Origin of the sequence: Nostoc sp. LEGE 12447 (genome assembly GCF_015206985.1) — a bacterium.
Lineage (GTDB): Bacteria > Cyanobacteriota > Cyanobacteriia > Cyanobacteriales > Nostocaceae > Nostoc.
The window spans coordinates 1-209,078 of the sequence record NZ_JADEXT010000010.1 but is presented as its reverse complement, the minus strand read 5'-3'; the positions used below and the strand labels follow the sequence as shown (position 1 = coordinate 209,078).

The window sequence follows — 209,078 nt, the reverse complement described above, 5'->3', positions numbered from 1 at the left end:
TTAATATTATGGCCATCAGTTACCACACTCAAAAACAAGCGTCATTATTTAAATTACTACAAAAGGGGAATGAAGGGGCTGCCGACGGCAGCCCCTTCATTCCCCTCTAAAATGATTATCATTATTGGTGATGGAATAGTTTATTTTCTGGAAGTCCCTAAAGTTGGGGTATCAATAGGGTTTACAGAACCGTTACGCAATCCATCCGCAACAAAAATAATGACATTTCTACCGTTGCCATTTGTATCAGCCATGCTTACTATTCCTTAAGTATTGTGAGCTACGATTCATCGCAGCAATTGTGTATCTGTATGAGCAATTAATTACGCTCAACCCAAGCAAAAAATTCTTGGCTACAGAAACCTAAATAGTATTTGGCGACAAAATGCTTAGTGTCCACACAAAATGGTGCAGACAATTAAATGAACTTAACTTTGGTTACTGTCTCAAAAGATAGTTGTTCAATGTTTAAGGAAAGTTATAAACAAGTTAAGATTTTGGACAAAAAAATCCCCAACTCTTCAAGAAGTCGGGGATCTAATCCTTTAGATAGAGAGCAAATCAAAATATGATTGCAATATCACTCTTTAGAGTTAGCAAAAGCGCTACAGCTTAATTCATTTTGAACATTGAACCTAAGCTGTAAGTAAATCGGCGAAATTAAAGCTAACTGGCTAAGGCTGTCATTTGTCCTTTGTCATTGGTCATTAGTAAGGGTTTTAAAGCAGTTTGCGTTTCGTAACATACTTAGTTTTTTTCACCTTAACTTACTTAATCATTTTTGAGCTAAATGACACTAGCAGAAAAAACGAAATCATTTGCTGTGAGGCTAGTTGATGTAATTCCAACTAATGAAGCCAACTCTGTATTTCCGGCTTTCACCAAAGTATCGCTACCCTGTTGTAATAGTGTTAAAGCACTAAATTGAGTAACACCAATACCGCCCAGCCCGATTTTATCAATGCCGATCGCAAAATCAGTCACAATGTTCTTGCTAGTTGGCAGACTGGCGTTAGCAATCCAGAATTGGTCAGCACCAGTACCACCAGTTAAGCGATTACCGCCCTGTTGACCAGCAAATAGCACATCATCACCATCGCCACCAGATAGGGAATCATTGATACTGGAGAAGAGTTTGTCATCTCCAGAACCACCGTAGAGACGGTTATTGCTACCGTTGCTAGTGAGGGTATCGTTACCTGAACCACCGAAGGATGATTGACGCGAACCTTCAACTACTGTGAGAGTATCAGCACCTGCTGCCCCAAACAAATTATTACTACCATTGGCTTCCACTACGGTAATTTCATCATCACCAGCACCACCATCAGCATTAGTATTGTTAGCAGGGCCATTTACGCCAATCAAGACTTGATCGTTACCGTCTCCTGTGGACACCGAGGAGTCGCTGCCGACTAGTACCGTGTCTTCACCCTTTCCAGTCTGGATTGTGTTTCCTTTAGTACCTTCTACAAAGTCTGCGCCGTCACCTGTGAATAAGGTTTGGTTTGGCTGAACGATAATATCATCACTGGTAGTAGAGCCAAAATTAATTTCTTCTGCTTGAGGTTGACCTAAGCCAGGAGCAAGATTAAGGGGGTTCTCCAACTTCAGCAGTAAAATTTCATTGTTGTCTATGACTGGATTTTCAGGATCATTTCCAGGACGACCTGTAGAGAAGGGATAATTGTTGTCATTAGCTACCAAAATGGTGTTTTTGTCAACAACTAAAACATTTTCAATGGTTACAAATGGGAAGTCGAAGGTGGTTTTGCCATCTCCATTCAGGTCGTTGGGGTCTTGGATGTTTAACAAGTCTGCAACTTCTTCCTTGGCTACATAACCATTGGAATCTGCTTTAGACAAGTCTATTTTGTAGATCCGCTTGAATTTAGCTGAGGCTCCTTGACCACCATCCCGCTCAATGACTAGATACTCATTATCGTTAATGACTGCTAAATCCCCGATCGCATTTGCCGGATTATCCAATCTGTAGTACAGCTTTTTATCAGTGTACTTGTGGCTAGCAAGGTCAAATTCGTTAATCCGCAAAGCACTAGGAGTATCACCTTGAACTGTACCCTCTAGCAGCATATAGAGCTTGGTTTTGCTAGCGTTGATTGCTCCACCTTCAAAACCTTTGGAACCACCCAAGTTAGCAAAGGCATCTCCTGAAAGCACATCGGGATTTTGTGGCGATCGCACCGTATTATACTGAAGATCATCTCTGAATTGATCCCGTACTTCATCCGCGATATCTGGGAAATCACTAAATAGTGCGTCTACACCTAATTGATAGAACTGTTGGATCTCTAGCTCTAGCTTTCCTTTGTAATCTGCTGCTAAATACTGATCTTCCGCCCGGAAGGTGTAAGGATGAACCTGCAACCCGGCGTTGTGAGCATCTTGAATTAAGGTTGAAGGAGGTAATGTTGTCTTGTCAGCATCATTAACTGCTCCATCTCCATTTACATCATCGGCTTTGCCATCACCATTAGCATCAGTACCTTTGACGCTCACAATCATCCGCTTCCAAGGGCCAAGGCCATCAGCATAAGTGGCAACTTCAGCCAAGCCTTCTGGTGTTCGTAAGTCGCCATAGGTGCGAGTGTCACCACTGACTTTCAAATCATAAGGCTGACTCTCGATTATCTTACCGTTGATATCAATGTCACTTGCATCTAGCAATTGAACTAGGGGAATATCCACTCCAGCCGCAGGCATAATGACATCATGTAGTTCTTTGAGGTTGCCCACTTCAAAGGACTGGATGAAGATGCGACTGGGGTCAGTGAAGTTATTTGCCTTCAGCGTATCAATTAGTAACTGACTGATGTTTTGGTTAACTTTGTCTGTCGTGCCGACATAAGTAGCTTCATCGGCCAAATAGGTTGGATGCTTAGTTTCAGGATAGATGCCAATCTTTTTACCTGTGTCGGCTTCTACTTGCTTAACTAAATCGATGATTTCCGTGAGGGTAGGAATTTCAAATTGACCATCAAAGGAGTGATCTCGGAAAGGTAGACGCTCTTCTGCGCGTAAAGTCTTGATTTCAGCTAAAGTGAAGTCTTCAGCAAACCAACCTGTAATTGTGTTTCCATCCAAACTTACTGTTTTCTTGCGATCGGCAAACTCTGGATGCTTGTAGACATCTGTGGTTGTGTTGCTGAAATTGACAGTGCCATCAGCGTTCAAAACTGCTAAAGCTGGCTCATGACGAGCAATTAGCACACCATCTTTTGTCACAACCAAGTCAGGCTCAATGAAGTCAGCACCTCGCTCAATTGCTTGCTTATAAGACTCTAAGGTATGTTCTGGACGATAGCCACTTGCACCTCTGTGACCAATAACTTTAGGTGCTTCTCCATCTAATGTTTTGAATTGGTCGGGTGTAGCAATGGGAGCTTCTAATAACTTACCAGTGGCATCAAAATGCAGCAGGTAGGGGCCAAACTCTTCTCCAACCCAAATTGTCCCGTCTTTATCAAAGACGAATGACTCTACATCAAAGTCTGCACCAGTCAGTAATCTTCCAGTAGTTCCCTCATCCACAATTTCAAAAGGAATTTTGTTGTTAGGGTCAGACAGTTGAATGTAGTCTAAAACTTTAACGCTGCCGTCTCCATTTTCTGTTCCCTTAAAATTTGGGTCTAGACGATTGATCCGCAATAGAAAGTCTTCACTATTATCTTTGCTACCGTAACCGTTATCTGACAAGAAGTACAAAGAGTTGCTGTTAGCAAATTGAACACCGCTAAAGCCTTGAATTGGCTGTCCTGGGAAAGGCCCGGTTCTACCATTGGCTGAAATTTCTGCACCAGAAGCTGGCCCATCACTAAAGGTATCAGCAGGTAAAGAAGCAAAACCTACTAACTCAACTTTTGGCACTATTGAAGCAAACATCGTCTGGTAGATGTGGGTTTGATCGTTTAAACCCGCAATTCCAGGAATATCAGAACCGTAGGCATTATAACCTTTACCTACTAAGCTATTTAACACTTCAGAACCAGCACCTTGGTAGTAAACAGGTACGGGACGGTTGGTGTGAGTTCCCCAACCATACTTGACAGTAGGATCAGACCCCCAGTAGTGTCCAACTTCTGCTGGAGTATCTAAATTGGTTAATGCTTCAGCACCTTGATTTTTTACTAAAGTCGGAAAATCACCGTCGAGAGTTAGGTAGTGATCGTGGTCAGCAGTAACAATTAGTAGGTTTTCATCCCAACCACCATTGTTATTGATCCAGTCAATCGTAGATCCAACTGCCTTATCGAAATCCAACGTGGTGCCGATCAAGTTGTCTATGTTGTTATCATGAGCAGACCAATCGATATCGCCACCTTCAACCATTAACCAGAAACCATCGGGGTCTTTACCCAACACATTTAATGCGGCATTTGTCAAATCATTGAGGGTTGGGTTTTCGTTAACCTCTTTGGCAATGAAAGATGCATCCGTCTCTCCAGGCAGCAGTGGACGTGTAGTGTCCACTTTGGCGTTATCACCTTGGTTAGCGAAAACGCTGAACATATCTAAACCAGTGGTGCTGTAGTCACCGTTGGCAGAACTGACAGGCAAGTTACCATTTTGACCACGCGCACCGTACAGACCGAAGAGGCGATCGCCTTTTTCTGGATCGATTGTCGCCGCAGTTTCAGCTAGTTTCTGGGCGGCATTCTCACCGCGCTCCAAGAAAGTGTAATCGTAGAGGTTGTTTGTGGGTTTAGTGCTAAGTTCTGTGTAGGTAGATTGGCTAATGTATTCATTGCTCGTATTCGGCTCAACTCCTGCTGGTAGTAAGTCTCCAGGAGCAGAGAGTGGGTGTCCACCACCAAGTAATACTGTTGGTTGATAGACACGGAGTTCCTGTTGCAAGATGTTGTCTAATGCCGGATAGTCAGCATCATACTTGCTGCGACGATTAACGTTGGCAGCAGCAGCAGCAGGTGTTGCATGATCAATGGGAACTGAAGTTACCAAACCAGTGGATTTACCAACTTGGTTCGCAGTTTTGAGAATTGTTTCTAGAGGATTCTCGAAAATATCAACGCCAACAGCGTTGTTGTAGCTCTTAACGCCAGTGTACAGAGTTGTTGCGGTGTTTGCAGAGTCAGGATAGCTGTACTTAATATATTCAGGATCGTTACCGGGAGTCCAAGGGTTAACACCACCTCTGGTAGGGTCATAACCTACTAGGTTTCCAACAGCACCATCACTGACTTTTGCGCCACCTGTTGGGGTATTGCCTGGGTTAGAAGTTGGATCAAAGGTGAAACCAGGACGAACTGGGCTTTCTCCTGTAATCGGATTAGTACCGTCAAGAGCCGAATTACCAGTGCTAAAAACTCCATTACTACCAGCGATCGTTGTCCCGTAGGTGGTTGCCAAACCGTAGCCTTGGAGTGTTTGAAAGTTGAGTCCTTGACCCTTACCCTGTGTATAAAAATCACTCAGATTAGCACCTGTCTTACCATTTTGAATCTCTTTGTAGATGGATGCTGCACGAGCCATTTCCCAGCCCATACCATCCCCAATCATTATGATGACGTTCTTAGCCATGAAAGAGAATCTCCCTGTGTTTAATTGTTGAGATGGTCTTCACTCTAGTGAAATAAAAAAAGTAATATAGTGAGGAAAAACTAATAGTTTTAGCCTGCAAAGATGTAATTGACTTGTCAGCTTGTTGAGTCTGAACTATTAAATGTCAACCACCACTACAATTGTCATTTCCTTAGAGTGTTTTGGTATCTTAATTAACAATCACAATTGCATATTAATTAAGATACATAGCAAAAGTTGTGAATAAATTGTGGACTGGTTAAGAAATCTTGTATTGCAATCTTTTACCTAATATGCAGTTAACAAATATGTCTATATTTTTGATGGTATGAAAAATTATTTTTTATACATTGAGATGATGTATTTTTTGTAACTTCCGTCAGATAATAAGTTCTTTATCACCCAATACGGTTCAGTTAGTGCCAAAAACCTTTGAGGACTTACCAAAAACTCTCTGAAAATCTTATTCCTTTGTGTCCTTTGCGCCCTTTGTGGTTCGTTTTTTCTTAATTTTCGGTAATTTTTGTCCTTAACTGAACCGTATTGCTTTATAACCCAATGCAATTTAGTTAAGGGCTACTTGTACAAAATTGTGGGTTTTGAGATGCGATAAATCGCCATCTCTACAAGTGTTTTGGTCTTATCTGAACTGTATTGCTTTATAACCCTTCTCTTTAATTGCTTTTGCAATAATGATTGAGTACAGCTTCATTAACTTTTGCTGTGTAATGAAGCTGTAACAATCACAATAGGCAAACAATTTAACCTACAACACTGACAGAGAAAATAAAGTCATTTGCTGTGAGAGTATTTGATGTAATTCCTGTCAATGAAACTAACTCAGTATTTCCGATTTTCACGATAGTATTATTACCCTGTTGTAATAGTGTCAGGGCACTAAATTGAGTAACACCAATACCACCAAGCCCGATTTTATCAATGCCAATTGTAAAGTCAGTGACAATGTTCTTACTAATTGGCAGACTGGCGTTAGCAATCCAAAATTGGTCAGCACCAGTACCACCAGTTAAGCGTTGGCGCAGCCCCCCGTAGGGATCGCCACCCTGTTGACCAGCAAATAGGACATCATCACCATCGCCACCAAACAGGGAGTCATTGACATTAGAAAAAAGTTTGTCATCACCGGAACCACCGTAGAGACGGTTATTGCTACCGCCACTAATGAGGGTGTCATTACCTGAGCCACCAAATAATGATTGACGAGAACCTTCAATTACGGTGAGACTATCATCACCTGTCGCCCCAAGTAAATTATTACTACCACTAGCTTCCACTACGGTAATAACATCATTACCATTGCCACCATCAGCACTGGTATTTTGAGCCGGGCCATTTTGACCAATAAATATCTGATCGTTACCATCTCCTGTGGATACTGAAGAGTCGCTGCCGGCTAGTACTGTGTCTTCACCGTTTCCAGTCTGGATTGTGTTCCCTTCAGTACCCTCTACAAAATCTGCTCCGTCACCTGCAAAGAACGTTTTTCCTGGCTGAACTGTAACATTATCGTTGTTGCTAGAACCAAAGCTATCAGGGAAAGTAGGCTGTGCAGTTATCAGGTTATTAGGTAGTTCGAGAATGCCGAGTTTTTCCGCAGCCGTATTACCCGTAATGTTAAAGTCGTTATCGTTAATCAAGGCTAGGGTGTTGGGTGCTACCAGTGCCAGACCTTCTAATTTTTCCACCCCGGTGTAACCCAACTGAGCAGCATTAGCAATCAAACTCTTGCTGACATCGGTAATATTGGCAGTAGCTAACTCCGCAGAGGTAAGTTGTTCAATAGTTTTACCAGTTGGCAAGATAAAGTTAGCAGGGTTGTTAATGTTAGTCGCCCCGGCTAAATCAATTTGGTAAATCAGTTTATTGCCAGCAGATGTACCATTGTCATCTCGTTCAACTACTGCAAATTTGCTGTTACCCAAGGAGACTGCATCGCCAATTTTATCAGTTCCCGGTAGACCTTCTAGGCGATATAAATACTCTCCTGTTACCTGCTTGGTAACAATATCAAACTCCAGAATTCGCAGGTTGAGAGAAGCTTTGGAAGTCGCATCATTGGCGACATCTGGACTATCAATTGGACTCTGGATAAAGGCATATAATTTATTACCTTCCAGTGCTATAGCTTCAAACCCCCGGTTATTGCGGCGTTGGGCATAAACTGCTGGTAAAACCTCAGTGCCAAAAGTTCCATCTGGTTGATCTGGGTTGGGTGCAGTGGCAGTTCCTTGAGGAATAAAACGGTCAATCAGCTTACCATTAACAGCAAAGTGGTAAATTGCCGGACGGTATTCATCTACCATCCAGTAATCTCCATTTTCTGCAATTACAATTCCTTCTAAGTCAGCACCTAAAGGATCGTTAGCTAAAACATTATTGTCTAAGTCAATAGCAATTTCATCTGTGTAGGCTAAACCGTTTCCTACAGCTTGCAAGTTAGGCAATCCCGTTAATGGCGTTATCCCATCTTGGCGAAATAGCTTTGTTCTGTTGGTAATGGTGATTTCGCCTGTGGTGCGGTTGAGTTCAAAGCTAACTATTTCTGGCTGGAAATCGGGTAATAAAAATGGTCTTTTGACACCATCAGGTTCTCCATTGGGGCCCCGATCTGTGTTGGTGACAAATTTTATGTTGCCATTTGCTGCAATTCCTTGGAAATACAGCCCAGAAAAACCACCTAACAAAATATCTTGACCTTTAGAAGTCGTGTCTAACTTCGGTAGGTTTGCAAATTCATAAATAGTTAGCTTGGGTTGGGCAACAGGATTGCGGGGATCGTAACTAGTGGTGTCGATATTTAAAGAATTGGGGAAGGTATTGGCTATATTTTCCCAAGGCACCAGCTTAAAGTTAGAACTTACATTTTCCTCTTCACCTTCATTGCTAACTATTTTGGCAGGTTCATTAGAGCCATCTTGAGTCACAAATAAACCAAATGGGAAGTTAGGCCCCAGTGGTACGTTAATTACATCTGCACCATCTGACTCTTGTACACTGTCAATCGCCCCATTGTTACCAATGGCAAAATTACCCACGTATTCGTTGTTACCTTCACGCGTGTAGGCAACAAAGGTATTGTCACCTTGGCTAGATGCTAATAAGTAGCCTTTGCCATTTTTGCCGTAATAAATGGTCAGTCCTTCTACGTCATCTGTGAGATGAGTACCACCTAAATCTCTGACTTGATCAACTAGCTTGCCAGTTGTGCCAGTGTTTGGTTCTGCTTGAAACTTCCAGATACCTACATTTTCCTGTCCGATGTAAAGGAAGCCAGTTTCCTGGTCTACCACCATACCCTCGGTTTGGGGATCGCGACCCTCAATTGTTGGCACGGTGAATTCCCGCACTAGTTCAGCCCCAATTGTGCCATTACCTTTGTCAATCAATTTGAACTGAGCTATGTCTCCAGTTTGGCGACGACTGGTAAAGACATAGTAATCATTAGTTAGGGGGCTACGGTATAAGGTAAGTCCGTAAGAACTGCGAGTTGATGCAGAATAAGGAGGTTCAAAAGGTGATGCTTGGAAGATAGTAACAATATTGCTATCGGTGATATTTTCCAGATATTGACCAGGGTTACTGGGGTTGGGGTTAATTTTGAAGATTGCTAGTTTATCATTGTTGCGATCGCTAGCTACGGCAATATCAACCGATTGATTGCCTAATTTGAAACCGTATTGCAGGTCAATATTGTTGTAGCGAATACCACCGGGATTAACTGTTTGCAACAAATTACCAGACAAGTCATAAACCCGCAGTCCGGCATTTTTAACTGAGGTTAGTACTAAACTATCAGCAGCATTTGTGGCATTAACATAAATGGCAGGGTCATCAGCATCGGCATTCTGATCTACAGCAGGTAATGCTGGATCTTCATCGTCAAATAAACCAGGACGAGTTTCTACTGTAGGTGCAGCAGTTGGAACCAAGTCTGCACCCAAGGTGAGGATTTGGGTATATTGAGTACTGCTAAAGTTGTTGTCACTCACTAGCACAATGGATTGACGACCATCTGCTAGTTTGGGGCCGAAGGCAAGACCTTCTATATTATCCACTCCTGTAATCGGGTGATTGGCATCAGTAGGTAAATTGAGGTCAGTTAAATTCAACAGCAGATGCTTTTGAGCGGGTTTAATAGCTACTAGTTGTTCAGCGCTCAAACTATTGAGAGAATCGTAGAAACTGATGTCAGTTGCACCTTGCAAAGAAACTTCGTAGATTTTGATGGTATTGCCGACACCTTGGGCAAAGGAGCGTTCTAACGCCAGGAAAGTACCACGATTATCGATTGCTAGCAAATCTGCCAAACCGTCGTCAGCAGATCCTGTGCTTGGGTTGGGTGCTTCGGGAATGGCATCGGTAATGTAGAGGTATTCTTTTTCTGGTTGTCCAGTAACTAGATTGTATTGCAGAATCCGGGATGGGCTACCACTGGTGAGTGAAGCTTTTAATCCATCTTGGGATAGTGCGTTTTCGGTGGCGGTGAATAAGGTTTTCTGGTCGGGTGTAATGGTGAGGCTTTCAAAGGCTAAGTTATTGTATACGCCTGATGTCTGCGTATCTCCGGCATCGACAATACCATTGTTGTTAGTGTCCTGAACTACTGGTAGAAATTTTGTCGGGACAAATAGCGATCGCACTTCTTGCCCTGTAGCTAGCGAAAACTCTTTAATAAAGGGATTAGTAACACGACCAACAGTAGGATTAACTTCGCCTTCTGAAGAGATGAAAACAGTCCTATTGTTAGTTAAAGCAATATCTTCGGGGTCGAGGCTGTTGATTGCAAAAAAGTTGCCGTTGGTATCTTTTAGGGCGGTGACATTGGTAAAAGTCACCCCAGAATCGGCAGCAGTGAAGGTATAAAAACGGGCAGGAGCAACTTGAGAGCGATCATCTGAAATGGCATAGTAGCGGTTGTTAACAGCATCGTAGGTGACACCAGATAGTCCACCTACTGGAATCGGTGCGCCATTCACCGTTCCCGCCGCACCAGTCGGAATAAAGCTAGTAGGAAAAATAGTTTGTCGTTCAAATCCCACACTGGGAATAGTTTTACCTGCTTGAGTCGGCCCAGTTTGCACATCTGCGAACACCAAGCGATGGTCAGAACTGGGGAATGGAAAAGTACCAACTGGGGAGAATGTTGGGTCAGTATTTAGAGGCCAAAATACTCTTGAATTGGTAATTGTCAGGTCAGCAGAGGGTAGCACGTAATCAGTCCGCAGATTTCCGGGAGCCGTATCAGCAAAGTCTGCGGTGTCAAAGCTAGGATTACCTTTTTGGCTAGCGTTTGCACCACCTTGCAAGTCTGCTTGTTGGGAACCGCCAAGACTGGTAGGAATGACATTAGTATTAATTCCAGGATTTTGCAGCAGTTGACGAATAGCGTTGTCATAACTATCACCATCTAACGGATCTGCATTTTGATCACCCACAATCACAAAGCTTAAACCAGAAGCAATCCCGCCCGTTTTTCCCTCATCATCGTAGATATAATTACTTTTTCCAGGAGTAATATAGTCTGCCCAAAAGCGGATCTCGTCGTGGTTGCGCTTACCGTTGCGGTCTTCCACGCCATCAAAGGTTGGGGGTGTGGGGTGGCTAGCGAGAACATGAATTGTCTCTCCGTTTACCTGGATGGGTATATCCCAGTGACTTTTAGAAGAAAGGCGTAGAACTGCCAATTCCTCCTGAGAATACCAATCATTTGGCTGTGGTGTTGTCGGATCGTCAGGAAGCAAAGCATTAGGCATATCCTTCCACAGAAAATTTTGGAAGGTGCGGATGTTGATAATGTCAATGGGATATTTGGACAACAGCAACATCCCGTATTGACCAGGGAAATTCCCGAATCCAAAAGCATCATCGCCGTATCCTGCTGTACCTGGGGTTGTAACTGCTGTGCCATTGTTGTTCAAGTCAAAACCAGAGGCAATACCCGTATTAAAAGGAGCGATGTAGAAGTAAGGGTAGTCAACGGGAGTTGTACCATTCTGGCTAACGGCTAGGTAATTCTGTCGCAATAGTTGAACTGCCTCCGGGGAGTAGTCAAACTCATTAATTAGCAACACATCCGGGTTATTACGCTGGATGATTTCTGCAACTGCCTTTGCCTGAGCGTTGTCAGGGGTAGACAAATCGCTCACTAACTGACCTTCGGCATTACGATTCAAAGAAGCGTTGAATTGAGAAAAGCGAATTGTATTAGTAGTTAGCATGTTTAATTCTGAGATAGATTCTAGACATAAGACTGCTTTGAAAATTGGGAATAGGGAACCGCAGAGGCGCAGAGTACACAAGAGTTGTCGGAGTTCGATATATTTGTGCTGCCCATAGACCAGCCATCTTCATTAGCATTGAAAGAGATAAAAGCAATATCGCCTTGTGTCAAAGCCATTAATAATGTTTCCTTCAATTTATTTTGTATTGTTTGAAAATCGCCTAAAAAGCTGATGTTCAGCAATAATCTGCAAACATAATCTAGTCAGATTGACAATCGCAATATCACTATCAAGAAAAACTATTTTGTAGTCAAAAAAGCTAGGAATTTTACTAGTATTAATCCATATTCAGCAACCCCAAGTTATCTCAGCAACATTAAGAAACTGCTAGCAAAAGGTTAAAAGAACAAATATTTGCTATTGAGTTGCTTTCAGAATATACAGTTGGATTTAAATCCCCGACATCTTGAAGAAGTCCAGGGGCAGCAATTTTATGCCCATAAAAAAAGGCGGACAAGATGTCCGCCCCACAATAAGTAGTTGGATATTTTTTATTTGAAATTCATTTTGTATTAAAAGCCACTCTTGCTTACCGGAACTTACCAGGGCTGAGACGAACACCGTTAGGCTGAGACTGACGACGAATTGCTACTCCATTCCGCAAATTGTTTCCAGTACCACCATCTTTGCGATCGAGGAAAGGCTTTAGATTAATGCCACTTTTAGATGAACTAATCCGATTATTGCCACTCCCTAGAAGTGTACGTCCTAAATTATATAATTCATTCCCTCCACTACTGCGATCGCCATAAGTGTTAACGGCTATAGTCTGCTGTCCGTTGTCAGCAGTAGTCAAGTTCTGAAAAATGCTATTGCGGATTACAACAGGATCTTTGCCACGCGGTACTGTCAGCACAATTCTACAGGTTGGGTTAGCTTCTGTTGTAACGCAGACAATATTTTCGTTATTTTCTACAGATGTCTGAAGTTCTTGTAAGCCATCTGGACGATACAGTTCTAAGCGACTGGCAATTGTTGCACAACGTCTTTGTGCATCCCAACCACCGCCCAAAGCCGCAGGTGCTGCCCAAGGAAAGAATTGTCCTGGTTGACTTTGTGGCTGATACATAACGGTGGACTGACCGTTGTAAGTCTGGCAGGTAAACCGAGTTGTACCGTCAGATGAGGGTGAAGGGGGTATACCTGTTGATGTGTCTATTGGGACTGGTGCTGATGTCCCACCTGATGGGACTGTTGGTACTACTACACCGTCGCCAGTAGAGTCATATTGTGCCATTGCTGCCGAATTGCCCAGACACAAAGATAAGCCAATACTACCCAAAGATATCAATCGCAGTAGTTGTGATGACATAAATCATCCTCCAGTAGAAATAAGTAGGGAATTGATAGTTTAAGTGACGAATAATTCTCTATTTTGATTCATTAAAAACGCTATTTTTTTTCCTCTCTTGCTTTTTTCTCTTCGATTAGCTTTTTCACCCGTGCTTTAATTTCTAGATGACGCTCCACTCCTTCATAGGCGTAACGGTTGTAGCTATTACGGGTAATGAGGTTTTCTAAATAACTAACTCGCTCATTGCCGCCTGGGTGCGAAGATAACCAACTAGGAGGAGCATTTTTTTGCTGTTTTTCTAGCGTCACCATTAAGTTACGCAAGCCATCAGCAGCGTAGCCAGTGGCAACAATTAGGCGTGTGCCGAGATTATCTGCCTGACGTTCCATGTCGCGGCTGTAACTGAGTGCAAAGAGTTGACCGATGGTGCCGCCCAGAGGTAGATATTGGGTAACGTTAGAGATCAGGTTGCCTTCGCTGACTAATTGAAAAGTGTGGGATAAAAGTACATGGGATAATTCATGACCCATTAACCCAGCTAATTCTGCTTCGGAATTAGCTTTAGCGATCGCACCTGCATTAATAAAAATTTTACCCCCAGGTAATGCAAAGGCGTTAAGGCTTTCCTCTGGAATCACAAAGAATTCGTATTTAAACTCGTCCCGTCCTCCTACCTTCGCCAATTTCTGTCCAATTTCATTGACGTATGCCAAAATATCTTCGTCTATAATTACACCCAGCTGTTTTTTTGCCTGCTTTGCCACCGACTCACCTATGGCTCGTTCACCTTGTAGCAGCATGATGGTAGAGTCAAGGGCAGAAAATGGCCCAAGCAGACTGCCAGTGACGGCATAACCTAAAGCACCTGTAATAATATTACCGAGGACATTCCCTCTAATTTCTCCTTGTGTATAAGATTTGTAACGGTTCAGATTTTCTTCTGCTAGTTTTGTAAACTCAGGCGCTTGGGGATTTTTCGGGTTGAGAATAGCAAATTGACGCGCTGCTAAAGACGCTTCCATCCATTTTTTATCAGCAGCTAGGGCTGTAATTCTAGCTTTAACTAATTCTGCTTGATCTGGATACAGCGAAGAAGCCCGTTCTAATATATCTAATGCTTCATTAGTGCGATCGTATTGTTTCAACGCTTCAGCATATCGGATATGGCCAGGGATAAATTCAGGATATTGCTCAACTAATAGTTGCAGAGGTACTAAAGTTTTTGTTTGCAACTTTTGTGCTATCCCTGCCTCTGATTCTCGCCAGTAGACTTTACCTCCTGGGGATAGTTGCGTGGGGTCGAGTATGGCAGTTTTACGCTGTTGATTATCTGATGTTTTACCAAAAGGCTGCTTAACTTCGCGGTAAATTTTTTCCGCCTCTGGGATTTGTCCCGCCAGATAAAGTTTATCCGCTTCTATAAATTTTAGCTGACGGGTGAGTTCTTCCGGGCTGAGTGGGGGTTCCTGTGGCGACTCTGGCTTTTTCGGTTCGGAAACTTCAGGGGCGGGTTTTGGTTCTTCTGGCGTTGATGAACGTTGCAGCGCTTCCCGTAACTTTTGGACTTTAGTTGTTTCTGAATTGGGCTTTGTCGTTTCAATAGTGGTAGAAGCAGCAGGTTCTTGTGCCAGAAGGGGCGAAGTTGGCTGCGTTAGGATTATCAAAATTGATGTAGCAGCTGAAAGTAATACCCACTTCCAGGCTAGAAGTAAAGACTTCCAGATTCGTTTCATACTTGGGCCCACGTATGCAAAAGGCTCTTTTTTAAATTTTATGAGCAATTAGCAAAATACGCATATAGCGATGTGTTTTTTGTGAGACACTACGCGAACCGCGAACTGTTCTGTGAGGCATCCCATTCCAGTACTTATTTGCTTAAACTGAGTCACTCAAATACTTGAAAATTTGGCTTATATATGCTATTGCAGATTATTTGGATCAATACCTTGAGATTGTAAATAGGTAATTAGCCGTTCTTTTTGTTGGCGTTCTTGTTCGGTACGCTGACGTTCCTGTTCAATTTGTTCCACCGCCCAAAGCAACAAATTACCTGCCTCATCCCACCAGCGCAACCAGTAACCAGTTCTAGCTTCCTTTGTTCCTTGCCAAGTTCCCAGAAATAAACCCATTGCATCAATCCAATGACGACCATTTTCATCAGGTTGCTTTAACTCGTAGCGGCTGTTTTCGAGTTGGTAAAATTCTAACAAACCGCCATTTGGGTCAAAAATTACGTAAATTGGAACTTGAAGAATCTGCTCATAAAAAAACCATTTTCCTGGTGGATAGGTTCGCTTAAAAGAGTATTCTCCACCCTCAGCGTCAGATAGAAATTCCATCACAATTGCCGGAATATCCCCATCTAAATTGGGTGTATAGCTTTTGCGTTCTCCTAAAACTTGATTTACCGATGGCACATAAACCCAGTTGGGTGCTTTAGCAACAAATTGCCCGTTTATTGTTGCACAAAGTCCAAAATTTGAGGCTATCAACATCTGCGGTTGGATGAAACCGCTTATCTCAAGGCTTTCGCGCAAAGCACCAGCTAATAGTGGCTGACCTGTATTTTCCACTGGTTCATCCTCTAACTGAAAATCTGCGGGCAACGCTTCCCAAGATATTACCAGTTCTGTTGAAGATTTGGTTTCACCGAGTTGGGTTGTCATAAACACCCCTTTTTATTGATTTGTCTTTATTTTATGAGCGATCGCAGGTATTCTACAACAACGTCGTAGTTTGAGATGCGATCGCACAGCAGTAAAACACAAAAAACCCCGGCGAAACTAACCGGGGTAAGAGAGAGAGGTACGAATGACAATGAGATACAGCGATACCGAAATTGAAAATCTTAGCTAACGCTAAAACTAACCAAAACTAAAGTTGTTACCATTAAAGCCGCAAAAAGACCTTGTAAAACGTATTTACGTTGTTCCCAAATTGCTGGGTACTCGGCGTAGTAAACCTTGGGTTCAGCTGCGTAGTTATTGAGAATGCCGTCTTCATTTACAGTGGTGTACATATTTTTTTCTCTTCTTTTGTTTACTTATGTAACTAAATTTAACAGAATTGTAACGAAACGTCAAGAGGACTTGACAAGAAAGGGCTAATTATTTTAATAAAAGTAACTTATCAGCCATAGTGGACTGAGGTGAAGCTACCCCAGCCACCGAAAATGCCATATATTAAGCAATTTTTTAAATTGCAAAATCTAAAATACAAAATTGTATAAAAAATAGGACTTACGCAAAACTACACGCGGTAGGTGCAATTCATGATTTACCCCTACCGGAAAATAAGGGTTTGGGCTATTTTTGGCGTAAGTCCTGAAAGAGTAAAGACAATACGGTTCCGTTAAGGCAAGAGACGCGATAAATCACCGTCTCTACAAAGGACTTACTTATTAGACATCTCCAGAAATTAATTATGCGTTACCTGAAACCCTTGTAGAGACGTTGCATTGCAACGTCTCTACATTCATTTTCACTCCTATGTCTATTGTAAAGACGGCGATTTATCGCGTCTCTCTAACCATCTAATTCTTCATCACTGCATCCAAAAGCACATTGGCATCAAAGCGGACTACATCGGTGCAAGGTAGCCCGGTTTCTGCTGTTATTTGAGCGATGCTTTCCTCAGCCGCAGATTCATCTAAATGTGCTGTGTTAAGCGCTATACCCACTACAGGCACACTTGCAAAAGCACCACCTGCACTAGCAACGGTTTCATAAAGACGAATTACCTCTGGTAAAGGTGGAATTATTACATGGGGATGATTGCGGACATGAACTTGTCCCGCCCGATGGACTAACACCAGTTGAGTTGGTTGGGAACCACGAATCAGAGGTAGGGTTGCCGTTGAACCAGGGTGTAGCAGTGAACCTTGCCCTTCAATGTGCAAGATGTCATAGTTTTTGCCGTAGCGCATCACTACTTGTTCCACAGCGCCAGCAGCAAAGTCTACCCGCACGGCATCTAAAGGCACACCATCTCCTTCTAACATCATCCCAGTTTGACCTGTGGCGAGAAATTTAGAACGCCAACCCCGCAGTTTTGATGCCCAATGTAACTGTAGACTAGTTGACATTTTACCGATCGCCATATCAGTTCCCACTGTCAACACCCGCCGACACGGAAGCGTGCGTGCTATTCCACTAGCAACACCTATATTAGGCGGCTCTTTGCGGACATCCCAAATTAGTTGCCCTGGTTTGAGCAGTGCATTTAAGTCGGGTATATTTGCCATTGGTGTATGCAAACCGTTCACCAAGGACATCCCAGCTTCTAGAGCATCTTTGATTTCTAGCCAATAATCATCTGGGATAGCACCACCACTTGGAGCAATGCCTATTACCAAAACTTCTGGCTTGTACTCTAAGGCTGCGGCTACCGATGCCACAATCGGTACATCACGTTTGATACCTGTTAATTCTGTCAGAGATTTGCCAGCACATTCGCGATCAATGACGGCTACAATTGGTGCTTCGCTGTAACGTAAAATTGCGAGTCCTGTTTTGCCGTGAGCCCCAGTAGTTCCCTCATGTAGCAAGATAGCTACTCGTTGATTAAGTGGTAGACGCACTGTGTTTTACCCCCAAACCTGGTAAATCGTTTAGCAAAACTCTACCTTCTTTTAGCAATGCACCCGTGAAGGGATCATCGATTAAGTTGAGGTGACTGTCTAAATCTAAATAATCAGCTAGTGGTGCTAGCTGTAATGCTGCTGTATTAGCTAGGGAACTATCAGAATAGCAACCGAACATTACTTGCAACCGATATGCTCGTGCTGTATGTACCATTCGCATCGCTTCTGTTAGTCCCCCTGATTTCATCAGTTTGATATTAATACCATCCACGTGATTTGCCAAATCGGGAATATCAGAGCTTGTGAAGCAACTTTCATCAACAAAGATGGGTAGGGGAGAGTGTTCTTTGAGTTTTGCTAAACTTTTTTCCTGACCCTGTGGCAATGGCTGTTCTACATACTTTATACCCAATTCAGCTAGCCAATTGCACATTGCGATCGCATCTTCTAAACTCCAACCCCCGTTGGCATCAACGAAAAACTCTGGTTCCGGTGCTTCTTCTCGCACTGCCAATAGCATTTTTTTATCTGCATCTATACCATCTGGACTGCCTAACTTCACCTTAAAAAGGCGGACATCGGTAAATTGTAACCAGTCTCGCGCTCTTGCTTTAGCACCTTCAGGGGAACTAATCCCAATTGTGACTGAAGTTGGTACTATTTGATTGCGATCTAGTCCCCAAATTTGCCACAAAGGTAATCCTACGCGCTTACCTAACCAGTCGTGCATTGCCATATCCAAGGCAGCTCTTGCAGCAGAAGGAACCTGGTTTTGTATTAAAACTTGCTCAATTTCCTGCCGTTGTAAAGGGCTGAATGTTTGCAACAGTGGTAGAACTTGCTCTAAAGCATTTTTGATTGCATCAGTTGATTGCCGATGATTACCCACACCAAATGGCGATGCTTCCCCCCAGCCTTCGATACCATCTTCTGAAATCCTCACCCATACATTTGTTGTCTGTGCCGTTGTACCCCGACTAATGGTCAACGGAAATCTTTTATTTACAGTAAATAAATTTACATTTATTTGCATACTAATTCTGTATATTATGTTATTTGCAAAAGTAAGTGTAAGTTCAAAATTTAGATTATCGGATGTATCTGTTATACTTTTTTACATTCATTGCTTGATGAGCAAATATTTTATATATTATTTTTATTTATGAATAACTTAAAAAAATGGAAGATTTTAAAATCAAAAATGGTTTTAGATCATCCTTGGTGTCGGGTCAGGCAAGATGAAATAGAGTTACCCAATGGCAAAATTATAGATGATTATTTCGTCAGTATTAAGCCTGACGTTGCGATGGTTTTACCTCTTACTAGTAATAAAGAGATAATTTTTGTCCAGCAATACAGACACGCCGTAGGGGAATTTTTCTTGGAACTGCCAGCAGGAAATTTTGACCCGACAAAAGAGAGTGCAGAAGTAGCAGCAATTAGAGAATTTACAGAAGAAACTGGTTATATTGCCCAAGAATTTAGAAAAATTGGAACTCTATACGATAAGCCGAGTAAAGATACCAATCAAATACATTTATTTTTAGCAGATAATGTGAGCAAAGTTGGAGAGCAACAACTAGATATTACAGAAGAGATTGAAATTGTATTTATTCCTATAGAATCAGTTTTAGATAAAATTATTCAAGGAGAAATTTCTGTGGCAGGAACTGTTGCGGCTCTCTTCTTAGGTTTAAAGTTTATCACTTCTCAATAATCAATATAGCTTTTTTGGCTTTAACAAGAATAATGCTTGAGATAGGTTTAAACTTTGCACCATTTTGCATCGATACGCGATTTCCCTGGCACGATTTTTATAAGTCCTAGTAATAAAGCATTTGTTATAATTTCATGAATAGCTTCTTCTGGATAGCTGATTAATTCTAATCCTGTGTCTCCTACTTTTGGAATTTCTTCAACCATTTCTATTGTTTTAGCTAGTGCTTGCTGAATTTGATCGTATAGACAACCTTCAAATATAGTTACGCATAACAGCCTAACGATTCTTTAAATTTGTAGCATACAATGCAATTCATGAAGTACCGATCAAATTCTAATCTTTAATCAAAAACACTACACTTGTGACAATAATTCCAGATGAAGCATTGGTAGTTCGGGGAGGGCGTAATAGTCCAGAGGATATTCGACGTGGAATAGGTACTCATCCCAGTGGCATAACAGGAATTTCTGTGGAATGTGCAGTAGGATCGTCAGTAGCGGAGTTGGCATCGAGTATTCCTCATGGTCAGATTGGTGTAACAACAGTTGGCAAGGTTCGCCAAGCAGGTGGTGATGTAATCCGAACATCCGGTAGAAGTGCTAATCATGCAACATTAAGGGGTTTAAACCCGCAGCAAGTTAGTCAACTCCTTACACCTACTGTTCCAAATCCAGCAAAGCAGCAGTTATAGTTTGGATCACATAGAATGATTAACCCTAGAGTTTTTGCAGATTTTCATAATGCTGATGCTGAAGGGCGTTTGCGTTTGAACTGTATTGGTACAATCGAAGACTTAGCGAATCAAAGTATTGAGCTACGAGATGGGCAGTTACTCACGATATATAGCGAGGATTTGGAAGTTGATGGAGTGGTGCAGTTCTCCGAAGAGGAGAAGTTGTGGGTTGCTGCCATTGATTGGGATCGAATCACACAAGTTGAGAATTTTGTTGTGCAGGCACAAGTTTGAGTATCCACGCCACCTAATTTTTTAGGTTTTTATCTTGCCCATTGTTGCAAAATATAATCATAAAAAGCGTCTTTATCTACTTTATCCATCGCATAAATTTTCCGACCGCCAGAAACTACTTTAGTCCTCCCCTGACTGACTCCAGTAGTGATAATTTCTGTTTCCCATTCGCGTAATTGATAAAATTCTGGGTGTCCCAAATAAGCAGTGGCCAGCACATCCCAAAAATAATAATCTTGGGGAATAACTAGCGCATAACATTGTCCGGCTAAATCAGAGATGGGATAGTGGCGTTGTCGCCCCATTTTTTGCACTAATTCTGATGTAACTGGGACATTATTAGTTAAATCCAAAGGACACATAATAATTTCAATTTGCGTTTGCCACACCCGCGCTGCTGAAACCGCGTCCCAATAAACATTCCATTCGGCAGAACCATCTTGTCCAGGTTCTAAACTTTTTTCTACATTGCCACCGACATTCAAAGCACCTCCCATCCAAACAATTTTGTGAATCTTGGCTTCAATATCCGGTGCTTTGTCTAAAGCTACTGCAACGGTGGTCAACGGCCCAGTTACCATCAACATTACGGGGTCTGATGCCTCACGCAACACCTTAATCATGAAATCTTGACCTGTTTCGGCAACCAAAGGCGTAGTGATGGTTTCGCTTTTATTGAGAATGGGGAGATGGTCAACGATAAAGGAATCACGGCGATAGAGAGTAGGAAATGGATTGATACCGCGCACAGTACTTTCTGCAACTGAGATATGAGAAAATCCCATCAAATCGAGAATTTTACGTGTGGCGCTAACAGCCGGTTGAATGTAGCAATCTGCTGGAGTGACGACAACACCAAGGAGTTCGATATGATCCATCGTCAAAAGCAGCATAGTTGCCAGATAGTCATCTACACCGCCATCGTGATCCATTAATACAAGTTGTTTTGACATAAAAGGAGATATTAATATGGATGAGTTTATGGAAGCTGCGATTCAAGAAGCAAAACAAGGCAGACAAGAAGGTGGAATTCCTATTGGTTCGGTTCTCGTCAAAGATGGCAAAATTCTCGGCAGAGGACACAATAAACGTGTGCAAGATGGCGATCCTGTTACGCACGCGGAAATCGATTGTCTCCGCAATGCTGGGAGAGTTGGCAGCTATAGAGGTACTACACTCTATTCAACTTTAATGCCGTGTTACCTGTGCGCTGGGGCTGTGGTGCAATTTGGTATTAAAAAAGTCATCGTCGGAGAATCCCAAACTTTTCCTGGTGCTAAAGAATTTATGGTATCTCACGGTGTAGAAGTAATCGATCTTAATCTTGACGATTGCGAACAAATGATGAGTGAGTTTATTGCAACGAATCCCGAACTTTGGAATGAAGATATCGGTAATTAGAGACGCGATTAATCGCGTCTGTACAAGAGTTTGGAGTAGCCCGCGTCTTGGTTACTTTTGATAGGAGAATTATGGCAGGAGCGATGGCGTAACCGCCCGCCGGAGGCGATGGTCTCCGACCGACCGGAGGTCATCGCAATCTAAAAGAAATACAGCAGAATCAGCTATTCGACTACCAAGCATTCAGCCCAGACAAGAAAGTTAACTTCACACGGATACTCATCACTCCTAACGCAGCAAAAGTGTGCTGTTATTATCAATCAGTGTAAGAGTTCCACCAGTGGCCATACCTGGGTTAGACTGTGCTGATGCATTATAAGTCTCAATATAGCGACGCACTTCTAATGGAAAGTGGGGATAGTCTAATACTGCATCTCCATCGGCGATAGTTGCCCAGAAGTCTCGCAAACTAGGAGCTAATCTTTTCGCCTGTGATAGTGGTAAGTTTAATGGAGAATGAGTTAGTAGCTTGACTAAAAAGGGAAAAGAGCGATCGCCCATCCATTGCCGCGATGACTGTTGCAAGTCGGGGAAATCAGGCACTGACTCTACCCGATGAGATACAATTTGCAACGATTCTTTACCTTGGTTATCCCGATGAAACTCTAGCACCCGATAAGGGTGAGGATAGCTCACTAAAGAACCAGTGGTAATATCATATACTCCATCTGAGTAAGCAATATCCTGAACGTGCAAGTGCCCCGTAAATACTAGTTTGACTCCATAGCGCCTCAGCAACTGTAAAAGTTCTGCTGAATTGGACAACATATAGCGATTTGCTAGTGGATGGTTCGCTTGATTGGGTAAATGTTCCACCACATTATGATGCACCATCACCAAAACTAATTCATCAACAGATGCCGCCAGTACCTCTTCTAACCACCGTAGCTGTTTGGCATCCAAACACCCCACTTGCTCACCCTGGTCATTAAAAAAGTTAGAATTCAGTCCAATCAGCTTAACTCCAGGGAGTAACTGACGAATGTAGTACATTTGCTGCGGGTCTTCATAGCCAAACTTTGTGTAATAGTAGGGAAAATCCGCAAAAGAAATTGATTGCTGATCGGCCAACATCACGGGAACGTCATGATTACCAGGAACAACATAGACGGGAAAAGGTAGCTGGGCTAAACATTTTTGTAACCAGGCGTGGTTCTCTGGTTCGCCGTGCTGGGTTAAATCTCCTGGCAACAATAAGAAATCTAAATCGAGTTGTATTAAATGTTCCAGTACACTTTGAAACGCCGATATACTGACTTCTACCAGATGAAAACGGCTAGGATGATCCCAGATTGTGTGAGGAAGTGCCAGGTGTAAGTCGCTGACTACCGCAAAGCGAAAATTGAGAGTCATTGATTTATGAAAATGTTAAAAGCAGGGGTTAAAATAAGCCTTTTCCCAAAAGTATAACGCTTGGTTTGTTTCGCTGCTCAGGAGTGCATCTACTTAATATTTGTATACATTAAGTATTGATTACAGATTATAATAACGATTAATTTCAGTACAAATCATAACCGTTAATCTGCAAAAACTATCGGAGATTTGATTTTAAGGATTTAATAATTAACGCTCAAATAACTGAGCGATCGCTTTTATCTGCACGCAAACAATTCAATATTGTTAGCAGCACGAAATCCGTAAGCGTAGCCCTTCTCTATGAGAGGCTGCGCTCAGGAACCACCCGTTGTAGACATTGCTTTGTTTCTTGGCTTCTCTGCTACTCCCCTTTTCGGTAAAATAACTTAGCAGATCAGCAAGGAACAGGTTCAGAATCATGGCACAAGCTAGTATTGGGATTATTGGTGGCAGTGGTCTGTACAAAATGGATGCGCTCAAAGATGTCGAAGAAGTGCATATCCAAACTCCTTTTGGTTCACCATCTGATGCTTTGATTCTGGGAACATTGGATGGTACACGGGTAGCTTTCTTGGCGCGTCATGGCCGCAATCACACGCTGTTACCCTCTGAGTTACCGTTTCGCGCTAATATCTATGCGATGAAGCAATTGGGTGTGAAGTATTTAATTTCAGCTAGTGCTGTGGGTTCCTTGAAGGCAGAGGCGAAACCACTGGATATGGTGGTGCCAGATCAGTTTATTGACAGAACGAAAAATCGGCTTTCAACGTTTTTCGGTGAGGGAATTGTGGCTCACATTGCCTTTGGCGATCCGATTTGTAAGAACTTGGCTACTGTGTTGGCAGATGCGATCGCATCCCTCAATTTACCAGAAGTTACTCTCCATCGCGGCGGCACTTATGTGTGCATGGAAGGGCCAGCTTTTTCCACTAAGGCAGAATCGAATCTTTACCGCAGTTGGGATGCAACAATCATTGGGATGACGAATTTACCAGAGGCGAAGTTGGCAAGGGAAGCGGAAATTGCATACTCAACTTTAGCGTTGGTGACAGATTATGATTGTTGGCATCCAGACCATGACAGTGTGACGGTGGAGATGGTGATTGGCAATTTGCTGCGGAATGCTGTGAATGCTCAAAAGGTGATTCAAGAAACGGTGCGGCGCTTGAGTGAAAATCCGCCAACTAGTGAGGCGCATTCGGCGTTGCAGTATGCGATTTTGACTCAGTTGGATAAAGCACCAGCCGCGACGAAGGAAAAGTTAGGGTTATTGTTGCAGAAGTATTTGTAATATTCGTAGTGAATTAGCGATGTCTATGCCTACGCAGTTTCTTATTACAGTTTTGCGTAAAGGCGTAGCGTTTTTAATGCAGGGGAATGCATTGGCATTGTAAACCGACGCATTGGCATTGCAGAGGATTGCAAAATTTAATTCACTATGAATTAATGAAATGCTGTATTTAGATTAGAGCAAGAGCCATGTCTACGACAGGCTGTTAGGTGACGCACCATTATCATAAAATCATACAGGCGATCGCTTTATCCTAAGTTCGGTTGTAGGCGTAGCCCGTCGTAGACATGGCTCATTACTAAAATCTCTTTGTGACAGACAAAACCTCGCTGATATAATACCTGTCTATGTTTGATAACGTCTGTCGCTTTTTAGCAGAGTCATTTTCAGCAGATTTCGCCACTTGGTTACTCGGCGAATCCATCGCACTCACCCAACTAAGTCCATCAGAATTATCCCTCGAACCGATTCGAGCAGATGCGTTAATTCTGTTACAGTCAGATGAAATTGTTCTACATATCGAATTCCAAACCGAAGCGAAAGCCGAAATTCCCTTTCGGATGACTGATTATCGGTTAAGGGTGTATCGTAGATTTCCCCGAAAGCGGATGCATCAAGTCGTCATTTACTTGCAACCCACTACATCCGAATTAGTCCAACAAACAGCTTTTATTTTAGAAAATACCCGTCATGAATTTGGAGTTATTCGTCTTTGGGAGCAACCCAGCGACATATTTTTAAATACTCCTGGTTTGTTACCGTTCGCAACCCTCAGTCAAACTGATGATAAAACGCGAACATTACAACAGGTTGCTGAAGCCATTGAGCAAATAAACGATACCCGGATACAAAGTAATATTGCTGCGTCAACCGCAATATTGGCTGGGCTAGTATTAAACAAGGAACTGATTAAAAATTTATTACGGAGTGATGCTATGCGCGAGTCTGTAATTTATCAGGATATCCAGCAAGAAAAAGCTTTATCGATTATTATACGACAACTTCGCCGTAAGGTCGGAACTGTTCCACCTGCACAGTTATTGAAAATTCAAGCTTTAGACTCAACACAGTTGGATGATTTAGCAGAGGCTTTACTTGATTTTTCCGGTTTAACCGATTTAGAAGCTTGGTTAGCGCAAAATTAAGGTTAATGATGCAAGAGCGATCGCACTTCTTCAGATTACAGCAATAGCGATCGCACTTTCTTAAATTACAGCAAGAGCGATCGCTACGACAGTCTAGTCGGTGACGCACCATTATCTGAAATTATAGGGGCGATCACTTTATTCTAAATTGGGGCTGTCATTACAGAAATCTCTTTGCGTAGCTAATCAAAGACCTCTCCCAGCCTTGAACTTTAGTTCAAGGCTGGGAGAGGTCTTTCACCTGCCTGTGCCAATATCATCACATAAATGCTTATCCTTCTCATTCACATTGGGGTTGTTTTGCAAATAATCGCGCGCCCAAGTACAACCCTTAACCATTAAATCATCCACATCCAAATTTAAATTCCACAGCTTCACCGTGTTGTCATCACTAGCAGAGGCAATGGTTTGACCGTCGGGGCTAAATGCCACGCCCCTAACCCAATCGCTATGACCTTGGAGAGTTTGTAATAGTTGCCCGTTACGATTCCACAGCTTCACCGTCTTGTCATCACTGGCAGAGGCAATGGTTTGACCGTCGGGGCTAAATACCACGCCTAAAACCGAATTGCTATGACCTTGGAGAGTTTGTAATAGTTGCCCGTTACGATTCCACAGCTTCACCGTCTTGTCATAACTAGCAGAGGCAATGGTTTGACCGTCGGGGCTAAATGCCACGCTATTAATCGAATCGCTATGACCTTTGAGAGTTTGTAATAGTTGCCCGTTAAGATTCCACAGCTTCACTGTCTTGTCATAACTAGCAGAGGCAATGGTTTGACCGTCGGGGCTAAATGCCACGCCCCAAACCCAATCGCTATGACCTTTGAGAGTTTGTAACAGTTGCCCGTTGCGATTCCACAGCTTCACCGTCTTGTCTGAACTAGCAGAGGCAATGGTTTGACCGTCGGGGCTAAATGCCACGCCCCAAACCCAATCGCTATGACCTTTGAGAGTTTGTAACAGTTGCCCGTTGCGATTCCACAGCTTCACCGTTTTGTCACGACTGACAGAGGCAATGGTTTGACCATCGGGTCTAAATGCCACGCCCCAAACCCAATCGCTATGACCTTTGAGAGTTTGTAACAGTTGCCCGTTACGATTCCACAGCTTCACCGTCTTGTCTGAACTAGCAGAGGCAATGGTTTGACCATCGGGGCTAAATGCCACGCTATTAATCGAATCGCTATGACCTTTGAGAGTTTGTAACAGTTGCCCGTTGCGATTCCAGAGCTTCACCGTTTTGTCACGACTGACAGAGGCAATGGTTTGACCATCGGGGCTAAATGCCACGCTATTAATCGAATCGCTATGACCTTTGAGAGTTTGTAACAGTTGCTCGTTGTAATTCCAGAGCTTCACCGTGTTGTCATCACTTGCAGAGGCAATGTTTTGACCGTCGGGGCTAAATGCCACGCTATTAATCGAATCGCTATGACCTTTGAGAGTTTGTAACAGTTGCCCGTTGCGATTCCAGAGCTTCACCGTTTTGTCACGACTGGCAGAGGCAATAGTTTGACCGTCGGAGCTAAATGCTACGCTATTAATCGAATCGCTATGAGCTGGGAGAGTTTGTAACAGTTGCCCGTTGCGATTCCAAAGCTTCACCGTTTTGTCACGACTGGCAGAGGCAATAGTTTGACCGTCGGAGCTAAATGCTACGCCCCAAACCCAATCGCTATGACCTGGGAGAGTTTGTAACAGTTGCCCATTACGATTCCACAGCTTCACCGTCTTGTCACGACTGGCAGAGGCAATGGTTTGACCGTCAGGACTAAATGCCACGCTATTAATCGAATCGCTATGACCTTTGAGAGTTTGTAACAGTTGCCCGTTGCGATTCCACAACTTCACTGTGTAGTCATCACTGGCAGAGGCAATAATTTGACCGTCGGGGCTAAATGCTACGCCCCTAACCGAACTGTGATGATCTTTGAGAGTTTGTAACAGTTGCCCGTTGCGATTCCACAACTTCACTGTGTGGTCATCACTGGCAGAGGCAATAATTTGACCGTCGGAGCTAAATGCTACGCCCCTAACCGAATTGCGATCACCTTGGAGAGTTTGTAATAGTTGCCCGTTGCGATTCCACAACTTCACTATGTGGTCATCACTGGCAGAGGCAATAATTTGACCGTCGGAGCTAAATGCTACGCTATTAACCGAACTGCTATGTTGTAGTAGGCTACGTTCCTTAACTCCAGAAATTACCTGCTGGAGTGTGGCTACTGCCAAAATGCGGCTATTTGATTCTACATTCTTATCCGATTTTTTGAGCAATTTTCCTACCTTCAAGCCTGCTACTAAAGCATCGAGTTCTGAATTTGATGCCATCAGCTTTTGTGAGTTGAGGCTTTCGATAAGGATCTCTAAAGTGACTTGCCGTTTTTTTACCTCTTTAAAGGCATTTTGAGCAATTAGACGTTGTTGGTTAGCATACACAGCCACTCCCGTCATTAAACCCGAAAACACTACCAGCACCCCTACATAAGGCAGTGCAGGTTTAAGCTGTTCCCATCTATCCCGCAAGTTAAACGGCAAATGTTTATTAATCCACTTGTAATCAAACACTTGCCGATAGATTTCATTCCGCACCCGCAAAACATTATTCTCCCGCCGCACCACCCCCGATAGCTTCAAATGAGATTTAGCTAAAGACTGCTCCTCATCCGCAACCGCCCGCTTACCCCAGCGAATCTCGCGGTAAATAGTCAAAACCTCCGGGTCTGGTGAGCGTTTAGTCAGCATATCCCGCACAAATTGCAGGTTATTGTCTTGCTCGCTCATTGCGCCAAAAAATGTGCTGCTAACTATTCTGTCTACATCAGACGCGATGAATCGCGTCTCTACAAATTCTGGATTCTTTGTTAACAATGCACCACAAAGACGCTGGGTTAAATATGGGTGTCCGCCTGTCCAGTTCAACACCTGGCGTAATATCTGGTTGGCTTCATTGCTGGGTAATGCCAAACCATCAGCCAGGGGTAAAGCTTCCTGTAAGGTAAAATCAGTTAAATCTACACGCTGTCCAATATTAAACGGTGTGCGCTTGGCATCGCTGATTAAATCGCCCGGAGTCGCTACCCCCATTAACACAAAAGAAAGCCGCCCAAATTCAGCATTAGTCGCACGGGCAACATAGAGATAACGAATGGCGATAAAAAAATCATCGGTAAAATCCAGGCTGAGGGTAGAGTCAATTTCATCGACAAAAATCACCACTTGCCCTTCAACTTCAGCCAGCAAAACCTTCTCAAAAAACTGTGTCAGCCGTTGCGATACTCCCAGATGCTCGTGTTGTTGCCACCAACTCACCACATCTGTATCAAACATGAGTTGGTCATCTAGCTTCACCAAAAAGCCAAAATACCACTGTTCGGCTGTGACACTTGCCCCCAATTCCTGAAGGTCAACAATTACCGAGCGAATTCCTTCATCTGTTAGTGTTTGCGCCGTGCGTACCATCAGGCTAGATTTACCCATTTGGCGCGGCGTGAGAACATAAGCGAAAGTTGCCGACTCACACAAACTGAGCAATTCTTCATCAGCTTGACGGGGAATGTAAATCCCACCGCCAGCTTGTACAGTTCCTCCAACAGTGTAAATGTTTGGATTAACCACGAAGATGCTCCCGGAAATAATCGGTGTAAAGTTGACAACGAGGAAACACTACACGCCCTTCCCGGCGCACTAAACCTGCACCCCGCAAGCGGAAAAAGATGCGTTCATCTTCACAGGTATTCTGGCGAATTATTTGGAACATACCGTGAACCAACTCCTGTTTGTTATGCAACCGAAACAGATGGTTACGTAAATGATTGCCAAAGGGGCCATTATCTGCGATCGCATTGGCAAATAATTCGGTAGGATAGAAGCGATCGCTAGCAACTGAGTAAAGTGCAAGCCTTACTAAATAAGGATGTCCACCCAGCAACGCTATTAATTGCTTTTCTTCGCTGGCGTTGAAAGGTGAACCATGACGGCGGTTTAAATCAGCAACCTGTGCTGCTGTAAAATCTTCTAAATCAATTACTAGCCCAACATTAAAGGGGGATTGGTTGAGATTATCAATTAGCTGGTAGGGTTCGGTGGAAGTAACCAGCGCTAAATCCAGTTGCTTCCAGATGGGATTAGTGGCGCGGCTATTGTGCCAGCTTCGCAGCATACCAAAGAAATCAGAGCGAAAATCAGTATCAAAGACCCTTTCCACTTCATCCATTGCTAAGACAATGGGGTTGCCAAACTCCTTCAGCAAATAGCGGCCAACATAGCGAGTACAACGCTGACTATTGCCCAAAGGCATATTCCAATACTCATCAACTTTGTCAGTCATTTCCAGTTCATCGGTTAACCAAGTACAGAACTGGCGAAAGAAAAGGTCAGCATTAGTTAAGGCGGCTTTATCAAACAATTGGAAATCCAGCAAAGCAACCCGCTTCCCTGCATTCACAGCAGTATTAATTGTGCGGATTAACAGGGAACTTTTGCCCATTTGCCGGGGGCCTTTAATTGTAATTGTCACACCCTGCCGCTCAATAGTTTCTAAAGTAAGTGCATCAGATGAGCGTTCCACGTAAAAAGCGGATTGCGATTCCATTGTCCCTTCCGGCATTTCCAGGGAGACTGGCTGTGCTGAAGGAAAGGGATGGGGTAGAAGTGAGGGCTGACTTATCTGGAGTAAGTCTGCTTTCGATTTTTCCTCACTGATAGCCAATGCACCGCCAGAGACAGCTTGCAACAACTCTGCAATCAGGCGCGGCGTATCTTCTGCATCTTTCCAGAACGCCCAATTAATCCCATTTAAGTAAGCACTCAAGGGATACAGGAACGGTTCTTGATACGCCAGACGCACCGGGAGAATTATCGGTCGTCCTGACTGTGATTTTGCCAAGTGGTGTGCTGTCTCTATTTCTGCCACCACCATCTCGCTGCTAGTTGACAAAGCAGAAAGGAAAGTAATTAAAAAATCAGCTTGGCGGATTTCTGCTTCAATACATTCAGCCCAGCGTGTACCAACAGACATGGTTTGGTCGATGAAGACTTTGTGCTGCTGCGATAGTGCTTGGAAGACTTGGAGCGCTACTGGTTCATCGGGGCTAGCATTACGCTTGTAGCTGATGAAGATGCGTTTAGCCTGTGAGTTTAACATTACTATTAACCTTGTCTTCCTTCAGCTTTTTGAGTAGAAAAGCTTATCTAATTGCGAGTCAATTTTGTACAGAAGTTGGGTAATTCTGTGCTTTGTCATCCAAGGGCATTTTTTCCCTATTTTGAAGATTAGCTGAACAAATTAGGATTTTATTCACAGCGCTATCAATTAGTTACACTCTACTACAGCGCAGTTGCAGGTAATTACCGACAGCACAAAAAAATCGCTCACGGAGTTCAAATACTCGTTCACGGAGCTAAAATACTCGACGACGGAGTTCAAATACTCATTAACGGAGCTAAAAGACTCATTAACGGAGTTCAAACACTCATTAATGGAGTTCAAACACTCATTAATGGAGTTCAAACACTCATTAATGGAGTTCAAACACTCATTAATGGAGTTCAAACACTCATTAACGGAGCTAAAAGACTCATTAATGGAGTTCAAACACTCATTAACGGAGCTAAAAGACTCATTAACGGAGTTCAAATACTCGTTAATGGAGTTCAAACACTCATTAACGGAGCTAAAAGACTCATTAACGGAGTTCAAATACTCGTTAACGGAGCTAAAAGACTCATTAGAGATATTAAAAATAATGTAGAGACATAGCAATGCTACGTCTCTACAAGGGTTTTGGATAACGCATATTTAATTTCTAGAGATATCTATTAATAAAGTTTAAGGGAATTAAACCCCACCTCAAACCAAAACAAAGCCTGTCTATGCAGGCTTTGTTTTAGTAGCACTAGACTAGAAGTCTGTGGGCGCTTTCAAATTTTTACAAGAATTAAATGACTAATTTCAATCAACCGCTCTCTTGACTGCATTTCCTGCATCGTCAGCTGTACGCCGAATATTTCTACCAGCATCCTCAGCCCCACGCTGAACATTTGTTGTCACATCTTCGGCTGCATTCTGGGTATTTCCCTTGATATTTTCAATTCCTCGCTGAGTCCCCTTAACAACACCTTTGCGAACTTCTTCAGCTGAACTGCCGATATCTTCACCCAAGTTCTTCACTCTTTCACCAAGGGGTGTACCTTGTTTGTAATTTTCACCATATTGCCTTGGGCTGTCAACTGACTTCTGGTCAATATTTCTTTGAGCATTTTTCACCAGTGCATCAGCTCTGTCATTAGCTGCCTTTTCATCTCTCGCTCTGGGATCTACATCACTAAAGTTATTCATCCCACCAGAGGGAGAAGATAGAGGATAATCTTTTGTTGGATCGTATCGTTCAGTATTAGGTGCTTGAGCGCCAGGTTGTGGTGGCTGCGTTGCTATTCCTGGGGCACCACAAGCTTGTGTCAGAAATAAGAATATCCCTGCCAAAAAAACAGTTAAAACTTTCAAGGGACGAATGCTTTTCAGCCAATTCATTGCTTTTTTCATAGTGCTAAACTCCTTGCATTTTTGTGACTAAGTTAAACTTTAACCAAGATGGCATTTGGAATGAATTTTGCATTCCAAGGATTCAGACAAAATAAGGATTCTATCTGCCTACTGCTGGATTTCTTTGTAATTCAGGTCTGCGACTTGCTTCATCTGCCTTATTTTTCAAAAAGCCGGAAGCTTCTTCAACAGTCTCTTTTACAGTCTCAAGCCGATCTTGAACCCGATCTCCAACATTTGGTTCATTCTGAATCAAACCACCGGGTTCAGGCTGGCGGAAGTCTTTATCTGTGATGAGTGGCAACTCTGCTTCTTTATTGATTCGACCTGCTGGTGTCTCAGCACCAGGATAAAGTATCTTAGATTCTCTATCTGCTGTAGCAATCAAAAATTCCAAACTTGGTTGTAAGCTAGCTTGGTCGCTTCCCTGACTGGCTTTTGGGTTGGCTATTTTCGGATCGGTAGACATTCTGTAGTTGCCATACTTGTCTCCACCATTTTTATAAGGATTGTTTGCTCCACCGGCTTGCACAGCAGGGTTTTGTGGATTTGCACCTTGAGCATTTGCCCCACTACAAGCAGTGCTAACTATCAACAATAGTCCAGCTAAAAAGATAGTTAATATCTGGCGCAATCTTATTTGTTTCAAGAATACTCTCACAGCGTTCACGTAGCCCTCCTTACCAAAATATTAATAAGTTAAGTGTTTGCTGAATCATTGAATTGGTCAGCAAGTTATTGTGCTTGTTTTGGTTCGCTCAGTTTCGATAACCTCTATCAAGGATATGAATAATAAAAGGCTCTTTACCTCTAGCGCAGGCTACATTTTAATTAGTACATGAATAATATTTTTATCTAACTCTAGAGAGATATAAAATAAAGTAATATAGTTTTCGTAAAAAGCACTATATCAAGCTGTTTTATACTTCAAAAGCTTTGAATAGGTAGCTGATGTACTGCAATCGTAGAGGCATTGGCCCCTTGTTGCTCAACCGTTAAATTACTAAATTCATGAAGCAATTTTTACGCTGGATAATTTTGGGCGGAACGCTGTTTTTTTTAGCCAAAGCCTTGAAAGATAATTGGATTGGAGTGACTGCTATCCGCATTGATGGGGTAGGATGGGCAATTATAGCGATCGCTACAGGCGTAACTTTACTAGCGCATACTTGGGCAGGCTGGATTTGGACCTGGATTTTGCAAGAGTTAAATCAACCTGTATCATCTCCCCAATTTATCCAAGTTTACCTAAAAACGAACATTGCTAAGTATTTACCAGGTAATATCTGGCATCACTATGGGCGAATTGTCGCCGCCAAAAATGCCAATATTTCTGCTGGTGCAGCCACTTTAAGCGTTTTGCTAGAACCCCTACTCATGCTAGCTGCTGCTTTAATCATCATTGTCTTATGCGGTAGCCAATTTGCGGCGGCTAATACTAGCCTAGTTATCCAAATACTACAATTATTGAGTTTAGCCGTAGTTCTTTGTACAATTCATCCCCGGTTTTTAAACCCAGTTATTCGCTTTTTATACAGATTAAAAGCAACAAAGTCTGCTGCTACAACTCAACCAACTGTTCCCTTCAGTCTCAAAAGCTACCCCTTACGCCCTTTATTAGGAGAGTTGGGCTTTATGGGACTACGCGCCACTGGGTTTATATTAACTATGTCCGCCCTAGGTTCGTTGAACGTAAATCAAATTCCTTTATTGTTAGGGGCTTTTAGTTGCGCTTGGCTGTTAGGTTTTGTGATTCCGGGTGCGCCTGGTGGGTTAGGTGTGTTTGAGGTGACTGCATATCAACTTTTGCAACATCACTTTCCAGCGTCCCTAGTATTCAGTGCGATCGCTCTATATCGCCTCATTAGTATTTTAGCTGAAACTGCGGGCGCTACCCTCGCTTACTTAGACGAACGCCTTCCTAAATAATAAATTAGGCAAAACTCATCTGGGTCTATCTACTTTCATCTGTGAAAACACACGATAACCATCCAGATTCAACTGCGGATTACTGCTTTGTTCTTCTTCCATCTTAATCAAGTTATATTCTACGTTTTCTGCATAAATTGCAAACGTGATATTAAAAATCTCCATAAAATTTATTACACCTTTACATTCATCTTCAGGATAGTTTTCGTAAAAACGAATCAGATGAGCAATCCGAGTTTCTAAATGACGACGGGAATTATTACAAATTAGAATTATTTTTAAAAATATAATTACCAATGTTAGAGCATGACCTTGACTAATTAATAATATAAATAATGATGAAGGTTCCTTGCCGTTTTCTATTGTCAAGTAATCGATGACTCGATTACAGGTTCTCAAAAACAATTCTTTGGTGATTAATTCTTGATTACAATCCTTCTTCCATGATGACAAAACATCTATAAACTGCTGCTTCCAAGCCTCAACTGATTCTTGCTTGCCTACAGAAATAAATAGATATTTTTCGAGATTAATTTTAAATTGTTCTAGAGTTTGATTTTGAGTCTGTTTGATAAATATATGAGCAATATTCTCATGACTAAAAACCCCTCTTTTTAAAACAATTGCTTTGATTAAACGTAGAGCCTGGTCTCCCAAAACACTAGGATTTTTATAGCGTGCTGTGCTTGAAACTGTAGATTGAGAACGAGCAATATACATTGCCAGTTCAAACTTAAATTTTTCTTTTATCTGTTTAGAAAGCTTTCTAGCAGCCTCTTGTTGTTCTATGGGATTATTTTTATTAACAGATTGATCGATTAATAAATAAGAACTATAGCGATTAGCCCAATGACCTTTAGATGATTCATCATATTTAGCAGCAAATAATTTCAATTCTTGGTAGTCCTTGCTGTTGGCAAAATTCTCTAGCCAAGTCTTGCAAATCTTTACTACTGGATCGTTATTGTCTTTGACCTTGAGATTTTCATCAATAAATAAATTAACTAATTCTTGGATATATTTATCTTTTCGATTAGTCTTCCAATTATTAACTATAATGTAGCAACACCGCTTGAGTGTATTACATAGTTCTTGCTCATTATCATCTAAAAAAATACTATATATCCCAGGAATATAATCTGACTCTTCTGAATCAAGACCGTCTATAAATAAACCTTTGAATTCTCGCAAAACATCATCTGGTGACAGTTTTTTGACAATTTCCACGAAGAAGCTATAAACCTCTTCTTGTGCAATTTGCACATTTATCTGTCTAGAGTTAGATGTAACACTATGGGGATTTTCCTGACTAATTGATAAACTATTAGTGTTCATTCCAGTTATCAGGACAAAAAGGCTTCCTGTTCATATTATTACCAGCTTAACCTTGGTGAACACTAGCATCAATCTATTCTTCTGAAATTAAGTGATCTTTTTACACAAATTTGATAAAATCCGACCATAAATAAAGTATTAAATCCAAATTGTTGAATACTTCATCAAAACCCCCAGTGAAATTACTTAGTCTCAATAATTAGAAGAGTATCCCTTGGACGGCAAACTACTTTACAGCCAAGCATTATATGAACTTTACTATGAAGATTATGAGATCCGGCTACAAACCTTCCTTGATGAACAAGCATTGTTAGACGAAGAGTAGGGCATTACGGATAAATCTATTTGTGAAAAATAAAGTGCAACAGGGATTTTTCTATATGAAAGTGTGCGAGTCATCCAATCCAGGAGTTTCCCCACAATGATCGCAGCCAAAGGCAATGCTCCCCACCTCACCCCAGACGAGTACTTTGCCTGGGAAGCAACCCAACTGGAAAAGCACGAGTATATCAACGGCGAAGTTTGCGCCATGACTGGCGGCAGCGTCAATCACGGTCGTATCGCCATCCGCTTCACCGCCATGTTCGACAGCCACTTAGAAAATACAAGTTGCATCACCGGAAATTCTGATGTCAAAGTCAATATCTTTGGCAGTAATAACTATACCTACCCAGATGCCACCGTTACCTGCGACGATCGCGATAAAACCACAAGCCAATATATTACCTACCCCTGCCTCATTGTCGAAGTCCTTTCCGCCAGCACCGAAGCCTACGACAGAGGTAGCAAATTCCGAATGTACCGCCAAAACCCAGCCTTAATCGATTACCTACTAGTCAGTTCCACCAGCATCGAAATCGACCTTTATCACAAAAACGATGCAGGCGACTGGTTGATTATCAACTACAAAGCAGGCGACACAATCGAACTTAAAAGCATTAACCTCAATTTCCCCATTGAACAAGTCTATCGCGGTTTAACCCTTGAACCAGGGAATGGGGAATAGAATAAAAGCATTCCCATTACCCATTCCCTTCTACCTATTGCCCAATAGGCTAACCCTAGAAATAGCCATTCAAAAAATCCAAGTAAAACAAGCTGTTAGGCAAGTTCACACTGAAGGTATTTATCCTAGTGAGGTAGCTATTTCAAGGCTATTGGTTAAACCAGGATGTTTTCCCGACAAAAAAGTTCGCGCTGCTTTAAGGGCAACGCGAAGAGAAATTTATTTGGAACCATAACCTTGCCACCCTTTATTGGAAACATAAGTTTACCGTTGCGGCAAAGTTATTGCTAAAGTCACATAAAAGATTTTTGGCATTTTCAATTTTTAGTGGGGGTGGAGGGACTTGAACCCACACGACCTTTTACGGTCAACGGATTTTCATCCTCCCGCAGTTTTCACTGCTACCTGATGGCAATAGCCAAATCAGGTTTTGAGAATTGGACTCTCCCTTTACCCTCGACTTCACGTTAGGGTAGCTCCCGTCGGGTCTCTGCACCTTCCCTCAATTTTGGGTTTTGGATTTTGGATTGAAAACTAATCCCAAATCTAAAATCGCAAATCTAAAATTTTCGGGCTTGGCTCAGGATTGCCATGTCTGTCACCAGATTTAGGTTTCCCTGAGTTTGAGAGCTTCCACTTGAGGGATTTCTCCTTCAAGGCTCAGTTATCTAAGTCCGTAGCGTCTACCATTCCGCCACACCCCCGCAGGTGTTTGGTAATTAACTAGTGTAAACCTAGTTATTTTTGGAGGCAGCAAATACCGCCTTATCTATTCCACCATCAATTGTGTCTTTTGTCCAACTAGATTGAAAATATTTTTTCTAGATTGTGCGATCGCTTCCCAAATCGGAAGTTTTATTCGTAATTAACCTAGATGAGTTTTTCATCTTGTGTGACTAAAGCATCTGTTTGCTAGTAGATTTACGATAATAGCATAAAATTAGCTTTTATCAATCAATCTGGATAAAAAAAGGAATTATTGCGTAGTGATATTAAAAGCAGCATGATTATACTTCCCTCAGTTTGGCTGTTCAGCCTATGATGGAAAACAGATGCTTAGACCAAAAAAGTTATGATTGTCGCCCTGCTATATCTGATTTTGGCTGGAGCTTACCTTCTGGTAATCCCCATTGCTGTATTGTTCTACCTGAAGCAGCGTTGGTATGTAGCTAGCTCCATCGAGCGTTTGTTGATGTACTTTTTGGTGTTTTTCTTTTTTCCAGGTCTGTTGGTTCTATCGCCGTTTGCAAATTTCCGACCCCAACGGCGACAAGTTCAAGTTTAACGAGAATTGGTAGGTCATAACTCTCATGCGACGGATTGACGCTATTGGAATTGGCTTAGGTGTTTTTATTGCCGGCGGCTTGGCTTATGTAATATTGCAGCTAGTCGGTTTGGACACTCAGAAAGCTGGTATATGGAGCCAAGTCTTACTAGTCAGTGGGTTAATTGGCTGGTTAGCGACCTATTTTTTCCGTGCGGTGGGACAAAAAATGACCTACCACCAACAACGGGAACAATATGAGCAAGACTTTCTGCAAAAGCGGTTAGATGAGCTTACTCCAGAAGAGCTAGCACGAATTCAAGCTGAAATAGAACAAGAAGAGCAATCTCAGGTGTAAAGTTATCATTGGTCAGTTGTTATTTGTCCTTTGTCATTAGTCATTTGTCCTTTACTAATGACCAATGACTAATACTTCTCTACGAGAGGCTACGCCAACGACTACGCGGTAGTTGAGCGCAGTCGAAACTCAGTACAAGTGACCACTGACCAATGACCACTGACTATTGACACTTGACTAAAATGACTGCAATTTCTGATTGCTTTGAAACCCTTGGGCGGAATCATGAGTGCGCTCTGATTCCGTTTATTACTGCTGGCGATCCAGATTTAGAAACAACAGCAAAAGCTTTGCAGGTTCTAGATCAAAGTGGAGCCGATATTATTGAACTGGGCATACCTTATTCCGATCCTCTAGCTGATGGGCCAGTAATTCAAGCTGCTGCTACCCGCGCTCTACAAAGGGGAACAAAATTGGAGCAGGTACTGGAAATGTTGCAAGGGATTACTCCCAAATTGCGATCGCCCATTGTTCTATTTACTTATTACAACCCAATTTTGCATCGGGGAATTGATAAATTTCTCCAGGAAATAGCTGCGGCTGGGGTAGCAGGATTAGTAGTACCAGATTTGCCCTTGGAAGAAGCAGCAGGCTTGCTCGAACCAGCTAAGGAGATGGGAATTGATGTAATCTTATTGGTAGCTCCCACCAGCGATGCTAAACGAATCGAAGCGATCGCTCATTCTTCTCAAGGATTTATTTATTTAGTCAGCGTCACAGGGGTAACAGGGGTGCGATCGCAACTGGAAAACCGCGTGTCCGATTTACTCATACAAATTCGTGGTGTTACTGAGAAACCCATCGGTGTAGGCTTTGGCATCTCCGATGCGGCACAAGCCCGTCAGGTAAAGGAATGGGGCGCAGATGCGGCGATCGTGGGCAGTGCTTTTGTAAAACGGTTAGCAGAAGGTACTCCAGAGCAAGGACTTTTGGCGATCGCTCAATTTTGCCAAAGTCTCAAAGCAGCCATCAAAACCAGCACAAATACTCCTCTTGATTAGAACGGAAAAGTAGATTAAAAAGTATAACAGCGTAGTTTTTCTATCCTTGTTTGGTAGACAATTTGACCATTATGGTTTTGAATATTAACATCAGATATCATGATGTAAAAAAACTAGCTGATACGGTCGCTTATAGTTTGAGTATTATGTGAAGTCAAGTAGGCATAATTTATGAGTGTGAGTGTGAGAGTGAGTCAGTCACAAATGATTATTATAGTTACGTCGCAATTGAGGAGCATAGGCGATGAGTGAGAGTATGGCGTTTATCGGCGGGGTCGCCGTAGCTGGGCTGGCGGCTCTCGTATTGCTCAAAGGAACAAATACCCCCCTACAACCTAACTTTGCTGTTGCTCCGCAAATGCCAGGGACTGTAGTAGCGCCGGGAATACAGCCACAAATGTATCCTTACGGCCCTTATGGGCAACCAATCTATCCCAATCCTAATCAGCCACCAACCGCTACCAGTGCTGACCAACGTCTGGAGATGGAAAAGCTGAATACGCAGATGCAGTTGGAGCGTTTAAAGAACGACAATGAACAGTTGAAGTTGCAAAATCAACAACTCCAAGGACAAGTTCAAAATTTCAATACTCAGCAGCAGTGGCAACAAGCCCAGCAGTATAACCAACAAAAAGTAGCAGCACTCCAGCCGCAAACCTCTTGGTGGTCTTCACCCATGCTTTGGGCTGTGGGAGGCGCAACTCTGACTATTGGTGGTGGTGTTGTCGTCGCTGGAGTATTGGCTTTATTCTCGCCACGGCAGCGTCCAGCCCGTACTGTACAAGTGATTCACCCTTACCAAGGAAATACACCGCCCTTGGTTCCAGTGCGTCGCGCTGAATTTTTGCCAGCTTCGCGGATGGAAGCAAGACGAGTTGAAGCCCCAGAATATGACGAAATGCATTAATCAGGAAAATTAAATAACAGATAAACCCGATTTAAAATCTCGTTTCCAGGTATAACCTGGAAATTTTTTTATGGGTCTGCTTCTGCGAATTTAAGAGGCAAAGTCTATTTGTAAGTATTGCCAAGGATATAAACACTCGTAACTGTTAAAAGTCACTTTTAGGAGTTTCTTTGCTATTGGGATTCTCTTGAGTGGCAGGTTGGTTAGTATCGGGAAGTTTTTGTTGGCTACTCTTCGGATTACCTTGATTTTTTAGTTGAGTTAGTGCCTGTTTTGCCAGATTTTCGGCTGCTTGTTTAAATAATGGTTCTATTTTGTTTCGCCAGTATTTAGTATTAGGCAATTTTTCTGGATGGTTTCTATAATCTAAAACTTTATCCCATTTACCATCATCTATTGCTTTGTTGATCTCATTAGATAACGCCTCTGCTTTCGCCCAATCGTCCTGCCACTGGGTAATCATTTTGCCCGTCTCTTGGATACCAGAAGCAGCATTTGTTGGAATTGATTTTAAAAGTGCGATCGCTCCAACTATATCGCCTGAATCATACTTCTGTTTTGCTTGCTCTATAATATTGGCACTGTTATCACTAGGCTGCGATCGTTCTGATTTGTCCACATTGTCAGTTGACTCCTTCGGCTTTTCTAGTAAGGGAGTTGCTACATCACTAGATTTTGCTTTTGGCTTGGGAGCTGGTCGAGTAGCAATCAAGCTACTATCATTTACAATCTTAGTTACAATACCTTTTTCGCGCAGGCAAGAAGCCCATTCTCTATTATTGGTTATTACATCCGAGTGTGCCCAAGCCAAACGACCAGATTTAAGTTTAACTTCTATCCAACCTCGTTTTGTCCGCTTGCCAGTCACCTCGAAACTGGTGTTATCAGCAACTGTTTGCAAAATATTATCAGAATTTATCGAACTAGGCTCAGAACGGATATTAGAATTTCCGACGACAACAGCCGAGCATTTGTTTACTAAAGTAGTATCCTTACTTGTAAGATTTAAAGCTAAATTTTTCACATTTGGGTATACATTTGCGACTAAGGCAGCCGCACCACCCGCTAATAATATGCCAATTAATATTGGCCATGGGTCGGATTTACCAGAGTCTTTACGGACAGGTTTGACAGGATTTGCTGGTGCGACTGCAACCGTTTGCAGCCGAGATACTTGAGGTCTAGATTTGGTGGATTCTTGAGGTTGAGAAAGTTTAGGTACAGGATTAATCGCATCTTTACAGGCTTGCAGTGCTTCCGTGGCGTTTTGGTAGCGGTCTTTGAAGTGATAACGCACCATCTTCGTCAACACTGCCGCCAGTTGGTAGTTTACGGTTACTGATTGCTGCCAAATGATTTCGCCTGTTTCCGGGTCTTCTTGCAATGCCGTTGGCAATAATCCTGTTAGTGCTTGAATGGCAATGATGCCGAGGGAATAAATATCACTGTTGGGGCGGGGTTTGCCTTGCCCTTGTTCTGTCGGCATATAGCCGGGAGTGCCGATAACGACTGTGGCAGATGCTTGTCCCCCCACTGTTACCATCTGTGTACGCAGTTGCTTCACTGCCCCAAAGTCCACTAAAACTAACTTATTATCTGAGGCGCGACGGATGATATTATCCGGTTTGATATCCCGATGAATAACGCCTTGGCTGTGGACAAATTCAAGAATCTCCAGAACTTCTTGTAATAGTTGAATTACTTGGCTTTCACTCCAGCGTTTACCAGGTGTAAGTTCTTCAGCTAGGGTATGTCCTTCAATATATTCTTGTACTAAATAAAATTCTTGGTTTTCATCAAAATACGCTAGCAGCCTGGGTATTTGGTCATGGTTGCCCAGTTTTTCTAAGGTTTCGGCTTCGCTGTTGAACAGGCGTTTAGCAGTATCAAAAACTCTGGGGTCAGTTCCGGGTTTGAGGTGCTTGACAACGCAAATGGGGTTGCCGGGCCGCCTAGTATCTTGGGCAATATAGGTTTGACCAAATCCTCCCATTGCGAGGACTCGAATTACTTGGTAACGATGGTCTAGTAGCTTGCCGATCATATTCCCTCCCCAGAGTTATTACCTAATTGTCCAGCTGGTAATAAATATCTCCAAATTTTCTTCAATGAAATCCGCTATCTTGAGAAAAGATTTAGATTAAAAACGCAGCTTTTTTATAAACGCAGACTGTTTATTTTTCTTTTAGTGCCCCTGTTTATTACCAATGCCACCGAAAATAACAAATCCAGTTGCATGGCAGCAGGCTGAAATCCTCATGCAACCTGCTTTCATTCGCGTTATCGATAATATCCGTAAGTCCCTTGATGAATCTTCTTGGACGGGAACTTACCATGATGTTCTGATTTGGCCGCCTAACACCACTGATGAAATCAAAGCATTGGTGACTGAGTTGTTGCAAGCAATGGAAACTGCAACGCCCCAAGAAGCCGATGAAATTAGAAAGACTCTTACTCGTTTGCCGATGCCCCATCCAGGATATCATCTACGTTTGCAGCGTCAACAGCAAGAAGCGAGTATCGATTTGTGGGAATTGTGTTATGAGGTGTGTTTTATTGAATACAGCCCACAGAAAGAAGCTGCTGAGATTGATACTAGTTTAATTGATGAACTGGGTGAAGTGGATTGGCTGCGTTTGGATGCTAAAGCAAAGGATTTAGTTGAACAGGCGTTTGCTAAATTGCCAGAAGGATAAATATTAGTAAAGGCACGGTATAACCGTGCCCTAATTCGCAAAAAGTATTATTTTGAAAGATTTTTGCTTTACATTAAATTTAATACTGGCGTAAAATTGCAGACAATGAACTATTTTTACGAAGATCCATTAAGTCTGCTAAAGAATCTGTGCGCGTATCCAAGTGGTGCTTGTGTTCTGCTGGCAGAACCGTCACTAGATGTTTTGCTTTAGGTTGCATCTGCATCAGCGGCATCAGTTGTGGCTGTGGCACAAAAATTGGTTGGTTCTTGGGAAGGCGTGGTTCCAATCTTTGGTACTGGCTTTGTGCCAAGCGTGCCTGATGTCGGTTAACCTGTTTTTGGACTTTTTGCGGTTGCGTTTTCCGGTTAAGCATTTTGAAAACGAGCAAAGAACCACCACCACAACTGAGGACGATCGCAGCCACCATCCATAAAGGTGTAGGATTACTATTCTCAGAGGGCACACTGATTGGTTCTTCAACAATAACTGGGATTGTTTCTGGTTCTTCTTGTGCTACCTGTCCAGCATTACCTAAGCTATACAGGGCAAAGGCACCACCTCCTAAAAACATGGCTAAACACCCAGTTAACAATAGCCAAGGATGGTGTGTTACCAGATATATCAGAACATTCGAGCTTTGTTTTAATCTCGATTTCCTGTTTGTCAGCTCTGGAGTAGCCCTTCTGAGTCGGGTTGGCTCGCGCTGTACACTCTGACTTTTTTCCATGATTACTTTCAGATTTGTACCCCTCTAGTCAATAAATTGTACTGGAGGAGTCAAGCATCAGGTATCCGTAACAAAATTTCAGATTCCAGTAGCTTTTTTGTAAAACAGAAGCTACCAAATCTGACTAAGTTTTGTCAAAATTGTGTATTTCTTATGACTTCTCGCCGTAATGCTCTGAAATCAGTTTGCTTATTTTTTTTGTCAGCTAGGAGAATACCTTTCAAGAGCAAGTTGAATTAACCGATCAACTAATTCTGGAAAGGAGACTCCACTATGGGCCCAGAGTTGGGGATACATACTCGTCGCCGTAAAGCCTGGCAACGTATTGATTTCGTTAATCAAAACCTCTTGTGTAGCTTCTACATAGAAGAAATCGACCCTTGCCAATCCGGCAGCATCAACAGCTGCAAAGGCTTGCAAAGCCATGTCCTGAATTTGACGAGCGATCGCATCTGGAATCGGTGCTGGAATCAGTAAATCTGCCCGACCTTCTGTATATTTAGTTTCATAATCATAAAAATCGCTATCATAACTAATCTCTCCAACGATAGAGGCTTGGGGTTGATCGTTGCCTAAAACAGCACACTCAACTTCCCTGGCGACGACACCAGCTTCTACAACCAGTCTTCGGTCATAACTGGCGGCATTATCTAAGGCGGCTTCTAATTCTTGGCGCGATCGCACTTTGGCAATACCCACCGATGAACCCAAATTAGCAGGTTTAACAAAAGCGGGATAACCTAATGCTGCCTCAATCTCATCACACAGTTTTGGAAACACGCAAGGATTAGACCAAACTTGCGCTCTAGTTATCGCTTTATATTTTACCTGTGCTAGTCCCGCTTGCTCAAAGGCCATTTTCATGGCAATTTTATCCATTCCCATTGCCGAACCTAACACCCCAGAACCAACAAAGGGGACTTGCATCAAAGTTAATAACCCTTGAATTGTCCCGTCTTCACCGTTGGGGCCGTGGAGAACGGGAAACCAAATATCCACTTGGGCAACTTGAGAGGGAGATTCCCATTTACTCAGGGTTTGGGCTTGAGGGTTGGATGTCAGATTTTCCTCAGAAGTTGATTGTTCAGCTTCCAAAAGCGGACTGCCTGTTTCTAAAACCTTTTGGGGTGCTTCTCCCGCTAGCCAGCGTCCATCTTTTTGGATGTAAAAAGGAAGTATTTCGTACTTACTAGCATTTTCCTCTGCACTCAGGGCTTTAGCGATCGCCCGTGCTGATTTGATTGAAACTTCATGTTCTCCCGAACGACCGCCAAACAGTAACCCCACGCGCAGCTTAGTCATTTTCGGTTCCTCCACACTTCTCAAGCAGATAGCGTATCACAACCTACAAAAATTGCCATATTTTTCTATATTATTTTTTGCCTGTTGAAACCCTACTTAGAAAAACTCTCCTATTTTGATGAGTTAGTCAGCGATCGCCCATCTGACATAAGGGCGGGAAGCCACTACACTCTTGTAAGTGATTAGGCGAGCGGGTGCATCAATTTTTCGTAAATCTACACGGAAATAAGCTTTTTTATTTTTAAATTCTACATTGTAGAAAGTATATTCCTGCTCACGAGTTTGACCTACACAAGAAGCATAATTACTGCGTAAAGGTGAAACAAATTCCACAAACTGCTTATTATTAGATGAAACTAACTTAGTTTCATCTGCAAACTCTCTAGTATCTGCCACTACCGTATGTTCAGCACCGCCTTCATAAGGTAGAACAAACCACCACAGTCCAATTGTTGGAGGACATGTACCACTGCTACGTTGTACATTCAGTGTTACATGAGGTGCAGAAATCGCCCCTGGCTCTGACTGTTGCTGTGCTTGCGCTGTAGCTGCTATGGTTCCTGCCAAAACTAGGGGGCATAAAATAGTACCGAAAGTTGATAATTGTACCAAATTTTTCATAACTTGAATTTTTTCAAATTTCAGGTATCCAAATAACATCGACTTTCATAAATTTGTAAAAGTGCCATCTTATTTAAAACAATCGTGTTGTCAGCTACAGTTATATTCCAGGAAAATGGGCAACAATATTGATCAATAACTAGAAATGCAGCCCTACCTGTAAAAGATGCTGCCGTTTCATGAAACCCAGAATTATTGTTTGCGGCTTAGGACGTACCGGATATAAAACCTTTCGTTTGCTGAGACATCAGGGGGCCTTCGTTGTTGGCATTCATCACCAATCTATCCCTGGCGAAACGGCAGGAGATGTGATTGTTGGCGATTTACAAGCAGCTTCTACCCTAACAGCAGCAGGAATTCAACAGGCACATACTTTAGTCATTGCTGGCTCTAAAGATGCTCTGAATTTGTCTATTATGATGCAAGCGCGGGTGCTGAATCCCCAGATTCGGATTATCAACCGTTTTTATAATACAAATTTGGGCGAGCGCCTAGATCAAAGTTTGCCAGACCATTTGAGTATGAGTGTTGTGGGATTAGCAGCACCCGTATTCACCTTTGCAGCGATGGGAAACCGAGCGATCGGACAAATCAAATTATTTCAGCAAACTTGGCCAATTCACGAAGAATACATCGATGAAAACCACTTCTGGAGAGGTTTAAAGCTGAGTGAATTGTGGGAAGACCGATCGCGGATGCTGATTTATTACTTGCCAGTAGAAGGTGAGATGGATTTGGTGTCAGGTGTCATATCTGGACAAGAGATCCAAGTAGGCGATCGCTTAATTATTGGTACACAACCCCGCATCCGTTCTCCCCGAAGATCGTTGATTAAAAAACTGCTGAAAGCCTTAACTAATTTTAAGCAGTTTCAGCAACATGGGCGATCGGTATTGGTGGGTGCTGTTGTGTTACTTGCAGTTATTGCGATCGCTACACTCACCTATATGTCGGCTGAGTTGAGTTTATCTCCTGTCGATGCTCTATATTTTTCTGTAGGTATGATTACGGGAGCGGGTGGTAATGACAAAGTAGTAGAAAATGCTCCTAACAGTATTAAGTTATTTACTGTTGTAATGATGCTGGTTGGAGCGGTGGTGATTGGTATTTGGTATGCAATGCTCACCGATTTTGTCTTAGGAAGCCGCTTTAAGCAATTTTGGGATGCAGCCAGAATACCCCAGCGATATCACTACATTGTCTGTGGCTTAAGTGGTATTGGGGTGAGAATTGTCCAGCAACTCCACGCCAGCGGACATGAAGTTGTAGTAGTTGAACCCGACTCCAATAACAAATATATCAACACCGCCCGCGAACTCGGTATCCCCGTGATTCAGGGTGATGCCAGTTTCCGCACAATACTCAAATCCAGCAATATAGACTCTGCTGCCGCAGTGATTGCTGTTACTAACAATGATGCCACCAATCTGGAAATTGCCCTCAAAGCCAAAGGCTTGACACCCAGCATTCCTGTGATTGTTCATTATGCCGATCCCGATTTTGCTGGCATAGCTCAACAGCTATTTGGCTTCGAGGCTGTACTGAGTCCGGCTGAACTAGCAGCCCCAGCTTTTGCTGCTGCTGCACTAGGGGGACGCATTCTTGGCAATGGCATCACAGCCGATAGCCTTTGGGTAGCTTTTGCAACTGTGATTACACCTTTACACGCCTTTTGTGGTCAGTGGGTGAAAGATGTAGCTATGTCTGCTGATTGCGTACCTTTGTACGTAGAAACTAACCACCAAACCCTTCACGGTTGGGATTTATTAGAGACAAGTCTCAGTGCTGGTGATGTTTTATATATGACTATGCCAGCGACACGGCTATATCAATTGTGGCGAGACGAGCGAGTTTGCGAAACACACGCTTAAATAATTCGTAATTCGTAATTCGTAATTTGTAATTAATATACTACTTCCCACTCCAATACTGTTCGGTTAAGGCAAGAGACGCGATGAATCACCGTCTCTACAAAAAACTGCTTATTGTAGAGACGGCAATTTGTCGCGTCTTTGTGATCTAAAATTTTCATCAAAAAACCTTAACCAAACCGTATTTTTCCTACTTTCCACTCCCATTTATTTGTTAACTACTCGTTCTTGATATTCCTGCTCAGTAATCATATCAAGAGTGCTTTCTAGACGATCAACAAATACGATACCGTCGAGATGATCGTACTCGTGTTGAAAAATCCGAGCAATAAAATCGGTTAATTCTTGCTTTTGTAAGTTGCCTTGAGAGTCAGTGTATTCCACTTCAATAGATTTATAGCGAGGAACTAACCCTCTAATTCCGGGAACACTTAAACAACCTTCCCAATCTTTGACAACTTCAGTTGAATGAGCAATGATTTTGGGATTAATCATAGCAGTAGGTTCCATTTCCGGCGCGTTGGGATATCTGGCATTAGGACGGGAAGCCACAATAAATAAACGATAAGATTGTGCTACTTGAGGTGCAGCAATTCCCACGCCGTTAGCCTTGGCAACAGTGGCAATTAAGTCTTCAATTAATTTCTGGATATGCTCATCTTGAATATTCTCAACCCAAACAGCTTTTTGGCGCAATGTTGGATTGCCTAATTGAATGATTGGTGCTAATTCAGTCATGATAAAACTATTTTGGGGAATGGGGAATGGGGAGTGGGGAATGGGGAATGGGGAATGGGGAATGGGAAATGGGAAATGGGAAATGGGGAATGAGGCATTAGTATTCACAAATGACAAATGACCGATGACCAATGACTAATTACAAATGACAAATGACAAACTTTATCCTTCTCGTCTTGCGGGTAAAGCAGCAGGTTGAACTGCTATTTGAACAATTTGCCCATTGCGTTCCACCTGTATTGGTAACTTAGTACCGATTTTGCTATTTTCTACCAGCTTTTGTACTTCTTCAATTTTAGTAACAGGCTGGCTGTTAATGCTTTTAATCACATCACCAACTCGTAGTCCAGCCACCGACGCAGGCGATCGCGGCACAATCTCAACCAGCAAAACACCCTCATCTGCTGTAAGATTTAAGCGATCGCCTGCTTTATCTCTTATTTTTTCTTTAATTTCTGGTGTCAGTGTCACCATCTGAACACCCAAATAAGGATGATCGACTTTGCCTGTAGCAATTAATTCCTGGGCAATTTTTTGTGCAGTGTTAATGGGGATAGCAAATCCCAAGCCTTGAGCGCCTCGGATAATAGCTGTGTTCATTGCTATTACCTGTCCACGAGCATTAAGCAATGGCCCACCAGAATTACCAGGGTTAATCGCAGCATCGGTTTGGATGTAATCAACCCGCTTGTCACTAGCACCGATATCTCTACCAGAACGACCTGTAGCACTAATAATCCCAGAAGTGACGGTGTTATTCAAGCCTAAAGGGTTGCCAATAGCTATTACTGCTTCTCCTGGTTGTAAAGCATCAGAGTTACCTACAGATAAGGTTGGCAGATTATTAGCATCAATTTTGATCACAGCAACATCCGTTACTGGATCTTCACCTAGTACTTTACCGTCAAAAGTCCGCCCATCTTTGAGTATGACAGTCACTCTATCAGCACCATCTACTACATGGGAATTGGTCAAAATTTGACCTGAAGAATTAATAATAAATCCAGAGCCACTACCGCGCTCTACCCTTTGTCTAGGCTGTGGTGCTGCATCTCCAAAAAACCGACGGAAAAATGGATCGTTAAATTCGTCTGGTACGCGAGAAGTGATTGTTCGAGAAGAATCAATGCGAACTACCGCAGGCCCCACATTTTGTACTACTTTTACCACAAAATTAGGATCTCCAGACGACGAGAAAATCGGCGGGGGGACAATTCCTTGATTGGGTTCTATTGTTTCTTGGGGTTGAGTGTCACTTTGTCGAGTCTCAAAGGTCTTAGCTGGTACAAGAGAGCAGCTTCCCAAGAACACCATTGCTACCCCATATAACAGCATCCACCACCTCTGTGGTAAACCCCTGGTATCAGTTTTTTTGGGTGCTAAGTCATGGTTTGTTGTCTTCATGTATCGTTGCTTCTCCGTGTCAGTCGGTGAGTGTTAGGATCTTGCCTACTGGGTATGTCCCAAAATGATTACAACTTAAAAGCTTATTCTAGGTCTAGCGTGTCTGGATGCTAAATTGATGCTTTATCTTCTATTGTGACGATTAGCAGCAAAGGTGGTGGATAATGGAAATTCCCATAGAAAGTCTGTGGAGTCAGGTACTAGAGCGCCTACAGGTTGAACTATCCCGACCGACCTTTGAAACTTGGATAAAAACTGCTAGTGCGGAGCGATTAGAAAATAATTGCTTAGTAATCCGCACTCCTAACCCATTTGCTCGTAATTGGTTACAAAAGTATTACATAAATACCATTGCTCATGCAGTACAAGATATTCTCGGTCATCCCGTAGGAATTTACATTACTGTTGCTCAAGGTGATGAAGTTTCTCATTTTAGTGAACGCGAGGTTTCTTGGGAATCAACAAATCCTAGCAGTATTCCTGAAGCTGTTTCTCATCACAATCATAAAACTACTGAATTAAATTCTAAATATGTCTTTTCACGATTTGTAGTTGGTGCCAACAATCGGATGGCTCACGCTGCTTCTTTGGCAGTTGCAGAATCTCCAGGTAAAGAGTTTAATCCTTTATTTTTATGCGGTGGGGTAGGTTTAGGTAAAACTCATCTGATGCAAGCTATTGGTCATTATCGCTGGAAAATTTCTCCTGATTGTAAAATATTTTATGTTTCTACTGAACAATTTACTAATGATTTAATTACAGCGATTCGTAAAGATAGTATGCAAAGTTTTCGAGAACATTATCGAGCTGCTGATGTTTTATTAGTTGATGATATTCAGTTTCTTGAAGGCAAAGAATACACTCAAGAAGAATTTTTTTATACTTTTAATACTTTACATGAAGCTGGCAAACAAGTTGTGATTGCTTCCGATCGTCCTCCTAACCAGATTCCTAGCTTACAAGAACGTCTTTGTTCTCGGTTTTCTATGGGGTTAATTGCAGATATCCAAAAGCCGGATTTAGAAACGAGAATGGCAATTTTGCAAAAAAAAGCCGAGGATGAAAATATTTGTCTTCCCCGCGATGTGATTGAGTATATTGCTTCTAACTATACTTCTAATATTCGAGAATTAGAAGGAGCTTTAATTCGGGCGGTGGCTTATATTTCTATTTGGGGCTTACCGATGACGGTAGAAAATATCACACCTGTTTTAGAGCCGCCTAACGAAAAAATGGCAGCTACCCCAGAAGCAATTTTAAAGGTTGTAGCGGATAATTTTGATGTTTCAATAGACGATCTCAAAGGTAACTCACGACGAAGAGAGATTAGCTGGGCGCGTCAAATAGGAATGTATCTCATGCGTCAACATACATCTCTGAGTTTGCCGAGAATTGGCGAGGAGTTTGGTGGTAAAGACCATACAACGGTAATCTATAGTTGCGATAAAATTACCCAACTCCACCAGAGCGATCGCACTTTAGCACAAACTCTCCGCCAACTGAGCGATCGCATCAACATGACTAGCCGTTCTCAAAAATCATAGGGTAAATATACTGCAAATTTAACTAAATTTGTGCAACAAATGGTAACTTCTATGAAAAAAGCTAATCCATCGGTGAGTTTTGATATTTGCCATCATAACCCCTATTGGGCTAAAAAATATTTTGCAGCTGACTGGGAAAAATGGGGTGCAGATCGTATATTTATTCAAGCTTATAATGATAGTAATTTTGTTGAAGAGTTAAATTATGCTCAAAAATATGCTGGAGTTGCGATTACAGATTGGCAAATGGGTCGTTTAAAAGAATTAGTGGACAACCCAAAAATTAGAAGTATCTTAGTTTTTCCATTTTCAGGAAACCCAGAGAAAACAGCTTATAGCTTAAAAAACTCCCTATGATGTAGGAGCAAATATTCTGAATGGGAAAAGAAGAGATAATGAATAAAGTATCATTTAAAAGAGTTTTAAACAGTGCAGACAAGTAAATAAGTTGGCACAATAAAATCAAACTATGTAAAGAAAATAAACTAGCTAAAACCCTATTGTCTATTGCCTTATCCCAACGACAATTATTTACGTCCATTTACTGAGTAAATCTGGTTTATTAAAAGAGGTATAAACCCAACTCAACTTAAAATAATTCAAAATATTCTCTTTGTTCCCAGTTAGTCACCTGCTTTAAATACTCTTCTGGTGGCTGATCGGCGACGGACTGCAAAAAGCGATTAATTTCACTCTCTTTCATCTTAATGATGAAGTTTATGAACTGCTGCCCCATTTTTTGAGCAAAAAGTTCGCTTTGGCTCAAATATGAAATCGCCTCTGGCAAACTTTTGGGTAAAATCGGATTTTCTGTAGTGTAAGGTTCCTCTGTTGGAGAGCCAGGATCAAGTTTACAATCTACACCATCTAAACCAGAAATCAATTGCGATGCCATGTAGAGATAGGGATTGGCTGCTGGTTCTCCAACTCGGTTTTCAATGTGGGTACTGGGGTCATCAAAACCGCCTTGTAATCTAATCATTGCCCCTCGGTTTTCCAATCCCCACCCTGCACGGTCAGGGGCTAGAGAATAAGGTCTAAATCTTTTGTAGCCGTTAATTGTTGGGGTTGTAAACACAGAAGCAGCATTGGCGTGTTTGAGAAGACCACCAACGAAGTGTTTAGCTAAATCTGACGTGAGGGTTTGGGAGTTTGCAGACATGAAAGCGTTCTCGCCTGTGGTAAGGTCTACAAGGGATTGGTGCAAATGCCAGCCATTAGAAGAAGAACCTTGCAATCCTGGACGACACATAAATGATGCGATGTAACCTTGTTGACGGCAGATTTGCTTGGTTGCCATTCGGAATATCATCATTGTATCGGCAGCTTGCAATGCAGAAATTGGGTCAAAAGTAAATTCAAATTGACCAACACCCCCTTCGTTTTCTACACTCCTTAAAGGCAATTTCATTTCAACTAAATTCTCTGCCAGAAGGCGCAGTAAATCTTGAATCTCTGGATTGTGAGATTCTAAAAGGTATTGAAAGCTATGTTCTACAGCGCTAACTTTAGCAGGTTCACCGGGTTTTCCAGAAGTACCAACATTAGCGATCGCTAACATCGGATCTTCCAGCTTTACTAGATACCACTCAACTTCTAAGCCGACAATATGCTCCAATTCTCTTTGATGTAACTCCACCAATGATTGGCGCAAAATACCGCGACTAGAAAAGGGCATTGGCTGACCATTCTGAAAGTACTCATCACAGAGAATAAAGCCAGTACGTTTTGCCCAAGGCACAATTTTGAAGGTATCAGGGTCAGGAACAGCCACAAGATTTGGCGCGCCTGTCATCAAAGGCATATCTAAACTACCGCCAGGGACAAACGGGTTAAATACTATTGCACCACCAGTATCAAACAGGAATGTCCCTGTGCTGATTTGCATACCGTTTTCCAGGGCGCTGAAAAAAGCTTGGGGTAAGAGTGACTTACTGCGAACAATGCCATGCTGGTCTGACCAAGCGGTACGAATCAACAATAAATCCTGTTCTTTAACAATAGCCTTGATTTTTTCAGATGCTTCTTTTTGGATTTCTGTCCACAGGTGATGACGTTCAATAAATCCAGGTCTTTTCATTGGGATTGTCTAATCATGTTCAACTGCTTGTGTGGTTAGTTTGACACTTCTTTCGCCAGTTTTGTGAATAATAAATATGGAACTAACCTTCAAGGGTGGCGTAAAGTAAATCGCAGAGGGTACGGTAAACCCCAATACTGCTCGGGTTTTGCATTTTTAACTCGGAATTGGATTTAGGGTAAAGGTTAAAGGGTAAAGGTTAAAGGTTTTTTCTTTCCCTTTTCCCCTTCCCCTTTTCCCCTTAACCGACAAGTATTGCGGTAAACCCCAATACTTTTGGCTTTGTGCATTTTTAATTCGGAATTGGGTTTTGGGAAAAGGTTAAAGGGGAATGGCACGCTTGAAAAGCTGAAACCTCCTTTCTGGCAGGGTGGGGGAGGTGTGGGAGGACGGGGAAGAAGTCTTACCCCCCACACTCCCCATACTCAAAAATCTTGTTATATCAGGGCTTTGCGATTAACAAGTGTGCCATTCGGTTAAAGGTTTTTTTTTCCCTTTTCCCTTTCTCCTTTTCCCCAAAACACGAGAAGTATTTATATCTAATACCGTTTTTTTTGTGAAGCTGCATATATTTACCCCCCGGCTGTCGCCGTCCCCCCAATCCATCCTACGGTGTATACACAAGTCTGAACTGGCTCAATAATTTGGGTTTTACCCCACTCTAACCACTGCTTGAATTCAATAAACAACCGCCCGAATTCAATAAACAACCGCCCGAATTCAATAAACAACCGCCCGAATTCAATAAACGACCGCCTGAATTCAATAAACGACCGCCCGAATTCAATAAACAACCGCCCGAATTCAATAAACAACCGCCCGAATTCAATAAACGACCGCCTGAATTCAATAAATGACTGGATTTAAGAAGAAATTCGATTTGTGTGTACACACACGGTAGCCCAATCCATCGGGGGGACTACAGGGGGGTTTTGTTATGTGCATCTTCATAGAGAATTGGTATAACCTATTCTCAAGAGCAATATGATTTTGTTAGATGACCCAAAAAAATTGGCAAAAAACGCCCTTCTCCGACTCGGAGAAGAACAGGCTGGAATGAAAGTTCAAGTTAAGGTAAGGAGAGGTTTCTCGAACTCACGTTAAATTAATTTGCATTAGGTTGTCGATTGCAGAGTTTGCTGTAGCTTGAGTAAGCGATCGCTCGCTGCTTGTAATGTCTCAGGTGTTTTGCTAAAGCAGAATCTGATCAATGAATGGCCTTTTTCTGGTTGGCTGAAAAAGCTGGAACCAGGAACTACGGCAACACCAATATTTTTAATGAGATGGTAAGTGAATTCAATATCTGTTTTGTAGCCAAATTTAGAAATATCTGCAAGAACATAATAGGCTCCTTGGGGAAGGAAGTAAGGAATGCCAACTCCATCGAGTATCTGTAAGATCGAGTCTCGTTTTTGGTGATAAAGCTTGCCTAGTTCTTCATAATAGGATGGTGGTAGTTGCATGGCGGCAACTCCGGCTCGTTGCAATGGTGCGGGAGCGCCAACGGTGAGAAAATCATGGACTTTGCGAATGGCTCCCGTTAATACGGGGTTTGCCAAAATGTAACCAACTCGCCATCCGGTGACACTATAAGTTTTGGATAGACCGTTAATGGTAATGGTGCGTTCTTCCATACCGGGAAGGGTCGCTAGGGCAATATGTTGAGTGCCATCATAGAGAATATGTTCGTAGATTTCATCTGTGAAGGCTAACACATCCCATTTTTGACAAAGTTCAGCAATTAGGGTGAGTTCTTCACGGGTGAAAACTTTGCCGGTGGGGTTATGGGGTGTGTTGATAATAATAGCTTTGGTATTAGCATTGAAAGCTTGACGCAACTGTGCTTCATCAAATGTCCAATGGGGAGGATGCAGTGTTACGTATCGGGGTGTGGCACCAGCTAAAATGGCATCGGGACCGTAGTTTTCGTAATAAGGCTCAAATACAATTACTTCATCACCAGGATCGACTGTTGCCAGCATTACAGATGCCATTGCTTCTGTAGAACCACAGGTGACGGTGATTTGGGTTTCAGGGTTGATATCTAAGCCGAGATACCAACGAACTTTGCTAGCGATCGCATGACGAAATGCGCGATCGCCCCAAGTAATGGCATACTGGTTGACATCTGCCTCTATGGCTTCATAAGCTGCCTGTTTCAACTCCAATGGACATGGAAAATCAGGAAACCCCTGAGCCAGATTCACTGCACTATATTGCAGTGCCACCCGTGTCATTTCCCGAATTACCGACTCTCTAAACTGGTCTGCCTTCGCTGATATTTTTTTACGCCCAATCTCACTCACTCCCCTACCTCCGTTGATCTCGATTGCGGTTATGCAGGAATTTTTCTAAAACCCATAATACCGATAGCTTTATCGTAGTATACTCAAATTCGAGATTCAGAGGGAATGCAACCTTATAATCTATATACTTAATTATTGATATTAATAGTCAATTACTGAAGTACTGATCCAGAATCATCATGAAATCTTTGCACCGTCCCGATCTCTATAGCTGGTCTAATTTCAATCCGGCAAGAAATATTGATTTCAATGGGATTGCCTGGATTCGCCCAGATGGAAACATCTTGATTGACCCAGTAGCCCTATCAAACCATGATTGGAATCATTTGAAATCCCTCGGTGGTGTAGTCTGGATTGTGCTGACGAATTCCGAGCATGTCAGGGCAAGTAAAGATATTGCCGATCAAACTTATGCTAAGATAGCCGGCCCAGTGGCAGAAAAAGACACTTTTCCCATACCTTGCGATCGCTGGTTATCTGATGGTGAAGAGTTTGTACCTGGGTTAAAAGTAATTGAACTCCAAGGCTCGAAAACTCCCGGTGAATTGGCTCTGTTACTGGAGGAGACAACTTTGATTACAGGGGATTTAGTCAGGGCACGTAAAGCAGGTAGCTTAACTATATTGCCAGATGAAAAGCTACTGAATCGAGAGGAAGCTGTTGCTTCGGTTCGCAGGTTAGCTCAACTGAGTCAGGTTGAAGCAGTGCTGGTGGGGGATGGTTGGCCCGTCTTCCGCGATGGACGCGATCGCTTAAAGGAACTTGTAGCCACGCTATAAATGGCTGGGGCGATGCCTACTTTCAGGGCTAGCCCTACGCTCAATTTTTACTGAGTGTTGATATCGTCGCAGAGGGTGCGATCACTATCTGCCACATTGGAGTTATTCTTCAAATAACCAGATGCCCAACTACAGGCACGTTTGAGTAAATCATCTAAATTATCATTGAGATATATTTTTCCCTCATTGCTATCAAGCTCAATTGTCTTGTTGCCATTAAGGTTAAATCGATCACCTGAGAAAGAAGTGATGGGATAAAGTAAGTAGGGATCTTGCGTAAACCAACTATTAAGAAGATATAGATTTGCCTGAGCCTCATCCCCAAAAGCGAGTTTGTTGCCGTTATCCCCGAAACTCAAGCTACCATAACTGCTAGAACTGTTTTGTAAGGGTTCAGTCTTTTCTTTATCTGAACTCCATAATTTAGTAACGTTACCACTAATAAAAGCAATTACTTGATCATCAGGTCGGAAGCGTATATTTGTAATTTTATCAGTATCAAATATAGGTTTTATTTCTTTACCATCAAGATTCCAGAGTTTTACAGTTTTGTCGTCACTAGAAGAAGCAATAGTTTTTCCATCATGCTTGAAACTTACACTATTGACTTTATCACCGCGTCTCATAATCGGTTTGAGCAATTTCCCATTTATATCCCAAAGCTTTACAGTTTTATCGTCACTAGCAGAGGCGATAATTTGACCATTAGGGTTGAATGCAACACTATTAACCCAATCAGTATGACCAGATAAAGTTGCTACTTGCTTGCCTTTTAAAGTCCAGAGGTTTAAACTATCATCTTTATTTACGAAAGCAACTGTCTTATTATCGTGACTAAAACTGATAAAAAAACCTATACTGTTTTCACATGGAATGCTGACATGGCCTTGTTTAAGAGGTTTTAGTTCTTTAATGTTGACATTAGGATCAATATTCCAAAACTTCACAATATAGTTATAACGATAAACACAGTTATGGGAAGAAGTTTTGTAGCTAATAGCACTAATGATTTTTCCATCAGAACTAAATCTGACTTGATCGATGCCTATATCATCATTGATTCCATCACTAAATCCTTTTAGAGTTTTGAAAGGTTTCTCTTCACCGCTCTTCCAAAGTTTTATAGTATTGTCAGCGCTTGCAGAAGCAATAAATTTACCGTCAGGACTAAAACTAACATCATTAACTTCTTTAGTATGTTCTCGCCAGTGATTGAGTGATTTGCCATTTATAATATCCCAAAGCATCACAGTACCGTCATCACTGCTAGTAGCAATCTTTTTTCCATCAGGGCTAAAACTTACCTCGGTAATTTTGTCATTATGTTCCTTGAGGGTTGGAAGTACTTCTCCGTTAACCCTCCATAACTTCACAGTGTTATCTTGATTAATTGAGGCAATGAATTTGCCATCAATACTAAATTTAGCCCTAACTGTGCCGTAGTTATCAATAGATTTAACTTTGCCATTGCTGATATCCCAAAGTTTTATCTCACCAGTCTTAGGGCTAACTGACATGAGCTTTTTGTTATCTGGACTAAACTCTACACTTGTTACCTGGCTATTATGCCCATACAAGACATCCATTAGAGTCCCATCACGGTTATAAAGGTTTACTAAATTGTTATCGCCGATGGTGGCAAGCATCTTGCTATCATGGCTGAATATAACGCTTGTAACTTTTTCTGCGTTTTCTTTTAAGAGTTTAATTAAGCTAAGATCGTGGCTATTCCAAAGTTGCACTTTATTGTCATCATTGATAGTAGCTACTATCTGGCTATCAGGGCTAAAACTTACATTAGTAACTTGCTCTGTGTCCCCTTTTAAGGGTCCTATAAATTTTCCATCGCTACTGTGCCAGAGTCTAACTAAATTATCTACACTGGCAGCAGCAACCAAATTACCATCACGGCTGAAGTCAATGCTTGTAATCCTATTAGTGCTACCTTTTAAAGTAATTTCTTTTTTGCTGTCTATTTTCCGAAGCTTTAAGATATCGTCAGCGCTTCCAGTTGCGAGTGTTTGATTATCTGGACTAAAGCTGAGAATTGAACTATCTCCCTGGATAGTTTTAATATGAGTGCCATCACGATTTTGAAGTTCTATACTATTGTCATTACTGCCAATAGCAACAGTTTTACCATCAAAACTAAACCTTATATTCTTATTTCTATCTTTCTCTCTATCGTTTCTATTGAATGAGGCAACTTTGTAGTTAACATCCCAAATTTTCACAACTCTATCTTGACTAACTGATGCTAATAGCTTGCCATCAGGACTGAAGCTTGCATTGGTAATATTATTATGTTTAAGGTTCATGGCTAAGTAGCTGCAATTATTATCACTTAGTTGCATTACGTCAAAAATATTATTTTGCTCTTTTTCTTGGATTGCGAATAATTTCCCAGTAATACTAAGATTTAATATCTTCTTTCCTTTACTACAAGTTGTATCATTTTTAATGAGGAATGGTCTATTATCAGTAGACCATTGCCTCAGTTTTCCATCTTTATTAAACAAATTAATAGCTTTTCCATCATCACTAAAACTCATGGCAAATGTACCATAGTCATTAATATCAGTAGGTTGAAGTTTTTTCGCTTTCAGGTTCCAAAGTTTAACAGTGTCGTACCGTCCTCCTGTAGCAACTGTCGTGTTATCAGGACTGAAATTAACAATTACATCTTCATCATTCAACACTGCTAAAGTTTTAGTCGGTTTTTTATCAAATAAATTCCAGATTTTGACTTTTTTATCTTTACTGGCAGTAGCTAGTAGTTTACCGTTAGAGCTAAATATAACGAAATTTACACCCCCTTTATCAACTTTCAAGGTTTGAATTTCTTTACCTTCAGGAATACTCCAAATTTTTGCTGTACCGTCTTTGCTTGCGGTAGCTAACATTTTTGCATCATGACTAAAGCTAACAGATATTACACTGCCATTGTGAGCTTTCCATTGTTGAAGTAAACCGTCACTTACTCTCAACATTTTTACTGTACCATCTTCACTTGCGGTAGCTAACATATTGCTATCTTGGCTAAAGCTAAGGGCTGTAATTGCTTTATCATACCCTTCTATACGGTTGATTTCTTTAATTTTCTGAATTGCATTACCCAGATTTGAAATAACCTTTAGCCGAGTTTCAGGTATCACCCCTATTGATAAAAACTTCAGTTTTTTACCTACTTTAATAGCTGATACTAGGTCTTCAAGCCCTATGTCATCTTTTGAAGAAATATCTGATGTTAGAGAAGTGTTGATGTAAGCTGCTGTAACCCCTACTGCGATTACACTTATTGCACTTATTAATCCTATTAATGTAAAAGTTTGTTTACGTGCAGTTCTTAGCTGTTGTGTCAAAACCTGATTTAGTTTGGCTTCGGTGAGTTTTCGTTGTTCTTTTTCTTTCTCCAATTCAGCAATTAATCGGGCTGATTGTTGTTCACGAACAAATGGTACTAGATAGTCATGAACCAATTGATATCTGTCAGCCGGAAATCCTGGCACTTGAAATACTAAGCCTGATTTTACCAGGATTTTCAAAATTAAATCTAATCTCGCAGGCTCTAATGCTAAATCTGCTTCTAATTCAGCACGATTTTTCAGAGGACGAGTATTATTTTCATCAGTTAACAAATATAAGACTAGCTTGGCAAACTGTTCGTTATTGTTACCGCAGTCTTTAACTACTTCTTCTAAGAAGCGCCCTACCAATTTTTCTTTAGGGCCTTGTTCTTGGTACTGAATCAAAGTTGTAATTTTCTCAGTTTGCAGTTGCGCTCCTACAACTTGTAATTCAATGGGGCGAATTTCGTTGAAATCCCTAGCTAAATCTCGTACTAGCTCATCAATTAGCGGTGGCTCTAGATAAAACTGAGAACTTTCTGTTAAGGTTTGAATTACAGAACGGGCATCTTCCGGCGAAAAGTTCCCTAAGTAATAAAGAATTTTTTTATCTAATATATTGTTATCAATTGCATCCAAATGGGTTAAGCGATTACACTCTAATAAATAATGGAGATAATCTTCTCTAAGAGACAGAATAATTTTTACATAAGGAATATTCAGACAATCTCGGATAAATTCAAAAAAAGGTCTTCTTTTATCTTGGTCTTTATAAGCAAAGAAGAACTCTTCAAACTGGTCAAAAATCAGAACAGTTAACAAACCTTTCTCTATATTTTTATTTAGCTCTTCTACAAAACCTGCCATCGAGTCTAAAAACAGAGGAAAGCTTAAGCCTCTAACTTCTTCTAGTGATTCTACGAAGCGACTTCCTAAAACTTTTGTCCAATCTGTATAAACTTGCAAAAGAACAGGCACAACATCACGAGCATCTATGGCTCTTTGCTTTAAAGCTGGTAATAACCCTGCCTGAACCAGGGAACTTTTACCTACTCCTGATTGACCATAAATGACCGTCAATTTGTGGTCATCACGACTAATTCTTTCAATCAATCGATTCACATCTTGCATTCTTCCAGAAGCAGCAATCTCTTGAGTTACTGTTGCTTTTGGATCGGCCACTGCAAGTCCAGGATTAATAACTTGTAGCTTAGATTGTAAGCGTCCTGCGCCTACAAAAGCTCGTAGTCCATACTGTTGCTCAATTGAACGTTGCTCTAGTTTAACTTGGAATGCTTCTAAATAGTTACCTTGGTCAAAGTAGAGCGATCGCAGCTTCGCCAAAATGCGAATATATAGCAGTGGATCGTGTTGAGGATTACTTTCAGAACGAGCGGTTTCTAAATTAGCGATCGCCTTTGTAACGTAATTGAGATTTTGTTGAGCTTCTGCCAATAAAAGTAAGTATAAATTTTTATAAAATTTGCGTTCCCACTCCCAATTAGTTATTTGTTCTGAGGGAATATTTGCATTCGTTTCTAATGCTAGTTCTGCATATTCTTTAGCCTCTATCCATTGAGATTTTTTCAGCACTACCTCAGCCATGAATCCATAACTGTAGCCAAGTCTGATTGGCTCAGGGTAAGTTTGGTGTAGCTCAATAGCGACTAACGCAACTTTTTCTAACTCATCCCACGCTTCTAATCTGGTTAAAACTTCACCCCAAGCGTTAATAAATTTTGCTGCTAAATCTGGGTATTTGTGCTGCCTAAAACCCTCAACACATTTTTGAAAATAATCTTTAGCTTTTAGGCAAGCTTCGTAATATTCAGAACGATGCAAAATTGCATACTGTTCCCACCAAAAACCCAGATGCCAAAGTAAACATCCGTAACGTTTCAAATCATCAGATGACACATTGTGTTTATTTTTAACTTTCTTTTCCCAAACAGCTATACTTTGCTCATAATAATTTTTAGCTTCAGATTTATGTCCATTAGCATCTGCTTCCCGACCTAGCAAAAATTGTAAACTTGCCTCTAGTTCAGGCTCTAATTTTTCTATAGATATTTGTAAATCCCTAACAGCAGATTCAATTTCCCCTAAATGGAGAATACCAAGGTCAAGATTGAGGTAAGCATTATCGAGAAACTTCCCAGCACCGACGTTAAGAATTGCTGTAAATAGGGAATTGACAATTTGATGCAGGTTGTTGATTAACTGATTTGTAGCAATTTTAAACTTAATTGAGTTACCTGTCCAACTCTTAAAATCAGGCATTAATTGAATCAATTTTTGGAAGGTTGGATCATTTACCCAAATAACTATCGGAAACTGGAAATTCTTACGAAATTCCTCTCTTACCTGATTTGTAGAAATTAAAAGTTGGTCAATTGCATCTACTAATTCCAAATCAAATATCATCAAAGCTTGAGGTAGTTGATTTCCCAGGTTAGCTTCAATTGTTGTGTAAAGTGTTTTGATAGATTTTGACAGATGTAGCTCTCGAATCTCAACTTGACATTCTTCCTTGATCTGCTGCACCATTTGGTCTCGCAAACTGCAATAGTTACAACGTGCCAAAATTAACGCAAAGTGTCCCTGAGAATTCGTAATTGAGCGGATTAGTTTTTTCAGGGAGCGTTCATTGTAGACAACTACATCTTCAGGTTGATAAGAGTCACTCATAGCTTAAATTTCTTCGATTCTGCGATCGCAGGGTTAATATCAAACCAGCGTCCATCAATATCTCGGTATTCAAATAAAAACATACTTCGCAAAAGAGTTTGGTATTCGTCCTCTCCTTTAACATTGTCTTGCTGTTTCAGAACTTGCAGCAGCAGCGCCCATTCACTATCACTAATTGCTGAAACTAAGTCATCCCGATACTCACGAATAACCATTTCCAAACAGTCCCGCCCAATAGGGGGGTCATCTTCTTGCAAACAACTGTAAAGCAAAACTAACAGATTTCGCACATGTCCACCGCTAACTCGACAAAGACGGTCTAAGGTTTCATCTGAATCAAAAACTTCATTAATGCGACTCAACCGTTCTATTTCACCTAGCCAAGGAAACGCCCGTGCTAAAACCATTTGTCGCAGGAGCTTCATCCCTTCTAAGTTATAGGTTTTTTCACGGTTCTTAACTGTCACCATTGGTAAGAGTACAGGCTTCACCCCGAAACGATTTGTCAGAGTGCTTAATTCATTGGAGAAAATTAACACTAGGGGAATGGTATAAACTAAATGGCAATTCAGCTTCTTTAACTGCTCACCCCGGTCAATAAACAGATATTCTGGCTGAGAACGGCCAGAGGCTTTGGGAGAAATATCGACGCGATCTAGATTGTCGATAATTACCACTAATCCCTGATAACCTTGTAGCTTTAGCTGCTCTTTGGCACGCTCTAATACCTGTTGATTAATAGCTTCTAATATGCCGCTAGTCCGAGGTTCTAGGTATTGTCGCAACTGGCTGCGGAGTCTGGGACTATCTTTAGTCTTAGCAGTGACTTTACCAATTCCCAAAGGTAATGAAAATTCAAATTCTGGAACTACTGGTGTTTGTAAAAAATCCGCAATTTCATTAAATAAATCGACAAAATAGCTTGGTCTGAGTTTGATTTTAACCTTTTCTAAACTGGCGCTAACTTGACGAGTTATTGCTAATAAAATATCGCTGACATCCACATCTGCCATATCTAAATCTGCACTGGACTCAAAGTAGACTACATGAAAGCCTTGCTTTTCTAATTCATCTTTGAGTCGAAATAGTTCTGTAGATTTACCACAGCCAATATGTCCAGTGAATAATTGGCAGGTTGACTCATCTGGTTGATTAGCGATCGTGCGTCGTAAACGTTGAATTACATTACCTCCACGGACTGGCGAGAAGTCAATATAGTACTGTTGGTCTTCTTTATTCTCAATTTTTAGAGTCTTACTGGGATTACAGGCATTAAAAAACTTAATAGGGTCTAAAGCCATTACGGTTTCCTCTTATTACTTAATAAAAACAGTATAAAATACTACTTATTGTCATTAATTATAGTTTCAGTATATACTAGTAGATGCAGATAAAAATCTTCGTAAACTAGAATCTCATTTACTTAAGCGAAAGTTGCTACCAAAAAGATAGTTGTCCCATCTTTCGCAATGCAAGCGATCGCTTAAAGGAACTTGTAGCGACGCTTTAAATGGTTGAGTAGTACAGCTAGCTGTGCTACCCAACACCAGATTGTGGTTCAGATAGATGAAAAAGGCTGTAATAAAAATTGTAATATGAATATTACAAACTGGTGCAATTTAAAACAGCTAATAACAGCGCCTGAATTTGACTCTGTTTAATTAATTATCAGCAGCAAAGCGCGATTCTCCTGTGGAAAGGCTGCGCGATCGCGTGCAGAATATTTACAGTGTTGCCGCCTAAAATTATGGATAATTCCCCAGTGGTCGCTCAAGCAGATGCATCCTTACCAAATTACACTCAGGAAAATATACATCTAGTGGAGTCAGCAGTTATAAAAGAAAAGATCGGAACTGATTTTGACTCTCGCATGATGCTGCGGTGTTTGGAACTTGCTCGCCGCGCTTTAGGACGGACTTCCCCAAATCCTTTGGTGGGAGCGGTGATTGTCAAGGATGGCGAGATTGTCGGCGAAGGGTTTCATCCTCGTGCAGGTGAGCCTCATGCAGAAGTGTTTGCTTTGCAAGCAGCAGGCGATCGCGCTCGTGGTGCAACAATCTATGTGTCACTAGAACCTTGCAATCACTATGGGCGTACTCCCCCGTGTTCCGAAGGATTAATCCAAGCTGGAGTGGCAAAAGTCGTAGTGGGTATGGTTGATCCCAATCCACTGGTAGCTGGAGGTGGTATCGCCCGTTTACGTGCGGCGGGGATCGAAGTGTTAGTAGGAGTAGAAGAAGCAGCTTGTCATCAGCTCAATGAAGCTTTTGTGCATCGCATTCTCTACAAACGACCTTTGGGAATTTTAAAATATGCCATGACTTTAGATGGCAAAATTGCTACTACCTCTGGTCATAGCGCCTGGGTGACAAGCCAAGAGGCCCGCAATGAAGTACATCAACTACGGGCGGCTTGCGATGCAATAATTGTCGGCGGCAATACAGTCCGACAAGATAATCCTTATTTAACTAGCCATCATGCGGAGGCACATAATCCCCTGCGGGTGGTAATGAGTCGTCATCTCAACTTACCGGAAAGTGCCCATCTGTGGAAAACTGCGGATGCTCCAACTTTGGTGTTGACTCAAAAGGGTGCTAACCCCGATTTCCAAGAACTGTTGCTCAATCAGGGGGTGGAAATCGTGGAATTAACATCACTTACACCAGATAACGCAATGGCGTACTTATATGAGCGGGGTTTTTGTAGCGTCTTGTGGGAATGTGGCGGTACCTTAGCTGCTAGTGCGATCGCTCAAGGAGCAGTGCAAAAAGTTTTGGCATTTATTGCCCCAAAAATCATTGGTGGTAGCATTGCTCCCACACCAGTGGGCGATTTAGGTTTTACTACCATGACTGAGGCATTGTCTCTAGAACGTGTTCGTTGGCGTGTAGTCGGCTCTGACTGCTTAGTGGAAGGTTATTTTCCCCAAAAAGCCAATAGTCAATAGTAATAACACTTGACTATCAATCAATTTATCGTGATTTTGCTATCATGAACACTGACGTTCATGGGCAATATCACGTATAAGGGCTAGCCGAGATTGAATGTAGTGGCATAGAAAGTCAGTTTCGTTAGAATCTAACAACACTTGCGTTTCGGTTTGTTTTACTAACCACTGCACCAAGCTAGCATCATCTAGTTGTAAGAGGAGCTTGGCTTGCGCGGTTTCAACCACTGACCAAAGCTGACGCATGATTGTAGGAGTCATCAGACCTCGATTGAATAATGAGCTATTAGCTGTCTTTAGATTACACAATTCCGATCGCAATTTACGACATGAATGTAGAAGCTGAGACAAGTATTATTAAAAACTTAATAATGGTATTTATAACTTTATGAAGATTAAGAATTTGAAACTCAGTTTGAAAAGGGGAATTGGCAATTGGCAATTGGGAAAACAGATTTTTATGGGTTTAGTTACAAAACCTAGAAGACAAATACATTAATTCTAAAAACTGGGTTTTTGTGTTTGCGAAGACCGAAATTATGTAGATTTTAGTCCAGTAAAGACAGTTTTTCAAATACTATATTGAATCCTGAATCTGTCTTCTAAGATACAAAAATTTAATTTTTGAGAAAAACGTTTTCTAGAAAGTTAACATCTTTTAGCTGTCGATGGACTCACAAAATCATGTAAATTTTCATCCCAAATGCTAATGTAAATAAAATTACATTCTTGGCGGATAATCTGGCCCTTGACTGAGCCATTCTGAAAACGGAAATTATCAGACTGACCCTGTTGTACCTGTTTAAGTCCCTGCTTAATTTCTTCAGTTGCTTGCCCATCTAACAATCCATTCAAGGTAGCTTGCATCACCTGCGGGTCTACCGATTGGGCAAAAGATACCTCTGTTTGACGCAGCACTTGAGAATTACGATCGAATAAGTAGCCAAGATCAATTTTGTTTGGTACTAGTTTGTAAACAACAGCACGCGTCTTACCCCATGCACCTCTTAAATCTTGATTTGGTTTACCGAGGGTAGCTTCTACGGCGCTTCTGGATGTACCTGTAGGAAATGCGGGAACGCTTTGACTGCTGGTAGTTACAGCTACTTTTTTAGGTGGCTGATCATTCTTCTGTGGTGCTGAAGGTGCTTCTGGTGTGGGAACTGCAATATTCTCTGGTTCTGGCTGTGGTGTAGAAGACACTTCTGGCGCTGGAGTATCTGAAATTACAGGCTCTTTTTCTGGCTGTGGTGTGGATACAACTGGGGGATTAAAGGTTGGTAAAGGATTGGGAATTACTCGCTCTCGTGGTTGTGAGACTGGTACAACTGGGGCTGGAGAAGTTTGGGAAGAAAGGGGCGATTCGGTAGATGCGGGAGTAGGCAAAGATTCTAGCGATGGGGTGCGACTTGTGACAATGGTTGTTTCTGGTTGTTGCTGACGAATGATGTTAGGAATCACGACTGCACCAATCAAGCTGCCTACCAACAAACTACCAATAATTACAGCAGGTTTTTGCCAGTTTCCAGGAGTGGAAGTCCCTGAAATCACAGTTGGTTTTTGTGGGGAATATAATGGCTGGGTTTGTCGAGTCGATGTCGCAGGGGGATAAAAATTAACTGTGGGAGTATTTGCAGCTAACTCAGGAGGGATATTACTAGCAGACTGCAAAGCGTGTAACATCTTACTAGCAGTGCTGTAGCGATCGCCAGCATGAGGCTTAATTGCCTGATTGAGTACCGCCGCCAATTGAGAAGAGACGTTAGGGGCGTGTTCCTGCCAAAGTATTTCCCCAGTTTTAAGATCGGTTTGCAATTCTTGCGGGTGTTTGCCAGTCAGCAGATAAATCGCCGTTAAACCTAAGCTGTAGATATCAGTGCTGTAAACTGGGCGGCCAACGGCTTGTTCGCTAGGCATATATCCAGGCGTACCAATAACGAGCGATCGCGTCGGGTATCCTGAAGAGTTGACCACAGAACGGATTGTTTCTTTGACTGCACCAAAATCAATCAAAACTGGCTTGTTATCAACAGAACGGAGAATAATGTTCTCAGGTTTAATATCCCGGTGAATAATGCCTTTACTGTGGACATAATTTAACACCCAAAGCAGACTCAAGAGAATTTGCCGAACAGCAGCTTCACTCTCAAATCCTTTGGCTTCGACAATTTTCGTCAGAGTTTGGCCGTGAATCCATTCTTGGACAAGGTAAAATTGCCCGTTCTCAGAAAAGTAGGCGTAGAGTTTAGGAATTTGGTTACTACTTTCACCCAAATATTCTAAGGTTGCGGCTTCCCGTTCAAACCGTTGTTGGATCAGTTGGTAATTTTGCGGATCATTATTAGTTATCGGTTTGAGTTGCTTAATCACACAACGACGGCGAGAAGGCATGTGAACATCTTCTGCCAGAAAGGTTTCGCCAAAACCCCCAGCGCCGATTACCTGGATAACTTGATAGCGATTGTTTAGCAGGGTTATTGTCATGAAAAATCACAAGCGTAGACACCGGAGACATTCCGCCTCTGGGCTTGTCGTCAGACACCGCCCTTTCCAAATGTACATCACATGAGTTCATAAGTTATGAACACTGAATTAAGAACGCCATTCAATTATGAATTAGTTTGACAGACTACTATTTCCGACTTGTGTGTACATCGTAGTTACAAGTCAGTGACCGCCGTAGACATCGCTTTTTTGCATAGAGAGATTACTTAGTACAGTTTTGCGTAAAAGCGTAGCATTTTTAATGCAAGCCGACGCATTAATACCAATTCTCTATGAAGTTGCACTTAATAACAAGGTGATGATATAATCCCATCCACAAATAGAAGCGATTACTTCTGCTGAGATAGAACCCTTAAACCTGTTTTAACTTCCGTCTTAATTTATATGAAGGCCCCTCGCTTGTTCACCATCAAATTTTCTTAGCACCTTGGTATCAAGAAATGGAAAAGTATTTAGTCACCAAAGAAGAGATTGAGTCTTATGAAGGACTAGAAAAAACACATTTTCTCAACTCCAATGCTCGCAGACTGAATAAGTCTTTAGGAGATTTGACAGGTTTAAAAAATATCGGTTTCCACATCATTGAAGTAGAGCCTGGACGTGAATCAACGGAGCTTCATATGCACTATCACGAAGAAGAGTGCGTATACGTTCTTGGGGGAGAAGCTGAGGCAACAATTGGAGAAAGCGTTTATCCAGTTAAAGCAGGAGATTTTATTGGATATCGTGCTGGTGGTAAGCCGCACAAGCTGAAAAACACGGGCAATTCTATATTCAAATGTATAGTAGTTGGTCAAAGGCTAGACCATGATATCGGTGACTATCCAAATTTGCAGAAGCGTATATATAGGAGCAAAGGTTTAAAGTGGAATCTGGTCGATATGGAAAATATAGCTGAACCAGTAGCAGGTAAGAAGGTATAACAGGTAGTAACAATGTAAGCCGATGCATTGTTATTGGAGGGTATTGCCAAATTTGATTCGCTATGAATTAATGAAATGCCTTACTTTAGTAAACTTCACCATCAAAAAGGCATGGAAATCACAGATGCGATCGCATCTGTGATTTGAGCAATATTACTAGAATTACTAAAGTTTGAACAAGTTAACTAAGGTTTACACTACTTAATTGAACTCTATAGTCTCAACAAACTCTAAAATACTCTCCTTGATATCTTCAGCTTCTTCTTCAAGGGAATCGGGAGTTTCGCCGTCAAGAAAACTGTGCTGACTACTAACTATATACAAAAATTCACCACTGATAAAGGTGAGCAGACCCCGGTACGCATCTAATCTGATTGCAGTTCCATTATTTTCTTGCTTAGAAATTGTCGAACCTTTGGGCATATCAATTAAGACATAGTAAGCGCCTCGCAAAGTATCTTCCAGATATTCGGTGTACTCCACAGAAGCATCTGGTACATTGGCAAAAATCGCTTGGGGTACATACTTATCTACTAAAATTGTTTGTAAATATTCTTCTTGTCCGACAGACTCCAGTTCCTCTAACTGTTCTAGAGGGAAAGGATAATAATCGATTCTCAACAAAGTACCGATGTCATCAGAAAAGCCAACTACTCCTTCCTGACTTTGAATTCTACCGCCCTGCTGGGGATCAACCGGAATTGGCACAGTAAAATTACCTAAAGGGGATTGATATGTCTGTTCGCTAAAATCTTCTATGACTACTGTCTCATCATCATCGTCTTCGTCTGCATATTCTTCTTCTGCTTCTTTAAAGGCTGCAATTACCTCCTTAATAATTTCCTCTGCTTCTTCATCTTCCAGGTCTAAGGCTGCTTGTAGCTTTTTGAGGTAGGCTTGTTTTGGTTTGGCGATCGCGAGTTCATCGTCTAAAAGCACTATTACCCCAGCTGCAAAACCATCCAGCACTAATTCTTCTGAGAGAGATACTTTGGCAGCATTAAACAGGGGGCCAATTCCCTCCTCTTCTGCAATGGCTAGGAGTCTATCGACTATTTCGGCAATTTCATCTTCTGAGTATTCCTCGAAAACCTCGAATTCCCAGAGGATACCCGCTAAACTTTCTGCATCTACATCTTCAATCATTGAATCAGCGATCGCAGTGACAGTTGCGATCGCTGCTACCGCTTCCTCTGGACTTAGTGATTCCTCTGATGTCTTTGGTGAGTTAAAAACCTTGTCATATTTGGTCATAATTGCTACCTAAATTAATTCCTCAACAGTAAAAACAGATTGAAAGTGACAATGGTCAGTTTACCAATGGAGCGAATCTTCTAGAGAAAAAGTTGGCTAATGCTTGGTCTACTCAATATTGCTCAGGTGTAACAAAATCTTGTTGACAGCTAATCTCCAAGGAATTGAGATGTTTTAAAATCTGTTGTCGAATATACACTGAAACACGAGTTAGGCTCAATTTTTACCACAGATTAACTTAATTAAATATTGTAAATTTTTTTATTAAGCAATTATCGTTAATAAATGCTATATTGCTTGATTTTTAACCTCTAGCAGATGAATTATATCTATCGATAGAATTATAAACTAGCTAGCGATAGATACCTATACCGTGGGCAGGATGTCACAATACCGATGTCTGTAGCGACACACAATAGCCAAAGCGTTTGTACTGTTAGTTCTACAAATGTAAATTACATGAAATTTTGAGTTTTTTATGGTAAAAACCCCTCCATCTCAGTTTTCCCCAGATCAATACAAAGTTGATTCTGCACAAGAAAAAGTAGACGCTATTATAGAAACGCCACCATCAGAAACCGAGATTGACCTAGAGTTTCTTTACACCAGAGATATTGAATTTCGTCAGGAAACCATTTACTTTCTGGTGGTAGATCGCTTTTATGATGGCGATCCAGATAACAGCGAAGGTGAAAATTCAGAACTCTACGATCCCAATAGACAAGAATGGGGTAAGTACTGGGGTGGTGACTTGCAAGGTGTCATCGATAAGTTAGATTATCTCAAAAATATGGGAGTTACTGCCCTTTGGCTAACTCCACTATTCGAGCAAGTAGAAGAGTTATTTATTAGCAATGCGGCGATGCATGGCTATTGGACAAAAGACTTTAAGCGGATTAATCCTCGCTATATTGCTGATGGAGAGAATCCTTCTTTAAATGCTACCCAAGAAGAAAAAAATACGACATTTGATCGGTTAATTACAGAACTGCACAAGCGGAATATGAAGCTGGTGCTGGATATTGTCTGCAACCACAGTAGCCCTGATACCAGTGGTAGCAAAGGTGAATTGTATGATGATGGCGTTAAAATTGCTGACTTCAATGATGATGTCAATCATTGGTATCACCATTACGGTGAAGTGCAAAATTGGGAAGACGATTGGCAAGTACAGAATTGTGAACTAGCTGGTCTTGCAACTTTTAATGAAAATAATACAGAATATCGACAGTATATTAAGTCAGCAATTAAACAATGGCTAGACAGAGGTGTGGATGCACTGCGGGTTGATACTGTCAAGCACATGCCGATTTGGTTTTGGCAAGAATTCACTGGCGAGATGACTAATCACAAACCAGATGTATTTATTTTTGGTGAATGGATTTATAGTAATCCGAGTGACGATCGCTCGGTAGAATTTGCCAATCACTCAGGCATGACACTTCTAGACTTTGGGCTATGTGTGGCAATTCGAGCCGCATTGGGCCAAGGTTCAGAAATGGGATTCCAAACAATTCAATACATTTTTGACCAGGATTATCGCTATAACGGGGCAACAGAGTTAGTTACCTTCATCGATAACCATGATATGTGCCGCTTCCAATCGCTGAATCCTGATCCAGCGATGTTGAAGGTTGCGATCGCCCTAATTATGACATCTCGCGGTATTCCCTGTATATATTACGGCACAGAACAGTATTTACATAACGATACTGATGGCGGTAATGACCCATATAACCGCCCGATGATGGAAAATTGGGATACCGATAGTGAAGTTTATCGTTGTATTAGATTGCTGTCTGGTTTACGACGGCTAAATCCTGCTATATCAATGGGTAGCCATTGGCAGAAATACTTGACCGCCGATGTTTACTGTTATGTCCGCCGCTATCGTGATTCTCTGTGTTTTGTAGCTTTAAACCGGGGAGGGGAAGTTACTCTCCCTGAAGTAGAAACAGAATTACCCGATGGTGAGCATACTTGCGTAGTGACTCGCAACAAGTATGAAGTAAAAGACGGTAAGATTTATGACCTAGTAATAGAAGAACGGGGAGTGCTTGTTTTCAGCCACGTTGGGGAACGGATCAAAGCACAAACAATTGTGCGCGTCCAACTCAATGGTGTGGATACCCAACCCGGTGAAATCATTGTGGTGACAGGAGATTGTCCAGAGTTGGGTAACTGGGATATCAGCAAAGCATATCCTTTGGAGTACATCAACTCAAATACTTGGTCTGCTGAGATTCCCTTTGATGAAAGCACTGGTAAGCTAATTGCTTATAAATATGCCATGTGGCGGGAAGGGCGATCGCCTCTGCGGGAAAATTTGGTTAATCGTCGCTGGGTGATTGCCAAAGAAGGTACCGTTAAATGGCGTGATACCTGGGCATCGGGAAGAGAATCGTAGAAATTTCAAATCAACAATGAAGTGTGAAGGAGCAAAATTTTCATCCTTTACACTTCTTGGGCTTTATGGTTTCGTCTTTGGCGTTCTCAGAGAGTAGCCATAATCCTTTTCGGATAAGGATTCTTTACTTCCCTTATGGTTTCAGAAAAGGGGAAGGGGTAATTTAAACTTTCCCCCTTCCCCTTTCCCCTTTCCCCCTTAACCAAACCGTATTGAGAGTAGCCGCTATAAATTTATGTATGCAATGCTCTGATTTCTAAATGCTTTTTCAATATATTTTAGTTTGCAGTGATCTAGATCACACCATTTTGTGAGTAAGAATAGATAGTATCAAGCACATAAACACCTTAGAACTGTTAAAGGCAGGAGCTAAAAAGCTCTACCTCTTACAGGGTAAAAGAATAGATGATACCTGTATAAGTACTAAAATCACCAGTTTTTAATTCTTACCAAATCATCTAAAAAAATGAGAACAAGGTAAATGGTGATGTTTGAACTCTTGCTAAAAAATCAATTAAGCGCTCCCAAAAAAGTAAAATTTAAAAATGAGATTTTGGCACGAGTTCAAGGACAAAACTCAGGAAATTCAAATGACGAAATTAAATTTTACAAAACTGAATTACTTCCCTATTTTATAAAATTAAGCCAACAAAATCCTGTTTTCAGCGTTACGGAACAATTACGGCTTTTGGTAGGTGTTTGGACACCAATATGGTCTACCATATCATTTCATGAAAGTTTACCGAAAAGAATACAAGAACAGTCTTTTCAAATTTTCCAGCATGATGGTTACTGTGCCAGTGTCGCTCGCTATATAATGGGGAAAGAGCCATATTTGTCCCAGAGTTTTCACTCAAGATTACCCGCTTATGATTTCATGGTAATCCAAAAATATGGAGTTCAAAATGGTAAATGGTATCTTCAAAACATTGATAGATTTCAAGCTTTTAAAAATAGAGAAATTCCTCTAACTTTAGAGTCAGTCTACACCTGGTTTACTGATGTGCTTAACACTAAAGTCAAACTGAATGCCTCAAAATTGGCTTTATCGAAAGCTCTGGAATTAGAAAATATAGAGATAAATCATACAAATTATTTAAAAAAAACATCTTTAGCACCTTCTCAAGTGTTTCAGCATTTATATATAGATAATGACTGGCGACTTATAAAAACTCAAACAGATGCCTCACATCTACCTAGTTACACAATTTCTGTGAAGAGGCAATAAGAGGTTATTTAGAAAGTAAAAATAAAATTACCGTAGTGGTATCGCAAGGCTAAAATAGTGTAATAGAGAAAAGCACGTAATAAGTATTTAACCCCAAAAATTGGTAAATAGCCTCTAAGCAATATGAATGAATGGTACAAAGAAGACCTTGCATTTATTCATGATGACGGTTTCCGTGACTTCGCTCTCAAATCTGCTCCTGGCATCTTAGAAATCCTCGCTCAAAACAAAATACATGATGGACTAGTGGTTGACTTGGGTTGTGGTAGCGGATTATGGGCAGAAGAACTTACTAAGTCTCATTATCGTGTTCTCGGAGTTGATATTTCTGAGTCGATGATTAATATTGCACGAACAAGAGTCCCAGATGCCGAATTTCGGATCGATTCACTATTCAAAACAGAGATTCCGCCATGCAATGCTGTCACCTCCATTAGTGAATGTATCAGCTACCTGTTTGATCGAGACAACGATCGCCAAATTCTTGTTAAGCTTTTCCAGCGTATATATAATGCCTTAACTCCTGGGGGTGTATTCATCTTCGACATTGCTGAAAAAGGACAAGTTGCACAAGGTACTACAACTAAAGGTTTCACTGAAGGAGAAAGCTGGGTAGTATTAGTTGAAAAATCGGAAGATCGAGAGCAAATGATTTTGACACGCCGAATTATCAGCTTCCGTAAGATAGGGGAACACTACAGACGATCTGACGAAGTACACCACGTGCGATTATACGAAGCAACAGCTATTGCAAGTGAACTCTCTGGCGTTGGCTTCCAAGTTGAAACAACTCGTAGTTATGGTCAATACCTTCTGTCAAAGGGTCATGTAGCATTTGTTGCACGCAAACCAAGATCGTAAATACCTAAATCACATCCAATATCTAATTTTTTTGTTATGGTGATCCCAAAAGAATTGTTAAGTACTTACGAGGTTCAATAGAATGACTAATCGATTCACTCGTATATTTAAATACAAGCAGTTATAAATAATTTATTTATAAAGTGTATCTATTTAGGTTGGGCAATACGCGCTTCAATATCTTCCAATGTTTGTAACAATAGACTCCTTGCCTGCAATTGCCAACCCCATCTTTGAATTCTGTAAGCTGATACAGTACCAACTATAGCTGCTAACAAACAGAAAGGTTGATTTAAAGAAATTCCGAATAACAAACCCAATCCAGCAATTCCCCAAAATGGTAAGGCTACTGTTTGTCTTTGCTCTTCGACAATTTGAGTAATTATATTAGAAGATTGCTTATTAACTAATAATGCTTCTTTGACTTGTCGCTGTTCGGCTGTCGAGACTGATAAACCTATTTTACGGCGTAGTTTTTCGATTTTTCGGGCATCAGTACTGTACTCAGTTAACTCATCTTCTGCCATTTTTAGCAGTCGTTCTAATTGCGCCATTGTGTATTGCATCCGGTATTTTGATAAAGCTATTAACCTAAATAATTGTTAACTTTTATTGACTATAAAGTTGGATTTAATCGCCAAATTTAAAGTTACACGACAGAATGAAAAATCTAAAATTAAAGATGGGAAAAATATACTAACGGTTACACACTTACAAATTGAGTATAAATTTAAAAGGTAATTATGACTACAATATCTAAAAACACTTTATCTCCATCTGCTCAAGAGCGATCGCTCATCTTGTGGTTTGATGAAGTTGGAATTGCTGATATACCGTTAGTTGGTGGTAAAAATGCCTCACTGGGCGAAATGATTCAACAGCTAACGCCCAAAGGGATTAACGTTCCTACCGGATTCGCCACCACTGCTTACGCCTATCGTCATTTCATCAAATCAGCAGGTTTAGAAGCAAAACTACGCAAACTCTTTGCTGACTTGGATGTTGAGGATGTCAAAAATTTACGAGAACGGGGGAAAAAAGCGCGATCGCTATTAATCCACACCCCATTTCCTGTAGAATTGCGAGAGGCGATCGCTACAGCCTACCAAAGTCTTTGTGAAATATACCATACAGAGACAGATGTTGCAGTCCGTTCTAGCGCCACCGCCGAAGACCTTCCCGATGCTAGTTTTGCCGGACAGCAAGAAACTTACCTCAACGTTGTTGGTGTCGAAGGAGTTTTAGCAGCTTGTCACAAGTGCTTTGCTTCCATATTTACCGATCGCGCCATTTCTTACCGTCACACCAAGGGATTTGATCACTTTAGCATTGCTCTGGCTGTGGGCGTGCAAAAAATGGTGCGCTCTGACTTAGCAACCTCTGGGGTGATGTTTTCCATTGACACAGAAACTGGATTTAAGGATGCGGCACTAATTACAGCCGCCTACGGTTTAGGTGAAAACGTTGTTCAGGGGTCTGTAAATCCCGATGAATACTGTGTTTTTAAACCAACTTTAAAAGCTGGTTTCCGCCCGATTATCGATAAAAAATTGGGCAGTAAAGAACTGAAAATGATTTATGATGACGGCTCCAAATTTACAAAAAATGTTTCGGTTTCCCCCAGCGAAAGAGGTAAATTTGCCCTGAGTGATGAAGAGATTTTACAACTAGGAAGTTGGGCATGTTTAATTGAAGATCATTATTCTCAAGTCCACGGTATATCGACTCCAATGGATATCGAATGGGCAAAAGATGGCATTACTAATCAACTTTTTATTGTGCAAGCGCGTCCCGAAACCGTCCAGTCGCAGAAGACAGGGAATGTGCTGCGGAGTTATCGGTTGGTGTGGGAAAATAAGGAAAAATCTTCCCACTCCTCACTCCATGATTCCCAATCACCCATTCCCCTGGTTACGGGAAGTGCAATTGGAGAAGCTATTAGTCAAGGGAAAGCCCGCCTAATTTTAGATGTTCAGAAACTCGAACAGTTTCAAGTTGGGGAAGTTTTGGTGACAGAAAGAACCGATCCTGATTGGGAACCTATTATGAAACGCGCCAGTGCAATTGTCACCAATTCTGGTGGTAGAACGTGTCATGCAGCAATTATTGCGCGAGAATTGGGTGTCCCTGCGATCGTGGGATGTGGCAATGCTACAGAAATCTTAAAACCTGGTCAAGAGGTAACAATTTCTTGCGCCGAAGGGGAAGAGGGAAAAGTTTATGCAGGCTTATTACCTTTTGAAGTTGAAGAAGTTGCTTTAGAGAACTTACCGCGTACCCATACTCAAATTTTAATGAATGTGGGTAATCCTCAAGAAGCATTAAGTTTATCGGCAATTCCTAACGATGGCGTAGGTTTAGCGCGGACAGAATTTATCATTGCTAACCAAATCCAAATTCATCCAATGGCGTTAATTAATTATGAATTATTAAAAGATGAATTTGCAAAAGCTAAAATTGCTGAAATTACCTCACTTTATGACGATAAACCTCAATATTTTGTAGATAAATTAGCTCAAGGGATAGGTAGAATTGCCGCAGCATTCTATCCCAAACCAGTGATTGTGCGAATGTCAGATTTTAAAAGTAATGAATATGCGAATTTGTTAGGTGGGCGGCAGTTTGAACCCCACGAAGAAAACCCAATGCTAGGTTGGCGAGGAGCGGCACGTTACTATGATGAAGGCTACAGAGAAGCTTTTGCCCTAGAATGTCATGCCCTCAAACGAGTACGGGAAGAGATGGGTTTAACAAATGTTATTCCGATGATTCCTTTTTGTCGCACTCCTGATGAAGGGCGGTTGGTTTTGGCAGAAATGGCAAAAAATGGCTTAAAGCAGGGTGTTAACGGCTTGCAGGTTTATGTGATGTGTGAGTTGCCCAGTAATGTGATTCTGGCTGAAGAATTTGCTGAGGTATTTGATGGTTTCTCCATTGGTTCAAATGATTTAACTCAACTGACACTGGGGATAGATAGAGATTCGGCGTTGGTAGCGAGATTGTTTGATGAACGCAGTCCAGCTGTCAAACGAATGGTAAAAATGGTCATAGAAGCGGCGAAAAAATGCGATCGCAAAATCGGTATTTGTGGACAAGCACCCAGTGATTACCCAGAATTTGCTCAGTTTTTGGTCGAACAAGGAATTGATTCCATCAGTCTGAATCCAGATTCGGTTTTAAAGACAATGCTGGAAGTGGCAAAAGTTGAGCAGGGATAGCAAAGGATCGGATTGCATTAAGATTCCGTTCTGAAGAACTGCGGAAAGATTCAGAATTTGCGTAGTTTACCGCCGCAGGTATCGCATAACCAACAGTAGTTGAACTTCTGGATCGCTGCCTGTAATATAGTGATCGCCATATTTTGTTTGTGTAATTGTCTACAAAACTTTTGACTGCTCAACCATAAGTATCTTAGTATTTTGCAGAATGGCTATTTAGTTTAGTCAAAAGCAAGATGACAAATCTTTTGGAAACCGAACGCTTGATTATTCGCAGTTGGATACCCGAACGCGATGCCGAGCAAGCCTTTGCAATTTACAGCGATCCTGAAGTTACGCAATTTCTTGGTAAAGCTTCTCTGGTAACAAGTGTTGAGTCACAGCGTCAGCGTTTGATTGACAACATCGAGCAATGGCACCGACGCAACAATGGTACTGGATCTTGGGCAATTGTCGAAAAGGAAACTACAACAATTGTAGGAACTATCATTCTCAAACAATTGCCTGACAAAGATGGTTTACCCACTCAAGATTATGAGGTAGGCTGGCACTTGAGGCGAGCTTCTTGGGGTAAAGGGTATGCAACAGAAGCAGGACGAGTTATGCTCAACTACGGATTTAGTGTCTTGGACTTGCCAGTTATTTATGCCGTAGTGAAGCCAGAAAATCATGCTTCAATCCGTGTAACAGAACGATTGGGTATGAAACCAATAGGGCGGACAAATAAGTATTACGGTATTGAACTACTCCTGTTCCAACTAGATGCACCTGAAGAGTAGAGGGGAGCAGGGAGTAGGGCAGTAACGGGAGCAGGGGAAGCAGGGGAAGAAAAACTATTTATTGATTATTTATCAATGCCCAAATGACAAATGACAAATGACAAATGACAAATGACTAAAAAATGGTTCCGAATTGGGCTGTTGGGTATATTTATCCTCTCACTCGCCTTGAGGTTTTGGGGGCTGGAGCGATTCAACACTCTGGTATTTGATGAAGTTTACTTTGCCAAATTTGGTAACAATTATCTCACGCACACACCATTTTTTAATGCTCATCCGCCATTGAGCCAATATATGATTGGCATCGGCATTTGGCTTGGCAGTCACATTCCTTTTTGGCACGATACTGTAAATGGGCTAACGGGTTCAATGCGATCGCCTTGGACTTATCGGTGGTTCAATGCCATTACAGGCTCATTTATTCCTTTAGTTGTAGCTGCGATCGCTTATCAATTGAGTTATCGCCGTAGCTTTGCTTTGCTTGCTGGTTTATTTACAGCTTGTGATGGCATTTTTCTAGTTGAATCTCGTTATGCTTTAAGTAATATTTATATTGTCATCTTTGGTTTATTAGGACACTGGTTTTTATTATTAGCATTAGATAAGCAAAACCGGCGACGTTCATTTTGGTTAGTTTTTGCTGGCATTGCTTTTGGTGCGTCAGTCGGTACTAAGTGGAACGGTTTATGGTTCCTATCAGGTGCTTATCTTATTTGGATAGTAGCTTGGGTAATTCAGGGAACGCATTCTTTTGCTAACGCCAAACTCTTTTTTACATCCCCCTCATTGGAGGAGGCAGAAGGCAGAAGGCAGGAGGCAGGAGGTAGGAGTCAGGAGGCAGGAGGCAGGAGGCAGGATAGCGAAGCGGTAGCGAGTCCGCGAGCGTCGGCAGAATTCAGGAGCCAGGAGATAGGAATTAGTACTTATTCTCCACCATTTATACCATCAACCTCATCTGAGTCACCACTACAAAATTTGACTCAGCTAAATATTTTTCAGATGTTATTTTATCTAGGAATAATTCCAGCTTTTATCTATAGCATCATCTGGATTCCTCACCTTCAACTAGATAAAACTTACGGATTTATTGCAGTACATCAGCAAATTTTGAAATTTCACTTGCATTTAGGTGGTAATAGTTCGGATGTACATCCTTATTGTGCTGCGTGGTACAAATGGCCTTTGATGACTCGACCAATGGCATATTATTATCAAACGGCTAAAAGCATCACTGAACCATTACCTGTCATGGGGCCACCTTTACCTGCCGGTGCTGGACAAGTTATTTATGATGTCCATGCAATGGGCAATCCCTTTTTGTGGTGGTTTGGTGTTGCTGCTATGTTGTTTTTAGTAGGGATGCTGGTGTCACAAGCCGTAATGCCGTGGGTGAAAGAAAAGCGTTTTTTAGTACCAGCAACTCTTAGTGTTGATACTTGGATTGGTTTGTATTTAGTTATAAATTATGCTGCTAACTTAGCACCTTGGGTAAAAGTGACAAGGTGCGTTTTTATCTACCATTATATGTGTGCAGTCGTATTTGTATTTTTAGCGATCGCTTGGTTTGTCGATCAGTGTCTTCGCAGCTATTATCAACAACTCCGGGCGCTAGGTGTCACCATTACTTTTATTATTCTGGCTGCTTTTATTTTCTGGATGCCCATCTATTTGGGTTTACCCCTCTCTCCTGACGGTTATAAATTGCGGATGTGGTTCAACTCTTGGATTTGATTAAAAGGGGTCTTGGTAAGAATAATGACTCCTAAACTCATTTCTCAACTTAACATAGCTACACATATCATGATTGTTTAATCACATGGTTTTCACATTTATTATTCCTATGTAAGTTTACTGGCTGTTAGACTTTTCAAAGTGTAAGCAGATGAGAGCAAGCCTGCAAAACGCAACATCAGGGCATGGGAAATTAGATACTAAGTAAAAATGCTGAATGTAACCTTATTTTTTTACATTTATCATTATCCGTTATTCTAGATATTCTAGTTTTGATGCTCCCAGACAACAGAGGAGGATCTTCATGGAAATGAACTTACAATTCCCAGGTATTAATTTAATTAGCTTGAAAGAGGCACCAATTCATATTTCTAGCCAAATTCAACCTCATGGTGTCCTGTTAGTTTTGGAGGAGCCTGAGCTAAAAATATTACAAGTTAGCACTAATACATTAAAGATTTTCGGAATTGCTCCCGAAAATATGTTGCACAAAAAACTAGAAGATTTACTCGACCCATTCCAAATAGAGAGAATCAAAACAGGGCTATCCGGGGAAAATCTTGATTTTATCAATCCCACCAAAGTTTGGGTACGAAAAAAAGGTGATGAATATATAGTATTTGATGCAATATTTCACCGCAATACAGAAGGATTTTTAATTCTGGAATTAGAACCTGCTATTACTCAAGAAAATATTCCATTTCTAAGCTTTTATCATCTAGCTAGAGCTTCCATAAATCAACTAGAAAAAACAGCAAATCTTCGTGACTTTTGTCAAGTTATCGTTCAAGAAGTTCGGAAAATAACGGAATTTGATAGGGTAATGCTATATAAATTCGATGATGATGGACATGGTTCCGTTATCGCTGAAGAAAAACTAGAAAGTCTAGAACCATACTTAGGGCTGCATTACCCAGAATCAGATATTCCCAAACCAGCAAGAAAATTATTTGCTGCCAATTCGATCAGAATTATACCTGATGCTTATTCTCAGCCAATCAAACTTTTTCCTGTCAATAATCCAATTAGCGATCGCCCGATTAATTTAACCAACTCTATTCTCAGAAGTGCTGCTTCTTGTCATACAGAGTACTTGCATAATATGGGTGTTGGTGCCTCGCTGACTATCTCTTTAATTAAAGACCAAAAACTCTGGGGACTAATTGCTTGCCATCATCAATCCCCAAAATATGTTTCTTACGAATTACGTAAAGCTTGCGAATTTTTAGGGCGAGTAATATTTGCAGAAATTTCAGCTAGAGAAGAGACAGAAGATTATTATCACCGGATAAATCTGACACACCTTCAATCAGTCTTGATTGAATATATGTCTCAAGAAGAAAACTTTATTGATGGTTTAGTTAAAAACCCACAGCATCTTTTAGATTTGGCTAGCGCTCAAGGTGCAGCTGTCTGTTTTGCGGGAAATTGCACGGTAGTTGGTGAAACACCTAGAGAAGAAGACCTGAATTTTTTAGTCCAATGGCTGAAGAATAATGTTGAAGAAGAAGTCTTCTATACAGACTCTTTGCCGCAGATTTATCCAGATGCAGAAAGCTTTAAAAATGTCGCTAGCGGTTTGTTAGCGATTCCCATCGCCAAGCGGACTTATGTTTTGTGGTTCCGACCAGAAGTAATTCAAACTGTAAATTGGGGTGGCGATCCTAATAAGGCGTTTGAAGTTAACCAGTCAGAAGGAAATGTCCGTTTATGTCCACGCAAATCATTTGAACTGTGGAAAGAAACGGTTCGCTTAACATCTTTACCTTGGAAAGATGTAGAAGTAAAAGCAGCTTTAGAACTGCGGAAAGCAATTGTTAATATTGTGCTACGTCAAGCCGATGAACTAGCCCAGTTAGCGCAGGATTTAGAACGTTCTAACGCCGAATTGAAAAAGTTTGCCTACGTCGCCTCCCATGACTTGCAAGAACCACTCAATCAAGTTGTGAATTACGTGCAGCTGTTAGAGATGCGCTATAGTGAAGAACTTGATGAAGATGCTCAGGAGTTTATCAGCTACGCTGTGCAGGGAGTTAGCCTGATGCAGACGTTGATTGATGACGTGCTGGCATACTCGAAAGTGGATATGCAAGCGATCGCATTTCAAATGACCGAGGTAGAGACAGCCTTAAATCGAGGGTTGGGCAATTTGCGTCAACGCATTAATGAAACTGGCGCTATTATCACCCACGATCCCTTACCAACAGTGATGGCTGACAGCACCCAAATGATGCAGCTATTCCAGAACCTCATCGGTAACGCCATTAAGTTTCATAGCGATCAGCCGCCACAAATTCATGTGGGAGCAGAAAGGATAGAAGACGCATGGTTGTTCTCAGTACGGGATAATGGAATTGGCATTGACCCAAAATTTAGCGATCGCATTTTTGTAATTTTTCAGCGCTTACACACGCGGGATGAATATACTGGTACAGGTATGGGTTTAGCCATCTGTAAGAAGATCGTCGAATGTCACCGAGGGCGGATTTGGGTAGAGTCAGGACTGGGTGAAGGCGCAACCTTCTACTTTACGATTCCAGTTGGAGGACGCGAACTTGAGCGTAGAAACGGGAGAAAAACACAAAACCATCTTTTTGGTCGAGGACAATAAAGCTGACATTCGCTTAATCCAAGAAGCGTTAAAAAACAGCTCAGTGCCCTACCAAGTGGTAACGGTCAGGGATGGTATAGATGCTATGGCTTATTTACGCCAAGAAGGTGAATATGCTGATGCACTACGCCCTGACCTCATTCTGCTGGATTTGAATTTGCCTAAAAAAGATGGTCGAGAAGTGCTGGCGGAAATCAAAGCCGACCCACTACTAAAGCGTATTCCAGTTGTTGTGTTAACAACCTCAAAAAATGAGGATGATATTTTTCACAGCTACGATTTACATGTGAATTGCTACATCACTAAATCTCGCAACCTGAACCAATTATTTCAAATCGTCAAAAGTATCGAAGATTTTTGGCTCTCTACTGTGACGCTACCATCGGAGTGAGGCAGGGGGAAGGGGGAGACAAGGGGACAAGGGGACAAGGTGAAATAATGACAAATGACAAATGACAAATGACAAATGACCAATGACCAATGACCAATGACCAATGACAAATGACAAATGACAAATGACAAATGACAAGATAGAGCAGCAATAGGGGGTGAAACCTGAAGATTATGGTTGTGAGCTACTCAGTAAAAATCTTGTTAATTGAGGATAATCTAGCTTCTGCAAGGTTATTACAAGAGTTTCTGACGCAAGCCCAGTCCCAAGAGTTTACTCTGGTTCATGTGACGCGATTGGGCGAAGCACTTCAGGAACTAAATCAATGTAATTATGATGTTATTTTATTAGATTTAACTCTACCTGATAGCCAAGGATTATCATCTCTACCTCCTCTGATTGGTCAAGCGCCAAGTATACCGATTGTTGTTTTAACAAATACTAATGACGAAGAACTAGCAATTGAAGCAGTGCGCCAGGGGGCACAAGATTATCTAGTCAAGCGCCAGGTAAATGTAGATGTGTTAGTGCGATCGCTGCGTTATGCGATCGAGCGCAAGCAGGTTTTAGAATCATTACGCACAGTCAATGAAACATTACAAACCCGGGTTGAAGAACGAACTGCGGAACTGGTGAAAGCCAATGAACTTAACCAGTTCAAATCTGAATTTGTTTCAATGCTTTCCCATGACATCCGCAATCCCCTAAATACTATTCTCTTGGCTGCTGGTTTGCTACAAAACCAGGATGAAAGATTGACCAAAGAGAAAAAACTGAATCATTTACAAATGATTCGCTCGGCGATCAAAAATATGGCAAAGCTATTGGATGAAGTTACATTCATCGGGAAAGCTGATTCTGGCAGACTGGGGTATGAACTCATTTGTATAGATTTAGAAGCTTTTTGCCGCCAAATGGTCGAAGAAGTTAGATTGATCGCAAATGAGAAGCATCTGACTTTGGTGTTCGCCAGTTGTGGGAAATTAGACGAGGCATTATGGGATGAAAGCTTGCTGCGGCATATTTTAGGCAATTTACTGAGTAATGCGATTAAGTATTCACTACCGGGCGGTATAGTGCGTTTTGAATTAATTGGTCAGGAAAAAACAGTAATTTTCCGAATTCAAGATTCGGGAATTGGAATTCCTCAAGAAGACCAAAAACGGCTGTTTCAGCCTTTTCAACGTGCTGAAAATGTTGGAACCATTCCAGGTACTGGCTTAGGGCTAGCGATCGTCAAAAAATGTGTCGATGCACATGGAGGCGAGATTATAGTCAATAGTCAAGTTGAAGTAGGTACAACCTTTACCGTCACCCTTCCTTTACTAGAAGCTTAAGCATCTAAGTTAAGTGATTCAGGTTAAATTATATAGATTTAAGGAATGCAGCAAAGTTTCCTCAAAGAATTGCTTGTTACTACCCCTCATTATTCACAACTTCTCGTCTGACAAACAAAGCCCGATAAACAGGTTCACCCTTTTTTTGTGTGCCTATTTCTCGTTCTGTAGGGACTGGTAGCGGATTTTCTGCTAACCATTCTTCTGCACCAACTTTCTGATAAGCTGGGTGGGCAGCGAAGCGATCGCGCATTTCCACCGCGATAAATTCCATATCTGATTGCACAAACACAACCCCACCAACCGCCAAATAACTGGCTAATTCTGCCACTAGTTCTGGTTGCACCACACGGCGTTTAGCATGGCGGGTTTTAAACCAAGGATCGGGGAATTGAATTGTCACACGCTGTAAACTTCCTGGAGGGAGAGAAGATAACAGCGATCGCAGTGAGTTATTCACATTGCAAAATAAGTAGTGCAGATTTGTTAAAGCCAACTCAGAACGTAACTTATTCGCCTCTTTTACCAACGGTTCTCGAATTTCTAAGCCTAGATAATTCCAGTTGGGTTCTATTTGGGCCATATTTAACAAAAACTGCCCCTTAGCGCAGCCAATATCTAAATGTAGTGGTTGATTTGGCTTTGCATAAATTTTTTCCCAGTCAAGGGCACTTGCTGGCGTTTGATACTTTTTACCAAGTGGATTAACATGCTGGCGAACTCGGACTGCTGCCAAAATTTCCTCTCCTTTATGTCAAAATATTTTGTCGATCATAAATACTAATTGCTACAAGTCTTCCTTTAATTGCGTCTTGGTAGCTTTTCTTCAATTTTGCTATTTCTTTAAGTAGAAATTATCAACCACGCTTTTATTTTTAAGACCTGAGTAAGCAAAAATTCTAGTAAATAACGGTTATCAAAGTAAGAGTTGATAAAGCCAATTTTAGATTGTTTTCTTAACTTTACTCTGTCATGTTTCAAGTTAGGCGAATTTGCGCTAATCAACCTTTTATTTCACTGCTCTTGTTAAATAACTAAAAGCTTCCTAAATGTAAGTTATTATATCTTCTTTCACTAGAGATTTTGGATTAGCTGCCTAGGCAAAAAACGGCAATATTATGCTAGAATTATATCAAATTATGGCAATTATTCAAGAGTAATTTAGAATAATTTTGCGCTTTGTTGAGTAAACAAGCTAAAATCTACGATTTTTGGAGATTTTTAGGTTATGACAACCTCACAGGAGAGGATTATCCCGATAGATTTGCGAACCGAAATGTCGCAGTCTTATCTGGAATACGCCATGAGCGTGATAGTGGGTCGGGCGTTGCCAGATGCCAGGGATGGTCTAAAACCTGTGCATCGTCGCATTCTCTACGCAATGCACGAGCTAGGTCTGCTCCACGATCGCCCCTTTAAGAAATGCGCCCGTGTGGTGGGGGAAGTGTTGGGTAAATACCACCCCCACGGCGACACAGCAGTATATGATGCCTTGGTGCGGATGGCGCAGGATTTTTCCATGCGATCGCCCCTAGTTAACGGACATGGTAACTTCGGTTCGGTAGACAACGATCCGCCAGCCGCAATGCGATACACAGAATGTCGCTTACAAGCTTTAACTAGCGCTGGTTTACTACACGATATTGAGTATGAAACCGTAGATTTTGCCGATAACTTCGACGGTTCCCAACAAGAACCCACAGTCTTACCTGCACGGATTCCCCAATTATTGCTCAACGGTTCCTCTGGAATTGCCGTGGGTATGGCAACCAACATTCCGCCGCACAATTTGGGCGAATTGATTGATGCTTTGGTGGCTGTAATCCACAATCCAGAAATCACCGATCTCGAATTAATGCAGTACGTCCACGGCCCAGACTTTCCAACTGGGGCGCAAATTTTGGGGACATCTGCGATTCGTGAAGCCTACACAACCGGGCGTGGTTCCATTACCATGCGTGGTGTCGCTAACATTGAAACCGTTGAACAACGGGGACGGCCAGATAGAGAAGCAATTATCATCACCGAATTGCCCTATCAAACCAATAAAGCGGCGCTGATCGAAAAAATCGCCGAAATGGTGAACGAAAAGCGTCTAGAGGGCATCGCAGATATCCGGGATGAAAGCGATCGCGACGGGATGCGAGTTGTCATCGAACTTAAGCGTGATGCTTATCCCCGCGTCGTTCTGAACAACCTTTACAAACAAACGCCACTGCAAGCCAACTTTGGGGCGAATATGCTGGCGTTGGTGAATAGTGAACCCCAGGTACTCACCCTCAAGCAGTTTTTAAGCGTCTTCTTAGATTTCCGCATCGAATCCATTGCCAGACGCACCCGTTACGAACTGCGGAAAGCCGAAGAACGCGATCATCTCCTCCAAGGGTTATTAATTGCCCTGTCACAGTTAGATCCAATTATTGTCTTGATTCGCCATGCTCCCGATGCGCCGACAGCCAAAGGCGAATTAATCACAACTTATGGACTCTCGGAAGTGCAAGCAGATGCGATTTTGCAGATGCAATTGCGGCGGTTAACTGCCTTAGAAGCAGACAAAATTCGTTTGGAACACGACGAATTACAAGCAAAAATTACCGACTTGCAAGATATTTTGGCACGCCGGGAGAGAGTGCTAGAAATTATCGAAACTGAAGTTGGGCAACTGAAAACTAACTTTGCCACACCCCGCCGCACGGTAATTTTACCAGGGGAAGGGGAATTAGACGATCGCGACTTAATTGCCAATGAAAAAGCGATAATTCTGGTTACAGAGCAAGGTTACATCAAACGGATGCCAGTCAACACCTTTGAAGCGCAAAGCCGTGCTACCAGAGGCAAAGCCGCAGCCAAGGTAAAAGATGATGATACCATTGAGCATTTTTTGACTTGCTGCGATCACGACAGTATTTTATTCTTTAGTGAGCGTGGTGTTGTTTATTGCCTGAGAGCGTATCAAATTCCAGCGAGTTCGCGTACCAGTCGCGGGACACCAATCGTCCAGATGTTACCCATCCCCAAAGAGGAAAAAATCACCTCGATTGTACCCGTTGACGAGTTTAGCAGCGAAGAATATCTGGTCATGCTCACTAAGGGCGGCAATATTAAGAAAACCGAATTGGCAGCCTTTAGTCATATTCGCGCCAATGGTTTGATTGCCATTTCCTTAGAAGAAGGCGACCAACTGCGCTGGGTGCGACGCGCCAGAGTCGAGGACAGTGTAATCATTGGTTCTCGTAACGGAATGGCGATTAACTTCCGGTGCAACCACGAACAATTGCGTCCTTTAAGTAGGGCGACTCGTGGGGTAAAAGCCATGAAACTCAAAAATAAAGATGAACTCGTGGGTATGGATATTCTACCCGCAGCAATTCTGGAAACTTTGGATGTTACAGAAGCAGAAACAGAAGATATCGAAGCAATCGAAACAATCGAAACAGAAGATATCGAAATTACCGAAACTACTGAAGAGTCCGCAGAAGTGCCTAGTACTGGCATTGTTGGCCCTTGGGTGTTGGTAATTACGATGGGAGGATATGGTAAGCGTGTACCCGTTGCCCAGTTCCGACTACAAAATCGTGCTGGTCAGGGTTTAATGGCAACCAAGTTCAAAAACCGCAAAACTAAAGACAAGTTAGCAACCCTACGCATTGTCAACAATGATGATGATGAAATCATGATGGTGACAAATCGCGGTATTATCATCCGTCAAGCGGTAAATGCGATTTCTATCCAATCGCGATCGGCAACTGGAGTCAGAGTGCAGCGTTTAGACGAAGATGACGCTATTACCGGAGTAGCAATAGTTCCACCTGATGCTGCCGATGCAGAAGAAGCAGAATAAAAAGCAGGGGGAGAGGTTAACCACCTTACTCCCTTATTTAATAGCCTTAGCTAGCGGCATTTTAATGGGGCTAACCGTAGCCCCAGTAGGTGTATGGTTCCTGGCTTGGATTGCCATAGTTCCCTTATGGGTGCTAGTTGTAACTTCAGCCAAAGGTAAAAACCAATTCCCTCCGGCTTTCCTGTGGGGTATTGGTTTTCACGGTGTCGCCCTATTCTGGATTACCGGAATTCATCCGATGACATGGTTGGGCGTTCCCTGGTTGCCAAGCTTGGCAATCACGCTTTTTTGTTGGGGATTTATCAGTGTCTTAGGTGGGGTATTCCTTACTATTTGGGCGGCTGTAATGGTTCGCCTGGGTGGAAAAAACCCGTGGTTACGTGTCCTTATTGGTACAGCCGTCTGGTGCGGCTTAGAGAGCCTTTGGAGTGCTGGCCCTCTGTGGTGGAGTTCACTTGCTTACACTCAAAGCCCGCATAATCTCGTAATTGTACATCTGGGGCAACTCTCTGGGCCTAATACTGTGACAGCAACAATAGTTGCTGTAAATGGGTTAATTGCTGAAGGATGGATAAACCACAGAGGCACAGAGAAAATTTCCTCTGCGTCCTCTGCGCCTCTGCGGTTCGTTAATAAATACTTAGTTGCCGCCACAGGATTATTAATTACCTTACACCTCATCGGTTTTTTCTTATACAGTCGTCCCATCGCTCAACCCCCAGAAGCAGCCTTGAAAGTGGGGATTGTTCAAGGTAATATTCCGAACCGACTTTTACGAAGTTCCGAAGGGTTTCGTCGCGCCCAAGAAAATTACACTAATGGGTATTTAACTTTAGCAGACCAAGGTGTAGATGCAGTCCTCACCCCAGAAGGAGCCTTACCTATTTTCCAGCGTAACTTGTTGGGAACTGCCTTAGTCGCAGCTGTCAAAGAAAAAGGTGTAGTTGCTTGGATTGGGGCTTTTGGCGAACGAGGAGACAGTTATACAATTAGCTTGTTTACTTTCAACAGTAAGGGTGAAATTGTCAGCCGCTACGATAAGTCCAAACTCGTACCTTTGGGAGAATATATTCCCTTTGAAGGAATTTTCGGCGGGTTAATTCAACGCTTGTCGCCTTTGGAGGCACACCAAGTTCCTGGTTCAGCAAATCAGATATTTGACACTCCTTTTGGTCGTGCGATCGCTAGTATATGTTACGAATCTGCTTTTCCTGAACAATTTCGCCGTCAAGCTGCGGCGGGTGGGCAATTTATCCTCAGTTCTTCTAATGATGCCCATTACACTGCATCCATGCCATTCCAGCACCATGCACAGGATATCATGCGGGCAATTGAAACCGATCGCTGGTCAGCACGGGCAACTAATACCGGATATTCAGCTTTTGTAGATCCTCATGGGAGAACCTTGTGGATGTCTGGATATAATACTTACGAAACTCATGCTGAAACAATTTATCGGCGACAGACGCAAACTTTATATGTGCGTTGGGGTGATTGGTTAACACCTCTGTTGTTAGGATTGAGTATCTTAGGGTGGTTTGTGCAGAGAGTGATTAACTAACGCTAATATCAGATCGTAACTACAGTGACATCCACGAGTAATAGTTACCATTTGAGTCTCTAAAAGAGGAATTGTGGCATGGAAGACATTCAGCAACGCAAGCTTTTATCAGCCCTAAGCCACGGAGCAATATTTTTTAGCTCTACGATTATCTCCATTGGCATACCGATTGCAATTTTGCTAATTAGTAATGACCCAATTATTAAAAGCAATGCCAAAGAATCACTCAATTTTCACATAAATCTTTATATTTATGCAATTATCTTTGCATTTTTGACTGTTGTGGGAATTGGTATTTTGTTATTGATTGCTTTGGGCGTGGTCAGTTTTATTCTGCCAATTATTGCCATTATCAATGTTCTAAACCAGCCAAATGTGTCTTACCGCTACCCGTTTATTTTCAGATTTGTGTAGTTAAAAAGAGTTGTACAGTTGTAGGTTAGGTTGAGCAGTAGGAAGCCTAATAATTATCAGAAGCTGGTTTCAGAGAATCAATCAAACCTACACGAGTTAATGTTTTGTTATCTAACTGAACTTTATTGCAATGTAGCAAAGCTTTCTTAAAATGAGACGAAATGTTAGGTAATTATCCATTTTGTCTATTGGAAAAAATTATATTTTGCTAGACGATTACTTCTTTATTACACAGATTAAGCTAATTTACAATTATCCATAAGGATGAAATTTAAAGACAGAATTTCATACCAAATTTAAGTTTAAAAAAAGTATATAAGGGGTAATTTGTAGACTTTCAGGTGTTTTAATAAAGTTATTACCAAAGTCTAGTAGAAGCAAAAACATGAAAGGTCTTAGGAAGTTATCCTCAATAGCGCTATTGCTATGTGCCTTTGTGTATCCGCCCTCATTAGCTGAAGCAAAAGATATTTCTTTAAATAATGCTCGCAATGAACAGAGCGCCGTACCAGAAGCTAATCTAGTTGGAGATAAAACTGGAGAGCTTTTAATTGCTCAACGGCGGCCAGGACGATACAGAATGATCCGAAGACGGCAGATTATCCGACGACGGCAGCCTTTCGGAAGATACCAAAATATCCGACGACGGCAGCCTTTCGGAAGATACCAAAATATCCGACGACGGGAGCAGTTAAGACAACGGCAGTTTATCCAAAGACGGCAGCCCTACGGACGATACAGCATTATCCGAGGTCGTTATTGAGCCAAGGCTGATACACAACTAACTAATGGTTAGTGGTTGGTGGTTAAACCACTAACCACTAATTATGGTTATCTTTTAATGGCTTGCTACTACCTCTCCTTCAAGGCGAACTAGTCGGTCTGCCAAAAGTTTTTCAAGGTCTTCTAATGCCTTGGTGAAACCTTTGATGCCCTCGTCTAGTTTGTCAGTTGCCATGCGGTCAGCAGCGTGCATTTTGTCATAGCTAGCTTTGTCAATGGATATCTTTTCGATTGACAAACTTGCTGCCTTGGCGGGGTCAAGTTTACGTGGCAGTTCTGCAACAGTTGACTGCAATTCAGCCAAAAGTGATGGAGAAATGGTTAGCAAATCACTACCTGCAAGTTCAGTAATTTCACCAAGGTTACGGAAGCTAGCTCCCATAACTTCGGTTTTATAGCCGAATTTCTTGTAGTAGTTGTAGATTTTGGTGACGGACAAAACTCCTGGATCTTCGGTTGCTGGGTAGCTATCGCGTCCGGTATCTTTTTTGTACCAGTCGAGAATCCGACCGACGAAGGGAGAAATTAGGGTAACGCCGGCTTCTGCACAGGCGATCGCTTGGTGAAGACCAAACAACAAGGTAAGGTTACAGTGAATACCTTCTTTTTCAAGAATTTCCGCAGCGCGAATGCCTTCCCAAGTGGTGGCAATTTTAATTAAAACGCGATCGCGGCCAATTCCAGCAGCTTTATACTGGGCAATTAAATCCCGTGCTTTAGTCAGAGTAGCTTCGGTATCGTAGGACAAGCGAGCATCTACTTCTGTAGACACACGACCGGGAATAATTTGTAAAATCTTTAATCCAAAAGCAACTGCTAAACGGTCAAAAGCTAGAGAAACTATCTGTGCTTGGGTGGCTCCGTCTCCAGCATCTTTCTTCGCTTGCAGTAAAGTTTGATCGACAATTCCCTGATATTCTGGCATTTGCGCCGCAGCAGTAATCAGAGAAGGATTGGTGGTGGCATCTTGGGGTTTGAACTTTTCAATTGCCTGGATATCCCCCGTATCCGCGACCACAACAGTCACTTCTCGCAATTGTTCTAGTAAATTCTTAGACATAAAAGACTCCGTGATGTTTGTTTAGGATTTACTTATTCCCTAGCGAGTGCTGAGTACTGAGTTAGGAGTAGAAACGCGATTAATCGTGTCTGTACAAGAGTTATTATTCTCTTCCTTATCTTCCCAGTCACCAGTCCCCAGTCCTTAGTTCCTTCAATTCTGATTCTGGCAATTTTTCGGAATCATTGCCCAATTTTGCTTACTATCTTGAGCCACAGCCCTATTCTAAGTGGCTTATGCCGATATTGGCTGTCCAATGGAATGCACTTTGATTAAACTAGTTGTGCCCGATTTACCAATTGGAACACCAGAGGTAATCACTACTTTATCGCCCTTACTGGCTAAACCCATATCTACAACTGTGTTCACCACATTGGTAAACATCTCTTCAGCATGGTGAACTGGTGGGATCAGCAAAGCTTCCACACCCCAAGAAAGTGCTAATTGGCGATAAGCGGTGATATCGGAGGTGAGGGCAATAATGGGAGAAGTCGGCCGATATTTAGACACCATTCTCGCTGTATTTCCTGATGAAGTGTTACAGAGAATTGCCCGTGAACCTGTTTCATAAGCGATGCGACACACAGATTCTGCTACAGATTCGGTAACGCTGAGACTACCTGCTTCATGACACCAGGCGTGTTTGCTACCCTCATCTAGAGCCTGTTCTGTCCGCACGGCGATATTGTGCATCATCTGGACGGCGGCGATGGGATATTGTCCAACAGCTGTTTCACCAGAAAGCATGACTGCATCCGTACCATCTAAGATGGAGTTGGCAACATCAGTTGCTTCGGCGCGGGTGGGATCGGGGGCGCTAATCATCGACTCTAGCATTTGGGTGGCTGTAATCACCGGTTTGCCAGCACGATTGCAACGGCGAATAATATCTTTTTGAATGAGGGGTACTTCGTGAATTGGCACTTCTACCCCTAAATCGCCACGGGCAATCATAATCGCGTCGGCCACTTTTAGAATGGAGTCAAAGTTTTCTATTGCCTCTGCTCTTTCGATTTTGGCAATTAAGCGGATGGAAGCACCAGCTGCTTCAATCATGCGCTTGGCGGGTTCTAAGTCTTGTGGCGATTGGACAAAGGACACCGCTACCCAATCTACACCCAACTGAATCCCAAAGCGTAGATCCAGCAAGTCTTTTTCGGTGATGGAATTAACAGGTAAAGGAGTTTGTGGCAGGTTTACTCCTTTATGTGTGGAAATTAACCCGCCAGTCTTCACTTGGGCGCGAATGCGATCGGCATCGCGATCGGTAACAATTAACTTGACGCGACCATCATTAATTAAAATCGGTTCACCTGGTCGCACCATTGCGAACAGAGTCGGTAATGGTAGAGGTATTTCCTCAATGCTCTCACCCTTTTCTTGCAATACAAAGGTGACTTCTGTACCAGCTTCTAAATTTAACCCTTCCGGTGGTAAAGTTCCCAAACGAATCTTGGGGCCACACAGGTCTTGCATAATTGCGATCGGCTTTTGCTGCTCATTACTAATTTGTCTGAGATAGTGAGCAGTTTGGGCGTGGAATTCATAAGCCCCGTGGGAAAAATTCAGCCGCGCCACATTCATTCCAGCTTCTACCAAGCCTCGCAGATTTTCGGGTGCAGATGTAGCGGGCCCAACAGTACAAATGATTTTGGTTCGACGCATAGGGATTAGGGGTTGAGGAGTAACCTGCAAATTTGGATAGTTTGTGCGTAGGCGTAGCCCGTCGTAGACATCGCCCAGTCATCCAAATTAACACGTGCTTTATATCACCGTTTTTGTAAATAAAGATACTAAATAATGTTTTACTCCCAGGGTATTTACCATTTGACCCAAATCCCCAAAGTCAAGGGTCAAAAGTCAAAAGTTAATCACCAATGACCAATGACCAATGACAAATGACCAATTAAACCACAGCAACTGTAGAGGCGAGTTTTTCCTTTTGTGACATAGACAACATCAGGTCAATCACGCGATTCGAGTAGCCCCACTCGTTGTCATACCAGGCAATTACCTTGAAGAAGTTTGAATTCAACTCAATTCCAGCACCTGCGTCGAAGATACTAGAATGGGTGTCGCCTTGAAAATCTGTGGAAACTACTTCTTCATCTGTGTATCCTAAAATACCCGCTAGTGAACCTGCGGCAGCCTCTTTCATAGCAGCACAGATTTCTTTGTAACTAGTGGCTTTGGCAGTTTTGAAAGTTAAATCAACTACAGAGACATCGGGAGTCGGAACTCGTAATGCCATACCAGTCAATCTACCCTTCAATTCTGGTAAAACCAGTGCTACAGCTTTAGCTGCACCTGTGGAGGAGGGAATAATATTCTGGCTTGCACCTCGACCACCCCGCCAGTCTTTCTTGCTGGGGCCGTCTACAGTTGGCTGAGTGGCAGTCATGGCATGGACGGTGGTCATCAACCCTTCAGTTAACCCAAAGTTATCATTGATCACTTTAGCTATGGGAGCTAGACAGTTTGTAGTGCAGCTAGCATTGGAGACAATGATATCCTTGCTGGGGTCAAATAGGTGATGATTGACACCCATAAGTAGAGTAGTAACTCTATCTGGATCTTTGGTGGGAGCAGAAATTACCACGCGTTTTGCACCTGCTTTTAGGTGGTTTGCGGCTCCTTCGTAGTCAGTGAAGAGTCCGGTGGCTTCTACCACATAATCCGCACCTGATTTTCCCCAAGGTAACTCTGCTGGATTTCTCACCGACACACAAGGAATGAAGTGCCCATCAATGAGAATACCGTCTTCCTTGGCTTCAACCTTCTGCTTTAATTGACCGTGGGTTGAGTCGTACTTTAATAAGTAAGCAAGGTTATCTGGTGGTACTAGGTCGTTAATGCCTACAAACTCAATATTGGGATTATCGATGCCAGCGCGAAGCACGAGTCGCCCGATTCGACCGAAGCCATTGATACCAACTTTCAATTTAGTCAAGATTAAGCCTCCCGTTGTGGAAGTTGAACAAAAGGAGAAAGTTAAAAGTCAAAATAGATTGCCTTTTATTCTTTACTCTTTGATCCTGACAGTATCAGCAAGCTAAGGCATATTTACTTGGCATCTTTTAAGGATTGAGGCATTGGGGATTGGGGAATGGGGAATGGGGAACGGGGAATGGGGAATAGAAAAATCCCGATTTAAAAAGTTTTGATACTTTTTTAGCTCACCCAGACTGTTTAAATAATTTGCCCTTGTAATCCACGATTCGTTAGGAGGTAAACGGCAAAGGTTCCTAGCCAGTGACTAGCTGCATAATGTTCAATTACAACGTCTGTGAGTCCATGCTGACGATGGTGAAGAGCAGCAGAGCGGAGTGTTTTTATGCGGCGATCGCTATTTGCCAATCCAGATATGATACCCTCAAGCATCCAAGCACGACTGAGATTAAGACCGTAGAAGTGGGCTTGCATATAATCTTGAGGATTATCAACTCTGGCAGGTTCTAACCAACTTTCTGAATTATCAATGGGTATTTGTGGCAGAAAATCGGTGAGCCACTCAGTAAAATCTTTTGTTGGCAGGATTCGCCGCATGAGGTCTGCTTCAGCAAGTCCAGAAGAGAGAAAATCGTAACCAAGTGGCTCAAATTGTAACGAGTAGTTGCGATCGCTAAGATAAAATTGCCGTGCTTTATTCTCCAATAACTGAGTAAAATCAGTATTTTCGGTAATTTTTGCCCAATCTAGCATCAAACCAAGTGCAAAGGCTGTTTGGCTATGCACCCCTGTGCGATTTGGCAGTTTCAGTTCGTTAATCCAGCGCTGTAAGTTATCTGCAATCAACTTTTCTAGCGGTTCCAATACAACCCGCCATTCTTTCGCTTGGGCATGATTCCACTCGTGAAGTTCCGCAGCCAGTTGCAGAAACCAGCCCACACCGTAAGGAAATTCAAAAAAGGGTCGCCGTTGAAAATGGGCAATCTCTCCTTGAATTTTCTCAGGTGTTAGGCTCTGCCCAAGTGCTTGTTTTGACGCTGCATGGAAAGAGGCTTCAGGAAAGTAACGCAGCAAACGTACCAGCAACCAGTGACCATGTACGGCTGAATGCCAATCTAAGCAGCCATAAAAAGCAGGAGTCAATTTACGCGGTGGTTTTATATCCTCGTCGCTCTCAGCCCAACGCAGAATACTGTTAGGATACTCTCGCTCGATACAATCCAGTACTAATTGAGCAAATTTTACTGCGATCGCTTCATTAATCTCCAAATTATCGAGTGGTATAGTCACGTCGCTTTGCTCCGAATTAAAAATTAAAAATTAAAAATTAAATTTAGGTGCTTAAACCTCATCTATGTTGAAACCTAGAGTTTTTTAAAAGATATATTGATGTAGGTTGGGTGGAGTGAAACGCAACCCAACATTACCACCAAATTTTATGTTGGGTTACGCTATCGCTGCACCCAACCTTGTATCTTAGAAATAGTAGTAGACCGTCCCAACCTTGGTCATCATAGACCGCTTCATTAATCTCCAAATTATCGAGTGGCATTGTCACTTATACCAATAAAGACATTGTATCGGGATGTATTGTACGATCACAAAGACGCGATTTATCGCGTCTTTTGCCTTAACTAGGAATTAACCATCACTTGCGCTTCAGGTTTTACCCTAGCTTCAGCTTGGAGAAATTCAGTCACTTGAGCCTCAATTTCATCCCGAACAATTTGGCGATACTCCAAGAAATGCTCAATTTGGGCACAAACGGCTAAGTAACTACTCACCCCACCCGGATTATGCCGATACATACTCCACAGGTTGCGCCAGAATTGCCAGCGCGTCTGACGACGTACACCCTGCCGCCAGCAAATGATTAGAAACGCTCGGAGTACTTTCCAGTTCAATGGTTTCTTGGCAGCTTTGCCCTTTTTCGGGTACGTTGCTTCGCCCAAAAGCCGGAAGTGTTTGTATGTACGCTCCAAAAACCGCTCTGGGTCATACAAATCACAGAACGCCTGCACATATTCACGAGCGATGTCTTCTAACGGTCGAGTTGGGACAAAGTTCATCAACGTGGTTTGGTTGATGTTGGCTGATTTATTGCGGAGTCGTCCTTCCTTTTCTAATCTATGCCAGAGGGCTGTATCTGGAAGCGCTTGCAGCATACTAAATAAGGCGGTGGGAATTGCTGTTTGCTCGACAAACTTGACAATTCGTGCGCCTGCTCCTACTTTCTCGCCATCAAATCCAATGATAAAGCCTGCCATAACTCGCAACCCGGAGCGGGTAATTCTATTCACCGCTTCACTGAGCGAGTCTCTGGTATTTTGGTATTTCTGAGTGAAAGTGAGACTTTCTTCGTCGGGGGTTTCAATTCCCAGAAAAACGGCTCCAAAATTACACGCTACCATCAAGTCCATTAGTTCTTGATCTTGGGCTAAATCAACTGAAGCCTCTGTGGCAAAAGAAAAGGGATAGTTATGTTCTACCATCCAGGGCAGAAGAGACTTCAAAAATAATTTGACATTCCGCTTATTACCGATGAAGTTGTCATCCACCATAAAAATACTGCGTCGCCAACCCAGTCTGTAGAGATAATCAAGTTCTGCTAGTAATTGTTCTGGGTTTTTGGTGCGAGGTTTGCGACCATACAGCACAATAATGTCGCAGAATTCACACTGAAAGGGACATCCACGGGAAAATTGCACCGACATTTCCGCATAAGCTTCAAACTCTAGCAAGTCAAAGCGAGGGGTGGGAGTGTTGGTAACATCTGGTTTTTCACCGCCAGAGCGAAAAATGCCTGTGCGATCGCCCCGTGCGATCGCTGCTACAAATAAGGGTAGGGTAATTTCCCCTTCGTCTAATATCAAGTAATCCACTCCGGCGGATGTCATTTCATCTGGTAACGCTGTCGGGAAAGGCCCACCCACAGCTACCCGTTTACCTCTCCGTTTTGCTTCTAATATCTGACAGAGCAAGTCTTCTTTTTGCACAATCATCGCCGACATAATAACCAAATCGGCCCAAGCCCACTCTGCTTCCGTACAGGCACGAACATTTCGATCTACTAGCTTATACTCCCATTCTTGAGGTAATATCGCGGCTACAGTTACCAAACCTAAAGGCGGTAGCATTGCTTTACGGTCTAATAAAGCCAGTGTTTTTTCAAAAGACCAAAAACTTTTTGGAAAAAGGGGGTATAGAAGTAAAACGTTCATATTTGATGCTTATAAACCTCGATCTTAGCTGCTGGTTGAGTCAAATACAACTTAGCCGCTCTGGTAAAACACTTAGAGAAGCTTTTGTATGCAGTAGCTGTAAATTCTACTATGACTGATTTAGACGAAACAATATTTTTTAAGGGCAATTATTACTACTTTTATACTAGGGAGGTCTCCAAAACTGCGGGTTTTGCTGAATTAAGGAATGATTTTTGTAGGGTGGGCATCTGCCTTAACTTCACTTGAACGAGGCAGGGAGCAGGGGGCAGGGAGCAAGAGGGCAGGGACAGCCCGCAAATATGGAAAGCCACTTGGCAAATTGGCAACTCTGAACAAATTAACTGTGTTATTTTTAATAACTATACAAGGTGTATTTGCACTTTCAAGCTATTTTTTAGACGGGCTGCAACCCGTCTTTATTTATCGCCAGATCCTTTTACAGCAGTTTTCATGTATTTGAACTATATCTGTCGTAGGAGCAATTCATGAATTACCCCTACGACGAAAGTCCTAAATTTAATGATTTGCTCAACAAGTTTTAGGGTGTAATATAACGTTTCCTAAGCAACATCTCAATCAAGAGAAAGAGGTTTAAATCTGTTCTTCTCCCCTGCCTCCTGCCTCCTGCCTCCTGCCTCCTGCCCCCTGCCCCCTGCCCCCTTCAACTTCTCAGTTGCACAGGCATAGCTAAATAGGTCATTTTCAAACCACCCAATGGTGTAAAAATCACTGGAGTTAGACTTTGATTTAGGTGCATTTGAATTTCGGTAGATGGCAACTCTTTCAAGCCTTCCATCAAATATTTAATATTAAAAGCAATTTCAATGTTTTCTCCAGATATCTGCGCTGGCATTGACTCTCTACCACTACCCACATCTTGAGCTTCGCAAGATAAGGTAATTTCTTGAGCTTCGCTATCAATAGTAAGTTTGACAATATTATTTTTTTGATCAGCTAGCACAGCAATTCGTTCCAAAGTGCTGACAAATTGTCGCCGTTCAATTGTCACTTGTCGTTCAAATTGACGCGGAATCAATTGTCGATAAGCAGGATATTGCCCTTCTAATGTGCGACTAGTCAAGCGTTGATTTTGCCATGCAAACACAACTTGACCTTGATCGAAATATAAAGCTACAGGTTCATCTGATGAGGCGCTATGAGCTAGCATCCGTTGGAGTTCGCGTAATGCTCTCGCTGGTACTGTCACCTCTAGCTGACTCGTTCCGCCTAAAGGACGCTCGTTGCTAGTTTCTACCACTGCTAGGCGATGTCCGTCGGTAGCTGCAAATTCTAGGGTATCTTGTTTAACTGTTAAATGTACTCCCGTGAGTACTTGTTTAGTTTCATCACCACTGGTAGCAAATAATGAACCCCGTAATCCCTCAACTAATGCGGCGGTGGTGAGATAAATTACTTCTGTATTTTCAATTACAGGTAGTTCAGGAAATTCTTCTGGCCCCATTGCTCGGACTTGATAATGTCCACTTTTGGGTGTGAGTGTAACTATTAAACCTTCTCCACCGGATGTTGCACCTGTCAGGGCTGATTCATCGTCTAAAGTGATTTCGCCTTCTGGAAGACGAGAGGTGATATCTACAAGTAACTTAGCAGGAAGTGCGATCGCACCTCCTTGCCATACCTCTGCATTAAAGCTGGTGCGGATTCCCAAGCTGAGATCGAAGGCTGTTAAGCTTACTTGGTTAGTTTCAGCATCCGCTTGTAACAGCACATTAGCAAGTACTGGATGAGTAGGTCGTGAAGGTACTGCACGACTAACGAGTGAGAGATTTGTACTGAGATCGCTTTGGGAGCAAACTAATTTCATAAGTGAGATTCAGCTGGTGAAAGATATGGTAACATCCTTATCGTTTATAGGCGATCGCTAATGAAGTTATTTAAGGGTAAAAAACTCGTTTAAAAGGTTGGTTACGATAGCGCCGATAAATATCAAAATCTTTATCTAGTGTGGCGATAGCAGCGATATTCAGGCGTTCAGAAATTACCACAAGGGATAAATCTGAAAAATCTGCTGGCAAATCAGCGTACTGAGCATTCAGTTCAGCAATCCGAGCAAAATCTTGAGACGCAAGGGATTCACACTCGTATATGTTATTTGCCAGGTGGGATAGAAACTCGTTTTGCACTTGCCAGTCAGAGGCTAATAGCCACATCACTTCAGTGACACAACCTTCACTTGTCACCAATCGACTGGTACATCCAGCAAAAAACTTAACCACTTGATGATGATGTGAATCTGCTGAGTCGTAAAAGGCAACCAACAAACCTGTATCTACCAAAATCGTAGGATAATAGCTCATGATTCTTGTTGGTGGCTCTGCTTTATCCGTGATGCAATAATCGCTCTCCGAACATCTCGGTCTGATAAATTACCAACCGAGAGCAAATGCTGGGGCATTCCTCCCATACGCTCTAGAATGCTTTGCTCAGATGGCTGGCTTTTTTCACGATCAGATGTGAAATTTTTCTGATCTTGTCTATCTTTTATGAATAGCAAGAAGTCTAACACTTCTTCCACTAAAGAATCTGAAACCTGCCCAATTTCCTGAATAAGTTGCTCTCTGGCTGTCATAAACTATCTGCCTCAATACCAACAGGACTTCATTTATTAGGTTAATAGGGTTTAAGAAAGATTTTATCGTCAGACAACAGACAAAAGCGATGTCTACGACGGGTTACGCCTACGCTATTACGCTTCAGACTTGTAAAGACTCAAACGATTGCAGCTAATGTTGCGCGATCTATAAGAAACGCTTAAGCATTTCTTGCAAAGGTATAAGCAGTTGCAGCAAAGCATTCATACTTTGCAACAATTGATCCTCTATATATAAGAAACGCTTAAGCATTTCTTGCAAAGGTATAAGCAGTTGCAGCAAAGTATTCATACTTTGCAACAATTAATCCTTCATGTATAAGAAACGTTGAAATCATTGCAACAATTGTCACAATAAACTTATAAGTCTATTTCTTACTTAAATAAAAAAATAATTTAAGTAAAATCAACTACAAGTCTAGAGGTGCGAACTTTACGATCGCCTACACTTACGCAACTGATTTTGTTATATTTTCTGATGACAATCAGGGAAAATTTTGTATAAAAAAGTACTATAGTTTACTGGGAGAGATGAATGATGGCACGTCCTAAAAGAAACTCCAGCGTTTTAGAAAAAGCTGATCGCCGCATTGAAAGTTTACAATCTATCAGTGTAAAATTAGACTTCGGCGAAGGACTGACTATACAAGCTTACAATGCAACAATTAACGATCTACGGTCTAAGCTTGCTGCCTACAACACTGCTTTATCTTCCATTGACAAACTCACAGATGATGTGAAGAATGCAGAACAGGCTGTAATTGCAATGTCAGAAAAAATGTTACTAGGAGTTGGCAGCCGTTACGGTAAAACCAGCCAGGAATACGAGATGGCGGGTGGTGCGCGACGAGGTAATACCAAGAAGAAGCGAAACGTAGTAGACAATTCCCAAGTCACCAATTCTGTTCAGCCTTCTTCTGTAAATGGATCTATGAATGGGGCATCAGCTGCGATCGCGAGTTAGCTAAAATTTAATAAGGTTTATGTAGCGGTTTTCGTACCCTGCGGTAAGCCGCTACGCATCTATAGATGCAATAGACTTTAGCCTCTCTCCTAAAAAGCTACGGTGTACACACATCTCTGTACAAAACCAAAATCCTGTAGATCCTCCTAAATCCTCCTTAAAAAGGAGGACTTTGAGAGGTTTTTGCCCCCTTTTTTAAGGGGGGTTGGGGGGATCAAAAGGCTCTGGGGCAACTCTAGAGGTCTGTAACTGGCAAAAAATCAAAGTTTTTAACCCGCCTTGGCGTAGCTTCCGTAGTAAAGGCGGGTTTTGTCTGTGTAGCCGCGACTTCCAGCCACCCAGGGTAGTACGCAAACATACTATAATTTGTGAAAAGCGTAATTTATTCCACTCTTAAAGACGCAAGAGGTATCGTTGGTGTCGCTCAAAGTATTCCTTTCCTACTCTCACGCCGACGAATCTCTAAAGAATGAACTCGTTAACCACCTCACCATGTTGAAACGGCAAGGTGTAATTTCAACCTGGGACGATCGCGAGATACCACCTGGAAGAGAATGGGATCGGCAGATTAATGAGAATTTAAATACAGCCGATATCATTTTATTGCTGGTAAGTTCAGACTTTATTCGTTCTGAATACTGCTGGAGTGTTGAAGTTACTAAAGCAGTAGAACGCCACGAAGCTGGAGAAGCTTCCGTCATTCCAATTATTTTGCGAAGCGTTGCTTGGCAATCACCACCATTAGCTAGACTACAAGCTCTGCCCAAAAATGCCCAACCTGTTACATCTTCATCTTGGCATAATCGAGATGATGCATTCACAAATGTAGCTGAGGGAATTAAGGTTGCTGCTGAACAACTAAGTAAGGCAAAGGCTATAGCTCAATATCGTCAGAAGGTTGAAAAATTTGCGTCTGATGGTGACGGTGATATTTCTTTTGGGGAGTTGAAAATATTAAAAAGATTAGAGATAAACTTAGGATTAATAGATTCAGAAGCTAGTGCAGTTCAAAAGGAAGTATTAAAGCCTTACAAGATACGTCAGCAACATATAGATGACTACAGAGAATTATTCATAGATTTTGTAGCTCAACACAGATATCCGTTGGATGAAAGAGCTAAAAAGGAATTAAATAAATTACAACGAGAGTATGAGCTTAAGGATGAAGATGTAGTAGAAGCAAAGCTTTTTACAGAAAATTTGGGCGATGGCGTAGTTTTAGAAATAGTTCCAATTCGTGGCGGTAAATTCTTAATGGGTTCCCCAGAGAATGAGCCAGAACGAATCGATTGGGAAAGTCCACAGCACCTTGTTACCATTCAACCCTTTTTCATGGGTAAATATCCAGTTACACAAAGCCAATGGGCTGTTGTTGCTGGGCTGAAAAAGGTAAATATTGATTTAAATCCTGAACCATCTCACTTCAAAGGTGCTAATCGACCTGTTGAACAAGTATCTTGGGATGATGCAATTGAGTTTTGTGCCAGATTATCTAACAAGACTGGAAAAACCTATCGCTTGCCCAGTGAGGCAGAGTGGGAATATGCCTGTCGTGCGGGAACAACTACCCCATTTTATTTTGGTGAGACGATTACGACTGATTTGGCGAATTATGACGGTAACTATACTTATGGTGCTGGGTCAAAGGGTGAATATCGTCAGCAAACAACAGATGTCGGAAAATTTTCACCAAATCCCTTTGGTTTATTTGATATGCATGGTAATATATGGGAATGGTGTCAAGATGCTTGGCACGAAAATTATAACGGAGCGCCAGCAGACGGTAGTGCTTGGATGAGTGATAAGAATAAGCGGGGGCTGCTGCGTGGTGGTTCGTGGAGCTACGCTTCTAAGTATTGCCGCTCGGCGTGTCGCGGCTTTAATGTGCGTGACTTAAAGTACCGCAACATGGGTTTTCGGGTTGTACTGGTTCGTGGCAGGACTTAGTAGCCCTTTACACTCTTGTCCTTTTGCCCTCTTCACTTTTTTCTTTTTCCTTCTTCTCTTATTTGTCTCGCGCTTTGCGCGATAAAATCTTTTAGCTAAATTTCGTTCCTCAACCCAACACCAATAATCCCTATTAAGCAAGTTTACCTTGTGGAAAACTTGTGGAAAAACTATAGTACTTTTCCACAAAGTAATTATACTTAATTAAGTTTTAACAGCAAAATATCAAGTTTTCCACAGATTTTTCCACAAAAAGTAAGATTTTTTCCATAATCTAAGTTAAATTTAATCAATTTTTATACGTTACTTAATATTTTCAATTAATTATTCAACCATTAAGACTAGCGATCGCACTGTTGGTTGTGGAAAACTTAAAATATATCTTCAGGATAAAATAGAGACTAGCAAAGCTAAACTTCGGTAAAGGTTACAAAACAAATCAAATCAGATTCAATGACTGCTACTCATCATTTCTGGCTACCTGCACCGACAGATTTAACTTTGTTACCAGATGAGATTCATGTCTGGCGTATAGAACTTGACCAACCAGAACTACAACTGCAAAATTTAGCAGCAACTCTTTCCAGTGACGAAACGGCTCGTGCTGAACGGTTCTATTTTCAGGAACATCGACAGCGTTTCATTGCTGGTCGTGGTATTCTGCGAACTATATTAGGTCGCTATTTGGGTATCCAACCCTTACAAGTGCAGTTTAATTATCAACAGCGTGGCAAACCAGTATTAGCAGATACATTTGCCGATAGTGGACTGGCGTTTAACTTGTCTCATTCCCAAGGGTTAGGTTTGTGTGCGGTGAATTGTACTCGCCCAATTGGTGTAGACCTAGAATATATTCGCCCGATGTCTGATATCGAAGCTCTTGCCAAACGGTTCTTTTTACCGAGAGAATATGAGATGTTGCGATCGCTATCTCCCAATCAACAGCAAGAAGTATTTTTCCGTTACTGGACTTGTAAGGAAGCTTACTTAAAAGCAACTGGAGACGGACTATCCCAGTTAGAGCAAGTTGAAGTGTCTTTGACTCCTACAGAACCAGCCAAGTTACAGATATTAGAAGACTGGAGTCTATTTGAACTAGTACCTGCTAACAATTATGTTGCTGCTGTTGCCATAGCAAATTGTGGCTGGAACTTAAAATGCTGGCAATATTGATGTTGACTAAGCTCATCTCCTAAATAAAACAAGAGAGATATTGCGGACAAATGACAAATGACAAATGACAAATGACAACCAGCTTACTTATCCTCCTGCATATTTCTCACAATTTTTGTTACCAGGTTTCTAGGTACAAATCTGACGCTTTTTGCAAGTATTGCATTGAGTAAACCAGGAATGACAATGGTTTGACCCTTCATTAAGGCACGAAAACCAACTTCAGCTACTGTTCGTGCATCCATCATCCTCTTACCCTTGAGCAACTTAGAGTCAGCCATTCCGGTTCTTTCATGAAAGGCAGATGCGGTTGAGCCTGGGCAAAGAACTGTCACAGTGACACCTGTACCTTCTAACTCATTAGCGATCGCTTCTGAAAACGATAAGATATAGGCTTTAGTAGCAAAATAAACCGCCATCAAAGGCCCTGGTTGAAACGCCGCAGCCGAGGAGACGTTTAATATCTTACCTTCACCTTGCTTGACCATGTGCTTCAGGAATAGCTTAGTTAAATGGGTGAGACACACCAAATTTACCTGTAGCATTTCCAGTTCAGTAGCTAAGTCTGTTTCATGAAATAATCCATAGATACCAAATCCAGCATTATTTACCAGCACATCAACATTAATATCGGCTTTTTGCAACTCCGTGAAAATTTCTTCAGGAGCCGTTGATATAGATAAATCCTTAACAATAGTTTTGACAAAAATTCCAAATTTTTCTTGGAATTTAGCTGCAATTTCTACTAGCGTTGGCCCATTTCTGTCTACTAATACCAAATTGTAATCATGAGCAGCAAAAATACATGCTAATTCGTAGCCAATTCCACCGGCTGCCCCAGTAATAAGAGCAGTTTTTTTGCTCTGTCTTTGATGTGTTGTGTTCATGTAAGAATATTGGTGAATTCAACTTGATGAAGCTGCGTTGCATTTACAGTGGTTCTTGTTCTACAATTAAGTACGCGTAATATCTCAACCTACAAGAAATATCTTGAGTTATTACCCTTTCAAATGCTTGTTTGGTGCATTGGATAGATGTAGCAGTCCAAACGCAAATTTAGGACTTATGCATCGAAGAAGTTAGGCCTTAAAGGAGTTCGGTTATTTCAGACTGCTAGCATTTGGCTTTTGATCACTCATAAAAGCCAGCGGGTAAAATCAACCTTTTATGCCCGACATTAACCATTCTATCCTCAATTGCTTCTGTCAAGGGTTGAATACTAAAAATTTACATGATTGAGCATAAAAAAACAGGGCAATTATATTGCCGCTGTTAGTGTATTAGTTGTTGCTGGCATCTGAAATATTGGCTATTTAGTAGTACTGAGTTTTAAAAAGCTTGGACTAAATAAACTTATTTTTTAGGTTCGTAACGCACCGAAAGTATCCAGGATGGTGCGTTACGTTCCTAACATATCCTACGCAATTTGTGAATTCCTAAGCTAGATTCAAGAAGCCGCTTTGAATCAAGTAGGCGGTATAGGTCATAAACAATTGAGAGTCAATTGGAGGACAAGCAATAGAACTCCCTGCCAATGCGTGAAGAGTATCTTGGCAGCTAATGTGGGGTCTTCTAGCTTGTAAGTACAAATCAGGAATAGTCAGTTGTTCATCAGACCAACGTTCCAGCAAAAATGGTCGCAGAGTGTATAAAGGATTGTCAGCAGAAGTCACATTATTGATTAACTCTGATTGCCATTTTTCGTAAGGAATCATCTCAACTGAATAACCAAAAGAGCGTATCCACTCAACTAGCATTTTTAAAGCGGCGGGTTGGGGATGTTGTAAATTGAAAGCTTTACCTATGGATTCTTTTTGGCGTGATAGATAAACGATCGCTTTACTTACATAGTCAACAGGTGACATATCCAACATATAATCTACATCAGGGAAATATCCCATTTGTAGACAGCCCTTGGTCATCAAATTGATAAAGTCGTGTGTGTTACAAATGCCTGTTTTGCTATCACCTGAAATCAGTGGGGGTCTATGGATAGTTACAGGCAGTCCACGGTCACGAGCAATTTTGACTAACTTTTCAGCTACCCACTTTGTTTGTGAGTAACCAAGATAAATACCTTCCCAATGATTAAATTCATCCTGTTCTTTAACAACCTTACCAGCATAAGCAGTAGATTCAAAAACAGCAACACTAGAAACGTAATGTACAGGCTTGACTTTAATTTGACAAGCCAATCTCAAAACTTCTTGAGTGCCTAAAACATTGGCTGCTTTCAGTGCAGAGTATGGGAAAACATAATTCAACAAAGCAGCACTATGATAGATGGTATCAATATTTGCAGCTAAAATTTGAAACTGTTCCGAACTAATACCTAACAAAGGCTGAGATAAATCGCCGACAATCGCAATAATTCTGGAGGTAAATTCTTCCTGCCAAATTGCATATTGTTCGAGATTCTTTTGGAGTTTGCTTTTGCCTTCTTCGGCATTAGCCGCACGCACTAAGCAATAGATATCCGCATTAGTTTCTTGTAGCAATTCCCGGATGATAAAGGCTCCTAAAAAGCCTGTTCCTCCAGTTAAAAAGATGTTCTTGGGTTCACCTATAGCTACATTAGATGCAGCACCGGGATGAATGGTGGGGTCAAGAACAGCCTCAGCACCTAAATCTAGAACAGAGGGTGCAGCATTGGCATTGGAGGCTACTACCTTTGTATCTTGAACTGGTGAACCTTCTTGCACTTCTTCAGCTAAACGCTGTGAAAGAGCCTCAATATTTGGGTAATGCCACAGCAGCAATGGAGAGGGTTGAAATCCTAGTAACTTTTCTAAGTTACTTACTAGAATCATTGCTTGGGCTGAATCCAAGCCATAGTTTTCTAAATGTTCTTTGACATCTATTTCGTCAGTTGCTACTCCTAACAACTTAGCTAAGTTAGATACCAAAAATACTTGAATATCGTCTGCTGTGAAAGACTGTTTTATAGTCATTTTTAAATCTCCAACAATGATGTAGAACGAACAGGGTGATATTGACTGTAATAATCGGAAGTTTGCAGCCCTTGAATTTTCAAATTTTGGACACGGTACAAAAAGGCTGCACCAGTCATAATTTGATTAGCAACATCAACTACACCACGATTATTTGGTTCAGACAGGTAGGAACCGCGTACCCAGTCATTGAAACCGCCCATTGCCGGGCCACACCAAATTTGATAATCGACTTCTCTACCTTTTTCACCAGAACTAGACCAGCGAGAAGATAATCCTAGATACCAGCGGAAAATCAACGCCATTTTCAGTTTAGGATTATTGACTGCTTTCCCAAGTTTCTCAGGATTCTTTTGGGATAAATAAGCCGCAGTTCCTTCCCATACTTCAGCAATAGTTTTGCGAAAAACTTGTTTTTCTAATTTCTCTCTTTCTGCAAGGGGGATGCTTTCAATGGAATCATAAGCGCGATAGAGTTCAAATAATTTCTGCGCTCGCATGGGGAACATTGTACCCCGTTTGAGAACTTGCAATTTGACTCCCATTTCAAACATATCGGCTGCTGGCGCCATAATCATATCAGCCATTTCTGCTTGGGCTAGTAACTTTTTGGTATGTTCGCAAGCCCCAGATTCAACACACGACTGATTAATGGAACCGGTCATTATATAAGCAGCACCCATCATGAAAGCTGCTAATGCTGATTGTGGTGTTCCAATTCCGCCTGCAACACCAATTCTAATGGGTGTTTGGTAATGATATTGTGCTTGAATTTCATCTCGCAAGGCAATAATAGAAGGTAACACACAAACCAAGGGACGGTTATCTGTATGGCCTCCAGAATCAGCCTCGACGGTAATATCATCAGCCATTGGAACTTTGGCTGCAAGGGTTGCTTGTAACTCAGTAATTAGCCCTTGTTCCAGGAGTTCTTTGATGATTCTGGCTGGTGCTGGTTGCAGAAATTTAGTCGCAACTTCTCGGCGAGAAATTTTGGCAATGATTTTATTTTTGATTTCAATTTGATTGGCGCTATTCAATGCCAATCCAGCAACACGGTAATAAACAATGTTGGGGGTCAAGTCGAGAAATGCAGAGGCTTCTACTGTTCTCACTTGATATTTGAGATATAAATCCACTGCGCGGCGTTCAATTGCAGGTTCGTTAGGGCTGTGGATTAGATTAAATGCGTAGGGCCCTTGAGGTAAAGCTTCTTGAATGCGATTTATGGCTGCTTCCAAACGTTCTGGAGTTAAACCACCTGCACCAAAAGAACTCAAAATTTGCTCTTTTCCTAATGCAATGACCATTTCTTCGGAAGCAATTCCGCCAGCCATTGCGCCGGTAACGTAGGCATATTTCACTCCATAGGAGGAGAGAAAATTCGGATCTCCAAATTGTTGAATGCGGATTGGTGCTGCAAATGTTAGCAGTTCTACTTGTGCTGTTGTGCCATTATCACCAGGGGATAAATAACCCTCATTAGTGACACCGATTTTTCCGGCAACTTTCACGATGTAGCAGGGTTTATTTAATACCATCAATTTATCTTTGATGGTTTGTTTCTCGAAAGATACAGTTTCTAAAGAACCTTTCCAAACCTGGTTTTTGTTATGCGACCAAGCGGAGAAGTTAAGACCATTATCGTGTTTACTTAGTACCGTATCTACGGTTGTCACGGTAGTTATCCCTCGGATTACAAACAATGGATGATATGAAGGGTGTGGACTCTGTTAACGTAGACGCTTCGGCTTGCCGCAGGCTACCGCAGAGGCGCAGAGGGCACAGAGTAAGAGAGTAATACCAATTCTCTGGGAGATGCACGTAATAATTTTTAAACGAACCGCAAAGGACGCAAAGGGCGCTAAGGAAGAGAAGGTTTAGAGAGAATTGGTATGAGATATTAAGATTCGTCGTTAAGCAAGTTTTGGGCGCAAGCTAGTTGTAATTGAATGATTTCACTCATTTGCTGACTGTAATCTTGTCTAGCTTGTAAGAAGGCTGTATGTGCTTTAGTTATCTTTGAATTATTAGCATTGAGCTTTTGATACTGGGTCTTATTTAAATCGAACATGCTGATGATGCTACTAATTTTTTGAGTTCTGACGGGTAGGAAAGAAACAGGAATTGGCTGTCTAATTGCGCTTGACTCAGAAGATTGTAATTGTTCTCTCGGTTGAAAAACGTTATCAATGATATTTTTCGGTTTTACTTCTTCTGGCTGAGGCAAGATGTAAGGGGAGTAATTTTCTTCTTGGGTTATTTGGTTGGAAGTGTTAAGAGAATCTGTGATTTCAGATTGTTGGAGATTAGGTATATCTGGATGCTGTATTTTGAAGCGATCGCTCCTAAGATCCCCAGCGAAATCTTCAACAAGTTTACGATTTTCTTCGCTCAAAATTGTAGCAGCGATCGCTTTTCCACCCAAGGTAACTGTTCTCAATGTTGCTTTATTTGAATTAGCAGTGTCTTGGGCTTTGCTATACAGTGGTGATAAATCCACATTCACCTGATGACTGAGTAATTTTGCTAATGCTTTAACCATCGAAGCATGGTCATCCATCCCTCTACGATTTAGAGAGACTGTGATATGTTCTTTGCTTCCGAGGATTTTATCAATCCATCGGGAACAGACACTACCTGCGCCTGCTTCTAGAAATATTTTGACCCCATCGCCGTAGACACGATTTACTAATTGCGGAAAATCAAGTTCTTGGCACAATCCTTTGGCGATGTTGTGAGCAATGGTATCTCTTTCGAGTGCAACTGGTTGATAATCGGCGGCAGAATAAAACACAATACCGGGAAGATTTTGTGATGGTAGGCTGTTTACCTTCTTGATTTCCTCGTACTGCGATCGCATCGCTTCACAATGTATCACATGGTCGAAGGGCGCGGGGAAAGAATTACAACCTAAAGTTGCAATCACTCGTTTACAGGCGGCATCATCACCAGCAATCAATACTTCTTCTGGTGTGTTGATTTGAGTTAAGTAGACATGATTTTCATGTTTCAGGCATTCTCTAACTTGAGACGGAGCAGCCATGAGAACATAAGTATTCCAAAAATTGTTGTTTGGTGAATCTGTTAATCCCCAATATTCACGCACAGCATTTTTCGGCCCAGATAACTTATCGCCAAATAAAGGTGATGAGTTTAAAGTGTTACTTCCGCCCTCAAAATCACTCCAAACCCCTTGGGCAACCATCATACTAGTTTCACCCAAGCTATACCCAAATACAGATTGCGGCTTGACTTTAAAATCATCTCGGAAAATTGCTGTCATGTATCTAGCAAAGGCGATTTCGCTTTCAAACATTGCTAGTGAATCATCTAACAATTGCTTTTCGAGAGTTTCTAGTTGCCTGGTTGTCAATTTAGGTAAGCTTCTGGGATAAACCAGCTTTTCAACATCAGCAGCCCGGTTGTAGAGATTGTTACTTTTTAAATCCTCGAAGACTTTCGGAAATAAGCGAAAAACAGTCCGACCAATGCCAATATAAGAATTGACTGCTGCGGGGTAAACATAAGCAACTGCTCCAGTTTTGCCCAATGGTTTCGCTGTGAAATAACTACCTAGTGGCGTTTGCCAATCTGTGCCGTTTTCAAAGGCATTATTTACACCTTTGCGGGCAGATTCAATTTCTTTGAGTAAATCTTTTGTGTTACGTCCAGTGATTGATAAGACGTATTTTGGATTAGATTGCTGCTCAAAGGTAGCGAATGTTTCGCTGGCGGTAGCTGATAAAGAAGAACTGGCTTCTATGGATTTTTGGAGATGGTTTAAGATATCGGGTATAGTGGAGCGATCGCTAACTGCGATAGGGAACAGATGAAAAGGCATTTGTTGCAAATATCTGTTGTCGCGCTCCTCTTGGCTGGGTTCCTCCGATAAGATTAAATGGGCGTAACTGCCATCTATACCCATGCTATTAATTGCTGCTATTCTGCGTGTGCCGCCTTTATCGACAAACCAAGGTCTTGATTCCATCGCTACATAGAAAGGGCTACCTTCCCATACTTGCGGTGTTTTGACACCAGACCATTTGGGTGTGGCGGGAATATACCTGTAATAAAGACAGAGAGCGGTTTTGATTAAGCTAGCAATTCCCGATGCTGTATAGGTGTGGCCGATATTGGATTTAACGCTACCTAACGCACAATGCAAACCATTGCCCACTTTCGGATAAGCTTGCAGTAAACCTGTGATTTCGGCTTCATCCTCCTGGGGAACGCCACTACCGAAGACTTCCACATAGTTAACTTCTGTGGGTTGAATATCTGCTATCTCGAAGGCTTGTTTGCAGACATCACTGATAGCTGAAGCATCAGGTTTTACCGGAGTATCACTCAAAGTAGAATTACCTTGTGCAAAACTCATGGCATCAATTACTGCATAGATGCGTTCATTATCTTCTTTAGCAGCTTCGTAGCGCTTGAGGACGACAGCACCCGCACCTTCACCAACCGTCCAGCCATTTGCTTGTTGGTCATAACCCAAGGTATTGACACCTGTATTAATTGGTGCAAATTGGCTGCGGAATAAGACGTTTTCCACACCACCGGCTAAATCTACTGCACCAACAACCACCGCGTCTACTTCTCCAGTAGCGAGTAGCATTTGGGCAACTTCCAACGCTTTGAGGGCAGAATTTTCGCCAGCGCTGACGGTGAATGCAGGGCCAGTGAAATTCCACAAAGCAGAAATTCGGCTTGCCATGATGTTGGCGATGTGACTCACATATTCGCCGATTTCTACAGGTTGGTGAATGCTATCTTTAACGATGGTTTCCAGTTGGGAAAGGTGTTCATCAGGTAGAGAAATTCCTTGGTTGAGTAAGCCGTCTTTAACTTGCCAAGAGAGATTCCATCTTTGCTGTAGCTGATGCACAGAGAATTCTGTCTCGGCAGCGACAATAACAGCGACATTGCCACCCTCCTGTAGTTTCGCATCTTTGACGGCGCGATCGCTAACTTTCAGAAGCAACAATTGTTGTGGGTTTAACTTATCTATCTCATTCGGTGGGATTTTGCACGATAAAGTATCAATTTCAAAATCCTTGATATATGCCCCTACTGGTGCTTTCCCGTCTGTTAAACCGTACTCTTTCAGGACACTTTCTTGATTTTCTATCCCATGCCATCTTTGAGGCGGTAAGGAAGTAAAATGTTGTGTTCCATCATAAATACTGCGTTCAAAAGCATCTAAGCCATTGCAGTTACCAAAAAAGGCATCCATGCCAACAATAGCAACTTTGGTAGGTGGAACAGGTGGAATTGATTCAACAGATTCTGCTGTAGTTCCTTGTTCTAAAATCAGATGAGAATTAGTGCCGCCAAAACCAAAAGCACTGATAGCCGCTCGTTTAATTGGTGCGTTATGATTAGGCCATGCTGTAGCCGTTCTAACAATCTTGTCGGCAGAAATTGTACCTTTTTCTGAAGTTAAAGGTTCCGAAACATTCATGGTTGCTGGAATTACACCATGAGACATACTCAAAATCACCTTAGTCAAACCAACCATGCCGGCAGCAGTTAACAAGTGACCAGTATTTGCCTTCGCAGAACCCACCAGAGGCGCAGCTTGATTTTGACCAAAGAATGTTTCTATGGAATTGAATTCGGTTGTATCTCCTAGTAATGTGCCAGTGGCGTGACACTCTAGATAATCGATGGTTTTGGGACTAAATTTCGCCTCATTATAGGCTCGTTCAAAAGCTAAAACTTGTCCTTTAGGATTCGGACTCAGTAAATGTTTACCTTTACCATCATTCGAGAGTCCATTACCGCAGATAGTGGCAAGAATATTATCGCCATCTCTAACGGCATCAGAATATCTCTTCAGCATCACCATCCCAACACCATCGGCGGGAATTAGCCCTCTAGAGGATTTATCTAAGGGGCGGCTGATACCGTTTTCTGCATACCCTTGAACACCGGAAAACAACATCCGCACGAACAGGGAATCTGCACAACTGATGGCTCCAGCTAACATGACATCAGCTTTATGTGACCATAAGTAATGAGACGCTAGTTTAATCGCATAAAATGATGATGAACAAGCAGCATCCAGACATAAATTAATCTGGGATAGAGATAAAGCTTGAGCTACGATAGATGCTGGTAAGCCAGATATCATCGCATTGTATAAAGATGCTTTAGTTGCACTTGGGACAGCTAAATCAAAGTCTTCATACTGCAAAAGTTCTCTGACGGCAGGATTAATAGCTTGCTGGTAAATTGGAGAGAATAATTGATTAGATAATTTTGTTGGGAATGACAAATTACCTAAAATTACGCCACATTTTGTTAGAACAGTTTGATTACCCCAATAACCACTTTGTTCAATTGCTTGTTTAGCGGCATACAATGACCATTTGAAGGTGTTATCTAAACCAGCAACAAATTCTGATGGTAGATTGTATTCAGATGGATTAAAATCGAAGTTGCGGATGTAACCGCCTTTGAGTGAATAGGTTTTGTCTGGTGTACCTTTAACTGGATTGTGAAAGATTGTCGGATCTACTCCGATTTCTTCGACGGTTGCAGAGGATGTCGAATCTTTTTGATTAACGATGTTTTGCCAGTATTCTTCAGGATTCTTTGCATCGGGGAATAGGCATGATAATGCGATGATGGCTATTTTTTCCACGATTTATATGCTCCGAGTTTGGGTATTTAGCAAGAGATAATTAAAAGGCAGGATTTACGCTGTTCCCCAAACTTTGAAGTGGCAAGTTATAGAAATCCTATATGAGTTGTGAAAAATACTTTTTTTAACGAACCGCAAAGGACGCAAAGGGCACGAAGAAAAGAAAGAATTTCACAGAGATTTTAGGACTGCTATAGGTGTTGAGTGGTAAAGGAAGATTACTAGCTTCTGAGCATTTTCATTGACCAAATAATGGCATGAGCGCCGAGCATTCGTGAATATATTTTACCTTGGCGGTCGTGTATGATGAAGTTTGCGATCGCACTACTTGGTGTCTTAGCTAGTACTTCACACGAAACGTAGAATGTTTCGTTATGTGGTATCATCGCAAATTGTTCAAATTTTTCCACTTTTCCAGGTAAACAACCTTCTTCATGAAAGTGTTGTGTCCAAACCCATAAGGCGTGCATACTCAAGTCAGTGGTGTAAGGATTTACCCATTGGACTGGGAATTGTCCTTGTTGCTGTGGGGTGAGTTCTGGCCAAAGACATTCTGTAGTAATTTTTTCAGGACTGATGTTTAAAACTCTTTTGATTTCTTGAAAAGCCGGGCCATGAAATAATGTAGCCCCACCATTTTGGTAAAAATCTTTTCCTGTAGCGGTGATGATATTATCTTCTTCGAGATTGAGATATTCATAAATGGGTACATCTGGGATTTCTCGCTGGAGATTGAGTTGAGCGCTAAAATGAAAATGGATTCTGCCTTGTGGATTTTTGCTCGAAATTTTGGCTTTAAGTTCGATTCTTTCAAGATTAACTTTAGAAATTTCTTCTATTTCTAAAATATGTTCCTCTGCTAATGTCTCATTGAAAGTAATCCCCTTCAAAACTTTGAAATCTTGGTAATTAAACAATCTGTAACCTGGATATAATTGTTCAGAAGCATTGATAATCCAGGTCATTGCACAAGTTGCTGGTAAAACTGGAGAACCAGCAATCGTATGATCGTGCAAAAATGGATTAGCCTCCAATGTCATTTGGCGACGAATACGATGGGTTCGTAGTTCTGAATCTAACTCCGCCGCAAGTGGAACGAGTGGGCTACCAATGACAACTTGTGAGGTTGCATGGTTGGTATTATCCATTTCCTTAACGAGCATTTGTGCCCCGACTGCAATCGGAATTATTTCAATTTTTCGCTCTTGAAAAATCTTCTTTAACTCTGCTGTCACCATGCCACTGTCCCAAGCGCCCCAGTTGATAGCGACTACGTGACATGAGGGATAACTTTGCTTAAATATATGGGCTGATTTGTTCAGAATTTCATTTGCGATCGCATAATCAGATTGTCCAGGATTTCCGTAAAAGCCTGTTACGGAAGAAAACAAAACTAAATGCTGAAGTTGATTAGGGTTAACGCAAGTTAGCAAGTTTTCTAAACCTTGAACTTTGGCGGTGTAAACTTTTTCAAAATCTTCTTCTGTTTTCTTTTCAATTAACTTATCAGCTAAGTTTCCAGCGCCGTGAATTATTCCGGTAATTGGGCCGAGATGTTGCACAGCAGTGGCAAGTTTTTCTTGTAAAGCTGGCGTATCTGTGACATCGACGCTGATATATTCTGCTTTAGCTCCGGTTTTTTCAATTGCGGCTAGTGTCTTTTTAATTTCGCGGCTGGAGGTTATTTTGTTATATATTTTTTGTACATTCATGGGTGTGGGCTTCTCTCCTTGAGAAAGAAGATTTTCCATGATGCATTTTTTCAATGCGGAGTCATCAGAATTTTGAGCATAATCTGGCTCGGTTTCTAATAGTTCGGAGCGACCGAGGAGGATGAATTTGCAGGGTTGCTGTTGAGCTAATCTGATAGTACACTCAGCCGTAATCCCTTTTGCACCACCGCTCACGACAAAGACAGATGATGGACTAAGCTGGGCTGTTTGTGTCATAAATCCTCTGATATTAATTCGTAATTCGTAATTCGTAATTAAGAAAAGTTGTTTCCTATCTGTTTCTCTGTGTCCTCTGTGCCTCTGCGGTTTTTTTTTAACGAACCACAGAGACGCAGAGAGCGCAGAGAGAGGAGATTAATCGGCGATAATGGTGACTCGTCCTTGTGAGCCGTAGCCAACTTCACTTATATAAAGGTTGGGGTCGTGAAGTTCGGCGATGATGTTTTGTACTGACTGTTTGGCATCAAGTCTGGGGCTTAGGTCGATCGCACGAGTAAATACTTTTGGCCATTCCCATCTCAGAGTTTTGGTTAATCCAAATAAACCAGCGCCGATCGCACCGAAGTTAACTTTGTACTCTAAACCGAAGGCTCCATCAAGATGAGCAACTGTGCAGAAACAACTACGTCCATGCTTTGCGGCTTCGTTAAGAGAGGGTTTCAGGTGTTTCGCCATCAAAAATACGTGCTTGACGATCGCCTTTTCTGATTCGTTATAAGAAATACTTCCGGTGTGATTTCCTACAAACATTGGATGTAAGTGGATGAAAGCCCCAATCGCTCCACAGTGAGATGCGATCGCTTGCAATTGTTGTTGAAGATGTTCTTCACTTAAGTTTGCTAAGGTGACGCGGGTTACTCCTGTGGGTAAAGGCGCTTGTTGGGCGATGAGCGATTGAGGGAAGCTGATAACTACTACCTTCCAGCCTTTCTCGATTAGGGATTCAGTTAATTTATAGGTGGTGAGGGAACCATCATCGGTGATTAAACCGATGTGTCCCTCTGGTAACTTGAAATCCAAATAATCGGGTTGTGCTAGGCTTCTGAGTTTGACAGTATAGCGCGGGATATTATGCTCTAATTCCGGTGGCTGCTGTTGGACAAACTCAGGCTCAGACTTTTTTTTTTCACCTCCAGCCAACTGCTGTAGGTAATCAACTATTTGACCGATGGTGCGGAGGTCGCCGAGTTCTTCGATATTCGGCTTGGGTAAGTTGGGGTACATTTCTTGCATCGCCCCTAAGATTTCTACCCGTTTAATCGAGTCAATCCCTAAATCCGCCTCCATGTCCATTTCCAGTTCCAGCATCTCTACTGGATAGCCGGTCTTATCACTGGTGATGGCTAACAAGGTTTCACCTAAGTTTGCAAATTCATCACTTGTAGCGGGAGCAACTTCTGGTTCTGGGGTGAATGCGACAACTACGTTTGGTTCCGGTGCGATGACTACCTCAACTACTGGTGCAGTCTCTACTTGAACCTCGGCTGGTTGTTGTATTTCGTGAACTGCAATTTCTACAGAAACACTTTTGGAAGCGTGAGATTGCAGATACTCTACAACTTGACCGATGGTGCGTTTTTCTGACAGTTCTTCTAAATTGGGCTTGGGTAGGTTGGGGTACATTTCTTGTAGTGCCCCCAAGATTTCCACCCGTTTGATGGAGTCAATTCCTAAATCAGCCTCCATGTCCATGTCCATTTCCAGCATTTCGACTGGGTAGCCGGTCTTATCGCTGGTGATGGCTAACAGGTTTTTATCCAAGTCAACAATATCGATGGTTGCGCCAGATACAGGTGCAGCAGTTGTAGGTGCTGGTTCTGGAGTGAAGGCAACAACTTCCTCGACTGGAGGTGAGCTAATTTTGACTACAACCTCGGCTTGGGGTTCTACTACTGGGACAGGTGGCTCTACTGTCTCGACAGTGGCGAAGTGCGGTGTGGGCAGTAGAGACGCGATCGCTCGTGTCTCTGGGGATACAGGAGTTTCAACTACAGGCTCTACAGCAGGCGGCAGAGGTGTTTGGGTAACATTTAAGCCGTTTTTAGCTACAGGCTCAGTTACAGGCAAAGGCTGGCTTTCTACTATCTTGGTAGTAGCAGGTACGGGTGCATCAGTAACAGTTGTTTCTGTGGTGAACGGAGTGAAATTGCTGATCTCTGTTAGTTGAGTTGCTCCCTCACCAGAAATGATTTGAGAATACTCTTGCTGGATGAGTTGGAAAAAGCTCTTAGTATATTCCAACTGCTCTTGAAGATATTGCTCATGGATGCGTAAAGTTTCACCTTGTTGAGAATGAAACTGCATCATGCTGCGCTCTAGGCTTTCCATGACAACTAGCTTCATTTTGGCAGTTTCGGCTGTTGATTTACTTTCACTCAACAAGGAATTCTGCTGCTGCATCAGTTGGAAAAACGCTTTAGCGTATTCCATTTGATGGTTGAGATAAGTACCGTGAACTTGTAGATTCTCGGCTTGATTTTCCTGGAACTGTGTCAGGAGATATTCTAAACTTGCTAAAAGTTGTTCGTAATTTGTAAGTTTTTCTGGTGTTGGTTGCATCTTAGATTCCTGGACTGGTTGTGACAGGGTAACAGGATTCATCTGTTGCTCTGGCTGGGTGATGATACTAGCAGTCACACCGTTCATTGCTGGGGTAAGTTTTTTATGTCCGTTAGTTTCTATCACTGCTACAGGTGGAGTTACACCGGGGCTACTAAATAAAGGAGCCGCTTCAGAATATTCGGGAGTGGGTAATGTAACTTTGTGCCCATCCTGCAAAGCTAGAGCGAAGGCATTTTTCGTTTTTTCGGATCTGTAGTTTATCCCGTTTAAACGGACATTTAATGTCTTCTTCGTCTCAATTGGGGGGATGGTTTGGGGAAGTTGGTAAGGATCGAGGTTATTCAAAGCCATACCTATCACCCGCAACTGCACAACTGCTTCTCGCAAAGAGCGATCGCTATTCTTTTGAGTGCTGGGGTTCAAAGATACGGTAATATGTGGGCGATCGCCAAGGATATCTTTGACTAAGTTGGTGAGAATTCTTCTCGGCCCAAATTCCACAAAGCAAGTACCACCCGCCGCATAGATATTTTCAATTTCCTGCTTAAACAGCACTGAATTGGAAAGGTGCGTTTCCAGAATCTTTTGAATACCTTGGGGTTCTTTGGGATACTGCTTACTAGTAACGTTGCTGTAAACAGGGATTTTGGGACTTTGGAATTTGACGGACTTAGTAGCGATCGCAAAGGATTTTTGAGCAAAGGCAATTAGCGGTGTATGGAACGCTGCTGATACAGGTAGCAATACAGCTGTATATCCTTTCTCGTGTAAAGCCTCTTTGATTCTCGCTATTTCTGCGGTAGGCCCAGCCAAGACAAATTGAGTGGGAGAATTTTGATTAGCGATCGCAACTTGCGGAAAATGTCTCAGCACTGCTTCAACTTTGCTGATGTCTTCTTTGACAGCCAACATACTACCCGCATCATGATCTGGGTCTTCGGGTGCCGCCATTGCTTGACCCCTAGCTTTCACTAAGAACAAGTAATCTTCGGTACTCAAAACCCCCGCAGCCCATAGCGCTGTGAGTTCACCAAAGCTATGACCGGCAACAAAATCTGACTTGAACCCAGCTTGTTGCAGTATGCTGTACATCCCTGCACTCAACACCCCGATGGCTGGTTGAGCGTATTCTGTGCGTTGTAAGGCAGCAATTTGGACATTCTTTTCAGCCTCTCCAAACACAGGATGAGGGAAAACAATTTCTGAAAGCGGCTGCAAATTATCTTTGAGCAACAGGCTATCCATATAACCATGAAGACGGCGCATCAAAGGAAAATTCATCACCAGTTCGCGTCCCATCTCCAGGTATTGCGAACCTTGACCAGAAAATAGAGAGACAACTTTTCCGCCCAACTCCATACCAGAGGAACGGTAATAAATCCCTTGGGGATGCTCCCAAGATGCTGCTGACCCTTTGAGTTTCAGCCAGTCAATGCTAGTTTGCAGAAACTTGCAAGCTTCTTCGAGATTTTCAGCTACAAATCCAAATCGGGGAGCAGAGAGAGGAATTTGTTGTGATTTACACTCATTGACTAATTGTGCGTAATGTGTAGGTGCATCTGGCGATCGCAACTTACCTAAAATCTCTTCCGATTTGCTCAACAATTCCTCTACTGTAGGAGCAAACAACAGTACTTCACTAGCACCACTGTGTAAGCGGTAAGCCTGGTTTTGGTCGGCTTCATATTCTTCCAAAACGACGTGATAGTTGGTTCCGCCAAAGCCAAAGGAACTCACACCTGCGCGTCTTGGTGCTTCCCCTTCTGGACGAATCCAAGGTCTAGTTTCGGTATTCAAATAAAAGGATGAATTTTTAATGTTGAGTTTGGGGTTCGGCTCAGTAATGTTAATTGTGGGTGGTAATACTTTGTGATGTAAAGCCAAAGCAGTTTTAATCAAACTCGCCGCACCCGCAGCCGCTTTTGTGTGTCCGATTTGTGATTTCACACTACCCAAAGCGATGTGCTGCTTTTTGTCATCATGTACATCAAAGAAGTCTTTTAAAGAACCGAATTCTGTCGGATCTCCAGCCATAGTCCCGGTGCCATGTGCTTCCATTAAACCAACAGTAGCGGGAGAGAAGCCGGCATCTTCATAAGCACGTTCTAAGGCTTTAACTTGACCTTCTTTGCGGGGAGCATAAATACTCTTGTAACGCCCATCGCTGGAAGTACCAATACCTTTAATTACGGCATAGATTTTATCGTTGTCCCGTTCAGCATCTTCCAAACGTTTCAGGACAATCATGCCGATACCTTCACCCAGCATCATCCCATCCGATTTAGCATCGAAAGGTTTGACATTTTCACTAGGAGAAACCGCCGGTGTTTTGCTGAATGAGATGTAAGCCATGATGGTGTTATCGGTATCAACACCACCAGTTAGCATCATGTCAGAACGATGCTCGACTAGTTCGCTGATGGCCATTTTCAAAGCACCAAAGGAACTAGCGCAAGCGGCATCAACTACACAATTCATCCCCCCGAAGTTTAGGCGATTGGCAATTCTACCCGCGACTACGTTAGCCAACATTCCAGGGAAAGCGTTCTCATCCCACTTAACGTAAGCGCTTTTGATTTTCTCAACTATTTTTTTGGTATCTTCATCAGATAAACCACTGCTTTTAAGTGCTTTTTCCCAAATGGGATATTCCAACCTGGCAGAAAGTGGCATTCCTAATTGCTTGGCCATCGCCACGCCTAAGATTACCCCAACCATTTCGCGGTTAAACTCACGTTTTTCACCATAACCTGCATCTTCCATCGCCTCTTTCGCAACCACTAAACTTAATAGTTGCGATACATCTGTGACTTCTAAAATGCTAGGTGGTATGCCGAATTCCATTGGGTTAAAATCTACCTCTGGAAGAAACCCACCTCTTTTACAGTAGGTTTTATCTTCAGTCGTTCTAGGATTCGGATCGTAATAATCTTCGACGCTCCAGTGTGTGGAAGGAACATCAGTAATACAGTCAATTTTGTTTACAATATTTTGCCAGTATTGCCGCAAATTTCTGGCTTGAGGCAATAGAGAAGCCATCCCAACAATGGCAATAGGATTGTGTTGTAATTGTCTGTTAATTTTGTTGATTGACACTGATTTATCTGATTTCATTTTTTTTCCCTCGATAGACTTAATCACAGCCTGTTCACAATTATTGACAAGGCTTTCTAACTCCGCTAAGGCAGTATCAATTGAATAAGCAGACATAGGGCATAGTGAGTACTGTGGATTGTGTAGCTACAGTAATTTCTGTTGCCTACTAATAATCAAAAACTCTGGTTTTATAAGCAGCTAGCTATCCTATCTCCGCTAAATGCTTGTTTCCAAATCAACACCACACGACACATACTGCCAGGGTAAAGCCTTATGTTTCCAGGCAACTTTGGCACACTGCGTAGGCGTAGCCCGTCGTAGACATCGCGAAAAAATGTTATCCAACGCTAGACTCTTGAAATTGTGGCAATAGGTCAATAACGTTGTTAAAACTGGTAAAATAGTCTTGGAGTGTAATAGCTGCTTGACCAGTGAATTTAATCCATTTGTAATGGTAGAGATTTTGAGTAATGGTATCCTACTGGAGTGATGGAAACTGAGGAGTAGCTAAGAGAACAGAAATGTTTTTTCACCCGAAAGCTTTTGATTATCTAGCCTAACCACAGCAACATAGCTGTTGTTAATGACAACGTTCTGTATCTCTAAAGTCATAGCCAATTTCAACGTTCGGGATAATGTATTTTATGCTATTTGAACTAGGAAAGTTGACAAGTTCGTTACACAAAAGACACCACCTTTAACCCGAATTTATGCAAGTCGAAAAAGTAATGAAACGAGCAGACGATGATAGAGAAGCAGTTATCTTTAGTTATTTTTAATTTCAAAATCTCAATTAAATAACTAGTTTGTCTAACCACTTTAAAGCATTGAATTAATAAAAACACTAACATACTTTACAGAAACTAAATCATTTCTTTAAAGTTATTTTATAAAGAAACATCCACAATTACTGATGTTAATTTGAATAAAATTCAGAACTTAAGTATAATTTGTGACTGTATAAATGTGTTAGAGATTTTGTTGTCTACGGGTTAGATAGAAGTTTTCTGTGAATTAAGTTAACAATGCAAATCTGTTGTCTACTAAGTAACAATTCAAGAAATACATAGATAAATTGGATAACCATAAGTATGTTTTCTCAGAGAAACATCATAATTTAGTCAAAATTTCTGGTTATTTTTCAATATAAGTCAAGTTAAAAATTAAAGTGGTTATTTATAAAGCAAATATTAATTTTTACTATGTTGCTTGATAAACATAATCATGATTGCATTAGTTAAAAAGGCGGTTAGAAAACCAGAGCGAATGGGATGCCTACGCCACACTGTATGTAGCTTGCTTGCTTCACCGTAGGAGTACGCGGCTACACAAACATTCCACTCTTGGCGTTCCCGCAGGGTAGACCACTCCTAATAAAAATTGGGTATTTAAAACCCACGGAGGTGGGTAAAGTCTTGTGTAGGTGAGGTTTCTAAGCGCCCTTTAATTGCTATGAGTCAAACCAATAATAATGTCTTATACTACACAACCCTGTTAACAAGAATCTGTTAGTAATATCAAATCTACTTAATCACTAACTATCTGTTGGTATTCAATTAGCAGATAAGAGATTAGGGATGAATACATTTTTTCAGAATTTAATCTGACTGTGAACAAATATTTTAGTGAGAGAATCAGGACTTATGCAAAGTCAATCGGTTGACAAAAATCAATTTCTACGCCATAGTTAATAACAAGTTTATCCAAGTTTTGATTTCATTTTTATTGGCGCTTCCTTGTTCTTGAGAGTTAAGTTTTCTGGTTAGCGCTATTGTATTTTAAGCTACTGGATTAGATGTCAAATTAGGATATAACTTAGGAAGCTTTGAAGTAACACCACCATTAATTTTCACGCCACAATAGTAATTTTGGGCGGTAAAAGCGTACAACAATTCATATAAAACCACTTTAGATACATCCACTTGATTAAGGTAGAAACCTTGGAGGAAAAGCCCTCTAAGTAATTTGTGGATGAGTCTATTCTAATGGACTAAATATAACCAGGCTATCCCCTAAAAAAGCAGAATTGGAATGAAAAGATGGCAGTAAATAAAGAAAACCGATTATTTACAAAACCCGTAGGTAGATCGCAATTAATTTTAGCAGCTTCTCTAACTTTAGCAGCCGGATTAATAGCTTTTTATAGTTTGGTACCATTTTGGTCTAAACCTAAAGTTGTGACACCAGCAGCGAATCCTCCCAAAGCTGCCACGCCTGTAAAAGTTGCTGTAACCGCTTTGGGACGTTTGGAGCCAGAAGGCGAAGTTACTTCTTTGACTGCTCCTGCTTCTAATAATGGGGTGAGAGTAGATAGACTGTTGGTGAAAGAAGGAGAGGCGGTTAAAGCAGGGCAATTACTGGCTTATTTAGAAAATTATGGTCGTTCTAGAACCGCATTGCAACAAGCTTTAGACCAACTGCAAGTTGCCAAAGCTAAATTAGCGCAGGTTAAATCTGGAGCTAAAACCGGAGATATCGATGCTCAAAAGGCAGCGATCGCCCGTTTAGAGCCACAATATAAAGGGGATGTTGCAACTCAAGAGGCGACAATCGCCCGCATTCAGGCTGAGGTAGATAATGCTCAAGCTGAGAACAATCGCTATCAGCAATTATATAAACAAGGTGCGATCGCTGCTTCCGTAGCAGATACCAAAGCTTTGCAACTCAAGACCACACAACAGCAGTTATCAGAAGCCCAAGCCACCCTCAAACGCACTCAAGACACATTTCAAGAACAGAAAAAGCAAGCACAAGCACAACTCACCAGTATTAGCGAAGTGCGTAGTGTAGATGTTCAAGTCGCGCAAACCGAAGTCAACAGTGCCACAACTTCTGTTCAACAAGCAAAAGCCGACTTGGATTTAAGTTACATCAAATCTCCCATAAATGGCAAAATTTTGAAAATTCACGCCAAAACCGGAGAAGTTATCAGCACCAGTAGAGGATTTGCTGAAATAGGTAAGACATCTCAAATGTATGTGATTGCAGAGGTGTATCAAACCGATGTTCAAAAAGTGCGTGTAGGACAAAAAGCCACAATTACCAGCACTGCATTTACTGGAACAATAAAAGGAACTGTAAAAGAGATTGGTTGGCAAGTTGACAAGCAAAACATCTTCAGCATCAACCCTGGTTCAGATACAGACCGCAGAATAATTGAAGTGAAAATCTCCATCGATAATCCCGCAGATAGTGAAAAGGTCGCTCGTTTAACTAACTTACAAGTGGATGTCGCCATTCATATTTAGTCATAGGGCATGGGGCATAGGGCATTGGTCATTCACAAATGACAAATGACAAATGACAAATGACAAATGATAAATAAATCCATGAATTTCAAAATTCCTTTAGGATGGCTACAGTTAGCGCAGCAAAAAGTTCGTTTACTAGTAGCTGTAGCCGGGATTGGTTTTATTGTGCTGCTAATGTTTGTGCAACTTGGTTTTCAAGATGCTCTTTATTCCAGTGCAACTGCTGTGCATCAGAATCTCAAAGGAGATTTATTTTTAGTGAGTTCGCAATATAAATCTTTGACCTCAAATCAAAGTTTTTCACGCACTCGTTTGTACCAATCCCTGGGGTTTGATGGCGTAGAGTCAGTTAGCCCCATGTATTTGCAATTTGCCAAACTAAAAAATCCGGCTACTAGTGAGAAATATTCAATATATGTTATTGGTTTCGATCCAGGTAGACCGGTAATGAATCTCCCAGAAGTTGAGAAAAATTTAGATAAACTCAAAATTCCTGATGTTGTGCTTTTTGACCGTGGTTCTCGCCCAGAGTTTGGCCCAATAGCTGAAAAATTTAATGCGGGAGAGACTGCACAGACAATTGAAATATTTCCCTATAGTTCATTAATTGGCTATAGAGTGAGAATAGGTGGTTTATTCACATTAGGCCCTTCGTTTGGGGTAGACGGAAATTTACTTGTTAGTGACTCAACTTTTTTGAGGATAAATCCCAATACTCGTCCGGCAGATATGATAGATATCGGTTTGATTTCCCTCAAACCTGGTACTAATGCCGAAAACGTACTGAAAAATTTACGAGCAAATTTGCCTAATGATGTCCAAGTTTTTACACGCCAAGGCTTTATTGATTTTGAGAAACAATACTGGGCTGTCAGAACACCTATTGGTTTTATTCTTAACTTGATGTTGACAATGGCTGCGGTTGTTGGAGTAGTTATTGTTTATCAAATTCTTTACAGCAATATTGCAACTCAGTTCGTTGCTTACGCCACGTTGAAAGCCATAGGTTATGCCAATAGCTATTTATTGAATGTGGTATTTCAGCAAGCTTTGATTTTGGCAATCTTAGGTTATATCCCAGGATTCATTACTTCTGTATTGTTATATAGTTTTGCCGCAGAAGCAACTAAACTACCAATAGTTATGACTACTAATAATGCAGTGATTGTCTTAACTTCAACAGTTCTAATGTGTATAACATCAGGAGCGCTTGCTATCAACAAACTCCGCTCCGCAGATCCGGGAGATATTTTTTAGCTATTTGGTGCATCAAAATAATCAAATTATTTTGCCATGATATAGACTAATAATTAAGCGTTGGTTCAGGCTCTCCACAGAAAAATTCTTCTTTATACCAATTTTAGATTAAAAGTCTTTACCGGAATTTAAATTTGGTATAAATTTTCAGCTTTTTATCTAACAACTCAAATTCACTCATTTAACAATAATTTCGATTTTATGAACCTCAAAGACAAAACCTTGCTAATTACGGGAATTGATGAATTTGTCGGTTTGCGTACAGCCGAGTTAGCCATAGCACAAGGAATGAAGGTTCGTGGACTGAAAAGTTCTACAGAACAAAACAAACAATTACAGAATTTAGGTGTTGAGATAATTATTGGTAGTATCACCGATTCTACTATTGCTCAAAAGGCTTGTCAGGGAGTAGATATCGTTTTACATACAGAGCAACTTGCCGAAGAAGCTGGCGCAATTAAGAATTTTCGTGATGTCAATGTTGGCGTTACTGTCAACATGGCTAAAGCCGCTAAACAGGCTGGTGTCAAAACATTTGTGCATCTTTCTAGTGTAATGGTTTACGGTTTCAACTATCCCAATGGTGTTACAGAATCCGGGCCACTTTCGGGCGAAAATAATCCTTACTGTGAAACAAAAATAGAAGCAGAAACAGCAGTTTTAGAACTGAATAATTCTCCAGATTTTGGCATCATCGTTATTCGAGCCGGAGATGTTTATGGCCCAGGAAGTATACCCTGGATAGTCAGACCGGTTCTGATGATGCGTCAAAAATTATTTGCCTGTGCAAATGATGGCAAAGGAGTAATCAATCATGTATACATAGATAATCTGATTGATGGCATCTTTCTAGCGATAGAAAAAGAAACCTACGGTGAAATATTTAATATCACCGACGGACAAGAAACTTCGTGGAAAGAGTATTTTATGCGTTTAGCAGCAATGGAAGGTTTATCAGCACCCCTTTCATTACCGAAAGATGAAATCAAGTTGTTTCTAAAACTACGTGTTCAAGGACAAAAACTTTTTCGAAAAAAAGTTGATATCCTACCAGAGTCTATAGATTTTATGACTCGTCCTTATGCTTGTTCTATTGTCAAAGCACAAAGCCTGTTGAATTATAAACCGACAATTGACCTAGAAGAAGGAATGCAGCGAACACATGAATGGCTGCAAAAAACAGATATTCAAAGCTTGATTAAATAGTCAACAGATTTTAAGAATTCAGGAGTCATAATTCAGGATAATTATAAAATCAATAGGCAATAGCACGGTTTATTGATTTTATTAAAATTAAGCTTAAGTATCAAATTATTCTGGATTCTGACTTCTGGCTTCTGAATTCTCAATTCCTACGTTGCATCTGCCTAACAATTATCTGCAATTGAGCATAAAATAATCCACAGATTTTCCGAATACTTGTTATGAGTAGCAATCAGCCACGATTGAGCATCGGATTACCTGTATACAATGGCGAAAAATTTATCAAAGAAGCCATAGATTCACTCTTGGCTCAAACTTTTGAAGATTTTGAGCTAATTATTTCAGATAATGCATCTACAGATAAAACTGAGGAAATTTGTAGAGCTTATGCCGACAAAGACCAACGTATCTGTTACTACCGCAATGACAAGAATATCGGTTGCGCTCGTAACTTCAATCGCGTCTTTAAATTGTCTTCGGGTGAGTACTTTAAATGGGCAGCTTATGATGATCTACATGCTCCAGATTTTATCAAGAAGTGTGTTGAGGTACTTGACCAAGACCCTAGCATAGTCTTGTGTCACTCCCAGACATATTTCATTGATGAACAGGGTAATTTTCTCCAAAATTACGAGATAAAACTTAAGGCAGATGCACTAAAAGCACACGAGCGTTTTCATGAGTTACTGACGAAACATTTATGTTATCAATGTTACGGAGTAATTCGCACTAGTGCCCTGAAAATGATACCGCCTATGGGTGGTTACGGTAATGCAGATGGAATTCTCTTGTTAAGACTTGGTATTCTTGGCAGGTTTTATGAAATCCCTGAATACCTGTTTTTTGCGAGAAGCCATCCGCAACAATCAATGAGTATGTATTTCCCTAATTATTTGTTGTTTGCTAACAACACTAAAAAAACCTCATTGAGTATGCTACCTGATTTCTATGCTTATGCAGTGTGGTTTGATTCAGCAAAGAAAGGACAAATTTTATTGCCACATTGGAGAATAATCTGGGAGTATCTACTCTCTATATGGCGTAGTCCCCTAAGTTTTAATGAGCAGCTTTGTTGTTATAGAAGCCTACATCAGCAGTTAAAAGGGGCAGAATATCTTTTGCTGAAAGATTTACTAAGAGTGCTACAAGTATTTTGGAAAAGTTGGCAGACAGCATCAATCAAAAAAGATCAAATCATTCATTTCACAAACCAGCTTAAAAATAAAAGCTGGTAAGTACAGTTTTTTTTAGCCACAAAATCACCTATTTTTCACTACAAAACTATGCTGAAACTATCTCATTTATCTCATGTTTTACTTGCTACTTTAATGAGCATCAGCTTTGCTAAAACAGTGAATGCAGAACCAACTACAACATTAAGTGTTGTAGTGAATGGCATACAACACAAAAAAGGTGAGATTTGCTTCCGAGTTTATGCAACTGAACAAGGATTTCCAATGAGTAATTCTAAGGGATCTCAAAGTGGCTGCGCTAAGATTACTGGCAATTCTGTTAAAAAAGATTTCTCCGGTTTGAAGCCTGGAACTTATGCTGTCGCCGTTGTTGACGATCAAAATGGCGATCGCAAACTCAATAAAGACTTTTTTGGTATTCCCACAGAAGGTTTTGGAATTTCCAAAAACCCAACTGTGTCAATACAAACAGGTACACCAAAGTTTCGTGATGCCAGTTTTGTTGTAAATAAAAATACAACAGTCAACATTATCATGAAATATTCGCTGGATTCATAAAGGCTATTGGGGACTGGGGACTGGGTACTTGGTACTTGGTACTGCGGACTCATTCTCTAGGAGATACTTCTGATTTTCAATCGCTAATCCCTAATCCCAAGTCCCCAATTCCTAATCCCTAGTCCCCAATCCCCAATCCCCAACCCCTAATTCACCGGAGACTAAAAATTTAATGGAAGATTTGGCAATATTTCTGTCTAAGTCTTTGATGGGTTGGTTGGTTATTCAGGTGTGTTTAACGCTTGTCTTTATATGGTATCTGCGCTCATCTAAAAAAAACTTATTACCAGATGATCAGTTACCCAAGACAGCAGTGATTCTTTGCTTACGCGGAGCCGATCCGTTTTTGCCTAGATGTTTGCGATCGCTCCTGAACCAAAACTATCCACACTATGATTTAAAATTGATCGTTGATAGTCATGAAGACCCCGCTTGGAAAATTGCCAGTGAAAGCATCACAGAGCAAGAAGCGACCAACGTTCAAATTAGCCCTTTGAGAATAGTACGCAACAATTGTAGTCTCAAATGTAGTTCCTTAGTTCAAGCTGTCCGTGAGTTGGATGATTCCTACAAGGTGGTTGCCTTAGTAGATGCTGATACTATAGTCCATGTGAATTGGCTGCGAGAATTAGTTAGTCCTTTAGGTGATGCTAAAGTAGGGGCGACAACAGGTAATCGTTGGTACGTACCTACAGGTAGGTATTGGGGATCTTTAGTGCGGTACATCGGCAATGTATCCACAGTTGTGCAGATGTTTATCTTCCAGATTCCTTGGGGTGGGAGTTTGGCTGTGAAAACAGAAGTACTTCGCCAAACAGAACTGCTAGATAAGTGGGGACAAGCTTTAGGCGAAGATTTTATGATGCACGACATCCTCAAAAAACATGGGTTTCAGGTAAAGTTTGTGCCTTCGCTGCTAATTGTCAATCGTGAAGAGACTGATTTATCCAACTTAATCGACTATCTTAAGCGCCTGATACTTTATTCTCGACTGTATCACCCACGTTGGTTAGCTTTAGTTAGTGAAGCTGTTTCTAGTATTTTGTTTCCTACTGCACTGATCATTTTAGTTTTAGAGTCCTTCTTACAGGCAAAATGGGAAGCTGCGGTTGTCTTATTAGGCTGCTACAGTGTCTATACTGTCGGACTACTTTTGATCATGCTCGTGTTGGAATTAGAGGTACAGCGAGTGGTTCGCTCTAATGACCAGGGGATGTCTATTGACAAGCCATTACACGTCTATGCAAAATTATCAGGTGCTACAATCATCAAAATGTTGATTGGGATTCCCCTAACACAGTGGGTTTATGGGCTAGCGATGCTATCATCCATTTGGATCTCAACAGTCACTTGGCGCGGTGTCTCCTATCGAGTTCAAGGGCCTTGGAATGTCCGGCTAGTGGAATATCGCCCTTATCAATGGTTAGATCAGCCCATTGATGGCAAGGTATCTCTTTGAATTAAATCGCTAAATATGAACTAGGGCATGAAAGTTATTACACTAAACATTCCCTAGTCTTCAAATTATATTATCTTATATTTAGTAGAACTATATTAGTTATAACCCTTGTCAGAATACACGATTTTTCTTGTTAATTATCAAAATGTATTTGCATAAATGACAAGGGTTTAGACAAATATATTAAGGGGAATTTTGACTTAGTAATTTGGATGTTTTGATAGTTGAATCCAGGTTTATAAACATCCATTTCACAATTGAGAGTTTCGGCTATTTGAAAATGCGTAAATCCTTAGTCTAACCGTATTAGTGGGAATTTATGAACTAGAAAATTAGAATGTTCATGAAACATAAGCTGCGTAAATCCTAAATTGAAAACCAGCATTTTCGTGAAAGATTCCCCTTTATTATGACTAAGCAAAAACTTCGCATTGCACTATTTACAGGATTGTACGCTCCTTTCTTGACTGGTGTTTCTGTCGCTGTTCACCAACGAGTTCGTTGGTTGCTAGAGCAAGGACATGAGGTTTTTTTAGTTCATCCGCAAATTAGCGATCGCTACCCCAAAAATGTTGGCGATCGCCCCATGCCAGGTTTGAATGAAATTGAGTCTTTTCCCAATTTCTCTGCTTACGCATTTCCCACAGAACCCCTATTATTCTATAAGTCTCTTCCTCAACCGTTAAATTATCGGCATTGGAGTGATACCAAGTTGCTGGAGAAATTTAAACCTGATATTATCTTGGTTGAAGAAGCCGCACAAATGAGAGGTTTATACTCTTTTTTCTTGCAAGGTTATGGTCGTCCAATTGGTGTCGAATACGCAAAACGAACAGGCACACCAATAATCTCACTTTTCCATACTGATATCGTTGCGTATATCAAATATTATTTTGGGGATAAATTCTTTAACTTTGTTCGCCCCATCATTCCCGTTTTAGTCAAGCAATTTAGTGAGTCTTATGACTTCAATTACTTTTCTTCTAAAGAACAACTCACTAAATACGAAGAACTGAAATGCCAACGCGCTGAATATGTCCCTTATCAAGGCATCGATTGCGAGAAATTTCATCCGCGCAATATTTGTTACAATCCCATTCCTAACGATAACCGACCAACTCTTTTGTTTGTCGGACGCATTACCCCGGAAAAGAATGTCAACCAATTGCTTGATATCTTTCCAGTCATAGCTGCCAAAATTCCTGATGTTCATCTGGTGATTGTTGGTAGTGGCCCTCTAGATGAAGAAATTCGTCAGCGTGCCGAAAAATTTGGATCGGGTATTACTATATGGGGCGAATCCCACGGTACAGAACTTTTAGGCTGGTTTGCTAGAGCAGATATTTTTGTCAACCCCTCCGTCACTGAAAACTTCTGCACTACAAATAACGAAGCCCTAGCATCTGGAACCCCTTTAGTTGCCGTTTTTGCACCCTCAACATCAGAACAGGTCTTTCCTGGTCGTAATGGCTTTCTTGCCCAACCTAACAACCCCACAGACTTTGCTCAGAAGGTGATTACGATTCTAGAGAATCCCGATTTGAAGGCAGATATGACTCGGCACGCTCGCCCTTCCATACTTGAATTTGATTGGTCAGCATGTATGCAAAAACTTGAAGACAAACTTTACCAAATTGTCGAAGGATCTCAGAAGGTGAAGGTAGGTACAGGCAGTATAAGACGATAACGATTACAAACTGATCTAGCAAATTACAAGCGGTAGGGGCAATTCATGAATTGCCCCTACCTGGAAATAAGGGTTGTCAAGCAAAACTAGAAAAACCTAGATTGGGTGGAATATCCTGAATCCGCCCAGGGCCGACCGCTCGTAATGCTTCTTTGAGTAAAATATCCCCAGTATACAAAGCACGTCCGACAATCACGCCAGTCACGCCTTGAGGTTCTAACGCCAACAAACTCAACAAATCGGTGAGAGAACTTACACCGCCAGAGGCAATTATCGGGATGGAAATTACCGCCGCAAGTTCTCGCAAAGCGTCTAAATTGGGGCCGATGAGAGTACCATCTCGATGAATATCTGTGTAAATGATGGCGGCTGCACCCAATTCTTGCATTTGTACAGCCAGTTGGGTTGCTAAAACTTCTGAGGTTTCTAACCAACCGCGAGTTGCTACTCGACCATTACGGGCATCAATGCCAATAATAATCTGTCCAGGAAATTCTGCACACAGTTCTTGTACTAGCTGGGGTTGTTCTACGGCGATGGTTCCGAGAATTGCCCACTGTATGCCTAGATTGAATAATTGTTGCACGCTGGTGCGATCGCGCAATCCTCCACCAATTTCAATGGGCACTGACACCGCATGAGCGATCGCTTCAATTGCCCCCAGGTTTACTACTTTACCTGCTTTGGCACCATCTAAATCAACTATGTGCAGTCTATTAGCACCCTGATCAACCCACTGTTTGGCAACATCAACGGGATTTTCGCTAAAAACTTGCGAGCGATCGTAGTCTCCCTGATACAGTCGCACACATCGACCTTCTAGTAAATCAATCGCTGGAATTACATCCATTTACTTCTCCCTCATAACTCAATGCAATCAAAACTCTAGCTATCGCTGGGGTTTCTATTTTTGATTTTTGATTTGTAATTGCCTTACAGCTTGTCCAAAACCTAGCACAAGCAAGATGTTAGAAAGAGTCAAAAATAATTCTGCACCACCGTGCAACCAATCTACATTGGCCAAAGACTTGCCATAATGCAATACAGCATAAATTCCGGCTGGGATGGTGATCGCAACAAAAACGAGAGTACCGTAAAATCCATACAGCGCTAAACGCGGCATTTGTGGACTCCGGCTGATAAACCACAAGAAACCCAAATAGGGAAACAGTGAAAGTGCAAACAGGGTTTCTTTAGAAATCATGGCTCTAATTTGATAGATTCTGGTTCAACAGTGTCAGAAGATTTGGTGGAACGCCAAATCAAAAATGCTGCTGCCCAAAGCGTAAAATTACCAACTAAGGTCATGGTAGCTTGAAGTGTTACCAGCCATTCCAGAGATTCGGCGTTGTCAAAATAATGCCAGGTACAAGCACACATAGCGCTAACTAAAGCTGGTAACATAGCAAGGGACAATCCCCACCAATTGCGGTTATTAGTGAGTTCGCCGTAAGTCCAGATTAACCAAATGGCAACAATCCACTCTATAACGCTAGAAATATGAATAATCCAGGTGGGAATCGATAGGGTGTGCATAAGAAAGTTAGGAGTTATAAGTTAGGAATTAAAGACGCTGAATTTAGCGTCTGTACTGGAGTTAAGAATCAATAGTATTAATCTTTTTGTTTTTCTATGTCACTATTTTCCTACAATAAAATTCATCTTTTGTTGGCAGGATGGCATCAACGTTTTAAAAAAAGTTGTTAATCTAAAATCCAAAATCTAAAATCCAAAATGGTCAAGATGCGGGCGTTATTGTCTGGGTATTACGGTAAAGGTAATGGTGGTGACGAAGCTTTGTTAGCAACGCTCTTGCAAATGTTACCATCTCACGTAACGCCTGTGGTACTTTCGGGAAATCCAGAGGAAACGCGCGATCGCTACAATGTAGAAACTTACGATCGCATGGCTCCCTTAGCTGTACTGCAAGCTTTACGCTCAAGCGATGCCTTGATTTGGGGCGGTGGGAGTCTGATTCAAGATGTTACCAGCACTATTAGCCCCTTTTATTATGGGGGAATGATGGCAGTGGCGCAGAAAATGGGTTTGAAAACTGTTGCTTGGGCGCAGGGTATTGGCCCGTTGGTACGTCCGCAAACTCGTTGGTTAGCGCGGCAAACCTTTGGTAATTGTACCAAAGTTAGTGTCCGGGATCGCGCCAGCGCTGCTTTATTATCTGAGTGGGAAATTCCTTGTATTATAGCTCCTGACCCGGTTTGGGCGTTGGAATCTAAACCAGTACCAGGACTTTGGGATTTACCTGCGCCGAGAGTTGCGGTAACGTTGCGATCGCATCCCCAGCTTACCGAAACCCGTCTGTCAAATTTAACCCGTGCTTTGGTTGACTTTCAAAAAGCTACGCAGGCTTTTATTTTATTACTGCCATTTCAAAAAAGTGAAGATTTAAGTATTGCCGAAGCTATTCAACCCCACCTTAAAGATGTCAGCCAGATTTTATGTCTGGAAGATCCACAACTTTTGAAAGGTGTGTTTCGCGGCGTGGAGATGGCAATTGGGATGCGTCTACACAGCTTGATTATGGCTGCTGCTGAAGGTTGTCGTTGCTTTGCTCTTAGTTATGACCCCAAGGTAAATCGTCTTATGGAAGACTTAGAAATGCCTGGGTGGGATTTGGCGAGTTTACCCGATGATCCTAATTTGATTAGTCTAACTTGGATGGAGCATTATGCTAATGGCGATCCTTTATCAGCAGAGCAAATACAATCTTTAGTAGATCGGGCATTAATGCACCGCGAGTTATTGAGCCAAGTTTTTTATTTGACACTCTCCAGCCATAAATAGCGGAGATTCTAGATGGGTAATTTTCAAACTTTTATAAATTGATTATAAAAAATACTCAAACATCATTTATGACAAAATATATCAGTTATGTTATCTAGGATATACAGAAATAATTCTTGAGATCATTGCTGATGATAAACTTTGGTTTTTGGAACCTAATTATAGTAATTGTAGTTGCATTGGTTCTGAAAAATAATTGGCGACTAGACGATGATGAGAAGGTAGCCTGGAAAAATTCTTTATTCTTAAAATCTTCTGTTATCCAACGATTGATGCAATTTTTTCGTCAACCAATTGTTAACTTTATCATTCAAGCAGTTGTTGTATTAGTAGTCACAAGATTTCTCTGCTATACAGGTTGGCTAGTTTATTCCCTAAATCAGCCAAATCCACCTTTATGGGATTTTAAATGGTTTTATGTGGCGAGTAAATTGGCTCATCAGCATTTGAGTCCTTTTAATGTCGAGATTTTTAACCAAAGTTTCTGTAGCCTAACTAAAACGTGTGGATTTATTCCACCATTTGTCTATCCACCTAATATTATTCCTCTTATCTGGTTTCTCGGTTATTTTCCGATCAATACTGCATTTACAATCTGGATTGTGATGCATATATTAGCAATCGGCTTGGCCTTATGGGGAGCGAACATCCTCCTAGAATCGAAATCGCCAGCTTTCAGAACTATTTGTACAATCTCGGCTGCCTTAATTTATGGCTTAGTTCGCGATCTTCAAGTTGGTAATCTTGCCATTTTCGTTGCTGTTCTCATCTTATGGATGTTTATCTTGGCTAGAAAATATCAGGATATTCCAGCAGGACTTTGCTTGGGTATTGCCGTTTGTAAACCAACATTAGCTGCATTATTCATTCTATATTTTCTATTTAAAAGACGCTTTTTTCTAGTTTTTGTATCTGTTGTCACAGGAACTTGTCTAGTATTTTTAGGTCTAGCATTAACGGGCAATTCTTTGACACAATACCTACCAGATACGGCTCGTGGATTTTCACTTTGGCTTAACGATCCATCGAATAGTCCCTATCTTTCAATTACTCGCCTAGATTTGATGGTAGTGGGCCCAAGATTATTACCCAATAATCCATTCTTTGCCAAGCTATTGTCAGACTTTATTGTTCTGATACTTGTGAGTTTCGTGGGTTGGTATTGGTATCTACAACAATCTCTCACAGCCTGGTCAAAAGAAATATACTTAGCAGAAATGGTACTAGTTTCTTGCTTGAGTATTGCCATTAACTATTCACAGCAAACTAGTACTGTGATGTTAATACCTGCGGTTGTTTTTTTGCTAAATGATTTGCTATATCAGATTAAGCATTGTGCATTCTCTATGAAAAGAATGTCTGTTTGGTTAACAGGAGTTTGCTGTCTAGCAGTGCAAACAGCAGTTATTCATGGCTGGCTCATCGGCTCTCTAGCAAATCGCTGGAACGTGAAAGCAGGGGAACTACCCTACTTTATGAAAGTAACTATCTTCGCCCTACCGAGTTATGCCATTTTAGCAATTACCGTGAGTATTTTAGTCTTAGCAATTAGTTCCCTAGATCATATTGATTTTGATGCCACTAACAATCCCTGACCATTGAACTTTTTTTTCTTGCTCTCGACGGTAAGAAAAGAAATGCTCTGGAGTTTGGAAAGTACAATAAGGTGCGATCGCAATTTGTTCTGCACTAATTCCCATGTTTTCCATTTGTAAGGTATTCACTCGCCGCACATCCAACCTTACCTTTCCTGGATTAGGATCTTCCAGCAAGGGTGAATTTGGTAGCTCATGTAATGCACTTACTATTTTTTCTTGGTCTTCATCTGGTATAATGCTAGCCCCAATTTCAGCAGCCACTTCGATAGAGACTTGGTAAACCTCACCAGCGATCGCCGGGCCCATTGCAATGCGTAAATCATCAAGTTTGCTGCCTTGAGATTGTAATCTAGCGATCGCTAGGGGCACAATTTTCTTGGCAGTTCCTCGCCAACCCGCGTGCAATGCTGCCACCCGTCCAGTTTTCACATCCCCAATTAGCACGGGTGTACAATCTGCACTAGCTACCCAAACGGCTTGGAGAGGCTGCTGGCTCATTAAACCATCTGCCGATGCTAAATCATCCTCAGCAGAGCTTAAGAAGCTTTCAACTTCTTGGGGGGTGAGAACAGTATTGCCATGAACCTGCTTTAAGCGATAGACTGATGCCTCTGGTTGCAATACTTCTGTGATAACTTGTGGCGATCGCGGCCAAAACTGCTGGGTAAAGAAGCCGTGATGCCAATGTTCCAGAATACTACAAGTTAGATAAGGCAGTCCTTCCCAATTGCGCCAGTGCCAAGTGTGCATCTTCAACCAAACCTAAACAAAAATCACTCATCAGCCAATCAATGCTAACTTGAACAACGGAATTTGGGTTAACTGCTGTGGGATTTAATCTGCAAAACTTGGAATCAGCCTTGAAAGCAGGGCGTAAGCATACATATTTACCATTTTCCCTCCACTTTTTTGAAAGCGTCTCCTCAACAAACCAAACCCTCTGGAACTTACTCCACCAAGGGGCTATTTCAGGAACAGTAGTCATCGCAACTCAGCAATCTGCTGGGCGGGGACAATGGGGACGCGAGTGGATTTCTCCAGTTGGGGGATTATATGTTTCCGTGGCGATTTCTTTCGACCACAAAATAGAGGCTACTGACAGCTACCAGCTAACTTTCGCTACTGCTTGGGGAATTGCGTCTCAATTGCGCCAGTGTGGTATAGATGTTGGGATAAAATGGCCCAATGATTTAGTTTTAAATGGTCGCAAACTAGGCGGCATTTTGACAGAAACCAAAGTAAACAAAGGACAAATCACCCAAGCAGTAATTGGTGTTGGTATTAACTGGACAAATCCAGTACCCGAAACTGGAATTAATCTGGAATCGTGGCAAGCTTCCCAAGATTTCAGACCAATCTCTTGTCTGGAAATACTCACCTCTACAGTCTTACTGGGAATAGAATCCGGTATGGAGTGCCTTCAACAAGAAGGAGTAAGCATACTCTTATCTCGCTATCTAGACTTGCTTACAAACATGGGCGATCGGGTTTATGTCAATAATCTTTTAGGTACTGTAGTTGGGGTAACACCTCAAGGAAATTTACGAGTTGATTTAGAAACATACAATACAAAGGAACTAATTACACCGGAAATTTATATTGAACCCGGTACAATCAGTTTGGGGTACCATAAATCTTCCGTTTAAATTTGAGGTTTGTTCAAAATTTCGCTCTTTGGGCAAGACAAACCACTAGCATCATCTCTTTAGGCTAATTACACACAACTGAGAGAACAAATGACGCAGCGCAATAATTCTGCCCATCATCGTTTGCATTTATGGCAGCAAGGTCTAACAAAAAAACGTTTTGCCTCAACACTACCAGCTCAGAGCCTCTGTTGGCTGAGTAGCGTCAGCCTCCTTAGCGGCGGCTTTGTGTTTGCCCAAACGGAAACACAAGTAGATAATATCGTTCCCACTGTTGAAACTTCCCAGCCAACAGTAGTTCCAAATCTAGTTAAAAAGCAGGCTGTTGCACCCGAAGCAGTTCAAGCACAACCGGAATTTTCCCAACGGCGAGCCAGACTCAAACAGAGACTACGCAAGCCAGAGGTAGCTCAATCAAAAGAACCAGTTAGGCAGTCTACACCCAAAATTGAAGTTGCTGAACCTGTTGTTATTATCAGACAGTCAAAACCCAAAGTAGAAACCTCCCAGGTTACTCCTGCAAGGGTGAGACAGGAAAAACCCAATACCCCTGTCCGCTATGCACCTGAAAAACTCCCAGAAGTTGCTCAACCATCGAATAACTCCAACAGTTCTGTTAGTGCAACGCCAGGTAAAACCAAGGATTATAATAACGCCTATATTGATCCTAATAGTTATGACAGTGGTGCTACAGGTACTTATCAAGCACCAAATTCTGTAATTCTCACAGAACGCTCTAGTGGTTGCCGAGCGATTTTGCCTTCAGGACAAAGCGTATTAGGCGGCGTTTGCGCCAAAGTACCCCAAAGGAATGTAGCTGATTCTAATGGAAAAGCAGCACCTAATTGGCTAAGAAGAAGTCAAAACGCCCAATTGCCAGTAGTTACAACCGCGCGGCAAGTTGCAACGACTGGCAACAACAGCAGATGGCGTGCTACTCAAAATGGTTATAGTGGTGACACCAAGACCGCATATCGCCCGAATCGATTTATCCCGAATCCCAGCGAGTTCAGCCCCACAAGAGTGAGTGCAACTCCTATCGCACCCAGTGGCGGGACTTTACCGCCACCAATGGCAGATGGCAACATTGCACCCCGTCCAAGTAACGTAGCTTACGACTTCTCACTAGCATCGGTATTGCCACAAATTCCCTACACAGGGGCAGTTGCCTATAATGGGACGGGGATGATGTATCCCTTGTCTATACCCGCTCCCATTACCTCGTTGTTTGGTTGGCGAGTTCATCCAATTACAGGTAATCAACGCTTCCATGCTGGTACAGACTTAGGTGCGCCTACGGGAACACCAGTTTTAGCAGCAGCAGCTGGTCAAGTCGAAACTGCTAACTGGATGGGTGGTTATGGTTTAACCGTTATCCTCAATCACAAATCTGCTGAACAAACTCTCTACGGTCACATGTCAGAAATCCTTGTTCAACCCGGTCAATGGGTACAACCTGGAACTCTCATCGGCCGAGTTGGCAGCACCGGGGCATCCACAGGCCCTCACCTGCACTTTGAAGTCCGCCACCTAACACCTAACGGTTGGGTTGCTACTGACCCAGGCGTGGAATTACAAAGCGCCCTCAGCCAGTTAGTAAGAGGCTTGCAAACCGCCCAGGTAAGCCAAGAACCAGGCAGCTAGAAGAAGCTGAGGGGCAGGGGAGCAGGGGAAGCAGGGGAAGAATATACTAATGCCCCATTCCCCATTCCCCATTCCCAATTCCCAATTACAAATACCCGTGTTCTGCTAAGAATGCGGGTGTAATGCCATCTAAACTTGTTTCATCATGGGCTGTGGTGTTTGGGTTGCCAGAGTAAAGGAATTTTTCGACGTATTTGCCGAGAATATCCCCTTCTAGATTCACCAAACTCCCAGCAACCAAATAGCGAAGATTTGTCTCGCTATATGTGAGGGGAATTACCGCCACCTTGAACTGAGAGAGTTCTGAGTCATAAGCGGCTACTGTGAGACTGATGCCGTTGACAGCTATGCTACCTTTGGGGACAATGTATCGTGCGATCGCATCAGATGCAATAAAGGTCATTTCCCAAGAACTAGCCGTTTGTTCTGCCACTAGCAATCGACCGATGCCATCTACATGACCCATCACAAAATGACCGCCAACTTTGCTGCCCACCTTTAGCGACGCTTCTAAATTGACATATCTCTGTTGCGTTTGCTCACCTCCCAACGTCGTGCGGCGTAGCGTTTCCGGCGAAGCTGTGGCGATAAACCCGTCTTTTAAAACTTTTTCCACTGTCAAGCAAACGCCATCTACTGCAACACTGTCACCATAAGCCAAATCTTGCATAATTACTTCACCAGAATGGCTTACACAAGTAATTTGCCAAGAATCGCCCCCCAAGGGTTCTATCGTTCCTAATGCTTGGATTAATCCTGTAAACACGGCTTTTTTGTCAAACTAACTCTATTTATTGCCTAAATTTGCCTGAAATGAATTGGTAATTGTCACAGAAATGTCGAACATCCAAGTATATTTTCTGACTTTTTTTCGTATAGGAATATTAACACATTAGCATCCTTCACAAGGCATACTTGGGTAAGAAGGTTATTGTCTAAGAAGACCAATTTGACTTACTCTGGTTTTCACCACAAGTTCGGAGTTTAATAGAAGCAATTATAGAGAACGAATGCTTATGTTTATTACTGTCACCAAACCGCCTAAGAAAGGGTACTATTTGTTACACGGCATCCAAGGCTCTCAAAGCATTGTAGAGGCTTAGGCAATGATTGAAATGAAAGTCGCTGGCATAGCATTAGATGCCATAACCCGCAGCCCGATCGTCCTTTTGAAAGATTCTTCAGATCGGCGGGCTTTGCCAATTTATATTGGTCAGGAACAGGCTAGGGCAATTATGGGCGCACTGGAGAATCAAAAGCCTCCCAGACCCTTAACCCACGACCTGATTGTGAATCTTTTAGAGACTTGGAATATGACTCTAGAAAAGGTGATCATTCATTCCTTGCAAAAGGATACATTTTATGCAGCTTTAATTGTCCAGCAAGGCGAGGTCAAAAAAGAAATTGACGCACGTCCTAGCGATGCGATCGCCATTGCTCTCCGTACAAATACCCCCATCTGGGTAATGGAAGAAGTGATTGCCGATGCTTCTATCCCTGTTGACCGCGATGCAGATGAAGCCGAACAGCAAGCCTTCCGTGAATTTATTTCTAATCTCCGTCCTGAAGATTTGATCAAGCGCTTTGGTAATGGCGACAGCTAGAAAAGTGCTGAGTGCTGAGTGCTGAGTGCTGAGAAAGAATAGAGAATCTTAAAAGTAAATTCTTTATTCTTTCTTTTTTTACTTTTCACTCTTGTACAGACAATATTAATCGTCTTTCTACTCAGCACTCACTACTCAGCACTCAATTTATGCAATACCGACGCTTTGGCAAAACGAATCTGCACCTCTCGGTTTTCTCCTTGGGAACAATGCGCTACCTGGCTGATTTTGAAAATGCTCACCAGATCATTGAACAAGCCTTAGCGCTAGGAATTAATCATCTAGAAACTGCTAGAGGTTACGGCAAAAGCGAGGAGTATCTTGGTAGGGCATTAAAAGCTGGGTTATCAGTACCCCGAACGAAGCTTTACATCACTACCAAAATCTCAGCTACAGCAGATGCTGACACCATGCGTCGGTGCATCGATGAATCCCTAGAACGATTACAGCTAGATTATTTAGATTGTTTAGGGGTTCATGGCTTGAACACTTGGCAACATTTGGAGTGGGTGCAAGCCAAAAATGGCTGTATGCAAGCCGTAGAAGAAGCTGTTGCTGATGGTCGAGTGCGACACGTGGGTTTTTCCAGCCACGGGTCATTAGAGCTAATTGAGGCAGCTATCAAAATAGATTTTTTTGAGTTTGTCAATCTGCATTATTACTATTTTTTTCAACGGCACGCACCAGCAATTCAACTAGCTGCCGAAAAAGATATGGGCATTTTCATTATTTCCCCTGCTGACAAAGGGGGAAAGCTGTATACGCCACCCCAAACCCTAAAAGATTTGTGTCAGCCGTATTCCCCCTTAGAACTAAGCTATCGTTTTTTACTTGCTGACAACCGTATTAATACTTTAAGTATAGGGCCAGCCAACCCAGATGAATTAATAGAACCTTTGCAAGTTGCTGACCATAATGGAGAGCTAAAATCAGCAGAAATTTCTGCTTTCCAGAGGTTAGAAAATCACCAAAAATTTGCTTTGGGAACTGATAAATGTAGCCAATGTTATGCTTGTTTGCCTTGTCCAGAAAATATCAATATTCCAGAGATATTGCGGTTACGTAATCTCGCAGTGGCATACGACATGAAAGACTATGGACAATATCGTTACGGAATGTTTGAAAATGCTGGTCACTGGTTCCCTGGAATGAAAGGCGATCGCTGTACAGAGTGCGGAGACTGTTTACCTCGGTGTCCAGAAAAGTTAGATATTCCAGCTTTATTATCAGATACTCACCAAAAATTAAGTGGGAAAGCAGGTCGGAGGTTGTGGGGATAAAAATGTAAGCATGAGAGTCACCACTTAGTCGCACACCCGTGATTCTGGCTCCTGAGTTCTAACTTCTTTTTTGGTAAAATTAATAAAGATTAAATAAAGTCAGGAAGATCCGCCCAAGCTGGGGTATCTTGTCCAAAAAAAGATGAAAATTAAAAAAAAAGAAATATCCTACGCCAATCCCTGACGGTTTTCCGCTACAGTGGACGGGCTGTGAACTTGGTATGGACTACTAGCCGATCGCTTACCATTCTGCTGGCGAGTTTAACTTTAGTGGCTGGTCTTTTACCAGCGGCGATATCCTACATCAGTAAATTAATTGTTGATGCAGTGGTATTTGCCTCTCAAGTGAATTCACAAAACAATGGTTTTGTCAATATTTATCCTTCCCTATTTTATGTAGGATTAGAAGCGATCGCTGTAATTCTACTAGCAGGTAGTCAGAGGGGAATCCTCATTTGCCAGTCTTTATTACGGGCGCTAATGGGTCAGCGAGTGAATGTACTCATCTTAGAAAAGGCGCTGACACTGGATCTTAGGCAGTTTGAAGACTCAGAATTTTATGACAAATTGACCAATGCCCGACGAGAAGCATCAGTTCGTCCACTTTCGTTAGTAAACCGCACCTTTGGATTGGTGCAAAATGCCCTTTCCCTGATTACCTACGGTATTTTGCTAGTAAATTTCTCAGCTTGGGCGGTGGTGGTGCTGATTTTGGCAGCGATGCCTGTATTTATTGCCGAAACAAAGTTTGCTGGAGAAGGCTTTCGCCTATTTAGTTGGCGGGCGGCAGAAACTCGTCAACAGCACTACTTAGAAAATCTGCTAGCAAGAGAAGATTTTGTCACAGAAGTCAAACTCTACCAGTTGGGAGAGATGCTACTAGGGCGTTACCGCAACCTGTTTCATCAACTCTATGGCGAAGACCGCGATTTGACTCTGCGGCGAGGATTGTGGGGCTATCTCCTGGGTTTAGTCAGTACTGGTGCTTTTTACCTAGCTTATGCTTGGATTGTAGTAGAAACAGTACAAGGTAAGATTTCCTTGGGAGATATGACCATGTATCTCACCGTTTTTCGTCAAGGACAATCAACTTTCTCCAATGCCCTCACATCTATTGGAGGGATGTATGAAGACAACCTATATTTATCAAATCTCTATGATTTCTTAGAAGAAGAAGTACCAAAGTCTTGGGGTAAGGCAACCATTGGTTTAAATCCTCAAGATGGTATCCGTTTTGAGAACGTATCATTTACTTATCCAGGAAGTTCTAAGCCAGCCTTGACAAACATTTCGCTACACTTGAAACCCAAAGAAAAACTGGCAATTGTGGGTGAAAACGGTTCCGGTAAGACTACTTTAATCAAACTACTTACCCGACTCTACACCCCAGACTCTGGACGAATTTTCTTAGATGGCTTGGACTTGCAGGAATGGGATGTGGATGTGTTGCGTCGTCGTATTGGTGTGATTTTCCAAAACTTTGTCCGCTATCAGTTCACTGTGGGCGAGAATATCGGCGTGGGTGATGTAGAACATCTCGAAAATAAAAACCGTTGGCAAACTGCTGCCGAAAAAGGCATGGCCCAATCTTTTATTGACCAATTACCCCAAAGCTTCCAGACTCAACTTGGTCGTTGGTTTAAGGGAGGACAGGAACTTTCTGGGGGACAGTGGCAGAAAATTGCTTTGTCTCGTGCTTTTATGCGATCGCAAGCAGATATCTTAGTATTGGATGAACCAACATCAGCAATAGATGCCCAAGCTGAATTTGAGATTTTCAATCATTTTCGCGCTATTACTCAAAATCAGATGGTACTTTTGATTTCCCATCGCTTCTCTACAGTCCGAATGGCTGACAAAATCGTAGTTATAGAAAACGGCGAAGTTATAGAACAGGGAACTCACGAAGAATTATTACAGCTAAAAGGACGTTATGCCAAGTTGTTTCTGTTACAAGCAGCAGGTTATCAGTAAATCGCTATTTGAAGGAGGCAGGAGGCAGAAGGCAGAAGGCAGGAGGTTTTATTAAGAAGGGGATTCAGACACCTCCTTAATAAGAGCCACCAAATTTTCAATTTGCTGTTCTTGTCTTAAACCCCTGTTCCCTTTGGTCACGGCAGGAAACAGATAGCGCCGGCGGCGAGCGAGTCTGCGTACTCCTACGGAGAAGCAAGCTACGCGCAGCGTCTCGTAGAGAGCGTCGTCGGACATTTTTCCTCCTGCCTCCTGCCCTCTGCCTCCTGCCTTCCTTGATAAAGAAAACCAGACTTTATTAAAGGCTGCCACAAATATCACAATTTTGGAAAATAATAAAGTAAGTCGAGTATCACAAGACTCACTTGATGTCCTCATTTCTTCTAGGAAAATATGACTCATTCTTTCCTTGAACGCCTGCGTAGTCCAGATAGCCCAGTCCTCGTTTTCGACGGGGCGATGGGAACCAACCTGCAAACCCAAAACCTGACTGCTGAAGACTTCGGCGGCCCACAGTATGAAGGTTGTAACGAATACTTAGTCCACACCAAACCCGAAGCTGTCGCTAAGGTTCACCGTGATTTTCTCGCTGCTGGTGCAGATGTGATTGAAACCGATACCTTTGGTAGTACGTCCTTAGTGCTGGCAGAATATGACTTAGCAGACCAAGCATATTACCTCAGCAAGACAGCCGCAGAACTGGCGAAGCGTGTGGCTGCGGAATTTTCCACCCCAGAAAAACCCCGGTTTGTGGCAGGTTCCATCGGGCCGACAACAAAACTCCCTACTTTGGGACATATTGACTTTGACACCATGAAAGCTACTTTTGCTGAACAAGCAGAGGCGCTGTGGGATGGTGGTGTTGATTTATTTTTGGTGGAAACTTGTCAAGATGTGCTGCAAATTAAGGCGGCGCTGAATGGAATTGAAGAAGTGTTTGCCAAAAAAGGCGATCGCCGTCCGTTAATGGTGTCTGTGACAATGGAAAGCATGGGCACAATGTTGGTTGGTTCAGAAATCAGTGCTGTGCTGACAATTTTGGAACCTTACCCAATTGACATTCTCGGTCTCAACTGCGCCACAGGCCCAGACTTGATGAAACCACATATCAAGTATTTGGCAGAACATTCACCTTTCATCGTTTCCTGTATACCCAACGCGGGTTTACCTGAAAACATCGGCGGTCAAGCGCACTACCGCCTGACACCGTTGGAATTACGGATGTCGCTGATGCATTTTGTTGAAGATTTGGGTGTCCAAGTGATCGGGGGTTGCTGTGGGACGCGTCCAGAACACATTCAACAATTGGCAGAACTAGCCAAAGACCTGAAGCCAAAAGTTAGACAACCTAGCTTAGAACCAGCAGCAGCATCAATTTACACCACTCAGCCTTATGACCAAGATAATTCCTTCTTGATTGTTGGTGAACGTCTAAACGCCAGTGGCTCCAAGAAGTGCCGCGATTTGCTAAATGCCGAAGATTGGGATGGACTCGTTTCAATGGCGAGGGCGCAAGTCAAAGAAGGCGCACACATCCTAGATGTCAACGTCGATTATGTAGGACGCGACGGCGTGCGCGATATGCACGAATTAGTTTCACGCATTGTCAATAACGTGACATTGCCTTTAATGCTTGACTCCACCGAATGGGAAAAAATGGAGGCGGGTTTAAAGGTTGCCGGTGGTAAGTGTTTGCTGAACTCCACCAACTACGAAGATGGGGAACCGCGCTTTTTGAAGGTGCTGGAGTTAGCGAAGAAATACGGTGCTGGTATAGTCATTGGTACTATTGATGAAGATGGCATGGCGCGAACAGCCGATAAAAAGTTTGCGATCGCTCAACGCGCATACCGTCAAGCTGTAGAATATGGCATACCACCCACAGAAATATTCTTTGATACCCTCGCGTTACCAATTTCCACCGGGATTGAAGAAGACCGAGAAAATGGTAAAGCCACAATTGAATCTATCCGGCGCATTCGTGAGGAATTGCCTGGATGTCATGTGATTTTGGGTGTTTCCAATATTTCCTTTGGTTTGAATCCAGCCTCGCGAATGGTGCTGAACTCGGTGTTTTTGCACGAAGCGACGACGGCGGGAATGGATGCAGCCATTGTCAGTGCTAACAAGATTTTACCGTTATCCAAGATTGACGTCCGCCATCAAGAAATCTGTCGCCAGTTGATTTATGATGAGCGGAAGTTTGAGGGTAACGTCTGCGTTTACGATCCCTTGGGAGAGCTTACCACAGTGTTTGCCGGGGTGACAACTAAGCGCGATCGCTCCTTAGATGAAAGTCTCCCCATCCCAGAACGTCTCAAACGCCATATCATTGATGGCGAACGCATTGGCTTAGAAGAACATCTGAAAAAAGCCTTAGAAGAACATCCACCCTTAGAAATTATCAACACCTTCTTGCTAGATGGCATGAAAGTTGTCGGGGAATTATTCGGTTCTGGGCAAATGCAGCTACCCTTCGTTTTGCAATCAGCAGAAACCATGAAGGCGGCAGTTGCATTTTTAGAACCCTTCATGGAAAAATCAGAATCAGGCAACAATGCCAAGGGAACCTTTATCATTGCCACAGTCAAAGGCGATGTCCACGACATTGGTAAAAACTTGGTGGATATCATCTTGTCCAACAACGGCTACAAGGTGATTAACCTGGGAATTAAGCAGCCGGTAGAAAACATCATCAACGCCTACGAACAGCACAAAGCTGATTGTATTGCCATGAGTGGTTTGCTGGTAAAATCCACTGCCTTCATGAAAGAGAACTTGGAGGTATTCAACGAAAAGGGAATTAGTGTCCCCGTAATTTTAGGTGGTGCGGCGTTAACTCCCAAGTTTGTCTATGAAGATTGCCAAAATACCTATAAAGGTAAAGTCGTTTATGGCAAAGATGCCTTTTCTGACTTGCACTTCATGGATAAATTAATGCCAGCTAAAGCTACTGGTAACTGGGAAGATTTGCAGGGATTTTTGAACGAAATCGAAACGGCTGAAGTTTCGACGAATGGTAACAAAGAACCAAAAGCTAAGACTGCTGAAGAAACATCTGCTGAACCAAAAGTAGTAGACACGAGACGTTCTGATGCTGTGGCAATAGATATTGAACGTCCGACACCACCTTTCTGGGGAACGAAGTTATTGCAGCCTAGTGATATTCCCATCGAGGAAATATTCTGGCACTTAGATTTACAAGCTTTGATTGCTGGACAGTGGCAATTCCGCAAACCAAAGGAACAATCTAAGGAAGAATATCAGGCTTTCTTAGCTGAGAAAGTCTACCCAATTTTAGAAACTTGGAAACAGCGAATTATTGAAGAAAATCTGTTGCATCCCCAGGTGATTTATGGGTATTTCCCTTGTCAAGCGGAGGGGAATTCTCTACATATATATGATTCAGAGAACCAATCACAGCAGGTTACAACTTTTGAATTCCCCAGACAAAAGTCATTAAGGCGGCTGTGCATAGCAGATTTCTTTGCACCAAAGGAATCGGGAATTATTGATGTCTTCCCCATGCAGGCGGTGACTGTAGGGGAAATTGCCACAGAGTTTGCTCAAAAACTATTTGCGGTTAACCAATACACTGATTACCTGTATTTTCACGGTATGGCGGTGCAGGTTGCAGAGGCTGTAGCTGAATGGACACACGCCAGAATTCGCCGAGAGTTAGGTTTTACTGCTGAAGAACCCGATAATATTCGGGATATATTAGCACAACGCTATCGTGGCTCACGCTATAGCTTTGGGTATCCAGCTTGCCCGAACATCCAAGACCAATACAAGCAACTGGAATTATTGCAGACTAACAGAATTAAATTGTATATGGATGAAAGTGAACAACTTTATCCAGAACAGTCAACCACTGCAATTATTACTTACCACCCAGTAGCAAAATACTTTAGCGCTTAATCCATATCGCCTCCCCCTCTCCTTAATCTACGGTGTACACACATCTCTCTACAAAACCAAAATATTGTCGATCCTCCTAAATTCTCCTTAAAAAGTAGGACTTTGAGAGGTTCTTGCCCCCCTTTTTAAGGGGGGTTGGGGGGATCAAAAGCTTATGGGGCAACTCTTAAAGACTTGTGTGTACACCTTAGCTCTCTTTAATAAGGAGAGCAGGGTGGTTTCATACAAAGAAAGAAAGGTTAAAAAACCTATAAAGACGCGAAATTTCGTGTCTTTATCAAGTTTTTTGGGCTTAACTGAACGGTATTGAGGTGAGAATGGGCGATCTAGTTTGTATTGGAGTACAGATATTACTGGGTAATTCACAATACAGCGAATAAAATAGCAAGAGCAGATTTCCTGTCCTGGAGATTCCTCCCGATGAAAGTAATCCAAGCTCTTGCTCGTTATTTTCCAGATAAATGCGGTGGTATTCAAGTAAACCTCAACGATTTACTGCCAGAATTACGATCGCTCTTAGCGTTGGCAGAGCCTACGCATGATATTGACATCCTGATAGCAGCGGCCAAATTAGGTTCCCCACACGGTGATACTTACAAGTACAACGATGTAGAAGTTTATCGATATCCTGTATTCCCAGTACCTAAAACACAACCGAATCACGGTCAATTTCCTCATGGAAAATTTGAAGATTTTGCTAATTGGCTATCTCACCAAAAAGCAGACATCTACCATCAGCACCATTGGGAAGTATCTTGTGGATTGCCTCATCTACGTTTAGCAAAAGAATTAGGCATGGCAACGGTGGTAACAATCCATTATCCTCTGCCCTTATGCCAACGAACTACTCTGATGTTCAATGGACAACAGGCTTGTGATGGCAAAATAGACGTGGTGCGTTGTTCTCAGTGTGCTGATAGTTTAAGCAGAAAGCTGCCTGCTGCAATGGTCAAAGGTTTTAGCTATCTGCCCGAAGCTGTTGTCGGGAGAGTGCCATTGCCTGTAAGTGCTTATCTTCCTGCCTCAGTAGACAAAGGCAACTTAGGACAGTTTGTGCGTCCTTTTGTGATACCTGGTTATGTTACTGCCCGCAAAAAAAGCCTACTAGAAATGGCAAAATTTGCAGACCGCATTGTAGCAGTGTGTGATTGGCTTTATGAGGCTCTACTAATTAACGGCATTCCTGAAAAAAAACTCGTTCTCTCTCGACACGGAATTTCTGACGCTACACAAGAAAAATCAACACTTGTATTACAGCAATCTGGCACTTTAAAAGTAGTTTTTTTAGGACGCTGGGATATATATAAAGGTATTGATATCTTAGTCCAAGCAGTTAAAGATTTACCTGCGGTGATTCCCATTGAATTGATAATTCATGGCATAGCGCAAGATGAACGATATCGCCAAAAAATTTTTAACCTAATTGACAATGACCCCCGAATTCGCATAGAAAAACAACTAACTAGAGTTGAACTTCCCCAGGCTCTAGCCAATTATGACATCCTAGCTGTACCTTCCCAATGGTTAGAAACTGGGCCAATAGTAGTCTTAGAAGCCCATGAAGCCGGCCTCCCTGTAATTGGTTCCAATTTGGGGGGTATTGCCGAACTTGTAAAACATGGCATTGATGGTTGGTTAGTAACTGCTAATGATACTAAAGCTTGGACTCAAGCTCTTGAGCGATTAGCAACAGATACTAATTTACTTAATAAATTGCGCCAAGGTATTAAACCTGTTCGCACAGTAAATATGCAGGCAGCAGATTTAGCAACCATATATAAAAACCTACAACGGTAGTTTCAAAAATTAAATACTAGTCCTATAGTCTGTGCAAGCAACAGTGTAATTCAGCTATTGACTATTAAACCTAATTACTACGTATTTGCTTGAAATTATGAATATTTATTCTAACGCCTCCCTAATACAGGGGGGTTTTAAGTTTTTTCATATTATTTTGCCCCTAACTGATATTTTTACCTTAACACGTGGGTATTATAGCCTTAGTATGCTGACAACATCTTCATAAAGCTAGCTTTGAATGAAATGGATTTCTACAAAGTTAATTTTAAGTCATACTATTTTTCTATGAAAGTGAGCTTAATTAGCTTGGAAATGTAGGTTTTGTTTCTGTGATATCAGCCTTCTATATAAAAATAAATTTTTATCTCTTTAGTGGACATAAATTAAATAATTTCGAGAAGATCAGTATTTTTCGGTATTAACCAAAAAATGAACCTATGATATAAAGTGAATAAATCGTATTGGTTAATTTACTACTACAGGTTAATTTACTACTACATTTTTAAAAATGTTTAAACAAGGTTAATTTTTACATAAATCAAAAGTCTCACTTTTAGCTAAAACCTAAATAATAGGCTGAATACCTATAAATTCAAATATCCTCACATCCGTAAACAAACACTTAGCAGGGAAGCTTCTATGTCTGTAAAACGCAAGTTATTGAAGGCACTAATATTTTATTTAAAAAACCTTAGCAATCAGTTTTTATCTACAATAAAAAAGAAAATAATTTGGTTTCTAAGAACTATTTTTACAACTAATAGAAGGCGTGGTGCGGGAAATGCTGGTTTTGTTTTACCAACGGTAGCAATGGTATCTTTAGTTGTTGTACTGTTAACAACAGCAATTTTATTTCGCTCTTTTGAACGCTCTAAAAATGCTAGTAATGTTCGAGTAAATGAGGCTGCACTCAACGCTGCAACTCCAGCTATTGATCGAGCTAGAGCTAAAATAAATAAGCTGTTTCAAGACGGACGACTACCACGAGCCACACCAACAGATGATGCGTTGTATTCTACTTTGAGCGGCAATATCAATGAATATACATTTGGTGATGAAACTCAACTTCAACTAGCTCTAAATACCGATCAAAAAGCAAAAAGAACCGAAGATTCTGAAAAGAACAAGACACTAAATACTGCATGGCTATACCCTGTAGATACCGATAACAACGGCAAATTTGATAGCTACACACTTTATGGCGTTTACTTTAGAAATCCCCCTATAAACGCTGGTGTATATAAATATGCCAGAAATCCATTAGAAGCAAGAACTTTACCAATGACTGCTGGTAATGTCAGCGGAGATTGTGGAGATACACTAGGCACAAGCGCTACCTTAGTAGGTAATACTGGCTGGTTTAAAGTGGGCAATAAGTTGAAAAAAGCCTTTTTTGTTTATACAGCAACTGTTCCTATTACTACTACACCATCTAATACTAAGTACGAACTTTATAAAGGTAATAAAAGCTTTTCTGCTTTAGAGTATCAACAAGAACGTGTCCAAATTCCTGTAGTTAATAATGCTGTTCTTTATGAAGATGATATAGGACTTAGCCCCGGGCCAGCCTTCAGATTAAATGGACGAATTTTTACTAATAGTAATTTTCTCACTGGTTCACCAGCAAATAGTGTCAAGCTATTTCAAGTTAGTAGTAAGGATTCCTGTTTCTACGATGACGAGAATGCCAAAATAGTAATTGGTGGAAACTTGGGTGCTGGTGGCTTCACAGATACAAGTGACTTAGGTAATGTCACTAAAGTGCATTTATTTAGAAAAGGAGAAGCTACCGATCCTGTTGAAGTCGATTTTGCAAAATCAACTACTCCAGCATCAAATGAAGCGAATTTCATGGCTTATAACAGCCTTGCCTATACTCAGCGTATCACTCGCCTAGTTAACGCTCAAATAGCTACTACAAATCCTGATCCGACAGAAGTTACCAAAGGTATTCAACAACAAAAGGATAAGCTTGGTTTAGCAAGTTACACCACAGCAGAAAACGACGCACTACGCAAACAACAGCTACAGCTTTACTTTCAAAAGCGCACCCGCCGCGTACCTTACAAAGAAGTTGCTGCTGGGAGTGCTGAATCAGTTGCATTAGGTACATACGCCACAACTACTCCGCTTCAAGGCAGTGGCGATACCCTACGCCCTGTAGATGCTTGGATGTATCCTACCGATCCCACGGATGGTAAAACGGGTACTGGTTACAGTAATTTAACACTAAGTATCAGCAGTAATAAGCTGATACCTGGTGCAACGGAACCTACTAAACTACAAAAAGACTATGACGGAAAAGAACAATCCTTGGGTGACAGGGTTGTAATTGGTAACAATCTGCCTCAAATCTGGTGGGACAGCAATCAAAGCCTATTTGTCGGCCCAAATTTCCAAGATACCCAAAATATTAGTGGTGTTAACTGGGATCTACCAACGACACCTGCTACACCTCGCACTCGCCGCTCTCGCGTACAAATATTAGCTGATTTAGGCTCTACAGACCGAGATAAAGATTGGGAACTAGCAGCAGCTCAAGTTCCGAGTACCATACAAGACCCTTTTGGTGGTTTACGAGTGGTAACTGGTGCTGGGATTTATTTGCCTGATAGTTACACAGCCGCAAGTACTACTTTCACTTCAGCTACCAAAGAAATTTGGTCTGATCTGATGCCAGTGCCTCAAGCTCCAGCACCCACACAAAAGACTATTAAGCCATATTGGATGTATGATTACTCTGCTGTAGGCGCAAGTAATTATTCTTCAATACAGTATACATGGCCCGAAATTGCCGATCCAACTAAGACACCATCTCTGCGGATGCGAGCTACAGCTGTTTATCACTACAAAGCTACTAGTTACGACCAGCAAAGTCCACAGCCTATAGCTTGTGTAAGCAGCTTTTATGTCCCTACTAATAGCACTACTGCTAAAAATCAAACAGGGCTTCCAGCTTGGGCTTCAAATGCTAATAGTTCAGCTACAGGTGGTTTATCCAACAACGGCATAGTTTACGGGCCTCCAACTAAGGCAGTCAGTGATTATCAGGCCATACTGACTTATCAATCTCAATTAAAATATCCAAAAGGAGATATAAAAGGAGATCCAAAACGTCCAATAACTGATACAACTAATGCAGATTATTTAGCTGGACGTTCTATAGATGATGGACTGCTAGCAAAAGCTTTAGCAAAAACAGCAGCAAATCGTACTCTCTCCGAACAATCTACAATTCATGCTGCAATTTGCGCTCTACAAATTTTAGACGGCAGTATTTCTCCAGTAACCACTACACCTCCTATTCCTCACGGCGCAATTCAAGAAACTGCCTTTTTAGATCCAAGACAGGTTAAGGCAAATCAAACAAGCACTACAAGTACTGATTACGATCTTGCAACAAAAGACAGACAACCTTTAGAAATTCGCGCCACAGTATTAGATATCAACTCGCTTCGCACTACTACGTATGGTGGAGCAACTCCAGCGCAAGAATACTTACTGCCAAATAGTGGCATTATCTATGCTACTCGCAATGATGCACTGCCAGATTTGAGTTCAACCAAGACAGATCCAGAGGCGCAAAAACTTGAAAGCCCAGTAGATTATACGCTTGACCCAACGCGCCGACCTAATGCCATTATGCTCATCAACGGCTCACAAATCGGTCGCGGTACAAGTAATAATTATCGAGACGTAGAGAAAGGGTTGATTTTAGCTACCAATTTGCCTGTTTACGTTAAGGGGAACTTTAATCTTCACACCCAAGAAGAGTTCACAACAGCATTGTCAGATGATTGGAGCAATTTCTATACTCGCGCCAAAGCACAGCGCAATCCGAATTTCGCTTGTCGTCCAAATGATACAAGGCTACCAAACTGTACAACTGGTGATTTATGGCGGCCTGCATCTGTATTGGCAGATTCTGTTACTTTACTTTCTAATAACTTTAGATTGGGCTACCGCGATGAGGGAGATTATGACTGGAGTAATAGCTATAATGCTCCATTCCCAACACTATCTGGTTTCTCACAATACAATAGCTTTGTTCCTGTAGCTCGATGGCGCGACACCACTACAGGCATACCCAAAGACCTTGACTCAACTACAACAGGGTTCCAAGGTAGTTCCTACCTCAACAACTTTGTGACACCGATTGCGCTACAAATACCACCAGGGACATATTTGACGGAAGTTTGCTCTGCAACTAACGTAGCAGATTGTAGTGATCCGACAAAAGCGACAACTGCATGGACTATACAGACAGCCTGTGGAGGTGGAGGAGGTAATACGTTTTATAATGGTCAAATTGTTGGTAAAAATGGAAATCCAAACAATAGTCGAATAAAAACAGGATACATTTTTGATGATCCAGCGACGGATTATTCAGGAGGATGCTTTCCTGCAACGGCTCCTCGGAGAATTGCTTTTGTACGTGATGCAACAACTGGTCAGTTAGTTACTCCTCTTAGAGTCTTAGGAGTTGATAACACCAACCCTGGTAAGGTACAAGAATTTCCTCTAGGGTCAACAACATCAACTACAGGAGGAGGGCAAACACTATTACCGCCACCAAACGATGTGTTCATGCCCTGGCTGAAGCCTGTTATAACTGCTGGTGCTATCACTGGATTTGAACCAGTTCTACAAATTAACCAACCCTTTGCTACTCCTCAAGACCCAGACAACACTAATAATATTGTCTCTGGAACCCACAATAATTGGTTGCAAACAGCTACTGAAACTACCTTTAATTTAATTGCTGTGGCTGGAGATACCCCAGCACGTCCTACGGAAGATAACGGTGGTTTACACAACTTTGTGCGCTTCGTAGAAAATTGGAACCCAACAGGAGGAACAAGTGATGCCATTAAAGCTAGGATTAGTGGCTCTTTCGTCCAGACTAAACGAAGTGCCTATGCCACAGCATCATTCAACACATCTATATCAACTCAATCTGATAGTTTTAAGTATAAGATTCAAGGCAACAACAGCAGAACACCTTTCTATCTAGCTCCTACACGGCAATGGGGTTATGATGTAGCACTGCTATCTCAGTCGCCTGACTTATTAGCCCAAAAATTGGCAACCATACCAGATGATTTGCCAGATGAGTACTTCCGGGAAGTTGGTCGAGATGACGCATGGGTGCAAAGTTTGTTGTGTGCGAAAAAACCCGATACTAGCACTCCTCCTGTATATACTCCTGCAATCGATTCCGATCAACGTCCTAGTAACTGCCCATCTTAAAACTTCATACTACTCTCCTAAACTGTAACTTTAACTTTAGGGGAGTAAAATTTCTCAATTACGTTTTTGAATGCAAATTGGTATCAGAAGCTGGTGATAAGTGAATGATTAAGCACAAACTACAGCAACAAATCATCCCTGCTGATGAGTCTGGTTTTACGATTATTGAGTCTTTGGTAGCAATAGTTATAGTTGCTATTTTAATGGCAGCGATCGCACCTGCGATCGTCATCTCAACAGCAACCCGCGTTCAGTCTCGACGAGTGGAACTGGCAACCCAAGCGACAAAAGCATTTATTGATGCTATAAGAACTGGAGCAATTGCAGCGCCAAGTACAATCATTGCACGCGATCCTGTGAGTGCAACTACAACCCGAAATGTTTCAAATTCAACTCAAGCAGCAGCCTATTTAATTAGCAGTACAGAGATGCCTGTTCCGCAAGCAAGTGATACGAATTTGTATTGCTTTAAGGTTACTGATGGCACTATTACTACTACTAGTACTACAGCTTGTAGAGATAAGCCCTTTGAGCAGTTTTACATTCAAGCTGCTCAAGTTAAAGTCACAGGTAGTTCGGTAAACGACGGTTATCGTCTGGCAATTCGGGTTTATCGAACAGATATTGACTTTAGTAAAACTATAACAGCCAATACAGGGAACTCGAATAGTGATAAGAAAACACAAAAAACTTTCACAGGTGGATTGGGCGATCGTCAAGCACCATTAGTCGAAATGACAACCGACATTGGCAATACTAACACTACATTTCAGGCTTTATGCCGACGACTAGGTAATGCAACAAATCAAGCTTGCCAGTAAAGAACTAAGCAGTTTCACATTATGCGATGCTCACTGTGCATTTATTACTAAAGAGAATTCCAGAATATGGTGAGTACACTAAAATTCTTAATCAAAAGCCAGCTAAAACGCTCTAGGTTAGTTCAGCAAGTTAACGGTTTTACAATGATTGAATTGTTAATTGCCATGATCCTGGCATTCCTCATCATTACACCGTTGCTAGGATTCATGGTTAACATTATGGATACAGATCGAAAGGAGCAAGTAAAGGCAAATTCTGAGCAAGAAATTCAAACTGCGCTAGATTATATTTCCCGTGATTTACAACAGGCAATTTATCTTTATGATGCTGACGGAATTGAAGCTATAAAAAATCAATTACCTAATTCGAGCGCAACAGATAGAGTCCCGGTTCTTGTCTTTTGGAAGCGAGAATTAGTTAATCAAGCGCTTACAATTACAGGAACCGAAAAAGATGATACTTTTGTATACTCATTAGTTGCCTACTATTTAATTAAAGACGCTACTTCTAGTTCTACTTGGTCTAATGCAGCTCGGATTGCGAGATGGCAAATTAAGGATGGTGTACCAGCTAGTACTGGTGTTGATTGTACTGGCTACACTGGCAAATATATTAGTGGTAATTGTCCAAGTCCAGGTTTTACCCTATTTAAACTCGATGGAGTAGGCACTATTAATGACAAGATGAATGCTTGGGTAAAAGCCACAGAAACTTATACTGCTGATACTACAGTACTGGTTGACTTTATTGATCAAACCAAAACTGATGATACAACACCAGCACCTGCGGCAACTTGTCCTACTGATAACAACACATGGCAAAAAGTATCACCAAACACTGCTAGCTTTAATACACGTAATGCTGGCAAAATGACTGGTTTCTATGCGTGTATCGATAGGGTTAACACAACAGCACAGGTATTTTTACGAGGCAATGCACTCGCACGGTTACAAAGCAATAACCTTAATTACACAGATACCAACAAAACTTATTTTCCAAATGCAAGTATGCGCGTACAAGGGCGCGGATACTTATTTACTAAATAAGTGCTGAAAATTCAAGGATTAATTAATGGCAGCTAATTATGGGAAAGTTAAGTTTGAAGTTATTTAACCCAAACAGTAAAAATGAAACCAGTAAACAGCGATGTTTAATTCACAGACTACGCTATGCTTCTGGATACACCCAACAAGATGCTGGCTTTAGCTTGCTGGAATTAATTGTAGTGATGGTGATGATTGGAATTTTAGCAGCGATCGCAGCTCCTGGTTGGCTTGCCTTTGTGAATCGGCAGAAAGTGAATAAGGTTAACGACGCTGTTTTAGCCGCACTGCAAGAAGCACAGCGCGAAGCTAAAAACAAAAAACTTAGCTACAGTGTCAGTTTTCAGAAAAATAGCACAACCCAAAATGCAGAGGTTGCTGTTTATAATACCAATGCTGGAAGCCCTACATGGAAACCTTTAGGAGCAGATGTAGGCATCAGCTCTGATAAATTTCTGCTAGGTGCAAATCTCACCAGTCAAAACACTGCTGGTTCATCTGTCTCTTACACTTTAAGTGCGTCAACAAAAATTACCTTTGACTATATGGGGACTTTACCCAATGCAAGCTTTGGAACACCTGTAGCCCCTTCGACAGAGCCACCTGGGTTAAAAATAGTGGTAGCTGTACCAAGCTCTGCAAACTCCACATCGGCTAGTAGCGTCAAGCGATGCGTCATTGTGAAAACTCTCTTAGGCTCAATGCTCACAGCACAAGATGATAAATGCAGTTAAGTAGCTTATGCAGGAATCTTCATTTCAAATTACGTAATAATACTGTATATAAAACTGCACATTGATAGCAAAATTAAAACATCAGGTGCAGTTTTTAATGTTCGATAGATTTATTTAAGAGCCAGTAATAAACTAGCTATTGGTTCAATTTATAAAACAAAAAGCGTCTTAATCAAAATATCAAAATGTAAATTTTTTCAAATGACTGAAAACCTTGATATTACTATAGCAATCCCAACTTATAACGGTGAAAGTCGTTTACCAGAACTATTAGAACGACTACAAAACCAAATTCACACCGACAATTTATTTTGGGAAATTATAGTTGTAGACAATAACAGCACTGATAACACAGCTAAAGTTGTTGAAACCTATCAACAGAATTGGCAATGTTCTTACCCTTTGAAGTATTGCTTTGAAGCACAACAGGGGGCAGCCTATGCCCGAAAAAGGGCAGTTGCAGAAGCTAAAGGTAGATTAATAGGTTTTCTAGATGATGACAACTATCCAGTATCGAATTGGGTATATGCAGCTTATACTTTTGGTGAAAAATACCCCAAAGCGGGAGCTTATGGCAGCCAAATTCACCCTGACTGGGAAGTAGAACCACCAGAAAACTTTCAGAGAATTGCTCCATTCTTAGCAATTACAGAGCGAGGTAATTTACCGTTATTATATGAAGCATCTAAAAAATTGCTACCTCCCTCTGCCGGACTTGTAGTGCGTAAACAAGCGTGGCTAGAAAGTGTGCCAGATAAGGCGATTTTAACTGGGAGAGTTAAGGGTAATATGCTTACCAGTGAAGACTTAGAAATGTTGTCTTATATCCAAAAATCAGGATGGGAAATTTGGTATAACCCAGAAATGGAAATTTCCCATAGAATACCTAGTTTCCGTTTACAAAAAGACTATTTAATTCCCTTTTTTAGAGGAATTGGACTTAGCCGTTATGTAACTAGAATGGTTCATATCAAACAGATATATAGACCAATTGCTCTTTTATCTTATATGATAAATGACTTACGTAAAATTGCTTTCCACTTACTCAAATACCGAAGTAGACTCAAACACGATTTGGTAGTTGCTTGCGAAATGGAACTTTTTTTTAGTAGCTTCGTTAGCCCTTTTTATCTTTGGAAAAATGGATATTTTAAAAAATAAATTATCAAAGCATTAAGTATTATGGTCAACTTGTCAGTTGAAAGTTTAGATATTAGCATAGCTATCCCTGCCTATAACGGAGCAACCCGTTTACCTAAAGTTTTAGATAAGCTATTAAACCAGATAGGAGTAGAAAAACTTAACTGGGAAATTATTATTGTGGATAACAATAGTTCTGATAACACATCTGAAATAATCCAGAATTACCAAAAAATATATGATGAAAATTGTCGGTTAAGATATTTTTTAGAACCAAAACAGGGAGCCGCTTTTGCAAGATTGCGGGCAGTACGTGAAGCAAGAGGTGAGCTAATAGCGTTTTTAGATGATGATAATTTACCTGCTCCTGATTGGTTAGCTCAAGCATATACCTTTGGATTAGAGCATCCTCAAGCAGGTGCTTGGAGCGGACAGATTCATGGGGATTTTGAAGTAAAGCTGCCAGAAAATTTTGAAAGAATTCAAGCTTTTTTAGCAATCAGAGAACATGGTTCAAATCCGCATTTATTTGATGCAGAGAATTTAAGACTACCTCCTGCGGCAGCACTTGTTGTTAGGAAACAAGTATGGTGTGAAAATGTACCACAACAACCGACTTTAAGCGGCAAATTGCCTGGTATTTTTGTGCAGGGTGATGACTATGAACCATTGCTTTATATACATTATGCAGGCTGGCAAATTTGGTATAACCCTACCATGCATACTTATCATCAAATACCGCATTGGCGGCTGGAAAGAGATTATTTACTAACTTTGGCACGTGGCTGTGGTTTGTGTATTTTTCAGCTACGTTTGATAAATGCTAAAAATTGGCAAAAACCAATAATTTTTGTGAAAACTATTTTAGGAAATTTACGTAGAGTATTACAGCACCTCATTCAGTATAGAGGGCAATTTAAAACTAATCTAATTGCTCTTTTTGAGCTTAACTTTTACTTAGCTAGTATGATGAGTCCCTTTTATTCTTTAAGATGCAAGTTAGACAAAATCTTGAAAACAAGAAGTGTACAACATGATTAAGTCAACTTTAAATAAAACATTAGTTAGTGTAATTATCCCAGCTTACAATAGTGAAAAAACTATTAAAGCAACTATTGAATCTGTTTTAAATCAAAGTTTTCACAATCTAGAATTAATTGTAATAAATGATGGTTCCCAAGACTCAACCTTAGAAATTATTACAAAAATCCCAGACTCACGAATAAAAGTATTTTCCTATCCCAATGCCGGGGGAAACGTTAGTCGTAACCGAGGGCTACACCATGCTGTTGGAAAATTTGTTAGTTTCTTAGACGCAGATGATATTTGGACACCTGATAAAGTTAAATCTCAATTAAAGGCTTTGCAAGAAAACGTTACCGCAAAAGTCGCTTACAGTTGGACTGATTATATTGACGAAAATGGTGAATTTATACTTTCGGGTAAGCGTGTTAAAGCTAATGGAAATGTTTATGAAAATTTGCTACTAAATAACTTTTTAGAGAATGGTTCCAATCCTTTAATTTGTAGAAAATCTTTAATTGCATTAGGTGGCTTTGACGAATCCCTAGGTGCGGCTCAGGATTGGGATATGTGGCTGCGATTAGCCTCTAAGTTTAATTTTATATGTGTCCCATCTGTACAAATCTTATATCGCATAACTCCTAATTCAGTTTCTTGCAATCTTGTCAGACAGGAAAGATCCTGTTTGCAAGTGCTTGAGAGAGCCTATAAAAAAAGACCTTCTCTACGAGACGCTACACAAACAACACTAAAGGATAGTTGGAATCTTTGTCTGGCAAATTTATACAAATACCTGGTTTGCAAAGCTCTACAAAAGCCATTTAACAGAAAAAAAGGTCTAGCGGCGGCTATATTTTTGTGTAAGTATTTTATTTATGACCCTTCAAGACTTCAGAATATAAATTTCACCTTAAAACTGTCACTGAAAATTGTCACAATCCTTATTCTGCCGACCTTGCTAGACATTATTACTAACCAGCGTCAGGTTAGAAGGCAAGAAACTGAAACATTGCTCAACGACTGGGTAGTTGAAAAGCGATCAGAAAATAAAAATGGATATCCAGGTGCATTTACCGTCTCTAGTTAATGCAAAAAATTTTTTGAATAAGCACTCCAGTAGTGGTTTTACCCTACCAGAGATGTTAATAGTTGTTGTATTAATTACTATATTAGCTACGCTGGGAATATCTAATTGGCTAGCTTTTGTAGAGACTCGCCGTCTCAACACTGCTCAAAACGAAGTTCACCTTGCTATTCATCAAGCCCGAAGCCAAGCCACTAAAGAAAAGTTGACTTGGCAAGCTAGCTTTCGTGAGCAAAACGGCATTATTCAATGGGCAGTTCATCCTGCTACAGTAAACCCATCTACGGTTAACTGGAATAATATAGATTCCAATGTACGCTTAGATTCTGAGACAACCTTACAACTGTCAGATAACATACGTAAAGTTCAATTTGACTACAGAGGTAATGCTAAAAGCCCTAATGATCTAGGACGGATCACGCTATCCAGTAAGTCTGGTGGTAAAGTAAAGCGTTGTGTTATTGTTTCAACGATTTTAGGGGCAATGCGAACGGCAAAGGAGCATACTACAACCGATAACGACAAGTATTGCTATTAAAATATCTCTTAGTTTATTAAAAAAGGTATTGTGTGCTGAATTTACCAGCAAACCTAAAACAGCACCTGATTATTTTTACTCGCTATCCAGAACCAGGTAAGACAAAAACCCGATTGATACCTGCTTTAGGAAATCTTGGTGCTGCCAATCTTCAACGGGAAATGACTGAATATACAATATTTCAGGTTCAAGAATTGCAAAAAGCCATTGCCATATCTGTGGAAGTGCGATTTGCAGGTGGCGATTTGCAACTCATGCAAGACTGGCTTGGGTTAGATTTGGTTTACCAATCTCAAGGCGAAGGTGATCTAGGTTCACGGATGACGCGATCGCTTTTCGATGCTTTTCAATCTGGTGCAGAAAAAGTAATTATCATCGGCACAGATTGTCCTGGAGTCAATGCCGAGATTCTAGCAACAGCTTTTGAAAAGTTACACACCTTTGACCTCGTACTTGGGCCTGCGATCGATGGTGGATATTACTTAATTGGTTTGCGCCAAGCTATCCCGGAGTTATTCGTTAATATCGAGTGGGGAACTGCTCAAGTATTCCAGAAAACCGTAGACATTGCCCAAAAACTTCATTTATCATACGTGAATTTGTCGCCTTTAGCTGATGTTGACCGACCCGAGGATCTGCCAATTTGGGAACAAGCCCTTGTGGGTGAGGTGAAAGGATGAGGGAGATATAGTGATTTTTATATGGATGCACAACCCACTAGGGGTGCATCTGTGCGCCCCTACAAAATGCCTATGTTGCAAGCGATTGAGAACTGAAAACAAGGGAAATCGGGTAATTAATGAGTCTTTTCTGACGTTACCGATTATACTTATATTTTAAAATACTAGGAATTTCCTGAAGACACTGTACATAACAAATGTTACTGTGGCCTAGTTGAAAACCAAGAGGCAGATAGCCTTTACCAATATTGAATCTGCTTTGTATTTCTACACAACAGTCACGGTCATAGGCACAATATTCAAGTAACTTGAAATATGAAAATCACTCGTATTCACCGCCAGTTTGAAAAACTATGGTTAACCGTTTTACTTCCGTGAGTACTGCCCTCACCGTTAAGGTAGTTGGAATAATCTGCATTTTGTCGTTTTTTGTGGACTTTTTGATTCTATTGTTACCCTTTCAACCGACTGATCGGGTATGGCAAATCAACTTGGCAACAGCGCTAGTTGATCGGGGGATTGTTCCTCTAGTGGGGCTGGGGCTGCTGTTTGCTGCCTATTGGATTGAAAACGCTGATGCAGGAAGCGATCGCCCCCAGGGGATCGATTTAAGATTTCCCGCCGTAATTCTCTCAAGTATTTTAGGGTTGATGTTCTTGCTGATTTTTCCCCTGCACCTCAATAACGTCAATCAAGCTAAGACTCAAACACTCAATCGAATCACTCAAGAAGCAGATCAGGCAGAAGCTCAACTCAACAATCGCTTATCGCAATTGCAAGCACAACTGAATACTGAGCAAGGAAAAGCCCAATTAGATCAACTACGAACCCAAACCAAAGCTCAGTTTAGTGAAATCCTCAAAGACGATCAAAAATACAAGCAAGCGCTTGAAAGCTCTCAAATTCCCCCAAATATCAAAGAGTTACTGAAGAAGGCTAAAACAGATCCTCAAGCACTTGACAAAGCTATTGAACAACAAACAGATATTCAGACACTACGAACTCAACAACTGAGCCAAGTTCGCCAACGCAGAGAAGAAGCAGAACAACAAGCTAAAGATACTGCTTGGAAGTCTGGACTGCGGATTGGGATTAGCAGTTTGTTGTTATCTATTGGTTACATTATCATCGGCTGGACAGGCTTAAAAGGTATGGGTGCTGTACAAGGTGGTAAACCTAAAGCTACCGCCCGTTAATCCACTATTGGCATGGCAGTAAGACTTATACAAAAATTATTCGGTTAATACTGCCATGCGCCTAATAGCTAATAAAAATAAAAAAGCAATTATCACTGAGTAAAATCACTATAAAACTTGAGTAATGTTCTCAATTTACATACTTACATATAACGAAGAACTAGATATTGCTGCTTGTATCGAATCAGCGATGCTATCGGATGACATTATTGTTGTGGATTCATGCAGTAGCGATCGCACTATGGAAATTGCCAGCAGTTATCCCATCCGCGTTGTCCAACACGCTTTTGAAAGCCACGGCCGTCAACGCACCTGGATGTTAGAGTCTATTCCCCCAAAGCACGAATGGGTTTATATTCTCGAAGCTGATGAGCGGATGACACCAGAACTGTTCGCGGAATGCGAAAAGGTCAGTCATAATCCCGATTACATCGGTTACTACGTGGCTGAACGTGTCATGTTCATGAATCGTTGGATTCGTTACAGCACACAGTATCCCCGTTACCAAATGCGTCTTTTCCGCCACGGAAAGGTGTGGTTTACAGACTATGGTCATACTGAGCGGGAAGTTTGTGACGGTACAACCAGCTTTTTAAAAGAAACATACCCCCACTACACTTGTAGCAAAGGTTTGAGCCGTTGGATTGATAAGCATAACCGTTATTCTACAGATGAAGCTCAAGAAACGCTGTATCAGTTAGAACAGGGAAAGGTCAACTGGCAAGATTTATTCTTTGGCAAATCGGAAGTCGAAAAACGCCGCGCCCTAAAAGATTTGTCTTTGCGTTTACCTGCAAGACCTTTGCTACGCTTTGTATATATGTATTTTATGTTAGGCGGATGTTTAGATGGACACGCTGGACTTGCTTGGTGTACATTGCAGGCATTCTACGAATACTTAATTTTGCTCAAAGTTTGGGAAATGAAGTATCTACCAAAACCTAATTTAGACGTAACAGCAATTCTGGCACAAGAGAGTCCACAACAGGTACAGTGTGCAGATTCGGAAACTACACAGGCTGATGTGGTGTAAACGGGACTGGAGATTAGAAGGATTCCCGATAAAATCAACAAGCAGCGATTGAGTGAGTAGGCGATCGCAAAATCAGAATTTTCATGAATAGGGTAGCATAGCTAGCTGTGCTGCCCTATCGCGCTTTAAATTTAAACAAAACCACCATATTAAATTAATATTTATAACAGACCATTTTCATAAAAACCGCTCCCGATCAAAAGTGACTAACCCTATAAAATAACTCCTCTGTTTACCTGGTGATACTTTCACAATCATGGGCAGCTTTTGATTGAGCGCGATAGATTAGTAATACCTTATGACTTGCAACAATCATTTACAAGTCTTACAAGGAAACGTGACATTTTCTGAGAATAACCAGCCGCCATCCGATTGGTTGATATCTATGTCTATGCTTGTAGGAGAATAGCTGATTTACAGCAAAAAGTACGTATTCTTGCTGTAGTAGCCAAAGTGCTAGCGTTTTGGATAGTTACTTGCGGCAGAAGTTGCTTTAAGTAAAGCCTTTGCTATTTGATGAATTTGCTGGTATGGATACCAATAACAAAAGTTCCTCTAGCTTAAAACAGGAGAATCAGGGCTTGGTAATCGATCGCCTAAAACAGGACTTAAAAAACGACCTGATTGCTGGTTTGTTGGTAGTGATTCCCCTAGCAACCACTATCTGGCTGACAATTACCATTGCTAATTGGGTAATCAACTTCCTCACCCAAATTCCCAAACAACTGAATCCTTTTGATGGGTTGAACCCAATTTTAGTAAATTTACTGAATTTATTAGTAGGATTAGCTGTACCACTACTATGTATCTTATTGATGGGTCTAATGGCTCGCAATATTGCTGGGCGGTGGTTGTTAGATTTTGGTGAGCGATTATTACAGGCAATTCCTTTAGCTGGGCAGGTATACAAAACTCTCAAACAGCTTTTAGAAACAATACTAAAAGATTCTAATGGCAAATTTCGCCGGGTAATTTTGGTAGAGTATCCCCGCCGAGGAATTTGGGCGATCGCCTTTGTCACTGGTGCAATCAGCAGTGATATCCAAGCCCAGATGTCCCGCCCCGTGCTAAGTGTTTTTATCCCCACCACCCCAAATCCAACTACCGGATGGTACGCAGTCGTTCCTGAAGACGAGGTGGTGAACCTCTCCATGTCCATTGAAGACGCTTTTAAAATAGTTGTATCAGGTGGCATTGTCGCCCCTAATACGCCCTTGATTTTCCCCAAAGAGTCTAATCTGGAAGTGAAACACGACGAAACCAAGCGGCAAGTTATTCCCGTTGAAGAAATTTAAAATCAATCTGGCAAAGTCACAAGCAAATGCGTAATCTTGTTGTTTGACTGTGCCAAAATTGATAAACTTGTAAGTTTGCCCAGCCTAGTTACTCAGTTCTCGCACAATCACCCCTGACTTTTATGCAACCTCGTAAACCCCAGCAAATTGCTCGTGAATTGGCGCTTTTAAGCCTTAGCCAATTGCCAGTCAACCCAAAAAAATTAGATACACTACCAGACGATCAGCTAGTATCGAAATTGGTACTGGGAGCAGTACGCACCCTGACCTCAGAAGTGCAAGATACCCTCAATAATGCCGCAGGTGAACTGCAACGCAGTAACGATCGCCTTTTGAGTAGCCAAACTCGCGCTTCCGACCTCAATTCTGCCAGAACAATGCTTCAAGAAGCGATCGCCTGCACCCAGACAGCAATCAATCAATTGGGTACGGCAGTTGATTTCCCCGAATTGATTCAACTAGCTAATCAGGATAAGGGAGTCCGTAATTACGCTAAAGAGCTTGTGATTACTGTCAACGAAAATCGACACATTATAGATGAACTCCTTTCTACTGCCTTAGTGGATTGGCAAGTAACTCGTCTTGCCCAACTTGACCGCGATATCCTGCAAATCGCAGTGGCAGAAATGAAATTCTTAGGAGTTCCCGATAGTATCGCCATCAACGAAGCTGTGGAGCTAGCCAAACGCTACAGTGGAGACGACGGTCATCGATTTATTAATGGTGTTTTGCGCCGAGTCACTGAGCAGAAGAAAACAGCATAGTAACACTGCCTAATTCATATACTGCTATGGAGAAAAGTCTGTAGCCGATTCTGCGGCTTCCTCCAAGCGAAACTTTTACCTTGGCGCTAGCTCTCCTTTGGAAGAAAGGGAGACACTGCGCGAACCGAAGGAAACTGATTCTCCTCAAACTAGCTATCAAAGGTGAGGATAACCGGGAAGTTTTCACCCCAAGAAAAAGTGCAAAGTTAAATTAAACTCATAACTTATAACTTATAACTCATATAACTAATACTGCTGCAATGGTTTTTAATTGGTTCCGCCGTCAATATAACGATTCCTCTGAGACTCCCTCTGATAAAAAACAGGAAGAAACTACTCCTGCACAAGAACTCCAACCAGAGCCAGCCGAAACCTCAACTGCTGAAGCTGCACCAGACACAACGGCAGACTTGTTGGCGTTTGCTAAAGCTGCTTACAAAAATATTCAGCAAAAACAACAAACTGAGGTAGTAGAAACCCCACCTGATTCAGAAAATGCCTTAGCAGAACCTGAAACTGTAGAAATGGCAATTGCGGAAATCACTGAATCAGAACTAACTGAGGAACCTGTTAGTACAACCCTAGAAACAGCACAGCCAGAAATTATCCCAACTGCTACTGAGGAAGAAAATACAGAAGATTCTTCGGTAATTGCAATCGCTGAAGAGCCAGATGTCGAAAGCCCAGAAATAACCACAAACGAAATTGAGCAAGCCCCCACGCCAGAGGCAACGCAGCCAACAGCACCAGCTAATTTATCCTTCTTAGAACGGGCGGCGGCAGAACGGCAAGCAAAACTAGATCAACTAATAGCCACCGCCATTGAAGTTCCAGAACCGGAGGTAGTACAGCCAGTAGCGGCAACCTCAGAGATCGGAGAGGAAATTCCCGGACTGGTATTTGATGATGGGTTTGTCTGGTCAGCGAAAGTTTTAGCAGCTCAAGGTAGAAATCCAGAAGACGTTTCTATTGAAGAAATTACCTGGCTCAAAAAGCTCCGGCAAGGGTTAGACAAAACTCGCCGGAGTATTCTCAACCAACTGAAGGCGATCGTTGGTCAAGGGCCGCTAAACCAAGCTGCTGTGACGGAAATTGAGGCATTGCTCCTGCAAGCCGATGTGGGTGTAGAGGCGACAGACTTTATTATCAATGCGCTACAGACAAAACTTAGAGAAGAAGTTACTGCACCGGAAGAAGCGATTGCTTATCTGAAAAAAATTCTCCGGGATATGTTGGATGCACCAAGCATTGCATCCCACAAAACTAGCTTTACCCCAGAAAAAGAAACCTTGAACATTTGGTTAATCACTGGGGTGAATGGTGCCGGGAAAACCACCACCATTGGCAAAATTGCCCATTTAGGGCAAAAGTCTGGCTATAAATGCTTGATTGGGGCAGCAGACACCTTCCGCGCCGCCGCCGTCGAACAGGTGAAGGTTTGGGGTAGTAGAAGTGGTGTAGAAGTAATTGCCAATCCTGGAAAAAATACAGATCCAGCAGCAGTTGTATTTGATGCGATCGCAGCCGCCCAATCGCGGCAAACAGAATTACTTCTGGTAGACACTGCTGGGCGATTGCAAAACAAGAAAAACTTAATGGACGAACTCGGTAAAATCCGGCGAATTATCGACAAAAAAGCTCCAAATGCCAAAGTTGAATCGCTATTGGTTTTAGATGCCACTTTAGGTCAAAATGGACTACGACAAGCTGAAGTTTTCTCCCAAGCGGCACAATTGAGTGGCGTTGTCTTAACCAAACTAGATGGCACTGCTAAAGGCGGTGTTGCCCTAGCTGTTGTGCAACAGCTAGGTTTACCGATTCGCTTTATTGGTGCTGGTGAAGGAATTGAAGACCTACGACCCTTTTCGAGCTATGAGTTTGTCGAAGCTCTCTTGAGTGGCTAATAGAAAAATTGGGAGTTAAAAATTTTTCTTGACAAACTGAGAAATTTAGGGATAACTGAATCTGGTATTATCACTTGAACTAACTAAAAACAGTTAAAATCCTAAAATCATAAATTTGTCACAATAAATGGGTGAATTTTGCTAAAATCTCAAGCTAATGACCTTTTTCAGCCCTTTAAGGGCTTTTTAAGTGGAGTAGCAAGACATTTAGTTGCTACACACAAAAGCCCGTAAACTTACATTTTGTAGAAACTTAAAAGGTAGACAATATACTCACCCCCACAAATACAACTATTGTAGTGTGGGATGGACAGCAGTCTGAGCGGTGAGTAGTACATTAGAGAGCCAACGCAGGTGAGTCAAAGACTGTGGTCTTTTCCCTCCGCAGTTAACTCATATTGGCTATGGCAACTTGTACTGCTGTCAAAGAAGCAAGCTAAAGCTATACGTAGCATCACCAACAGGCGAAGCGACTGCATTAGCAAGTCGGGAGAACTGCACGCTGCACGTAACTTACTTAAAAGTTGGATTACGAGCATCAACTGTTTGCCCAATGCTTGCCAGAAAGACGGCTTCCGACCATCAGAAATTCGGAAAGTCGTCCACTGTGGACTCAAAAAGTGAATTAGTGTAAGTAAGCTGTTTCAACACTCCCAGGTGTATTTTCAGCTCCTACTTGCGAAAGAATCTACAAATATTTTTGTAGTAAATCGAGAGATTTGAATTCTGATGATAAAACGACAACATTGTTTCTGGCTTTTGACTTAAAGTTTTGGGAGGAGATTTTTTCTAGATTTAGTATCATCCTTGGCGATTATCACGGTAATTATGGTATACAGATTAAGTATTTAAAGACTTATTTACATATTCTTAGCTTTTGGAATGAATGTAAGTATGTTTTTACCAAACTAAGCTCGATTGGAGCGTTTATTAAGGTTTTCGCTCAAAAGACTTCTAATTTCCTAGTTTCCTATACCCAAATAATTACTCTGAAAGCGTTATAAATTATTCTTTGAATAAAGTATTTTTCTGACTTTAGAGATATGCTTTGGTAATTAAGTTATGAAAAAAGGAAAAGCTTTCTGAACTATCACCAAAACTATAGCGCTTCTCGTTTTGATGCAATACACTTTGATCTTTCTTCGAAAAGGCTACAGTGTATACACATCTCTCTACAAGGCTCAGGGTTAGGTTTATATTCCATACAATTGATAACCGCTATAGTAATTTTTACGGGTTGGATTTTGACTAAAAATACATGATTTTCAATGACTAAGATTCCATCAAAAATACAATAAGCAAATAAAATACTGATAAAAGTTGCCTGTTACGTCTTTATACTCTTGCTAAAGTGACAAGTCTTGTCTAATTATGGTTTAGCAATACGAAAGCCAAAAAGCTTATAAGTAATCTAAAATCTGCCAATATAAAGTGCAATAATACCTGTGCCTGTGTCTCAACTGCCCTCTCAACCCACTGACAACAATAGTAGTGCCGCGACGGATGTCACCCCAGTCGTGGCACTCAAAGAACTCGTGGCAAGGTTGCACCGGGAACAGAACAAAATTCAAGATTTGCTCAGTTCTTTAGGATTTGCCCTGAGAAGTTTCAATAATTTGAATCAGTTTTTGGAACTGATTCCACTAATGGCAACAAGAGTGACAGATGCAGACGGCAGCGCCCTGTTTCTCTACAAACCTAATGGTCAAGTCAGGTTAGAACAGTTACATTGGCAAGATAGTGGACAGCGTAAAAATATCCGCAAAGCGCTAGAAATAGCCAGCAGTCAAATCACACTTTTGCCAAATACTGCCCCTCTAGCGAATGCGACGGGGATTTTGGATGACCAGATGCATCGTTATTTGGGGCCAGATGTGCAAATCTTTGGTACGGCGATTCTGGTAAAGCATACAGAAAGGGGATGGCTCTATGTATTGAGCCGCGATCCAGAATACAGTTGGACAGAAACTAGGCAAAAGTTAGTTAGGTTAGTGGCAGACCAAACAGCAGTAGCGATCGAAAACGATGAACTAGCTGTAGAACTAAGAAAAAAAGAACGCTTAGACCAAGAACTAGAAATTGGTGCAGAAATTCAACGGCGACTTCTACCACGTCAATGTCCCACAATACCTGGTGCAGTCCTAGCTGCCCGTTGTAAGCCTGCAAATCGTGTCGGCGGTGACTACTACGACTTTATTGCTACCAATCAGAATAAAATTCGGTCTAAGATTAAAGGCGACACCGAGACTGGTCGCTGGGGTTTGGTTATTGGAGATGTCATGGGCAAAGGTGTCCCTGCTGGGCTGATTATGACGATGATGCGAGGAATGCTAAGGGGAGAAGTGCTACATGGGAATTCCCCAGCAAAAATTCTGCAAAACTTAAATAGAGTTATGTATGCGGATTTGGAAAATTCTCACCGTTTTGTAACACTATTTTATTCAGAATATAATCCTCACAGTCGAATTCTGTCTTATAGCAATGCGGCACACAATCCTCCCTTATGGTGGCACGCAGCCACGAAAACTGTCAGCCGTTTAGATACTCTAGGAATGCTAATCGGTTTGGATGCTAACAGCCAATATGAAGATGCTCAGGTACAGTTAGAGCCTGGGGATACCATTATTTACTATACAGATGGCTTGACCGATGCGGCGGCGGCTGGTGGCGATCGCTTCGATGAGGATAACTTTGTCGCTGGCTTCAATACGGCTTGCAAGTACTGTAATGGTCCAGAGGAGATTGTGGATTATTTATTTGACCAAGTTCAACAATTCATTGGTGATGATAAGCAAAACACTGATGATATGACACTAGTTGTTCTGCAAATTTTATAGTCATTAACCATTTTTCTTGGTCAAGTCATGAATAAATACCTAATTTTATGGCAACTGGTTATGGCAACCGGATATTTACCACGCCAAATTTAATTTTTAATTTATTTTTTCTTTAAATTTCCGTAGAGATCGCTCAAATAATCGCAAATTAACCTTTTTTCAGGAATTGTTTGTATTTAGTCATTAGGATAATACATAAAAAATGATCCTTAGAACACATTTCTGTTTAAGCAAAAACTATATATTTTGCACATCTAGCACAGTAGGAAACGTCAAGGGGGAGAGCAGGTAAAAGGTAAAATGTACAAGGCAAAAAGTAAATTTACTTCTTCATTTTTGCTTTTTTTCTATCCTTGTTACGCAAGCATTTAGCCTGTTCCCTCTTGGCGTTTTAATTTTTCTTTTCTCCGCCGTAGCAAGTTCACAACAGTTACGACGGAGTTTTGCTTTCTTTGTTTCTTAGGTCTAAACTTGGCAGTTTTCAACTTACTTGGTCTTTAAGTTATTAACCTTCATTTAATCATTTGTCAATATATTTCTAAAAAGATTTTAGTTGAAAAATTCAGAATTAAAATAGCTATTCTTGCGCTCCAGCTTTTTGCAGACTCCGCACTACATTTTTATAACCATTAAATTCTGCAATCATCAAAGCAGTATAACCACCACGGTTTTTTAAATTCACATCTGCCCCAGCTTGGAGTAATAACTGCACAATTTCGCCATAACCTGCTGAGGCAGCCCACATCAATGATGTTGCTCTCGCTGAGTCTTGAAAATTCACATCTGCCCCCTTTGCCAGCAGCAAATGTATGATCTCTGTGTGTTTGCGTTCGGTTGCTTTAATTAAAGCAGTTTTGCCATCTTCCCCCAGAGTGTTGGCATCAGCACCATAGTCTAACAACACTTTCACTGTTTGAGTGTGTCCTTGTGATATAGCCAACGTCAAAGGCATTTCCCCAAGATTTTTCTCATTAATATCTCCCCCAGAACACAGTAGGGCCTCGACAATTTTGCTATGTCCCTGCAATGCTGCTACAAGCAGTGGTGTATCACCTAGACAGTTCCTAATTTGGACATCTGCACCCCTGTTAAGTAATACTTGCACGACATCAATGTAGCCTTCCACAACGGCAAGATGTAGGGCAGTTTCACCATCTTGGTCTTGGAGATTAATTTCAGCACCTCGATCTAGTAAAGCTGCTGCGATCGCACTATGTCCCCCTGCTGCTGCTGCCAATAATGCAGTTCCACCATCAGCGTTTTTTACATTCACATCAGCCCCCGCCGCTAGCAGTGCTTCCACAACCTCCAAATGCCCCAAATCTGCGGCTAATGTTAAGAGTGTCTCACCCTCTTGATCTGGAATATTGACATCAACACCAGTTTGGAGAATTGCTTGTAAAATTTCTATGTTTCCCTGCTTAATGGCGAGTTTCAAGGCAGTATCATCATCTTTATCGGCAATACTCACCTCCGCACCAGCAGCCAATAAGACTTGCACTACATCGATATGACCTTTGAGGACTGCGGCCATTAAAGCTGTGCTGCCATCTTCATTAGTGGCATTGACATCAGCACCTTTGGATACTAAAAGTTTCAAAATGTCAAGTTGTTTGGCACTAGCTGCCAACATCAAAGCCGTCAAACCATAGAGTTTTCTGGGCAAGTTGATATTTGCCCCAGCATCCAGAAGCGATCGCACAATTTCGGTGTAGCCTAAATTGGCAGCAAACATTAACGCCGTAGTACCTTGGCGATCGCACGCATCTACCCTCGCACCAGCAACCAGTAGCGCACACAGACCCTTAATATCACCACTTTTAGCAGCTTTTAGCAGCAAAGTATCGTTGTTTTCAGTCATGAATGAGATCCCACACAGGGGGTTTTGTTCGTCTACCCTCAAAACTCAGTCTGAGATTGTTTATGCACTTTGGCAAGAGGGTTATGCAATTAAAAATTGAAAATTAAAAATTAAAAATTAAGAAACGCAGTCTTGGCAAGCATTCTAAGGCAAGGGAGGCTTAACTCTTGTCTTCTCTCCTCATCCCTTAGACTCTTTTAATTTGTGCAACTTGAAGCACAGAGAATAGAGTTATGCTAATTTTTATGAAGATTTAATAATTAGGCGAGAACACTATGAGCTTGGAACTTTCTGCGTCGGTGAAATATTGGCTGAATTTCTTCCATCCGGTGCTGATGTGGGCGCTATTAGTACTCTCAATTTATGCTGCCTACTTGGGGCTGCAATTACAGCGTACCAGAAATGCTCAGGGGGAAGAAAAGAAAGAACTGATTAAAGGTAGATATAACGTCAGACACTACCAAATCGGGTCTATACTCTTAGGTTTGATGGTAGCAGGTGCAATTGGAGGGATGGGTGTCACTTACATCAATAATGGCAAGTTATTTGTCGGTCCTCACCTGCTGGCAGGACTGGGTATGACAGGTCTGATTGCATTTTCTGCTGCTTTGTCCCCTTATATGCAGAAAGGGGCAAACTGGGCACGCGCAACCCATATTTTGCTAAATTTCACGCTTTTGGGACTTTTTGCTTGGCAGGCTGTTACTGGCGTGCAAATTGTCCAAAGAATTCTTACTAAAGCATAGTCATTTGTCCTCTTTTACAAAGCTCTGAGCGGAGGTCTCTTCCGCTCAGACTTTGCGCTTTGTCCTTTGTCATTAGTGTATGAGAAATGACAAAGGACTGTTGACTCAGCGCTTTTGTTTGGAATTCCCAGAAAAGGGTATTTCCAAAGATTTCTGAAAATCTTGCTGAACTTTACGAGTTAAGCGGCGGGAAACTTGGCGGACGATTTGGTTAAGTAAGCGATCGCCTGTAGATTGAATTATAGACTTGGGTAATCGCTGAATAAATCGGGGAAAGTGCAAATCAACAATTAAATCCAATTCCCATTCAACTCTCGTAACCTCGCCGCTACTGCAAGCATCGTTTTCTATTAGCTGTAGAGATGCCCGATAGTCTACGTCATAACCAGGCGATTGGTAATCAGGAATGGGGATTGTACGGATGCGGTAAATACCTTCTTCTGGGGGCAACAATTCCAAACCAATTTTCGGTTCTACTTCATAACCGAAAGCACCAAAACGACCAATTACTAAAGCATAGCCATTTTCCCCAAGTAATTGCACTTTCATGGGTTCAGCACAACGAGAAAACCATAAGGCGTGAGTATTAAGATACTCAGCAACCTTCTCTGCTGGGGCAGGCATTTCCATAAAATCTTGATAACGACCGTAAAATTTTGTAATCGTCGCTACATTTATGTCTGTTAATGTGTCCTTCGCTTCTTCTTGCTTGGACGCTACAGGTAAAACTGCTTCTGTTATTTCCCAGGATTTATATTCGCCTTGTTTTGAAAGCATAAATGCATTACTGTATATTTTGGCGTTCTGTCTATATTAATAATTCCCTACGTGCTTGGGTCATTTCACACTAATATCTCATTTTGACCAAAACCTCATTAATCTGCCATCAACTCCATAGAATTACTAAAATAAAGAACTAAACAAGCACACAATAGTTTCCCAGGATAGCATTTCTCATGAAAGCATTTGTAGCAGGGGCAACCGGTGAAACAGGTCGCCGGATTGTGCAAGAGTTGATAGCGCGGAATATTCCCGTTCGTGCTTTGGTGCGGGATATAGAGAAAGCTAGGGGTATTCTGTCTCCTGAAGCCGAGTTGGTTGTAGGTGATGTATTACAACCAGAAAGTTTAAATGCTGCGTTGGGAGATAGCACAGTTTTGTTCGTTGCGACTGGTGCAAAACCTAGTTTTGACCCCACAGGCCCTTATAAAGTAGATTTTGAAGGGACTAAAAATTTAGTAGAAGCTGCCAAAGCAAAGGGGATTGAGCATCTTGTCTTAGTTTCTTCTTTGTGTACTTCGCAGTTATTTCATCCACTAAACTTGTTTTGGCTGATTTTGGTGTGGAAAAAGCAAGCTGAAGAGTATATCCAGAAAAGTGGTCTTACTTATACGATTGTGCGGCCTGGTGGATTGAAGAATGAAGATAACTCAGATGCGATCGTGATGCAGAGCGCTGATACATTGTTTGACGGTAGCATCCCCAGGCAGAAAGTCGCCCAAGTTGCTGTTGAGGCCCTATTTGAAGCAGATGCACGCAATAAAATTGTCGAAATTGTTGCTAAACCTGAAGCAGCCTCAAAAAGCTTTAAGGAGTTATTTCAACAGTGCTGATAGTTTTAGAGGATTCTATTCCCCAAAATGATCGGCTCAAATCTGATCGCACTTTGTCAAGTAGCTTGCTTCATTTAAATTGACCGCCCTTGATTTTACTTTCTAAAGCGATCGCTTCATCCCACACCTAAAATGTAGGGTTAAAGTGCACTCATTGGTCATACGGCGCTTTAACCCTGCACTCATTTACCATAGACAAGCAATTCCACAATATACGACAATATAGTTCAGGTAAGACCAAAATACTTGTAGAGACGGCGATTTATCGCGTCTCAAAAACCCAAAATTTTTGCCAGTCGCCCTTAACCCAAGCGTATTGCAATATAGGAAATCGATTCTTGTAGATTACAAAATGAAGTAGGCGAACTACTAAATAATTGATCTGGAAATAGGAATTCTACCAGTGCATAATAATTGTTAAAACCAAGGTCGGCTATTCCATTTCGCCATTAATAAAGTTTATAGATTTCATCAGATAATTTGAAGAGTAAATTTTTGACAATCTTATCAATTTTCTGATGAGTCAACCCCGAATTATAGCAATCAAAAAATTCAAGATTGGTAGATTACAACCAACCAAAAATATAATCGAGTTCATTACATCTTCTGCTCCATAGTCGTAGGGTATGAGTTGATATAGTTCTGATTTACAGCACTCAGAAATAACGGATACCATATAACTAACAATCAGGTATGAACTTTGTCAAAATGAGTTCGTCAATGATTTGTGTTAGCAAAGAGAGCAAATTTGAAGGAGTTAGACTCTGAAAGGCTTTGAATTCAAAGGTGTTGAAAAACTTATTGGGCCAATAGCTGCGCTTCTTGGCTTTGTGTATTTGTTGCAATGGTATATTGGAGACTTGCGATCGCCTTCCGATCCCATCTTTGCAGATAAACAGCCGCCCTTGGTGATGAAACAGGGCGACCCCTATATCCGCGCTTTAATGCGAACTATTTCGGCGAGTGAAGCTAGTGGAAACCGCCCCTATTCGCTGTTGTATGGTGGACAACAAGTTAATGACCTTAGCAGACATCCTGAGATATGCGTCACAATTATCACAGGCCCAAATACAGGTAATTGTTCTACTGCTGCTGGTAGATACCAAATTATCAACATTACTTGGTATCGTTTAGCCCCTCGCTATCACCCAAAGCCGATGCAAATGATGTTTTGGACTGCTTATAGTTTTGAAGCAGAATATCAAGATATAGTAGTTTACCGTTGGTTAACTGATTCTAAAGTTTGGGGAACTGATCTTTCTCAATTGCTGCGTCAGGGAAAGTTAAATGATGTTTTGCGGCGACTCTCTCCGACTTGGACGAGTCTAGGATATGGTATAGAAACTAATTCTGTTAGTAGTTCTTTGCCTAAAGTTTATCAGAAAATGTTGCAAGAGGAATTAACCACAGCTAATCAACCAACTGTCCAGAATTTGACACCATCGCCAACTCCTTCTAGAAAGCCACTAAAGAAGCCGTGAGGTTATCTGAATTTCTAACTTGCTGTAGATAGGAAAGATTTGATATTTTCCACAAATGCCAAGGTATTTTCAAAGTGAATATTATGCCCAGCATTTTTAATTATTTTTAGCTGTGTAAATTCACAGATTTTAGCCATTTCTGTATTAATAGATATAAACTTTTCATCATATTTACCAGCTAGTAAGAGTATAGGAATTTTATTCTCTTGTAGCTTCTCCCATAAAGAAGGTTGACATCCAGTCCCCATGAAGCGCAATGATTTATCCAATTCCTGTGGATTGTTTTGCAACCGACTTTCTATCATGCGATTGTATTCTGGATGATTTTTTATATAACCAAAAATTGGTTGATTGTACCAATTGGACAAAAAAGTCGCAAAATCACTTTGAATAATGCTTCTGCTTAATTTTCTAGCTATTTGAGTATCATGCCTAACTCGCTCTAATCGTTCTGCCTCTGTTGCTAAACCTGGGGAGGCTGATTCTAATACGACTTTAATAAAACGTTCTGAGAAATTTAGAGTTAGGTATAAACCTAATCTCCCACCCATCGAATAACCAATTAAGTGGCATTTATCTATTTTTAATTCATCTAATAAATTAATTATTGCTTGAGCGATGGATTCCATTCCATAGTATTCATCACCTCCGACAACTTCGGTTTTCCCATGTCCTGGTAATTCAAGAATAAGATAAGAAAAATCTTCTACTAGAAATTTTATAGCTTCATCAAATTCATTAATGTTTCCCATGAAGCCATGTAACAAAATAATTATAGGTTTGTTAGTATTTATATTTATAAAATAGTTAAATTTATATTTATTTAAAATCATTCTTGGAAGATATCTATAAAATCCAAATACAAAAACTTCCCTACCGTACTCTACTATAATTTCAAGGGTATAAGTTATACCCTTATGACTGCTTTGGAACTACCCAGACTATCAACGATGACTGTGAAACACTTATGCTAATTTTGGCATAAAAACCCTTTGTCTGAGTCAATACACCAAATATTACATCTCTACCAAATGTCTTGTAGTGCTAGTCAATTTCTAATTTTTCTAATTTTTAAGGTAAAAATCGATCTAAAGCAGCTTTTAACTGTTTAATTTCAACATCAATATTACCCTCTTGTGCAGCTCTCGCAATACATTCAGTTAAATGTTCATCCAAAACAATTCGCGCTACCTTATCCAATGCGCCCCGCACTGCGGCAATTTGCAGTAGAACATCAGGACAAGGGCTATTTTGCTGCACCATTGTTTTAATACCACGAACATGGCCTTCTATACGCGATAATCGATTGGCAATTCGCCGTAAAGACTCTTCGCTATGGACATGAGGATGAGCAGGCTCTCCAGTCCCATGAGTATGATCTGTATGCTCGTGGTCTGTATCATGATGCTGGGAATGTTCTGCTTGCTGGGATATTGGCAAAGATTTCTTGCCTAATCGATTTGATCCATTCATGGGTTATCACAGGACTGGTAATACTAAAATCCTAGCCTAGAGGGTAATGGTTAATCGCTAATTAGTTTACGCCCATACGTGTCAATAACAAATTCAATTCGTGGAGTTAATGGGTACATCAAAATAGGTCAAGCTTTTCCGTAGGGTAGCCTACCTGTGTCGGCTAATAGAAAACAAGGGTATTTTGCCCCTTGTTTTAACCAGTAGAGACGAATAAAGCCTCGTGTGATTGCGGTTTATAACGGACTATTTAACTACTGACGATTGGGCCTTTGTTGGGGAATAATTTCTGTTACTACCCTACCGCTAGAACTGCCACCTTTGACTACAATATTTTCTGTTTGCAGATTACCAACGGCTGTTTCACCTGTAAAATTTAACGGCGGGTCAACTTGCCGATAAACCACATTTCCCTGAGCTTCAACTAACTTATTGTCTAAATACCAAGTTAATGTATTAGATTTCAAAGACTGGCGACGCTGACCAATGGCGTTGACGTTACCTGTTAAATAAACCGTTTTTTGTGGGATTTTCATTTCACCTTGATTAGCGGTTACAGTAAGATTTTCAAGCCGTTGGAACATTCTTACAGGGGAATTTGTAGTAACAGTTTCTGCGTTCATGTTCCATGTCATAGAGTTACTAGCTATTTGCACTGGTGGGTCTAGTAAATCTAATTGAGCATTCTGTTGAATAGTGGCAATTTTTGTTTTTAAGTTGACTTCGGCAGAATTTCCCTTACCGCGATCGCTAATCTTATTATCTTTGTAGCGATCAATTTGTATGGGGCGATCGCCAATTAGTTTTTCTTCTTTAATATTCCAGATTAAATGCTCGGTTCTTACTTGTAATTGGGGATCAGCAGAATTTGCTACTACTCGTCCAGAAAATTCCATGCGCTGTTCGCGGGTTTTAACTCGCGCTTCTTGTGCTACAGCTTGTAGTTTTTTGTGAGTGCCGTTAATCTGGTTGCGGACAATCAACAAATCTTCTTTGGGCCGCCATTCTAACTCATTGCCTTGCAATACGATTCCATTACTAGGGTCTGTGGCAAATATCTTACCTTTAAGAAACAACTGCTTCCCATCTTGTTCAATATCTGCAACATCTGCCTTGATTTGGTAAACTACTTTACCATCTTGATATAGTTCACCATAAGGACTTTCAGCTTGACCAATTTGTTTTTCTTTGGTGTATTTTGCTTGTTTAGCCCTGACTTTCCAAATTGGTCTTCCCACTTCATCTGCCTGTTCTAGGGTGACATCAAAGAAGGTTAAATCGCTATCTTGCTTAGATGAAGCCGCAGAATTTTCTTGAGACGCTGGAGGGGATTTACCCCCACAACTTACTAAACCAAATATCAAGAAAAAAATCAAAGGTAAAAAAAGGAAGGAGGGAGTGGGGGAGTAATTTTGAATTTTTCTCTCCCCCTGTCTCCCTCTTTTATGAAATTGATACGCCATTATTCTTGGATTTCTAGGTGTCCATCACTAGTTCTTGGGTCTTCCAAAAAGCCGATACCAGATAACGGCCGGTATGGATAGCTTTGGCGAGGGGTTTTTTGAATGTCTTCTTTGATGGCTTCTAAATCGATGTAGCGATCGCTTACATTAATTAAGCTGTCACTGGTCATCGAACGCAAACTTACCACTTCTACCCGCACGCCGCGATAGCTAACTGAATTGACCGCATAAGCCAAATCCCCATCACCGCTGACTAAAACTGCGGTATCATAAGAATCGACTAGTGCCATCATGTCTACTGCTATTTCTACATCCAGGTTAGCTTTTTTAGAGCCATCTGGTAGCTGGACTAAATCTTTAGCAATGACTCGATAGCCATTGCGACGCATCCACAGCAGGAACCCCTGTTGCTTCTCGTTCGTCCGGTCTACACCAGTGTAGAAAAAAGACCGCAGAAGTCTAGAACCTCCAGTCAATCGACACAATAGCTTCGTGTAATCGATCTCAATCCCTAGTTGTAGTGCAGCGTAAAATAGATTTGAGCCGTCAATAAATATGGCGACCCTACCCCGATTCTCCAAAACTTGTTCTGGCGTAAATATTGAATCGGTTTCAAAATTATTCAACATCATTGTGATACCTCGATTTTTATCCCTGTTATTTTTGATACAAATTACGAACTTTTAGATGCTAGTCACAGCGGCTTATGATAATGTTCCGGGGTTAATATAAATTAAGCCCCGATAAATTTTTTGAGAGAATAAGAAATTGAACAAAATCAGAATTTGATAAGGACTAATCGTTTTTCGGGGGTTCTATTCGCTTAAAAACTGGTTGGAATGTACCCAACTGTTGTTTACTAGATAGTATCCCCCATGTCGCATGGGTGGCAAAAGGAGCGGTAACTGAACTTTGTATTTGATCGTTAAAGTCTATTCCAAAGCCCAGTTGCTGATAAATATCGCTACTGATGTTTGGAATAATTGGGGAAAGCAGATAAGCTGCCAGTCTAACTGATTCTAGAACTGTGTAGAGAACTTTTTCTACGGACTCTTGCTGTCCCTGTTTATATAATGACCAAGGAGCTTGTTCATCAATAAACTTATTACTGGCTTGTGCCAGTGAAAGGATAGCGCCGCAGGCTTGACTGAAAGCTAGTTCCTTATATGCTTCTTTCACCTGTTCCCCTAGACGTAAACCTATTGTTTTCAAAGGATTTTCGTCAGGAATTCCTTCATTGCCGATTGACGGAACATTATTGTCAACGCAGTATTTCTTCACCATGCTCAAGGTGCGATTGAGCAAATTACCTAAATCATTTGCCAAATCTGCATTCAGAACATTAATGAACCTTACTTCATTAAAATCTCCATCTTTGCCAAATTCGATTTCCTTAAGGAAGTAATAACGAACGGCATCACTACCATAGCGTTGAACTAACGAAACAGGATCAAGGGTATTACCCAGACTTTTACCCATCTTTTGACCATCTTTAGTCAAAAAGCCATGCCCAAATACTCTTTCTGGTAAGGGTAAGCCAGCTGACAACAACATTGCCGGCCAATAAACTGCATGGAAGCGCAAAATATCTTTACCTATTAAGTGCAGGTTGATTGGCCACCATGTTTCTAAAGCATTTGCTAAAGTTGGTTCTGCATCTGGTTCGAGTAATGCCGTGACATAACCTAGCAGCGCGTCAAACCAAACATAAAGGGTGTGTTTGGGATCAACTGGTACAGGAAAACCCCAATCTAGATTTACCCGTGAAATAGAAAAGTCTTGCAGCCCTTGATTGACAAAGCTAAGGACTTCATTGCGCCGACTTTCTGGTTGAATAAAATCGGGTTTAGATTGATAAAATTCTGTCAGCTTATTTTGATATTTAGATAAGCGGAAAAAATAGTTTTGCTCGTCTCGCCACTCAACTTCCTTGTTAGTATGAATCGGACAACGATGTCCTTCTAGCAGATCCCGTTCTTCTTTAAATTCTTCGCAAGATACGCAATACCAGCCTTTTTGTTGTCCTTGGTAGATATCACCAGATTCCCAGACTCGCTCAAAGAATTCTTTGACGATCGCTTCATGACGAGGTGCAGTTGTCCGACTAAAGCGATCATATTTAATGTCTAGTAACTGCCACAAACTAACGAAACTAGGGACAACTTCATCGCAAAACTCTTGTGGCGCTTTGCCTAAACTTTCTGCCGATCGCTGAATTTTTTGTCCGTGTTCATCTGTACCTGTAATTAGTAATACCTGATGCCCTAGTAATCTATGAAATCGTGCTACTACATCTGCTGCGATCGTCGTATAAGCACTGCCTATATGGGGGACATCGTTTACATAATATAGTGGTGTTGTCAGTGCAAATGTTTTTTCTGTTTTATTCACTAGATTCATACAAAATAAAAATTAACTTATTAAAACCTTTTACTTCTTACTTTTGTGGGAAAAACCACGCAATTATACAATAATATTTCCATTTTTTCCAATAACACCTTAATAGTAGCAAATTTATCAGGTCAAAAATTGTTTTGTAATATGTATCTATTCAAATCATTTTTGCCTATCTGAGGAAAAGTAACTAATCATAATTTTTTTGAATACTTTCTATTAGAAATTATTGTGATCGAGAATACATAATGCAGAATGCAGAAAACTTAGCTGGTTTTGTAGATCAGATATTTCTATCTTAAGACGGTCATGGCAGTAGTAAAGAAATGTAAAAATTAAGTTAAGATAAACCGCCATATTTACCGGAAAAATATATTGATTAGGTATGAGTCGAAATAGCCCCCTAGAGATTTCTCGCGCTTTGGTGGCGGCACTCTCAACACAAATGTTTCGCTATTATGAGGATCGCATTCCCCAGGATGCTAGCGTTTTGGTAGTCAGCAATCACCGCAGCTTCATGGATGCACTGATATTAATGACAGCGTTATCAAATCCGATTCGCTTTGCTTGCCATCACTATATGGGACAAGTGCCAGTAATGCGGGAGATTGTCACCGATCAATTGGGGTGTTTTCCTTTAGAGGAAACTCAAAACCGCCAACAAAGCTTTTTTTCGCAGTCGCAGTTGCTATTGCAGTCTAAGCAGATGGTGGGAGTATTTCCAGAAGGGACTGCACCAATGGTGAAATTTACTCAGCCAAACCAGGTGGGTGAGTTCCAACGGGGATTTGCCCATTTAGCATTGCGAGCTGATGTGCAGGATTTAGCAATTTTGCCGATCGCGATCGCTTCCTTAGAAGAGGTAAACACGAATGGTTTTCCTTTAAGGCTTTTGAGTGTATTTGACCCTTCAGAACCTTTATTTAATCAAGCGGGTTGGCATCCTTTGGTAATTTATCGTCGGGTTGCGGTGTTGATCGGTCGCCCTTATTGGATAACACCCCAACATCAAAAAAAATATCACGGGAAACAAGCCAGAACTGTTGTGGCTGAACTGACAGAACACTGTCATGGTGAAATTAGCCATTTACTGCGTCAAGGTTGCTATTAGAGCTATTCGATTTTGGATTTTGGATTGTCGGAACAATTAACAGTTCAAAAGTTTTATACCATTGACTAATGACCATTGACCAATGACCAATGACTATCTCTGAAGTTGAGTTAAAGCCTTGTTTCCTGACTCCTAAACGAGTACAGCCAGAGTATCCGCTATTGGTATATTTACCGGGAATGGATGGAACAGGTCAATTATTGCGATCGCAGACTGCTGGATTAGAAACTGGCTTTGATGTCCGTTCTTTGGCACTCCCCCGAAAAGACCTTAACACTTGGGATGTGTTAACAAAAAGTGTATTGGACTTGATCGACGCTGAATTACAAAAAAGCTCTCACAGGTCAGTTTACTTGTGTGGTGAGTCCTTTGGTGGTTGCTTGGCAATGAAAGTAGCGATCCAAGCACCGCATTTATTTAAGCGAACTATCTTAATTAACCCAGCTTCGTCCTTTCGTCTTCGCCCTTGGTTGAGTTGGGCATCTCAACTTACTTACTTGGTGCCATCAGAATTGTATGATGTTGGCGCACTGGGATTGTTGCCGTTTCTGGCATCTTTACCCCGCATTTCTCGGAGCGATCGCCATGAACTGCTGAAAACCATGCGTTCTGTACCAGCAGAAACCGTTCTGTGGCGATTGTCTTTATTGCGAGAGTTTGAAGTTGATGAGGAAAAATTAAGTCGCTTAACTCAACCAGTGTTGTTGATTGCTGGTGGTAGCGATCGCCTTTTGCCTTCTGTAACAGAAGTGAAGCGGATAGGGAATATCTTACCAAATAACAAGATTGTGGTACTGCCCGATTGCGGACACGCTTGCTTGCTAGAGCAAGATATTAATCTCTATGAAATTCTTAAAGATAACGACTTTTTAGAAAATAATGCTGATATGAGTACAAGGCTAGAGGTGAGAGGATAGGGTGAGCGTCCTGCTCCCAAAGAGAAGTTAAAATAAACAAACTGCTTTTCTACGCCGGAATTATTTCTCATCTGGAAACAGACTGGAGACTCAAATGACCCCAGCAGCCATCGCTATACCCCGTCAGGAATCACCCCTGTTGTTTGAGGGACTGACCTGGAGAGAATTCAAAGCAGTTGAGCAGTTGCTAGACCGTCCAGGATATAGGCTCTCTTTCCTGAATGGAGTTTTGGAGATCCGAAGAATGCCTGGAGAACCACACGAAACCGTTAAGAAAAGAATTGCGGCATTAGTGGAACTGTACTTGCTTGCGGCTGGGTTTGACTTTATTCCCACTGGCTCAATGACCTTGGAAAGTGAAGTGGGTGCTGTCAAGCGTGAGGCGGATGAATCTTATAAACTGGCTCCAGGTCGAGTGCGTCCCGATCTGGTGATTGAAGTGGTGTTTACGAGTGGCGGTATCGATAAGCTGGAGGCATATAAGCGGCTCTTGATTCCAGAAGTGTGGTTCTGGGAAGATGGTGTGTTAGAAGTTTATCACCTGCGGAAAGAGGACAAGGCACTTCACTATGAGAGGGTTTCCAGTAGTGAGGAGGTCAAAGGAATCGATCTGGATTTGTTGTTACGTTGCATTCTTATGGTGAATCATGTGGATGCCATCAAGACTTTTCAGCAGGCGCTTCAAAAATAGCTGGCGATCTGCTTTAATTTCTAATTGTGTGATGCCTGCGGCAACCTAGAAAATAGTTAATCTTCAACTGATATTTACGTTTATAGAGAGATGTAGAGCCGCTCATAATTCGCTACAACAAGTTTAGAGAGGCTTTACAAGATGGTGTCAAGTAATGGCAGACAAATCCCAACAAGAAATAGTAGTGAATAAATCAGTTAATTCACCCAGAGAAACTTCAGAAATAGAAATCCAGGCTCAATCATCAGTAGAAAATGAACCGTCTGTATTAGAGTCTTTTGTTCAAAGTGTTGCTCAGACTGGCAAAGCAGTTTTAGACACAGCATTAGAGGTGGGAGAAGCGACAGCAAAACAAACACACAAGTTAATTGAGCAAACAACTCAAACTAGTGGTCAGGTTGTGAATCGCCTCAGCGAAAATTGGTTGATTAGAAAACTATCTGGAGTATTAAATCTCAATTGGCTAATTGGTACTACTGATGCTGTTGATTTGGAAAAAGCAGAAGCTGCGGTAAACAAGCTCAAACAAAAGTATCCAAATGAATCACCTAGTGAGATTGCTCACAGAATCATGGTGGAAAAAGCGACTCAAGCAGGCACTGTTGGACTAGCCACTAGTATTTTGCCAGGAATAGCAATTGCATTGTTGGCAATTGATTTAACAGCGACAACAAAATTGCAGTCAGAAATGCTTTATCAAATTGCATTTGACTACGGGCTAGATTTAAAAGATCCTGCCCGTAAAGGAGAAGTCTTGGCAATTTTTGGTCTGGCTTTGGGTGGAGGTCGTCTTTTGAAAGCTGCGGGATTAGGCTTACTGCGAAATGTGCCTTTAGCGGGTGCTGCGATCGCAGCTAGTTCAAATGCAACAATGATCTATTCATTGGGTTATGCTGCTTGTCGATTTTATGAAGCCAAGCTAGATGAATCAACTTTCCTAGCATCGCCACAGACTCTAGCAACATTAAAAGCAGAAAGTGAAAAGTATCTCGAAAGTGCGATCGCTCAAGAAGCCGTCATGGATCAAATCTTAGTTCACATGATTTTGGCTAGCCATCCAGATAAGACTTTAGAAGAAATTTTGCCAGAATTACAAGCTGTAAAACTCAGTCCTACCTCGTTGGATGCCATTGCCCAAAATATCAAATCGCCTAAGTCTTTAGATATACTGCTCAATCAACTGAATCGTGATTTTGCTATACCCTTACTCGTTCAGTGTAAAAAAATTGCCCAGCTTGACAATAAGACTACACCACTTGAGCAAGAAATAATCGCAGCGATCGCCAGAAAATTTAACATTGATCCAACAATTGAGGCATAGGGAATGGGGAATGGGGTAAGAAGCAGGACGTAAAAGAATCTGACTTTTCACGGTATCTGGAAAATCCCTCTCCTAAAAGGAGAGAGACTTTGAATTTTCACCCTTCCTGCGTCGGGAAGGGGGTTAGGGGGTTAGGTTTTTGGTGGACTTTTCCACATAACGCGAAAAGTCAGGTAAAAGAATGAAGATCATAGCTTCATTAGCGAGTATAAAAGCCTCGTTAACGGAGTTCTGAGGTGGATGCACGAGGATAAAAGACTCGTTAACGGAGTTCTGATGTGGATTCACGAGGATAAAAGACTCGTTAACGGAGTTCTGATGTGGATTCACGAGTATCAAAGACTCGTTAACGGAGTTCTGATGTGGATTCACGAGGATAAAAGCCTCGTTAACGGAGTTCTGATATGGATTCACGAGGATAAAAGACTCGTTAATGAGTACTACTTGCACTAATTCACTAAATTATAGCTACCGCTCCCTACTCCACAATGTCCAATGCCCCATGCCCAATACCCTATACCCATTCCCCTCATCCTGAAACAAGAATTTTGAGCAATACTGGTACAAGAAGGAATACTTACACAAAATCCCAAAATGACAATTCAACCTAGTGATAAGCCTTTGCTAGAGTGGGCAGGCGATAGTTTGGCAATAGGATTATTTGAAGATGCAGTAGAGTTAACCGGAGAACTGGCAACTTTAGATCAAAAGTTTTCTGGGGTCTTAAAAGAACTAATTGCTGAAGAAGAATTTAAAGGTAAAGCCAACAGTACAATTTTCACTCGTGTGAATCCTGGTAGCCCAGTACGTAAATTGATTCTGGTAGGATTGGGTAAACCAGATGCACTAAAACTCGACACTTTGAGACGCGCTGCTGCTGCGGTAGCCAGAGTAGCAAAAAAGCAGAAAAGCAAAATTTTGGGATTTAGTTTTCCATTATGGAATAACGATCCTGCCGCAAGCGCCCAAGCGATCGCAGAAGGTGTTGAATTAGCACTTTATCAAGATATTCGTTTTAAATCAGAACCAGAAGATAAAGGATCGCAAATAGAAACCGTAGATTTACTAGGTTTCGGTGGACAAGAAGCAGCTATTACCCTCGCCAATCAAATCGTTTCAGGGGTAAATTTGGCACGGCAGTTAGTGGCAGCACCAGCCAATGCGGTAACACCAATTACTTTAGCCGAAACTGCCCAAGCGATCGCTAAAGACTACGGTTTACAAGTAGAAATTCTCGAAAAAGAAGACTGTGAAAAGTTGGGTATGGGTGCTTTTTTGGGAGTATCGCAAGGTTCAGAGTTGCCACCTAAATTCATTCACCTGACTTACAAACCAGAAGGTACACCGAAAAAGAAACTAGCAATTATTGGCAAAGGTGTAACCTTTGATTCCGGCGGACTGAATATTAAAGGTGCTGGTAGCGGTATCGAAACCATGAAAATGGATATGGGCGGTGCAGCTGCCACCTTGGGGGCGGCAAAAGCAATTTCTCAAATTAAGCCAGATGTTGAAGTTCACTTTATCTCGGCGGTAGCTGAAAACATGATTAGCGGTCGCGCCATGCACCCTGGAGACATTCTCACCGCGTCAAACGGCAAAACAATCGAAGTGAACAACACCGACGCAGAAGGACGTTTAACCCTTGCAGATGCTTTGGTGTATGCTGACAAATTGGGATTGGATGCGATCGTTGATTTAGCAACCTTGACAGGTGCTAACGTCATTGCCTTGGGTGATGATATTGCTGGTTTGTACACTCCTGATGATGACGTAGCTTCCCAAATCGAGAAAGCTGCCCAAACTTCAGGGGAAAAGATTTGGCGGATGCCAATGGAAGAAAAATATTTTGAAGGGCTAAAATCTGGGATTGCGGACATGAAAAATACAGGCCCGCGTCCAGGTGGTGCGATTACGGCTGCCCTTTTCCTCAAGCAATTTGTCAAAGAAACCCCTTGGGCACATTTAGATATTGCCGGCCCAGTATGGACAGATAAAGAAAACGGCTACAACGGCGCAGGTGCTACTGGCTACGGGGTTCGGATCCTAGTTAACTGGGTGTTGGGGATTGGGGAGTAGGAAGTAGGTGGAAGGGGAAGCAGGGGGAGCAGGGGAGGCAGGGGAAGAAGAACTATTTATTGATTCTTGAGCCATACCCAATTCCCCATTCCCCATCCCCCATTCCCCAAAACCCAATTCGTGCTATCTTGAGCTTGCCAGCAAAAATTGTTGCAATAGTAACAGAAGTAATTTGGCAGTCAGAAAGTTAAGCTTTTTCGGCAAAGCCATCTGGTAAAATTTATAAGGTTTCTAAAAGCTCTGAGCAATGGGATCGACTCGCGTACGGATCGCAATTGACGCAATGGGAGGGGATCACGCACCCGGTGAAATCGTTGCTGGCGCACTGCGAGCAAAGGAAGAATTGGGTGTAGAAATATTACTTGTTGGTGATCCCCAACAAATAGAAGCTGCCTTGCCGCCAAAAACGAATTTAGCGCAGGTGGAGATCGTTCCTGCTGAGGAAGCGATCGCAATGGATGAGGAGCCTTTAAATGCAGTTAGACGCAAACGCAAGGCTTCTATCAATGTGGCAATGGATTTAGTCAAGCAGCAAAAGGCAGATGCCGTATTTTCTGCCGGTCACTCTGGGGCAGCGATGGCATCAGCTTTGCTCCGCTTAGGGCGATTGCCGGGAATCGATCGTCCAGCAATCGGGACCGTTTTTCCGACAATTGTTGCTGGTAAGCCAGTGTTAGTTCTTGATGTCGGCGCAAATGTAGATTGCCGCCCGAAATTTTTAGAGCAGTTTGCTGTCATGGGATCGGCTTACAGTCAGTATGTCTTAGGTACAACCGAACCGAAAGTGGGCTTGTTGAATATCGGTGAAGAAGACTCTAAAGGCAATGATGCAGCCGTCCGCGCCCACCAGCTGCTCCGCGAAAATTCTCAAATTAATTTTATTGGCAATGCCGAAGGGCGTGATGTGCTTTCCGGTCACTTCGATGTAATTGTCTGCGATGGCTTTGTGGGCAATGTACTGTTAAAATTTGCCGAAGCAGTTGGAGAAGTGATTCTGCAAATTCTGCGGGAAGAATTACCCCAAGGATTGCATGGTCAAATCGGTTCAGCATTCTTAAAACCAAACCTGAAGCGAGTTAAGCAACGCATGGATCATGCAGAACATGGTGGTGCTTTGTTGTTAGGCGTGGCAGGAGTTTGTTTTATCGGTCACGGTAGCTCACAAGCACCTTCAATTTTCAATGCTATTCGCATGGCTAAAGAAGCTGTTGACAACCAGGTGCTACAACGAATTCAGTCCCAATATATCCTAGAGCGCGAAAGCGGTTAGTCATTAGTTATTAGTCATTAGTCATTTGTCAAGCACAACTGACACAGGACAAATGACACAGGACAAATGACAAAGGACAAATGACAAAGGACAAAAGCTGATAGCTTGGGAGATTAGGAGTGGAAAACTTAGGCATAGCAATTACCGGAAGTGGCTCGGCAGTACCAGCAACTTCCCTACACAACCAGACATTAACTGAACTAGTTGAAACATCAGACGAGTGGATTGCCACAAGAACGGGAATTCGCCAACGACGATTAGCGGTGTCATCTGAGTCCTTAAGTGGACTAGCTACTGCTGCCAGCAGTCGCGCGATCGCAGCTTCAGGAATTAGACCAGAAGACCTAGACCTAATTTTGCTAGCGACTTCCACCCCTGATGATTTGTTTGGTAGTGCTTGTCAAGTACAGGCTCAATTAGGAGCTACCAACGCAGTCGCCTTTGACTTGACAGCAGCCTGCTCTGGCTTCGTGTTTGGTCTGGTTACAGCAGCCCAATATATTAGAACAGGTGTCTATAAAAATGTACTGTTGATAGGGGCAGATATCCTCTCTCGCTGGGTAGATTGGCAAGATCGTCGGACTTGTGTATTATTTGGCGATGGTGCAGGAGCAGTAGTATTACAGGCTTCTAAAAGCGATCGCTTATTAGGATTTGCCCTTAAAAGTGATGGCACTCAAAACCATCAGCTCAATCTTGCTTATGCAGGCGCTTCCCAAGAATTGCTCCCTGGTGTAAACATCACTAAAGGCACTTATCAACCTATTACTATGAACGGCAAAGAAGTCTACCGCTTTGCTGTGCAAAAAGTCCCAGAAATCATAGATAAAGCCTTATTTCAAGCTAACCTTAAGGTTGACCAAATAGATTGGCTAGTGTTGCATCAAGCTAATCAGCGCATTATCGATGCCGTTGCTCAACGCCTAAATATCCCAGAACATAAAGTTATAAGTAATCTCGCCCAGTACGGCAATACCTCAGCTGCTTCTATTCCCTTAGCTTTAGATGAAGCAGTACGACAAGGTAAAATTAAACCCAATGACATCGTTGCGACATCCGGCTTTGGTGCCGGTCTTACCTGGGGCGCGGCAATTTTCAAATGGGGAAGATAAATATTTTGTCAATAGTCATTTGTCATTTGTCCTTTGTGAATGACCAATGACTAATGACTAATGACCAATGACCACTGACTATTGACAAATGACAAAAACTGCATGGGTGTTTCCCGGACAAGGTTCCCAAGCGCTGGGAATGGGAATGGATTTATTAGATATACCGTCCGCTAAAGACAAGCTTGCCAAAGCTGAGGATATTTTGGGTTGGTCTGTAACTGAAATTTGTCAAACTCAAGAAGAGAAGTTATCACAGACGCTATATACTCAGCCAAGTCTTTATGTGATAGAAAGCATTCTTGCTGACCTGCTTCGAGAACGAGGACACCAGCCAGATTTAGTTGCTGGTCACAGTTTAGGAGAATATTCTGCCCTTTATGTAGCAGGTGTCTTTGAGTGGTCGGCTGGTTTATATCTAGTAAAGCGTCGTGCAGAACTCATGGATAATGCCGTCGGTGGGATGATGGCAGCTTTGATAAACTTTGACCGCGAACAGTTAGAAAAAGTTATTGCCGAAACGCCTGATGTGGTAATCGCAAATGATAATAGTTCGGCTCAGGTGGTAATTTCAGGCACGACTGAGGCTGTACAAGCAGTGATGACTCAAGTTAAAGCCAAGCGTGCTATTCCCCTAAAAGTTTCTGGAGCATTTCACTCACATTTAATCGCACCAGCAGCTGCGGAATTCCAAGACATTTTAGAATCTGTGGAATTTCAGCCAGCTACTGTGCCAGTCTTATCTAATGTAGAACCAATTCCGTCTATTGATGCTGAAATTTTAAAGCAGCGCCTCAACAAACAAATGACCGGTTCTGTAAGGTGGCGAGAAATTTCTTTGCAATTACCAGCTAACGGTATCCAGCGAGTAGTAGAAGTTGGCCCAGGTAAAGTATTAACTGGCTTGATTAAACGTAGTAGCCCCGACTTAATATTAGAAAATATCCAGAGTGGTGCTGATTTAGCATTGGGATAAGGCAATAGGCAATAGGCAATAGGTATAAGGATTTTAGCCTAGTTCATTTTTATTTACATAGTTTGATTTTATTGTGCAAACTTACTTAGTCAGGAGTCAGAATGCCCTTTTAGGGAAACAAGCTACAGAATTAATTTTGAACGGAAAAGCGGATAGTGAGTCCTCAATCCTAAACCTTATATTTACCAAGCTCTTTGGTAAAAATTAGTCAAAAATCTTTTGTTTTAGCAGCGATCGCAATTCTCGCAGTTTTACAGTGATTACTATTTGAATAAGTAGTGGCTCACATCTGTACATTGGTTTCAACTTCACTTTAAATAGGCGGTTAGAAACCGCATCTACAGGAGGCTTTACCCACCTCCGCGGGTTTCAAACACTCAATTTTTTTAGTCCGCGCAGGCGGACTACCCTGCGGGAAGCCGCAAAGCGTCTATGCGTATGCTAAATTCAGTTTTATTTGCATTATCTTCTGTGGACAAAAACCGCGAACCGTTCATTAGTCTGGCGCTTTACCACGCCTTTAAATGGTCAGTCGTTAGCCCCATACTTCACACTTACTTTCGGGGCCAGATTTATGGTGCGGAAAATGTCCCCCAATCAGGGCCGTTATTAGTAGTAAGTAATCACGCTAGTTACTTTGACCCACCGATTGTCTCTAATTGTGTACGTCGTCCTGTGGCGTACATGGCTAAGGAAGAGTTATTTAAAATCCCAGTTTTGGCGCAAGCGATTAAACTGTATGGTGCTTACCCGGTGAGTCGGGGAAATGCCGATCGCAATGCTATCCGTTCCGCCCTAGAATATCTCAATAAAGGTTGGGCTGTTGGTGTTTTCTTGGAAGGTACTCGCACCCCAGATGGTCGAATTACAGACCCCAAAAGAGGCGCACTGCTGCTAGCTGCGAAAGCAAAAGCCCCAATATTACCAGTAAGTGTCTGGGGTACTGAGAAGATTTTGCAAAAAGGCTCGTCTCTACCTCACGCAGTTCCCATCACTGTGAGAATTGGTAGCTTGATTGATGCTCCCACTTCCACTAATAAAGAAGAATTGGAGGCGTTGACACAAAAGTGTGCCACGGTAATTAACGAAATGCATGATTTAGGACGATAAGCTAGACAAGCTCAGATAACGCAGTTTCCAAATGGAAGAAAGGGAAAGGGGAAAAGGGGAAAGGGGAAAGGGAACCAGTAACTTAAAAGCAGGGGTTTCAAATATGGACACTGATTTTTATCGCACTGCGTGTCTTAAAAATCTTCTTTTTTATTCGACCTATTTAAAAATAGGGGCTTTATACCTTGTGGGGAAAAGTTCTTTATCCTTTCCTTTCCCCCTTACCCTTTCCCCTTTTCCCCTTTTTGGTAAATAAGGAATAAAAGGCAAGACTAAAAATCATATATAAAGAGTTTCTGCCCCTGCCTCCAAACCAGTAGCTTTGTACTTCATACGAAAGAAAACTGCTGTATATGCTTTAAGGAGGTAGCGATCGCCCCTTAACCTCTGTATGTTTAAGGTCAATCTGCTCTAGCAATGACATCAGACTTTGTGCTTAAATGCAACTGCTAGGCAAATCTACCAGCAATTTCACCCTAAACAGCATTATGAGCGGCTTTGAAGCCAAGAATTTTTGGGAGCGATTAAATAATCTGGCGTTAGTCCGCTTTTTGCTTTTAGTTGCTTCTGGCTGGGCAATTGTACAGCTTTTAGCTTACTTTGAAGCAGTCATTGTTATTTTTACATTTGCGGCAATTTTGGCTTTTTTACTCAGCTATCCTGTACAAGGACTGCGACGTTTTTTGCCTCACGGTGTAGCTGTTGGCTTAGTTTTCTTACTCAGTATTGTGATTATAGGCGGTCTGATAATTACCGTGGGCTTAACGGTTTTATCTCAAGGACAAGAATTAATTGATAGTATCACTGTATTTTTAAATTCTTTAGTACCTTTATTAGAAGGACTAGAAGCATTTTTGCGAAGCCGGAATTTACAAATAGATTTAAGTTTCATTGAAGAACAATTGCGAAATCAAGCTGTATCAAGCCTTGTGACTAGTTTGGCTATCTTACAAGGCTTCATGACGAATTTTGTGACTTTTATCTTGATTGCAGTTGTGGCTTTCTTCATGCTATTGGATGGAGACAAATTGTGGAATTTTATTTTAAAAATAGTCCCTAAACATCGCCGTAATAGATTTACAAATATAATCAGGCGGTCTTTTTTAGGATTTTTTAGAGGACAGTTACTATTAAGTGCATTTCTCACAAGTACAACTTTCCTAGTTTTCTTAATATTAAAAGTACCATTTGCTTTGATATTATCAATAATAGTTGGTTTCCTTGATATTATTCCTGGTATTGGAGCGACATTAGGAGTAAGCACAGTGACTTTATTTGTGTTGTCTCAAGGTGTTTGGTTAGCATTGAAAGTCTTGATAGCTTGTATTGTCCTCCAGCAGATACAAGACAATTTGATTTCGCCTCGAATTATGCAAGATGCGCTGAATCTTAATCCTGTAGTGATATTTTTTGCTTTGCTAGTAGGTGCTAGAGTAGCAGGATTATTAGGTGTTTTTATATCTATTCCAATCGCAGGAGTAATTGTATCTTTATTTGAAATTGATGAAATGAAATCTGAAGTTTAGAGACGCGATAAATCGCGTCTCTACAAAAGGTGGGAATAGAGATGCGATGAATCGCGTCTGTAGTAATTAATGTAAAATAATTTGTTAGACAATACAAATTGATGAATGATGTCGGATTTAAGAGCGGAATTAACAGAAATTTTGGATGAGGCAGAGTGGGAGTGGCTAATTCCTCATGTACAACGAGATGCAGTAATTTTGGTAGCACCGGAGTTAAACTTGGTGGATGTTGGAGTAGCGATCGCCAGTGATAACATTCCATCAGTACAACAGTGGATTGATGAGCAATTAATTACCAAACCCACAACGGTACAGGTGGGAGAATGGAATCTTGAGCGCAGTAAGCGATTTAATACTCTCATCGTTCAGCCTTACGTTTTGGTGAAGGAAATAGTTCCTACTTAAATTAGTTCTCTATTATTTTCGATGACAATAGATGTTGGAATAGTTTCTCAGAAAAAATAGCTTAATGTGCTATTTATTACTTGGTTATTACCACACACTATCTGGCTGATTTAAATAAAGCGAAATTTTCTCCTTTAAGATTTAGCCATCTAGGAGCTAGAATTGTTACGATAATTTCAGATTAGATGTTGAAACCTTGATCCAATCTGAAACCTTAGAATTATTAGAATGGCATCGCCTTTGCCAGCACCTTGCCACCTTCGCGGCAACTAAGCTGGGGGCGACAGCTGCGCGTCATCTGAAAATACCCGATTCTCAGACCCAAAGCGAACAGTTGTTAGAGCAAACCAAAGAAGTCTACCAACTGGAAAGTCGCCTGACTACGGGACTGTCATTTGAGGGAATTCAAGATATTGGCGATTCCTTAGAACGAGCAGAACGCAGTGGAGTTTTGGCAGGGGAAGAACTGTTAGCGATCGCCACCACCCTCGCTGGTGCTAGAAGTTTGCGCCGTGTCATCGACAATCAGGAAGATTTGCCAATACTGACTGAGTTAGTTGCCGATTTACGGACTTATCCAGAACTAGAACAAGAAATTCACCGATGTATTGATGAACGGGCCCAGGTAACTGACCGCGCGAGTCAAAAACTGGGAGAAATTCGCACAGATTTACGGCGATTACGCAGCCAAATTACCCAAAAGCTGCAAAACATCTTACAGGCAAAATCTGGGGCAGTTCAAGAACAGCTAATTACGCAACGCAGCGATCGCTTTGTTATCCCCGTAAAAGCACCCCAAAAAGATGCCATCCCCGGTATTGTTCACGATACTTCTACCAGTGGTGCAACCCTTTACGTAGAACCGAATTCGGTAGTACCTCTAGGCAACCAACTACGGCAAATCATCCGAAGAGAGCAAGCGGAAGAAGAAGCGATTCGCCGTATTTTGACTGAACAAGTCGCCGCAGTCAAACCAGATTTAGAGAGATTGTTAGCGATCGCCACCACTTTGGATTTGGCAACCGCTAGATCCCGCTATAGTTTCTGGCTAGGAGCGAATCCCCCGCGATTTATCCAGCGTGAAGACAAGGAAATCATTACCTTACGGAACTTACGGCATCCTTTGTTAGTGTGGCAACAACAGCATGAACAAGGGCAACCAGTCGTTCCTGTAGATTTGCTGATCAACCCGCTAATTCGGGTAGTAACCATTACCGGGCCAAATACTGGCGGTAAAACTGTAACCTTAAAAACTCTGGGGTTAGCAGCATTGATGGCCAAAGTGGGTTTATTTGTCCCCGCCCGCGAACCGGTGGAAATTCCTTGGTTTGACAAAGTGCTGGCAGATATTGGCGATGAACAATCCTTACAGCAAAGTTTATCCACATTCTCTGGACACATCCGCCGCATTAGTCGGATTTTAGAAGCATTGGGTACTGGGGACTTGGGACTGGGGACTAGGGAAAAAGAAATTCCTAATCCCCAATCCCTAATCCCCAATCCCCAATCCCTAGTCTTACTTGATGAAGTCGGCGCAGGAACCGATCCAGTTGAAGGAAGTGCCCTAGCGATCGCCTTGTTGCAATATCTCGCTAACCATGCCCAACTAACCATCGCCACCACTCACTTCGGCGAATTAAAAGCCCTGAAATACGAAGACGAGCGGTTTGAAAATGCCTCTGTAGAATTTGACGAAAGTACTCTCTCGCCTACTTACCGTCTGCTGTGGGGCATCCCCGGACGTTCTAATGCCTTAACCATTGCCTTACGTTTGGGATTAAAACCAGAAGTGGTAGAAGAGGCAAAAATCCAAGTGGGAGAGGCCACAGATGAAGTTAACCAAGTGATTGCTGGCTTAGAAGCCCAACGCCGCCGCCAGGAAACCAAAGCAGCCGAAGCCCAAAGTTTGTTGCAGCAAGCGGAACGCTTATACAAAGAAGTATCCGCAAAAGCCGCAAGTTTGGAAGAGAGGGAAAGCAGTTTGCGGGCTTCACAAGAAATAGCCGTTCAGCAAGCGATCGCTCAAGCAAAAGGTGAAATTGCCCAAGTTATCCGCCGCTTGCAGAAAGGTACGCCCACAGCCCAAGAAGCCCAGCAAGCCACCAATGCTTTGAATCAAATTGGCCAGCAATATCAGCCAGCAATGCCAGCAAAACCAAAAGCTGGTTTTATGCCCAAAGTAGGCGATCGCGTCCGCATTCCAAAATTGGGACAGATAGCAGATGTGATCACCGCCCCTGATGAGGATGGCGAGTTAAGCGTTCGCTTTGGGCTAATGAAGATGAACGTGAAGTTGCAAGACGTAGAATCTCTAGATGGTCAAAAACCCGAACCAGTTGTTAAAGCCAAACCAACCCCAGCAGCAGTAACCCCCCCACCGCCAGCTGTCCCAGAAATTCGGACTTCCAAAAATACCATCGATTTGCGTGGTAAACGGGTAGCTGATGCCGAATATATTTTAGATAAAGCTATTTCGGAAGCTACTGGCCCAGTCTGGATTATTCATGGTTACGGTACTGGGAAACTGCGGCAAGGAGTTCACGCATTTTTGCAACAGCATCCCAGAGTGAACAACTACGAACCAGCAGAACAAGCAGATGGCGGCACTGGTGTTACCGTTGCTCACATAAAATAAAAAGCAGGAATGCTTATGTTACTTGAACATTTAGTTGCAATACCTAAGCAAGCGAATTCTCTGCGTGACTACCCTGCGGGAATGCGAAGCGCCTATGCGTTTAAAATTTAACCCTCAATTCGCCACGATTTAATGCTCTCGCATTCGATTGCGAGATGCTAAAAATAACACCTCGCAAAGCGTACCTCTTAGTGATGGCAAAGCACTAATTCCGATTAAACAACTACAAAATTGTAGTTGCTTAGTGACAATCCAGCAGATAATTGTGCAAATTGCACCTGAGTAGACCCAGCACTACCATCTTGGTCGAAGAACAGTCCACCTGTCGCGCTGTTGTAGATAAATCGCTCTTCGGTAGTGGTTGCAGATGTTCCGATGGTAAACTGAGTAGCCAAGAGCGTGCCTAATGATAACCCACCGACACTGCCAAAACCATTAGCCGATACCTGAATCACTTCATTGGTGGCATATTCATTGGTGGCGTTGAAGTCATAAAGGCTAGCAACGCCTTCATAGTAACCGTAACTATTGAAAACAAAGGTATCAGTACCATCCCCTCCATAGAGGGTATCATTGCCACTGCCCCCGAAGAGCGTATCATTGCCCGAACCCCCTACAATATTGTCATCAAAGATTGTACCTAAGATATTTAATCGTTCGATATTCTTGTAACTAACCCGACTCGTGCCTGCTGTAATTGAGCCAGTGTTACTAGTAGCATTGAATGTCGAAGTAATCCCCCCTGTAGCATTGGTGTAATCGACGAACAACAAATCATCACCATTACCCCCATCTATCGTATCTTTGCCACCAGATCCCGTAGAGAGCGTATCATTACCAGAGGTTCCCACGATATTGTCATCGAAGGCTGTACCTAAGATATTTAATCGTTCGATATTCTTGTAGCTAACCCCACTCGTGCCTGCTGTAATTAAGCCAATGTTAGTGGTGGCATTAAAAGTTGAAGTAATCCCCCCTGTAGCATTGGTGTAATCGACGAACAACAAATCATCACCATTACCCCCATCTATCGTATCTTTGCCACCAGATCCCGTAGAGAGCGTATCATTACCAGAGTTCCCCACAATATTGTCATCGAAGGCTGTACCTAAGATATTGAATCGTTCGATATTCTTGTAACTAATCCGACTCGTGCCTGCTGTAATTAAGCCAATGTTAGTGGTGGCATTAAAAGTTGAAGTAATCCCTCCTGTAGCATTCTTGTAATCGACGAACAACAAATCATCACCTGTCCCCCCATCGAGTAGGTTATCGCCTGTTGAACCGCTAGCACCCAATGTATCGTTACCTGAGCCTCCGTTGAGGGTGTTATTACCTATGGAGCGAGAGTCGGAGTAGGGGGAGAAATAACCGTAAGAGTCGTAAGAGATGTAGTCGCCAGAAATATCAAGAAAATCATTGCCATCGCCCCCAGAGAGCAGGTTATCGCCATCTGAACCGCTAGCCGTTAATGTATCGTCACCTGCACCTCCGTTGAGGGTGTTATTGCCTCTTGAGCGAGAGTCGGAATAACCCCTGTAGGCGTTAAAGACGCCAGAAAGGTCAAGATAATCATCGCCATCGCCCCCAGAGAGTAGGTTATCACCTGTTGAACCGCTAGCTCTCAATGTATCGTCACCTGCACCTCCGTTGATGGTGTTATTGCCTCTTGAGCGAGAGTCGGATTCACTACGGTCACGTTCCTGGGAGCCAGAAAGGTCAAGATAATCATTGCCATCGCCCCCAGAGAGTAGGTTATCACCTGTTGAACCGCTAGCTCTCAATGTATCGTCACCTGCACCTCCGTTGATGGTGTTATTGCCTCTTGAGCGAGAGTCGAAGGAGAAAAACTGGCCTGAGCTTTCGAAGCTGGATAAGTAGCCAGAAAGGTCAAGATAATCATTGCCATTGCCCCCAGAGAGCAGGTTATTACCTGTTGAACCGCTAGCCGTTAATGTATCGTTACCAGTGCCACCGTTGAGAGTGTTATCACCTGTTGAACCGCTAGCCGTTAATGTATCGTTACCAGTGCCACCGTTGAGAGTGTTATCACCTGTTGAATATTCAACGTTCAAGGTATCGTTGCCAGCGCCACCAATGAGAGTATTATTGCCTTCACCACCTCGCAGCAAGTCGTTGCCACTCTTGCCGTCAATAATATCATCACCACCCTGACCATTTATGACATCATCTGAGTTGTCAAAGCCGTTAACATTGTTATTCAAATCATTAAAGAAGGTGACTGTATTCTTACTGAAGATTGTGCTTTGAGTGGAGTTGGCATTGAAGACATCAAAGCTGTCACTAATGCTAGTTTGCCCATCAAACAGAATATTACCCAAATCTACGGTGGCTCCTGTAGATTTGCTGAGGTTATCTAGGTTTTCTAGGGCGAAGTTTTCCAGGATGACTTTGGGACTACCCGATGCTGCAAAGGAGATTTCCAGATTGCTGCCATTCTGAGTCAGTAGCAGATTTTGGGCAGTGAAGCCATAGCCTTGGAAATTTAGAGTGTCCACCTCGGCAATAACTGCTGCGGTTGGGTTTGTTCCTTTACCTACGCCACCAAAATCGGTGATGATACTATCGATATTGTAGTTGTAGTAGTAATATTGATCTTTACCACCACCACCAGTCACGGTATCATAGCCCCCATAAGCCCCGTTAGGTCTAATGGTATCGTTCCCTGCAAGACCGTTAATCGTGTCAGCGTCGAGACTGCCGAACAGTGTATCATTACTGTCGGTTCCAATGATGTTTTCCATAACTTTTACTTACCTAATAGTCAACTATTTCGATATTTTTATACCTTGTTTGGGAGCAATTCTGCGTTGATGTTTAGCTTGAAAATAGAAAACACCTTAACAACCCAATACTGACCATATACTACTGTATTTACTTAAGTATCTTTGCTTGCAGGTACATCTTTGCATACTCTTTACATTATTTACTGATAAATTTACAGAGAAGAAGAAAAGGGTACTGGGTTACACTCTTTGCGAATAAAGTATTTCAAGTGATATCGTCGCTCTCGGAATACATGAAGACTAAGTAATAAACATCAAGAAATTTCAAAATTTCCAACCGCAAATAAATTAGGAGGTATTCTAAATAATTACTTAGCGATAATTAGGGTTAGCATTCTTAAGATTTAGGATTTAGGCAAAACCACACGCTGTAGGGGCAATACCCTGCGGGAAGCTGCTTTGCGTCTACATGAATTGCCCCTACCTAAGAATTAGGGTTTTCGCTATTATTTGGGTAAATCGTAACATTGTTTATTTATACTCTTGTACGGAATTAGCAGTGAAAGTCAGGTAAACCTTAATTAGAATTGATACTTTTCTACTTTGTTGAAAATAAATTTTCATCTAGAGTAGGACAAAGATACATGCTGTTTACCACATAGAAAAATCTAGCTGAAGTCTCTGGCTCATAGCTATGGGAAACCAAGTTTGATGCTTGAGAGTCTGGTTTCAAAATGGGTAACAGCAACATCCCCTATCAGCTTGATCACCTATGCTAAAAGTTATGCACTCGGCCGCCAACTCAGCCACGCCAAATTCTCAGTGGGAGGATTTAATCAAGCTTCCAGCCCCAAACACAGTTCAATGGGACAATATCAAAACCCAATTAGACTTGGTGCTGTTGGCGTTAGAAACCTTAACTGGGATTGGTTCAGAGGCTATGCTTTCGGCGGCAACTGATCTGAATTTAGAGTCAAGAGTGCCAGACCGCGTAGCTTTATGGCGATTGCGCCAGTCAAATCCCCTACGTAAAGGTCAAGGAGGGCGAAAAAAGCTAGATGTCGAAGAAGCGCGATCGCTTGTTTTGATCATCTGCTACTTAGCCAAACAGCACCAGGAATTGATTCGCCGCGCTGTCGGTCTGTTGGAACAAATGGCAGAAAATAACCGGGAACCTCACCAAGCTGCCTTACTTGGAGACTATATTGACGCTTTTTGCAACACCTACCAAGAGCGGATGGAAGAGGATGAGAAAATCTCAACAGATTTGCTTACCAACCTGGCACTAAAACTGCTTGTAGATTTACTTTTTTACAGCGCCCCTGGTGGACATCGCCGTCTCTGGCTAGCACTTATAGACGGTTCGACAAAATTTTAGATTTGAAATTTGAAATTCCTCAATCAAAATTTGCTTGTGATTTGTTTGCTAGATCGGGAAACTCTTTTGATCGTCATTAGCTTTTGAGCGATGCACTATCAGCAATGCTTCCTCCTAGTACAAGACTACATAACGAAAGAAACCTGACCAACTTCCTTCACTCAGAAGGAATCCACCGTTTAACTTTTCTTTGCAAGCAACTGGCTTAACTTTTTGCAAAATCCCAAATAGTCTTCCTCGCAGTTCCTGCCATGCCTCTATCAAATTCTGTAATTCGTCGCTACACACCACCTACTTGTACGCTAGAAGTATTCGCCCAAAGCTCGCCTCTATCCCGTTGGATGGGGAAAACTGTCCTCAAACACCTAAGCTTTGAACTACGCTTTGATGATCCCCGACTCCCAGAAAAACACAGAGTTCCAATTCGGGGCGATCGCGAGCAACTTGAAGCTTTATGTGATGCAGTCACAAACTACGTACAGCAATTCCTTCAACAGTCTCCAGAAAGCTTTTGGGTAAGTTTCTCCGGTACCCAGGAATCAGGCACAGCAATGGGTGAGCCGGAATTAAAGTCCTCAACAAAAACATTAAATTCCTTTAGCACCCAGTTTCCTGGGGCAAATATCCGCTTAGAACCAAGCAGCTATTTAACTCACAACTTATTTCTCGGTTCTCTTACCAACCACTCATCTGGTCCCGTAATTAAACTCACTCTGCTGCAATTATTCGATTTGGCAAGTGCTTTAGATGAATACTCAACTGATGTTATGGCACTCCCAACTCTCAACAGCACGAGTTCGACTCTGAGGTTCCCTGCTTGGGCACCTGTTGCCGCAGTATTAGTGTTAGGTATAGGTTTCTTACCACTTACTTGGCAATATGCTAACAGCATTAGGGGAAAGGAACAGCAAACAGCCAAAACATCAGATCCAGCAGCAGTAAAGACTGCCTTAGAACCTTCAACTTCACTAAACTTTCCTACGCCTGAACCTGGAATTATCCCTCCATCGGATAATTTGCTAGGTTCCACTCCTCCACTTTCCACATCTACTTTGCCCCAAGCACCTTTAACAGCCCCTAGTTCTAGTTTTTCTGCACCGCAACCTCTATTTCCCAATAATGCACTGACAACAACTCAGGGCAACACTGCAACCCTTCCTAGTAATCGAGCGATGCCTTCTTTGCGAGACGCTACGCGAACGGCGAGCCTCGCTAACTCACCATCAAGTAAAATCCCAGGACAGGAAATCGCCATAGTACCAAATCTTGGACAGAACCCTACAGGGTCAAATCCCCAAGCTGGAACTCTCCCTCAGTTGCGGAATTTGCCACCCAGACTATCTTCTAACCCAGGCAGCTTACCAACTAATATCTCACCAGTTCTCCCTCCGTCTCTTGAGAGCATACCCAATAATAATCGTGGCAATACCTCTGCACTAAACTCACAACAGCTAGACGAAAGAATCAATTCCCTACAGCAACCTTCTACTGGAGAAAAACCCGCTTCACAACTTCCTTCGTCTAGAACTGCGGAGAACAATCCATTCATCGACCAATTAGGAGATGCACGTAAAACCCCTAAATCCAGAGAAGTGGCTACTGGTACATTATTTGATACACCTCAAGTAGCAGAAGCTAGAGAATACCTAAAAAAGCGTTGGCAACCACCTACTGGACTAGGACAAACATTAGAGTACAGTCTGATAGTCAGTGTTGACGGCACAGTTGAACGAATTTTTCCTCTTAATAAGGCAGCAAGAGAATTCGTTGATAGCACTGGGATGCCTGAAGTTGGTAAACCTTTTGTTTCCGCCAATACACGCGGACAAGATGTCAGAATTCGAGTTGTTCTCAGTCCTGATGGGAAGGTACAGACTTTTCCAGATGAATAAGTAAATTAATCTGTTTAATGCCACTTATAAAACTGGTACAAACTTTGTGCCAGTTTCTATTTACTTCAATTGCTCTTGAGCTTATCTTTCGGAGCCCAGTTACCAAACTGGTCTTACTGTTGATAACAGTAAACCTACCAATGAATACAATTCTTTTAACACCACTTTTTCAACATTAAACTACAGATACAAGTCTGGAAACCCAGATAAAATCTGATGCCTTTTACAGCAGCTTTCATGTATTTGAAGCACATCTGACGCAGAGGCATAGTAATGCTATACCCTAGTGCGTGGTCTATTTACCTGAATATAGCTGTAATTACGAATTAGTATAAATCACTCATATCAAATATCAAAGTTAGGAAATATGCAAACAATTGGTACTCAAAAAGACAGTCCAGCTTGGGTTATTCAAACTTGGGCAGCTTTTGTGATTTCTATTTCTATGACCAGCTTCGGCATTGTAAACTTACCTGTAAATGTTTGGGTCAAGGGCTTTATGGGTATGGGTATGGCTTTCTCTGTTGGCTCAACTTTTACGTTGGCGAAAACTACTAGAGACTTGCATGAAAATAGAAGATTAACCGCTAGGTTAGACGAGGCTAAAGTAGAAAAATTACTTTCACAACACGATCCTCTAAATTTCAAATGAAGCCAACCATAACGATTTTGGATTAAAAGACTTACCAAAAAGCTGTCAGAAATTAACTATATTACGAAAAGCAAAAGGACTGGATATACCCAGTCCTTTTTTATATTGATTTAATGTTTTTTGTTAATAACGAGATTTTTTTGTCTTTAACTTTTGCTTTTTACGCCGACGCTCGCTAGCAGCAACGGCCTGTTCTACCGGATAACCCACTACGGGAATTACTTGATATTTGCGCTCTGCTTCTAAGTTTTTCAATTCAGTGTAATCAACCCAGTGAATACAATCAACCGGGCAAGTATCAATTGCTTCTTGGATAATTTCTTCAGCGTCTCCATCCTGCCGAACCACGCGCGATCGCCCGTAATCTGGTTCAATATAAAAGGTGTTACGTGCAACATGAGCGCAATGCTTGCAACCAATACAGGTGATTTCATCAACATAAACACCATTTTGACGCAGCAAACCGCCCAATTCCGGTTCTAAACCAGAACGTTCTGGGGCATCCCGTAAAAAACCCCCTAATTCTGGTTCCAAACCGGAACGGTTATCTTCTTGTTCTTCCGGCGACGGCAGAAAATCAGCCATTACGCACTCCAGCGCTGTACTACCAGGCGAATGGAACCATCTTCATTTTTTTGTTGTTCAGAGACTTGAAAACCAACACGAGCGGTTTCTTTCACAACTGTTTGATAAGCATAGCGCTGTGTTACCTGGCGCAAAAATCCATCTACAGACAGGTCTTGTTGCCAATATTGCAAATCAGCCACTAATTCATATTCCTTGCCATTCCATCTAAAGCCGATGTCATAGCCATTTTCCTGCTCAATACTAACTTCCGCAGGATGGGTTTGACCGCGATAGCCACGGACTTCGCGTGGGCCAGGTTTCCAGTCTACGCCCAATTCAGTCAAAGCATCTTTCAAAGAATCAAGGTTACGGATTTGAGTCTTAATTTGGCTAAAGTGTGACATGGTGGTTGTGAATTAATAACACTAAACTACTGTGAAAACTTACCAATCGCTGTAAGTGGTGTGGGTATTCGCCACATTAGATTGCTGCAACTTCGCGGCGAAATATTCTGAGGTTGGCTCATGATTAAGTACTTGCCCCAATTGCGCCTCTATTGCTGCTGTAACCTCAGCGCAAGAAGCACCCACAATACCAGTGACTTTCTCTTGTACCCGACCGTCTGGATAGATTATGAACTCTAATGTCTCCATGCTCTTGGCCAACCAGGATAAGTACGCTTAAATTGTACTGCCTTAGCAGAAGGCTATAAATATAGCCGTAGGAACATTTTTACTTAGATACAAACTTGCCATTTGTTAAATAATGTTCCATCTTTCAACATATATATCTCAGAATCTTTACAAAACTTATTAAATTTATAAGCAGTCACATCAGTATTTAGTTAGTTTCTCTTAACCTCATCGATTAGTCAAGGTAACAACCGAGCCTGCCAATTAAGCGGCAAAAGTCCTAAAAATAAGCATTAGACGTAGTATAGCCAGCTAGTTGAGTTACAAAAATATAAAAATTCTTGAAAAACTTTATCATTACCATTCGGTCGGTCTTATTTTAAGTAAGGTTTTTTACTTGGATTGGATGCAGTACAGTGTATCTGAAAGCTCACTCGCTGCCCTGTACCTCTTAAGTACGTTGTGGCAAGTAATCTCTAATTATTATTAAGTGAAACCACTCCTTTAGATTTATGAAATTATAGAAGGAGCTAGTTGCCAAACCCTTGAATAATCTCTAATAACTTCCCGAGCCTGAGAAGAAATAAATATTGTAGCTTTTTGGACAGCAATCTTTGCGGCATCTCGGCGACGTTGAAACTCACCCTCTTCCCTGTTTTCAACAAATTAACAAGTTTTGTAGTGAGGGCTGAAGCTCTCAAGTAGGGTTAAGTCCTTCACTACGAAATAATTTCAATATGTTTTACATTAATTCATATAGTTTGAGTTATGCTCGCCGACTTACTTAAGCTTATGCTCCTGATGGTTAAGAGTTACTCAGTAACGAATATGTGAAAATAACCATGATTTATACCCATGTTCTTAATTGTGGTAGTCGGGGTGTTCGCAATCCTTTATATTTTTGATGCTATTTTGCGTGAAAATTTGCCCAAGCCTAAATCACTCAGCAAGAATTTCTGGTGAAAAAACTGATTTGCTTAGAGAACTAACCAGGATAATGAAGCATAATTAACCTTTATAGCTAAAAGCTGTCAGCCATCAGCCACAAGCTGAGATGGTAAAGTTTGAAGGCTTGTGATTCAACTTCAGTAATTGACTATGAGTACAGCAAATATCTTGTCAGCGATACGTGTAGGAGTACTAGGTTTCGGCGGACTCGGACAAGCCGCCGCCAAAGTACTTGCTGCTAAACAGGAAATGGTTTTAGTCGCAGCCGCAGATCAAAAAGGTTACGCTTATGCTGCTGAAGGTTTAAATACTCAAGAATGCATTGCAACCTACCAATCCCAAGGTTCCGTAGGTTATTTGGAGCCAGTTGGTACATTAACAAATCAAAGTATTGAAGATGTAATTAAAATAGCTCAACCTGTAGATGGGTATTTTCTGGCTTTACCTAACCTACCAAACGATTTTATCCCCTCTGTAGCGAAAGAGTTTATCAAATCTGGTTGGCGTGGAGTGCTAGTGGATGCAATTAAGCGCACCACTGCCGTAGAACAATTACTGGCGATGAAAGAAGAACTGCAAGCCGCCGGGATTACCTATATGACAGGCTGCGGTGCTACACCTGGACTGTTAACCGCCGCCGCCGCATTAGCAGCCCAAAGCTACGCCGAAATTCATCAAGTCGAAATTACCTTTGGAGTGGGAATTGCCAACTGGGAAGCTTACCGCGCCACTGTTCGGGAAGATATTGGCCATATCCCTGGTTACACAGTGGAAACCGCTAGGGCAATGACTGACGCAGAAGTAGAAGCACTACTAGATAAAACTAATGGCGTGCTTACCTTGAAGAATATGGAACACGCTGATGATGTCATGCTAGAAGTAGCGGGAATTTGCGATCGCGATCGCGTTACTGTTGGTGGTGTAGTCGATACTCGCAATCCGAAAAAGCCCCTCAGCACCAATGTTAAGGTAACAGGACGCACCTTTGAAGGTAAGATTTCCACTCATACCTTTACTCTAGGAGATGAAACCAGCATGGCAGCTAATGTCTGCGGCCCTGCCTTTGGCTATCTCAAAGCTGGTAGACAATTGCACCAACGTGGCATTTATGGAATATTCACTGCTGCTGAAATTATGCCCCAATTTGTCAGGTAATAATTACGAGAGATGCGATTAATCGCGTCTTTACAGGAGTTAGGAGTTAAAAACTAAACTTGAGACTTCAAAATCTCTGGTTTTGTTTAAAAGTTGCAATTGAAAACTCTTAACTCCTAATTTTTTCTAAGCTGGTGGGATTTCTGGACAAAAAATATCTGTCACATCCTCTTCAAGCAGCGAATCTGGTGTTTGTATAATAAATGGAAGTTCGGCCCCTACGAGTCCTCGTTGGATACGTTCTAAAGTATCACTAAACACAACGAACAAAGGATATATAATATTAGCCCCCTCACTCAAAATATGACTGTGACGGAGAGGCATTAACCATTCATAATCATTGTCTAGGAAAACTTGGGTTTGTCGCCAACGTCCTAACAAATCAGAAAAGTCTTCGTGAGCGCGATGAATAAAGACTAAAATTTCGGCTCCAGTTTTGATTTTCCACTCTGGATCGCACATCAAAATTGCCACATCACAGGGTAAGCAGATTGTTTGTGGAGTTGTTGTCGCAGTATTGCGAAGCCGGACAATTGGCAAGGGGATAGTGATAACACTTTCATCTGGACGGCGCAGACTGGGAATCATCTCTAAGTATGGCCGATATTGCTTTAGTAAGGCGATCGCAGCTAGATGATTGCTGTACTCTGCCAAACTCGCTTCATAGTGAGATTTTTGCACAGTCATGGTTGATTAAATAGTTAGGAGTTAGGAGTTAGAAATAAAATTAAGTAGTTAAGAGTTAAAAATGAGGATGAACAGTAAAGAGCTTAAACCCTTAAATCCTAACTCTTAACTCACGCCTAATGTGAATTAGGAAAAAAGGCGGGAGAAGTAAGAAGATGAAAGTTACCAGCTTTTCAACTCAGACTTCCCCCATGACTAGCATAGACTTTGGAACGTTAATCACAACAATCTTTGTCATA

At 41.7% G+C, this 209,078-nt stretch carries 150 protein-coding genes and 2 pseudogenes; 88 read left to right on the top strand and 64 right to left on the bottom strand.

Annotated elements, in window-relative coordinates; genetic code table 11:
• A partial coding sequence (locus IQ274_RS36545) for a hypothetical protein (RefSeq protein ID WP_228058184.1) occupies positions 1 to 270 on the top strand: 270 nt, incomplete at its 5' end.
• Positions 271 to 786: 516 nt separating this feature from the next.
• Here IQ274_RS36545 and IQ274_RS36540 read toward each other — a convergent pair.
• From IQ274_RS36540 to IQ274_RS14005, 8 genes are all read right to left on the bottom strand, one after another.
• Positions 787 to 5,559, bottom strand: a complete 4,773-nt coding sequence (locus tag IQ274_RS36540) for an esterase-like activity of phytase family protein (protein ID WP_228058183.1) — start codon at positions 5,557 to 5,559, stop codon at positions 787 to 789.
• A 761-nt stretch (positions 5,560 to 6,320) separates the two neighbouring features.
• A complete protein-coding gene (locus IQ274_RS14035) occupies positions 6,321 to 11,798 on the bottom strand; it encodes a phytase (protein ID WP_194142609.1) in 5,478 nt (1,825 codons plus the stop codon).
• A 592-nt stretch (positions 11,799 to 12,390) separates the two neighbouring features.
• On the bottom strand, positions 12,391 to 13,173 hold the full coding sequence (locus IQ274_RS14030; RefSeq protein WP_194142608.1) for a COP23 domain-containing protein: 783 nt from the start codon (positions 13,171 to 13,173) through the stop codon (positions 12,391 to 12,393).
• Between the two features lie 80 nt (positions 13,174 to 13,253).
• On the bottom strand, positions 13,254 to 14,888 hold the full coding sequence (locus IQ274_RS14025) for a M48 family metallopeptidase (RefSeq protein WP_194142607.1): 1,635 nt from the start codon (positions 14,886 to 14,888) through the stop codon (positions 13,254 to 13,256).
• A gap of 186 nt (positions 14,889 to 15,074) precedes the next feature.
• Positions 15,075 to 15,821 (bottom strand): Uma2 family endonuclease, encoded by a 747-nt coding sequence (locus IQ274_RS14020; protein ID WP_194142606.1) that lies wholly within the window; start codon positions 15,819 to 15,821, stop codon positions 15,075 to 15,077.
• A gap of 182 nt (positions 15,822 to 16,003) precedes the next feature.
• Entirely contained in the window at positions 16,004 to 16,174 is a 171-nt protein-coding gene (psb34, locus tag IQ274_RS14015) for a photosystem II assembly protein Psb34 (RefSeq protein WP_194142605.1), read from the bottom strand.
• Between the two features lie 513 nt (positions 16,175 to 16,687).
• Positions 16,688 to 17,734, bottom strand: a complete 1,047-nt coding sequence (locus IQ274_RS14010) for a DUF1611 domain-containing protein (RefSeq protein WP_163932707.1) — start codon at positions 17,732 to 17,734, stop codon at positions 16,688 to 16,690.
• Positions 17,718 to 18,770, bottom strand: a complete 1,053-nt coding sequence (locus IQ274_RS14005; protein WP_163932710.1) for a dipeptide epimerase — start codon at positions 18,768 to 18,770, stop codon at positions 17,718 to 17,720. Before IQ274_RS14005 ends, IQ274_RS14010 begins: the two co-directional genes overlap by 17 nt.
• 129 nt (positions 18,771 to 18,899) lie before the next feature.
• Between IQ274_RS14005 and IQ274_RS14000 the strand changes: the two genes are divergently transcribed.
• A complete protein-coding gene (locus IQ274_RS14000) occupies positions 18,900 to 19,454 on the top strand; it encodes an NUDIX hydrolase (protein ID WP_163932737.1) in 555 nt (184 codons plus the stop codon).
• Positions 19,455 to 19,501: 47 nt separating this feature from the next.
• Here the strand turns inward: IQ274_RS14000 and IQ274_RS13995 are convergent, their stop codons facing one another.
• Complete coding sequence (locus IQ274_RS13995) at positions 19,502 to 19,660, bottom strand: hypothetical protein (RefSeq protein WP_163932712.1); 159 nt, start codon at positions 19,658 to 19,660, stop codon at positions 19,502 to 19,504.
• A 158-nt stretch (positions 19,661 to 19,818) separates the two neighbouring features.
• Here IQ274_RS13995 and IQ274_RS13990 point away from each other — a divergent pair, with 158 nt between their 5' ends.
• Positions 19,819 to 20,148, top strand: coding sequence for a flavoredoxin (locus IQ274_RS13990; RefSeq protein WP_114080329.1), 330 nt, complete (start codon positions 19,819 to 19,821; stop codon positions 20,146 to 20,148).
• Between the two features lie 15 nt (positions 20,149 to 20,163).
• Entirely contained in the window at positions 20,164 to 20,424 is a 261-nt protein-coding gene (locus IQ274_RS13985) for a hypothetical protein (RefSeq protein ID WP_163932716.1), read from the top strand.
• A gap of 29 nt (positions 20,425 to 20,453) precedes the next feature.
• On the opposite strand, the gene IQ274_RS13980 is transcribed toward IQ274_RS13985, so the two are convergent.
• Positions 20,454 to 21,377: a nucleoside hydrolase gene (locus IQ274_RS13980; RefSeq protein WP_163932719.1), complete on the bottom strand. Its 924-nt coding sequence runs from the start codon at positions 21,375 to 21,377 to the stop codon at positions 20,454 to 20,456.
• A gap of 16 nt (positions 21,378 to 21,393) precedes the next feature.
• Here IQ274_RS13980 and IQ274_RS13975 point away from each other — a divergent pair, with 16 nt between their 5' ends.
• Positions 21,394 to 21,825 (top strand): nucleoside deaminase, encoded by a 432-nt coding sequence (locus IQ274_RS13975; protein WP_163932722.1) that lies wholly within the window; start codon positions 21,394 to 21,396, stop codon positions 21,823 to 21,825.
• A gap of 228 nt (positions 21,826 to 22,053) precedes the next feature.
• On the opposite strand, the gene IQ274_RS13970 is transcribed toward IQ274_RS13975, so the two are convergent.
• Positions 22,054 to 23,178, bottom strand: a complete 1,125-nt coding sequence (locus IQ274_RS13970) for a metallophosphoesterase family protein (RefSeq protein WP_194142604.1) — start codon at positions 23,176 to 23,178, stop codon at positions 22,054 to 22,056.
• Between the two features lie 421 nt (positions 23,179 to 23,599).
• On the opposite strand from IQ274_RS13970, the gene IQ274_RS13965 reads away from it, so the two are divergent.
• Positions 23,600 to 24,472 carry an S-methyl-5'-thioadenosine phosphorylase gene (locus IQ274_RS13965; RefSeq protein ID WP_163932729.1) on the top strand — a complete coding sequence of 291 codons (873 nt, stop codon included), beginning with the start codon at positions 23,600 to 23,602 and terminating at the stop codon, positions 24,470 to 24,472.
• A 347-nt stretch (positions 24,473 to 24,819) separates the two neighbouring features.
• Positions 24,820 to 25,617: an Rpn family recombination-promoting nuclease/putative transposase gene (locus IQ274_RS13960; RefSeq protein ID WP_194142603.1), complete on the top strand. Its 798-nt coding sequence runs from the start codon at positions 24,820 to 24,822 to the stop codon at positions 25,615 to 25,617.
• A 237-nt stretch (positions 25,618 to 25,854) separates the two neighbouring features.
• Here the strand turns inward: IQ274_RS13960 and IQ274_RS37735 are convergent, their stop codons facing one another.
• The 4 genes from IQ274_RS37735 to IQ274_RS13940 all read right to left on the bottom strand — a co-directional run bounded on the left by IQ274_RS37735 (position 25,855) and on the right by IQ274_RS13940 (position 32,834).
• The gene (locus IQ274_RS37735; protein ID WP_194142602.1) at positions 25,855 to 29,238 is read right to left on the bottom strand and encodes an AAA-like domain-containing protein; all 3,384 of its coding nucleotides are present in this window, start codon (positions 29,236 to 29,238) and stop codon (positions 25,855 to 25,857) included.
• Positions 29,231 to 30,766 carry an AAA-like domain-containing protein gene (locus tag IQ274_RS13950; RefSeq protein WP_194142601.1) on the bottom strand — a complete coding sequence of 512 codons (1,536 nt, stop codon included), beginning with the start codon at positions 30,764 to 30,766 and terminating at the stop codon, positions 29,231 to 29,233. Before IQ274_RS13950 ends, IQ274_RS37735 begins: the two co-directional genes overlap by 8 nt.
• 807 nt (positions 30,767 to 31,573) lie before the next feature.
• Positions 31,574 to 32,164 (bottom strand): hypothetical protein, encoded by a 591-nt coding sequence (locus tag IQ274_RS13945; protein ID WP_163932807.1) that lies wholly within the window; start codon positions 32,162 to 32,164, stop codon positions 31,574 to 31,576.
• A 100-nt stretch (positions 32,165 to 32,264) separates the two neighbouring features.
• Positions 32,265 to 32,834, bottom strand: a complete 570-nt coding sequence (locus IQ274_RS13940; RefSeq protein ID WP_194142600.1) for a DUF6658 family protein — start codon at positions 32,832 to 32,834, stop codon at positions 32,265 to 32,267.
• Positions 32,835 to 33,175: 341 nt separating this feature from the next.
• On the opposite strand from IQ274_RS13940, the gene IQ274_RS13935 reads away from it, so the two are divergent.
• The gene (locus IQ274_RS13935) at positions 33,176 to 34,093 is read left to right on the top strand and encodes a lysylphosphatidylglycerol synthase domain-containing protein (protein WP_194142599.1); all 918 of its coding nucleotides are present in this window, start codon (positions 33,176 to 33,178) and stop codon (positions 34,091 to 34,093) included.
• Between the two features lie 15 nt (positions 34,094 to 34,108).
• Here the strand turns inward: IQ274_RS13935 and IQ274_RS13930 are convergent, their stop codons facing one another.
• Entirely contained in the window at positions 34,109 to 35,428 is a 1,320-nt protein-coding gene (locus tag IQ274_RS13930) for a hypothetical protein (protein WP_194142598.1), read from the bottom strand.
• Between the two features lie 421 nt (positions 35,429 to 35,849).
• Between IQ274_RS13930 and IQ274_RS13925 the strand changes: the two genes are divergently transcribed.
• The 6 genes from IQ274_RS13925 to IQ274_RS13900 all read left to right on the top strand — a co-directional run bounded on the left by IQ274_RS13925 (position 35,850) and on the right by IQ274_RS13900 (position 39,964).
• A complete protein-coding gene (locus IQ274_RS13925; protein WP_194142597.1) occupies positions 35,850 to 36,434 on the top strand; it encodes a Uma2 family endonuclease in 585 nt (194 codons plus the stop codon).
• Positions 36,424 to 36,669, top strand: coding sequence for a hypothetical protein (locus IQ274_RS13920; protein WP_194142596.1), 246 nt, complete (start codon positions 36,424 to 36,426; stop codon positions 36,667 to 36,669). The genes IQ274_RS13925 and IQ274_RS13920 overlap by 11 nt, the downstream gene beginning before the upstream one ends.
• A gap of 837 nt (positions 36,670 to 37,506) precedes the next feature.
• Positions 37,507 to 37,719 (top strand): NAD(P)H-quinone oxidoreductase subunit L, encoded by a 213-nt coding sequence (gene ndhL, locus IQ274_RS13915; protein WP_012412810.1) that lies wholly within the window; start codon positions 37,507 to 37,509, stop codon positions 37,717 to 37,719.
• 25 nt (positions 37,720 to 37,744) lie between these two features.
• Entirely contained in the window at positions 37,745 to 38,056 is a 312-nt protein-coding gene (locus IQ274_RS13910) for a DUF3007 family protein (protein ID WP_012412811.1), read from the top strand.
• Positions 38,057 to 38,238: 182 nt separating this feature from the next.
• The gene (gene trpA / locus IQ274_RS13905; RefSeq protein ID WP_194142618.1) at positions 38,239 to 39,057 is read left to right on the top strand and encodes a tryptophan synthase subunit alpha; all 819 of its coding nucleotides are present in this window, start codon (positions 38,239 to 38,241) and stop codon (positions 39,055 to 39,057) included.
• A gap of 244 nt (positions 39,058 to 39,301) precedes the next feature.
• Positions 39,302 to 39,964, top strand: a complete 663-nt coding sequence (locus IQ274_RS13900) for a heterocyst differentiation related protein (RefSeq protein ID WP_163932825.1) — start codon at positions 39,302 to 39,304, stop codon at positions 39,962 to 39,964.
• A gap of 145 nt (positions 39,965 to 40,109) precedes the next feature.
• On the opposite strand, the gene IQ274_RS13895 is transcribed toward IQ274_RS13900, so the two are convergent.
• Complete coding sequence (locus IQ274_RS13895) at positions 40,110 to 42,008, bottom strand: serine/threonine protein kinase (RefSeq protein ID WP_194142595.1); 1,899 nt, start codon at positions 42,006 to 42,008, stop codon at positions 40,110 to 40,112.
• 163 nt (positions 42,009 to 42,171) lie between these two features.
• Here IQ274_RS13895 and IQ274_RS13890 point away from each other — a divergent pair, with 163 nt between their 5' ends.
• Positions 42,172 to 42,660 carry a hypothetical protein gene (locus tag IQ274_RS13890; protein WP_194142594.1) on the top strand — a complete coding sequence of 163 codons (489 nt, stop codon included), beginning with the start codon at positions 42,172 to 42,174 and terminating at the stop codon, positions 42,658 to 42,660.
• 79 nt (positions 42,661 to 42,739) lie between these two features.
• Here IQ274_RS13890 and IQ274_RS13885 read toward each other — a convergent pair whose 3' ends face one another.
• The 3 genes from IQ274_RS13885 to IQ274_RS13875 form a co-directional block, all read right to left on the bottom strand.
• Positions 42,740 to 43,390: a hypothetical protein gene (locus tag IQ274_RS13885; RefSeq protein ID WP_041565806.1), complete on the bottom strand. Its 651-nt coding sequence runs from the start codon at positions 43,388 to 43,390 to the stop codon at positions 42,740 to 42,742.
• Between the two features lie 201 nt (positions 43,391 to 43,591).
• Positions 43,592 to 44,692, bottom strand: coding sequence for a D-alanine--D-alanine ligase family protein (locus tag IQ274_RS13880; RefSeq protein WP_194142593.1), 1,101 nt, complete (start codon positions 44,690 to 44,692; stop codon positions 43,592 to 43,594).
• Between the two features lie 123 nt (positions 44,693 to 44,815).
• Positions 44,816 to 45,313 (bottom strand): hypothetical protein, encoded by a 498-nt coding sequence (locus tag IQ274_RS13875; protein ID WP_194142592.1) that lies wholly within the window; start codon positions 45,311 to 45,313, stop codon positions 44,816 to 44,818.
• A 179-nt stretch (positions 45,314 to 45,492) separates the two neighbouring features.
• On the opposite strand from IQ274_RS13875, the gene IQ274_RS13870 reads away from it, so the two are divergent.
• A complete protein-coding gene (locus IQ274_RS13870; RefSeq protein WP_163932851.1) occupies positions 45,493 to 47,184 on the top strand; it encodes an NAD-binding protein in 1,692 nt (563 codons plus the stop codon).
• A gap of 207 nt (positions 47,185 to 47,391) precedes the next feature.
• On the opposite strand, the gene def is transcribed toward IQ274_RS13870, so the two are convergent.
• Positions 47,392 to 47,922: a peptide deformylase gene (def, locus tag IQ274_RS13865; RefSeq protein WP_194142591.1), complete on the bottom strand. Its 531-nt coding sequence runs from the start codon at positions 47,920 to 47,922 to the stop codon at positions 47,392 to 47,394.
• A 162-nt stretch (positions 47,923 to 48,084) separates the two neighbouring features.
• The gene (locus tag IQ274_RS13860) at positions 48,085 to 49,326 is read right to left on the bottom strand and encodes an HhoA/HhoB/HtrA family serine endopeptidase (protein WP_194142590.1); all 1,242 of its coding nucleotides are present in this window, start codon (positions 49,324 to 49,326) and stop codon (positions 48,085 to 48,087) included.
• Between the two features lie 164 nt (positions 49,327 to 49,490).
• Between IQ274_RS13860 and dnaA the strand changes: the two genes are divergently transcribed.
• On the top strand, positions 49,491 to 50,870 hold the full coding sequence (gene dnaA, locus IQ274_RS13855; RefSeq protein WP_163932857.1) for a chromosomal replication initiator protein DnaA: 1,380 nt from the start codon (positions 49,491 to 49,493) through the stop codon (positions 50,868 to 50,870).
• A 9-nt stretch (positions 50,871 to 50,879) separates the two neighbouring features.
• A pseudogene (locus tag IQ274_RS13850) lies at positions 50,880 to 51,227 on the top strand (glycoside hydrolase family 10 protein); the annotation flags it as partial.
• Between the two features lie 232 nt (positions 51,228 to 51,459).
• Here the strand turns inward: IQ274_RS13850 and IQ274_RS13845 are convergent.
• The 3 genes from IQ274_RS13845 to IQ274_RS13840 all read right to left on the bottom strand — a co-directional run bounded on the left by IQ274_RS13845 (position 51,460) and on the right by IQ274_RS13840 (position 55,256).
• Complete coding sequence (locus IQ274_RS13845) at positions 51,460 to 52,950, bottom strand: glutamine synthetase family protein (protein WP_194142589.1); 1,491 nt, start codon at positions 52,948 to 52,950, stop codon at positions 51,460 to 51,462.
• 572 nt (positions 52,951 to 53,522) lie between these two features.
• Positions 53,523 to 53,765: a hypothetical protein gene (locus IQ274_RS36535; protein WP_228058181.1), complete on the bottom strand. Its 243-nt coding sequence runs from the start codon at positions 53,763 to 53,765 to the stop codon at positions 53,523 to 53,525.
• Positions 53,766 to 54,065: 300 nt separating this feature from the next.
• The gene (locus IQ274_RS13840; protein ID WP_194142588.1) at positions 54,066 to 55,256 is read right to left on the bottom strand and encodes a pyridoxal phosphate-dependent aminotransferase; all 1,191 of its coding nucleotides are present in this window, start codon (positions 55,254 to 55,256) and stop codon (positions 54,066 to 54,068) included.
• 179 nt (positions 55,257 to 55,435) lie between these two features.
• Between IQ274_RS13840 and IQ274_RS13835 the strand changes: the two genes are divergently transcribed.
• Complete coding sequence (locus IQ274_RS13835) at positions 55,436 to 56,035, top strand: MBL fold metallo-hydrolase (protein WP_194142587.1); 600 nt, start codon at positions 55,436 to 55,438, stop codon at positions 56,033 to 56,035.
• A gap of 47 nt (positions 56,036 to 56,082) precedes the next feature.
• Here the strand turns inward: IQ274_RS13835 and IQ274_RS13830 are convergent, their stop codons facing one another.
• Positions 56,083 to 62,070: a hypothetical protein gene (locus tag IQ274_RS13830; protein WP_194142586.1), complete on the bottom strand. Its 5,988-nt coding sequence runs from the start codon at positions 62,068 to 62,070 to the stop codon at positions 56,083 to 56,085.
• The gene (locus IQ274_RS13825; protein WP_194142585.1) at positions 62,067 to 63,371 is read right to left on the bottom strand and encodes an AAA family ATPase; all 1,305 of its coding nucleotides are present in this window, start codon (positions 63,369 to 63,371) and stop codon (positions 62,067 to 62,069) included. The genes IQ274_RS13830 and IQ274_RS13825 overlap by 4 nt, the downstream gene beginning before the upstream one ends.
• A gap of 446 nt (positions 63,372 to 63,817) precedes the next feature.
• Between IQ274_RS13825 and ribD the strand changes: the two genes are divergently transcribed.
• Positions 63,818 to 65,017: a bifunctional diaminohydroxyphosphoribosylaminopyrimidine deaminase/5-amino-6-(5-phosphoribosylamino)uracil reductase RibD gene (ribD, locus tag IQ274_RS13820; protein ID WP_194142617.1), complete on the top strand. Its 1,200-nt coding sequence runs from the start codon at positions 63,818 to 63,820 to the stop codon at positions 65,015 to 65,017.
• Between the two features lie 42 nt (positions 65,018 to 65,059).
• Here the strand turns inward: ribD and IQ274_RS13815 are convergent, their stop codons facing one another.
• Together IQ274_RS13815 and IQ274_RS13810 are read right to left on the bottom strand one after the other, a co-directional pair.
• Positions 65,060 to 65,278, bottom strand: coding sequence for a hypothetical protein (locus IQ274_RS13815; protein WP_163937100.1), 219 nt, complete (start codon positions 65,276 to 65,278; stop codon positions 65,060 to 65,062).
• Between the two features lie 387 nt (positions 65,279 to 65,665).
• Complete coding sequence (locus IQ274_RS13810) at positions 65,666 to 67,501, bottom strand: serine/threonine-protein kinase (protein ID WP_194142584.1); 1,836 nt, start codon at positions 67,499 to 67,501, stop codon at positions 65,666 to 65,668.
• A 461-nt stretch (positions 67,502 to 67,962) separates the two neighbouring features.
• On the opposite strand from IQ274_RS13810, the gene IQ274_RS13805 reads away from it, so the two are divergent.
• Positions 67,963 to 68,445, top strand: a complete 483-nt coding sequence (locus tag IQ274_RS13805) for a cupin domain-containing protein (RefSeq protein WP_194142583.1) — start codon at positions 67,963 to 67,965, stop codon at positions 68,443 to 68,445.
• Positions 68,446 to 68,646: 201 nt separating this feature from the next.
• Here the strand turns inward: IQ274_RS13805 and IQ274_RS13800 are convergent, their stop codons facing one another.
• Complete coding sequence (locus IQ274_RS13800; RefSeq protein ID WP_163937091.1) at positions 68,647 to 69,699, bottom strand: hypothetical protein; 1,053 nt, start codon at positions 69,697 to 69,699, stop codon at positions 68,647 to 68,649.
• A 478-nt stretch (positions 69,700 to 70,177) separates the two neighbouring features.
• On the opposite strand from IQ274_RS13800, the gene IQ274_RS13795 reads away from it, so the two are divergent.
• From IQ274_RS13795 to IQ274_RS13785, 3 genes are all read left to right on the top strand, one after another.
• Positions 70,178 to 72,106, top strand: coding sequence for an alpha-amylase family glycosyl hydrolase (locus IQ274_RS13795; protein WP_163937087.1), 1,929 nt, complete (start codon positions 70,178 to 70,180; stop codon positions 72,104 to 72,106).
• A 487-nt stretch (positions 72,107 to 72,593) separates the two neighbouring features.
• Entirely contained in the window at positions 72,594 to 73,334 is a 741-nt protein-coding gene (locus tag IQ274_RS13790; protein ID WP_163934195.1) for a hypothetical protein, read from the top strand.
• A gap of 123 nt (positions 73,335 to 73,457) precedes the next feature.
• Positions 73,458 to 74,195 (top strand): class I SAM-dependent methyltransferase, encoded by a 738-nt coding sequence (locus IQ274_RS13785; RefSeq protein ID WP_194142582.1) that lies wholly within the window; start codon positions 73,458 to 73,460, stop codon positions 74,193 to 74,195.
• A gap of 149 nt (positions 74,196 to 74,344) precedes the next feature.
• On the opposite strand, the gene IQ274_RS13780 is transcribed toward IQ274_RS13785, so the two are convergent.
• A complete protein-coding gene (locus IQ274_RS13780; RefSeq protein ID WP_194142581.1) occupies positions 74,345 to 74,749 on the bottom strand; it encodes a hypothetical protein in 405 nt (134 codons plus the stop codon).
• A 189-nt stretch (positions 74,750 to 74,938) separates the two neighbouring features.
• Between IQ274_RS13780 and ppsA the strand changes: the two genes are divergently transcribed.
• The 6 genes from ppsA (at position 74,939) to IQ274_RS13750 (ending at position 84,262) form a co-directional block, all read left to right on the top strand.
• Positions 74,939 to 77,413, top strand: a complete 2,475-nt coding sequence (ppsA, locus tag IQ274_RS13775; RefSeq protein WP_194142580.1) for a phosphoenolpyruvate synthase — start codon at positions 74,939 to 74,941, stop codon at positions 77,411 to 77,413.
• A 236-nt stretch (positions 77,414 to 77,649) separates the two neighbouring features.
• Positions 77,650 to 78,192, top strand: coding sequence for a GNAT family N-acetyltransferase (locus IQ274_RS13770; RefSeq protein ID WP_163934181.1), 543 nt, complete (start codon positions 77,650 to 77,652; stop codon positions 78,190 to 78,192).
• Positions 78,193 to 78,303: 111 nt separating this feature from the next.
• Entirely contained in the window at positions 78,304 to 79,923 is a 1,620-nt protein-coding gene (locus IQ274_RS13765) for a dolichyl-phosphate-mannose--protein mannosyltransferase (protein WP_194142579.1), read from the top strand.
• 304 nt (positions 79,924 to 80,227) lie between these two features.
• Positions 80,228 to 82,534, top strand: a complete 2,307-nt coding sequence (locus tag IQ274_RS13760) for a sensor histidine kinase (RefSeq protein ID WP_194142578.1) — start codon at positions 80,228 to 80,230, stop codon at positions 82,532 to 82,534.
• On the top strand, positions 82,479 to 82,925 hold the full coding sequence (locus IQ274_RS13755) for a response regulator (protein ID WP_114080291.1): 447 nt from the start codon (positions 82,479 to 82,481) through the stop codon (positions 82,923 to 82,925). The genes IQ274_RS13760 and IQ274_RS13755 overlap by 56 nt, the downstream gene beginning before the upstream one ends.
• Before the next feature lie 173 nt (positions 82,926 to 83,098).
• Positions 83,099 to 84,262, top strand: coding sequence for a hybrid sensor histidine kinase/response regulator (locus tag IQ274_RS13750; protein WP_163934172.1), 1,164 nt, complete (start codon positions 83,099 to 83,101; stop codon positions 84,260 to 84,262).
• 79 nt (positions 84,263 to 84,341) lie between these two features.
• On the opposite strand, the gene trmB is transcribed toward IQ274_RS13750, so the two are convergent.
• Positions 84,342 to 84,998 (bottom strand): tRNA (guanosine(46)-N7)-methyltransferase TrmB, encoded by a 657-nt coding sequence (trmB, locus tag IQ274_RS13745; RefSeq protein ID WP_194142577.1) that lies wholly within the window; start codon positions 84,996 to 84,998, stop codon positions 84,342 to 84,344.
• A gap of 492 nt (positions 84,999 to 85,490) precedes the next feature.
• On the opposite strand from trmB, the gene gyrA reads away from it, so the two are divergent.
• The 4 genes from gyrA (at position 85,491) to IQ274_RS13725 (ending at position 90,841) form a co-directional block, all read left to right on the top strand.
• Positions 85,491 to 88,103: a DNA topoisomerase (ATP-hydrolyzing) subunit A gene (gene gyrA, locus IQ274_RS13740; protein ID WP_194142576.1), complete on the top strand. Its 2,613-nt coding sequence runs from the start codon at positions 85,491 to 85,493 to the stop codon at positions 88,101 to 88,103.
• Positions 88,084 to 89,664: an apolipoprotein N-acyltransferase gene (gene lnt / locus IQ274_RS13735; protein ID WP_194142575.1), complete on the top strand. Its 1,581-nt coding sequence runs from the start codon at positions 88,084 to 88,086 to the stop codon at positions 89,662 to 89,664. Before gyrA ends, lnt begins: the two co-directional genes overlap by 20 nt.
• Before the next feature lie 78 nt (positions 89,665 to 89,742).
• Entirely contained in the window at positions 89,743 to 90,078 is a 336-nt protein-coding gene (locus IQ274_RS13730; protein WP_194142574.1) for a DUF4870 domain-containing protein, read from the top strand.
• 385 nt (positions 90,079 to 90,463) lie between these two features.
• On the top strand, positions 90,464 to 90,841 hold the full coding sequence (locus IQ274_RS13725) for a hypothetical protein (protein WP_163934152.1): 378 nt from the start codon (positions 90,464 to 90,466) through the stop codon (positions 90,839 to 90,841).
• Positions 90,842 to 90,916: 75 nt separating this feature from the next.
• On the opposite strand, the gene IQ274_RS13720 is transcribed toward IQ274_RS13725, so the two are convergent.
• The 8 genes from IQ274_RS13720 to IQ274_RS13685 all read right to left on the bottom strand — a co-directional run bounded on the left by IQ274_RS13720 (position 90,917) and on the right by IQ274_RS13685 (position 100,684).
• Positions 90,917 to 91,921, bottom strand: coding sequence for a transaldolase (locus IQ274_RS13720; RefSeq protein WP_114080284.1), 1,005 nt, complete (start codon positions 91,919 to 91,921; stop codon positions 90,917 to 90,919).
• A gap of 234 nt (positions 91,922 to 92,155) precedes the next feature.
• A complete protein-coding gene (gene pyk, locus IQ274_RS13715) occupies positions 92,156 to 93,586 on the bottom strand; it encodes a pyruvate kinase (RefSeq protein WP_163934149.1) in 1,431 nt (476 codons plus the stop codon).
• Between the two features lie 241 nt (positions 93,587 to 93,827).
• Entirely contained in the window at positions 93,828 to 94,871 is a 1,044-nt protein-coding gene (gap, locus tag IQ274_RS13710; protein WP_114080282.1) for a type I glyceraldehyde-3-phosphate dehydrogenase, read from the bottom strand.
• Between the two features lie 239 nt (positions 94,872 to 95,110).
• Complete coding sequence (locus IQ274_RS13705) at positions 95,111 to 96,160, bottom strand: DUF2891 domain-containing protein (protein WP_194142573.1); 1,050 nt, start codon at positions 96,158 to 96,160, stop codon at positions 95,111 to 95,113.
• Positions 96,161 to 96,504: 344 nt separating this feature from the next.
• Positions 96,505 to 98,091: a B12-binding domain-containing radical SAM protein gene (locus IQ274_RS13700; protein ID WP_194142572.1), complete on the bottom strand. Its 1,587-nt coding sequence runs from the start codon at positions 98,089 to 98,091 to the stop codon at positions 96,505 to 96,507.
• A 664-nt stretch (positions 98,092 to 98,755) separates the two neighbouring features.
• Entirely contained in the window at positions 98,756 to 99,919 is a 1,164-nt protein-coding gene (gene dnaN / locus IQ274_RS13695; protein ID WP_179071181.1) for a DNA polymerase III subunit beta, read from the bottom strand.
• A gap of 70 nt (positions 99,920 to 99,989) precedes the next feature.
• Complete coding sequence (locus tag IQ274_RS13690; protein WP_194142571.1) at positions 99,990 to 100,412, bottom strand: type II toxin-antitoxin system VapC family toxin; 423 nt, start codon at positions 100,410 to 100,412, stop codon at positions 99,990 to 99,992.
• Entirely contained in the window at positions 100,409 to 100,684 is a 276-nt protein-coding gene (locus IQ274_RS13685; RefSeq protein WP_194142620.1) for a hypothetical protein, read from the bottom strand. The genes IQ274_RS13690 and IQ274_RS13685 overlap by 4 nt, the downstream gene beginning before the upstream one ends.
• Positions 100,685 to 101,240: 556 nt before the next feature.
• Between IQ274_RS13685 and IQ274_RS13680 the strand changes: the two genes are divergently transcribed.
• The 3 genes from IQ274_RS13680 to hetI all read left to right on the top strand — a co-directional run bounded on the left by IQ274_RS13680 (position 101,241) and on the right by hetI (position 104,789).
• Positions 101,241 to 101,669 (top strand): hypothetical protein, encoded by a 429-nt coding sequence (locus IQ274_RS13680; RefSeq protein ID WP_322745233.1) that lies wholly within the window; start codon positions 101,241 to 101,243, stop codon positions 101,667 to 101,669.
• A 417-nt stretch (positions 101,670 to 102,086) separates the two neighbouring features.
• The gene (locus IQ274_RS37730) at positions 102,087 to 103,616 is read left to right on the top strand and encodes an SUMF1/EgtB/PvdO family nonheme iron enzyme (protein WP_322745232.1); all 1,530 of its coding nucleotides are present in this window, start codon (positions 102,087 to 102,089) and stop codon (positions 103,614 to 103,616) included.
• A 453-nt stretch (positions 103,617 to 104,069) separates the two neighbouring features.
• Entirely contained in the window at positions 104,070 to 104,789 is a 720-nt protein-coding gene (gene hetI, locus IQ274_RS13670) for a 4'-phosphopantetheinyl transferase HetI (RefSeq protein ID WP_194142570.1), read from the top strand.
• 83 nt (positions 104,790 to 104,872) lie between these two features.
• On the opposite strand, the gene IQ274_RS13665 is transcribed toward hetI, so the two are convergent.
• The 7 genes and pseudogenes from IQ274_RS13665 to IQ274_RS36520 form a co-directional block, all read right to left on the bottom strand.
• Complete coding sequence (locus IQ274_RS13665) at positions 104,873 to 105,676, bottom strand: SDR family NAD(P)-dependent oxidoreductase (RefSeq protein WP_194142569.1); 804 nt, start codon at positions 105,674 to 105,676, stop codon at positions 104,873 to 104,875.
• A gap of 549 nt (positions 105,677 to 106,225) precedes the next feature.
• Positions 106,226 to 107,740 (bottom strand): thioester reductase domain-containing protein, encoded by a 1,515-nt coding sequence (locus IQ274_RS13660; protein WP_194142568.1) that lies wholly within the window; start codon positions 107,738 to 107,740, stop codon positions 106,226 to 106,228.
• A 2-nt stretch (positions 107,741 to 107,742) separates the two neighbouring features.
• The gene (locus IQ274_RS13655; protein WP_194142567.1) at positions 107,743 to 109,419 is read right to left on the bottom strand and encodes a PfaD family polyunsaturated fatty acid/polyketide biosynthesis protein; all 1,677 of its coding nucleotides are present in this window, start codon (positions 109,417 to 109,419) and stop codon (positions 107,743 to 107,745) included.
• Positions 109,420 to 109,643: 224 nt separating this feature from the next.
• Positions 109,644 to 114,392: a PfaB family protein gene (locus tag IQ274_RS13650; RefSeq protein ID WP_194142566.1), complete on the bottom strand. Its 4,749-nt coding sequence runs from the start codon at positions 114,390 to 114,392 to the stop codon at positions 109,644 to 109,646.
• 221 nt (positions 114,393 to 114,613) lie between these two features.
• Positions 114,614 to 116,341, bottom strand: a complete 1,728-nt coding sequence (locus IQ274_RS13645; RefSeq protein WP_194142565.1) for an SDR family NAD(P)-dependent oxidoreductase — start codon at positions 116,339 to 116,341, stop codon at positions 114,614 to 114,616.
• 138 nt (positions 116,342 to 116,479) lie between these two features.
• Positions 116,480 to 121,897 carry a type I polyketide synthase gene (locus IQ274_RS13640; protein ID WP_194142564.1) on the bottom strand — a complete coding sequence of 1,806 codons (5,418 nt, stop codon included), beginning with the start codon at positions 121,895 to 121,897 and terminating at the stop codon, positions 116,480 to 116,482.
• Between the two features lie 223 nt (positions 121,898 to 122,120).
• Positions 122,121 to 122,395 (bottom strand): annotated as a pseudogene (locus IQ274_RS36520) (hypothetical protein).
• A gap of 1,427 nt (positions 122,396 to 123,822) precedes the next feature.
• On the opposite strand from IQ274_RS36520, the gene IQ274_RS13635 reads away from it, so the two are divergent.
• The 7 genes from IQ274_RS13635 (at position 123,823) to IQ274_RS13605 (ending at position 132,391) form a co-directional block, all read left to right on the top strand.
• Positions 123,823 to 125,031: an ABC exporter membrane fusion protein gene (locus IQ274_RS13635; RefSeq protein WP_163938957.1), complete on the top strand. Its 1,209-nt coding sequence runs from the start codon at positions 123,823 to 123,825 to the stop codon at positions 125,029 to 125,031.
• Positions 125,032 to 125,112: 81 nt separating this feature from the next.
• Positions 125,113 to 126,291, top strand: coding sequence for an ABC transporter permease DevC (devC, locus tag IQ274_RS13630; RefSeq protein ID WP_163938965.1), 1,179 nt, complete (start codon positions 125,113 to 125,115; stop codon positions 126,289 to 126,291).
• Positions 126,292 to 126,492: 201 nt separating this feature from the next.
• Positions 126,493 to 127,497, top strand: coding sequence for an NAD-dependent epimerase/dehydratase family protein (locus tag IQ274_RS13625; RefSeq protein WP_194142563.1), 1,005 nt, complete (start codon positions 126,493 to 126,495; stop codon positions 127,495 to 127,497).
• Between the two features lie 218 nt (positions 127,498 to 127,715).
• A complete protein-coding gene (locus tag IQ274_RS13620) occupies positions 127,716 to 128,729 on the top strand; it encodes a glycosyltransferase family 2 protein (RefSeq protein WP_163938961.1) in 1,014 nt (337 codons plus the stop codon).
• Between the two features lie 48 nt (positions 128,730 to 128,777).
• On the top strand, positions 128,778 to 129,245 hold the full coding sequence (locus IQ274_RS13615) for a DUF2141 domain-containing protein (protein ID WP_190934169.1): 468 nt from the start codon (positions 128,778 to 128,780) through the stop codon (positions 129,243 to 129,245).
• A 172-nt stretch (positions 129,246 to 129,417) separates the two neighbouring features.
• Positions 129,418 to 130,704: a glycosyltransferase gene (locus tag IQ274_RS13610; protein ID WP_194142562.1), complete on the top strand. Its 1,287-nt coding sequence runs from the start codon at positions 129,418 to 129,420 to the stop codon at positions 130,702 to 130,704.
• A gap of 409 nt (positions 130,705 to 131,113) precedes the next feature.
• Positions 131,114 to 132,391, top strand: coding sequence for a glycosyltransferase (locus IQ274_RS13605; RefSeq protein WP_163934320.1), 1,278 nt, complete (start codon positions 131,114 to 131,116; stop codon positions 132,389 to 132,391).
• A gap of 76 nt (positions 132,392 to 132,467) precedes the next feature.
• On the opposite strand, the gene hisA is transcribed toward IQ274_RS13605, so the two are convergent.
• Genes hisA through IQ274_RS13590 form a run of 3 tightly spaced genes read right to left on the bottom strand, consistent with a single transcriptional unit; the run spans position 132,468 to position 133,927 of the window.
• Positions 132,468 to 133,241, bottom strand: a complete 774-nt coding sequence (hisA, locus tag IQ274_RS13600; protein ID WP_194142561.1) for a 1-(5-phosphoribosyl)-5-[(5-phosphoribosylamino)methylideneamino]imidazole-4-carboxamide isomerase — start codon at positions 133,239 to 133,241, stop codon at positions 132,468 to 132,470.
• A gap of 54 nt (positions 133,242 to 133,295) precedes the next feature.
• Entirely contained in the window at positions 133,296 to 133,595 is a 300-nt protein-coding gene (locus IQ274_RS13595; RefSeq protein ID WP_163934326.1) for a DUF3593 domain-containing protein, read from the bottom strand.
• A complete protein-coding gene (locus IQ274_RS13590; RefSeq protein WP_163934329.1) occupies positions 133,592 to 133,927 on the bottom strand; it encodes a DUF2499 domain-containing protein in 336 nt (111 codons plus the stop codon). Before IQ274_RS13590 ends, IQ274_RS13595 begins: the two co-directional genes overlap by 4 nt.
• Positions 133,928 to 134,134: 207 nt before the next feature.
• On the opposite strand from IQ274_RS13590, the gene csaB reads away from it, so the two are divergent.
• Together csaB and IQ274_RS13580 are read left to right on the top strand one after the other, a co-directional pair.
• A complete protein-coding gene (gene csaB / locus IQ274_RS13585; protein ID WP_194142614.1) occupies positions 134,135 to 135,193 on the top strand; it encodes a polysaccharide pyruvyl transferase CsaB in 1,059 nt (352 codons plus the stop codon).
• 131 nt (positions 135,194 to 135,324) lie between these two features.
• Entirely contained in the window at positions 135,325 to 136,788 is a 1,464-nt protein-coding gene (locus tag IQ274_RS13580) for a glycosyltransferase family 87 protein (protein WP_194142560.1), read from the top strand.
• Here IQ274_RS13580 and pgeF read toward each other — a convergent pair.
• The gene (pgeF, locus tag IQ274_RS13575) at positions 136,750 to 137,541 is read right to left on the bottom strand and encodes a peptidoglycan editing factor PgeF (protein ID WP_194142559.1); all 792 of its coding nucleotides are present in this window, start codon (positions 137,539 to 137,541) and stop codon (positions 136,750 to 136,752) included. The genes IQ274_RS13580 and pgeF overlap by 39 nt on opposite strands.
• Positions 137,542 to 137,618: 77 nt before the next feature.
• Here pgeF and IQ274_RS13570 point away from each other — a divergent pair, with 77 nt between their 5' ends.
• Together IQ274_RS13570 and IQ274_RS13565 are read left to right on the top strand one after the other, a co-directional pair.
• Positions 137,619 to 138,437 (top strand): biotin--[acetyl-CoA-carboxylase] ligase, encoded by an 819-nt coding sequence (locus IQ274_RS13570; RefSeq protein ID WP_163934341.1) that lies wholly within the window; start codon positions 137,619 to 137,621, stop codon positions 138,435 to 138,437.
• Positions 138,438 to 138,527: 90 nt separating this feature from the next.
• Positions 138,528 to 140,081 carry a M23 family metallopeptidase gene (locus IQ274_RS13565; protein ID WP_194142558.1) on the top strand — a complete coding sequence of 518 codons (1,554 nt, stop codon included), beginning with the start codon at positions 138,528 to 138,530 and terminating at the stop codon, positions 140,079 to 140,081.
• An 85-nt stretch (positions 140,082 to 140,166) separates the two neighbouring features.
• Here IQ274_RS13565 and IQ274_RS13560 read toward each other — a convergent pair whose 3' ends face one another.
• A complete protein-coding gene (locus IQ274_RS13560; protein WP_163934347.1) occupies positions 140,167 to 140,847 on the bottom strand; it encodes a riboflavin synthase in 681 nt (226 codons plus the stop codon).
• A 340-nt stretch (positions 140,848 to 141,187) separates the two neighbouring features.
• On the opposite strand from IQ274_RS13560, the gene IQ274_RS13555 reads away from it, so the two are divergent.
• The 21 genes from IQ274_RS13555 (at position 141,188) to IQ274_RS13455 (ending at position 172,003) form a co-directional block, all read left to right on the top strand.
• Positions 141,188 to 141,685 (top strand): bifunctional nuclease family protein, encoded by a 498-nt coding sequence (locus IQ274_RS13555; RefSeq protein ID WP_012406891.1) that lies wholly within the window; start codon positions 141,188 to 141,190, stop codon positions 141,683 to 141,685.
• A gap of 149 nt (positions 141,686 to 141,834) precedes the next feature.
• Positions 141,835 to 142,965 carry an aldo/keto reductase gene (locus IQ274_RS13550; RefSeq protein ID WP_163934353.1) on the top strand — a complete coding sequence of 377 codons (1,131 nt, stop codon included), beginning with the start codon at positions 141,835 to 141,837 and terminating at the stop codon, positions 142,963 to 142,965.
• A 210-nt stretch (positions 142,966 to 143,175) separates the two neighbouring features.
• A complete protein-coding gene (locus tag IQ274_RS13545; RefSeq protein WP_322745231.1) occupies positions 143,176 to 144,939 on the top strand; it encodes an ABC transporter ATP-binding protein in 1,764 nt (587 codons plus the stop codon).
• Positions 144,940 to 145,332: 393 nt separating this feature from the next.
• Complete coding sequence (gene metH, locus IQ274_RS13540; RefSeq protein WP_194142557.1) at positions 145,333 to 148,860, top strand: methionine synthase; 3,528 nt, start codon at positions 145,333 to 145,335, stop codon at positions 148,858 to 148,860.
• A gap of 420 nt (positions 148,861 to 149,280) precedes the next feature.
• Positions 149,281 to 150,657, top strand: a complete 1,377-nt coding sequence (locus tag IQ274_RS13535) for a glycosyltransferase (protein WP_194142556.1) — start codon at positions 149,281 to 149,283, stop codon at positions 150,655 to 150,657.
• A gap of 642 nt (positions 150,658 to 151,299) precedes the next feature.
• The gene (gene hpsA, locus IQ274_RS13530) at positions 151,300 to 155,910 is read left to right on the top strand and encodes a hormogonium polysaccharide biosynthesis protein HpsA (protein ID WP_194142555.1); all 4,611 of its coding nucleotides are present in this window, start codon (positions 151,300 to 151,302) and stop codon (positions 155,908 to 155,910) included.
• 104 nt (positions 155,911 to 156,014) lie between these two features.
• Entirely contained in the window at positions 156,015 to 156,731 is a 717-nt protein-coding gene (gene hpsB, locus IQ274_RS13525; protein WP_194142554.1) for a hormogonium polysaccharide secretion pseudopilin HpsB, read from the top strand.
• Between the two features lie 66 nt (positions 156,732 to 156,797).
• On the top strand, positions 156,798 to 157,778 hold the full coding sequence (gene hpsC / locus IQ274_RS13520; RefSeq protein WP_175586509.1) for a hormogonium polysaccharide secretion pseudopilin HpsC: 981 nt from the start codon (positions 156,798 to 156,800) through the stop codon (positions 157,776 to 157,778).
• Positions 157,779 to 157,816: 38 nt separating this feature from the next.
• Entirely contained in the window at positions 157,817 to 158,509 is a 693-nt protein-coding gene (locus IQ274_RS13515) for a pilus assembly FimT family protein (protein WP_194142553.1), read from the top strand.
• 201 nt (positions 158,510 to 158,710) lie between these two features.
• Positions 158,711 to 159,670, top strand: coding sequence for a hormogonium polysaccharide biosynthesis glycosyltransferase HpsE (gene hpsE, locus IQ274_RS13510; RefSeq protein WP_194142552.1), 960 nt, complete (start codon positions 158,711 to 158,713; stop codon positions 159,668 to 159,670).
• A gap of 21 nt (positions 159,671 to 159,691) precedes the next feature.
• Positions 159,692 to 160,690, top strand: a complete 999-nt coding sequence (gene hpsE, locus IQ274_RS13505; RefSeq protein WP_194142551.1) for a hormogonium polysaccharide biosynthesis glycosyltransferase HpsE — start codon at positions 159,692 to 159,694, stop codon at positions 160,688 to 160,690.
• Entirely contained in the window at positions 160,683 to 161,759 is a 1,077-nt protein-coding gene (locus IQ274_RS13500; RefSeq protein WP_194142550.1) for a glycosyltransferase, read from the top strand. Before hpsE (IQ274_RS13505) ends, IQ274_RS13500 begins: the two co-directional genes overlap by 8 nt.
• A complete protein-coding gene (locus IQ274_RS13495) occupies positions 161,725 to 162,294 on the top strand; it encodes a GspH/FimT family pseudopilin (RefSeq protein WP_163927331.1) in 570 nt (189 codons plus the stop codon). Before IQ274_RS13500 ends, IQ274_RS13495 begins: the two co-directional genes overlap by 35 nt.
• Positions 162,295 to 162,326: 32 nt before the next feature.
• Positions 162,327 to 162,974 (top strand): TIGR04282 family arsenosugar biosynthesis glycosyltransferase, encoded by a 648-nt coding sequence (locus IQ274_RS13490; protein WP_194142549.1) that lies wholly within the window; start codon positions 162,327 to 162,329, stop codon positions 162,972 to 162,974.
• Between the two features lie 353 nt (positions 162,975 to 163,327).
• A complete protein-coding gene (locus IQ274_RS13485; RefSeq protein WP_163927333.1) occupies positions 163,328 to 164,170 on the top strand; it encodes an HpsJ family protein in 843 nt (280 codons plus the stop codon).
• Positions 164,171 to 164,294: 124 nt separating this feature from the next.
• Positions 164,295 to 165,203, top strand: coding sequence for a glycosyltransferase family 2 protein (locus IQ274_RS13480; RefSeq protein WP_194142548.1), 909 nt, complete (start codon positions 164,295 to 164,297; stop codon positions 165,201 to 165,203).
• A gap of 530 nt (positions 165,204 to 165,733) precedes the next feature.
• The gene (locus IQ274_RS13475) at positions 165,734 to 166,498 is read left to right on the top strand and encodes a DUF502 domain-containing protein (RefSeq protein WP_163927335.1); all 765 of its coding nucleotides are present in this window, start codon (positions 165,734 to 165,736) and stop codon (positions 166,496 to 166,498) included.
• Positions 166,499 to 166,620: 122 nt separating this feature from the next.
• Positions 166,621 to 167,262: a transcription antitermination factor NusB gene (gene nusB, locus IQ274_RS13470; protein WP_163927336.1), complete on the top strand. Its 642-nt coding sequence runs from the start codon at positions 166,621 to 166,623 to the stop codon at positions 167,260 to 167,262.
• 260 nt (positions 167,263 to 167,522) lie between these two features.
• Positions 167,523 to 169,166: a signal recognition particle-docking protein FtsY gene (gene ftsY / locus IQ274_RS13465; RefSeq protein WP_163927337.1), complete on the top strand. Its 1,644-nt coding sequence runs from the start codon at positions 167,523 to 167,525 to the stop codon at positions 169,164 to 169,166.
• A gap of 354 nt (positions 169,167 to 169,520) precedes the next feature.
• Positions 169,521 to 169,790, top strand: coding sequence for a hypothetical protein (locus tag IQ274_RS13460; protein WP_194142547.1), 270 nt, complete (start codon positions 169,521 to 169,523; stop codon positions 169,788 to 169,790).
• Between the two features lie 821 nt (positions 169,791 to 170,611).
• On the top strand, positions 170,612 to 172,003 hold the full coding sequence (locus IQ274_RS13455; RefSeq protein ID WP_194142546.1) for a PP2C family protein-serine/threonine phosphatase: 1,392 nt from the start codon (positions 170,612 to 170,614) through the stop codon (positions 172,001 to 172,003).
• Between the two features lie 577 nt (positions 172,004 to 172,580).
• Here the strand turns inward: IQ274_RS13455 and IQ274_RS13450 are convergent.
• Complete coding sequence (locus tag IQ274_RS13450; protein WP_194142545.1) at positions 172,581 to 173,864, bottom strand: ankyrin repeat domain-containing protein; 1,284 nt, start codon at positions 173,862 to 173,864, stop codon at positions 172,581 to 172,583.
• A 275-nt stretch (positions 173,865 to 174,139) separates the two neighbouring features.
• Here IQ274_RS13450 and IQ274_RS13445 point away from each other — a divergent pair, with 275 nt between their 5' ends.
• Complete coding sequence (locus IQ274_RS13445) at positions 174,140 to 174,610, top strand: DUF4079 domain-containing protein (RefSeq protein WP_114080236.1); 471 nt, start codon at positions 174,140 to 174,142, stop codon at positions 174,608 to 174,610.
• Positions 174,611 to 174,715: 105 nt separating this feature from the next.
• Here the strand turns inward: IQ274_RS13445 and IQ274_RS13440 are convergent, their stop codons facing one another.
• Positions 174,716 to 175,387 (bottom strand): DUF1997 domain-containing protein, encoded by a 672-nt coding sequence (locus IQ274_RS13440; protein ID WP_194142544.1) that lies wholly within the window; start codon positions 175,385 to 175,387, stop codon positions 174,716 to 174,718.
• Positions 175,388 to 175,566: 179 nt separating this feature from the next.
• Between IQ274_RS13440 and IQ274_RS13435 the strand changes: the two genes are divergently transcribed.
• Together IQ274_RS13435 and IQ274_RS13430 are read left to right on the top strand one after the other, a co-directional pair.
• A complete protein-coding gene (locus tag IQ274_RS13435) occupies positions 175,567 to 176,223 on the top strand; it encodes an NAD(P)H-binding protein (protein ID WP_163927342.1) in 657 nt (218 codons plus the stop codon).
• Between the two features lie 830 nt (positions 176,224 to 177,053).
• A complete protein-coding gene (locus IQ274_RS13430; protein WP_322745230.1) occupies positions 177,054 to 177,704 on the top strand; it encodes a glycoside hydrolase family protein in 651 nt (216 codons plus the stop codon).
• Between the two features lie 14 nt (positions 177,705 to 177,718).
• On the opposite strand, the gene menH is transcribed toward IQ274_RS13430, so the two are convergent.
• From menH to metG, 5 genes are all read right to left on the bottom strand, one after another.
• On the bottom strand, positions 177,719 to 178,537 hold the full coding sequence (gene menH, locus IQ274_RS13425) for a 2-succinyl-6-hydroxy-2,4-cyclohexadiene-1-carboxylate synthase (protein WP_163927343.1): 819 nt from the start codon (positions 178,535 to 178,537) through the stop codon (positions 177,719 to 177,721).
• 238 nt (positions 178,538 to 178,775) lie between these two features.
• Positions 178,776 to 179,177 (bottom strand): metal-sensing transcriptional repressor, encoded by a 402-nt coding sequence (locus tag IQ274_RS13420; RefSeq protein ID WP_163927344.1) that lies wholly within the window; start codon positions 179,175 to 179,177, stop codon positions 178,776 to 178,778.
• A 254-nt stretch (positions 179,178 to 179,431) separates the two neighbouring features.
• A complete protein-coding gene (gene lptC, locus IQ274_RS13415; protein ID WP_194142543.1) occupies positions 179,432 to 180,640 on the bottom strand; it encodes an LPS export ABC transporter periplasmic protein LptC in 1,209 nt (402 codons plus the stop codon).
• Positions 180,640 to 181,269 carry an NYN domain-containing protein gene (locus IQ274_RS13410; protein WP_041565095.1) on the bottom strand — a complete coding sequence of 210 codons (630 nt, stop codon included), beginning with the start codon at positions 181,267 to 181,269 and terminating at the stop codon, positions 180,640 to 180,642. Before IQ274_RS13410 ends, lptC begins: the two co-directional genes overlap by 1 nt.
• A gap of 166 nt (positions 181,270 to 181,435) precedes the next feature.
• Positions 181,436 to 183,040, bottom strand: coding sequence for a methionine--tRNA ligase (metG, locus tag IQ274_RS13405; RefSeq protein ID WP_194142542.1), 1,605 nt, complete (start codon positions 183,038 to 183,040; stop codon positions 181,436 to 181,438).
• A gap of 379 nt (positions 183,041 to 183,419) precedes the next feature.
• On the opposite strand from metG, the gene IQ274_RS13400 reads away from it, so the two are divergent.
• The 12 genes from IQ274_RS13400 (at position 183,420) to IQ274_RS13340 (ending at position 198,181) form a co-directional block, all read left to right on the top strand.
• A complete protein-coding gene (locus IQ274_RS13400; protein WP_163927346.1) occupies positions 183,420 to 184,145 on the top strand; it encodes a lysophospholipid acyltransferase family protein in 726 nt (241 codons plus the stop codon).
• 89 nt (positions 184,146 to 184,234) lie between these two features.
• On the top strand, positions 184,235 to 185,062 hold the full coding sequence (locus tag IQ274_RS13395) for an alpha/beta fold hydrolase (protein WP_163927347.1): 828 nt from the start codon (positions 184,235 to 184,237) through the stop codon (positions 185,060 to 185,062).
• Positions 185,063 to 185,156: 94 nt separating this feature from the next.
• Positions 185,157 to 185,753, top strand: a complete 597-nt coding sequence (locus tag IQ274_RS13390) for a Uma2 family endonuclease (protein WP_163927348.1) — start codon at positions 185,157 to 185,159, stop codon at positions 185,751 to 185,753.
• Between the two features lie 154 nt (positions 185,754 to 185,907).
• Complete coding sequence (locus IQ274_RS13385) at positions 185,908 to 187,074, top strand: EcsC family protein (protein WP_194142541.1); 1,167 nt, start codon at positions 185,908 to 185,910, stop codon at positions 187,072 to 187,074.
• Positions 187,075 to 187,668: 594 nt separating this feature from the next.
• On the top strand, positions 187,669 to 189,150 hold the full coding sequence (locus IQ274_RS13380) for a leucyl aminopeptidase (protein ID WP_194142540.1): 1,482 nt from the start codon (positions 187,669 to 187,671) through the stop codon (positions 189,148 to 189,150).
• 247 nt (positions 189,151 to 189,397) lie between these two features.
• Positions 189,398 to 190,420: a phosphate acyltransferase PlsX gene (gene plsX / locus IQ274_RS13375; RefSeq protein WP_012406928.1), complete on the top strand. Its 1,023-nt coding sequence runs from the start codon at positions 189,398 to 189,400 to the stop codon at positions 190,418 to 190,420.
• A 119-nt stretch (positions 190,421 to 190,539) separates the two neighbouring features.
• Entirely contained in the window at positions 190,540 to 191,532 is a 993-nt protein-coding gene (locus tag IQ274_RS13370) for a beta-ketoacyl-ACP synthase 3 (protein ID WP_194142539.1), read from the top strand.
• An 88-nt stretch (positions 191,533 to 191,620) separates the two neighbouring features.
• A complete protein-coding gene (gene fabD / locus IQ274_RS13365) occupies positions 191,621 to 192,505 on the top strand; it encodes an ACP S-malonyltransferase (protein ID WP_194142538.1) in 885 nt (294 codons plus the stop codon).
• A 471-nt stretch (positions 192,506 to 192,976) separates the two neighbouring features.
• Positions 192,977 to 193,615, top strand: coding sequence for a lysophospholipid acyltransferase family protein (locus IQ274_RS13360; RefSeq protein ID WP_194142611.1), 639 nt, complete (start codon positions 192,977 to 192,979; stop codon positions 193,613 to 193,615).
• Positions 193,616 to 194,103: 488 nt separating this feature from the next.
• Positions 194,104 to 195,141, top strand: coding sequence for an AI-2E family transporter (locus IQ274_RS13350; RefSeq protein ID WP_163928115.1), 1,038 nt, complete (start codon positions 194,104 to 194,106; stop codon positions 195,139 to 195,141).
• A 108-nt stretch (positions 195,142 to 195,249) separates the two neighbouring features.
• Complete coding sequence (locus IQ274_RS13345; protein ID WP_194142610.1) at positions 195,250 to 195,546, top strand: DUF2288 domain-containing protein; 297 nt, start codon at positions 195,250 to 195,252, stop codon at positions 195,544 to 195,546.
• A 196-nt stretch (positions 195,547 to 195,742) separates the two neighbouring features.
• Positions 195,743 to 198,181 (top strand): endonuclease MutS2, encoded by a 2,439-nt coding sequence (locus IQ274_RS13340; RefSeq protein WP_163928117.1) that lies wholly within the window; start codon positions 195,743 to 195,745, stop codon positions 198,179 to 198,181.
• 215 nt (positions 198,182 to 198,396) lie between these two features.
• On the opposite strand, the gene IQ274_RS13335 is transcribed toward IQ274_RS13340, so the two are convergent.
• Entirely contained in the window at positions 198,397 to 200,946 is a 2,550-nt protein-coding gene (locus tag IQ274_RS13335) for a beta strand repeat-containing protein (RefSeq protein WP_194142537.1), read from the bottom strand.
• 754 nt (positions 200,947 to 201,700) lie between these two features.
• Between IQ274_RS13335 and IQ274_RS13330 the strand changes: the two genes are divergently transcribed.
• The 3 genes from IQ274_RS13330 (at position 201,701) to IQ274_RS13320 (ending at position 204,850) form a co-directional block, all read left to right on the top strand.
• The gene (locus tag IQ274_RS13330; RefSeq protein ID WP_114080213.1) at positions 201,701 to 202,306 is read left to right on the top strand and encodes a DUF3038 domain-containing protein; all 606 of its coding nucleotides are present in this window, start codon (positions 201,701 to 201,703) and stop codon (positions 202,304 to 202,306) included.
• Between the two features lie 251 nt (positions 202,307 to 202,557).
• Positions 202,558 to 204,198, top strand: a complete 1,641-nt coding sequence (locus IQ274_RS13325) for a DUF4335 domain-containing protein (protein WP_194142536.1) — start codon at positions 202,558 to 202,560, stop codon at positions 204,196 to 204,198.
• Between the two features lie 367 nt (positions 204,199 to 204,565).
• The gene (locus IQ274_RS13320) at positions 204,566 to 204,850 is read left to right on the top strand and encodes a YiaA/YiaB family inner membrane protein (RefSeq protein ID WP_194142535.1); all 285 of its coding nucleotides are present in this window, start codon (positions 204,566 to 204,568) and stop codon (positions 204,848 to 204,850) included.
• A gap of 123 nt (positions 204,851 to 204,973) precedes the next feature.
• On the opposite strand, the gene IQ274_RS13315 is transcribed toward IQ274_RS13320, so the two are convergent.
• From IQ274_RS13315 to IQ274_RS13305, 3 genes are read right to left on the bottom strand one after another with little or no spacing between them, the layout of a single operon-like run.
• A complete protein-coding gene (locus tag IQ274_RS13315; protein ID WP_114080210.1) occupies positions 204,974 to 205,435 on the bottom strand; it encodes a ferredoxin in 462 nt (153 codons plus the stop codon).
• A complete protein-coding gene (locus tag IQ274_RS13310; RefSeq protein ID WP_012406942.1) occupies positions 205,435 to 205,821 on the bottom strand; it encodes a DUF1257 domain-containing protein in 387 nt (128 codons plus the stop codon). Before IQ274_RS13310 ends, IQ274_RS13315 begins: the two co-directional genes overlap by 1 nt.
• A gap of 39 nt (positions 205,822 to 205,860) precedes the next feature.
• Entirely contained in the window at positions 205,861 to 206,070 is a 210-nt protein-coding gene (locus IQ274_RS13305; protein ID WP_163928123.1) for a DUF2997 domain-containing protein, read from the bottom strand.
• Between the two features lie 1,077 nt (positions 206,071 to 207,147).
• Here IQ274_RS13305 and bioU point away from each other — a divergent pair.
• A complete protein-coding gene (bioU, locus tag IQ274_RS13300) occupies positions 207,148 to 208,152 on the top strand; it encodes a (S)-8-amino-7-oxononanoate synthase BioU (protein ID WP_194142534.1) in 1,005 nt (334 codons plus the stop codon).
• A 126-nt stretch (positions 208,153 to 208,278) separates the two neighbouring features.
• On the opposite strand, the gene IQ274_RS13295 is transcribed toward bioU, so the two are convergent.
• Positions 208,279 to 208,839, bottom strand: coding sequence for a hypothetical protein (locus IQ274_RS13295; protein ID WP_163928129.1), 561 nt, complete (start codon positions 208,837 to 208,839; stop codon positions 208,279 to 208,281).
• Positions 208,840 to 209,078 lie beyond the last annotated feature (239 nt).

Coding starts and splice junctions, on each gene's coding strand:
- IQ274_RS36540 (WP_228058183.1), bottom strand. CDS start 5,559: ATGGCTAAGAACGTCATCATAATGATTGGGGATGGTATGGGCTGGGAA.
- IQ274_RS14035 (WP_194142609.1), bottom strand. CDS start 11,798: ATGCTAACTACTAATACAATTCGCTTTTCTCAATTCAACGCTTCTTTG.
- IQ274_RS14030 (WP_194142608.1), bottom strand. CDS start 13,173: ATGTCATCACAACTACTGCGATTGATATCTTTGGGTAGTATTGGCTTA.
- IQ274_RS14025 (WP_194142607.1), bottom strand. CDS start 14,888: ATGAAACGAATCTGGAAGTCTTTACTTCTAGCCTGGAAGTGGGTATTA.
- IQ274_RS14020 (WP_194142606.1), bottom strand. CDS start 15,821: ATGACAACCCAACTCGGTGAAACCAAATCTTCAACAGAACTGGTAATA.
- psb34 (WP_194142605.1), bottom strand. CDS start 16,174: ATGTACACCACTGTAAATGAAGACGGCATTCTCAATAACTACGCAGCT.
- IQ274_RS14005 (WP_163932710.1), bottom strand. CDS start 18,770: ATGCAAATAAATGTAAATTTATTTACTGTAAATAAAAGATTTCCGTTG.
- IQ274_RS14000 (WP_163932737.1), top strand. CDS start 18,900: ATGAATAACTTAAAAAAATGGAAGATTTTAAAATCAAAAATGGTTTTA.
- IQ274_RS13995 (WP_163932712.1), bottom strand. CDS start 19,660: ATGGTTGAAGAAATTCCAAAAGTAGGAGACACAGGATTAGAATTAATC.
- IQ274_RS13985 (WP_163932716.1), top strand. CDS start 20,164: ATGATTAACCCTAGAGTTTTTGCAGATTTTCATAATGCTGATGCTGAA.
- IQ274_RS13980 (WP_163932719.1), bottom strand. CDS start 21,377: ATGTCAAAACAACTTGTATTAATGGATCACGATGGCGGTGTAGATGAC.
- IQ274_RS13975 (WP_163932722.1), top strand. CDS start 21,394: ATGGATGAGTTTATGGAAGCTGCGATTCAAGAAGCAAAACAAGGCAGA.
- IQ274_RS13970 (WP_194142604.1), bottom strand. CDS start 23,178: ATGACTCTCAATTTTCGCTTTGCGGTAGTCAGCGACTTACACCTGGCA.
- IQ274_RS13965 (WP_163932729.1), top strand. CDS start 23,600: ATGGCACAAGCTAGTATTGGGATTATTGGTGGCAGTGGTCTGTACAAA.
- IQ274_RS13960 (WP_194142603.1), top strand. CDS start 24,820: ATGTTTGATAACGTCTGTCGCTTTTTAGCAGAGTCATTTTCAGCAGAT.
- IQ274_RS13950 (WP_194142601.1), bottom strand. CDS start 30,766: ATGTTAAACTCACAGGCTAAACGCATCTTCATCAGCTACAAGCGTAAT.
- IQ274_RS13945 (WP_163932807.1), bottom strand. CDS start 32,164: ATGAAAAAAGCAATGAATTGGCTGAAAAGCATTCGTCCCTTGAAAGTT.
- IQ274_RS13935 (WP_194142599.1), top strand. CDS start 33,176: ATGAAGCAATTTTTACGCTGGATAATTTTGGGCGGAACGCTGTTTTTT.
- IQ274_RS13930 (WP_194142598.1), bottom strand. CDS start 35,428: ATGAACACTAATAGTTTATCAATTAGTCAGGAAAATCCCCATAGTGTT.
- IQ274_RS13925 (WP_194142597.1), top strand. CDS start 35,850: ATGATCGCAGCCAAAGGCAATGCTCCCCACCTCACCCCAGACGAGTAC.
- IQ274_RS13920 (WP_194142596.1), top strand. CDS start 36,424: ATGGGGAATAGAATAAAAGCATTCCCATTACCCATTCCCTTCTACCTA.
- ndhL (WP_012412810.1), top strand. CDS start 37,507: ATGATTGTCGCCCTGCTATATCTGATTTTGGCTGGAGCTTACCTTCTG.
- IQ274_RS13910 (WP_012412811.1), top strand. CDS start 37,745: ATGCGACGGATTGACGCTATTGGAATTGGCTTAGGTGTTTTTATTGCC.
- trpA (WP_194142618.1), top strand. CDS start 38,239: ATGACTGCAATTTCTGATTGCTTTGAAACCCTTGGGCGGAATCATGAG.
- IQ274_RS13900 (WP_163932825.1), top strand. CDS start 39,302: ATGAGTGAGAGTATGGCGTTTATCGGCGGGGTCGCCGTAGCTGGGCTG.
- IQ274_RS13895 (WP_194142595.1), bottom strand. CDS start 42,008: ATGATCGGCAAGCTACTAGACCATCGTTACCAAGTAATTCGAGTCCTC.
- IQ274_RS13890 (WP_194142594.1), top strand. CDS start 42,172: ATGCCACCGAAAATAACAAATCCAGTTGCATGGCAGCAGGCTGAAATC.
- IQ274_RS13885 (WP_041565806.1), bottom strand. CDS start 43,390: ATGGAAAAAAGTCAGAGTGTACAGCGCGAGCCAACCCGACTCAGAAGG.
- IQ274_RS13880 (WP_194142593.1), bottom strand. CDS start 44,692: ATGACTAAGCTGCGCGTGGGGTTACTGTTTGGCGGTCGTTCGGGAGAA.
- IQ274_RS13875 (WP_194142592.1), bottom strand. CDS start 45,313: ATGAAAAATTTGGTACAATTATCAACTTTCGGTACTATTTTATGCCCC.
- IQ274_RS13870 (WP_163932851.1), top strand. CDS start 45,493: ATGAAACCCAGAATTATTGTTTGCGGCTTAGGACGTACCGGATATAAA.
- def (WP_194142591.1), bottom strand. CDS start 47,922: ATGACTGAATTAGCACCAATCATTCAATTAGGCAATCCAACATTGCGC.
- IQ274_RS13860 (WP_194142590.1), bottom strand. CDS start 49,326: ATGAAGACAACAAACCATGACTTAGCACCCAAAAAAACTGATACCAGG.
- dnaA (WP_163932857.1), top strand. CDS start 49,491: ATGGAAATTCCCATAGAAAGTCTGTGGAGTCAGGTACTAGAGCGCCTA.
- IQ274_RS13845 (WP_194142589.1), bottom strand. CDS start 52,950: ATGAAAAGACCTGGATTTATTGAACGTCATCACCTGTGGACAGAAATC.
- IQ274_RS13835 (WP_194142587.1), top strand. CDS start 55,436: ATGAAATCTTTGCACCGTCCCGATCTCTATAGCTGGTCTAATTTCAAT.
- IQ274_RS13830 (WP_194142586.1), bottom strand. CDS start 62,070: ATGAGTGACTCTTATCAACCTGAAGATGTAGTTGTCTACAATGAACGC.
- IQ274_RS13825 (WP_194142585.1), bottom strand. CDS start 63,371: ATGGCTTTAGACCCTATTAAGTTTTTTAATGCCTGTAATCCCAGTAAG.
- ribD (WP_194142617.1), top strand. CDS start 63,818: ATGGATAATTCCCCAGTGGTCGCTCAAGCAGATGCATCCTTACCAAAT.
- IQ274_RS13815 (WP_163937100.1), bottom strand. CDS start 65,278: ATGACTCCTACAATCATGCGTCAGCTTTGGTCAGTGGTTGAAACCGCG.
- IQ274_RS13810 (WP_194142584.1), bottom strand. CDS start 67,501: ATGACAATAACCCTGCTAAACAATCGCTATCAAGTTATCCAGGTAATC.
- IQ274_RS13805 (WP_194142583.1), top strand. CDS start 67,963: ATGGAAAAGTATTTAGTCACCAAAGAAGAGATTGAGTCTTATGAAGGA.
- IQ274_RS13800 (WP_163937091.1), bottom strand. CDS start 69,699: ATGACCAAATATGACAAGGTTTTTAACTCACCAAAGACATCAGAGGAA.
- IQ274_RS13795 (WP_163937087.1), top strand. CDS start 70,178: ATGGTAAAAACCCCTCCATCTCAGTTTTCCCCAGATCAATACAAAGTT.
- IQ274_RS13790 (WP_163934195.1), top strand. CDS start 72,594: ATGTTTGAACTCTTGCTAAAAAATCAATTAAGCGCTCCCAAAAAAGTA.
- IQ274_RS13785 (WP_194142582.1), top strand. CDS start 73,458: ATGAATGAATGGTACAAAGAAGACCTTGCATTTATTCATGATGACGGT.
- IQ274_RS13780 (WP_194142581.1), bottom strand. CDS start 74,749: ATGGCGCAATTAGAACGACTGCTAAAAATGGCAGAAGATGAGTTAACT.
- ppsA (WP_194142580.1), top strand. CDS start 74,939: ATGACTACAATATCTAAAAACACTTTATCTCCATCTGCTCAAGAGCGA.
- IQ274_RS13770 (WP_163934181.1), top strand. CDS start 77,650: ATGACAAATCTTTTGGAAACCGAACGCTTGATTATTCGCAGTTGGATA.
- IQ274_RS13765 (WP_194142579.1), top strand. CDS start 78,304: ATGACTAAAAAATGGTTCCGAATTGGGCTGTTGGGTATATTTATCCTC.
- IQ274_RS13760 (WP_194142578.1), top strand. CDS start 80,228: ATGGAAATGAACTTACAATTCCCAGGTATTAATTTAATTAGCTTGAAA.
- IQ274_RS13750 (WP_163934172.1), top strand. CDS start 83,099: ATGGTTGTGAGCTACTCAGTAAAAATCTTGTTAATTGAGGATAATCTA.
- gyrA (WP_194142576.1), top strand. CDS start 85,491: ATGACAACCTCACAGGAGAGGATTATCCCGATAGATTTGCGAACCGAA.
- lnt (WP_194142575.1), top strand. CDS start 88,084: ATGCAGAAGAAGCAGAATAAAAAGCAGGGGGAGAGGTTAACCACCTTA.
- IQ274_RS13730 (WP_194142574.1), top strand. CDS start 89,743: ATGGAAGACATTCAGCAACGCAAGCTTTTATCAGCCCTAAGCCACGGA.
- IQ274_RS13725 (WP_163934152.1), top strand. CDS start 90,464: ATGAAAGGTCTTAGGAAGTTATCCTCAATAGCGCTATTGCTATGTGCC.
- IQ274_RS13720 (WP_114080284.1), bottom strand. CDS start 91,921: ATGTCTAAGAATTTACTAGAACAATTGCGAGAAGTGACTGTTGTGGTC.
- pyk (WP_163934149.1), bottom strand. CDS start 93,586: ATGCGTCGAACCAAAATCATTTGTACTGTTGGGCCCGCTACATCTGCA.
- IQ274_RS13700 (WP_194142572.1), bottom strand. CDS start 98,091: ATGAACGTTTTACTTCTATACCCCCTTTTTCCAAAAAGTTTTTGGTCT.
- dnaN (WP_179071181.1), bottom strand. CDS start 99,919: ATGAAATTAGTTTGCTCCCAAAGCGATCTCAGTACAAATCTCTCACTC.
- IQ274_RS13690 (WP_194142571.1), bottom strand. CDS start 100,412: ATGAGCTATTATCCTACGATTTTGGTAGATACAGGTTTGTTGGTTGCC.
- IQ274_RS13685 (WP_194142620.1), bottom strand. CDS start 100,684: ATGACAGCCAGAGAGCAACTTATTCAGGAAATTGGGCAGGTTTCAGAT.
- IQ274_RS13680 (WP_322745233.1), top strand. CDS start 101,241: ATGATGGCACGTCCTAAAAGAAACTCCAGCGTTTTAGAAAAAGCTGAT.
- hetI (WP_194142570.1), top strand. CDS start 104,070: ATGACTGCTACTCATCATTTCTGGCTACCTGCACCGACAGATTTAACT.
- IQ274_RS13665 (WP_194142569.1), bottom strand. CDS start 105,676: ATGAACACAACACATCAAAGACAGAGCAAAAAAACTGCTCTTATTACT.
- IQ274_RS13660 (WP_194142568.1), bottom strand. CDS start 107,740: ATGACTATAAAACAGTCTTTCACAGCAGACGATATTCAAGTATTTTTG.
- IQ274_RS13645 (WP_194142565.1), bottom strand. CDS start 116,341: ATGACACAAACAGCCCAGCTTAGTCCATCATCTGTCTTTGTCGTGAGC.
- IQ274_RS13640 (WP_194142564.1), bottom strand. CDS start 121,897: ATGTCTGCTTATTCAATTGATACTGCCTTAGCGGAGTTAGAAAGCCTT.
- IQ274_RS13635 (WP_163938957.1), top strand. CDS start 123,823: ATGGCAGTAAATAAAGAAAACCGATTATTTACAAAACCCGTAGGTAGA.
- devC (WP_163938965.1), top strand. CDS start 125,113: ATGAATTTCAAAATTCCTTTAGGATGGCTACAGTTAGCGCAGCAAAAA.
- IQ274_RS13625 (WP_194142563.1), top strand. CDS start 126,493: ATGAACCTCAAAGACAAAACCTTGCTAATTACGGGAATTGATGAATTT.
- IQ274_RS13620 (WP_163938961.1), top strand. CDS start 127,716: ATGAGTAGCAATCAGCCACGATTGAGCATCGGATTACCTGTATACAAT.
- IQ274_RS13615 (WP_190934169.1), top strand. CDS start 128,778: ATGCTGAAACTATCTCATTTATCTCATGTTTTACTTGCTACTTTAATG.
- IQ274_RS13610 (WP_194142562.1), top strand. CDS start 129,418: ATGGAAGATTTGGCAATATTTCTGTCTAAGTCTTTGATGGGTTGGTTG.
- IQ274_RS13605 (WP_163934320.1), top strand. CDS start 131,114: ATGACTAAGCAAAAACTTCGCATTGCACTATTTACAGGATTGTACGCT.
- hisA (WP_194142561.1), bottom strand. CDS start 133,241: ATGGATGTAATTCCAGCGATTGATTTACTAGAAGGTCGATGTGTGCGA.
- IQ274_RS13595 (WP_163934326.1), bottom strand. CDS start 133,595: ATGATTTCTAAAGAAACCCTGTTTGCACTTTCACTGTTTCCCTATTTG.
- IQ274_RS13590 (WP_163934329.1), bottom strand. CDS start 133,927: ATGCACACCCTATCGATTCCCACCTGGATTATTCATATTTCTAGCGTT.
- csaB (WP_194142614.1), top strand. CDS start 134,135: ATGCGGGCGTTATTGTCTGGGTATTACGGTAAAGGTAATGGTGGTGAC.
- IQ274_RS13580 (WP_194142560.1), top strand. CDS start 135,325: ATGATAAACTTTGGTTTTTGGAACCTAATTATAGTAATTGTAGTTGCA.
- pgeF (WP_194142559.1), bottom strand. CDS start 137,541: ATGCACACTTGGCACTGGCGCAATTGGGAAGGACTGCCTTATCTAACT.
- IQ274_RS13565 (WP_194142558.1), top strand. CDS start 138,528: ATGACGCAGCGCAATAATTCTGCCCATCATCGTTTGCATTTATGGCAG.
- IQ274_RS13555 (WP_012406891.1), top strand. CDS start 141,188: ATGATTGAAATGAAAGTCGCTGGCATAGCATTAGATGCCATAACCCGC.
- IQ274_RS13550 (WP_163934353.1), top strand. CDS start 141,835: ATGCAATACCGACGCTTTGGCAAAACGAATCTGCACCTCTCGGTTTTC.
- metH (WP_194142557.1), top strand. CDS start 145,333: ATGACTCATTCTTTCCTTGAACGCCTGCGTAGTCCAGATAGCCCAGTC.
- IQ274_RS13535 (WP_194142556.1), top strand. CDS start 149,281: ATGAAAGTAATCCAAGCTCTTGCTCGTTATTTTCCAGATAAATGCGGT.
- hpsA (WP_194142555.1), top strand. CDS start 151,300: ATGTCTGTAAAACGCAAGTTATTGAAGGCACTAATATTTTATTTAAAA.
- hpsB (WP_194142554.1), top strand. CDS start 156,015: ATGATTAAGCACAAACTACAGCAACAAATCATCCCTGCTGATGAGTCT.
- hpsC (WP_175586509.1), top strand. CDS start 156,798: ATGGTGAGTACACTAAAATTCTTAATCAAAAGCCAGCTAAAACGCTCT.
- IQ274_RS13515 (WP_194142553.1), top strand. CDS start 157,817: ATGGGAAAGTTAAGTTTGAAGTTATTTAACCCAAACAGTAAAAATGAA.
- hpsE (WP_194142552.1), top strand. CDS start 158,711: ATGACTGAAAACCTTGATATTACTATAGCAATCCCAACTTATAACGGT.
- hpsE (WP_194142551.1), top strand. CDS start 159,692: ATGGTCAACTTGTCAGTTGAAAGTTTAGATATTAGCATAGCTATCCCT.
- IQ274_RS13500 (WP_194142550.1), top strand. CDS start 160,683: ATGATTAAGTCAACTTTAAATAAAACATTAGTTAGTGTAATTATCCCA.
- IQ274_RS13495 (WP_163927331.1), top strand. CDS start 161,725: ATGGATATCCAGGTGCATTTACCGTCTCTAGTTAATGCAAAAAATTTT.
- IQ274_RS13485 (WP_163927333.1), top strand. CDS start 163,328: ATGGTTAACCGTTTTACTTCCGTGAGTACTGCCCTCACCGTTAAGGTA.
- IQ274_RS13480 (WP_194142548.1), top strand. CDS start 164,295: ATGTTCTCAATTTACATACTTACATATAACGAAGAACTAGATATTGCT.
- IQ274_RS13475 (WP_163927335.1), top strand. CDS start 165,734: ATGGATACCAATAACAAAAGTTCCTCTAGCTTAAAACAGGAGAATCAG.
- nusB (WP_163927336.1), top strand. CDS start 166,621: ATGCAACCTCGTAAACCCCAGCAAATTGCTCGTGAATTGGCGCTTTTA.
- ftsY (WP_163927337.1), top strand. CDS start 167,523: ATGGTTTTTAATTGGTTCCGCCGTCAATATAACGATTCCTCTGAGACT.
- IQ274_RS13450 (WP_194142545.1), bottom strand. CDS start 173,864: ATGACTGAAAACAACGATACTTTGCTGCTAAAAGCTGCTAAAAGTGGT.
- IQ274_RS13445 (WP_114080236.1), top strand. CDS start 174,140: ATGAGCTTGGAACTTTCTGCGTCGGTGAAATATTGGCTGAATTTCTTC.
- IQ274_RS13440 (WP_194142544.1), bottom strand. CDS start 175,387: ATGCTTTCAAAACAAGGCGAATATAAATCCTGGGAAATAACAGAAGCA.
- IQ274_RS13435 (WP_163927342.1), top strand. CDS start 175,567: ATGAAAGCATTTGTAGCAGGGGCAACCGGTGAAACAGGTCGCCGGATT.
- menH (WP_163927343.1), bottom strand. CDS start 178,537: ATGATTTTAAATAAATATAAATTTAACTATTTTATAAATATAAATACT.
- IQ274_RS13420 (WP_163927344.1), bottom strand. CDS start 179,177: ATGAATGGATCAAATCGATTAGGCAAGAAATCTTTGCCAATATCCCAG.
- lptC (WP_194142543.1), bottom strand. CDS start 180,640: ATGGCGTATCAATTTCATAAAAGAGGGAGACAGGGGGAGAGAAAAATT.
- IQ274_RS13410 (WP_041565095.1), bottom strand. CDS start 181,269: ATGTTGAATAATTTTGAAACCGATTCAATATTTACGCCAGAACAAGTT.
- metG (WP_194142542.1), bottom strand. CDS start 183,040: ATGAATCTAGTGAATAAAACAGAAAAAACATTTGCACTGACAACACCA.
- IQ274_RS13400 (WP_163927346.1), top strand. CDS start 183,420: ATGAGTCGAAATAGCCCCCTAGAGATTTCTCGCGCTTTGGTGGCGGCA.
- IQ274_RS13395 (WP_163927347.1), top strand. CDS start 184,235: ATGACTATCTCTGAAGTTGAGTTAAAGCCTTGTTTCCTGACTCCTAAA.
- IQ274_RS13390 (WP_163927348.1), top strand. CDS start 185,157: ATGACCCCAGCAGCCATCGCTATACCCCGTCAGGAATCACCCCTGTTG.
- IQ274_RS13385 (WP_194142541.1), top strand. CDS start 185,908: ATGGCAGACAAATCCCAACAAGAAATAGTAGTGAATAAATCAGTTAAT.
- IQ274_RS13380 (WP_194142540.1), top strand. CDS start 187,669: ATGACAATTCAACCTAGTGATAAGCCTTTGCTAGAGTGGGCAGGCGAT.
- plsX (WP_012406928.1), top strand. CDS start 189,398: ATGGGATCGACTCGCGTACGGATCGCAATTGACGCAATGGGAGGGGAT.
- fabD (WP_194142538.1), top strand. CDS start 191,621: ATGACAAAAACTGCATGGGTGTTTCCCGGACAAGGTTCCCAAGCGCTG.
- IQ274_RS13350 (WP_163928115.1), top strand. CDS start 194,104: ATGAGCGGCTTTGAAGCCAAGAATTTTTGGGAGCGATTAAATAATCTG.
- IQ274_RS13345 (WP_194142610.1), top strand. CDS start 195,250: ATGTCGGATTTAAGAGCGGAATTAACAGAAATTTTGGATGAGGCAGAG.
- IQ274_RS13335 (WP_194142537.1), bottom strand. CDS start 200,946: ATGGAAAACATCATTGGAACCGACAGTAATGATACACTGTTCGGCAGT.
- IQ274_RS13330 (WP_114080213.1), top strand. CDS start 201,701: ATGCTAAAAGTTATGCACTCGGCCGCCAACTCAGCCACGCCAAATTCT.
- IQ274_RS13325 (WP_194142536.1), top strand. CDS start 202,558: ATGCCTCTATCAAATTCTGTAATTCGTCGCTACACACCACCTACTTGT.
- IQ274_RS13320 (WP_194142535.1), top strand. CDS start 204,566: ATGCAAACAATTGGTACTCAAAAAGACAGTCCAGCTTGGGTTATTCAA.
- IQ274_RS13315 (WP_114080210.1), bottom strand. CDS start 205,435: ATGGCTGATTTTCTGCCGTCGCCGGAAGAACAAGAAGATAACCGTTCC.
- IQ274_RS13310 (WP_012406942.1), bottom strand. CDS start 205,821: ATGTCACACTTTAGCCAAATTAAGACTCAAATCCGTAACCTTGATTCT.
- IQ274_RS13305 (WP_163928123.1), bottom strand. CDS start 206,070: ATGGAGACATTAGAGTTCATAATCTATCCAGACGGTCGGGTACAAGAG.
- bioU (WP_194142534.1), top strand. CDS start 207,148: ATGAGTACAGCAAATATCTTGTCAGCGATACGTGTAGGAGTACTAGGT.
- IQ274_RS13295 (WP_163928129.1), bottom strand. CDS start 208,839: ATGACTGTGCAAAAATCTCACTATGAAGCGAGTTTGGCAGAGTACAGC.